At 59.7% G+C, this 174889-nt stretch carries 174 protein-coding genes and 9 pseudogenes (1 of these 183 only partly in view); 81 read left to right on the forward strand and 102 right to left on the reverse strand.

The features are described 5' to 3' along the window. Positions 1-473: pseudogene (locus tag QCE79_RS31295) on the reverse strand (IS3 family transposase) (it extends 647 nt beyond the left edge of the window). 233 nt (positions 474-706) lie between these two features. Between QCE79_RS31295 and QCE79_RS31300 the strand changes: the two are divergent. Then, a pseudogene (locus QCE79_RS31300) lies at positions 707-1048 on the forward strand (DUF4158 domain-containing protein); the annotation flags it as partial. Here the strand turns inward: QCE79_RS31300 and QCE79_RS31305 are convergent. Beyond that, positions 997-1904 (reverse strand): annotated as a pseudogene (locus QCE79_RS31305) (Ku protein); the annotation flags it as partial. The pseudogenes QCE79_RS31300 and QCE79_RS31305 overlap by 52 nt on opposite strands. Positions 1905-2149: 245 nt before the next feature. On the opposite strand from QCE79_RS31305, the gene ligD reads away from it, so the two are divergent. The 5 genes and pseudogenes from ligD to QCE79_RS31330 all read left to right on the forward strand — a co-directional run bounded on the left by ligD (position 2150) and on the right by QCE79_RS31330 (position 6977). Then, positions 2150-4648, forward strand: a complete 2499-nt coding sequence (ligD, locus tag QCE79_RS31310) for a DNA ligase D (RefSeq protein ID WP_309850839.1) — start codon at positions 2150-2152, stop codon at positions 4646-4648. Between the two features lie 173 nt (positions 4649-4821). Beyond that, positions 4822-5073 carry a DUF2934 domain-containing protein gene (locus tag QCE79_RS31315; protein WP_309850840.1) on the forward strand — a complete coding sequence of 84 codons (252 nt, stop codon included), beginning with the start codon at positions 4822-4824 and terminating at the stop codon, positions 5071-5073. Beyond that, a complete protein-coding gene (locus tag QCE79_RS31320; RefSeq protein ID WP_309851257.1) occupies positions 5036-5728 on the forward strand; it encodes an alpha/beta family hydrolase in 693 nt (230 codons plus the stop codon). The genes QCE79_RS31315 and QCE79_RS31320 overlap by 38 nt, the downstream gene beginning before the upstream one ends. Before the next feature lie 158 nt (positions 5729-5886). Continuing rightward, positions 5887-6754: pseudogene (gene alr / locus QCE79_RS31325) on the forward strand (alanine racemase); the annotation flags it as partial. Between the two features lie 70 nt (positions 6755-6824). Continuing rightward, positions 6825-6977 carry a Rid family hydrolase gene (locus QCE79_RS31330; protein ID WP_309851259.1) on the forward strand — a complete coding sequence of 51 codons (153 nt, stop codon included), beginning with the start codon at positions 6825-6827 and terminating at the stop codon, positions 6975-6977. A 1082-nt stretch (positions 6978-8059) separates the two neighbouring features. Here the strand turns inward: QCE79_RS31330 and QCE79_RS31335 are convergent. Next, positions 8060-8446: a hypothetical protein gene (locus QCE79_RS31335; protein ID WP_309850841.1), complete on the reverse strand. Its 387-nt coding sequence runs from the start codon at positions 8444-8446 to the stop codon at positions 8060-8062. A gap of 256 nt (positions 8447-8702) precedes the next feature. Here QCE79_RS31335 and QCE79_RS31340 point away from each other — a divergent pair, with 256 nt between their 5' ends. Both QCE79_RS31340 and QCE79_RS31345 read left to right on the forward strand, forming a co-directional pair. Then, complete coding sequence (locus tag QCE79_RS31340) at positions 8703-9146, forward strand: Hsp20/alpha crystallin family protein (RefSeq protein ID WP_309850842.1); 444 nt, start codon at positions 8703-8705, stop codon at positions 9144-9146. Between the two features lie 43 nt (positions 9147-9189). Beyond that, positions 9190-9603 carry an Hsp20/alpha crystallin family protein gene (locus tag QCE79_RS31345; RefSeq protein WP_309850843.1) on the forward strand — a complete coding sequence of 138 codons (414 nt, stop codon included), beginning with the start codon at positions 9190-9192 and terminating at the stop codon, positions 9601-9603. Between the two features lie 312 nt (positions 9604-9915). On the opposite strand, the pseudogene QCE79_RS31350 reads toward QCE79_RS31345, so the two are convergent. Further along, positions 9916-10796: pseudogene (locus tag QCE79_RS31350) on the reverse strand (MBL fold metallo-hydrolase). Between the two features lie 436 nt (positions 10797-11232). Beyond that, on the reverse strand, positions 11233-11736 hold the full coding sequence (locus QCE79_RS31355; protein ID WP_309850845.1) for a hypothetical protein: 504 nt from the start codon (positions 11734-11736) through the stop codon (positions 11233-11235). A gap of 134 nt (positions 11737-11870) precedes the next feature. Between QCE79_RS31355 and QCE79_RS31360 the strand changes: the two are divergent. Next, positions 11871-12782: pseudogene (locus QCE79_RS31360) on the forward strand (methyl-accepting chemotaxis protein); the annotation flags it as partial. Between the two features lie 71 nt (positions 12783-12853). Here QCE79_RS31360 and QCE79_RS31365 read toward each other — a convergent pair. Then, positions 12854-13453, reverse strand: coding sequence for an H-NS family nucleoid-associated regulatory protein (locus QCE79_RS31365; protein WP_309850847.1), 600 nt, complete (start codon positions 13451-13453; stop codon positions 12854-12856). 463 nt (positions 13454-13916) lie between these two features. On the opposite strand from QCE79_RS31365, the gene QCE79_RS31370 reads away from it, so the two are divergent. The 3 genes from QCE79_RS31370 (at position 13917) to QCE79_RS31380 (ending at position 15834) form a co-directional block, all read left to right on the forward strand. After that, positions 13917-14399 (forward strand): nucleoside 2-deoxyribosyltransferase, encoded by a 483-nt coding sequence (locus QCE79_RS31370; RefSeq protein ID WP_309850850.1) that lies wholly within the window; start codon positions 13917-13919, stop codon positions 14397-14399. Between the two features lie 47 nt (positions 14400-14446). Further along, the gene (locus QCE79_RS31375) at positions 14447-15445 is read left to right on the forward strand and encodes a site-specific integrase (protein ID WP_309850855.1); all 999 of its coding nucleotides are present in this window, start codon (positions 14447-14449) and stop codon (positions 15443-15445) included. A 116-nt stretch (positions 15446-15561) separates the two neighbouring features. Beyond that, on the forward strand, positions 15562-15834 hold the full coding sequence (locus QCE79_RS31380) for a TMEM175 family protein (protein WP_309850856.1): 273 nt from the start codon (positions 15562-15564) through the stop codon (positions 15832-15834). Between the two features lie 118 nt (positions 15835-15952). On the opposite strand, the gene QCE79_RS31385 is transcribed toward QCE79_RS31380, so the two are convergent. Together QCE79_RS31385 and QCE79_RS31390 are read right to left on the reverse strand one after the other, a co-directional pair. Further along, positions 15953-16318, reverse strand: coding sequence for a hypothetical protein (locus QCE79_RS31385; protein WP_309850859.1), 366 nt, complete (start codon positions 16316-16318; stop codon positions 15953-15955). A gap of 136 nt (positions 16319-16454) precedes the next feature. Beyond that, entirely contained in the window at positions 16455-16691 is a 237-nt protein-coding gene (locus tag QCE79_RS31390; protein WP_309850860.1) for a hypothetical protein, read from the reverse strand. Between the two features lie 726 nt (positions 16692-17417). Here QCE79_RS31390 and QCE79_RS31395 point away from each other — a divergent pair. From QCE79_RS31395 to QCE79_RS31415, 5 genes and pseudogenes are all read left to right on the forward strand, one after another. Next, positions 17418-17579: pseudogene (locus QCE79_RS31395) on the forward strand (DUF3717 domain-containing protein); the annotation flags it as partial. Positions 17580-17599: 20 nt separating this feature from the next. Next, entirely contained in the window at positions 17600-18103 is a 504-nt protein-coding gene (locus QCE79_RS31400) for a hypothetical protein (RefSeq protein ID WP_309850861.1), read from the forward strand. A gap of 189 nt (positions 18104-18292) precedes the next feature. Beyond that, positions 18293-18613, forward strand: coding sequence for a tyrosine-type recombinase/integrase (locus QCE79_RS31405; RefSeq protein ID WP_309850862.1), 321 nt, complete (start codon positions 18293-18295; stop codon positions 18611-18613). Between the two features lie 722 nt (positions 18614-19335). Further along, positions 19336-19779 carry a hypothetical protein gene (locus QCE79_RS31410; RefSeq protein WP_309850863.1) on the forward strand — a complete coding sequence of 148 codons (444 nt, stop codon included), beginning with the start codon at positions 19336-19338 and terminating at the stop codon, positions 19777-19779. A 460-nt stretch (positions 19780-20239) separates the two neighbouring features. Continuing rightward, entirely contained in the window at positions 20240-20464 is a 225-nt protein-coding gene (locus tag QCE79_RS31415) for a hypothetical protein (RefSeq protein WP_309850864.1), read from the forward strand. On the opposite strand, the gene QCE79_RS31420 is transcribed toward QCE79_RS31415, so the two are convergent. From QCE79_RS31420 to QCE79_RS31435, 4 genes are all read right to left on the reverse strand, one after another. Then, on the reverse strand, positions 20461-20706 hold the full coding sequence (locus tag QCE79_RS31420; protein WP_250495207.1) for a YjzC family protein: 246 nt from the start codon (positions 20704-20706) through the stop codon (positions 20461-20463). The genes QCE79_RS31415 and QCE79_RS31420 overlap by 4 nt on opposite strands. Before the next feature lie 206 nt (positions 20707-20912). Beyond that, complete coding sequence (locus tag QCE79_RS31425) at positions 20913-21194, reverse strand: hypothetical protein (protein WP_309850865.1); 282 nt, start codon at positions 21192-21194, stop codon at positions 20913-20915. Positions 21195-21471: 277 nt separating this feature from the next. Next, positions 21472-22431: an SOS response-associated peptidase family protein gene (locus QCE79_RS31430; protein WP_309850866.1), complete on the reverse strand. Its 960-nt coding sequence runs from the start codon at positions 22429-22431 to the stop codon at positions 21472-21474. A gap of 49 nt (positions 22432-22480) precedes the next feature. Beyond that, on the reverse strand, positions 22481-22837 hold the full coding sequence (locus QCE79_RS31435) for a hypothetical protein (RefSeq protein WP_309850867.1): 357 nt from the start codon (positions 22835-22837) through the stop codon (positions 22481-22483). 334 nt (positions 22838-23171) lie between these two features. Here QCE79_RS31435 and imuA point away from each other — a divergent pair, with 334 nt between their 5' ends. From imuA to QCE79_RS31450, 3 genes are read left to right on the forward strand one after another with little or no spacing between them, the layout of a single operon-like run. Then, positions 23172-23885: a translesion DNA synthesis-associated protein ImuA gene (imuA, locus tag QCE79_RS31440; protein WP_250468093.1), complete on the forward strand. Its 714-nt coding sequence runs from the start codon at positions 23172-23174 to the stop codon at positions 23883-23885. Next, positions 23809-25272 carry a DNA polymerase Y family protein gene (locus QCE79_RS31445; protein ID WP_309850874.1) on the forward strand — a complete coding sequence of 488 codons (1464 nt, stop codon included), beginning with the start codon at positions 23809-23811 and terminating at the stop codon, positions 25270-25272. The genes imuA and QCE79_RS31445 overlap by 77 nt, the downstream gene beginning before the upstream one ends. Positions 25273-25286: 14 nt before the next feature. Beyond that, positions 25287-28436: an error-prone DNA polymerase gene (locus QCE79_RS31450; RefSeq protein WP_309850877.1), complete on the forward strand. Its 3150-nt coding sequence runs from the start codon at positions 25287-25289 to the stop codon at positions 28434-28436. Positions 28437-28789: 353 nt separating this feature from the next. Here QCE79_RS31450 and QCE79_RS31455 read toward each other — a convergent pair whose 3' ends face one another. Genes QCE79_RS31455 through QCE79_RS31465 form a run of 3 tightly spaced genes read right to left on the reverse strand, consistent with a single transcriptional unit; the run spans position 28790 to position 30940 of the window. After that, entirely contained in the window at positions 28790-29143 is a 354-nt protein-coding gene (locus QCE79_RS31455) for a hypothetical protein (RefSeq protein ID WP_309850880.1), read from the reverse strand. Next, positions 29085-29996, reverse strand: coding sequence for an MFS transporter (locus tag QCE79_RS31460; RefSeq protein WP_309850883.1), 912 nt, complete (start codon positions 29994-29996; stop codon positions 29085-29087). Before QCE79_RS31460 ends, QCE79_RS31455 begins: the two co-directional genes overlap by 59 nt. Further along, positions 29993-30940 carry a zinc-binding alcohol dehydrogenase family protein gene (locus tag QCE79_RS31465; protein ID WP_309850885.1) on the reverse strand — a complete coding sequence of 316 codons (948 nt, stop codon included), beginning with the start codon at positions 30938-30940 and terminating at the stop codon, positions 29993-29995. Before QCE79_RS31465 ends, QCE79_RS31460 begins: the two co-directional genes overlap by 4 nt. A gap of 120 nt (positions 30941-31060) precedes the next feature. Between QCE79_RS31465 and QCE79_RS31470 the strand changes: the two genes are divergently transcribed. Beyond that, entirely contained in the window at positions 31061-31972 is a 912-nt protein-coding gene (locus QCE79_RS31470) for a LysR family transcriptional regulator (protein ID WP_309850887.1), read from the forward strand. 127 nt (positions 31973-32099) lie between these two features. Further along, positions 32100-32666 carry a GNAT family N-acetyltransferase gene (locus tag QCE79_RS31475; RefSeq protein ID WP_309850889.1) on the forward strand — a complete coding sequence of 189 codons (567 nt, stop codon included), beginning with the start codon at positions 32100-32102 and terminating at the stop codon, positions 32664-32666. 652 nt (positions 32667-33318) lie between these two features. Here the strand turns inward: QCE79_RS31475 and QCE79_RS31480 are convergent. Both QCE79_RS31480 and QCE79_RS31485 read right to left on the reverse strand, forming a co-directional pair. Next, complete coding sequence (locus QCE79_RS31480) at positions 33319-33786, reverse strand: RES family NAD+ phosphorylase (RefSeq protein ID WP_309850892.1); 468 nt, start codon at positions 33784-33786, stop codon at positions 33319-33321. Continuing rightward, the gene (locus tag QCE79_RS31485) at positions 33783-34241 is read right to left on the reverse strand and encodes an antitoxin Xre/MbcA/ParS toxin-binding domain-containing protein (protein ID WP_309850895.1); all 459 of its coding nucleotides are present in this window, start codon (positions 34239-34241) and stop codon (positions 33783-33785) included. The genes QCE79_RS31480 and QCE79_RS31485 overlap by 4 nt, the downstream gene beginning before the upstream one ends. A 373-nt stretch (positions 34242-34614) precedes the next feature. On the opposite strand from QCE79_RS31485, the gene QCE79_RS31490 reads away from it, so the two are divergent. Then, positions 34615-34911 (forward strand): hypothetical protein, encoded by a 297-nt coding sequence (locus tag QCE79_RS31490; RefSeq protein ID WP_309850898.1) that lies wholly within the window; start codon positions 34615-34617, stop codon positions 34909-34911. Positions 34912-35068: 157 nt separating this feature from the next. Here QCE79_RS31490 and QCE79_RS31495 read toward each other — a convergent pair whose 3' ends face one another. Beyond that, entirely contained in the window at positions 35069-35368 is a 300-nt protein-coding gene (locus tag QCE79_RS31495; RefSeq protein ID WP_309850901.1) for a chemotaxis protein CheB, read from the reverse strand. A gap of 253 nt (positions 35369-35621) precedes the next feature. On the opposite strand from QCE79_RS31495, the gene QCE79_RS31500 reads away from it, so the two are divergent. The 3 genes from QCE79_RS31500 to QCE79_RS31510 all read left to right on the forward strand — a co-directional run bounded on the left by QCE79_RS31500 (position 35622) and on the right by QCE79_RS31510 (position 40451). Next, complete coding sequence (locus QCE79_RS31500) at positions 35622-36746, forward strand: Fic family protein (RefSeq protein ID WP_309850904.1); 1125 nt, start codon at positions 35622-35624, stop codon at positions 36744-36746. A gap of 346 nt (positions 36747-37092) precedes the next feature. After that, on the forward strand, positions 37093-38082 hold the full coding sequence (locus QCE79_RS31505) for a hypothetical protein (RefSeq protein WP_309850908.1): 990 nt from the start codon (positions 37093-37095) through the stop codon (positions 38080-38082). A gap of 5 nt (positions 38083-38087) precedes the next feature. Then, complete coding sequence (locus QCE79_RS31510; RefSeq protein WP_309850910.1) at positions 38088-40451, forward strand: hypothetical protein; 2364 nt, start codon at positions 38088-38090, stop codon at positions 40449-40451. 833 nt (positions 40452-41284) lie between these two features. Here the strand turns inward: QCE79_RS31510 and QCE79_RS31515 are convergent. From QCE79_RS31515 to QCE79_RS31565, 11 genes are all read right to left on the reverse strand, one after another. Then, a complete protein-coding gene (locus QCE79_RS31515; protein ID WP_309850912.1) occupies positions 41285-41710 on the reverse strand; it encodes a hypothetical protein in 426 nt (141 codons plus the stop codon). A 66-nt stretch (positions 41711-41776) separates the two neighbouring features. Further along, positions 41777-42592 (reverse strand): hypothetical protein, encoded by an 816-nt coding sequence (locus tag QCE79_RS31520; protein WP_309850915.1) that lies wholly within the window; start codon positions 42590-42592, stop codon positions 41777-41779. Next, complete coding sequence (locus QCE79_RS31525) at positions 42589-42774, reverse strand: hypothetical protein (protein ID WP_250479675.1); 186 nt, start codon at positions 42772-42774, stop codon at positions 42589-42591. The genes QCE79_RS31520 and QCE79_RS31525 overlap by 4 nt, the downstream gene beginning before the upstream one ends. Positions 42775-42866: 92 nt before the next feature. After that, the gene (locus tag QCE79_RS31530; protein WP_309850918.1) at positions 42867-43253 is read right to left on the reverse strand and encodes a hypothetical protein; all 387 of its coding nucleotides are present in this window, start codon (positions 43251-43253) and stop codon (positions 42867-42869) included. A gap of 37 nt (positions 43254-43290) precedes the next feature. Continuing rightward, positions 43291-43470 (reverse strand): hypothetical protein, encoded by a 180-nt coding sequence (locus QCE79_RS31535; protein ID WP_309850920.1) that lies wholly within the window; start codon positions 43468-43470, stop codon positions 43291-43293. 89 nt (positions 43471-43559) lie between these two features. Next, the gene (locus QCE79_RS31540; RefSeq protein ID WP_309850923.1) at positions 43560-45881 is read right to left on the reverse strand and encodes an SMC family ATPase; all 2322 of its coding nucleotides are present in this window, start codon (positions 45879-45881) and stop codon (positions 43560-43562) included. Next, on the reverse strand, positions 45869-46408 hold the full coding sequence (locus QCE79_RS31545; RefSeq protein ID WP_309850926.1) for a hypothetical protein: 540 nt from the start codon (positions 46406-46408) through the stop codon (positions 45869-45871). The genes QCE79_RS31540 and QCE79_RS31545 overlap by 13 nt, the downstream gene beginning before the upstream one ends. A 239-nt stretch (positions 46409-46647) precedes the next feature. Next, a complete protein-coding gene (locus QCE79_RS31550) occupies positions 46648-48042 on the reverse strand; it encodes a metallophosphatase family protein (RefSeq protein WP_309850929.1) in 1395 nt (464 codons plus the stop codon). Between the two features lie 82 nt (positions 48043-48124). Then, on the reverse strand, positions 48125-48607 hold the full coding sequence (locus QCE79_RS31555) for an NADAR family protein (RefSeq protein WP_309850931.1): 483 nt from the start codon (positions 48605-48607) through the stop codon (positions 48125-48127). Positions 48608-48790: 183 nt separating this feature from the next. Then, positions 48791-50122 (reverse strand): hypothetical protein, encoded by a 1332-nt coding sequence (locus QCE79_RS31560; RefSeq protein ID WP_309850933.1) that lies wholly within the window; start codon positions 50120-50122, stop codon positions 48791-48793. Further along, positions 50119-50385: a hypothetical protein gene (locus tag QCE79_RS31565; RefSeq protein ID WP_309851262.1), complete on the reverse strand. Its 267-nt coding sequence runs from the start codon at positions 50383-50385 to the stop codon at positions 50119-50121. Before QCE79_RS31565 ends, QCE79_RS31560 begins: the two co-directional genes overlap by 4 nt. Before the next feature lie 677 nt (positions 50386-51062). Here QCE79_RS31565 and QCE79_RS31570 point away from each other — a divergent pair. From QCE79_RS31570 to QCE79_RS31585, 4 genes are all read left to right on the forward strand, one after another. After that, positions 51063-51659, forward strand: coding sequence for a hypothetical protein (locus QCE79_RS31570; RefSeq protein WP_061151727.1), 597 nt, complete (start codon positions 51063-51065; stop codon positions 51657-51659). Between the two features lie 89 nt (positions 51660-51748). Continuing rightward, positions 51749-52597 carry a hypothetical protein gene (locus QCE79_RS31575; protein WP_309850935.1) on the forward strand — a complete coding sequence of 283 codons (849 nt, stop codon included), beginning with the start codon at positions 51749-51751 and terminating at the stop codon, positions 52595-52597. An 11-nt stretch (positions 52598-52608) separates the two neighbouring features. Continuing rightward, positions 52609-53061, forward strand: coding sequence for a polymer-forming cytoskeletal protein (locus QCE79_RS31580; protein ID WP_309850939.1), 453 nt, complete (start codon positions 52609-52611; stop codon positions 53059-53061). A 59-nt stretch (positions 53062-53120) separates the two neighbouring features. Next, positions 53121-53303 (forward strand): hypothetical protein, encoded by a 183-nt coding sequence (locus QCE79_RS31585; protein WP_309850942.1) that lies wholly within the window; start codon positions 53121-53123, stop codon positions 53301-53303. A 189-nt stretch (positions 53304-53492) separates the two neighbouring features. On the opposite strand, the gene QCE79_RS31590 is transcribed toward QCE79_RS31585, so the two are convergent. The 13 genes from QCE79_RS31590 to QCE79_RS31650 form a co-directional block, all read right to left on the reverse strand. Beyond that, the gene (locus tag QCE79_RS31590; protein ID WP_309850945.1) at positions 53493-55214 is read right to left on the reverse strand and encodes an ATP-dependent helicase; all 1722 of its coding nucleotides are present in this window, start codon (positions 55212-55214) and stop codon (positions 53493-53495) included. A gap of 9 nt (positions 55215-55223) precedes the next feature. Then, positions 55224-56060 carry an ATPase gene (locus QCE79_RS31595; RefSeq protein WP_309850948.1) on the reverse strand — a complete coding sequence of 279 codons (837 nt, stop codon included), beginning with the start codon at positions 56058-56060 and terminating at the stop codon, positions 55224-55226. 399 nt (positions 56061-56459) lie between these two features. Next, the gene (locus tag QCE79_RS31600) at positions 56460-57074 is read right to left on the reverse strand and encodes a DUF4400 domain-containing protein (protein WP_309850950.1); all 615 of its coding nucleotides are present in this window, start codon (positions 57072-57074) and stop codon (positions 56460-56462) included. Beyond that, positions 57067-57321, reverse strand: coding sequence for a hypothetical protein (locus QCE79_RS31605; protein ID WP_063786815.1), 255 nt, complete (start codon positions 57319-57321; stop codon positions 57067-57069). Before QCE79_RS31605 ends, QCE79_RS31600 begins: the two co-directional genes overlap by 8 nt. Further along, positions 57278-57796: a hypothetical protein gene (locus QCE79_RS31610; protein WP_250482450.1), complete on the reverse strand. Its 519-nt coding sequence runs from the start codon at positions 57794-57796 to the stop codon at positions 57278-57280. Before QCE79_RS31610 ends, QCE79_RS31605 begins: the two co-directional genes overlap by 44 nt. Positions 57797-57806: 10 nt before the next feature. Next, positions 57807-59678, reverse strand: coding sequence for a conjugative transfer system coupling protein TraD (gene traD / locus QCE79_RS31615; RefSeq protein ID WP_250482451.1), 1872 nt, complete (start codon positions 59676-59678; stop codon positions 57807-57809). After that, entirely contained in the window at positions 59675-61042 is a 1368-nt protein-coding gene (locus QCE79_RS31620; protein WP_309850959.1) for a TraI domain-containing protein, read from the reverse strand. Before QCE79_RS31620 ends, traD begins: the two co-directional genes overlap by 4 nt. After that, the gene (locus QCE79_RS31625) at positions 61039-62058 is read right to left on the reverse strand and encodes a type IV secretion system protein (RefSeq protein ID WP_309850962.1); all 1020 of its coding nucleotides are present in this window, start codon (positions 62056-62058) and stop codon (positions 61039-61041) included. The genes QCE79_RS31620 and QCE79_RS31625 overlap by 4 nt, the downstream gene beginning before the upstream one ends. After that, positions 62055-62822 carry a type VI secretion protein gene (locus QCE79_RS31630; protein WP_309850964.1) on the reverse strand — a complete coding sequence of 256 codons (768 nt, stop codon included), beginning with the start codon at positions 62820-62822 and terminating at the stop codon, positions 62055-62057. Before QCE79_RS31630 ends, QCE79_RS31625 begins: the two co-directional genes overlap by 4 nt. Positions 62823-62845: 23 nt before the next feature. Continuing rightward, positions 62846-65308 (reverse strand): type IV secretion system protein VirB4, encoded by a 2463-nt coding sequence (locus tag QCE79_RS31635; RefSeq protein ID WP_309850967.1) that lies wholly within the window; start codon positions 65306-65308, stop codon positions 62846-62848. Further along, complete coding sequence (locus QCE79_RS31640) at positions 65302-65565, reverse strand: conjugal transfer protein (RefSeq protein ID WP_053572942.1); 264 nt, start codon at positions 65563-65565, stop codon at positions 65302-65304. The genes QCE79_RS31635 and QCE79_RS31640 overlap by 7 nt, the downstream gene beginning before the upstream one ends. A gap of 46 nt (positions 65566-65611) precedes the next feature. Beyond that, positions 65612-65965: a hypothetical protein gene (locus QCE79_RS31645; protein ID WP_045463810.1), complete on the reverse strand. Its 354-nt coding sequence runs from the start codon at positions 65963-65965 to the stop codon at positions 65612-65614. 12 nt (positions 65966-65977) lie between these two features. Beyond that, the gene (locus QCE79_RS31650) at positions 65978-67027 is read right to left on the reverse strand and encodes an ATPase, T2SS/T4P/T4SS family (RefSeq protein ID WP_309850970.1); all 1050 of its coding nucleotides are present in this window, start codon (positions 67025-67027) and stop codon (positions 65978-65980) included. 355 nt (positions 67028-67382) lie between these two features. Between QCE79_RS31650 and QCE79_RS31655 the strand changes: the two genes are divergently transcribed. Further along, positions 67383-67853 (forward strand): zinc-finger-containing protein, encoded by a 471-nt coding sequence (locus tag QCE79_RS31655; RefSeq protein WP_309850973.1) that lies wholly within the window; start codon positions 67383-67385, stop codon positions 67851-67853. Positions 67854-67879: 26 nt separating this feature from the next. Then, positions 67880-68332 carry a hypothetical protein gene (locus QCE79_RS31660; RefSeq protein ID WP_309850975.1) on the forward strand — a complete coding sequence of 151 codons (453 nt, stop codon included), beginning with the start codon at positions 67880-67882 and terminating at the stop codon, positions 68330-68332. 88 nt (positions 68333-68420) lie between these two features. Here QCE79_RS31660 and QCE79_RS31665 read toward each other — a convergent pair whose 3' ends face one another. From QCE79_RS31665 to QCE79_RS31715, 11 genes are all read right to left on the reverse strand, one after another. Next, positions 68421-69713, reverse strand: coding sequence for a DUF2201 family putative metallopeptidase (locus QCE79_RS31665; RefSeq protein ID WP_309850978.1), 1293 nt, complete (start codon positions 69711-69713; stop codon positions 68421-68423). 9 nt (positions 69714-69722) lie between these two features. Then, positions 69723-70637, reverse strand: a complete 915-nt coding sequence (locus QCE79_RS31670) for a hypothetical protein (RefSeq protein WP_309850981.1) — start codon at positions 70635-70637, stop codon at positions 69723-69725. Between the two features lie 110 nt (positions 70638-70747). After that, positions 70748-71773 (reverse strand): ATP-binding protein, encoded by a 1026-nt coding sequence (locus QCE79_RS31675; protein WP_309850982.1) that lies wholly within the window; start codon positions 71771-71773, stop codon positions 70748-70750. A 249-nt stretch (positions 71774-72022) separates the two neighbouring features. Next, positions 72023-73540 carry a hypothetical protein gene (locus tag QCE79_RS31680; RefSeq protein WP_309850985.1) on the reverse strand — a complete coding sequence of 506 codons (1518 nt, stop codon included), beginning with the start codon at positions 73538-73540 and terminating at the stop codon, positions 72023-72025. Between the two features lie 104 nt (positions 73541-73644). Beyond that, positions 73645-74091 carry a hypothetical protein gene (locus QCE79_RS31685; RefSeq protein ID WP_309850987.1) on the reverse strand — a complete coding sequence of 149 codons (447 nt, stop codon included), beginning with the start codon at positions 74089-74091 and terminating at the stop codon, positions 73645-73647. A 228-nt stretch (positions 74092-74319) separates the two neighbouring features. Beyond that, positions 74320-74784: a hypothetical protein gene (locus QCE79_RS31690; protein ID WP_309850989.1), complete on the reverse strand. Its 465-nt coding sequence runs from the start codon at positions 74782-74784 to the stop codon at positions 74320-74322. Next, complete coding sequence (locus QCE79_RS31695) at positions 74781-75179, reverse strand: hypothetical protein (RefSeq protein WP_309850991.1); 399 nt, start codon at positions 75177-75179, stop codon at positions 74781-74783. The genes QCE79_RS31690 and QCE79_RS31695 overlap by 4 nt, the downstream gene beginning before the upstream one ends. A gap of 105 nt (positions 75180-75284) precedes the next feature. Beyond that, positions 75285-75569 carry a hypothetical protein gene (locus QCE79_RS31700; RefSeq protein WP_309850994.1) on the reverse strand — a complete coding sequence of 95 codons (285 nt, stop codon included), beginning with the start codon at positions 75567-75569 and terminating at the stop codon, positions 75285-75287. A 38-nt stretch (positions 75570-75607) separates the two neighbouring features. Beyond that, complete coding sequence (locus QCE79_RS31705) at positions 75608-76069, reverse strand: glycine zipper 2TM domain-containing protein (protein ID WP_309850996.1); 462 nt, start codon at positions 76067-76069, stop codon at positions 75608-75610. Positions 76070-76166: 97 nt separating this feature from the next. Then, complete coding sequence (locus QCE79_RS31710; protein ID WP_309850999.1) at positions 76167-76301, reverse strand: hypothetical protein; 135 nt, start codon at positions 76299-76301, stop codon at positions 76167-76169. A gap of 116 nt (positions 76302-76417) precedes the next feature. Next, complete coding sequence (locus QCE79_RS31715) at positions 76418-76663, reverse strand: hypothetical protein (RefSeq protein ID WP_309851002.1); 246 nt, start codon at positions 76661-76663, stop codon at positions 76418-76420. A gap of 941 nt (positions 76664-77604) precedes the next feature. Here QCE79_RS31715 and QCE79_RS31720 point away from each other — a divergent pair. Then, positions 77605-78852 carry a hypothetical protein gene (locus QCE79_RS31720; RefSeq protein ID WP_309851005.1) on the forward strand — a complete coding sequence of 416 codons (1248 nt, stop codon included), beginning with the start codon at positions 77605-77607 and terminating at the stop codon, positions 78850-78852. Between the two features lie 11 nt (positions 78853-78863). On the opposite strand, the gene QCE79_RS31725 is transcribed toward QCE79_RS31720, so the two are convergent. The 14 genes from QCE79_RS31725 to QCE79_RS31790 all read right to left on the reverse strand — a co-directional run bounded on the left by QCE79_RS31725 (position 78864) and on the right by QCE79_RS31790 (position 91991). Next, positions 78864-79946 (reverse strand): hypothetical protein, encoded by a 1083-nt coding sequence (locus QCE79_RS31725; protein WP_309851008.1) that lies wholly within the window; start codon positions 79944-79946, stop codon positions 78864-78866. 93 nt (positions 79947-80039) lie between these two features. Further along, on the reverse strand, positions 80040-80519 hold the full coding sequence (locus QCE79_RS31730) for a hypothetical protein (protein ID WP_008343172.1): 480 nt from the start codon (positions 80517-80519) through the stop codon (positions 80040-80042). A gap of 91 nt (positions 80520-80610) precedes the next feature. Beyond that, complete coding sequence (locus QCE79_RS31735; protein ID WP_309851012.1) at positions 80611-81444, reverse strand: PRTRC system ThiF family protein; 834 nt, start codon at positions 81442-81444, stop codon at positions 80611-80613. Further along, complete coding sequence (locus QCE79_RS31740) at positions 81441-82097, reverse strand: PRTRC system protein A (protein ID WP_309851264.1); 657 nt, start codon at positions 82095-82097, stop codon at positions 81441-81443. The genes QCE79_RS31735 and QCE79_RS31740 overlap by 4 nt, the downstream gene beginning before the upstream one ends. Beyond that, entirely contained in the window at positions 82097-82825 is a 729-nt protein-coding gene (locus QCE79_RS31745) for a PRTRC system protein B (RefSeq protein ID WP_309851018.1), read from the reverse strand. The genes QCE79_RS31740 and QCE79_RS31745 overlap by 1 nt, the downstream gene beginning before the upstream one ends. A gap of 13 nt (positions 82826-82838) precedes the next feature. Then, complete coding sequence (locus tag QCE79_RS31750; RefSeq protein WP_309851020.1) at positions 82839-83978, reverse strand: PRTRC system protein F; 1140 nt, start codon at positions 83976-83978, stop codon at positions 82839-82841. 99 nt (positions 83979-84077) lie between these two features. Continuing rightward, positions 84078-84314, reverse strand: coding sequence for a PRTRC system protein C (locus QCE79_RS31755; RefSeq protein WP_008343165.1), 237 nt, complete (start codon positions 84312-84314; stop codon positions 84078-84080). A gap of 9 nt (positions 84315-84323) precedes the next feature. Next, positions 84324-84815: a PRTRC system protein E gene (locus QCE79_RS31760; RefSeq protein ID WP_309851024.1), complete on the reverse strand. Its 492-nt coding sequence runs from the start codon at positions 84813-84815 to the stop codon at positions 84324-84326. 95 nt (positions 84816-84910) lie between these two features. Further along, on the reverse strand, positions 84911-86587 hold the full coding sequence (locus QCE79_RS31765; RefSeq protein ID WP_008343161.1) for a PRTRC system ParB family protein: 1677 nt from the start codon (positions 86585-86587) through the stop codon (positions 84911-84913). A 177-nt stretch (positions 86588-86764) separates the two neighbouring features. Continuing rightward, on the reverse strand, positions 86765-87463 hold the full coding sequence (locus QCE79_RS31770) for a hypothetical protein (protein ID WP_309851030.1): 699 nt from the start codon (positions 87461-87463) through the stop codon (positions 86765-86767). 317 nt (positions 87464-87780) lie between these two features. Further along, positions 87781-88029, reverse strand: a complete 249-nt coding sequence (locus QCE79_RS31775) for a hypothetical protein (RefSeq protein WP_008343155.1) — start codon at positions 88027-88029, stop codon at positions 87781-87783. Continuing rightward, the gene (locus QCE79_RS31780; RefSeq protein ID WP_309851033.1) at positions 88030-89454 is read right to left on the reverse strand and encodes an SNF2-related protein; all 1425 of its coding nucleotides are present in this window, start codon (positions 89452-89454) and stop codon (positions 88030-88032) included. Further along, on the reverse strand, positions 89448-91148 hold the full coding sequence (locus tag QCE79_RS31785; protein ID WP_309851036.1) for a class I SAM-dependent methyltransferase: 1701 nt from the start codon (positions 91146-91148) through the stop codon (positions 89448-89450). The genes QCE79_RS31780 and QCE79_RS31785 overlap by 7 nt, the downstream gene beginning before the upstream one ends. Before the next feature lie 141 nt (positions 91149-91289). Further along, a complete protein-coding gene (locus tag QCE79_RS31790) occupies positions 91290-91991 on the reverse strand; it encodes a hypothetical protein (RefSeq protein WP_309851039.1) in 702 nt (233 codons plus the stop codon). A gap of 521 nt (positions 91992-92512) precedes the next feature. On the opposite strand from QCE79_RS31790, the gene QCE79_RS31795 reads away from it, so the two are divergent. The 9 genes from QCE79_RS31795 (at position 92513) to QCE79_RS31835 (ending at position 96842) form a co-directional block, all read left to right on the forward strand. Further along, the gene (locus QCE79_RS31795) at positions 92513-92938 is read left to right on the forward strand and encodes a hypothetical protein (RefSeq protein ID WP_309851042.1); all 426 of its coding nucleotides are present in this window, start codon (positions 92513-92515) and stop codon (positions 92936-92938) included. Positions 92939-92977: 39 nt separating this feature from the next. Next, positions 92978-93307 (forward strand): hypothetical protein, encoded by a 330-nt coding sequence (locus tag QCE79_RS31800; RefSeq protein WP_309851045.1) that lies wholly within the window; start codon positions 92978-92980, stop codon positions 93305-93307. Further along, positions 93288-93830 carry a DUF1173 family protein gene (locus QCE79_RS31805; protein ID WP_309851048.1) on the forward strand — a complete coding sequence of 181 codons (543 nt, stop codon included), beginning with the start codon at positions 93288-93290 and terminating at the stop codon, positions 93828-93830. The genes QCE79_RS31800 and QCE79_RS31805 overlap by 20 nt, the downstream gene beginning before the upstream one ends. A gap of 4 nt (positions 93831-93834) precedes the next feature. Beyond that, a complete protein-coding gene (locus QCE79_RS31810; protein WP_309851050.1) occupies positions 93835-94416 on the forward strand; it encodes a DUF1173 family protein in 582 nt (193 codons plus the stop codon). 113 nt (positions 94417-94529) lie between these two features. Beyond that, complete coding sequence (locus tag QCE79_RS31815) at positions 94530-95069, forward strand: hypothetical protein (RefSeq protein ID WP_309851053.1); 540 nt, start codon at positions 94530-94532, stop codon at positions 95067-95069. Then, positions 95070-95381 carry a hypothetical protein gene (locus QCE79_RS31820; RefSeq protein ID WP_309851056.1) on the forward strand — a complete coding sequence of 104 codons (312 nt, stop codon included), beginning with the start codon at positions 95070-95072 and terminating at the stop codon, positions 95379-95381. A gap of 55 nt (positions 95382-95436) precedes the next feature. Continuing rightward, a complete protein-coding gene (locus QCE79_RS31825; RefSeq protein WP_309851058.1) occupies positions 95437-95832 on the forward strand; it encodes a hypothetical protein in 396 nt (131 codons plus the stop codon). 121 nt (positions 95833-95953) lie between these two features. Next, a complete protein-coding gene (locus QCE79_RS31830; protein ID WP_309851061.1) occupies positions 95954-96619 on the forward strand; it encodes a Lar family restriction alleviation protein in 666 nt (221 codons plus the stop codon). Between the two features lie 82 nt (positions 96620-96701). Beyond that, complete coding sequence (locus QCE79_RS31835; RefSeq protein ID WP_309851064.1) at positions 96702-96842, forward strand: hypothetical protein; 141 nt, start codon at positions 96702-96704, stop codon at positions 96840-96842. A 92-nt stretch (positions 96843-96934) separates the two neighbouring features. Here the strand turns inward: QCE79_RS31835 and QCE79_RS31840 are convergent, their stop codons facing one another. Next, entirely contained in the window at positions 96935-98113 is a 1179-nt protein-coding gene (locus tag QCE79_RS31840) for an integrase domain-containing protein (RefSeq protein WP_309851069.1), read from the reverse strand. A 1985-nt stretch (positions 98114-100098) separates the two neighbouring features. Here QCE79_RS31840 and QCE79_RS31845 point away from each other — a divergent pair. The 4 genes from QCE79_RS31845 (at position 100099) to QCE79_RS31860 (ending at position 101956) form a co-directional block, all read left to right on the forward strand. Continuing rightward, positions 100099-101130, forward strand: coding sequence for a PRTRC system protein D (locus QCE79_RS31845; RefSeq protein WP_309851071.1), 1032 nt, complete (start codon positions 100099-100101; stop codon positions 101128-101130). Beyond that, the gene (locus QCE79_RS31850; RefSeq protein ID WP_309851074.1) at positions 101127-101453 is read left to right on the forward strand and encodes a hypothetical protein; all 327 of its coding nucleotides are present in this window, start codon (positions 101127-101129) and stop codon (positions 101451-101453) included. Before QCE79_RS31845 ends, QCE79_RS31850 begins: the two co-directional genes overlap by 4 nt. A 127-nt stretch (positions 101454-101580) precedes the next feature. Next, on the forward strand, positions 101581-101733 hold the full coding sequence (locus tag QCE79_RS31855; RefSeq protein ID WP_309851076.1) for a hypothetical protein: 153 nt from the start codon (positions 101581-101583) through the stop codon (positions 101731-101733). Beyond that, the gene (locus tag QCE79_RS31860; protein WP_309851077.1) at positions 101720-101956 is read left to right on the forward strand and encodes a hypothetical protein; all 237 of its coding nucleotides are present in this window, start codon (positions 101720-101722) and stop codon (positions 101954-101956) included. Before QCE79_RS31855 ends, QCE79_RS31860 begins: the two co-directional genes overlap by 14 nt. Before the next feature lie 69 nt (positions 101957-102025). On the opposite strand, the gene QCE79_RS31865 is transcribed toward QCE79_RS31860, so the two are convergent. From QCE79_RS31865 to QCE79_RS31890, 6 genes are all read right to left on the reverse strand, one after another. Continuing rightward, positions 102026-102250, reverse strand: a complete 225-nt coding sequence (locus QCE79_RS31865; protein ID WP_309851080.1) for a hypothetical protein — start codon at positions 102248-102250, stop codon at positions 102026-102028. Positions 102251-102360: 110 nt separating this feature from the next. Beyond that, positions 102361-103443, reverse strand: coding sequence for a primase-helicase zinc-binding domain-containing protein (locus QCE79_RS31870; protein ID WP_309851267.1), 1083 nt, complete (start codon positions 103441-103443; stop codon positions 102361-102363). Between the two features lie 254 nt (positions 103444-103697). Continuing rightward, the gene (gene ssb, locus QCE79_RS31875) at positions 103698-104237 is read right to left on the reverse strand and encodes a single-stranded DNA-binding protein (protein ID WP_309851269.1); all 540 of its coding nucleotides are present in this window, start codon (positions 104235-104237) and stop codon (positions 103698-103700) included. An 11-nt stretch (positions 104238-104248) separates the two neighbouring features. Next, positions 104249-105034: a hypothetical protein gene (locus QCE79_RS31880; RefSeq protein ID WP_309851084.1), complete on the reverse strand. Its 786-nt coding sequence runs from the start codon at positions 105032-105034 to the stop codon at positions 104249-104251. A 10-nt stretch (positions 105035-105044) separates the two neighbouring features. Next, positions 105045-105479 carry a hypothetical protein gene (locus QCE79_RS31885; protein WP_309851086.1) on the reverse strand — a complete coding sequence of 145 codons (435 nt, stop codon included), beginning with the start codon at positions 105477-105479 and terminating at the stop codon, positions 105045-105047. A gap of 108 nt (positions 105480-105587) precedes the next feature. Further along, a complete protein-coding gene (locus QCE79_RS31890) occupies positions 105588-105887 on the reverse strand; it encodes a hypothetical protein (protein WP_309851091.1) in 300 nt (99 codons plus the stop codon). Between the two features lie 383 nt (positions 105888-106270). Here QCE79_RS31890 and QCE79_RS31895 point away from each other — a divergent pair, with 383 nt between their 5' ends. The 6 genes from QCE79_RS31895 (at position 106271) to QCE79_RS31920 (ending at position 111646) form a co-directional block, all read left to right on the forward strand. Beyond that, positions 106271-106951 (forward strand): nuclease-related domain-containing protein, encoded by a 681-nt coding sequence (locus tag QCE79_RS31895; protein ID WP_309851093.1) that lies wholly within the window; start codon positions 106271-106273, stop codon positions 106949-106951. Between the two features lie 291 nt (positions 106952-107242). Then, a complete protein-coding gene (locus QCE79_RS31900; RefSeq protein ID WP_309851097.1) occupies positions 107243-108478 on the forward strand; it encodes a hypothetical protein in 1236 nt (411 codons plus the stop codon). Between the two features lie 56 nt (positions 108479-108534). Further along, positions 108535-109731 carry a FlhC family transcriptional regulator gene (locus QCE79_RS31905; protein WP_309851099.1) on the forward strand — a complete coding sequence of 399 codons (1197 nt, stop codon included), beginning with the start codon at positions 108535-108537 and terminating at the stop codon, positions 109729-109731. 28 nt (positions 109732-109759) lie between these two features. Then, the gene (locus tag QCE79_RS31910) at positions 109760-109930 is read left to right on the forward strand and encodes a hypothetical protein (protein WP_309851102.1); all 171 of its coding nucleotides are present in this window, start codon (positions 109760-109762) and stop codon (positions 109928-109930) included. Between the two features lie 3 nt (positions 109931-109933). Beyond that, positions 109934-110305 carry a hypothetical protein gene (locus QCE79_RS31915; RefSeq protein WP_309851105.1) on the forward strand — a complete coding sequence of 124 codons (372 nt, stop codon included), beginning with the start codon at positions 109934-109936 and terminating at the stop codon, positions 110303-110305. 213 nt (positions 110306-110518) lie between these two features. Continuing rightward, on the forward strand, positions 110519-111646 hold the full coding sequence (locus QCE79_RS31920; RefSeq protein WP_309851108.1) for a CAP domain-containing protein: 1128 nt from the start codon (positions 110519-110521) through the stop codon (positions 111644-111646). Positions 111647-112375: 729 nt separating this feature from the next. Here QCE79_RS31920 and QCE79_RS31925 read toward each other — a convergent pair. The 15 genes from QCE79_RS31925 to QCE79_RS31995 all read right to left on the reverse strand — a co-directional run bounded on the left by QCE79_RS31925 (position 112376) and on the right by QCE79_RS31995 (position 128346). Then, the gene (locus QCE79_RS31925; RefSeq protein WP_309851110.1) at positions 112376-113677 is read right to left on the reverse strand and encodes a hypothetical protein; all 1302 of its coding nucleotides are present in this window, start codon (positions 113675-113677) and stop codon (positions 112376-112378) included. A 15-nt stretch (positions 113678-113692) separates the two neighbouring features. Next, entirely contained in the window at positions 113693-114322 is a 630-nt protein-coding gene (locus QCE79_RS31930) for a hypothetical protein (protein ID WP_309851113.1), read from the reverse strand. 12 nt (positions 114323-114334) lie between these two features. After that, a complete protein-coding gene (locus tag QCE79_RS31935) occupies positions 114335-115453 on the reverse strand; it encodes a type II secretion system protein (protein ID WP_309851115.1) in 1119 nt (372 codons plus the stop codon). A gap of 12 nt (positions 115454-115465) precedes the next feature. Further along, the gene (locus tag QCE79_RS31940; protein WP_309851271.1) at positions 115466-117184 is read right to left on the reverse strand and encodes an ATPase, T2SS/T4P/T4SS family; all 1719 of its coding nucleotides are present in this window, start codon (positions 117182-117184) and stop codon (positions 115466-115468) included. A 711-nt stretch (positions 117185-117895) separates the two neighbouring features. Next, positions 117896-118519: a hypothetical protein gene (locus tag QCE79_RS31945; protein ID WP_309851119.1), complete on the reverse strand. Its 624-nt coding sequence runs from the start codon at positions 118517-118519 to the stop codon at positions 117896-117898. Next, entirely contained in the window at positions 118506-119786 is a 1281-nt protein-coding gene (locus QCE79_RS31950) for a hypothetical protein (RefSeq protein WP_309851121.1), read from the reverse strand. Before QCE79_RS31950 ends, QCE79_RS31945 begins: the two co-directional genes overlap by 14 nt. 19 nt (positions 119787-119805) lie before the next feature. After that, positions 119806-121434 carry a type II secretory pathway protein gene (locus QCE79_RS31955; protein WP_309851124.1) on the reverse strand — a complete coding sequence of 543 codons (1629 nt, stop codon included), beginning with the start codon at positions 121432-121434 and terminating at the stop codon, positions 119806-119808. A 5-nt stretch (positions 121435-121439) separates the two neighbouring features. Next, positions 121440-122093 carry a toxin co-regulated pilus biosynthesis Q family protein gene (locus QCE79_RS31960; protein WP_309851127.1) on the reverse strand — a complete coding sequence of 218 codons (654 nt, stop codon included), beginning with the start codon at positions 122091-122093 and terminating at the stop codon, positions 121440-121442. Positions 122094-122098: 5 nt separating this feature from the next. Next, positions 122099-122512, reverse strand: coding sequence for a lytic transglycosylase domain-containing protein (locus QCE79_RS31965; protein ID WP_309851132.1), 414 nt, complete (start codon positions 122510-122512; stop codon positions 122099-122101). An 8-nt stretch (positions 122513-122520) separates the two neighbouring features. Further along, on the reverse strand, positions 122521-123783 hold the full coding sequence (locus QCE79_RS31970) for a hypothetical protein (protein WP_309851134.1): 1263 nt from the start codon (positions 123781-123783) through the stop codon (positions 122521-122523). Continuing rightward, entirely contained in the window at positions 123780-124580 is an 801-nt protein-coding gene (locus QCE79_RS31975) for a transglycosylase SLT domain-containing protein (RefSeq protein ID WP_309851137.1), read from the reverse strand. Before QCE79_RS31975 ends, QCE79_RS31970 begins: the two co-directional genes overlap by 4 nt. Then, positions 124573-125823, reverse strand: a complete 1251-nt coding sequence (locus QCE79_RS31980) for a TrbI/VirB10 family protein (protein ID WP_309851274.1) — start codon at positions 125821-125823, stop codon at positions 124573-124575. Before QCE79_RS31980 ends, QCE79_RS31975 begins: the two co-directional genes overlap by 8 nt. Positions 125824-125825: 2 nt before the next feature. Then, positions 125826-126698, reverse strand: a complete 873-nt coding sequence (locus QCE79_RS31985; RefSeq protein ID WP_309851140.1) for a TrbG/VirB9 family P-type conjugative transfer protein — start codon at positions 126696-126698, stop codon at positions 125826-125828. 2 nt (positions 126699-126700) lie between these two features. After that, complete coding sequence (locus QCE79_RS31990; RefSeq protein ID WP_309851143.1) at positions 126701-127405, reverse strand: type IV secretion system protein; 705 nt, start codon at positions 127403-127405, stop codon at positions 126701-126703. Between the two features lie 710 nt (positions 127406-128115). Then, complete coding sequence (locus tag QCE79_RS31995; protein WP_309851146.1) at positions 128116-128346, reverse strand: AAA family ATPase; 231 nt, start codon at positions 128344-128346, stop codon at positions 128116-128118. Positions 128347-128485: 139 nt separating this feature from the next. Between QCE79_RS31995 and QCE79_RS32000 the strand changes: the two genes are divergently transcribed. Then, positions 128486-129343 (forward strand): hypothetical protein, encoded by an 858-nt coding sequence (locus tag QCE79_RS32000; protein WP_309851149.1) that lies wholly within the window; start codon positions 128486-128488, stop codon positions 129341-129343. A 722-nt stretch (positions 129344-130065) separates the two neighbouring features. Here the strand turns inward: QCE79_RS32000 and QCE79_RS32005 are convergent. Next, positions 130066-130913: pseudogene (locus tag QCE79_RS32005) on the reverse strand (IS5 family transposase). A gap of 236 nt (positions 130914-131149) precedes the next feature. On the opposite strand from QCE79_RS32005, the pseudogene QCE79_RS32010 reads away from it, so the two are divergent. Continuing rightward, positions 131150-131355: pseudogene (locus tag QCE79_RS32010) on the forward strand (transposase); the annotation flags it as partial. Between the two features lie 17 nt (positions 131356-131372). On the opposite strand, the gene QCE79_RS32015 reads toward QCE79_RS32010, so the two are convergent. Further along, positions 131373-132761, reverse strand: coding sequence for a replication initiation protein (locus QCE79_RS32015; RefSeq protein WP_309851153.1), 1389 nt, complete (start codon positions 132759-132761; stop codon positions 131373-131375). 866 nt (positions 132762-133627) lie between these two features. Here QCE79_RS32015 and QCE79_RS32020 point away from each other — a divergent pair. From QCE79_RS32020 to QCE79_RS32080, 13 genes are all read left to right on the forward strand, one after another. Then, positions 133628-134839 (forward strand): AAA family ATPase, encoded by a 1212-nt coding sequence (locus QCE79_RS32020; protein ID WP_309851156.1) that lies wholly within the window; start codon positions 133628-133630, stop codon positions 134837-134839. Next, entirely contained in the window at positions 134836-135822 is a 987-nt protein-coding gene (locus tag QCE79_RS32025) for a ParB/RepB/Spo0J family partition protein (protein WP_309851159.1), read from the forward strand. Before QCE79_RS32020 ends, QCE79_RS32025 begins: the two co-directional genes overlap by 4 nt. 840 nt (positions 135823-136662) lie before the next feature. Next, positions 136663-136836: a hypothetical protein gene (locus tag QCE79_RS32030; protein WP_309851283.1), complete on the forward strand. Its 174-nt coding sequence runs from the start codon at positions 136663-136665 to the stop codon at positions 136834-136836. 1474 nt (positions 136837-138310) lie between these two features. Then, positions 138311-138547: a hypothetical protein gene (locus tag QCE79_RS32035; RefSeq protein WP_309851162.1), complete on the forward strand. Its 237-nt coding sequence runs from the start codon at positions 138311-138313 to the stop codon at positions 138545-138547. Positions 138548-138550: 3 nt separating this feature from the next. Beyond that, positions 138551-138847: a hypothetical protein gene (locus QCE79_RS32040; RefSeq protein ID WP_309851164.1), complete on the forward strand. Its 297-nt coding sequence runs from the start codon at positions 138551-138553 to the stop codon at positions 138845-138847. 230 nt (positions 138848-139077) lie between these two features. Further along, entirely contained in the window at positions 139078-139557 is a 480-nt protein-coding gene (locus QCE79_RS32045) for a hypothetical protein (protein ID WP_309851167.1), read from the forward strand. A 304-nt stretch (positions 139558-139861) separates the two neighbouring features. Continuing rightward, the gene (locus QCE79_RS32050; protein ID WP_309851170.1) at positions 139862-140905 is read left to right on the forward strand and encodes a phage integrase family protein; all 1044 of its coding nucleotides are present in this window, start codon (positions 139862-139864) and stop codon (positions 140903-140905) included. After that, on the forward strand, positions 140902-141657 hold the full coding sequence (locus tag QCE79_RS32055) for a tyrosine-type recombinase/integrase (protein WP_309851173.1): 756 nt from the start codon (positions 140902-140904) through the stop codon (positions 141655-141657). The genes QCE79_RS32050 and QCE79_RS32055 overlap by 4 nt, the downstream gene beginning before the upstream one ends. Before the next feature lie 16 nt (positions 141658-141673). Continuing rightward, positions 141674-142642, forward strand: coding sequence for a DNA-processing protein DprA (locus QCE79_RS32060; RefSeq protein ID WP_309851175.1), 969 nt, complete (start codon positions 141674-141676; stop codon positions 142640-142642). Continuing rightward, positions 142639-143856: a phosphoribosyltransferase gene (locus tag QCE79_RS32065; protein WP_309851179.1), complete on the forward strand. Its 1218-nt coding sequence runs from the start codon at positions 142639-142641 to the stop codon at positions 143854-143856. The genes QCE79_RS32060 and QCE79_RS32065 overlap by 4 nt, the downstream gene beginning before the upstream one ends. 169 nt (positions 143857-144025) lie before the next feature. Further along, entirely contained in the window at positions 144026-144940 is a 915-nt protein-coding gene (locus tag QCE79_RS32070) for a DNA-processing protein DprA (protein ID WP_309851182.1), read from the forward strand. Between the two features lie 97 nt (positions 144941-145037). Then, a complete protein-coding gene (locus QCE79_RS32075; RefSeq protein WP_309851184.1) occupies positions 145038-145559 on the forward strand; it encodes a hypothetical protein in 522 nt (173 codons plus the stop codon). A gap of 90 nt (positions 145560-145649) precedes the next feature. Continuing rightward, the gene (locus QCE79_RS32080) at positions 145650-146333 is read left to right on the forward strand and encodes a DUF6988 family protein (protein WP_309851188.1); all 684 of its coding nucleotides are present in this window, start codon (positions 145650-145652) and stop codon (positions 146331-146333) included. A 643-nt stretch (positions 146334-146976) separates the two neighbouring features. Here QCE79_RS32080 and QCE79_RS32090 read toward each other — a convergent pair. Continuing rightward, complete coding sequence (locus QCE79_RS32090; protein WP_309851190.1) at positions 146977-148383, reverse strand: IS1182 family transposase; 1407 nt, start codon at positions 148381-148383, stop codon at positions 146977-146979. An 852-nt stretch (positions 148384-149235) separates the two neighbouring features. On the opposite strand from QCE79_RS32090, the gene QCE79_RS32095 reads away from it, so the two are divergent. The 5 genes from QCE79_RS32095 to QCE79_RS32115 all read left to right on the forward strand — a co-directional run bounded on the left by QCE79_RS32095 (position 149236) and on the right by QCE79_RS32115 (position 154727). Beyond that, on the forward strand, positions 149236-149742 hold the full coding sequence (locus tag QCE79_RS32095; RefSeq protein WP_309851192.1) for a hypothetical protein: 507 nt from the start codon (positions 149236-149238) through the stop codon (positions 149740-149742). Positions 149743-150227: 485 nt separating this feature from the next. Continuing rightward, positions 150228-151097, forward strand: a complete 870-nt coding sequence (locus tag QCE79_RS32100) for a potassium channel family protein (RefSeq protein WP_309851194.1) — start codon at positions 150228-150230, stop codon at positions 151095-151097. Between the two features lie 335 nt (positions 151098-151432). Next, entirely contained in the window at positions 151433-152278 is an 846-nt protein-coding gene (locus QCE79_RS32105) for a hypothetical protein (protein WP_309851197.1), read from the forward strand. A gap of 829 nt (positions 152279-153107) precedes the next feature. Then, positions 153108-154433 carry a divalent metal cation transporter gene (locus QCE79_RS32110; RefSeq protein WP_309851200.1) on the forward strand — a complete coding sequence of 442 codons (1326 nt, stop codon included), beginning with the start codon at positions 153108-153110 and terminating at the stop codon, positions 154431-154433. Positions 154434-154499: 66 nt separating this feature from the next. Then, positions 154500-154727, forward strand: a complete 228-nt coding sequence (locus tag QCE79_RS32115) for a hypothetical protein (protein WP_309851201.1) — start codon at positions 154500-154502, stop codon at positions 154725-154727. Between the two features lie 231 nt (positions 154728-154958). Here QCE79_RS32115 and QCE79_RS32120 read toward each other — a convergent pair whose 3' ends face one another. Further along, positions 154959-155228, reverse strand: a complete 270-nt coding sequence (locus QCE79_RS32120; RefSeq protein WP_309851203.1) for a DUF1488 family protein — start codon at positions 155226-155228, stop codon at positions 154959-154961. Between the two features lie 74 nt (positions 155229-155302). Continuing rightward, the gene (locus tag QCE79_RS32125) at positions 155303-156463 is read right to left on the reverse strand and encodes a tyrosine-type recombinase/integrase (protein WP_404989451.1); all 1161 of its coding nucleotides are present in this window, start codon (positions 156461-156463) and stop codon (positions 155303-155305) included. A gap of 197 nt (positions 156464-156660) precedes the next feature. Between QCE79_RS32125 and QCE79_RS32130 the strand changes: the two genes are divergently transcribed. The 7 genes from QCE79_RS32130 (at position 156661) to QCE79_RS32160 (ending at position 161848) form a co-directional block, all read left to right on the forward strand. Continuing rightward, positions 156661-157668, forward strand: coding sequence for a DNA-binding protein (locus QCE79_RS32130; protein ID WP_309851206.1), 1008 nt, complete (start codon positions 156661-156663; stop codon positions 157666-157668). A gap of 84 nt (positions 157669-157752) precedes the next feature. Continuing rightward, positions 157753-158028: a hypothetical protein gene (locus tag QCE79_RS32135; RefSeq protein ID WP_309851280.1), complete on the forward strand. Its 276-nt coding sequence runs from the start codon at positions 157753-157755 to the stop codon at positions 158026-158028. Between the two features lie 81 nt (positions 158029-158109). Beyond that, a complete protein-coding gene (locus tag QCE79_RS32140; RefSeq protein ID WP_309851208.1) occupies positions 158110-158388 on the forward strand; it encodes an HU family DNA-binding protein in 279 nt (92 codons plus the stop codon). Between the two features lie 323 nt (positions 158389-158711). Continuing rightward, positions 158712-159152, forward strand: coding sequence for an SET domain-containing protein (locus QCE79_RS32145; RefSeq protein WP_309851210.1), 441 nt, complete (start codon positions 158712-158714; stop codon positions 159150-159152). 123 nt (positions 159153-159275) lie between these two features. Continuing rightward, entirely contained in the window at positions 159276-160484 is a 1209-nt protein-coding gene (locus QCE79_RS32150; RefSeq protein WP_309851213.1) for a hypothetical protein, read from the forward strand. A 190-nt stretch (positions 160485-160674) separates the two neighbouring features. Continuing rightward, positions 160675-160983 (forward strand): hypothetical protein, encoded by a 309-nt coding sequence (locus tag QCE79_RS32155; protein ID WP_309851215.1) that lies wholly within the window; start codon positions 160675-160677, stop codon positions 160981-160983. Positions 160984-161539: 556 nt separating this feature from the next. After that, the gene (locus QCE79_RS32160; protein WP_309851217.1) at positions 161540-161848 is read left to right on the forward strand and encodes an HU family DNA-binding protein; all 309 of its coding nucleotides are present in this window, start codon (positions 161540-161542) and stop codon (positions 161846-161848) included. A 294-nt stretch (positions 161849-162142) separates the two neighbouring features. Here the strand turns inward: QCE79_RS32160 and QCE79_RS32165 are convergent, their stop codons facing one another. The 8 genes from QCE79_RS32165 to QCE79_RS32200 all read right to left on the reverse strand — a co-directional run bounded on the left by QCE79_RS32165 (position 162143) and on the right by QCE79_RS32200 (position 172925). Further along, a complete protein-coding gene (locus tag QCE79_RS32165) occupies positions 162143-163270 on the reverse strand; it encodes a J domain-containing protein (RefSeq protein WP_309851220.1) in 1128 nt (375 codons plus the stop codon). Positions 163271-163535: 265 nt separating this feature from the next. Continuing rightward, positions 163536-164753 (reverse strand): hypothetical protein, encoded by a 1218-nt coding sequence (locus QCE79_RS32170; protein ID WP_309851222.1) that lies wholly within the window; start codon positions 164751-164753, stop codon positions 163536-163538. Between the two features lie 292 nt (positions 164754-165045). After that, the gene (locus tag QCE79_RS32175; protein WP_309851225.1) at positions 165046-165399 is read right to left on the reverse strand and encodes a hypothetical protein; all 354 of its coding nucleotides are present in this window, start codon (positions 165397-165399) and stop codon (positions 165046-165048) included. 718 nt (positions 165400-166117) lie between these two features. After that, on the reverse strand, positions 166118-167203 hold the full coding sequence (locus tag QCE79_RS32180) for a serine/threonine-protein kinase (protein WP_309851228.1): 1086 nt from the start codon (positions 167201-167203) through the stop codon (positions 166118-166120). Continuing rightward, positions 167200-168249 carry a serine/threonine-protein kinase gene (locus QCE79_RS32185; RefSeq protein WP_309851231.1) on the reverse strand — a complete coding sequence of 350 codons (1050 nt, stop codon included), beginning with the start codon at positions 168247-168249 and terminating at the stop codon, positions 167200-167202. Before QCE79_RS32185 ends, QCE79_RS32180 begins: the two co-directional genes overlap by 4 nt. After that, complete coding sequence (locus QCE79_RS32190) at positions 168246-169454, reverse strand: protein phosphatase 2C domain-containing protein (protein ID WP_309851233.1); 1209 nt, start codon at positions 169452-169454, stop codon at positions 168246-168248. The genes QCE79_RS32185 and QCE79_RS32190 overlap by 4 nt, the downstream gene beginning before the upstream one ends. 164 nt (positions 169455-169618) lie before the next feature. After that, positions 169619-171454: a S8 family peptidase gene (locus tag QCE79_RS32195; RefSeq protein WP_309851236.1), complete on the reverse strand. Its 1836-nt coding sequence runs from the start codon at positions 171452-171454 to the stop codon at positions 169619-169621. 403 nt (positions 171455-171857) lie between these two features. Next, positions 171858-172925, reverse strand: a complete 1068-nt coding sequence (locus QCE79_RS32200) for an ATP-binding protein (RefSeq protein ID WP_309851239.1) — start codon at positions 172923-172925, stop codon at positions 171858-171860. A gap of 352 nt (positions 172926-173277) precedes the next feature. On the opposite strand from QCE79_RS32200, the gene QCE79_RS32205 reads away from it, so the two are divergent. Together QCE79_RS32205 and QCE79_RS32210 are read left to right on the forward strand one after the other, a co-directional pair. Beyond that, positions 173278-173856, forward strand: a complete 579-nt coding sequence (locus tag QCE79_RS32205) for a hypothetical protein (RefSeq protein ID WP_309851242.1) — start codon at positions 173278-173280, stop codon at positions 173854-173856. Between the two features lie 397 nt (positions 173857-174253). Continuing rightward, the coding region (locus QCE79_RS32210) for an SDR family oxidoreductase (protein ID WP_309851244.1) at positions 174254-174889 on the forward strand (636 nt) is incomplete at its 3' end.

Genomic DNA, 174889 nt, shown 5'->3' on the forward strand with positions numbered 1-174889 from the left:
CTTTCTGCCTGCCAACCGCCGCACGCACCCGGCGATATCCGTAGCAGCGGTGGTTCAGTTCAAAGATATCTGCAATGGCAAGGCGTACACCGGCATACTTGTCGGCAGTCTGTAAGTGCGTGCCGAATACCCGAAGTCTTCCCGAGAGCGCGTTTCTTTCGTTCGGGCTGCAGCTCGTCGAGCCAGGCGACGAGCGTCCCGCGTCCCGGATATCCCAAGGCCCTTGTCGTTGCTGCCAGACACTGGCCGTGGCTCATGTAGTGGTCCGTGGCCGCCTTTTTTTGTTCTGCCGAGTAGCGCGGCCTCAAGCAAATACGTTCCCTCGGCAAATCCAGGAATCGCTCGTACGCGTGATACCAACGTTCGAGAGATTTAGTTGTGGGATAGCCCAATTGACGAACCGTCGCGGTAAGGCGCTTCCCAAGCTTCAAATAGAGCTTCACTGCTCGGATGCGGTCTTCGTACGAATACATGGACTAGCTCCTCATAGTCCAAGAATTCCGCCGCACCCCCTATACGGACATTACAATCTAGCCGCTACATGCGAAGCTCGACATCGGTAGCGTTATGTCAAGTCCTCAGGATCGTGCTGTCCGCTGCGTGCCGGACACCCGATGCCAGGTTAGCATCCCGATTTGTACCGCAGCGCCACGGATTTTGCATCGCTACGCTGGGTCGCTTCGTAGATCGCCGCGGAGCACTGACGGTGGAAAGCTGGCGAACAGGCTATCTCGGGATCCGCCAAGTACTGCGCGATCTGAGCGAGTTCGAGCTCAACACTTTCTACAATTTCTCCAAGCAAGAGATCGCGCTCATCGAGACGCGGCGCTCGGATCTATATCGTCTTGCCGTCGCGCTGCACGTCGGCTTCATACGAATGTCCGGGCGATCATTGGACTCGGATCGCCAGATACCTGCGATGTTGTGGCGACACCTCGGTCGACAACTGCATGTCCAGCCGCCCGATCTCGGCACTCTGCGTTCGATCTGTGACGGACGCCTCGATACGCTGTCAGACGTCTTCGGCGCACGGGCAGCCGGTTTTCGTGTTTTCGGAACCGCCGGGACCCCTTCCTCCGCTACTGGCTTAGCTGCGGTCCTTCGCTTCGTAGCAGGATTCGCTTCGCATTGCCCTTGGAAAGGCTTGCCCTTAGCGCCTCCATGAGATCGATGACCTCGGCGGACGCAATTTCTTCCTGCGTTTCCGTGGCCACAATCTGCTTACCTGCGATCTTCTGGTCGATGGCGGCCAGTACCCGTTTCTTTTCTTCGTCTTCATACGCTGCCGCGTCGTACACGTCCGCCGCACCTTGCTCGATGATTTGCACGGCCAGTTTCAGCTCCGACTCCGACACCGCCACGCGTTCAATACCAAGATCTTTTAGAGAGCGTACCTCGTCAGCGAACAGGAGCTGCTGAAAGACCATGCCGTCCTCGGACGGACGTACCTGAACGATGCGCGTCTTACCTTTGTAGCTCCACTTCGCGAGCGCGCAACGACCGGTCTTGGCGAGCGCCTCCTGTAACAGGCTATAAGGCTTGCCACCACGCTTATCGGGGGCGATAAAGTACGCCTTGTCGTAGAAAATCGGATCGACCGACTGTTCAGGGACGAACGACACGATCTCAACGACGTGACTCGCGCCCTCCTCTAGCGCCTTTGATTCTTCGGCGGTGAAGACAACATAGCTATCTTTTTCGAACTGGTAGCCGTTCTGCATCGACGATCGTTCTACCACCTGTCCGAACGACTCCGATACGTATTGCTGCTTTACCCGTGAACCGTCAGGTGCGAGCGTGTTGAAACGAATTTACGACGAACTCTCGGTCGCTGAATAAAGCCGAACCGGAATGGACACCAGGCCGAAAGACAGAGAGAGCGACGCAATCGAGCGAGCTACCATGAGGCTTCCCCTAGCCGGCATCCTGATCTTGCATTTCGGCGGACGAAAGATGCGATCCATCGCCCGAAGCTAGTAGGGCGTGGAAGCAGAATAGCACTGGTCACGCTGTCATTTGGAGCACCCAAACTTTTGGTCGCACCCTTTTTTTACGCGCACTTCGACCATTGCGATGATGTGTGATGGAGGCCATCGGTACGTCCATTGCTCAAGGCAGATCGCACACGAAGGTTCAAACGACAACGATCATGGCCCCGTCACGCAAGGCTAGCTCCCAGCCGCTCGATGAATACAAGCAACGACGAAACTTCGCCTCGACACCCGAGCCGCGCGCCGATTTAAGCGCCGTCGCAGGCAATGCCTTCGTTGTGCAGAAACACTGGGCAAGCCGTCTGCATTATGACTTTCGACTGGAGCACAATGGCGTGCTTTTGTCTTGGGCGGTCCCTAAAGGGCCCTGCTACGACCCGGGGAAAAAACAGATTGCTATCCACGTCGAAGATCATCCGGTCGACTACGCGTCGTTCGAGGGTGTCATCCCGCCCAAACAATACGGTGCTGGCCGGGTTATTGTCTGGGACCACGGCACCTGGGATCCCGCGGGAGACCCCGGCCGCGGCATGACCAAGGGGAAGATCTTATTTCGCCTGCACGGAGAGAAACTCGCGGGGCTCTGGGAACTGGTGCGTATCGCCAAGCCAGGGGACAAGCAAGACGCCTGGATGCTGTTCAAAAAGCGAGACGAGTGGGCACGTTCGATCAACGAGTATGACGTCATCAAAGCGCTCCCAGACAGCGTCATCGCGCATCCACTTGGTCTGCTGGAAGAGCGTGAGCCCAAAATCGGCCGAAGCGTACGCGATGCAGATCCAACCATCGACTTGTCTGCCGCGGTGCGTTCTCGCATGCCGGCGAAGCTTGAGCCACAACTCGCTACGCTGTCTGCCGCGCTGCCTAAAACAGGCGACTGGATCACCGAGAATAAGCTGGACGGGTATCGTCTCCTTGCTCGGATCGACAAAGGCCAAGTCAAGCTACTCACACGCAATGGCCACGACTGGACGACAAAATTTCCGACCTTAAGAGACGAGATACAAAGGCTTGCCGTCACAAGTGCCTGGCTCGACGGCGAAATGGTCATGCTCAAAGACGGCCTTCCAAGCTTTTCTGCCCTCCAACAGGCGATCGACGGTCCGACCAATCAGGACATCCTCTTCTTCCTGTTCGACTTGATGTACTTAGACGGGAGAGATCTCAGGCGTGTCCCGCTTTGGGCCCGACGCGCCCAGCTTGCAACCCTGGTTCAAGAAAGCAGTGAACACCTCATTTTCAGTCAAGATTTCGATGCGTCCCCTGCACAGATGTTCGAGGCTGCTGCAAGCCTGGGTCTCGAAGGTCTGATGCTCAAGCGGCGCGACGCACCTTACGAGTCGGGACGAACAGACACTTGGTTAAAGGCTAAGGCCCGGCTGCGCCAGGAGTTTGTGATTTGCGGCATGACTGCCCGCGCAGGGAACACGGGAGAAGTCGGCAGTTTGCTTCTCGGCTATTATGCGGGCGACAAGCTCCACCATGCTGGGAGTGTTGGCACCGGTTGGAGTGCGAAAACCGCACGAGACTTATGGAAGCAGCTTGCGCCGCTTCGCTTAAGCGCACCGCCGTTCGACACGCCCGTGAAAAAGCCAGGACGATGGTCGAAGCGAGCAGCCGGTAGCGAAGCGTGGGTGCAGCCTCAATTTGTCGCGGAGGTTGAGTTCGCCGAGTGGACCGGTGACGATGTCGTTAGACAGGCATCATTTCGGGGGCTAAGACTTGATAAGCCTGCACGCAGCGTCGTGCGCGAAGGAGGAAAGACCGAACGTCCTGTGCTCGCGCCGAATCTCAAGATCACCCATCCAGAACGGGTGATTGATGTCGCGACAGGAGTGACGAAAGCTGAGTTGATCCATTACTACGCGAGCGTTATCGACTGGATGTTGCCGCATTTGAGAGATCGCCCCATCGCGCTCGTCAGAGCGCCGGAGGGTGTGTTGGGTCAGCTCTTCTTTCAGAAACACGCCGAGAAGACAGCAATGCCTGGTTTAACGGCTCACGATCGCGACCTATGGCCCGGGCATCCGCCACTACTCACGGTCGATACCCCAGAAGCGCTTCTGGCCGCCGCGCAAATGAACGCCATCGAGTTCCACACATGGAACTCGGTTGCCGCTCGTCTTGGTAAGCCGGATCGGGTGATTTTCGACCTCGACCCCGGCGACGGCGTCAAATGGGCTCATGTGCAGGAGGCGGCACAGTTGGTACGTGCCTTACTCTCCGAATTGGGGCTGAAGGCGTGGCTCAAAACGAGCGGCGGAAAGGGATTGCACGTCGTTGTACCGCTCACACCGCGTCTTCAATACGCGAGCGTCAAAGCATTTTCACAAGCGTTCGTGCGGCATCTAGCCAAGACCATCCCAGAGCGTTTCTCGGCAATTTCGGGGCCGTCCAACCGCGTAGGCAAAATCTATGTGGATTATCTGCGCAACGGCAAAGCGCAAACGACAGCCGCGGCGTTCTCAGCACGCACCCGACCGGGGCTCGGTGTATCGATGCCCATTGGGTGGGAACAACTTGCAGAAGTTAAAAGCGGCGCGCAGTGGACCGTCCAGACCGCACGTGAATACCTGAGCTTTCGGACGGAAGACCCCTGGAAAGACTACTGGTCCACTGGGCAGACACTGACCTCCGCCACGAAACGATTGCCGTAACGCGAATGCTATGACGCGGCTGCCGTGAAGCGACCTTAATAGTTCGGCTCCGACAGCCATACACATCCGAAAACGGTAGAAAAAATTGAATAGTTTGAGTCAACTTTTTGAGAACGCGGAATGATTTTCGACGACGAACGGCTTTTTGAGAGGAGGAGATGATGGACGTGCCAATGACCGAGGAACAGATTAGAAGCCTTGCTCACCGTCTCTGGGAAGAGGCCGGAAGCCCCGACCGACGGCCTTTACATGTTGAGCCCCTTCAAGTCCGGCGAAGCACCGCTCACGCCGTCACGGAAACGGCTATCGATCAGTCCGCCACAAGCTTCCCGATGCCTCTTTGGTGCACAATCGGCACAAAGGCCACAAGGATACGACATGAGTACGATGGACGACCCAGATTCGATTTCCCTGGCATTGTCTGACGGCACCAAGGTTTCTGCACTACTCCACGTGCCGGAGGACGCGCGCGCTTTGTATGTCTTCGCGCACGGTGCGGGAGCGGGCATGCAGCACGCCGGCATGTCGTCATTGGCCAACGCGCTTGCGGTGGTCAATGTCGCCACATTGCGCTATCAGTTTCCGTACATGGAGCGGGGCTCCAAGCGAGTTGACTCGCCGGCCGTGGCGCATGCTGCCGTGCGGGCAGCCGTCGCAGACGCCCGGCGGCGGCTGCCCGCCCTGCCGCTCTTCGCGGGCGGCAGATCGTTCGGCGGCCGCATGACGTCCCAAGCTCAAGCCATCTCCCCGCTCGACGGCGTGCGTGGCCTCGTTTTTGTTGCGTTCCCACTGCATCCGGCGGGCAAGCCCGGCGTGGAACGGGCAAAGCACCTGGCGGACGTCATGGTACCGATGCTCTTCCTGCAAGGCACGCGCGACAAGCTGGCCGAGCTTCACCTTCTGCGGTCGGTCGTCGAACCGCTGGCGCCGCGCGCCGCGCTGCATCTGGTGGACGACGCAGATCATTCGTTTCACGTGCGCGCGTCCTCTGGCCGGACCGACGCAGAGGTGCTACTTGAACTGGCACGCACGATGTCGATGTGGTTCTTCTCAGAAGGAGAGTTCACGCGCGCCACCTGAGCAGGCACAAGAATGCCCATAGCAGAGTCGGCACGAGAGTCGGCGGACTCGCCGGGCTGTGCTCCCCCGCTCAATCACTTCGCTATTTACAGATGGGTCCGTCGCATAGCCGCGATCGCCGCCTTATGCGTGGCCACGGACGCATGACTTTGCAGTCGCAACTTGGTTGGAAGAAGCCAATCCTGCCTTCTCGAAGGCATTTTCACCGAGAGTTATGTAAAGACGGCGCAAGATTTCGCGCTGACGGTCGCGGTGCATTGCGACGACCAACGCGAGCTGATTGTTGCTGCCAAGCCCGCGCAACCGATTGATATTTACCTCAAGATGAACTCCGGAATGAACCGCCTGGGCTTCACGCCGGACCGTTACCGCGCGGCTTGGGAGCGTGCAAACGTGTCCAAAGGCATTGGTAACATCGCGCTGATGACCCACTTTGCGAACGCCGACGAAGGTAGCGTCGATTGGCAGCTTGAGAGATTCGACGAAGTAACAGTCGACATCCCGGGATTGCGCAGTCTCTCGAATTCGGCAGCGGCGTTGTGGCACGCTCGCGCTCATCGCGATTGGGTGCGTTCAGGCATCGTGCTCTACGGTGGTTCTCCTTCCGGACGCGCGGATGACCTCGGTGACCTCGTGCTGCGTCCCGCGATGACGCTCAGCAGCGAAATCATCGGCATCCAGAACATGCACGCGGGAGAAACCGTCGGCTATGCACGAAGCTACCGAGCAGATGCTGGCATTCGAATCGGCGTTGTGGCTTGCGGATATGCAGACGGTTACCCACGGCATGCTCCCACAGAAACGCCTGTCTCAGTCGATGGCGTCACGACGCGCACCGTCGGTCGTGTTTCGATGGACATGCTCACGGTCGACCTTACGCAATGTCCCAATGCTGGTATCGGTTCAAAAGTAGAGCTATGGGGCGAGCAGGTCCGGATTGATCACGTCGCATCCTCGTCGGGCACGATTGGATACGAATTGATGTGTGCACTCGCTCGCCGCGTCCCCGTCACCGCGACGACCTAAACAGCGCCTGGCTAGTACAGAGCGAATCACGATTCCAGTATCAATCCTTTCTGAGGCAACATGAATTAAGATAGAAGCCCCGCAAGCGCCCGCAGCAATTGGCCCGTACTCGCAAGCAATCGCGAAAGACGGCTTTTTGTTCGTTTCGGGACAACTTTCGCTCGACGCCCAATCGGTGAGATGGTCGGCTCAAATGCCGCGCAGCAAATCGAACAATGTCTAAAAACATGGGGGCCATTGCTGAGGCTGCCTAGCGCTGGCAGGCCAAGTCGCGTCAAGGTCGTATGGGCTTGCCTCGTGAATTTTTGTCTGGCCGTTGCGTATCTAATAGATAGCTAACGATCGAATTATATTGGCTTAGTCTTCGCTGCGTCACTCGAAGCGAATCTGGCTTGACCTGAAGTCGCAGTCCTTAAGTGGCACAAGGTGACGGCAGCAAGACTTCCGACAGCAAATCGCAGCGGGCATGCACTCGGGACGGCGCCATGTCGGTATAACCGGCAGACATGCTCATTGTCCGGTCAGCGCTGCATTCCCGGAATTTCCTCACGCAGTGACATAACTAGCGTACCGCTACCGATCGGGTCGTCACAGTCATTGTTATCGTCGAGTCGACTTATGCGGCAACGACTTTGACTCGAGGCTCAAAAACGGGGCCAGACAGCGAAAAAATAGCATCAAACCCATAACCGGCATAAAGCCGAGGTGCAGCGCCGGCCGGAATGTTGTAGTACCGCGGCTCTCTCTCAGGTCCTGGCTGGCCGAATGGACGTCCAGCGCTGCGCCTTTAATCTTATTAAGTAATCGTTTTCATGTCACGTAGAAAAATGCCCGAAACAACGCGAGTTTTTCAATCGCCGAGTCATGAAGCAAAAAAAACCGACCTAACGGGTCGGTTTAAAAGTTCTGGCCATTCCGAGGGCCTGCCAGAACCTGAGAGACGATTCATCAAACAAGTCCTCAAAGTTCAGAGGAACCGGTACCAAGACTTTACCAGAACGCGGCGCACCGATTGTGCGCCTCCTTACACTCCACCTGAGGATCCGATCGATCAAGAGAGGGCAAGAGCCCGTCACAGAAGTCCAGCACAGCGTAATCGCAAACGAGTTCTTTGAATCGAGTGTCGACTACGGCGCCCGGCGTAGCCGAGATTAAACCTGAGTGCGACCTTGTCACGCAGTTGGTCGAGTGGTGCATTCATAGCATTGCAAGTCAAATTGTTCCCGCCTAGCTGCGGGCGGTCCGTGCTTTGCAAACGTCGTTCCACCCGCCATGAGCTCCCCTTATGGACGTCAAGGATGGTCCTTATTGGATGGGAGCAACAGCGCCTAATTTTTGCGCTATCAAGCGTTCATAGACCCCGTACTTCAACTCGACCTCTGCCTCGCTGAGGACCGCGACTGTCACAGTAATCCGGTCCAACGGCAGTCCCATTAATGTTGTTAATGCAAGCTCCAGAGGCGCGACGCATGCCTTGTCCTGGGGGACAGTCGTCGCCACACTGACGATGTAGACCCCGTCTTCGTCTCGCAGAAGCACTTCGACTAGCCTTGCTCGGGCGCTCATCGTATGTTCGATGCCAATTTTGGAAATTTCTGCCAGCGTGCGTAGCGTTTCAGTCGGAAAGCCGTGCGTCGCGCTTAGCCGTGTGCGATGCTTACCGAGCGTGACCCATTCTGTATTGAAGCTCATGGTTATGCCCCGTTACTAGTGGAAGATTGGGGCGAGGTTATGATCCGAGTCACCGTTTTTCAAGGGGCGCAGTGGGCTAACAAATTTTGAAAATCGCCCCTTGAAAAACCCGTAGCAATCGCCTATTTTCGTCTCGTTGCTTGAGCAGTCGCGTACGTCGCGCTGCGTGTTTCGATTTATTTGTCAGCGGTCAGGCAGATGAACTGGAGCGCGTCGCCCGTTTGTCTCCTTGCCGCATCTATAGGAGAACCCGACCATGAGTGACCTCTTTTTCGGAACGAGCCTTTTCGAAGACTTCAATCGCCTTGAAAATCAGATGTCCAGCCTGTTGAGCGGCTCGCCGTCTAGCCTTCGCGCTGCACGCGCAGGGACATTCCCGCATATCAACATGGGCGTCACCGATGACTCGGTAGAAATTGTTGCGTTTGCTCCTGGCATCGATCCGACGCAGCTGAACGTGACAATCGAGAAAGGGCTGCTGTTAATCAGTGGCGAGCGTCAGAATGCAGCGCGCAGCGACAACGCGGAACAAACGCGTACCTATGCGCAGGAGCGGTTCAACGGTTCGTTTCGGCGAGCAATCGAGCTGCCGCGCGATGCCGACCCGGACAAGGTGCAAGCTCGCTATGCAAACGGATGTCTAACGGTGAGCGTCGGCAACCGAGAGTCGTCCAAACCGCGTGCTATCGCCGTCCAATAAAAACCCGCGCTGATCCTTCAACGAACGATTTTTGGAGCAAGCCATGAATGACAAGACTCAGCTTACCGAAACGAAGAATACTTCGGTTGCGCCGCGCGGCACTTTGCCGGCAGCGACGTCACGTGTGGCCCCGATGGTGCCGCCGGTTGACGTGGTGGAAGACAGTCATGGGATAACGTTGTGGGCTGATTTGCCGGGCGTAACCCGCGACAAACTAGATATCCGGGTGGAAGGGCCTAACCTTTTTATAGAAGCGGAGGCAGTTGTACCGACGCCAGCCGAGATGCGGTTGCAACATGCTGAAGTTCTGCAACCACGCTATGCACGCGCATTTGCACTCAGCGGTGATTTTGACAGTACCAAAATCGAGGCGAACCTGAAAAATGGGGTGCTTCGCTTGACGGTGCCGCGTCGTGAAGAAGCCCGGCCGCGCCGGATTGAGGTCACCGCGAGTTAAAACGCTCGACTAGTGCCGCCGACGTCTTTCGGAACGGAGCAAAAGTAAAATGGCCAGGCGCCTCGGCGGCCTAATCGTGGACGAGGCCTATCAAAGCCTCGTCCACGTCCTTCGCGCGGGACCTATCGAAACCGGAAGCTCTATATTTAAGGACTGGCTATCCCCTTGTCTGATAACACCGGTCAAAGAAGCCGACAAAGTTTTTCCGTGGTTGCATCTGGGCAGTGCGTTCGCACCTTGCAAAATCATGCCCGAAGTCGCTTTGGCAATCATGAAGCCTCCTGTTCAAGGTACACCGCTCGTGGCATCGAATTAAAGCCTGTAGCCGGCTTGCAAGGCTTCGACAGGCACCCCAGGTGACCGTCCTGCCAGGCGCTCGAACTCGATCGGATCGTGACTGGAGAACACGGTGATATCGCGCGCGGAAGGGTCGTTGCACAACGCACGCAGCCGTCCCTGATTTCGCCGACGTGCATTACCGTCCTTGCCCATCATCCACTGATAAAACGCGAGCCCCGCTGTGCAATGCGGACGAACGCCATCCATCTCGGTGTGGCAAAAATAAGCGTCTGCCGCGTGCAGCAACCAGCGCTTCCCCGCGCGCACCGCGACTCCCGCATGCCCAAATGTGTGTCCGCGAAGTGGATAAATGCAATATCGTCGCTGAATCCCGCAAGCGGCAGTACGCGCTCAAAACCGTACCACGTGTCGCCGCCGCGCTCTGCGTGGACCTGCCAGTTGGCTCGCGTTGACCATTGCTGCGGCCGGAAGCGCTGACAGTCAAGCCAGGTCAGCTGGCGCGCAGCGTACTCGCGCTCGATTTGAAGCATGTGGACCGTGGCATTCAGGAAGTCGTCGAGCCCGCCGGCGTGATCAAAGTCGAGGTGACTCAGCAGGATATGACGCACGTCGGACGCGCAAAAACCCATTCTCTCTATCTGGCGAAGCGCCGTCATCTCTTCGCGAAAATCTGGCTTTAGCATTGCAAGAAAGAACGTGCTTAGACGACTGCTCGGATCGGCGACATCGCGCAGGCCAAAGCCCGTATCAATCAAAACGAGGCCACCCTCTGATTCGACCAATAAACAGTGACACGTCAATTCTCCGCGTCTCAGAAGACTGGCGGTGCGGCCGTCGAAGAGCTTTCCGCCGAGCGGACAACTCGAAATGCAATTCAGATGATGCACGCGCATACCGTCACCTCCTTGTCGATGGCAGCGAGCAATCAGTGCGCCTTGTCCTTACCTCAAAGATTCGTTCGACAGCTGAGCGACACGCCGCAGGCAGCATCAAGCTGTTCGAGCGGTGTCACGGATCGGCGTAATGACGCCGGGATGATCTCCGTAAAGGCGCCAGTTTGAAGTGAAGTAAAGCGCGGATTCGAACGGACTTAAGAATGCGTTTTTTTATCCGATTTTGCAAGCCGCGTCTGGTCGGGTTCGGGCATTGGTCTGGGCATGCGGAAACTGTCACCATCTAGCACGATGCGATAACCGTGTAGATAGCATTCTTCCGAAAGCAGCTCGGCACAAGCTCTCGGACCAGCATGCCGAGCACAAAACATGAGAAACCGATAAGAAGTTCGACCACTAGCATACGTTGTTACGCCGTCCTCGCGAAGCGCATCCTCTACAACGTCACCTCAATATCGGGGTGGAACCGCGCGTTAGCTTCAACGATCAGCGGGTAACCGGCGCGCAACGAAATTGCTGTCAAAGCCTGATGGCTAAAATTCGTCATGACGGGATGCGTGACGATCTGGACATGCTTTAACTCGTCCAACTCCAGCAGCTTGGCTATCAGGTCCGGCCGGCGAGCGACGAAGTCCGATGCACGGTACCGGTCATATTTGTGCTCTGCCTTCTTGCCCTCGCTTGCGATAACCCACTCGCGCCAATTACCATCCAGCAACTCGATAAGCTCCTTGTTGCTTCGAATGATATTGAGCACATCGTGATCTTTGACGGACTCTGGCGGCATCACCTTCGGATACAAGGGACGCTCGAAACCAACCAACAAATCGACAACGATCATTTCGAGTTCGTTGGCATCAGCGTAATGGCGCGCGTACATCAAGCCATTCAGCCGTTGATGACCGGACAGTCCCGTTATGAATCCCGGTATCGACTTCACAAGCCGTTGCAATCGGCAGGACAAGCGTTCAACGACTCGCTAGCTCAGCAGGTTATGAAGGACCTCATCGATCCGCCGGCAATGCGTGCCATAAAGGACCTCATCGATCCGCCAGCAATGCGTGCCATGAAGGTCGCTCTATGGGCGGGGAACCGGCACACGCAGCGGAAGTGGCAAACCAGATCGCGGACAACAATCTGGCAGTCGAAGTAGCCACTGCTGCGGACGACCGCTCGAGCCTCATGTTCTCGATGGCCCGCATGCGTACGCAGTTGTTGTCTGCCGTCGACAGCGTGAAGACGTCCGCGAATGCGATCGCTAACGCGAGCCGTGAGATCGCCGTCGGCAACACGGACTTGTCGTCTCGCACAGAGCAGCAAGCGGCGTCACTCGAAGAGACAGCCGCGAGCATGGAAGAACTCACTGCGGCCGTGAAGCAAAATTCCGAAAACGCGCGTCAGGCAAGCGGCTTGGCCGGCAATGCCCGCGACGTTGCGCAAGAAGGCGCGACGATCGTGACGAACGTCGTCGGCACGATGGCAGAGATCGAGCAAAGCTCGCACAAGATCGCCGAGATCATCGGCATGATCGAGGGCATTGCGTTCCAGACGAACATCCTGGCGCTCAACGCGGCGGTCGAGGCCGCGCGTGCCGGGGAACAGGGGCGTGGCTTTGCTGTGGTGGCGGGCGAAGTGCGAAGTCTGGCCCAGCGATCGTCCACCGCCGCAAAGGAAATCCGCGAGTTGATCGAGGCGTCAAGTTCGCGCGTCCACGCTGGCACCGCCCTTGTCGGGCAGGCCGGAGAGACGATGACCAAGATCGGCGCAGCCATCCAGAAGGTCACCGACATCATGGACGAAATCGCGTCTGCTTCGAACGAACAGAGTCGCGGCATCGAGCAGGTGAATACGGCGATTGCCCAGATGGACGAGGTCACCCAGCAAAATGCAGCGCTCGTCGAGCAGGCCGCCGCCGCTGCCGGTTCGCTTCAAGATCAGGCCGAAACGCTGCGCGCGACGATGGCCGCGTTTAAAACCGAAGCATAAGCAGGCGTTGGCGAGCGGTCTGCTGACGGCTCGGCCCTCTTTAAAGAAAGAAGACGCCCCACCCTGCGCGGCTATGTCCGCTTTGCGCGGGGGGTCTTTGCCGCGTTGGCCGTCTTTGCGGCCTTAGTGGAGCGCGCGGGCGTCGCGTTTGTTTCTGACTTCGGCTTCTTAGTGCCAGCCCATTTGGTATCAGCAGCGGAGATCAGAAACTTGGTCCTGTCTTTCACCGATGCCAACCATCCCGGCGCCTTGCCGCGGCCGCTCCACTCTGCTCCCGATTTGGGATCTCGGTACTTCGCCGGCTGGGGACCGCGAGGGTAGTTCCCGGTGCGCTTGCCCGAGTCGCCATCGTTAGACTCGTTTGCCGCAGAGACCAGAAATCTCGCACGATTCTTAGCGTTCGCTATCCACGACGGCGCTCGGCCTCGACCGCTCCAGGTCGCGCCCGTCTTCGGGTCACGATATTTGCCCGTCCCAGCTAGCGCAGCGTTGGCCGAGTCCTTTGCTGTGCCGACTCTTCCGCCATTGGTCAGGTCGTCGACTGTCAGGCCATGCTCTTTCATAAGCGAAAGAATTTTTGCGACGGCTGCGATGGCCTGTTTTTTTTGAATCGCTTCTGCTCGAGCCTGCAATTTCCTAATCCTTTCTTCGATGTTTGAGAGGGTCGTCATTTTCTCCCCTTAGGTCGTCTGACGTTCCGCACTATGCCATATGTCTTTTCTTGCAGGCTCGGAGACGCAGGCTAACGAACTCGCAACCGTCGTTGGTCAGTTCCTCGTAACTTGAGGCGGGGAGGGGCGAGTGACTTGACTATGCGCGGTTATTGGTAAGCTCATAGGCGTTCCAATAGCCCTGCAGTAGAAGCAACGAACCGATGTCCAAGAGAAATCCGACGAAGTCGCAGCGCGCAGTAATGGAGTTGCTCGATCAGGGCTTACCGATTGAGCAAATTGCATACAGTCTTGGCAAGAGCGTCTTGGCTGTGACAAAGCAGCTAAACCGAATCAAACGCCCGGTCCGTGAAGGAAGGATCGATCCTTCTCCCCTCCCGATAGAGCGCGCCGCAAGCGAACGCGCATCTACCTTGCGGGCTTCGATGTATTTCGGCGCGACGCCAAGGAACACGGCGAACGCTTGAAGCAGCTCTGTCGCGATCGCGGCTTCGTTGGGCTCTATCCGCTGGACGGCAATGTCCCCTCCTCTTCTCTCTCACCGCAGGACGCTGCCCGCCACATCTATGCGGCGAATGTCCAGTTGATCCGTTCGGCGGATATCGTCATGGCTAACCTCGATGACTTTCGGGGCGCGGGCGAGCCAGACAGCGGCACTGCTTTCGAAGTGGGCTTCGCCGTGGCGCTCGGGAAACCCGTTCGGGCATATCGATCGAGCGAAGCGACGCTCGTTCAGCGTGTTCAAGCAGCGGCGACGACGGGAAGCGACGGCGCTTACTACGCCGGCGGCTATCTCATTGAGGACTTCGGCCTGAGCGTCAATCTTATGCTGGCCTGCTCCGCTCGACTCGTTGTCGGCGGACCGGCTGCTTGCCTTGATGCCATCAGGAGCAAGGCAGATGAGGACACCCCGGGTCTTGGTTGCTCGGGGTTGGCGAAGCGTTAGCTTCGCTGTATGGTTTGGGGTGAGCAAACTTCAGTATATCTATTTCTATGCCCGACGACGACCTGTGGCTTGCTGCCCCCGAGGACGCCTATGCGGAATGGCAACGTGAAGAAGCCACTGGCGCAGATCGCCGCGCCTTTGCCGACCAGTCGATCGTTCAACACCGGTCGATGTTCTCGCGGTTCAACGACTACCTGATCGCACATCATGCGAGCGTGGCGAGCTATGGGGCGGACCACCTCGACGGTTTCTTCGCTGATCTTGCGCAGGATTGCGCGCCCGGCACGACCACCCGCCTTCGCTATCTCAAGCTGATCGACCGGTTCACGCGGCACCTCGTCAACATCGAACTGCGTGCGGACAATCCCGCCGCGCAGATGCTCATCAATGAGAGTTGGCCAGAGGACGAACCGACGCCGATCTATCTTTCGCTGAAAGACGATGTGCGCCTACAGGGTGTCTGCGTCGCCACGCAAGGCGCTGCGTTCAAAGAACTGCGGAACACAGCAATCGTGGCGCTCTTTCTCGCCTCGGGTTTGACGGCGGCCGAGTTGAGGCAACTGAGGGTCGATGATCTCGATGTCGCCTACGATCGCCCTACTGTCTTCGTCGACAAACACGGGCCTCGCATCGCGCGACGGGTGCCCGTCGATGCTTTTGCTACAGACGTTCTGCGCGCCTACTATGAAGCGCGTCGAAGCATCCAGTGCGTGACGCAATGGTTGTTCATTGCCACCGCAGCAGGAAAACCGATGCAGCCGGACACGATGCTCAAATGCGTGCGTGTCGCTCTTAAGCGGGCCGGTTTGACTGCGGCCGATGAGAGCCCGCGCTTGCTCCGGAACACTTATGGTCGCCGGCACGTCGCAGCAGGCAGGACCAATGAACAGGTGAGCAACCTCATGGGCTTATCCAGCCACCGCACCGCCACTCGCCTTCGTCAAACTCTTGATCCTAATAAGATGTCGGAAGCACAGGAACAGGCTACAGGCTTAGAAGCCTTCCGACCGGCTTCGGCCAAAAGCGCTCATACTTGGTCTCAATAATCGGGCGTGTTTTCACAACTTGTCTCGGTCAGCAAGTAGGCCTGCGTGTACAACATAGATTGTACGTGCTGTGGCGCGAGCAGAGCGGCCCCGGCGTACGCGAAAGGACTCACACGATGCTACGCAAACGACCTGTCGACGCGGAAACGCATGGTGCCGAGCGCGGACTTGACCGCTTCGAGGGATTAAGTGACGCGGTTTTCGCGATCGCACTGACCCTGCTCATTGTCGAGATCAAAGTGCCCGGATCTCCAGAGGGCACGCGTGGCTACAGCGACCTCGCAAGCGCCATGGCGGAGCAGTGGCGCGAATTCCATTCCGTGGCCCGAAAGAACTATCGCTGCCGAATAATTCCGGGGCAGCTGGCGGCGAGGGCGCGGCAAAGATAGGAAGGAGTAGCTATTTTCTAGCTTCGAATGCTCCTCTTCTTTTATCAATTCGAAAAGGACCGCGGGAGCCGTCGATACGCCCGATGCGGACACCGCCGTGTTCCGTCTCGCGCAGCCTTCACCGTAGCGAGTTGTTACTAGTTTTCTCGGCCTCGCTCAGCTCCTCTCTGGGGTTATGCCGCGGCTTGGGCGGTGGCAGCAAAAAGAAGGCGACGCACAGCAGTGCAATGGCTACCCCGATCCAAGACGCCGTGATCGCGACGAATGCTGCAGCGATCTGGACTAGCGTCGCGACGCCGAAGCGGCAGCCTATCAAAAGCAGCGCGCTGGCGAGCGCCGGTTTGCTCGATCTTCCCTTTGCCGTCCGCGCCGCCAGTCCGACCGTGCTCGTCGCCAATACGCTGCCCGAACCGTCGCATCGTTTGCCGTGACTGGCGAGGTTGCAACGCGGACAATCGGCCAGCTCGCGGCCCAAATCGGTCATGGCGAAATCCAAACCCGGCCGCGCGCGATGAGCGTTGCCACTTGATAGCGGCCTCACCGCTCGTATCGCGTGCAAGCAACTTGCATGCGATCTGTGCGCTCCGCAACCTCGCTTAACGAAACTGCCCCTGCCCTTTTTATTCGAACCGGTAACCGTGCGAGGCAAATACCGAAAACATGTTCGACGCCTCCAAGGACGCAGGCCGCGTGTGCATCATCGAGACGTCCTCGGCCAGCATCTCGAGCATTCGACTCACGTCGATCGCGCCATGAGTTGTACTCCCGTGGCGCCCCACATTCCGCTCGCTTGCAGTAGACGCCACCATCACCAATCCGTCGTAGACCTTTTTGGTCAGCTCCAGCTCGATTTTCATGTTCGCCTCAGCAGTTCTGTCCAGCCACGCCTTCACCCATGCGATCGCCCGCTCGTTTGCGGCGGCCTTCGTGTTGGCATAACCGATGTCCGTGAATTTGAAAATGTGGTCGTCTTCCTCGTTTTCCCGAGGGCCGCGCTGGCACTAGGCCCATGAGTGCCAGAGGAATGCTTTTGCTCATAAAATGAGCGAAATTGTCCATTCTCAATATTCGGCCGTCTCTACCAGTTGCTCGGTCTAGGCATCTCTACAACGTTATTCACTTTATCGTGGATAAGCAACTTGGGTATGGGTATTAGACCGGTAGCGGCGTTTGGCGCCGTTTATTCTCGCGCATGTTTCGTCAATCCAAGCTTCCGGTTTCTGTTAGCTTCCCGATTCGCGCGTGGTCGCTGCTATCAGCGGGCACTTCGGAGTTGACGCCGAAACGTCGGAGCGCGCGCTCGAACCCACGAACATGGGCGTGCTCAGCTCCGCGAGGGAAGCAGAATTGGCTTCGTTCCCTGATGACCATCCCGGAAATTTTAGCCGGCGCCAAAGCAATGAGCGAGAAGCACGGAAACGCGCAGTTGCGTTGGCTGAGGAGTTGGTCACCGAGTTCGCGGACACCGCGAGGGGCGACGAAGAGTATCATCCGCGTTTGACCGAGCAACGGCAGCCAGCAGGATGAACGAATACACGATCACTGATATCGAGAACGCCATCAACTACTAGCGATCGCGGCAGGCGGCGACAGATAACTTCGCTGTCTGCCTCAAAGCAAGAGTACTGGCGAACGTGTACGGAACGATGATCTACCATCAACGAGAGCGCGTCGAAGCGAGAAACTTGACGGCGGAACAGAACGAGGCGATAGGTCATGCGCTCGCCCAGAAGGAACTTCTTTGACCCGACGAGAGAGGACGAACGTGTCGAACGTCGCTAGCGTCCTGATATGGGTCGACGCCGTGGCCGGCGGTGGCCGCGTCGAGATATATTCGCGAGAGGTATCGAAGGCGGATGCGCTGCGCATGTTTGCATCAGCCAGCAGCGACACACGAGCGTTCGAAGAAGACCTCACCGACTGGGTGGCAACGGAGATAATCGGCGACCTTTTATACGCCGGCTATTTCTGCCCTACGAGCAAACGCCTAGACGAGGAAAAGCAAGTGTCGTTCGCGCTTGTACATGCTTGCGACGCCATCGGCAAACATTTCGGCATTGATGCTGGAGTCCTCGAACGCGCATTGCGGCCCGAGAATCTGGCTGAGTTGGCTGCAGCACGGGACGCAGAGATCGCATCTCTGATCCATGATCTTCCCGAATTTATGAAGGACGCCGAAGCCGTGCGAGAAAAGCATGTGTCGGTGCGAGCGGCCGTTGCCGAAGAACTGGCGACGTCCATCGCGGCCGGCAAGATTACTTCGCACTGAACGTCCAAGACGCCAAATGATGCGCCATCACCAAGCATTCGAAAGCGGTGCAAGACCTTCACAGCCTCATGCATTCTCGACGCTAGTGCCACGGATCGCCAGGAACAGGAAAGCGCTGACAACAACTGCAATGCGTCGCACGGTCCCCATATTTCAATTGCAGGCTAGACCGGCGTTGATGACCTAGACGTGGGAAGCGCACGCCCGACCATCTTCGCCGATAAGCATGGGGCCCGCATCGCGCGTCGGGTGCCGATCGAGATGTTCGCCGTCGAGGTGCTGCGCGCATATCTTGACGAGCGCCGCTCCATGAAGTGTGCAACGTCTTGGCTGTTCGTTACGACCGCCTCCGGCAAGCCGATGAGGCCGGACACACTGCTGATTCGTGTGCGCGCCGCTTTGCATGAAGCCAATCTTTCCGCACCGGACGAGAGCCCGCGCCTGCTGCGGAACACGTTTGGTCGACGCTTTCTCATCGCGGGAAAACTAATGAAGAGGTCAGTGTCCTGATGGGTTTGTCCAGCCATCGAACGACGACGCGGTTACGTCAGATCCTCGACGGAATTCTGATCGAAGGCTTGCAAGGGTGACGTTGGACTTTGCAGCATGCCAAGCAACAAGGCAGCTTGCAGGCGACGGTTCGAACTCGCAAATGAGCGCACCAGTCACAAAGCGGCGCTGAAAAAAGAAAAAACCCGCTCGGTTGGGAGCGGGTTGAATCCATATCAGGAGACATGGAGGAGACGGGGTTAGTATAAACCCGTATCGCAGCTTTGCAAGGGGCCGTCGGCACGGAACACACTAATCGGGGTCCGCATTCGGGCCGGCTGTTTGCCCTGTGCGTGCCCTGGAGGTGGCGCCATGTAACCCACGCATTCTTTAAACGAGCCGCGTACGAAGCGCGATCCGCCGATACCCTTCTGTCGGCGCGCTATGCGCTCACGATCCATGACGATCATCGGCGACGACGAAGATCGGTCCCATTGGCCGATGGACTCCAGCATCGAGCTCGGACGGATTGACGAGGTGCTACAGATGACCGGTATCGACCCCACTCAGCCACTGCCTCCGCCGCAATTTCCATCGCGGCAATTTTCACCGCGGCGAAGCTTCCAGCGCAACGACGTGGACAATCCGCCCACGCCACCCCGAGCGCGGCGAGTCCTGAGATGGGTCGCTGGAATGGTCCGAGCAGGGCCCGCGTACGCGCTCCGGCAACGCCGGCAGGCGAGATGCCGCTCGTCATCGAGCCCCAGCTTGCCACTCTGGTGGATCGTCACCCTGCGAGCAGTGACTGGTCCTACAAAATCAAATTCGACGGCTATCGCATGCTCGCTCGCGTCGAGAATGGCACCACGACGCTGATTACGCGCAACGGGCACGATTGGACAAGCCGCATGCCGCGCCTTCGGAAGGCGCTCGCATCGATTGGTGCCGACCACTTGTGGCTCGATGCCGAGGCGGTTGTGCTAGACGCGTCGGGTAAGCCCGATTTTAATGCGTTGCAGAACGCCTTCGATCGTCGACGCACCCCCGATCTCGTTCTTTTTGTTTTCCATCTGCTCTGGCCCAATGGTGTCGACCTGCGTGAGGAGCCGCTGCGTCAGCGCCGCAAGCTGCTTCTCGATCGAGCCGTTGGACGCAGTCGAGAGCCCGCTCATCCGCTTATCCAATGACTTCGCCGACGACCCTGCATCGCTCGTTTCGTCCGCGTGCAAGGCAACTCGAGGGCATCATCGGCAAGCGCGGCGACGCGCCCTACCGCTCTGGCCGATCACCGGACTGGATCGAACTCAAGTGCAAGTCTCGCCAGGGATTTGTGATTGGCGGGTTTTCACGCGTCAAGGGCGCGAAATCAGGTGTACGTTCGTTGCTTCTCGGCGTGTACGAAGAAGACGGATCGCTGCGTCATGCAGGCAATGTAGCGCCTCATTTCACGCCGTCACACGCGGCTGCCTTCGCCAAGCGTGCGGAATCGCCTCGGCAGAAGAAATCGGCGTTCTACACTACACCGACGCCAGAGCGCGATCGCGACTTTCACTAGTTGGCGCCCGACATCGTTGCCGAAGTCTCATTTCTGGAGTGGACGCCCTCCGGCGAGATCCGGCATGTCGCAACGGACGCAGTTCGAGCACCGTGGCAGCGTTCTCAGTCCGCGCCGGTCCGGGCTTTGCCGTGTCGATGCCCATCGCGTGGGATGAACTAGAAGAAGTAAGGGACGGCGACCAGTGGGCCATGCTGGCGGCCGTCAAGAGGCAACGCTCTCTGGACCGCGACCCGTGGGACGGCTACTGGCGCACGCGGCAAGGCATACGCTGCAATGCGCCGGGCCGTCGGCATGAAGTAGTCGTGAAGGCTTAAGTCCGCGATTGCGAAACCGATTCTGTACCCGATCCCGTACCCTTGAGTGCCTCATGCTGATGAGCGTGGGTCGCGCCATACTTCAATTCGAAATGTGCGCCCTTGCCGCTTCGCGTCGGCGGAAAGTGTTCACCTTTTACACAGGTGACCTCGAACGTGTCCTTTCCATCGTCGTGAACGACCGAGTAGATACCCGACACCTTCACGATCTGTCCAGGTTTATAAGCTGTATCGCCTGCCATCATGTCCTCCTGGTTGACGTGGATGATGACCGAGTAAAGCAACCGCTGTGCCCCGCGTTCGTACGGCGCGCGCACCGCGCGACGTACGTCATTGACCTTGAAGTTCGTCAGATTGCATTCCCAGTCAATGTTTCTGGCTTGTTTGAGGCTAGCCGATCACTTCAGTTTCGGATTCATCGGGTCCATTGCGGTCATCGGGTTCACCTTTACGAGGCGGTGGTTTGAGTCCCGCGAGTACACGCTGTCGCAGGGCCTGCTCGTTCAGCAGCAAGCGAATCTTTTCGAGGGGCGACCAGTTGCCCCAAATTTTCTTCAACCCACACCTTGTGCAGGCAGTCGAAATAATCGCCGATCTGCTGCATGACCTCCCGGGCCTGTGCGATCTCGAGCAACATGCGCTCGACGTCCGCGTTGCCGCGATACTTGCGCCAGAACGTTCGGCCTTCTCTGATGCCGACAGGCTCGAAGCGAGGGAGCTTGCGAGCCATCTAGAGCGGCGACCTGGAGCACTTCAGGTCCGCTGTGCAAGCATCGCCCGCGTGCAATTCGCAAACCACGCCTTCAGTGTAAGCGATGCTTGCGACTGCAAACTGCAAAGCCAGCAAGCGCTTCGACCGCGTTCTTTGGTGTTTCTCCAGTTTGTCCACGCGTCCTCCCAGGAGGTCTATCGCGACATGTTAGTCAGGACCGGGACGATCAGCGTCTTTTTGAATAAATCGCTGCGTAGTAGCGGCGTCGGCTTGGAGCTGCGCAGCGCACGCCCGCCTAAGCAGCGAGCCGGTGTTCGTAATAGGGCCGGTCGCGATCGTCGAGGATCGCATAGAGCGCGGCCAAATTGGAGGCGTCTGGATTCAACCATGCCTCGACGTTGTCGGGCTTGATTGGGACGATACAGCGGTCGTGGCCAGCGGCCTGCACTTCCGGCGGCGGTTCGTCTGTGATGGCCGCGAAGGAGAGCAAGTCAGGCTCCCCCGGAGCGCTCCATTTCGACCACAGGCAAGCGACATACATCAGCTGCCCGTTGTTCGGGCGAAACTCGAGGACCACATTTTCGTCCCGCTGATGAGTCTCCAGCAGTGTCCCTTCCATCTTTGCCTTGCTGACGTTCTCGTAGAAAACATCAACCAGCATGAGGCCATGCGTGTGACCGAAGCACGGCTTCCAGAAGCCTTCGAGATTGTCGCGCCGCGCATTGTAAGTGCCGGGGTACTTCACGTCGTAGTTGGCCGGTTTGCCTGCGATTCGGCACTGGTAGCGCATCGGCTTGATGACGTACTCGCCGTTCTCGATCACTAGGACCGGTGCGAACGTGCCCGGGAAAATCCGTGCGTCGCGCGGCCTAAACTCGGTTCGGTTCAGGTCCTCCAGGCGTCGCAACGAGGCTTCGATCTTGTCAGTCGCGATCCGCTTGCTTTCGGTAGCGGCTTTAGTGATTTTCGTTTGCAGCGTGCGTTCAGCATCTGCAAGACGCGTGCGCTGCCTGAAAAGCTCCTGCTCGATCTTTGACGTCTGCTCGACATTGAACCGATCGATGAATTCTTTGATCTGGCGTTCGTCGTCGCTTTGTGGTTCGCGAAATGCGTCCTCCATCGCCTTCGGAATCTTGGCCTTGCTGCCTTCGGCGCGCTCCCAGAACAAGCGCGCAAATTCACGAATGTCCATCTGCGCGCCGAACATCTTGACGTATTTCCGGTAGTCCGCCTGAATTTGGGCCGAGTAGCACACTGTTGTCTCCCTGGATATTGACCTTAAGTCCGATCGTGAAAAGGGGTCGCTAGCTCGCCGTGCCGGTGGCGTCACGGCACAGCCGCATCATCTTCTGCACCACCGTGCTTGCGTGATTCAGGCCCATGTCATCTGTGAACAGTGTCTGCACGTCCGACTGGCGCACGGCAATGCCCGCCCCCTTCAGATCGCGCCGCGCGATCTGAAGGGCCAGTTGGCCGATGCGGATGCGCGCGAGCCAGTCCATCGTGACGAGATTGCGCTTAAGCCAGATGCGGCAGCTCTCCACCACGTGATCGACGCGCCATTCGTGCGTCAAAGCGTAAGACGCGGCTACGGTCGCCACCAGAAAGCAGAGCAAATCTGCACGTGCGCCAGTCAGTTCGTCGATATCGGGTTTCATCATGTCGATCCTGCTTTTTCTCCGTATTCCACCATGGTACCGATCGGCCGACCTCGGTTGCAGATGCGGACGCGCTGCGGGCTTTCAACGGCGCGCTACCGTCGTAGGCTGCAGCGCGATTCCGTGGCAATGCATGAGCCGTCGCCCCCGGCAGTAATGGCGATCGCGCACGCTGCCGTCGACTTCCCAACTTCAGCGATCTCCGACATGGAATGTCTGGGCTAAGCATATTGGTCAGCTTTTTTGGGGTCCAGCTAAAAGGGCGCAATTCACTCCTTCATTTTCTGCGCTAAGATACCACTGTACATCCATACAGTGTTTTTGAACCTCCTTTGCCATGGCCGCTCTGCCCAAGCACATTGAAGCGATCCATCCTGCGATCTGGCGTGGGTCGCAACTCGCGCGGGCCTACGGCAAGACGATCGACACCGGCTACGCGGCCCTGTCGGCGGAATTACCCGGCGGGGGCTGGCCCATTGGCTCCTTAGTCGAGTTGCTCATCCAGCAGCCGGGAATCGGCGAAATGCGCTTGCTTAATCCCGCGCTGATTGCCGCGAGCCAACGACCGGTCGCGCTGCTGCAAGCCCCGCATGTGCCGAACAGCCTCGCCTTTGCCTACTTGGGTGTGCCGCTGAACAAGCTCACGATGCTGCGCGCGCCAAAGACTGCGGATGCGCTCTGGTGCGCCGAGCGCGTACTGAACGCACGAAGTTGTGGCGCCCTGCTCTTCTGGCAGCAGCACATTCGATCTGAGGCGTTGCGGCGATTGCATCTGGCGGCACAAGCAACCGAAACGCTCCTGATTCTGGTTCGACCGCTCGCCGCCGCCCAGGATTCGTCACCCGCGACGTTACGACTGGGGGTGCGGCCCGCCGACGGCGGCATCTTTGTCGACATCATCAAGCGACGAGGACCCACCCGAACCGAGTCACTCTCCATCCACCTTCAACCGTCTCCGATCCTGCTCAGCCCCCATGGCCGTATTCGTCGCCATCTTCCTGCCCCGGCTCTCGCTGGAGGTATTCCGTCCGAGGTGGTCGCCTCCGACTGAACACGGATGTGTGGTGCTGGAACGCGACAAGGTCATTGTGCTGGACCAGGCAGCACGAGACGCGGGGGTGAGGGTGGGGATGAAACGAGGAGGTGTCACGACGCTCGCGGCCGATGCGCTGATGGTTGACCGCGACCCAATGCGTGAACACGATGTACAGCGTGAAGTCGCCTTTGCCTTGCTTCGCTTCTCGCCGCAGGTCGCCATGCGCGAGGAAGAAACCCTCATTGTCGATGTCACCGCCAGTCTTCGGCTTTTCGGCGGCATTCGACAGGTGTGCCGGCAGATCAACGAGACGGTCAGGACGATCGGCATCACCGCCCGCATGAGCGTGGCGCCGACCGGCCAGGGCGCGTGGCTGCTCGCTAAGCGCGGGCGCAGACGCGTACTCAAGATGAGTTCGCTCGAACGCCACCTTGGCGTGCTGCCTTTCGTGGTGGTGCCGGAGATTCGGTCGTTCAGCGACTGGTTCAATGGTCTCGGTTGCCGAGTGCTCGACGATATTCGACGCCTGCCGCGTGCAGGGTTAAAAAAGAGGTGTGGCGTGGACTTATTGGAGTCGCTTGACCGCGCCTATGGCCTGTCTCCTGAACTCTACGAGTGGCTTGAGTTGCCGCCCGCTTTCAGCGCGCGCACCGAACTGCTTGATCGGGTCGAGCATGCCGAGGCCGTTCTCTTTTCCGCGCGCCGTCTGATCGTCCAACTGTGCGGCTGGCTGAGCGCGCAGCAACTCGCGCTCACGCAGGCCACGATCACGCTGGAACACGAGCGCGGTCGCCAGGCCATTGAGCCCACGCAGATCGACATTGCGCTTGCCGAACCCACCTGGCACGAGGAACACCTGGTCCGCCTGCTCAGAGAGCGACTTGGACGTATCGAGCTCGAAGCAGCCGTCATCGCCGTGCGGCTGACCGCATCCCGAGTCCAGCCGGCCGAGCCGCCGAGCGATTCGCTGTTTCCCGACCCGGGCGGTTCGACGGAAGATCACAAGCGGCTGCTCGAATTGCTGGTGGCGCGCTTGGGGCCAGAGAATGTCCTGCGGCCTGCGCCCACCTCAGACCACCGGCCTGAACACGCCAATCAGTGGATACCGGTCCAGGACACCGCCCAAGCGTGTCCGCCCCCGGCCGAACTTCCGCGCCCCACCTGGCTACTCAACGAGCCGGTGCGGCTCATGATCAAAAACCACAGACCGTTCTACGGCTCGCCGCTCAAACTCGTTTCCGCTGGCGAGCGTATTGAAGCGGGCTGGCACGACGGCGAACTCGTGACGCGCGACTACTACGTCGCGGAAGCCACCGACAAGAGCTGTTACTGGATCTACCGCGAGCGACCGAGCGTGAATACCGAGGAAGTCCGCTGGTTTCTTCACGGCCTGTTCGGATAGCAGGTGTTGACGCCGTGGATCTGTTTTCGTCGACCCTACCCGACTACGCGGAGCTATTCGCGTTCACGAACTTTTCGTTTCTGCACGGCGCATCGCACGGCGAAGAGTTGGTGTTGCGCGCGTCGCAACTGGGATACTCAGGCCTTGCGATTACCGACGAATGTTCGCTCGCCGGCGTGGTGCGCGCGCATGTGCAGGCAAAGGAAGACAAGCTGCCGCTTGTCATCGGCTCGTATTTTCGGCTCGTGCATGCCGACAAAACTCCCGCGTTTGGCCTCATCCTCCTTGCGCAAAATCGCAACGGCTACGGCAACCTGTCCGAGCTAATCACACTCGCCCGCATGCGGGCCGCCAAGGGAAGTTACCTGCTTACGCCGCACGATCTTTCCAGACCCGAAAAAGAACACGCTCATTTGCGTGGCATGCCCGACTGCCTGGCTATCCTCGTGCCGGATTTCCCTGCGAAGGAAGAAGCGCTCTCGGCACAAGTCGAATGGCTCAACGAGACCTTTCCCGCTCGCGCGTGGGTCGGGTTGATCTTGCACCAGCGCGCGATGGATGACATCCATCGCGGCAGTGTCGAGTACGTCGCCGACCGACATCGCGTCCAAGTTGTCGCGCTAGGTAATGTCGTGATGCATGTGCGCTCGCGCAAGCCCTTGCAAGACACGATGACCGCAATCCGTATCGGCAAGCCCGTGGCCGAATGCGGCTACGATCTCGCACCGAACGCGGAACAGCACCTGCGTTCACGGCTACGTCTGTCGAATCTGTATCCGGCGCACGCGCTCGCTCAAACGCTCAACATCCTCGAGCGTTGCACGTTCTCGCTGGACGAATTGCGCTACGAGTATCCGGATGAACTTGTGCCGAAAGGCTTCACGCACGAAGCCTATCTGCGGCAGGAAACTTACATCGGCGCTCACAAGCGCTTTGCGGCCGGCATTCCGCATGAGGTGCAGCAGCAGCTCGAATACGAGTTGCAATTGATCGGCGAGATGCGCTACGAAGCTTACTTCCTAACAGTCTATGACATCGTGCGTTTCGCACGCAGCCAGCACATCCTGTGTCAGGGACGCGGCTCGGCGGCAAACAGCGCGGTCTGTTACTGCCTGGGCGTGACCGAAGTGGATCCCTCGCGCGGCAACATGCTGTTCGAGAGATTTATCAGCAAGGAACGCGGTGAGCCGCCTGATATTGATGTGGACTTTGAGCACCAGCGGCGCGAAGAGGTTATCCAGTACATCTATCGCAAGTACGGCCGAGATCGCGCGGCGATTGCGGCAGCGGTGTCCACGTATCGGCCGCGCGGAGCATTGCGCGAAACTGGCAAGGCGCTCGGCATCGATCCGCAGATCGTCGACAAGGTCGCGAAGAGCCATCAGTGGTTCGATCATTCGCAGGACCTGTTGCGCCGCTTCGAGGAGTCAGGGCTTGACCCACAAAACCCCATCATCACAATGTGGGCGAAACTGGCCGCGCAGATTCTCAACTTTCCACGACATCTATCGCAACACTCGGGAGGCTTTGTCATAAGCCGCAGCAAGCTTACGCGGCTTGTGCCCGTCGAGAATGCGGCGATGGCCGATCGCAGCGCCATTCAATGGGACAAGGACGACCTTGAAGCGCTAGGGCTTCTGAAAATCGACGTGCTCGCGCTCGGTATGCTGTCGGCCATTCGACGCACGCTCGATATCGTCTCTGAACAACGCGGCGAACGCTTCGAGATGCAGGACATTCCGCCAGAAGACCCCGTGACCTACGAGATGATTTCACAGGCGGACACGGTCGGTGTGTTTCAAATCGAATCGCGTGCGCAAATGAGTATGCTGCCACGCATGCAGCCACGAACCTTCTACGATCTCGTGATTGAAGTCGCCATCGTGCGTCCAGGACCGATTCAAGGCGGCGCAGTGCACCCCTATTTGCGGCGGCGGCAGAAGATCGAACCTGTTTCGTATCCGAGCGCGGAGCTGGAGACCGCATTGGGTCGCACCCTCGGCGTGCCTATCTTTCAGGAGCAGGTGATGCAGGTTGCCATTCTGGCAGCAGGCTTCACACCGGGCGAAGCCGATCAGCTTCGCCGCGCGATGGCGGCATGGAAACGCAAGGGTGGTCTCGAAAAGTATTACGACCGCATCGTCAACGGCATGAAGGAGCGTGGTTACGACAGGGCATTCGCTGAAGCCATATTCGAGCAGATCAAGGGCTTCGGCGAATACGGTTTCCCGGAGAGTCACGCCGCAAGCTTCGCGCTGCTGGTGTATGCGAGCAGCTGGCTCAAATGCCATGAGCCGGCGGCCTTTCTCGCGGCGATGCTCAACTCGCAACCAATGGGCTTCTATTCGCCCTCACAACTCGTACAGGACGCGCAGCGTCATGGCGTTAAAGTCGTGCCGATCGACGTGACGGTCAGTGGCTGGGACTCGGTGCTCGAACGTCAGCCACGCGGCTCAAAAATGTTTGTTCGTCTTGGACTTTCTTTGTTGAAGGGTATGCGTGACGGCGCCGCGCAGCGCATCGAGAACGCCCGAGCGGTGAGACCATTCGGGAGCGTGAGTGACTTGGCGCGCCGAGCCCAGCTCGACCGCCATGATTTGCAAGTGCTAGCGGCTGCTAACGCCCTTCAATCGCTCGCGGGCAACCGACGCGAAGCGCTCTGGCAGTCGGCCGCCGCCGTGCCTGACCGAGATCTCCTAGCTGAAAGTCGGATCGACGATGAAACACCCGTGCTCGGCGCGCCTTCCGAGGCACAAGATATCGTCAGCGACTACAACTCGACGGGGCTGACGCTTGGCCGGCATCCGTTGTCGCTTTTGCGCCCCACGCTTTTGGAGCAGCGCCTCATGCCGGCCTCGACTCTGCGAACCTTTCGAAACGGGCGTTTGGCTCGCGGCTGCGGGCTTGTGACCGTCCGGCAGCGACCGGGGACGGCGAAAGGCGTGATGTTCGTCACGCTTGAAGACGAAACGGGAAATGTGAACGTCATCATCTGGCCATCGCTGCTTGAGAAGCAACGCAGAGAAGCGCTGGGCGCCGCACTGTTGGCTGTGTACGGCACCTGGCAATGTCAGGGAGAAGTGCGACACTTGGTTGCGCAACGGCTTGTGGATATGTCCCACCTTTTGGGCGGTCTTACAGCCGTCAGTCGAAACTTCTGTTGAGGTCCTCTGCAGGTCGAAAGGCGCATGACGACCCTTATCCGACGGTCGGGGCGTGTTTTCCGCGCGACCGGTATGCGCGGCGAAGCAGCCGCTCACATACTGTCGTCGGTGGCAGGGGCGGTCGAATCAGGCTGGCTGAGAGCGGCTAAAAAGATCGTCGCACGAACGTGCCTGTGCAGGCGCGGAGCACTGCGGTTTCGTTTCATTATCGAGCAAATGCCGGTTGATTAAACACTCGGCTGTCATCGTTGACGACCAGCATAGCGTCGATGGCAGTCAGCGTCGGCGAAGGGGACCGAGCCGACCGCTCCCGTGACGAGCGCTTGAAAAATCGCTTGTGTCACCGTTGCGGATTAACGCCGCGCGGATGAGGTGCGGCGACTGACTCGCGCGACTATCATCGCGGATACCGCACACACCGTCATAACGCCGCTCAAGCCGATCACGCCAAAGCGCGGAAACAGCATGACGACCAGCGAACTCGTCACCGCGCCGGACAGCATCTGTACCGATGTCAGCAGACCGCCCGCCGCGCCGGCCAGTTCGGGGAGCGGATCGAGCGCACGACGCGCCGCGCTGGGTGCGGCCAATCCAAAGCAAAAGCTACTGACGAGAAAAAGCGGCATCGCGGTGCCCAGTGTGACGCAGTCAAGCGAAGCCAGCGCGATCAGGCCTATGCCCGCAATCGCCGCCAAGGCAATCGCCACGAACAGCGATCGTCCGCTCGGTACGCCACGTCGCGCGAACACGCCGTTGAGCGCCGCGCCCGCGACGATGCCCGCGCCCGTCGTCGCGAACATCGCGATAGACGAGCGGGCGCACGTGCAGCGTGCCCAGCAGTACCAACGGCGAACCCGCGACATACGCGAACATCCAGCCGAAGCCGAGTCCGTTGATGACGATCGCGCCCGCCGCATCGCGATGGCGGAGCACCGTCGCGTAGTTGCGCACAAGCTTCTTCATCGAGAACCGAGCTGTCGCGATGCGCGCGGATTCACGCAAGCCGCGCCATGTCACAAGTGCCGCGACGAGCCCGCAGCCCGCCATCACGCCATAGATGCCGCGCCAGTGGATGACCGCCAGCAGCGCGACGCCCAGCGATGGGGCGACGATCGGCGCCACGTTCGCGACCACGGTGATCGACCCGATGCGGCGCTGCATCGCCTCGCCTTCGAACAGGTCGCGCACAATGGCGAGCGCGATGGTCATGCCCGAGCCCGCGCCGAGTCCCTGCACGAAGCGCGCGAGCAGCAGCACGCCGATGGAAGGCGTGCATGCCGCCAGCACGCCTCCGGCCGTGAAGATCACGAGGCCCAACAACAGGAGCGGTTTGCGTCCGTACGCATCGGACAAGGGCCCGTAGACGAGCGGACCGATGACGAAGCCGGCCATGAATAAACTTAGCGTGAAGCCGGCGGCGCTGCGCGTTGCGTGCAGCGTATCGCCGATTTCGCCGAGCGCGGGAAGCGCCATGTCGATTGAAATCGGCGGCAGCGCGGCTAGCCCGCCCAGGAAGATGGCGAACAGAATCGACGCAGGCGCAAGGCGGGCGTCTCTCATGGCGTCAGAACGACACGGCCCGGCGTGCCTGCTTCGACGGCGCGGTAGGCGGCGACTGCCTCGGCGAGCGAAAAAGTTTGCGCGATGAGGGGCGGCAAGTAACTGCCGTCTTCGAAACCGGGCCGAAGCGCTTCGAGTACCGATGCCGCCGCGGTCAGATCGCGCTTGAGTGAATCGACGCCGAACAGGCGGCTCTCGTTGTGATAGAAGTCCGCGAGATCGAAACTGACCTCGCGGCGGTCGGTCGCCGATATCTCGACGAGACGCCCGCACGGGGCAAGCATGCGGACGGCAGTCTCGAACATGGAGCCGCCGACAGTATCGAGCACCACCGACGCGCCGCCGTCTGTCAGCGCACGTAGCTTGTCGACGGCATCGCCGGTGCCGATGTCGATCAGCTCATCGACATGAGGATTCGGCCGCGTGCCGCGCGCCACGCCGATGATCCTGGCCCCAATGTACCGCGCAATCTGCGCCGCCGCGCTGCCCACGCCGCCAAGACCGATGATCGCGACGGTATCGCCCGAGTGCACCTGCGCCGCTTCGACGATGGCGCTCCACGCTGTAATGAAGTTCACGCCGATGGCCGCTGCCTGCGCGTGCGTCAAGGTACGCGGCTTCTCTCGCAGACTCGCGACCGGCACCGCGATCTGCTCGGCGTGCGTGCCGTCACGCGTGAAGCCAGTGTCGCCGCCCGAGCCCCATACATCCTTCCCGAGCCATTGCACTGGACCGTCGATGACGACGCCCGAATAATCGCGGCCCGGCGTGCGCGGCAGCGTCGTCTGACTCATCCGTCCGGCCACGTTCTTTACGTCACTCGGATTGATGGATGCCGCGCGCATCTCCACGATGGCGGTCCCCGTCCTCGCAACGAGCGCCGGCTGATCCGCGACGAAGAGGACATCCGGCTCGCCATGGCGGTCGAATCTGAGCGCTTTCATAACGTTTATCGCTCCGTGACTGGTTAAGATGGAGCGATTATTCGCGATCGCAGCGTCGCCAAAAAGAAGCCACGAAGGCATAGAATCTTTGCGCCAATCGGAAAGATGAGGCGGCAAACGATGACAGATGAGATCAACGACATGCGCGCTTTCGCGCAGATGATCGACGCGGGTAGCCTGTCGGCAGCGGCGCGCGCGACCGATTCCTCCCCTGCGGCAATGAGCCGGCGGCTCGCGGCCCTCGAGCGGCGGCTGGGCGTGCGCCTCGTCACGCGCACCTCGCGCCGCTTCGAGTTGACGGCGGAAGGCGCCCAGTTTTATGAGCGCGTGCGAGCCATTCTCCTGGCCGTGGAGGAAGCGCAGGCCGAGGCGAGCGCGCAGTCGCACATGCCGCGCGGACTGTTGCGCGTAGGCGCTCCGTCGGAGATCGGACGCAAGCAGATTGCGCCCATCATCACCGCGTTTTCCGAGCGGTACCGGGAAGTCGAAGTGCGGCTCGTGCTGTCGGATGTAGGACTCGACGTGATCGACGACAATCTGGATGTCGCGCTGCGTATCGGCTTGCCGGCGGATACGGGCGTCATCGCGAAGAGACTGCTGTCGAGCAGGCGTGTCGTCGTCGCGTCGCCAGACTATCTTGCGCGACACGGCGCACCGCGCAGACCTGGAGACCTTGCCGCGCACGATTGCATCCGGCTCGTGCGCGGACAGCGGGTGTTCGACCGCTGGCGCCTGCTCGAAGATGGGAGGCCGCGCGATGTGCTGGTGAGCGGAAGACTCTCGACCGCGAGCGGTGAGGTGCTGCACGACTGGGTGTGCGACGGGCGCGGTCTCGCGCTCAAGGCCCTATGGGACATCAAGGACGACCTAGAAACGGGAAAGCTCGTCGAATGTCTGGCGGACTACCACTGCGACGAGATTGAACTGTACGCAGTCTTTGCGAGCCGCCGGCATCTGCCGCCGCGCGTGCGCGTGTTTCTCGACTTCGTGACAGAGACCCTTGGAAACGCTACGACCGTCGCGCTAGGATAGGTGGGATGGCCGTTTAACGTTTTTTGAAATTCTGTTGATGCCGCCGACGAATCAAGTGGGCCGATCAAAGTTGACACCCAGCGTCGCGTGTAAGATTCCCGCTATGAGCGATTCCTGGAACAGACCCATGCCAATCGAGTCAGAGCGCCTGATCTTGCGACCATGGAAAAATGCGGACAGGCAGCCTTTTGCGGACATATCGGCTGACGAAGGCGTCATGGAGCATCTGCTGCCGCTTACCGCACATGACGCGTATCACACATGGATCGACCGCCAAATCGAAAATCAGCAAAAGCACCGCATGTGCTTCTGGGCGGTCGAGGCCAAGCAAGATGGTGCGTTTGTCGGCGCGGTCGGCCTACTCTCAGTCACTTATAGAGCGCATTTCACGCCGGCGGTGGAAGTTGGCTGGCGTGTTGCACGGCCCTTCTGGGGCTTAGGCTATGCCCCAGAAGCTGCCGCAGCCGCAATTCGCTTCGGGTTCGAGTCGCTCCAGTTGCCCAAGATTGTGTGCAACGCCGGCTCTGCCAATGAGAAATCGATGCGGGTTATGTCGAAGCTCGGAATGCTGCGTGACCTAAACGGCGATTTCGACCATCCGCTGGTCCCGGAGGGAAATCCACTGCGCCGCCAGGTCCTGTACCGGCTCACGCGGAGCCGATGGCTCGCACAGTCCGCGGCAGCCAGCCTTTGAAGTCGAGTCGTGGTTGCCGCGTCGTCAATCAAGCGCATTCGTCGCCACGCCAGGCCTGAGCAGAGATTCGAGGCGTGGTCGTCGCCGCTTGCCAAGAACCGGCGTTTCGGTCACCGCCGTCTCTAAGAAACATCGGTTCGAGACGCGTAACCGTCCGCTTTCAGACGGTGAATTGCCGGCCAGATGTCTGGCCGTCGGCATAAGCGGAAGACGGCTTATGGCCGGTAACAGCGTTCGATGCCCGCGAAGAGGATGAACGCGGGTCTGACCAGCGATACAACAGCACGCAGCGCTTTCTGGTATCTGATACTGATCGAGTTTCCCTCGCTTTGGGGGACGCTTCGCCGTCACACCGACATTCTCAGCGACCGGCCTGCAAGATTCGGTACGCCCACTCAATTTGCTCCTCGTGGCTCTTGGGCGGCATGATGGACGGCCCTTAAATTCATGGCAAGCGCTTTCGCCGCCGCACGCAACGCTTTTATTGCGGCGAACCGGGACGCCTCGGGTGATGCCGTTCGATGTGGCCAACCAAGAGCTGTCCTAACTCCTCAACGAGACGGGCATAAGCGTCGCGGTTGTCCATGGCGCTTTCCTGTTTAAGCGCGATGCATCATCGTTGTCTTTCGCATCATCTTGTTTTCCAGTGCGTTCAGCAAAACAGTCTCGGATCGAGCCCAAACGCCTCCTGATGAATGACTTTCAGTTCGCGGTAGTCGCTGTGAAGAGGGTTGAGGATAAGGTTCCAGTCAGCCGGACAAACTACAGAAGGCACTTTCATCGCGACCGACGTTCCTTGCATAAGCCAATGGCGGCCAACGTCGACGGTCGACGCAGGTATTGGCAGCGCGGTCCAGTCTCCAGGCAAAACTGGTTCATAGCCCTCGTCAACCAGATGATCGGAGATTTCTAGCTCTACGAGAAAGAGATTTCCCGCCGGAGGAATGCCTGACGCATGCACACGCACCTCAAGGACCGCCGTTGCCGCATTTAGACTCGTGTACAGGGCGGGCATTCCGACCGGATTCCAGCGTCCGCCAGCTATTGCCGCGCCATTGCCGCTCAGATCGTCAGCCCGATATTTTCCGGGCTTATCCTTGGCCAACCGAAAAAGCTTCATACGCCGACGCCGAACTCAATCCGCTGGAGGATTCTCTGCACTTCATCGTACCCGGCCTGCGTGTCTAGCATCGAGACGGGACTTTCGCCGCCCAATTCCGCGTGGGGAGCCTGCATCCATTTTGCAGCAAGCTCGCCGCTTTCAAATACGTCAGCGGCGTGCGCGTGGATCAGGATGACTCTCGACACGCGATCAGACTCTCCGCTACTCAGGCGGTCGCCAGCGGCAAGCTTCCGCGTCACAGTGCTCGACGGAATACGCAGGCTTGCAAGCAGCGATTGGATGCTGGTGTTCAAGACCTCAGAAGCGACAAGACCGATGATGTTCGGCTCCAGGCCCAGCCGGATTTCACGGCTTTGCGCTATCGGGTCGAGTTGGATAAACGCGGTCAGTCGCGAAGCGCGTGCGCCGCTTGGCGTGGCCTTGTTGGGCGAGGATCGAGCCGCAGGCATCATAGTCTCCAAATGGGTATGGCCATATGCCCATTATGGCGTTTTGCCCATTTGGTGTCAAGGCGACTATCAAATGAGCAAAACGACGCGTCACCGGCGTTCGTCAGCTCTCGGCGAAAGGCGCGCGAAAAACCTCCGTTTTCGCCTGCGCAACAATCCGCTTTCTGTTCACCATGCTTCTGCTATTCCGGGCAGGCGTGCGCGCCTCGCATTGGGCCGCAACGCGCCGGTTCCGTAGGCTATTCCGTTGCCTTGACAAGACGCTTCTCGGCCAACACTGGTTTTGTCAACGACCCGCTCATCTATGACGGGTCGGTGAATAGAAGGAACGATCAAAACGCCCGCTCAGGCGTCCACGAACTTAACGAGGTTTGGTTTGAAACAGTCGTTTTCTGCATTGCCGTCCATCCGCCTTTCCGCTCTGACTGTCTTGACCGTCGCCGTGCTCGCCGCATGCGGCGGCGGCTCCGGTTCCTCCGATTCCAACAGCACAGGTGGCTCGAACAGCACAGGGAGCCAGAGTGGCACGCCAGCCGCGTCGCAGAAAGCGAGCTTCCTGCCACCCGCATCCACGGCGCAGAGCGTTGCGGCAACGGGAGACCCCATCGCCGACAGCGTCGCGTACCTCAACGCCATACGGCATAACGTCGGCTACAGTTCGTTCCTCTGCTGACCGGCAACGAGAAGGAGTTTTTCGAGCGGCTTCGTCGCGCGCTTCCCGAGGCGTTGATCTTTCCGCAAGTCGCAATGTTAGCGATCATCCTGCCGCAAGCGCGGCAGTCATAACTGAATACTGCCGACCCGTCTGGGACATTCAGTGGTCGCTCATTTCAATGTCTCTTACAAGAGCGGAATTGACGCTCAAGGTAACCGTTGCGACTCTGATCGAACGAATCAAGACCCTTTCGGCACGTGCACTGGTAGTGCGTCGATGATCGAGGCGGGAATGTATTTACCGGAGCGACGACGTCCACGGACACGGCTTCATGCGCGGGCGTAGGCCGGTCTGGCGCCGCGTAGTCCGTCGGCGTCTGAACGATGGAAAAGCCACCACAAGCAGCGATCTCCTTCAAACCGGCTGTCCCATCGTCCAGCTCACGGTCAGGCACCGCCGATCGCGCAGGGTCCATAGGCCTCTGCAGCAGATCAAAACAGGGGATCAGCCTCAGTTTCCGTGACGTTGTCTTTCAAATCACAAACCGGCACAAAAACCGGCACCGCATCCGGTATATGCGCACCGGGTATGTCTAAAAAGCCATTGATTTAGAAAGAAATAATACATTGTTTATCCGGCATATTATCCGGTACACTACTGTCATGGATATGACAAGCATGGGACCGATGGTTCCCGAAGAATCATCGTCTCGACTTCTCGAGGATGACATGTTGGCCCTCGTCGCAGAGGCGAATCGACTAGCGGGCCGAATTCATCCCGTCTTGCTAGACTCGATCGGTGACCTTGTCCGCTCCATGAATTGCTATTACTCCAATTTGATCGAGGGTCACGACACCCATCCGCGCGACATCGACCGGGCACTTGCCAACGACTTTTCGACCGAACCCAAGAAGCGTGACCTGCAGAAGGAAGCGGTCGCGCATATCCACGTTCAACGGTTGATCGATACTGGGCGTGACCCCGATGCGTGGCCGGCGTCCGCGGCTTATGCGTCGTGGTTGCATGAAGAGTTTTGCTCACGGCTACCGCCGGAGATGCTGTTCGTTGCCGACGAGAAGACTGGCGCGCGTCTTGAGATCGTTCCCGGCGAATGGCGCAAGCGAGACGTGCAGGTCGGCCGGCACATTCCGCCGCCGCACGAAGATCTGCCTCACTTCATGTTGCGTTTCGATATGGCCTATGGATCGCCGCCGCTCAGCAGAGCCCGACAACTTCAGACTGTCGGCGCCGTCCATCATCGCCTGCTTTGGATTCACCCCTTCCTCGACGGCAATGGCCGAGTCGCGCGACTGATGTCCCACGCCTTGTTCAAACGGCTCGAGGTCGGAACCAGCCTTTGGTCAGTGGCGCGGGGTTTGGCGCGCGATGAGGGACGCTACAAAGAGTTACTCGCGCAGGCCGACAGGCCGCGCGAAGGCGACCTCGACGGGCGTGGCAATCTAACACAGCGCGGGTTGATCGAATTCTGTAAATTTTTCCTTGATCGTTCAGTCGATCAGATCCGTTTCATGAGCGGGCTGCTCGATCCGGCGACGCTCCTAACACGCATCGAAATCCACATCGAAGAGGAGGTGCGGGCGAAGCGACTGCATAAGGGTAGCTTTGCAGTACTGCGCGAAGCAGTGATGCGCGGCGAAGTCGAGCGCTCGCAGATTCCCACGCTTACCGGCTACGAAGAGCGCGGCGCGCGCAATGTCACGGCTGGACTGGTCGACCGGGGGATGCTGACCGCAGCGACCCACCGCGCGCCCCTGCGTCTGGCTTTTCCTGTCGACGTGGCCGAGCGCTGGTTTCCCAATCTCTACCCTGCCAACGCAGGATCGCGGACATGACAGAGAAAATCGTTGAGCTCATCCGGCGGTTTTCGCCGATGTCGTCTCGTTCGAAGGAGTGGGACTTTCTCATGCCCGGTCCGGGCCGGCCTAAGCGATGGCATGAAATTGAGGATGAGTTCCGCGTTCTGATAATTGCCGATCCAGCGCTGGCAAGACATTCGAAGCCCAGAAGCGTGCGCGTCGGATCAAGGAGCGTGGCCGCCACGCCTTTTTCATCCGGATCGAGAAGATCGACGCGACCTTCGACCAGTCGTTTGAGGTTGGCACGGCGGCCGAGTTCGCCGCCTGGCTCGCCTCAACGGACGAGGCTTGGTTCTTTCTCGACTCGGTCGACGAAGCCCAGTTGGAGACACCGCGCGCGCTGGAAGATGCGGTTCGCATCTTCGGCGCCAAGATTTACGCGGCGCTGGATCGCGCGCGCATCTTTATCACGAGCCGCGAGGATGCTTGGCGGGCGCTACCTGACCGGACACTGATCGAACAGCACCTGCCCTACGGCGAGCCAACGCCTAGTGAAGAGGATGACAACACAAGCCGCGAGAACGACCCTATGCTCAAGCAGTATCGGCTTGCTGGCCTTTCGGAGGACGAGATGGCGCTGTTCGCCGGCCATTATGGCGTGAGCGACGTCACCGAATTCGTCGAAGCGGTGAAGCGTGCTAACCTGCTGACCCTCGCCGAGCGTCCCTTCGACCTGAAGGCGCTGATTGGCGTCTGGATTGCCGATCATCGGCTCGGGAGCCGCTTCGAAGTGCTGCAGCGGATGATCGCCCTGCAGATCCAACCGCGGTCGGCCGCCTTTGCCTCGGTCCGCCTTAACGCCGCCACATTGCGGGACGGCGCCCGCATACTGGCAGGCGCAGTGACGATGACTGGCAAGACCGTCATAGGCCTTCCCGCAGGTGTTCATACCACCGATCGCATCGACCCGCGTGCCTTACTGACAGGCTGGGCCGACACCGAGATCGACTCGCTCCTCCGCACCGGCCTGTTCGATGACATCGTTTATACCAGCGTCCGGTTTCGCCACCGCGAGATCCGCGAGCTACTGAGTGCGGAATGGGCAAACGAACTGCTGAATCAGCCCGGCGCCCGTGCACGCGTCGAAGATCTCTTCTTTCGTGAAAGCTATGGCGAGCAAATCATCGTACCGCGGACGCGCCCGATCTTGGCTTGGTTGATCCTGTTTGATGAAGCGGTGCGCGACAAAGCCCTCGCCCTGGCCCCGGAGATCGCGAGCGAAGGCGGCGATCCGTCGCGCCTGCCGCTTACGATCCGTCAAGGCATGCTTCGAAATATCGTCAACCGGATTGCCATCGGAAGGAAAGGATGAGTCTCATGGAAAATAGTGCGATCGAACGCATCGCCGCTCCCGACCTAGCAACCGATGCGTTGGCGCTGCTCAACGAGTATCGAGACAATGACGACGTCATCTTCTTTCTGGGCCGGCTCGTCTGGCAGGGTGAGATGGCGAGCTGTGCGCCGGCACTCTTTGACATCGCTGCCGACACATCGCGCGGCAAATATGCGCGCATCGCCGCGATCCGTGGCGTCATGGCGGTAGGCGATGAAGTACTGAAGGATAAGCTATGGAAGACGATCGCCGCGGATCCTGGCCCCTTGGACCGCGCCGTTTTCGCGGAGCTGATCGATTGGGCGGCGCCGACCACGGCCAGCGTGGCTCCGGTACTGCGAACGCTTGCCCACGCGGCACCGCACGAGCGCTTCAACGTGACAGGTTTAACCTCTTCGCTTCACCAGTTCGTCGACAAGTTGCCGGTGATGGCAGACGCAACCGAGGATCATCCACTCGGGAGCCTGGTCGAGGATCTGAATGGTTTCCTTGATCGCGAGCCCTTTGTAGAGCGCGGTGAATGCCATATCTCGGAAGAATTCATGTGGCTGATGCCCGTCGCCCTACACGCCGTCGATCGCTTGGTCGCGGCACGATCGGCGCAGGCGCTAACGCCGGCGGCAATTGCAGTGCTGTGCAATTTTCCGGCTCTGCGCTTTTGGCGGAGCGGCGATGTCGAAGAGCATAAGAACGCGCTGGACAAGAACGTCCCGCGCTGGCCGGAGCTCAATGATCTCCTCTATTGGAAATCGATCGCAGTATGCCGCGCGCATAGGGCCGCCAAGGGCGAGACGCTGACCGATGATTGGCGGATAACCCATCTCGGCCATTTCTGGCGGTTTGGCGCCGAGGATTTTGAGCGCTGCCTCGAATGGGTCGCCACTAAGCAGGGGGATGACCGAGCGGTGGCGCTATCGCGCTGTCTCCAAATCTATGTGGATGCCGATCGACCGTCGGCTTGGCTCGCTCCATTGCGCGCAGCGGTCGATGACGACGCGGCGCTTGCCGCGACGCTGGAAACGCGCCTTGATACAAAGCCATCGCCGGAGATAGTCAGGTTGGACGCGGAAACCCGGCGGTGGAAGCGCAACAGCGAGAGGCGCGAACGTAAGCAGAAGAAGGACCGCGGCGATTGGATCCGCGCGCTCATGGCCAATCCCGATCGGGTGTTGCATCCCGAAGGTTTCCAGCCAGGGGAGTTCAGTGGCGATCAATATCATCTGCTTCTCAGTGTCATGGATAGCGGTGTGAGCACCAGCCGCGAAAACGGGGCGAATTGGCGGACACTGATCCCCGAGTTTGGAGAGCCGGTCGCCCGCGCCTTCCGCGATGCCGCAATCGCGCATTGGCGCGTCTATCGGCCGACCTTGCGATCGGAGGGCGGCGAGACCGGGTCGACGCCTTATTCGCTGATCTTCGCGATGACCGGCCTTGCGATCGAGGCGGCGGAGGACAGCGCCTTTGCCCAACGGCTGACCGAGGAGGAAGCGCGGCACGCTTTTCGTTATGTCACCTGGGAGTTGAACGGCTTTCCAGTATGGTTCGAGACGCTATATCGCGCCTTCCCGGATACGGGGTTCGAGGCCGTGGCAACCGAGCTTGTTTGGGAGCTCGAACATACCGGGGAGCACCCGCTCCACCATATTCTGCACGACATTCTCTATCATGCACCGTGGTTGCACAGCGACGTCGCGCCGTTGATCCTAGATTGGCTGGCCGCGCATGATTTGCGCAATGCCGATGCGCTACGCTATTGCCTTAACATCTTGGCGGGGAGCAGTGTTGCCCCCGGCGTTCTCGCAGCGCTTGCGGCGAAGAAAGCCACCAATGCCACGTTGCAGGATCAGTCGCCGCGCTGGTTCGCGCTCTGGGCGGATACCGATTCGGCGACTGCGGTCCCTGCTTTGGAACGTCATCTCGAAGCGCTAGCGACGACCGATGCGTCAATCTTTGCCCAGCTGTTTATCGTCGCTCTGCTCGGCGATCGGCACGGCACGGGCACGCGCGTTGGCGCGTATCGCAACGCCAGCGACCTAAAACGGCTCTATGTTTTGATGCACCGTTACATCCGGACTGACGAGGATATCGATCGCATTGGGAAGGGTGTCTATTCGCCGACGCTTCGCGACGATGCGCAGGACGGTCGGAGCACCTTGTTCAACATGCTCGTCGAGGTGCCCGGTTCTGAGGCCTATGCGGCGATAAAAGCGCTCGAAGAAGAGCATCCCGAGTCCGCTTATCGGCGATGGATGGCGGTGCGGGCGCGTGAGCGTGCGACACGGGATGCCGACGAGCCGCTTTGGACGGTCGAGCAGGTCCGCGACTTTATGAGAAAGGGCGACAGCTGATGTATTGCTGGCAGATCTGCGTGTAGCGCAAGGCCCGGCGGCATTGCCTTTGCTGCGACGTATTCTTCCCGCAGCAACTGCAATGTCACGCCCCTTCGGCCAGCTCCCGCCGGCGAGAAGATGTTCGCCGACTACGCCGGGCAAACAGAATACATAAGCGTTGAAAGACACCGGCGTATCTACCGGGGACGGATGGGCATGCGAATCTGGTCGCCCTCGGTCAGATGTTTATTTCCAGATTTGCCCGGCTATCTGCGCAATCAAAGCCCGCTCACGCCATACGACTGCTCAACGTTCTACAACGGCTATGGACGAGGCCTACGGACTACGCGCCGGATTGGAAGAATACCGAGTAGCGGAGAGCGTTGGCCGCTGGCGCGCGGCATTTCGAGAAATGGCTGGAAGGAGCCACTGCCGCATCTGGCACATGCAGCGGCCCCTCGGACGTCCGAAGTTACGCGGCACTGGGCGTCTGCTTGTGGCCGGATTGGGGCGGTGCCCCCGGCAATTCGCTCGCCGGAAACCGGCCATTGAGCGAGGGCGAACGAGACCTTGGCTGATCAAGCTGAATGTCGACATCGACCGGCGACTCCTGGCCGGCAGATTCCGTCAAAGGCAGCAGCGGACGATCCATTTGAGCAAATCTAAACAATAGGCATGCGAGCAGATGCGAAGGCAAGCGCTCGCGCCGTTGTAATGGCTCGCCCGCACGGCTAAGTGTCAACAAAAGCGCTTTTCAGAGGCGGCTTCGTCTACGATTGTTGACGCTTTTCCTTTGCCTCAACGCAGCAAATGCGCTCACGTCCTTACGGACAAGTGGCTCGAAGTGTTGTTCACACTTGACGGGCACCATAATCCGCGCATGCCCTAATCCGTCTACCGTCACGCATGCCATTCTCAGGTGTGCGTACTAACGTGCCACGTCCAATCGTCGACACCACGAACTGGCTTGCCAACGACGGCGTCGTGACGTGAACCTGTACGGGCAACACCGACGCTTCGATAAACAACTGCAGCTCGTCCAGCACCGAGTGCAAGAAGTTTGCGATTGCCGGATTCTCAATCGTAGTGTCGCCGGACTGAACATGGTGGGTGATTGTCGTGCCGCCGGCACGGCGAATCGCCTCAAGCATCAACACCAGAGTACACGTACTGTCCTTGCCGCCCGAATATGTGCAGCTCAGGCTATGCCCAAGTTCGATGTAGCGCTGCATGACGCTGATCGCAGCTTCCATCTTCGAAACAATTTCCTGTTCCATCTTGTCGCTCCGCAAAAATAGGAGCGACCCTTACGGGATGCGCTCCCGCAAGGGTTAATGGTTGAATCAAATCAAAAGGTCAGCCGTCGCACGTTGCGCCTCTTCAAGGCCGTCGTGCGCTGCTGCGAACATGTCGCCTTGACGCGTTGCGCGATCCAGCCGAGGAAGCGTCTTCGCATACCGGCTCACGCTCGTACCGTCGAAGCTGTCCGCACCGGCGGCCGCACAAATGCGAATGCGCCGAGCCGAGTTCACGCGACCGACGTGCAAGTAGCAGTGACGCCGTCGCGCGAGGAACCCCCACACGTGCGCCGTCTGCTCTTTCCACTCCGTTGATCCGCCGATGAAGATGCCAACCGCAGGGGACAAAAGCGACGCAAGGTCATCGACCTGCATACCGTTCTGAACTGCGATCAGCATCCGGCACGGCATCCCGCGAAGTCGTTCGAGCCACTTCAGCGAGTAGTCGAGCGAGGCCATGCCACCCATGACGATGTCCGGAAGGACAAGCCAATCGGCCCGCTCGCAAAGCCGTTCGACAGCAACAGAAAACGCGTTCTCATCGAAGGGCAGGCCCTGCTGGTACGCGGTCCAAGCGCCGTTATCCAATGCGTAGCGATCGAAGCCCTCGGTACGCAACTCGCCCTTGGCCGAGACCAACAAGCGCCAGTCGGCCCCCTTGAGTGCGGCCAGGTTGCGGCGTGTGCCTGTGCGACTGGCGTAACCAACAAGCGGCTGCCGATGCATGGCGATCCGCTCCTCAATTTCAGGGTCATCGTCAGCAGATCCATCGACTACGTAGTACTCGGCGTACGCCATGAAGGCTTGCGCGTGGCCGGTCTTCTGGCCGCTGGCGTATTGCTCCAGCCAGGGCGGCGTCATTGGCGCACCCCGTTTTGAGGCTGCACTCTGCCGCCGATGATCAGGAAGACCTTGGTATCAACGTTGCGGACCCACGGGCGAACTTCACCCGCGTGCGTCGCTGTGCCGGCGATATAGCCAATCGCCGCTTCGAGGTTGGGAAACCGCTCGGGCGATGCGCCCAGCTTGGCTGCTTCAAACATGAAAACACTCCACAAAAAAGAATGCGGAGCGACCCCAGCGGGCCGCTTGACCGCAAGGGTTGAAAAAAAAATTGGACGGCGATCTGTGCCACTTACTCGATCAGATTGACGCTCCGCCACCAGCGACCGCCCGAAGGCAGGGCTCTGACGAAAGCGAAGCTCTCCGCTTCATCGCGCGTGAGGTCGATCACCCCGCCCTTCAATATCGCCGTCTGGAGATAGACGACATTCGCGAGGGCGAGCGCGCCGTGCTGTTCGGCGATAGCGGTCAGTGCTTCGACCGCATCCAGCAGTTCCGCATGGAACTGCTTCGCGTCAGCGGCGAGGCGCAGAGACACGTCAGCGTCGGCGATCGCGGACACCACCGCATTGCATTGGGCTTGTGGGTCGTCGGGCTCGTACTGCTCGGGTTTGATCCAGCTTCGGATCACCATGTCATTGAGTACATCGTCGACGAAGTCGGTGCAGGAATAGGCCATGGAAGGCTCCAGTCAAGAAGGGAAAAGATTGCCGCTATCAGATGCGACGCGGACGGCCGGTATCGAACGCAGCCGCGCGACGCAAGTACGGCGGACGTTGCGGCTGCGACTGAGCATTAGCCGGTGCAGCTTGCTGCGCAGGCGGCCGGTGAGGCACCGCATTCGAATGAGACGGATTGCCGGCTGCCGCGAGCAGCAGCATCAGAAGGTTTGCCATAGGGATAGCGCCGGAAGGCGCGAGCGAAGGGTCGGAAAGACGAGAAGCGCCCCTTGTGGGGGCGACTCCCCACAAGGGTTGATAAAGAATCAGGCGGCAAGCGCCTGCACGTCGATGACTGCGTCCGCCTCTGCCACAAGGTCGGGCGTCTGCGAGATGAAGAACTCCCGCTGATACCCACCTTGGCGCAGTACCTCGCGCTTCATTCGCATGAACTGCACTTTGCGCTCGGGATCGAGCGGGCCGTCTGACTCGTCGCTGAACAACGTCTGATACGGCTGACCCGTGTTCTGCGCGAGATAGAGCGCGATGCCGCGCGTGAGACACTCGTTGATCCAGACTTTCTGACCGCCGGACATGACGGAGACCGACTTGCTGCTGTCGGAGTCGGCGTCGTGAACGAGGATCTCGAAGCCCTCACGCAGTTCACCGCTCGCGAGCGTGCGCTGCGTGCGGATCTCCACCGTGAAGCGCATACCGTAGCAAGCGAGCAGCAGCTCGTTGACGGTATGCGTCAGCGCCGGACCCGCGTCATCGATGGTCAACGCGATCACGCCGTCGTTGCCCAAGCCCTTAGCCAGCAGCTTCCAATGAGCAATCTCGTCGGAGAGGCGATCGGCACGCAACTGCGTGGCCGAGAACTTCTCCAACTCCAGCGCCAGCGCTTCCGCTTCGGCCTGCAACACACTCTGCACGCGGATCGATTGCTCGATCCGACCATCCAATGCAGCGACGGCCTCGCGGTTCGCCGTGATGTCGCGATCCAGCTTCGCAATTGCTGCCGTAACGTCGACCGAAGCGAGTCGTCCGACCTCCTCGGTAATGCGAGCAAGCTCCGCTTCAATACGCGTCTTCTCAGACTGGTACTTGGCGGTACGTGCGGCACTTTCCTCGGCGATCGAACGCAACTCAGCTTGCGCCGCTTCGAGTCCAGATATCGCGGCATCTAGCAACGGCTTCGTCGCAGCAAGCTCAGCCGCCGCCTGCAGTGCACGGCGAAGCTGCGCGGCCGCATCGGTGATGGCGAGCATTTCGACGCGCTTTGCCGCCAACTCGGCCGGCACGCGAGCCAAGGCCTCGGCCTGCGCCTTCTTCTCGCGATACTCCGCGCGAAGATTCGCCACCGAAACACGCTGCACTTCCGCTTGCTCTTTCGCTTGAAAGGCTTGCGCGAGCAGCGGACATTGCGCATGCATTGAATGACCGACGCACGGCACCTGCTCCGCCACCGCAGCCTGCTTGTTCAACGTGTCGAAGTGCGCGGCTTTCGTCGTGCCTTGGCTCATCAAACTGGTAAGCGTCGCATCGAGGGTGGTCAACGTCGCGCGTTTGACCTCCAAATCGGCAATGTCGCGCTGCAAAGGAGCAAACCTCGCTTCCTCGCGCGCAATCGCCAACTCGGCCTCCTCGCGCTTCGCCGCCGCACCGAGGATCGCCTCGCGGCGAGCCAGCGTTGCTTGGTGCGTGGCCACGGTTCGACTCAGCACGGAAACGCGCTGCTGGCAGCGGACCGCTGCCGCTTGCTCGTCGTCGGCTGCACCTTTCAGGGCATGCCCCAACTCGTCGCGGCGCACGCCCAGCTCTCGCAGGCGCGCTTCGGTGGAAGCTGATTCGCTTTGCTTGGCCGCGAGCGTCGCCCGCTCTTGAGTCAGCTTGCTCGCCTGCTCAAGCGCGGCATCGCGTTGCTCCCGAGCGACACGCAGGATGGTGCCCTGCGCGACGATCGACTGCTCAGCGTCTGCTTTGCGTTGCCGTTTTCCAGCTAGCGCACCAAGCTCAGACTGGATGCCTTCAAGCGACTTGCCGAGCACCTTCGCGACCTCAGCGGCCTTCGCCGACAATGCTTTCAGGTGGTCGATGCCAAGAAGTTCAGCCAGCAGCGTCTTGATCTCGCCCGCACCGTAGGACGCGAGCGGCCGCCGGTTCTGAGCCGAGAACACACTCGTGAAAAACGTTTCCAACGAACCGTTGATCGCATCGACACAGCGGTTATAAGACTCCGCCTTGCCGTCCGACACCGTTCCGTCAGGCAGCGACACCGGGCGCCACGTACCGTCGACGCCGCGATAGGCAAGGTAGTACTCCGCCTTGCCTGTCTTACCGGGCTTGCGAAACGTGAAGGAAGAGCGATAGCGAATGCCGTCGTGCTCCCATTCGAGTTCCTTCAACGCATTGGTGCCACAGATGTGATCCCAGTACGAGAAGGCGTCGACTGAGAGCTTCGACGCCCTGGACGGCATGATCGGATACGGGTGCAAGTTGTCCATGATCGTTGTCTTGCCCGCCCCGTTAGGGCCGGTCAAGGCGATCAGGCCATCCGGCAACTTCTCCAGATCGAGCGTCACGCTGTCGCGTTTCAAGCCATCGCGCACGCCAACGAAGCCTTCGAGTGTCAGTTTCAGAGGCCGCATGACAGGTCCTCCGACACGCTCATCGAAGCAGACATCGCTGCCATCTGCGAGTAGAACGCGTCGTCGTCCTCGTTGCGAAACGGCTCGTTCAAGTCAGCAGACGCAATGGCACGGGGCGGCGCTTGAAGCGTCCCATCGAGCGCGGCAGCTACCTGATCACAGACTCTGCCGAACTCGCGACGCGCGTTCGTCAGTAGCTCCGACCAGCCGCCATGCCCGGTAAGGCTACGGATCTCAGCAGCAGACCACTGACTTGCATAACCTTTCTGATAGGACCAGAGAAGGTGCTGCATTTCGACGGTCGGCGTAACGGCGATCTCGCACGCGCCGGGCGTCGTGGCGAGCAGCAACAGCGTCTGACCGGACTGCGCCAGTACCGCGCCGCGGTGTTGACCGAACGGCTGATGCTGAATCGCAGCGGTAAAGCCGGCCAAATCGACCAACGACTTTTGAAGATCACGCAACGAGCAGTCGCCCAAGGCAAAGCTGCGAACCCAGTTCGGGCCTGCGGGATAAAGACCAAACATGATGCACTCCGTTATGGTGGGCGGAATGCGGCCCCGGTAGGGATCGCTCCCCGCCAGGGTGAAAGAAAAGATGAACTGCTAGAGAAAGGTCCTGCCACCACTAATCGATGCGTCAAAGACGCGGTGAAACCTCTGTTTCGATAGCGACGATCAAAATCGGCTATCGGAACACGGCTCGCGTGTCCAAGCGAGGGAGCCATACTGGCCTCCTCTGCATGAGCGGCTACTTCATTCGCTAATTAAGCCACGAACAGGTCATCGTTGAGCCACGAAAGCTGACTTGCCGAGGCCGACTCGACGATTTCCACCGTCGCATCGGGCATGGGCAGTGCTTCGTCGCCAACATCGCTGTCCGGAGCTACGTGGGCCGTCACCGGCGCAGGCTCGGATATGCTCGACAATGCCTCAGCGTCGCTCAGTCGCGCCAGCACGCCAGCGGCGATTGCCTCCGCGTCCCCGGTTTCCAACAACTGCAGCCGGTCAAGCAAGGGCGCGGGATCGACATCAGCGTGCTCGCACCAACGCTCGAGCTTCCGGTCAATCGACGTTTCGAGGCTGATGCCTTGGGCGCGCGACCGGACGACGGGAAGAATGCGAGCTTCGACCTTCAGCTCGGCCGCGTTGCCGAACAGCGCCGCGATCGCGTCGCGATCCACTGACTGTTTGTGCTCTTCGTCGACCTGCCAACGAATTCGCACGAACTTGTCGGTCGCATCGAGCGCGCTTTCCGTCAGGCGTTGCATGTCGGGCGGTCCGTCAAAGTCGACGCAGATCGTCTGCCGAGACGGCGTCACGACCAAATCAGCTTGCGCGCTTCCCACCTCTACATTCCACAAGAGGAAGCCCTTGTCGCCTTCCTCCCCGTAGTGGAATCGCCCGATCGAACCGGGATACGCCACAACGCGCCCCGCTCGCTCCCACTGCTGTGCTTTATGGATGTGCCCGAGCATGAACGCATCGCATTCGGCCTCGAACAGACTACCAAGCGAAAACTCATGGTCGAACCCCGCCATCGTCACGCCGTGCTCGGTCGTACAACCGTTGACCGTGCCGTGTGAAACCCCGACAGTTCGGATGCCCGCGGCACGAAGCTGCTGATTGACGCGCCCTGCTGCGGCGAGATAGTCGCCCAGCACGGCTTCAAGACCCGTCCCGGCTTCCTTGGCACCAACAGCGACCGCCAGCGCCCCCTTATTGACCGTGGGCAGACACGTGAACACGACATCAGCGCCGATTGCCAGAACCTCGCGCAGCTCGTCGTCCGAGAACACCGGGCCGTCCGAGGGGTAGAACCGCCCCTCGTGAAGGCTTACCTGCTGCACGCGTTCGGCAACATAAATCTGATGCGTCGTTGCCATCAGTTCGAAGTTGCGCAGCGTGCCCGGAGGCTCATGGGAGAACGTGCCCTGCAGCATCAGAACCGGCATGCTGCCGCTCAGACCGTTGATGCGGCGTGCGAGGCGGTTCAACGACGGCGCGTGTGCGTCCAGACGATGGTCCGTCGCATCACCTGAGATAACTGCCACGTCGGCATGGGCCAGCACCGCATGGTCGATGCCGAAACCGAAGCATCGGTCCGACTCTTCGATGTTGCCCGGCGCGTAGTGCAGGTCAGAAAAATGTGCGATCTTCAAATCGCCTCCTATAAAAGAAAAAAGGCCACCCGAAGGTAGCCAGTATTTGCCGACGCACCGCTACGGCGCGCTAAGAAAGGGATTACTTTGAAAGCGTGTCGCGGACTTTCATCAGCGCCTTCCCCAGGAGGTTCTGGCCGCGCCACTTCGATTTGTCCGTGATGTCAGGATGATGCTCGCCTAAGCCCACGCCCCAGATCAGATCATAAGGACTGGCTTCGACAAGCTCGGTCGGTGCGGTCGCGAGCAACAAGGTCCGCAGGCCCGGATGCTGCGCGAACTTCTCACGGCATCCGACGTAGACGATCGACTCGCGCTTAGCCTTCCAGGTATCGAAGTCGAAGCCCCTGACCTTCCGGCCAAGCGCTTTCTGCTCTTTCGGTAGATGCGTGGCAAGCACAGCTTCGGCAATGTCCTCGTCACCGAACAGCTTGGCTTTCGAAAACATCATGAACTGCTCTACCGACCGAAAATCGACGTCATGGTAAGTAAAGCGGCACGGGTGCCAGTTACTAAAAGCGTCTTCCGCGCCGAAGAACAGCGTGAAGTTGCCGACTCTACGCATCGGAAGCTCCTTCGCGTAAACAAGTTAGATGGGCCGCCAAAGCGGACGAATTCGATGCGCACACACAGCGCGGTCGAAAACATTTGAGCAAGCGGTTCTTGCTGAAATGCTCTCATGCGCGAGCGATAAAGGTAGTGAGACGCCGAGGAAAGGATGCCAGCCCCCGTAGGGGACTGGCCAAGGTTAGACGTAAGCAGCTTGTGCAATCGCGTCCTGAATTTCGACGTCAAGCGAGGCGGGATCGTCGAGCGCGTTCTTAAGACGCGCATTCATCGCATCAACGTCAGCGATGCGTTCGATCCAGCCGCGACCGTACGTCTGGTGCGCGTATTTGCGAAAGCCGTTTTGTCGTTCCGGCTGACTTAGGCCCAGACGATGCAGCAGGTCCGACATGCGGTGACGCTTGTCTTCCAGCGTCTCATCAGGATCCGGCGAGTCGTCGTCATGTCCATCATCGTGAACGACCGATGATGCGCCGTCGCCCGGATGTTCTGCGCCGGCGGCTTGACCATCCGGCTGAGGAGCCGCGTCGCCGATCGACTGTACCGTTCCGTCCGACTCCAGCAGAGCCACTGCGCGACTAGCTGCATCAAGCGCCGGCGCCGGTTGAGCCTCGTCCGCGCCATCCAGCAGCGCGCCTAGGTCAATGTCGGCATCGAGCACCGTCAGCATCTGCTTCTGACGCACGGGCTGGCCGTTGTCATCTATGCGCGTGATGTCGAACTCCTTTTTCGAGAGCCAGAACCGCGTGCCGGTGAGCCTGCCACGCGCGAGCGCCACAGTCTGCATCGCCGAATACGCCTTCTGCAGCACGTAGATGGAATTGGTCGGCAGTTCGATCAGGCCCAGCCCCTTCACATCGGGCACAGCAAACAGGAAGTTCGCCGTCAGATTGCACTTGCGGTCCTGATACTGCGGACAGACGTGAGGATCACAGACGCCATCGGGAATGTCGTCGTCTTGCCGGTGAACGACCAGTCGCCCACCGAAGGATCGCCGCGCCCGCTGTGCGCGGGCGTTACGCTCGACCGGTGCATACGTCTTGCAATAGCGTTTGCCGTCGCGGTCGTATTCCGAGAAATACTGTCGCCCGGTTGTGGTGTACGCGGCCATCTGATTCGGCACATTGCGCAGCCAGTCGTCGAACGCGAACATGATCGGGAAACGGTACAGCCGCAAGCCTTGCCCGCGATCCTCACCATACAGCCGCAGGATCTCATCGGCCGTGTCCGGATTGGAGAAGTCGGACCGTCTGCAGACGAAGTAATCGACGTTTCGCGGAACGAGCGCGTTGCGCAGCTTCAGCGACGTTTCCAGCAGCTTGCCGATCGCTTCGAACGACTCACCCGCGGCCACCATGTCGTTATAGAGCTTGACCGCCTTTTCGTTGGCTTGGTGCGCCCGCGTGAGCACCTTGATACCGGGGCGAATCTTGCCGATCGTGGGCGGGCGAATAGCTCGTTCTTCAACGAGGCTACGCGGCGCGTGATCGAACATCTGAACAACTGCATTCATGATGGTTTCCTTGCGAGAAAGAAGATGGCGTTTGTCCGCAGTGATTCGGCCTGAGATTGCATCTCTCGGGCTGCCGCACTGCCGCGACGTTCGCTGATATGGGAAATGAAGACTGAGCGCTCTGCGTCGCTGAACATCGCGACCCGAGCTACTTCGCACCGCTCACGCCAAACGGGGGACGTGGTGTCCGCCTGCTCGCGCTCGGCATTGATTTGATGCGTGATGGCCTCGGCGATACGTTGATTGAGGCGGTCGGGCAACAACATGGAACAGCACCTCCGTTGAGAAAGGTCCGGCCGCAGGAAGCGACAGACGAAAAAAAAGCCCGCTCCGGTGAGGGAGCGAGCTTCGTGAAATCGATATAGAGACCTACGCGCCACGTCCCTTCCGGGGACATGGCGTGCAGGGAGCGGCCGGCATAAGCCGGTGTCGCTCGGTCAGAGAACGTAAAGTCGTTCTCGCGCAGCATGGTCACGCCGCGCAACAGCCCTTTTCGGAATTACTTCCGCCGCAGGAATCACGGATCAGCCAACTTCGATCGTTCTACCCAGATCAGGCTCTGGAGAGAGAACACCCGAAAACCCGGGTTCGAACGATGTACCGGCGCAAATGAATGCGGCTCAGGTACGAGTATCACGGCTGAAATTGGGGAGTGTGTAGCGAGCACACTCAGCACAAGGAAGATTTCCACACCGGTAGCTATCCGGTCGGAGCATGCCAACGCGCGAGGCGGGCACGACTTGCAGAAAAAAGATGGACTCCGGGCTTGGAGTCGAGGTCGATGCGTCGGTGACGCGGGGAATGGAGTTGAGTATCCGCGTTAATGACGCACACGTGCGCTCGAAAGCTCACGAATTTGACCTAGCTTTCGCCGCCTTGACTCTTGCCGAAACAATGAAAATCTTATGTGAGAGAGAACACAGACATACCGAAAACGATCATGGCTGGTACCGACATGGAAGCACCTGAAGACGGATTAAGACCAAGCTCACCTCCGGTCGCGCCGACTGGCGAGAGCGGTCTTCGGCGGCTCGACCGCCTGACCAACGACAGTCGGCTCGCGCGAATCCATGCGGATACGCTGGCCAAGACTGAACTGCCGTACCACTCGGGATTCGCACGTGAGTTTTTGCGGGGCGACTTCAACTTTGCAGCAGCGAAGATGACCGTCGCTCGCGGCGGCAAGCTCATCGCTATCGAATCTGAATTTCGAGTGGCCGAGGGCTGGTTCCGCAAAGCAATGGCTTGGGCCAATGAACTGCCCAAGAGGCAGACTGCGACGTATCCGGAGATAGTGACGCTCGAAATCAAGCACGCCATGTCTGGACGATTGGTACGCCTGCTCACAATCTATGACCAACTCTTCTTACTGACCATGGGCGCACTGATCGCTCGATCGTTGGGCTCGGAAGCTCGTCAAAGCACCCTCGATGCCGCTCAAACGCGGATTCGCAAGATCGCCTATCTCTGCATTTTCGACAACGATCGCTTTGCCCCCGAAGGTGTGTTGCTTCCCGACCCTGGTCAAGCCCACTAAACCGTCTTGAGCGCGCGCATGCGCTCTCTGTCTTGACTAGCGGCAGCGCTGGTTACGCTCGACTTAATGCAACGACGAGAGGACCTCAAATGGACCTACGCGATATCCAGCGACTGCACGCACAGTTCGCATCCGACTCGATGACCATTGATCTGCCACGGCAGATTGCGGCCGTTCCGGCGCCGGCGGACTTAGCTGCCGATGACAGGGCACCCACTATGAAGGTGCGCCTCCCGAAGGCAGCGCCCACCGCCCGCCAAACGCTCGTGGCGGTGGCAATCGCCGCTGTGGTCGGTATGGCAGGCATGGGGGCCGCTTCTCTCTACAAGTCACTGGGCGCACCATCGGTCCACACCGCTCGTCCGGCTTCAGGCGAGGGCAAGCTCGCGGCAATCGAACAGACCGTCGCACCAGCGACGCACCCGATCGACGCGGAGCCGCCTCATCCGGTTGCCGTGGCACCGATGCTCACCGCGAAGGACCTCGCTCCTTCGGGGGTTGGCTTGACGGCTGACCAGTTCAGAAATTCGCTCGGGAGCAACGCTCCTGCCGTTGACGCGACGCCATCTAAGGCGGCCCCGGTTTCGACGGAGGAGCAGCGAGCGGCGGCGTCGCCGATTCATCAAGCCCGTCGTGACGCGGACGCGACACAGCAGCCTGCAGCCAACTCCCCCGCGATGAAGGCGGCCGCACCCGCAGCGCAAAGCGCTGGGCAGCAACCGACGACGTCGGCCACGACGGCAACGCCCGCCGCGACGACGCAAGCCACAGACGGCGCGACGACAGAGACGTCCACGCCGTCGCACTCGCACAGCTACCGCCACCACGCAAAGCGCGCGCGCGACGAGCAGACCACGGAGTCCGACGGCGCAGCCGCATCGAATAAGAAAGTAGCACCCGCGACCCGCGGCGGGTCGAACGAAGTGCAAATGTTCTAGGAATCGACACCATGAAAACCGAACTCAACATCACGCTTATCGCGCGCGGCTGCGCCATCACCGGCGACATGGTCGTGGATCACGGCATTTCGTCTTTCGGCCTGCTCGACGGCGGCATCATCTCCACGCAGGGTCTACTGCACATCGGCGAAGGCGGTCTCGTTAAGGGCAGCGCACAGGGCGAGCACGTTCGCATTGACGGGCGCGTTGACGGCGACGTGCACGCGCGTGGCTCGCTGGAAATCAACGGCCAAGTCTCGGGTGACATCTTCTACTCCGGCACGATCCGCCTCGGTCCGCGTGCGTCGCTCAACGGCACGCTTAAGCGCGTTGCCAGAATGCTGACGATAGAGGCCGATTCGGCGCCGGACGAAGGGCCTATCGCTGGTCCGCGCTTGGACGATGCGAAGGGCCAGGAGCGCACGGAATCGAACGTGACGGAGATCTCGCGCGCCATCGCCTGAGCCCTGAATAAGCCTGTTTATTTGCCGATAACGGGTCAAAGTCTCTAAGAACCCTGATCATGAAACCCATCGAACCGATCTTCGATTTCGTCACTAAGACGTGGGACGCGGCAGCGCAAGAAGCCGCGTTCGAAGGCCATTGCTTTTGCATGCTCGATACGGGACGACTGGTAAATAGCCACGCGATGCCCGTTGACACGCCGCACTGGAACCGTCCCGCATACCAGTCCGTCGCAAGGTAAAAACTCGCTTTGAAGCCGAGAGCTTGACGGCTTCGATCACCGCCCGCATCCGCATTGATACGGCCGTCCAAGCGAACGAACAAGCGGCGGGCTTCGACGCCTACTGCTCAAAGCCGACGGATCCGGCTTGCCTTGCGCCCGCTGCTTCAAAGCCTATGCGAATCACGACGAGGAGAATCCCTCTGCACCCTACGCTGCTACCACCGGTGCGAGCCGAGCCTCGACGACAAACCGTGATTCGAAGTTTTTCGACGTGCCCGAGATCATGAGCGACTCTCTCGCCCGCGTCATTGCGACGTAGAACAGTCGCCGCTCCTCCGGTTCCGTCGACTTCGCATCGGGGACAATCGTCTCTTCGCTGCGCGCGATCCAGACGTGGTCCCACTCCAGCCCTTTCGAGCTGTGCATGGTCGTGAGGATCAGAGCGCCTGCAGTGGGCTCGTTGTTGTCCTGCCGAAGGAACAGCAGCCGCTCTGCGAACGAACCTGAGAGCCGCGACAGGACGGCATCGGTCGCCTGAATGGCGCGTATCGCCGATTCCTTCTTGGCGTACTTCATCATCCATTCGGCCACGCCAGAGAGCGTGAGCGAATAGAACTTCCGGTCGCAGAGGCTCTGCCACTCGGCCAGACGCTTCATGAACTCGCGGTAGTTCGTCGCAACGTCCTCCGGCAGCCCTAGCTTGACTAACTCAGCGCGGCCCTTCTGCGTAAGCTCTGCCCCCATGTCGGCATGCAAGGCGCGCAACTGCTGCGCGGTCAGGCCACGGTGGGCGAGCACGGCGTCGAGACCCGTGTCTTTGATGCGCTCGACTATTTCGAGGAGGTTGCACATGAGTGCGCCCTCAGGGCGGCTCAGCACCGATGCGCCTGATGCGCGGTAATACTTGATACCGTGAGAGCGGCAGACGGATTCGAGCGGGTCAAGGATGCGGTTGGTGCGCGCAAGGATGGCGCAAGATTGACCTTCGGCAAGCAGTGGCCCCAACACCTCGACTGCAGCGGTCGCTTCCTCGTACTCGTCCGGGTGCCGCGATGTCAGGACGCTCCCGCCCGCCCCCTTCTCCGCGCGCAGGACCTTCGCGATTCGGTCCACGTTGTTGCGGATCACGCGGTCGGCCGCGCCGAGGATCTCTGCACGACAGCGATAGTTGCTGCCGAGCACGACCGGCTTCGCGTCAAACGCTTGGATAAACGACTCCATGCCGCGATAGCCCAGCGCCTCGCGAAAAGCGTAGATGCTCTGGTCATCGTCGCCGACGACCGTCACGATCGAACCGGCCTTTGCATGAAGCTCGATCCACCTGTATTGCAGCGGGTCGGTATCCTGAAACTCGTCAACGAGCAGATAGGTGAACGCGTACGGGGCGATGGTTCCGTTTTCCATCCCCTCCACGGCGAGGCGCAGCATGTCTTGGAAATCAATCTTGCCGTTGCGGGCAAGCGCGTCCTGATAGGCGTGGTACAGCTCGCCGTCGGCAGTGTCCGGATCGCACCGCCCGAAATTGGTTTTGATCTTCTCGATCGTTGGAATGACGTCTTCTGCCTTCCCGTCGCGGCCGAGTTCCTGCATCACGCGGATGAGCAGACCGAGCCGGTCACCGTCCGAGGCGATATCAAGCGCGCGTGCGCCGGGGCGCTTCAGTTGCTTGAAGGCGAGCGAATGGAAGGTGCCGGCGATCAGGCGCTTCTTCACGGATTCGCCAGCGGCCGCCAGGATGCGCTCCCGCAGTTCGAGCGCGGCGTCCTTGGAGAAAGTGACGGCGCCGACCGTCGCGGCGCTGTCTTGCAGCAACAGGGCTGCTTTCGTGGCGATCGTTTTCGTCTTGCCCGCGCCCGGGCAGGCGATCGCCACGCAATGCTGGCGCAACTGGGCGACTTCCCGTTGCTGGGGATTGAGCTCGTCCAGCATCGCGCCTCCTTAGTTGCCGCGGACCGTCGTCATCAGCTTCAGGTGCGTCATGTACCCGCGAATGCCGAGCGGATTGAAGCGCTTGAGGAAGTTGACCGCCTCATCATCCACGTCGGACTGGTCGCGAATGCCGTTCCAGACCATGAAGTCGAAGTGATCCATCGCACGGTCGAACTTCATGATGGCGCTCAGCACGCGCATCGAGAAGCGCGAGTACGCCTCGACCTCGATGTCCATTGCGGGCATCGGAATGGTCGGCTCGAACACGAACTCCTTGTTGGCGCGAAGCTCCGCTTCCTTCTGCTGCCGGAAGCCTTCGGCGACGCGCAGTTGCTCGTCCACGTAGCTCTCGATGCCTGCGAGCAGCTTTTCGAGCGCACTGTTGACGACTTCCCTGTCGTTCTCGCCGAACGTCGAGCGGCCGAAACGCTGCATGTTGATGCTCATGCGGTTGATGTACGGCCACCATTGTTCGAACAGCGGCTTCAGGCGGGTATGGTTCAGACGCACGCGTGCGGTCACGACTGCTGCGCCGGAAAGCTGGCGGTCCAACAACTGACGGCCGATCTCACGGCGGCGCTTGATGATCGCAATACGCTCCGCCGCAGGCAGGTCGCGAAACAGCTTGCGCGTCTTCGCCACTTCCGCCCGCTTCATATGCGCGTCGTCGGAGGAGATCACGCCTTCCTTCTGGAGGCGATCGGCATCCGCCTCCATCTGCGTCAACTCGCGCTCAAGCTCTCCGTCGTCCGCGCCGTCGGTCGTGAGCGGCGCCTCCACCGTACCTTGTTCGAGTGCGCTCAGCGCGATTTTCTCTTCACTGCCGGGTTCGACAACCGTGCTCATTCGCCATTTCTCCTGTCTGGACCGCATGGGTCCCGTTTCATCGTGGGTGATCAGGCAAGCAAAGCGCGTTGCCTATGGGGTCCATTGTTGCGGTCGGGGGCACCGGTCAACGTCCGAAACAGCGACTATTTCGCGCGCCTTTCCGACGACGGAGCCTAGTGGGAACACGGTTGCGCGCAGTGCCCCGTTGGGCTCGCACGCACGGTACGGTCATCCGCGCGTTCAAGAATGGAGGTCGGTGAGAGCAAGGACAGGCCGGCTCGGGGCGAGACAGCGCTTCCGTGAGGGAGCGCCGAGGAGGGGGTGCTTATGGCTGGGGACCGTATCATGATGAAGCCCGTTTGCCACAAAGACGCTGTTTTTTGTGAGCTTTCCGGGCTTCGCCTTACTATTTACTTCCTAGCGCGCAGATTGAAACGACTCTGCGGCTTTCCACAGAAGCGCGCCTAACAGCGCTGCGGCCGCGACCCAGTATCCCGCTAGCACGGGCAACGGCGCAACGAGCACGGCTAAGAGCGTGCCGAAAACCAGCAAGAGGCCGTGGCTCGCGAGGTGGAAAGACAGTGGGCTGACGAAACCCGCCGCCGAGGCTTTGATCTTTCGCCTAGAGGTTCCGTCGATGAACATTCCGAGGGCAAAAAGGATTGTGCCCACGATCCATAGCTGCATCACCATGGCTCGGAAGACGATTCGATAGACGAGCAGCCAGAAATTCTCGGTCCACGTATGCGCGAAGCTGGAAAAGCCCCCGTCGTTCATCCCGCCAACACTCCCGGACGCGCTCAGTGTCCGGTGCAGCAGGCCGGTATCAACGAACGCATGGCGAAATATCTCGTTCGCCCGGCTCACCGCAGTATCGACTTTCTGCTGCCCAACCGTGTCCACCAACGACTGAGTCTCGACGTCCGGCACCTCGAATAGCTTCCGGTCGGGCATCGCAGGCATGACGGCTATTGCCAACACCGGGACCAAGAGAAACCAGACCTTCAGGTGCGAACCGAAGCGGCTAGCCATGTAGCACCTTTACTGCCGCCAACACGGGTATCAGAGCTACGGCGAACAGCCCGCACCAGAATAGCGCCGGGCGATACTCGGCGATGGTCGCCAGGGCGTAGCAACGTGCGCCGGCGCCATGGGTGAACTCTTCGGGGACGGCGGCGTTCGCATCGCCGTCGAATGCCATCGCGGTCTCGAGTGCTCGCTTGGCCGTGCGGAAATCAGTCTGCGACAACTTCGCTATTATCGTAACGGTGAGCGACATCGTATTCCTCGAAGTAGCGGCGGAACGTCTCGCCGTGCAGCACGCGGGATGCGAGCTGGAATGCTGCGGTACGCTGCGTGATATGGTCCGGACAGCGCTCGTCGACCATTTCAAGCTCGTGGTCGGGATGGCGCTGCTCAAACGCGGTGATCGCCTCCACCATCGGGCACCACACTTCCACCTTCTCGCCACGGCGCGCAACGTAACGACGCGCGTAAAGTGCCTGGGCCGGCTCAAAGAGACCTTGCATGAATGCCACGTACGGCTCGCCGTTGCGCTTGGCCCGCCTGTAGCTGTCGAGTGCCGATTCAATCATCTCAGCAGCCAACGGCCGCTTGTCTCCCATGAATCGTTCGCCGATGAAGTCGGCCACGCGGGAGCACGCGAGCTCGAGATCCGGCGACACGTTGAACACCGGCATGAGCCGGTGCGACAGCTTGTGATCGCGGATGATGTGTTTGTATGCAGCGGACATAGTTTTAGGTTTAGCCTTCGATGATGGGAATTCGACCCTGATACACGGCACCTCCCGAGATGCGCATGAAGTACTGCAAGTTCGGCAAGCTATGGAGGAGGCGAACCGGGATCAATGGCACCTTTTCAAGCTGAAGTGAGCGCGATTGCGAGCCGCTAAATTCCAGTGCATGCGCCTCAGTAGTAGTATTCAAGCTGTTCGAAACGTTCACCACGCGGATCGCGGTTTCACCGACCTTGTCGGAGAACCACTTAGCAGTATCTGAGTCCTCCAGTCTGAGGACAATCTGGTTGTTCAGGTTACCCAAAACCTGCAGCATTTTTGCTGCGTTTCCGAGTTTTGCTTCTAGGTCGGCGCGCGCCTGAAAAGCGACAAACGCCTTGAACCCGGCCCCGCGTCCCTTGTTGAGGATCTGAATCACCTGCTCGTTAATGGCCTCGGCGATCTCGTCGATGATCAGCACGACGTCGGGCTTCTCCGCGTAGAAGTTATAGATCGCCCCGCACACCGCCGCGACGTCAGACAGCGCCATTGAGGCGATCGCTTTCTGCACGATGTTGTTCGACAGGGAATCCAGGCCCATGTAGAGGACCGCCTTCTGCTTGATGATCTTGTCGATGTCCCATATTTCACGCTCGTCCTCGAAGTCATCTGCCTTCGGTGCGAGCATTAACCCGGTTTCGCCGGTCGCCAGCATCTGCAGCAGCGGCAGCGCCGAGGCGATGATTTTCATGTAGTGCTCGCGGTCGTGCGTGTGCGTCGCGATCAATCCGTCGATCGTCTCGTGCCCGCGATCGTGGGCGGCAAACCGGTCCAGATACAGCTTGACCATCCCGTCAACCATTGACGCGTCGTTACGGCGCTGCGCGTCTTTAACCGTTGCCGTGACCGTCAGCTCTTCCCAGTCCGCCAGCCCATTTTCGATGAAGAAGCGGCGCAGGCCGCGTTCCAGCAAGTTGGAAATCCCCGACTGCGCGTACTTCAGGATCGATCGCAGGTTGGGCTTGTCGCCGACGTACAGCTCGCCCTTCACCGCGCGGTCGATGAACAGAAACGCGAAATCCCGGAACTGGCCCTCTTCCATCAACTGTGCAATCCGCGATGGAATTTCCGACGGCTGCGACCAGTTTTCGAGCGGGTTCAGGCGAATCGACTCGTGCGGTTTGGCCTGATTGAAGTAGAGGAACTTGCGGCCGGTGCGGGCGCACTCCTTCTCAACGCGCTTTTTCCACTCGTCGTCGTTTTTGGGGTCGACGATGATCAGAACGTCTTTGGGGTTATGGATCACCTGCGTGGAAATGACTTCATACGTCCGGGTCTTGCCCGCGCCTGTTGTGCCGGCCACGAGCGTGTGACCGCCCATTGCCTTGTAGTGAAACGGCACCTTCACCTTCTGCGGCTCCATGCCGTGGATCCACGATGATCCCTGGGGCATGCGATCCCGGATGCTGTCGCTCGGTCCGAACAGCCGTTCAATGCGCGCCTCGACGGTCCGACCGATTTCGGTTTTGGGCAGCCACTTGGGCAACGACGGAATATCCGTCACCGGCATGCGAAGAATCTCGTGGGCGATCTGCGTGTGCTTCTGCGTCCATTCGTAGCCCGTGCCCAAGTACATCGAGTCCGCTTTTTGCCGCATCGTCTTCTGCGTGGCGAGGAGCTTGTCAATATGGATCTTGCTGAGCCACTTCGTGGAAATCGCCATGCGAAAGCTCAGCGCCTTCCAGATTTGCAGTGCGCGTATCGACAGCAGCAGCACACCGGCCAGAGCGAATGCCCAGCCGTACGGCATCCCCGAGACTAGGATTCCAACGATGACCACCGGCCAGACGACGAATGGCCTGAACTCGTAGATGGGTCGGAAGTGGTTGACGTAGCTCATGCCGCTGGCCGCTCCATGATGAGACGCCCTGCTCGCTCAACGATGCAGATATCGGTGCCATGAGCGCGCATGAGTAGCTGCCGCTTCTTTAGTTGCTCGACGAGCGTATCGCTCGTCATGCCGTACGCGCCGACAAGGCGCTTTTGCACGGCAAGGCCTTTTTCTTCCCAGGTGACCTTCGCGTTTCCCGACGCGACGTCGCCCGCGAGTGCCTTGAAGAACTCTTTCATCATCGCGGCACCCGGCCCCAGCACCTCAGTTAGTTCCTCGTCTGACGGCCCGGTTCGGCTGCCGGTGCCGAGGCCGGTATGAGCCGCCGCAGGGTCGATCGCTGCCGGGCGCCGTGGCGCGGGAGTCGGGACTGTGGAGGACTCAGTCTTTGCGGCTGCATCGCCCGGTGCTTGGCTGCGCTCCAACGCGTCACGCAACGACTGAGACAATTTAGGCGGGGCTCCTGAGACCTTCTTGTCAGCGGAGTTCGTTGCGGCCGCGCTGGGCGTTGTCGAAGCCGGGGCAGTCGGGGCCGCCATGTCGCCGGATGCCGGCGCTGGCTGCGGATGTGGCTCGTTTGAGGATGTCTCACCGCCTGCCGGGGCCGTCGATTGGACAAACTGCGGCTCGAGCGCGAGGGCGACATGCACGGCGGACGGAACATCGTATTTGACCGGCGCAAACACCGCCTTTTGCGCTTTGCGCTCAAAGTCCACGGCAACGTCCATCGCCTGCCGTACCACTTTATGGACGAGCGGCTCGTAACCTTGCGGACTGCGCTCTGGATTGATCGCGTTGAAAAGGTCGTCAAGCACCCCGGTGTCAAACCCGGAGAGCAAATCCGGCGCGATGACAGTCTGGGCGAACATCGCGGTGCGCATCCGCTCGTTCTTGAGCGGCGCTGCTCGCCGTTCCACCGTGTATTGGCCGCCGCCGAGCCACGCGCCGAACGCGCCGTGCGCCGCCGGATTCCACTTCGACCGGTCTGACAGGCGAATCATCTCGAAATGACGGAATGGCTCGTCAAGCAGAGAACACGCAGCCGCCAGGAAGACCACATAGTTGTATTGCGGCTCGAGCCGCCGCCGCTTGTCGGACGTGAGATCCGCGGCGAACTTCTGCGCACCGGCCAGCCGCATCGCATAAAACGTCGACTCGATCGTCGCGCGGAAAGCACCGCCCGGCTCACAGTGCAGCTCCGGCGTCAGCGGCATGGAGGAGAACCAGCTCGCGCAGCGGCGCAAGACGGACACCCACTTCCGTGCGAATTCCGCTTCTGTGCTTTCGTTCGCGCACTGGCGAACGAGCTCAATGCGCTTATGGTGCGTCGCGAACAAGTCTTCGATCGCGATAGCTTCGTGGGCGATTGTCATGGAATGAATTTGCTCGCCAGCTTCAAAGCGCCAGTACCGGTCGCCGTCGCACCGCCACCGAAGATCGTTGCCAGCTTCGGAATCTCGAAGGACAGCAGCAGCACGAACACCGCCAAGTCGAAGACATACGCCCCGTTGACGGTGGTAGATCCGCCTACGTGGGTCGCCTTGCTCACCGCGTCTGAAATGGACGTCCCGACAAGCTTTATCAGGACGGCCACCACAACGGTGTACATCCCCGCGCTGATCATCCAATCGAGCCACTTCTTAAAATAGCTGCGCGTGTACGACGAGAAGCCGAGCGCAATCGCAATCGGGCCAAGGACGATACCGACGGCGGCCTGAATCTGGCCAATCGCGGTGTAATAAACGAAGATGATTGAGGCGAGAACCATGAGCATCCCCGCGAAGGCGAGAACGATGACATCGGTCAACAGCGCAGGAATGTCCCACAGCTTGACCGTCTTTAGCTTCGCCGTGAGCGCGTCGATGATGGTCCCCGCTAGAGAGGCCATCTGGGAGCCCACCGACCCGTTGTCGGAATTGCTGATATGTGCCGCCAGCTGCTCAAACCACGTCCAAAAGCCAGCCGCCGACGAGGTGTAGCCAAGGTACAAGGCGACGAAGATACCGAGGACAGCCACTTCCTCGAACAGGTCGACCCACGCGGAAATCGGATGGTGGGTCCCGGCGAACCTCACTCCGACGAGGACTAGCGAGATAACGCCCAGGCCCCACGCGAACTTGTTCGCCTCGCTCATCACGTTGGAACTTGCATCCACTGCCGTCGTGACGACGTTGCCGAGCAGGACATGGATCTGCTGTGCGGCGCTGCTCGCCCCCCTGCTAAAGTCGCCCGCCTGGCTTGCCAGCAGTGCAGCCGAGGTAGTCGACGACGCCGGCACAGCGGGGGCCGCTTGTGCCATTGCGCGGCTAGCAGTAAAGCCGATGCAGCAGATCACCGCCAGAAAGACGAGGAGCGACCTTACGAGCGACATTGCTGATCGCACCATCATTGCCCCAGCACCTTCGAGGATCCGATTTGAGCGTCGAATGCCGCTCGTTCTCTGTCCTGTTGCGCCTTGATCGCCGCCTGACTCGCATTGTTCGCCTGCTGGTCCGCGACCGTCGCCGAATCCTTGACCGCGTCGCTGCGCTGCTTGGCTGCCATCATCGTCAGGAGGTCGCTGTTCTGGCTGGAGATGATGTCGAGCATGTGGGTGGTCAGCTGAGCCGTTGCCTGCATCGTCGGCGACATATTCAGTTGGTCCTGAATTTCCTGCCGGCGCTTCGCGAGCGTGCTCACATGCGAGATCACGTCGTTGCCTTGCTGGAAAAGCTGCTTGGCCGTCTTGTCGTTGTTCTGCAATAGGGTGTTCTGATCCGTGAACCACTGGTCGGCGGACTTTCCCGATTGCGTAATCAACGCCTGAACCTTGCTCGCATACTCGGCGTTGCTTTGCAGCCCACCGTACAAATCCTTCAAGGCGTCGGTGTACTTGCTCAGGCCCGAAATATCGTCCTTAATGCTGTTGAACTGCGCCAGCATCGCCGCGGGATTAAGGTTGGTCGCCTGCTTCAACTGATTTAGCATCATCTGGTACTGATAGACGAGGTTCGAATCTTGATAAACCTCACCCTTCACGGCGGCTGCGGCGGTCATCGTGTTCTGAATGAAGTTGGACGCGTCGAACACCGGCATGTTTGCGTTGGCGTGTTGCACGAATACCAGCGTCATAACGCTGGCGGCTGCGACGCAGCGGAGCAGTTTTTTCATCATGGCGATACCTTTATCTAATGCGTTCAAGCGTTGACGAGCACGTCGCGCACGTAGTCCTCCCGCCATTGCGGGCTGCCTGACTTGACGTGCTTGTCGAGGAGCGCCTGCGCGCGACCATCCGAGCGCAGGTAGGCGAGCGCCTCCTTAGGGAACTGCGCCTGCAGCATCCGGCTTTGTTTGGCTGTCACCCACAGGTAGTCGCGGTTTGGCACCGCGTCAGAGATCATCTTGATTTGGTGCTGCGTGAGACCAAACACGTCGCTGTACAAGCCTTGATTGTTGATCGCGTCGCTGTTTGGCAGGTAGATGATGTTCGGGATGTTCTCTTTCAGAATCTCGAAGTTCGGCACGCGTGCGAGCTGCCCAAGCGACTGCGTGGCCATCACCAGCGCCGCGTTGAGCGTTCGGATCGTCACGGCCCAGATTTCAAGGCGCGCATAGAACTTCGGGTACGTGAAGAAGAAGCCCGCCTCTTCAATTTCGATCACGGTGTAGCGCTTGCCGTCAAGAATCTGCGCGATCCGGTAGAACGCATAGTCCATGAACAACGCGGCGGCCACCGGGAAGTTTTGGAACAGGTCGCCCATCTCGATCGACAGGTCATCCGAGATGGCGAAGCCGTCCTCGGCGTGGTCGAAGAACTTGCCGTTCTTGTTGCCCTCGGTCCAAACCTGCAACCGCTCACGCAAGTCCGCGGGCAGCAGCGTAATCAAGCTCGACAGACGCCACTTCTCGGGCGGGAAGCCCAGCGCCAGCGTCTTGATCCGGTCGTAGATCTCGGTCTGTTGCTGCGGCGTGCAGGTGTAGTCCTCGCCCTCGATGGCAAGCTGCACCCAGTCCGCGACGTAAGACCAGTGCTTCTGGTCGCCGATCAGCGAGAGCGGATTAACTGAGGTCGCCGCCTCGAATCGCCCCGTGGCATCGATGAACCGGCCGCCGCCGAGCAGCGTCGGGATACGGGTCGAGCGGTCCTTGTCGAAGCGGATGCGGCGCGCGCCGTGGCGTCCCGTCTGCGTCATCAAGTAGTTCAGAAACACCGACTTACCCGCGCCAATTGGACCGACGACAAGTGTGTGCGCCTTGCCGCCCCGATGGTGCAAGTCGAAATACTGGAGCGTGCGATGTCGGGTAGGCAGGCAGGTGAGCGGACCAGTTTTGATCCCGGACTGCTGCGTGAGCCACTCGTTGACCTTCGAACCCTCGCCCACACTGCACAGTGGGACGATGTCGGAGACGGCAGGCGTCTCGACGAACTGCAGGCGCTTTTGCTGATCCCAGCGACCCGGCAGCGTCGCGCTCCACGAGGCGAACAGGTTCGTCTTCTCGAGAATCACGCCAAACCCAGCATTGCCGATGACGCCGACCACCTGACGCGTCGCGTCCTCACACTCTTCCGGCGTGCTCCCATAAACGACCACCGAAATATTGGCGAAGCCGTACTGCTGGCCTTCGGCGTCTAGCTTTGCGAGCGCGTCACCCGCCTCCTTCGCCAAGATCTCACGGCCTTCGTCGTTTTTTTGCTCTTCCTTCGTTGCCCACTGCTTGAGGATCGCGACGGGATTGAAGGCCGCGACCTTGTAGAAGCCGCGAATTTTTTTGATGTACGCGCTCGCCCGCGACGTGTCGAGGAACCGGAACATCACGCAGACATCCAGCTCCGCGTCCACCTGCGAGAGCACGTCGAGCGCCGCCTCTTGAAAGCCCATCCATTCCTTAATGCCGATGATCCGCGCGTACACTTTGCCGTGCGCCGATTCAAACATCAGTTCCGTGGCGCCGATCGTGACTTCCGTCTCGGTCAGGTGCGTGTCGAGCATCGTGACCGGATAGCGCACGCGGCGCTTGGGTGACGACGGATTCGCTCGCTGATGCAGAAACGACAGAACATTCTGAAGCTGCAGCCGCTTCATCTTCAGGCGCGTGACACCGCCAACAAAACCGTCGATCACCGACTCGAACCGCTTGATCTCATTTTGAATCTTCGTGAGGTCGAACGCGAAGGCGCTGCGCGCGAGAATCGTGTCTTTCACCGCTTCGAACATCGCCACAGCCAGGTTCTTGCCGCCGACTGTCATGTGATAGCTGATCTTGTCGAAGATCCGCGAGATGCCGGTCTCGGGCGTGAATGCGAGCGCGAGCGAGTGCGAGTTCTTGAAGTACTTGCCGCTGCCGATGATTGCCTGATTGATCGCGTCGACGCGCGCATCGGCCTCCGACGCGAAGGTGCCGTCCATGCCACCGCGCACGCGCCGGTGCGACATGCGCCACCACGCGGTCACGCGATGATCGAAGTTACGGCACGCGTGATCGAGGTTGTCGCGGGCGGCGGTGATGTCGCCGGGATTGGGCGAGTCCGCGTCGATGCCTTCGAATTCGAACACGGTCAACAACGACCCGTCCTTATTGAGCACCAGTTCGGGCGTGACCATCGTCGCCCACGGCGCGATCTCCTGCACCGCGCGCTTGGTGAATATCATTTTCAGCATGGAAGGTCCTGATCAAACCCATACGGCCGCTTGAAGCGCGCGCTAAAACGGCTGCTCGGCCCCGGCTCATAGACGTCCGGGTAGCGGTTGTACACCAGCATCACGATTCGCCACCACGGGTCAGTCGAGCTTTTCCAGCGCAAGAACACATGCACCACCACGCCGACAAGGAGAAATCCCGGGGTCCAGCTCGTGTAAGTGAGCAGCGCCGTCATCGTCCCGTTGAAAATGGCGAGCCCCCGGTCTGCCCCGCCCATCTGGCGCGGCAGCGAAAGGCCCCGACTAACCTTGTGTTGGCGCATATCAGCAGGCGTTGGCCATGTGGAAGTGGCTCTGCATGATCGGCACGGCCACCGACGCGATGCCGAGGCCGACGAGCACCACCGAGAAGGTCTTCGCGATGTTGCTTTCCGAATTGGCGACCGCGACGCCGCCCAGCGTGATAAGCACGATGCCGATGCCATAGAGATACGGGCCGCTGATCAGGTTGCTGATCGTGCAGATAATGTCGGTCAAACCCGTCAGATTCGAGAAATCGCCCGCTGCCATTGCCGCAACGGAGACGACGCTCAGAAGTGCGCCGACCAGCATGGACTTGCCCGGACGCAGATGCTTGGCCACCGTCGCGGCTCTGTTGAGTACCTTCTTGCCCTTCATTTGATGCTCCCGTTAAAAAACGCGTTGTAGGTCGTAATCCTTGCTTTTGAATCCCCGGATTTCGAGGATTTCGGAGACGTGCCGCATCTCGCCGGTGCGCTTGAAGTGCACGACGTAGTTGAAGCAGTCAGCGATGTTTTTGCGCATGTCTTCCAGCTCCCATCGCGATCCCGTCGGGATGCCGAGCATGGCGAGCGATTCAAGGCGGCTCAAGGCCGTGCGCCCGTTGTTCGCGTGAATAGAAGCGAGGCCGCCATCGTGGCCGGTGTTGAGTGCCTGCAGCAGGTCATAGGCTTCGCCGCCCCGGACTTCGCCAACGATGATGCGGTCGGGACGAAAGCGCAGGCACAGCGCGACCAGCAGCTGCGTCGTCACGTTCGTGTCGGCATTGGAGAGCAGCCGCACGCGGTTGGGTACGTGCAGCTTCAGTTCCATCGTGTCCTCGATGGAGATCACGCGTTGGTCGGACGGGATCTGTTCGATCAGCGCGTTGAGGAACGTGGTCTTACCTGCTGACGTGCCGCCGGCGACGAGGACGTTTTTGCGCGACTGAACGAGCGCGACGAGCGCGCGCATGAGCGCCTCGTCTTCGATGCCTTCCTCAAAGTGAATGGCTTCCGCGTGTTCCGGTCGCGCGTTGGCTGCCGAGAACGCCCCCATGTTCACGTAGTCCGACAGCGTCAGCTTCGATTCGCGGTGTTTCCGGATGCTCAGCGCATGACCGTCGATTGAGGTCGGGCTCATGACCGCCGCAATACGCAGGTTCTGGTGACCGGCGTTGATGATGCCCTTGTCGCTGCCCGCCTTCGCCGACTTCTCAACGGAGGAGGCGAGTGAGTGGATCGCGCCTTCGAGCTGTTCCGGGCGCAGGTCGATGTTTTCGCGTGTCATCACGCCACGACGCTCCACCCAGACGTTGCGGTAATCGTTAATCATGATTTCCGCGAGGTCGGGCGATTCCAGCAGCTCGCGCAGCGGCGAAAGCGCATGGAAGAACATGCGCACGGCTTCCGCTTCGAGGGGGCGCAGCTTCAGGAGTTGGTTATCGGCAGACTCGGACATGCGATGCTCTGTGGGCGATCTAACATGTCGGGTATTGTTGGTGGTGCCACGCGCACGCGGGTATGAAAAGACGCCTCAAATTGATCGGCTTTCAGGGCATTGCCCAACGATCGCCCCCGGGATTTAGCGCCGGCCTGCCAGAAGGGCCAAGTGAATTATCATGATGAAACGCATTTCCCGGAAAGACGCTAAAAATGATGTAGCTTTCCGGCTACCGCCTGCGGCGACTGCCTGTTAAGCATTTCCCATCGTCCCCGGCGGGCGTTGCTCGTAGCGTTACGCGCCTGACATTTCACGTGTCGCCGTCGCCCGCCGTGAGCCGCTTTGTTCGTTATTCCGCCCTGAGTCATCGGCGATGCGCAACGGAAAACCAATCAAACCGCTTCCCCACCCAGATTGCGACTATTGCGGCAATCCAGCCGTCCTCGCCCGTGCAGGCGACGACGCCTACCCTTACCGGGACGACCACGGCCCGCTGTGGCTTTGCCGAAACTGTCATGCGTGGATCGGCGTGTTCCCTCGCAGCAAGCGAAATGTCCCGCTCGGACGCCTTGCTGACGCACGTCTTCGGGAACTGAAGGCGAGGCTCCACGCGGCGCTTGAACCGCTGGTGGCGGCCAAGGTCCGCCGCGACGGCTGCAACGTGTTCGAAGCGCGCGCGAAAGCGATGAAATGGCTGGCTGGCGAGATCGGCGCGGACGTCGAGAAGTGCTCGATCCATACCCTTGACGCGGACCAGTGCGCGCGCGCGATAGCGGTCGTCGACGAGTTCCAGCGCGCCCGCACCGCCACCGCCTCTTCAGAACCGGCTTGGGACGATCGTTAACCCAGGCAGTCAAATATTCGTTTCGTATGTCCCGTACCCTTCCCTTCCAGCGTTCGTCTCAAGCCGCCCGCGCGCGCCTGAATAAAGCACAATTGCTCCCGATTCCCCGCGCGGTCGTCGACGACCTGGCGCTCCGGGCTCATCTCTCCTTGGAAGCCCTCCGTGGCGACTGCGACGAGATCGCTCCCGCGCAGCACATCACCGAGGTGGTACTACTGGCTAAGTTTCTTTCCGAGGCAGGCCACGGTGAGTTCTCGCACGAGACGCTGCTGGCGGCCGACCGCGCAATGGCGCAGGTTTTCGAAGGCGGTCGAGAGCGCGGGATTTGGCGGATTTCCTCCGACGCGGCGTTCGCTTTGCTGACCGCAGTCATCTGCATGTACGACCAGCAATTGCAGACGGTGAGCCTCGGCGCACTCACCGCGGCGAGCGAGCGCCTCGAGCGGTTCAAAGGTGGCGAGGCATACCAGCCGCTGTAAAAACGCCGCGCGTGAACTGCTGAAGACGAAAAAAAGCCCGGCAAATCGCCGGGCTCGTTTTTCATTGGATGCCCGGCCCAGCCGGGGTCTAGCAGATCACCTCCATCGTTTCCCCAAACGGCGCCTTGCGGGCGCGCGTCAGAGGGGTGGTCGATGCCCATAGCACCGGGTAGTGCGGCGCGACGGTGGGAAAGCGCCCGACCATATCTGTCAGGTAGACCAGAAAGGCGGGGTTCATGCCGTCTTCCGCGACCCGATTGAACGGGTCGACGAACGCCGTCCCGCCCCCGCCGCGCACAGGCTTGATATCCGGCGAGTCGCCTCGCTCGAAGATCTGCACCTGCGTGACGCGCGTGTCGCAGTCCATCACGATCAGGCGCGCTGGCTTCAACGAGTGGAAAACCGCGAGGATCTCCGCGTCGAACTGCGCCTGCGTCTCGTCGAACACCGAACCGCTGGAGTCACGCACGAAGACCGCATCGCCGATCGCCGGTGTATGCAGCGACGGCAGATAGAAGCCGAGATGCAGATACCGGCGATTCGGCGCCGCGAAGCTGTAGTCCGACGGCGACGACTGCTGGGCAAAGCGATGCAGCACCGCCCGCCAGTCCACGACAGGCCGCACCGCTTCGCCCGCCATCGCCTGCAGATCACCGGGGAGCTTGCCGCGCATCGCGGCCGCTTTCGCGGCTTGCGTGACGGCAACCTTCCACTCCGCTTCCTTTACCGGCTTGTCCGGCCCCTTGTAGGGCCGCACTTCACCGAATGAACCGGGACGCGAAGGCTGATCGCCGGGCGACTGTCCCGGCGCGGCGCCGTTCTGGCCACCGGGCTTCGGAGCCTGCTTGCCGTTCGGCTGCTGCTGGTCTTGCGGACCTGGCTGCGGCTGCTGCGGCTGTTGCGGCTGTTGCGGCGGCTGATTCGGCTGCGGAGGCTGTTGCTGCTTTTCCTTCGCCTCCTGTGTCAGCAAACCGTAGATCTCCTCGGCCGACTTGCCCGTATAGCGCGGATCGACTAGCGCGCCTTTCGGCAGAACCATGCCCGACGACAGCACGATCGGATTGATCGCGTAGTCACAGGCATCGTTCCATCGGTTGAGGTCTCGCGCGCCCTGGCGCCAGCAGTGACCATTGGCCACGTGCAGCACTTCATGCGCGACGACACCCCGGACTTCGAGGTCGCTGAGCGATTCCATGTACGTCGGGTTGTAGCCCAGCGTTTCGCCATCCACCCAGAAAGTCTTGGCAGTCGGATCCTCGCGGACATTCAATCGGAGCGCGAGCGCTCCGAAGAATGGTTGCGAGAGGACAAGCTCGGTCCGCTGCCGGGCAAGGCGCGGATGGACCGCGCTACTGCCCAACACCACATCATTGCGGTCCATGACGCCCCCTTACGCGACGAGGCGCAGTTGGCTCGCGTGCGCCGATTCGACTTCCATCGGCTCCGGCTGCATGCCCATGAAAGCGGCCATCAGCCCTTCAATCTCCTGTGCCTTGCTGGCCACCTGAGAACGAAGCACGCGCGAGTCTTTCAGTTCCGCCCCTGTGTGCACGGCCAGATGCGTCTTGGCCTGCTCGAGGATGTGCGTGAGCTGCGGGTCGTTCGCGAAGTTGAGCTTCGGCAGCAACGCGCAGAGCTCCCGGACGTTATTGGCGACATCCAGTCGGACGTTGCCGGTCGCGTACAGGCGGTTCGCCATTTGCGAGACGGCTTCATACAGACGCCGCACCAAGTCCTCGTTCGCGGTCGCAATCGAGGCGAGAACGTGCTGGTCCAACTCGCTCTTGAGCGTGTTGAGCACGTTCGCCGGCAACTCGACGCCGAACTGGCTGGCGTCGGGAAACGGCAGAACCGCCATCTTCACGCCGAACTTCGTGGACAGTTCCGCGAGGGTCGGATAGTCCGCCTCGTTGAAAAGTCCGTTCAGTTCTTCGCGAGCCGCCTCTTTGAGGTTGAGGTAGTCGGTGAGGAACACGGAGACCGCCAAGTCGAACTCGTCTTTCAACGAACGCATCTTTTCGGCGAAGTCCATGTAGACCATCGTCGGCAGCAGACGCACACCGAGCTGGTCATACTTCAGCGTGTGGTCATAGAAGTACGAGCGGATACGGCCGGCGAGCGTCACGACTTCGGCGAAGCTCGGCGCGTGCTCGGGCAACAGGCGTTTGTTGAATCTGCCGATGCCCTTCGCGTGGTGCTTGCTCTCGACTTCCTGCGTCACCTTGCCGTCGAAGCGGCGAGCAACCCAGGTGGAAATCGTGACGGAGCAGAGCATGACCTTCGATTGGATGGAAGTGATGTCCATGTGAAAACCTCGTAGAGAAATGGAATGGATAAAGCCAAGAAAAAGGCCCTGTGCGTCCGAAGACACGACAGGGCCAACGTGGGTGATGCTGAGAAAAGGCGAATGCGTGGTTACTCGCCGCGGATGATCTTGCCGATCTCTCCGCCTTGCGCACTAATGAAGGCATACGAGTTCTGGATCTGCGGGGTGCGCTGCACCGCATCGCGCACCAGCAGAGCCGCGAACTCGCGGTGCCCTTCACCGATCAGACGCTCGGTGTAACGCACGACGCGATCGAAATTATTCTCGTTCGCGCGTGCCGCAAGCGCTGCCGCGATCGCGTACAACGCCGAAGGCGTCGTCGGGATCATGGCCGTGTCGGGCGCGAGAAGAATCGCGTCCGGATTCGGCAACTCGCGGAAGATCTGGAGGAACGCGACCAATTCCGTCGCGGCACCCTCTCCGACCGAACCGGCGTAGGAGATGTGCTCCAAGTGCTTGGGGACTACATCCATGGTTTTCGCCACGAACCCCCAGCTACGCGGGCTCGGTGCATTCTCGATATCGCGCGACGTCTTCTGCACGGACAGCAAGTCCGGGCGGAAGCGCAGGAACGCGATGAGCGCGGGCGGGATGTTTTCGCGCACGGCCCACTGCGTCCAGTCGTCGATCGTCGGTTCGAGTTCCACCACGGTGGCGAAACGCGAGATCACCGGATCGAGAATCCCGGAGACACCGGCGTTGTCGGTCCGGCGGTTCGTGGCCGCGAGGAACGTGACCTGCGGTGGCAGGACGTGCTCGCCGACGCGCCGCGCGAGCAGCAACTGCATCTTCGCGGCTTGCACGGCGGGCGAGGCCTGCCCGAGGTCGTCCAGAAACCAGATCAGCGGGCGTCTGGCCGTCATCGCGCGTTCCAAATCCCCGAACGGCAGGAACTTGGCGGTCGTGCCATCGGGCGAGGGAAACGGCAACCCTTTCGAGTCGGTCGGATCCTCGACCACCGGGTGACTGATGAGCAGTTCGTGATCAGTCGCGTGCGCGGTCTGTTCGACGATGTCGCTCTTGCCGATGCCGGGGCGGCCAGTGATGAGCACAGGCAGGCGCTTCGGCACGTACAGCGAGAGGAGTTCGGTGAGTTGAGCGGGCGTGACTTTCATGATGGCTTCCAAAGAGAAGCCCCACAAAGACTACGCCCGTAGGGACGTGGTCCCTGTGGGGCAAGATATGAAAAGCCGGCTCGTAGCCGGCTGGGTCGATGCGTCAATGACGCGGGTGATAGATGCAGTGTAGGGTCGGGCGATCAGTCAATCCGTGCAAAGGTCACTAATTCATGGTGCCTTAAGCCATCTCGGCGGCCGACGCGGTAAACAAAACCCGGCACCATGGCCGGGTTGGTCGAAAGAGAATCAGCTTGCACGCTGCTCAAGCGCCACGCGCGCATAAGCGAGCGTACCGTCGTTTGCGCGAAGCGATACCTGCAATTGCCGCACGGGGTCAGCGAGCGCATAACGCACGCTGGTCCCCTGCCGCACGCTGACGATCTGCGAGAAGCCTTCCGCGATCGTCCGCTCCACCCACTGCGCACCGGTCACGACTGCACCGTCTTGCATGCGGATGCGCGACATTTCGGCCGCCTCGCGAGCGCGTGCAACCTCGCGGGCGACGCGCCTTGCCTCACGTTGCGAGACCGACAGCGCTTCCCACTCTGCTTGCTGTGCGGCGTCCATCCCCGCCAGTTGGAAGATGCCCCGGCGCCGAGCCGCAGCTCGAACGCCGATGAGCTTGATGCCGAACACCTCGCGGACCGCTTGCTTGGTCGCGCGGTTGGCGTCGTCTGGCCTATCCAGAATGCTGAGGAGATAGGACATGTCGGCCGTCTGCACTGCCTTCGCAAACTCGTTGGCAAAAGTGTGCGTGTGCCTGCCGTGATCGAGAATGGCCAGTTGCGAGTCCAGTTGGAAGCGGCGGGCGCTGATGCTGCCCGACTTCCGCGCCTGCTCCAGTTCCGCCAGGCGGCTGTCACGCGCGTTGTCGGCGAGCGTGCGCCGCAGTACCTCCGCAAACTGGCAGGTCGGTAGGCCGAGATCGACGGGCTTCAGGTATGCCTCAGGCAAAGGATGCGCTTCGAGAATGCCCTTCGCGTACAGAAGATCGTCGACTTCGACCGTCGTTGGCGAGTTCGGCACGAGACCCATCAGCATCGCGAGCAGCGCGGCATTGTCAGAGGTGATCGCCTGCTTCGAATGGCGCATCACCGTTGCGAGCGGCACGAGCTTCGCAAGCGGCAGCGCCTCACGCAACTCCGGCACCGCAAGAAGCGGCTTAGCCCATTGCAAGTCGGAGTCGAACTTCGACAACGAAGCGTAGTCATCGATCACCGCCTGCGGAACGGCATTGCCCGCCGAGAGCGCGTAGGCGACATGAACCTCGTGCCGACCATTGCTCTGCCGGTTGTCCAGAACCGGGCCCGCATAGCGAAACCCGAACCGGCGTTGCGACTCGTCTTGCAGCAGCTCGAACAGGTCCAGCCCGCGACGGCCGGTCTTAGCCGCCTCTTCGTTGGCTTGTGCCACCTGATCCGACGAGAACAGATACAGCGGCTCGCGCGCCAGATCAAAAGCCAGATAGAGCAGTTGCCAGTGCTCGCGCCGCATTTGCCACGGCTTGAGCGCGGCGAACGACGGTCTGAAGTAGGCCGCGTCGATTTCGTCGATCAGCGACAGAAAGAGGCTCGTCGCCGTCCCGGGCCGACGAACGGTCAGTGTGCCGTTATAGCGAGTAACGGATACAGGGTGGCTGAAGAACGTGAGCGCGATCTCTGCCGCGTCGACTGCTCCGACGCGCGTGTCGTCTCGCAGGAAACGGAGCACTTCGAGCATCGTACGGAAGGAATGGGCGGAGCCCGAGAAGGAAAGCTGATACATGGTCGATTGCCTCGGAAAAAATGCGGGCAATCGCTCCCTGTCGGGTCGATGCCCGGCAAGGGTTAAGTGCGCCAAAACGGGCGCGGATAAGAGTTGAGAAGCTATTACGCCGCGTCGATTAGACGGGCAACCAGACGAGCGAGCGACCACGCGTGGTCAGTCGAAAACACCTTGGCGCGAAGCAAGGGCATGATCGCGTAGGTCCGGTCGAGCGAGTCGCTAAGCTGCGGTCGGCTGACGAAGTCCACATGGACGATCCAGCCTTCGGAGCTGCCGATGCACACCGACACGGAAATCCGGTCATATGACGACGGTTCAGGCCACGGTCTGTTGTGGCGTGCTCCGTACATCGCTTCGTTCGCGTCGTCCTGCAGGTTCGCGTGACAAAGCCACTCCGGTTCGAGGTCTGTTCCGCGCACGAAGCGGCACAGATCCTGGAAAACCTGATCAACCGTTTTGCCGTCGGTGTCCAGCCGGGCGACCGACTTGATATCGACGGCACCGTCAGCGATGACACCGCCCGCCCCCAAATACGTGTTTGCTTGAGGCATGAAATGCTCCTGAAATGAAAAACGCGCCCGAAGGCGCGTTAAAAAAGGAATTCGAAAAAAAAACCGCACCCTAAGGGTGCGGCTTTGTCTTTGGACTCAGCTTGCGCTGCGTCGAATCACTTGCCCCAATCGCGCTCGCGATCGGCTTTGCGACCGTTATTCGCGGTCCACATGAAGAAAGCTGCAATGGACACGCCAAGCACTACCGTGAAAATTGTTGCGCCCACGTCATTCTCCTTTCATCACGTAATGGCCTGCATACCACAATACTACTCCAAGGGCAGCCAGTGCGCTCGTACCTGCAATCGTCAGCGGATCCCAAGACGATGCGGAATGCGCGTAGCCGACTGCACCGCCGATCGATGCCGCCGAAAGAGTGTGCAGATAGCGGCCGTTTTGGTGCCGCTGGTCCTTGGATGGCGTCGCGACTGCGTGGAACAGCCGGCGGAAGCCAGGGCCGGGTTCAGGGGGAATTGATACCAAATACCCGCCGTCACCCACCATGTTCACCGGCAAGACGTCGCCTTTGTACTCAAGGCTGAACGACGGCGAGCACTCGGACTCCTCCATCTTGTTGAGCAGCCCAAGTACGCGCGGCGCGAGATGAACGTGACCTGATGTTGGATCGAGCGTAACCCGGTCCACGATCGTGGTACCGGAGCTGTACTCGATTTTCACCTTCGCCAGCTTCATCGACGACCTCCGCACTGCAAGTCAATGCCGCCAGCCAAACGCAAGCCGTCCAGCATCGCTCGATAGCCCGCGGGCGTCTCGAGTTGTGTCAGGGCGACGTGGTTTTCGCCACCGCCCGTCAGGTCGGAGCGGCCGCGCCGGGTTCTGAAGCACAGCGCGACACCTGAACCACCTTGCCGCTCGAGTACGTCGACAAACAACGTCTCCGTGCGCAACGACACCCGTACCGCAGAACTGCCGCGGCGCGTATCGGTGACGATCTCATGCGCATGCGCCGGAAGACGCAAGTCCTGAGCAACGCGTCGCAGAACGCGCGTCGCATGCCGTTGCATAGCCGCTTTCGCGCCGGCATTGGCACTACTGCGGTCCGCATAGAACACTCGGGGAAATTTCATAATTGCCTCATTGCAGACGAGGCAGGTCCCTTGCGGGGAGCCTGCCCCGCAAGGGTTGGCGCGGTTTTCACCGCGCATTCAGAAGATGCGTACTGCGATGCCTGGTTAGAGGAATCGCGCCTTGTAAGCGTCGAGCGCTGGTTTCAAGCGTCTGAAGCTCGCGTCGCCGTAACCGTCGTTGATCCGCCCAACCTCGGCGAACATATGCGGCCGTGCGCCCGATGGGCTGAACCCAGGGTGAGACACGATTGCCGTGAACTCGTCGACGTCGCCTGCTTGCGCAGCAACTTCCACGGGAAGCATCCCGTAGAAGTTTTTGCCGTTCACATCGTTGGTCGAAGCGTCCCAGCCGCTGGTCTGGCCGTGGGTGATCAACTGATAGTGGTTCATTGATGGTTCATCCAGTCGGTTGGAGGCGTGGCCGCCAGTTAGTGGGTGATCCGGTAGCCGGACCCATTTGAGACGAGAAACACCTGCTGACCCGCAGCGAACTGCTGATCGTCGACCTGTGTAACGACCACGGTCTGACCGTTAGCGCGACGAAGGAAAACTTCCACACCGCTGTGACGAGACATAGCGGCGCTTACGCGCTGAGCCACCAACCCGGAGACGGAGCCGGAAAGCGCGCCGGCAATATAGCGGCCGCTACCGTTGCCGATGACTTGCGAGCCCAGGAAGGCACCTGCTGCTGCACTGACGATCGATGCAATGCCCGACGAGCCAGAATTGCTCTCGATGGTAATCGGGCGCACGCGCAGGATGGTTGCCTGCTCGAACTGGCCGATGCGTTGAACGTCGTAGCGCTGGTAGGTATCCGGCGAGCCGAAGTCCGCCGTGGCGCAGCCAGTCAGAACCGAAAGAAGCATCACGGAACAGGAAAACTTGATCATGGATCACCTCGATTGAATGTGAGGCAATCCATTCCCGAAGGGCTGGTTTGCCCCAAAGGGAAGAGAAACGGGATATAGCAGCGAAAAGCTACGTAAGTCAGTGGGTGACCGAGGCGATTGCCGTCGAGACGTACACAACGACAATGAGAAATGACAGCATCTTCCAGGCTTCGGCGTCCTGCTTGGCGTACCAGGCGAGGCTGCTGAGAGCGTGTTTGAGCATCGGAAACATGGGCAACTCCTGAAAAGGTAGGAGCCGCCCTTGATGGGAGGCTCCTATCAAGGAAAGGTCTGGACCTGAAGAAACGGCGTCCAGCAAACTGCACTGGACGCGTCACTTACGAAGACCTACGAGGCGGTATGGCTGAGGTGATGCAGTCTGACACGACCGCTTTGCACCAGATGCCGTTCGGCTTGATGGTTGAGCGAAAAGTCCCAATCCACCATTGCCGTGCCGTCGCTCCACGCCGAATGAATACGACCGGTGTAAAGCTGCGGCGGACTGGCCTCGACGTCCTGACCGACCACACGCTGATTCGCCATGAAACCGTTCTTGCTGGAAACTTTGACGACAGGTGCGAGATTCCGAGACATAGACAACTCCAAAAAAATAATGGGAGCTGTCTCCCGGAGGGATAGGCTCCCAACGGGACGAAAAAAGGCGACCAACGAGGGTCGCCTAGAAGATTGCCGTCATAGACGGCTGGAGAGAAAATGGTCCTCCAGCACGCTGGAGGGGTAGGTCGATGCGCAAAAGCGCGGGGAATGGAGCCAGTCTACGGAGTCCATCGCGCAGTCCAAGTCGGAAAGCTCAGTAAATCGCTATGCCTTTCGCTGCAATACGGCGACGAACACTTCTCGGGCGGTCGCTTCCCGCGCGACGAATCATCGGGAGCGGGGCCGGCAGCACGAAGCCGGGACGAAAAAAAGCGCCAGCTCCATTTCTGAAGCGGCGCTAAAAAGTCCGTCGCAAATCCGAGGGCCGTCGACGAACCTGAGAGAGACGCCATTCTAGCCATCGATACCGTAGCCGATGCGTAGAAAAGGACGCTAAAAAGCGTCGCTATTCGAGATAGACACGTTCCCAATACGGGAAGCAAAGTGAGAGCATTCCGACAGACGCGTAAGGTGCAAGGAGACGCTGGTAGCTGCGCATTTCCAGGGCGAAGAAAAGGCCACCCAGGGACGCGCCCTGGATGGCCTCAGTTTTTCTTGTTTTTGTATTGTCTGGTCTCTCAGCACCCTTATTAGCGGGTAGGGTCAATATAAACTGACAAATATAAACCGACTGTTGGATAGATCACTTTTCTGTCTCATGCGAGCTTTCTCTTGTGCATCGGAGACTAGCAACTAAGCTATTACTGCGTGTCCTCTTGGCTGTGGACGCGCGCTGTTGTAGATCACATCCAGCTAGCCCGCTGTCGTCCGGCGCGACGCGGGCTTTTTTTTCGGGTAGCGAGTCTCGGAGCCGCGCCCAGCTTGACTTTGCGCTGTAGCTGCGAAGATGAATCATCTACCTCGATTCTTCTTCGACCATGCTCCAGACCATCGACCTGTCCTCGCTTCGCACCCGTTCAAGCGCCTACCTTCCGGCGCGTGCCCGCGACGTCGCACTTACCCCGGAGGTGGCGTCGCTGCTCACAACGGACGCTGTGGTCGCTATCGGCGTGAGCGGCGGCAAGGACAGCGTCGCCTGCGCACTCGCGGTCGCCCGCCACCTTGACACCATCGGCCACAACGGACCTCGTATCCTTGTTCATTCCGAGCTCGGCCGTGTCGAGTGGAAGGACAGTGGTCCCGCCTGTGAGCGGCTTGCCGCTCACCTTGGCTGGGAGCTGCTCACGTTGCAACGGCAAGCCGGTGACATGCTCGCCAGATGGGAGAAGCGCTGGTCGAACAACGTCGAGCGCTATCGGGACCTCTCCTGCGTGCGGCTGATCCTGCCGTGGAGCACGCCGTCCATGCGCTTTTGCACCTCGGAATTGAAAGGAACCCTAATTAATTCTGCGCTGAACAAGCGTTTTCCGACGCACGACATCGTTAGTGTCACCGGTGTGCGCCGTCAGGAAAGCAATGCTCGGAGCAAGATGGCTGTCGCCGCCCCGCTCGCTCCCCTGTCGACCAAGGGCCGTACCAGTGTGACGTGGAATGCGATCATCGAATGGACCGTTGACGAAGTCTTCACTGAGATTGCTGCGGCTGGACTGGCGCTGCATGAGGCGTGCACGGTCTACGGCGCGTCGCGCGTCTCATGCGCGTACTGCATCATGAGTTCGCTCGACGACCTGCGCGCCGCGGCAAGCTGCGCTGACAACCACGACGTCGAGAAATGGTGCGCCTGGAAGCTGAATCGACGTTCCCCTTCCAAGGGCAACGGTGGTTGGCCGACGTCGCGCCCGATCTCCTGCCGCCTGAACTGGCCTCGGACGTTGCGCGTGCGAAGGCTGCCGCCATCGAGCGCCAAGCGATCGAGGCGGAGATTCCTGCGCACCTGCTCTTCTCGTCTGGGTGGCCGACGGCGCGCCCGACGCCCGACGAAGCGGAATTGCTCGCGAGCGTGCGCCGCCGCGTCGCCCAGACAGTTGGCATCGAGGTCGGCTACACCAGCGCGGCCGACGTTATGCGCCGGTACGACGAACTGCTGGCACAGCGGCAAGGCGCGGCCTCTTCTCCCGACGCAAATGCCACCGCACCCGCAGCCGCGTCAGTCCCGGCGCAAGCGAGCTTCGCCTTCTAGCGGGCGAAAAAAAACCACGCCCCGAAAATCCGGGGCGTGGCGTTGATCAAAACAGCACTAGGCGAGGCACAGCGAGAGCTGAACGTCTGCCGCAAAGAATGCAGGATCAGGCTCAGCGCCTGCGCGCGTGACTGGCACCTCCCACTGGAGTTGCGCATCGCTGAAGGAACCCAGACCGTACAACAGCCGGTCTGTGTCTTCGCGATTAAGCAAGTCGCCGAACGCAAAGCTGAATACAGCCGGCGCACATGCGTCCTCAGCCACAAGGCCGAGCGTTCTCGCAAACTCGTCGGCGCGGCGAACCTTCCACTCCTCCGTGCCTTCGGGCGCACGCGTCACGGTGATGCGCGTCGCCGAAGGAACCTGCGGGGCGTTGCTCACGGCGTCGCGGAACGCTGGAATCGCCTTCTTGGCGAAGCCCGGCGCTTCCATCTCCACCGGATAGGCAACCTCCGTGACGAACGAACCGACCGCGCTGTACTGCCAGCCAGCGTGACGCCACGGAGCTGCACCCATTGCAACCAACACATTGTGCTGGTCGATGGAATGACACCGCACCTCGGGCATCCGCTCCATCGCCGTCTTCGTTGTGGGCGGCACCGGCACTTCGATGTGTGCGGTCCCACAGTCGTACTCCTTGAGCACTCGCCAAACGCTGAGCGGCCCGCTGTTCCCATAGATCGAGAGCAGCAGGTCGATGTCCGCGTGCAGCGAAACGCTCAAGCTGCCCCCGACCAACTCATCGATGCGAGACTCGAAGCCAGCGCGGATCAACGAGAGCCGGACATCGTCCAGCTGCGACTCAGGCACCGCCGAGTAGCATGAGGAGCCGACCGTCAGATCGATCGCCCGATCCCGAAGCAGCGTGGGCTTGGCGAGTTCACTTCTCCAACTCGCAATGTAGTTCTCGGGCCGGATTGATCCGTTGCGGCTTCGGAGCATCCCGCCTTCGCAACTGGTCGCATGCGAGAAGATGCGGCGCATCACCTGCGCGTAATTGCCCAGTGCCACCGCCGACCAGTGGTCGGTATGCGGATAGACGTTCGACTCATAGCCACGTTCGAACAACGCGTAGATCCACTCGCCGTCGGCCTTTTGCATTGCGCCTGCGCGTTTACCTGTCAAAATCGAAGAACCCATGTTTTGCTCCAGTGATACGCGGAGCAGCCCCAACGGGCTGCGTACCCGCTGAGGTGAAAGAGGACCGCTCCACGGGGGGAGCGGTTAATGCTGTTACCGCAGACGCGGCATAACGGAGAAGGCCGTCAAGCACTGCATGCAGCACATGACAAGGCCGAGCCAGACGCAGAACGCCGCGCCGAACACAACGCCATGTGCGCCGTACGCGACGCTCGCGCCGATAACCAGCGAGACTCCGCGCGCAAGGTGCGACATCAAGAAGCGATTGACGAACCAGTTGCACGCACGGGCGAAGTGTCCTGGGCGGGCGCGGTCTCGCTGACCGGCGACCTGCCATGCGAGCGAGGCCACCAGAACGCCGAGGACCCCGGCCATGATTCGGCCAATGCCCGATGCGTCGTGCAACAAGTGCTCGTACGCGAACCTGATGGCCATGGCGAGGTAGCCCGCCGCCGGGAGCGAATTTGCGGCCGTTGCGACAACAAAGGCCGCACAGCACCACCAGCGCTCTTGCCACAACGCCGCCGCCACTTTGAGCGGTGCTGATACAACGATTTGAATGTCTTCCGACATTTAGATACTCCTGTTGAGGTTGTCGTGCTGTTGAACACGAGAAAAAAAGCCGACCCCTTGCGGAGGTCGGCAGTGATGGAACAGCGACTACTTAGGCTACGAGCTTGGCCTTTCGGCTCTTGCTCGCTTTCTTCACAGGCGGCTTCGGTACTTCATATCCAAAGCGCGCCCACGCGGCCGGGTCCAACGGAATCGGATTCGTTCGCCCCGTTGCGAGGTTCACAAACACTCCCGAGAACGGCACCGCGCCCGATCGAAACATGGTCCAGAGCATGTTGAATGCTTGGACCGCGATGGCCTGATTGATGACCAGCGACTGCTTGCGCAGCGCCTCGGCCATCGAACAGGACGGGGTTTCGTCTTTCGCATCGAGCTTCGCGTCGATCAGTTCCGGAAACAACTCGCCCACATGCGGCAGCCGTTCCGGATGCTTCTGCGCGTAGCTCTTGCCGCAAACCTGACCTATGACGACCTGGCCGCGATCCGTGTCGTTGCCGCAGTCGAGGTAATAGGCCCCGGTGTGCTGCGCGGCGCTCACGATCGCGCACCGAGCGGCACGCGTATCAACGCAGCCGATCACGAGATCGACGTTGTAGAGCGGCTCGCCTGGACCGAAGCGGCGGGTTTCCGCCCGCCAGTTCGTGCCCATCAGCGCGTTCAGCCGGTTGACGATGAGCGAGGCTTTGTACTCACCCACGTCGTTGGGATAAAAGCCCTGACGGCCGACGTTGGTCGGGCTGACCGTGTCGTCGTCGAACACCGTGCAGTCGATGCCGCCCGGGTGACCAAGCTCCAGCATCGCGTGATGCAGCCGGGCGAGGTTCGGCAACACCGCACTTCCGGTGCCGCCCGCGCCTACCACGACCACATTCCAGCTTCGCTCAAGCATCCGCGAAGGGAGTTGATGTCGGATGGTCCCGTTCATGCAACCTCCTGATCGCGAGCCGCCGCGTACCAACTGCTCGGTACGCGCTCGACGTTCTCGAAGATGCCTTTGGCGCACAATCGCATCGCCATACTCGGCACCGACGACGCGCAGTTCCCAACGACAAACGCGAACTTCGTCTCGTGTCGGTCATCTGCGTCGTCTGTCGACGAAAAGAAGGCGGGATGAGCACCATGCGAATGACAGTCGATTACGCGCAGTTCGCTGGCTAGAAGCTCCGGCCGCTCGTACTTGAGCGAACCGGTGCCTTGCGACAGCACCTTCACAGGCGCCAGACGGAACTGTTTTGTCTCCACATCCCAGACGATCCAGGCACCGGTTTCCAGCGGATGCGCGGCGCGCGCCATCGCGACGAACTGGCCGATCAACTCGGGCGGCACGGCGCCACAACGCAACTCCGTCGATTCGGCCACTTTCCCGTAGGGGATTGCGGTCGGGACCGTGTAGTGCGCAATGCGGCGAACGACCGAAAGCCACGGCAGATCGATCTCTAGAAAGACACCGTTCTCGCCAATGAGCAGTCGCTCCCCTGCCGCCTGCATGGGCGCGACCGGCTCACGCCGGGGCACCATCACAGTCGGGAAGGAGCGCTGAAGCGCGGCATCGGCAGGATTCAAAGCACCAGCATTCATCATCGAACTCCTTGTTTGCCGGCGATTAGCTCAGCGAGGGTAAAGTCCATGGGAACGAGCGCATCTTTCGGGAATTGCTTGCCGTACTTGCCGTCAAGCATTTCTTTCCAGAACGCAAATTCGCCATTGGGATGCGAAACACGTTTGTTGCCGTGGTTCGGGTGCGTGAAGGCCGATTCGAAGAATCCACCCTCCCATCCGCCAATCGACTCGACATCAATGCGCTTAGGCACATGGGCCGAACCGATGCAGATTCGCCCCCAGTCCCAAGTGTTAAAGTAAGGCGGTTCGTGCAGCTTCGATGCAGGCGTTGGCCGGCTGTCTTCCTGCAGCGCGAACACGGAAAACCCGCTCGAAGCTGCACGGAACACCAACCCTGGATGCGGGACGACCGCACTGCGCCGCCCGATCTCCTGACAATCGAAGAAGACTCTTCGCATCGCCGGTCTGCACCACCACATCACCGCCTCTTGCGACACCGCGAGCACCGTCTCAGGCAGAAACTCGGCCTTAGGCGCAGCGTTCTGAGCCAGCTCGCGCAGGCAATCGACGAGCGCCATGCGGTCGATCGGCCTTCCGGCACCGATCGTTGCCCGGCCGCTCTTACCCTGCATCACCGGATGAACGGTGCCGTAGACCGCGCTGCGATCCTGACGGCCGTACAACAAGATGGCGCTGATCGCCGCGAGTTCGTCAACGCGGTCCGAGCCGATATCAAGCCCTTTCATATGAAGCTCCTAGTTATGCCGCGAGACACGCGATGACGCGGTCCAATTGGCCAAGAATGGATAAGCCCTGCGACCAGTCCGCGTACTGCTTGCGGATGGCGTCAGGCGTAGAGGCAAGCGGCGTAAAGCCGAGGTAGGTGGTGCCGTCGCCGGCGCTGGCGAGGTACTCGTAGTGCGAATCGAGTACTTCACCCACGCGGCCGTCGTTCTGCACCGTGAGCGTGGCTGCTGCATACGCGCACCGGGGCCGATACTCGCAACCAAAGAGGTCGCGATTACCCACCCGCTGCAGCATCAGCGAGAGCTTTTCAAGCTCCGCGCAGATGCGACGCGTGCGCCCGGAGGTGAAACGCTGTAGCCGCCTAAGGGCCGCGACACCAAGCGCCCGTTGAGGCAGATAGCGGCGGCTCTTTGCGTTCCAGCGGTAGACGTCCATGTCGTCGGGACAAAGCTGCGGACGTACAACGGAAGGGAGGTAATGCTCGATCTCCGCTTCGTCGTCGCCGAACCGGTCCGTCAGCATCTCGCGCGCTTCCTCGTCGGTTGCGTTCGAGTCGCCATCCCAGAACCATGAGGCGAACTCGCCCAGGAACTCGTGGGGCGTTCTGACCCACATCGTGCGGCCTGCTGCTCGATTGATGAGGACCATTGCCGTCGATACCAAGCGAGGATGCACATTGCGAAGGTCGGCGGCACGCCTGCCGATCTCGTAGATGTTCTCCCCTGGTATTTCGATGCCGAGATAAACGGGAGAAGTCGGATTGAAGTCGCTGCTGTCCTCCTGGTACTGGACGACGTCTTGCACCGCTTGGACGTCGCACAGTACGAAGTCGAAACCGAGGCAGTCCAGACGCGGCGTATGACGCTTGACCCACGCAAAAAAGCCATGAGCAAGCGCATCACCCGCGCCTTTGAACTCCGGTACGTCGCGCGGCCTCAGCACGCCCGAGTTGAACTGAGCTGAGATGAGACCGGCGACATCCTTTTCGGCTTGCCAACGCATCACTGCGCGCGTTTTGACGTCCGAGCCGATGGCCGGCAGGCTTAGAAAATCATTGGGAGGTCGACGTCGGGCAGAGGGAGCGCATCGCGATTGCCAAGACTCTCCCGAGACAGTGACTTCTGCACCAGACGGGCGAGGATCGAAGAACATTGCTCGATCTCCTTGTCATGAAAAAAAACCGCCCTTCCGGGCGGTTGCTGATGAGAAAGAGCCAAGTCCGGGTCGGACAAGGCTTTGAGGAGGTCGCGCTTACGCATGGGCGCCGCAGGGCATGACTGCACCCTTCGCACCGGCCGCACGCACGAACGTGAACCGCATGACCTCGCCTTCCGTCGTCGGCCCGTCGATCGCCGCGGTCGTCAGCTCCGGGTACTGCGCGGAGTAGAGATCGCGAACATCGTCGGGCGAGAAGGTCGGCCCGGGATCGGGGAACGTCACGCCGTTGTAGACGAACTCGCGCGTGAGCTTCGCAACTTGGATAGCCATGTCTGCTCCTTAGTCGAAAAGCGATGCGAGGTTGGTTCCGGTGTTAGCCGGTTCCGCCGATGCATCAGCTGCGGACGATGCCGAAGACGCAGTCGGGGCGGTGCTTTGCCCTTCAGCAGCGTCGTCACTTGCGTCGTCGTCATCGTTGTCCGCGTCGGTGCTCATTCTGCCGGGCGCCGGCAATGCCGGCTTGCTGCTGCCCTTAGCCAGCGTCTTGGTCGCCTTGGAGACTTGCGTCGTCTTGGCGGCCTCGAGGATGGCGGTGGTCGCAGCAACCTGCTCGGCGAGCGACGCGTGCGCGCCGGTGTAGGCCACGAGCGCGTCGATGAAGCCCGCTTCCAGCTCTGCGGCCGTCGCGGTGAGCGCGAGCGGCTGCAGCATGGCGGCGTCTTTTGCCGTGCCTTGCGGCATGACACAGACGACCATGTCGTCGCCCTTCATCTGCAAGGACAGCGTGAGCTTCGTGCAGTGACGCAGAAGCGGTTCAATAGCTACAAACATGGGAAAACTCCTGAAAAGAAAAAAGACCGCCATCCAAAGGAAGGGCGGTCTATAAAGGATGGAAACTACGATCGATGCACGGCCGAGCCGTGCGTTTAGAACTGGAGCACCTTCGGGATCTTGCCCGTGTAGTCGAAGCCTTCGAGCGCCAGAAGCGCGTCGATGACCTCGGACTTGGACTTGCCGAAGACCTTCTTGAAGTTGTCGCCGAGCGCGGCACGAATGCCGAGCTCGTCAGCAACCACCATCATTTCCGACTTCGTGATCAACTCCAGAAACTCCTTGCAAAGCTTCCAGTGCTTCGCGAGATCGAGGTGATGGTGCTTACACAAACGCGTGAGATGCTGGACGTCGAGGCCTTGGATCGCAGCGACCGTCACACCGGTAACGGCATGCGCGAGCTTCGCGTCGTCTGCGGCTGCCGTCGAGGCTGCCGCTTTAGACACATCGCCGGACGCGACTTGCTCCTCGGTGAGCTTTTCCCAGATGCCCGACAGCGTCTTTTGATCGACGCAGCGCATCTGGTCGGACAGCGCAATCGCAACGAGGTATCGCTGGGCGAGCGCGGGATCTGCACCCACCTCACGGCGCAGCGCTTTTCGCCATAACGCCACGCGGTACGCTTTCATCTTGTCCGACTCGGCCACCACCGTCGCCGGCGGATTGCTTGTCGTCGATGCCGCGGACGAACCAGCCGAGCCCTTCGCTGCTGCAGGCGACGCTTTCGCGCCCCCCTTGGCTGCTTCGGGCTTCGGCTGCGTCGCGGCTTTGACCGCTTGCAGTTGCGCCGCCACCTTCTTCATGTTGCAGACGGTGTCAAAACATTGGCCGCGATAGACCTTGCCGATCGAGTCAGGCAGGCCGCTCACCGCCGCGCCGTAGTTCTGGCACGCATGACACGCCTTCGCCTGCTCCTCACCGACGCCTTTGGGGCCATCGACTGCGAGTTGCACGCGCGTGTGATTGTCGCCAGCACGCACGATGCGCACGACCGGATATTCGTCGCGCAGGCCGGTGGCCGTCGCTTCGAGCATCTTTTCGGTCTTCTCGTTGTAGCAGGTCCGGTTGGTGCAGTTGCCCGTACCGATGGACTCGCCGAACATCTCGCCCTGCGTGGACGAGTTGTGCGGGCAGCCGGCGCAGTCGGCCTTGTCGAAGATCGCGGCCGCCAACGAACAGGCAACCTGTTCGATGGTTTTTTTGACCTCGGCGACCGCTTTGCCTTCCTTGATGATCACCGGCAGCAGCTTGTCCTGCGTCTCTTTTGGGAGCGCAGCAAGCAACTCGGCGTGACCGAGAAGGATCTGTCGCGTGCTGAGCGCATCAAGCACGGGCGTGCTGCAGTTCATCAGCGCGAGACGCTTATCCAGCGTCGCACGCGACCAGCCGAAGATGCGCGCGACTTCGTCGCGATCGCCCTTGCACAGCCCGACTTGCTCGGCTGCGGCAATGGCTTCTTCGGCGGGCGACATGTCGGCTCGCTGGATGTTCTCGATGATGGCGAGTTGCTTCGCTTCGACTTCATCGATGTCTCGAACGACGACCGGGATTTCATAGTCCTCGCCGTGCGCAGCGAGCGCCGCCTTGTATCTGCGGCCGCCAGCGACGAGGCTAAAGCCGCCGTCAGCGAGCGTGCGTACGATGACGGGCTGGATAACGCCCTTTTCGCGCACAGACGCGGTCAGCTCTTCCATCTCCGCCGCATCGAAGTACTTGCGGGGATTGACGCTGACCTGAATTTGCTTGAGGGCGAGAGTAGGTTGCTGTTGCATGACAGGGTTCCAGAGAGGGAACCTGCCCCCTTTGGGACTGGTTCCCAAAGGGTTGAACAACGTGGGCTGACCGAAGTCAGCGCGGGGTCGATGCGTCTATGACGCGGGTGATGGAGTAACAATAGCGGTTTACTCCGCGAGCACGCCGCGCAAAAGCTCACGAATTCATGCCGTCTTTCAGAGCCAGGCGGGTCGCGGCTCATCCTCGTCTGCATCCAGCGGCTTGCCTCGTGTCCACGCTAGGCGATGGACCGCGACGAGATCCGCCGCTAGCCGTTCGAAATCGGCGGCAGACAGCGCGAGGCCGAGCGAGCAAACATCGCCGACGCCGACCGCAACTTTGACGAACAAGGTCACGTCGCGATAACCCGGCGCATCGAGCTTATTGTCGTCCTGGCACGAATGCACGACGTCGTCGTCAGGCAGCGGCGTGTGCGCCGGCTCGTCAGCAAGCCCCCATCGTTTGATCATTGCCTGCCAACGGACCTCGCCATTCGGAAAGTAGCGGTGCACTTCGGTCGCGTGCCGACTGTCCAGCCGGAGAACCTGGATGCAGTGCTCCATCAGATCGTCGTCGAGTCGTCGAAAGTCCGTGAGGCTACATGGGAAGTCGTCGCCGTTGTAGAGGCCTGCGAGGAACTGAGCGGCGACGCGGGCCTGCCCTGAGCTTCCCTCCGCCACCTCAACGAGATGGGCGAGTGAGTCCAGGCCCGCGTCGCGATCTTGAGCGCGTATCTCGGCCGCTCGCTGCGCGGGGGTCGTTCCGCCCGCCGCATGCGCCAGGAAGTCGTCAACGGTCTCTTGGAGCGCTTCCGCTGCATGGGCTGGGACGGTAAAGGCGATGGATCGGGTACTGGGTGCTTGCGAATCACTCATTGCGTTGTCGTGCGTAATTGACGCGCCAAATCGCGCCCTGTTCGCATGATGCCATGAGTGAAAAAGTGCGCCGGCAGATAGCCGGCGCCAAGACGGCCGGCGCACGAGGGAGACGCCATACCGCGAACCGGAGCGTATTGGCATTGAGGGCCAAATGATGCGGCGCAACGAACACTCGCGCTCGCGATGGCGAAAACACCCCGACGCGTGGCCGAACGGTCGTCCGATTACGAGTGCAGGCGAAAAAAAAACCCGGCTCGAAAGCCGGGTTGTGATTAAAGGGTATGACGAGCGGCATCCGAGGATGCCGCTACGTCTCATGCCGCCGCGCCATTCGCGGGCGGCAGCGATCGAGACAGCAAGGTCGTGACCGCTCCTGCCAACGTCCACTCGCCAAATTGCTGCTCGTGGCTTTCATGAACGAGGCGGTCAAGGCACAGCACCTCGACGCCATCGACTTGTACTTTGCCGAGGACGTTCGCCAGCACCGCGCGATTGGAGCCTTCACGTTTAACCGTGACGACGCCCTCCCCGACCACCACATACACGTTTGAGTCTTTCGGCATTTACGCTGCCTCCTTCAAAAGTTTGCGCATGTCACCGGACGTCTCCGCCGCCAGCAATGCGAGGTCATCAACGAAGCGATCCAGCAGAGAATCCATGTGCAAGAAGGTCTCGTCTTCCAGTTCCGGCGTCGCCCAGTCCAGCCCCGCCTGCGTCGCATCACGCTTGTGCGCGACCATTTGGTCCTGATACTCGTCGATGCTGCCCGGCAAGTGGAAATACAGCACCTTCAACACGCCCTTCCGGTTCCATCGCAGCGCGCGCCGCATCGCCTGATACTCGATGCGCCACGTCCACGATCGGTCGTAGAAGAGGATGTAGTCGGCGTTCGGCAGGTTGTAACCGGCGCGGCCCGATGCCTTCGTGGCCATCAGCCCGGTTGCCAGTCCGCCCAAGAAGCGCTTGTCCTTATCGGCCACGCGACGCTTGATTGGGATCTCGCCATGAAACGGGACCGTCTGCACACCATGCGCTTCCAGCTCGCGCGCCTGAAGATCGAGCACGCCCGGGTTCTCGGCGAACACGATTGCTTGCTTGCCTTCGGCCGCAATCGCTCTCATCCGGGCCACGATCGCGCGTTGCTTGCTCGTCAGCCCACCGATGTACTCTACGCCCTCCATCCCGAACTGCGGATAGTTGGCGGCGAAGTGAACCGCGCGGATACGAGCGAGGATCGTCACGAGGTTGCACGCCTTCTTGTCATCACGCGATGAGCGATACCAATTAGCGAACTCGTCAGCAGCGCGCAGATACGCGGCCAGATGCACGCGATCCCAGTCAACCGTTTCCACCTCAAATTCCGGTGGCTCGATCTGGATATAACGCGAGACTTCAGGCTCTGCGACCAGCCGCCGCTTGATGTGCGGCGCAAGCATCGCCCGGTACAGATGCAAATTGCCGATCTTCGGCACCTCGCGTTTCGCCCCATCCTGCAGGCTCTCCGCGAATTGCCACGTCACCCACTCCAGCACCACGAAGTCATCCCTGAATCGATCGACGCCGCGCATCGCGTATTCCACCGAGTTGATCCAGTTCTGCTCGAGATAGCCCACGCGATAGCCATAAGGTTGAGCCGCCGTTCCGTCACCACCGGAAAACGCGATTAGACCAAACGCATCTCTCGGGTAGTTCGGGATGGGACTTCCCGTCAAAACGAACCGTCGCCGCGCCGAAAGCTGCCAAAGCGCGCGGCTCTGATCGCTCGTAGGGTTGGCGAGGCGCTCGCCTTCGTCGGCCACCAGCAGGCCGATGCGACGCCGCAGTCGATGCGCATATGTCACGCGCGCAGATGCGGCTTTGTCCACCGGCATACGCAGACGCTCATACGAGATGAGGTTGATCCGTCGAAGGTCGCCAAGATCCGCCGCCGATTCGATCACCTGCACCTGATCGGCCGCGATAGGCAACTGGCCGATCTCCTTCAACATCTCCTCGATGAGCCGGGACTCAACGACGATGAGCCGTGTTTCACCCCGGAGACGAGGATCAGCGCCAACGCAAGCCTGGACTTGCCGCAGCCCTGCTCCCACGCAACGACACAGCCGGTCGGCTTCAGCAGCGTTTCGATCAGATCATCAACCTGAAACTCCCAGTCGAGCCACTGATCGACGCGGAGCGCCTTGACGCGCGACCTTAGCGTCGCCGCTTGGTCAGGAAAGCGCGCGCACAGACCTTCGTGCACCACTTCCCATCCCTCGCTGACGTTCTCCACCGCAAACCGCGCATTGAGCTCGTCAACCGACAGGTGATACCAAACGCCATGTAGCGCGTATCGGTAGCGCCCGTCGGCTTCGCGATCAAACTGGACTTCATCGCCCGCCTTGATGAGCGGACTGGCCCAGCGCGTCGCGTCGACCTTGTGGGTCCCCTTCGCGATGCCCGACACCTGATCTCGCGATCCGGCACCGGTCGTCCACGCCACGTGCCTCAGCGGTATTGCCTGGCGCGCGCTACGCCGCATGCGTCTGCGGAAGTGCTCCATGAAGCCGGGCGCGAGTTGCGGCTTGCCACCGACGCTGCGGATTCGATCGAGCAACTGACCAAAGGCCGCGACCGGATCGTCTTGCACCAGATACGTTTCCATATCAAGCAAGCCTTGGCCCGAGTAACGGAAGCCGCGCGGCAGCCGGTGGCCGTCGCGCGAGTAGATGCGCTTCACAAGAATCGCGTTGTGCACCATCGCTTCGTTGAAGCCACACGCAAAGGACAAGCGAATGCGCCGGCCATCGTGCGACACCTTGACCGACTTGTCGCCCGTCACAGCACGCGTGATGAACGGCACGCTGTCATCGAGCTTCTGCAGCCGCAACCGAGCTTCCCCGAAGGAACGCTCCTCGAAGTGCAGCCCGAGGTCTGGGCCGGGCTTGCCCAGGTCCTCGACGGCCGCACGCACGAAGTCTGAGGGACGATCGCGGTAGCGGTCGAACACCACCACGGCCGTGCGCACGTTCGCGCCTTCAAGCTTGAATGCGTCCGCCGGAAGTTCGAACAGCCCTGCCGCGCGGCGTTTCAAACGGTCTCCTTGCTCGCCCCCAACCATCGACTCGGCGGTCGCGATCGGCAGAAGGGCGACGACGATGTTCGCCGCCTCCAACGCCTGATGCACGGCGTAGTCGTGGCTTAACGCGCTGGTGTACGCGCCGTACCGGCCCCACGTCGTGCATTCAAGCGTCTGCAGATGCGGCGACTCAAGATGGAGTGAGAACGGCGGGTTGATCAGTGCGATATCGAAGCGCGCGGGATGGATGTCTTCCATACCGGCTTGCCGGAACTCGCAATGAAACCCCGCGTCCTCAAATACCTTCTGGCACTGCTGGATGACGTCATCGTGGACGTCGACGCCGTACACGGCATGGCGTTCCGGGTCTGCGTACTGAAGCAGCCGGCCGGAGCCGACCGAGTTATCCAGGATGCGGATAAGCCGATTGACCTTCCAGCCGCTCACGAAGCTCCACATAAACGCCGCAATGGCGTCGGGCGTGAAAAACTGCCCGAGGTGCTGACGCCGTGCCGCGGCCAGCTCGCCCTGATGGGCGACCGACGGCGCCTGCGATCCCAAACTTCTGATCGCACGCAACGGCTCATACCAATCCGGCTCGAACGAAAACAGATCTCTCTGCATGATTTGCCTTTAAAAATGAAAAAACCCGCCGAAGCGGGTCAAGGATGAGATGGTGGACACCTCAGTACCGGTCGCGCGAGGCGAGGTACTTGGCGCCAAACTCACTAATGAAGAGGGACAACGCGTCACCCACGTCGTGAGCTAACTTGAACTGCCATTTGTCGTTGAACAGCGCGATCTCCAGCCTGCGAACGACAACTTCTCGCGAGTGGAAAAAGTCAGTCGGTGGACGCTGAAGTTGCGCAGTTGCATCGCCAGCGCGCCGAACTGATGCTTTTCCGCGAAAGTCGCCAAGCCGTCGAAGGTTGTGGCGACCGCCTGCTGAGAGGAGTAATAGACCTCGCGTTGCCCCTTCGAATGGAAGCACGACTGCGAAGTGACGCGCTTTTCGAGAATCACCGCGCTGCTGGTGCGCTTGATCTCGGTATCGGGCTTAAGCCAAAAGCCGTTGATGATGGCCTTGGCTGCCTGCTCGAACGCAACGCGCTCGCCAGCTTCACCACCGAACGTTCGCTCGAGGTGTTGCCAGAAGCCGTCTAAGTCAGGGATCTTGTTTCTCCTCAGATCCTCTTCGATATCGAGGCCGCATCGGTCGAGTTCGCGACTCTGATCGATCTCGATTCTGCCGCCGGGGGGATCGAACTTTCGGCTTGCCTCCATCACAAGCCGCGAGAGCAGCCGTCGGCAGAACGTGTTGAGCTCGCGCTCGACTTTGTATTCGCTTCGGACTTCCATCGCCGAATACTCGGTCAGTCCGTCAGCAAAGACGTCGCGCTCCGCTTGAACGATAGCGTGATAGGCCGCGGCTGCGGTCGTCTGTGCCGTCTTGAACTGCTCGATCAATTGCGTGTACATGCGTTACTCCATGAAATGAGCAGGCGCACGCCCGCTTGGGGACATGCCCCTGCGGGTTAAGGTAGATGCTTGTGGGTGCGGCGATGAGCGTCGCCAAGAGTCGATGCGCTAGGACGCGCGGGTGATGGTTCAACGATACCTGCATGACGTCGCCGCGTTGCCGGGAAAGGCGAGCTTTTGATAGCGCCTCTTCAGCCAGCCGATTTCAGTTATCCCCAGTTTTTCTGGATAACCCTGGGGATAACACGTCACCGCGACGCTCACTCACCCTCACATCTCTCGGGGCTCACGGTCCGGGGGCTTCATCATGATGAAGCGCGTTTGGCGAAAGACCCCCTAAAACCGATAGCTTTCCGGTCAATTTGCCGGCAAGAAATTTCGGCTCAACTACTTGTACGCACGGAGAATCGAAAAGGGGCTCGAAACGACGCACCTTTCTCCGTCGCTAATGGGTCGCCGATCGCGAGAATCGTGAACTGCGCTAGCCGCGTCAACGATTCCATGAGCACATGAAACTGAGTCACATAGCTACTGTTGCCGTCCTCATCGCTTCGTGCGCGACCTCGGTTGCGGCGATCGGCCTTGTCGTCTACGGATTCAAACTCGAGCGAACAGCCGTACCGGTCGTTGCAGGCACAGGCCTCGTAGAGCGCATGCACGGCGTCTCTGATGCACTCGCGCATGTTCCGGCCAACGCGCAGGCGACTGTGCTCCAAAACTATGGGTTTCGCGACCGTCAGTCGTTCGACGACGCGCTTGATTCGCAGCGTGTCGACCTCGCGAGGGCGCAAAACGTCCGCGCCGAAGCGCTAGCGCGCAACGAAAAGAGGTTGGCCGCACTGCTCATCGCACTCGTATACACAGGAGTCGTCGCGGCGATGGGCGCGCTCGTCCTTTGTGACAAGGCTTTGGCGAAAGCACCAACTTGCAACTGAGGCAGCTCCCATCCGCCTCTTCGCCCGTGACTAAGGACGATGGACCTCATCATTATCAGCTTCGAAGACATCAGAGATGACCCGGCAGGCGCACGGGCAGATGCAGAGCCGGCCGCTGGATTCCCGGACTCATGGCTGGACGCACTGATCGGCGCTGGCTCGGTATTTTCTCGTGACTATGCCGCTCCTGGCGCTGTGTCGACCGTCGGCGTTCGGTTTCCCAGCACTTTCAACGCAGAGCAGTTCTGCTTGAGCGTGCGCCAGATGGCCAAACTGCTGGGCACTCGCGCCCATGTTCACAAGGTCCCCAGCCACCAGGCGCGTTCCACCCTGCGCGAGGCCGAAAGACATGGTTCACGTCTCCTTTGACAATCTCACCGTTTCGCTTGAGGACGTTCAGAACAGCCCGGCACGCTACGCGCGCCAGCTTGAGCGTGCCAAGAAGTCGCCGGGTTATGCGGCGTGTCGATGCAACTCCGCGAGTGCGGGCCAACCGCTGCGTCTCGTAGTTCGTCGCTACGGCGCGCTTTTCCATCTTGCGCGATGGCCCGACGAAGGGCCCCGCCACAACTCGCAGTGTCCTTTCTATGCGGCGGCCGCTGCGGCCGGCAAGAGCAAGTCCGACGCCGCTGATGCAATCCAGCAGACGCCTGCGGGTTTGAACGTCAAGCTCGACGCCTCCCTATTTGTCAAAACAGTCGAAAGCTCTCCCCGCCTGTCCGCGAACACTTCAGGCACCGGCAGGACGCGCCGTGCAGCGCCGCTGCTCGGCTTCCTGCAGCGTCTCTGGATCGAGGCAGATTTGCATACCTGGACGGGTGCCTCTGCGCGCAGTTGGGGGCAATGCAACGCTCACCTCGTCGCCGCTTGGAGACGGCAAACTCAACGGTAAGCCGATGCAGAGCGTCCTGCATGTCATGCGTCGCTATGACGAAAACGAAGCGCAATCCATCGTCGCGGAGTTCGATGACTTTCTCGGGCGGATTGAAACGACGCCCACGGCGTCGCAACGTGGCTTGGTCCTTGGCGAGTTGCGCACGGTCGATGCTTCCAAGTATGGCTTCGCCGTCACGCTCCGCCAGACGAAGCGGACCTTCTTTGCCTCAAAGCAGTTGATTGAGATGGCGGCCGCATCATTCCGATCTGCATGGGCCATGGTCGGCGACGCGAGCGCGCGGATCGTGGTGTTAGCGGTCATCGAGCGGACAAAAGAAGGGAATCTTCGAATCGTCGACATCGCCCTGCAGTTGTGCAACAGCAGCTTCTTACCTTGCGACTCCAGCTACGAAGTCGCGATGGCCAACCGGCTGGTCGCGGAGCGCCGTCGGTTTACCAAGCCGCTCAGGCTGGAGAACGGCGATGCACTGCTGCCGGACTTTCAACTGACGGACACCGAGGCCCTGACCGCGATCGAAGTCTATGGCATGCAGGGCAACCCGCAGTACCTTGAGCGCAAAAAGGAAAAGCAGGCGCGGTAGGCGCGCACTGCAACGCCTTGTGTCGAGTGGATACCACCGGCAGAACTAGCGTCGGTACGACTGCCGGACGCCGCTTGACTTGACAGCGGGCATCACCGCGATACCTTGACCTCATGTTCAACTTCTCGATACAACACGTGAGCTCGAACTCGTTCTTTCTGAAACACACGACGGCTCGCGACGCCGAATGGCAGGTGAGCTACCCAGCGCTCGCAATGGCAAGTCCGATCGACCCGGTCGATGAGCGGCGCAAGCAGATCGTTGTCGCGGCCGCCGACGGCACCCATGTGCGCATGGTGTTCTTCAGTACGCTTGGCGCGATCCTCGACTTCCGGGCGTCGTGGGCAGAGATCGATAGTTCAGCACGTAGCTGGCTAGCCTTTACCGTTCGTTGGAACAGGTGGTGGCTGCCGGATGGCGGACATGCCCGTGCACTTGAACAACACGCGTCGACGCCGACCGATTTACGGCTCGCGCATTGTTCGATTGAAGGGCGTCTCACCGACGACGCAGCCTTTCGGCGATATCTTGATAATGTTGAGCGGCACTATCGGCGAGATGCGAGAATTGCTCGGGTTTTGTTCCCCGACAACCTACGCGGCGAAATCGAGGGTGGCCCACTTACCGGCGCGGCGCCACTCGTTGACTCCTGAATGAGCAACATCCTTCCATTTACGCGTCTCTCTACCAGCGATGCACGCAGTGACGGCAACGACTGCGCGCATCGTCATATTCGGCTGGACAAACACGGCGGCACCGTCTCTTGCTCTGACTGCGGCACGGCCGTGGCACCCTTCTCCGCGCTTTCAATGCTCGCTGAGCAGTATGGTCTCGCTCTCTCGCACATCGAGCACCTCAACAATCGTCTGGCTCTTGCTGATTCGCGAATTCTCGAGCTCTCCAAGACGCTCGACGCCATCGATAACCTGAAAAGCGCACCGAAACAGCCTTCAACGGAGACTTGACGGAGCGTCAATCGGTGGTGCAATAGGCTATCAGCAACAACAGTGCACCAGCACCATGAAGCAGTCGTTTGCATGCGGCCACACCGGCAAGGGGAAGTTCTGCCACACCTGCGCCAACGCAGAAAAAGAGAAAGCCGAGCAACGCCTCGCGATGGAACAAAAGCGCGCGGCGAAAAGAAGTTCGACTGCCGACGACGCCATCGACCTGTCGATGGTTCGTCATCTGTCGTCCGTTCAACGCGAGGCACGCGACCTTCTCGCGAAGGTCAGCAACGGAATCCATCCCTTCTCGCTCGACGGCAAATTCCTGAAGTCGTCCGCCGGCAGGCTCCTATCGGTTCCCGTTGGCAGATCGTATCGGTTACTCTTCGACGCCCCATCTTTGAGGCCTATCCGCTTGGTCAGCCACGAGGATTACAACGCAATCGCCGCCAACCGCGTCGCCGCGTAGTCTGAAAGCTGTTGTAAAGTTCGGGGTTGTTTCCTAATTTGGCGGTAAACGAGCGTCGCTATAATGCATCCGCCCACACCCTTTTCGCCGACGATCGGCGAACGCCCCGGACCACGCTGCCATGACTGACGAGCTCTTCCCCTGCGACCATTGCGGCGGAAAATGGGCCTTTGGCTACTCGCACCGGCTGTTGAAGCGCCTGTCGGCGCCCGCGAGTGACTATCTGAACGCCGACGACCGAGCCGCTCCGCAGATTAACGACCTCGAAGCGCGCTCGCTATTTGCGATCCCGCAAGAAAAGGTTTGCTGCATTTTTTGCGAAGACTGCGGTATGCAAACGCCTTGGATCGCAATCGGCGACGACCGGCACGCGGCCCTGGAGAAGGCGGGGACGATCTGGAACGCTCGGACGCGGCGCCCGCCTGCCAAGGAAGGCGATCTCCTCAAGCTGATTAGGAAAGAAGTCAGCGCCCTAGATGCCCCGTTCCTGATCAACCTATTGGCACGGACGGAGGGCGACTGGGAGAAGCGCGGCCCAATTTTCGCCATGCTGGCTGCGAAAATCGTCGACAGCAAGATCACATTGAGCGATTTCTGGCCTGTCGACACAGTGCTCAACGATGCTGCGAGATACCGGAAGCTCCAGCAACTTGCGAAACGCGTCTACATCGACGGCGTAGCCTCGATTCAGTTTCCGCGCATTCCTGCGACGGGCGGTGATGAGGGCAGTTTCGAAAACAGCGTGAACCTCGCAGTTGACGATCTGCCGGACCGCAATCGCTGGTAACTTGACTTGCGGCTTATGCGTCCATACTGGTTTGGTGCTGGCCAGTTCGGCGCCAGCAGCAACCCACCACCACAGGAAACGCATGTCCCCCATCGACTACCTTCGCGCCGCTTACCGCCTGCGCGCAAAGCTCGCACCGCAGCTCACGGTGGCGCTCGCCTTGGCCGCCATTCTCACCTATCACGCTATGACAAGCCGGTCATTGGATTGGCTGTTGAATTGAGCCAAAACGCGGGACCCGGAGCGAGGGCATTATCAGTGATAATTCACTTTGCGCGAGACGTTTCCGTTCAAGTCATTGAAAAGAAATGACAATCACAAATTTTCCGCGTGTGACAACCCGGGTCTTCTTGCATTGGCACACTCCCGGCTACGTTCCAGGATTCGATAGACGCTCTGCCTAGAGATCTGAAGGAAGTTCGCAGCAGCTTTTTTGTTGCCGTTGAACTTAGCGATGGCATCACACACCTGATCGAATGTGACGTCGGGCGCCTTTTGCTGCTGCACTCTATGGGTCGACAGGTACGCGTTCGCTATTGATGGACGGCTATGACCGGCCGCCTCGACCACCTGCCGCCTGGCCTCCTCGTGCTGCTCCTTCGGCGCAATCTCGCCTGTCCCCTTAACCGGCGCTTTCACGCCTGCCAGCGCTTCGTACATCGTGTGGAAGTTCTGATGTCGTAGGCCGTGGGCAGTTATTCCGAGCGCGCTCTTGCGTACGCCGTGCTTGCGGAGCACTCGGTAAAACCGGTCTCTCCACTGCTGCTTCGTATATCCCAGAGGGATCGTCGTCTTGGAAACCGGATTGATCAGGGCTGCCGCCTCCTTCAGTACGTCTAGGCCGTCACCGATCGGAACGACCCGGTTCCGACCGCCTTTCGTCCCCCGAGTGACGCGAAGCATCCCGTCATCGCCGACTGACTCAAGAGGGCGCAAGAGGAAGCTTTCCTCGACGCGCAAACCGAAGGTCAACTGCAGGCGGAGTTGTACAGCCACATACTTGTCGGTATGTGCGATCTCCGCCATCTTCTCGATCGAATCGACTCCATTGCCGGCCCACGACTTGTCCTCGGTGGCGATGTACGAGCGCACGAGACCGTGCTCTTTACGGTCAACATAACTCTCCAACGGGCCGATCAGGTTTGGCTTGTACATCCAATCGGCGAGTGCGCGAAGATAGGTCAGCTTGTTTTCGATTGTTCCGCCCGTCAGCTTCTTACGAACCCAGATGTCCACAAGTGCCTCGACGTGCTTCTGCTTCAGGGCCCACGGAGATTTCAGTGCGTATCCGTTCTCGCGAAGCTCCACGAATGCGTGGCAGATCTTCTGAATCCGATATGCCTGTGTCTTCAACGACAGCGAGTTTTTACTCACGCGAGTCCGGCTGTGCACGCGAGCGACGTTGTCCTCAAGAAGCCGTTCCAGTTCGATTTTGAAGTCCTCTGGCAAATTGTAGCGACGAAGTTCAGAGCGGACGTTGACGGTGACCGACATTAGCAATTCCCCTGTGCGTTCCTGATCAAGTGATTAGTTGCATAGCAGAGCGCCCGTCCTGTCTCGAACGATTGGCGCAACTCGGGCGACCGCGCAATATGGCCGGATATCTCAATCACGCCTGCGGCCGCAGATTCCCAACCGGCCGCCGCTGCGTGCCTAAGCGCAGATCGTCTCGCGCTCACATCGTCAAAACCGTATTGCACGGACAACTGCCACATGGACCACGCTAGGTCAGCCTCAAGCGGATGATTGACCCACGGCTCCCGGGCGGCTTTATGCGCACCTGTCGCGGCGGCGCCACCCGCCGTCAGCGAGACGAACCGCCCATGCGGCTCGATCCTCCTCAGCCACGGCTCAAGCAGGATTTCTCGGGCACTGAAGCGGTGTGCTTGCGCAATGTCTCGCGTCCATGGCGAGCTACGCTCGATCCCCGCTCCGAATGCCCGCAAGTACAGCGGCGGCGCAGGTGCAAAAACTTTTATCCAAGGGGTGGCTCGTGCCCACTCAGCCAAGGCCCCCGGGTGACGGAAAAGTTATTGGATAGCGAGGCAACCTCGCCGGTGGCCACGCCAGACTCGTGATCGCTCTCGTCGAGCTTCGATAGAAAAGCATCTATGTCGACCGTATTGCGCTCAAAGCGATGGGCCCGATCTAGGTTCAGCGTCAGCCTGTAATGCCGTTCGACCGAGTGGAATACGTCTAGGAAAACTGGTCCCATGACGCGGTGGTACGAGCCGACAATATATGAGCCCGTTACTGCCTTCCGAAGCACGAATACGTCCAACGGCTCCTGCATCGTTTCCTCGTTGATCTGCGCTTGGTCCGCGGACACTTACATGTGCCCGATCCCTTTGTCGCCGGGCGAGAACCGCAGGGAGCCTATCTCCTCGTCTCTTCGCGCAGCGCGCCGCGTCACCCCGCCGGGTCACCCTTCCTCGCCTTTAGCGATTCCATTCGATCAGCCCCGCACGTGGAAGAGACGTGCATCGACCGTCCGTGTTGCTGCGTGCTGCCGATCTCACGCTTCGCGTGTTGACCGCCGCCGACTAGCTGCCGGTAGACATCAACGCAGGTCCGCTTCGCGGAACCTCTCGCCGTTGATTGTTCTCCCCGCTGCTGCCGGCAGTCCAACCGCGAGCATTTCGCTTCGCGATCGGGCTGTGCCGCTGCTACGGCTACCGCGCCGGCCTTAGCACTGATGCGCTGAGGCCAATTGCTCGGTAATTGCTCTTGCGCTGTTTTGTTCCGGTTGCGCCGACCGTTCGTCTTCCGTACAGGAAGCAGTCGCCTTTCTGGCTTGCTCGCTCCCCCATCCCCAAGCGCGTTGAATCCGCCGCGGTGTGTCGGGCCTCATGCAACGTACCCAGCTTCGTGTGCTGTAAGGATGCGTCCATGCTCGTTGAATGCGTCGGTGATCGCAGCAGCAGACTGTGTCCGTGTCCGCTCGCACCTCGACTCAACTTGCTTTCTCGGGCTGAACTGCCCGCAAACCCAATGGATATCGCGTGTCCGTGTTCCTCAACTTGGCTCACGGTGCGTTTGATTTGATTGAGAAAAAGGCCGCATGATTTTGCGGCCTGTGACAGAGGGGATTTTCGCTAGGCAAAGCGGTCCCCTCGATGGTCCGTATAGGAGGTCGATGCGCTGGTCGCGCGGTTGGTGATTGGAATATTAGCCGCTCGGATGCCAACGCATTTTTCGAAAGCTGCCTAAATGTAGTGATCTTTTGCTTCCTTGACTTTCTGTGTCGATCTGTAGAGTTGGACGCGTGTGACGTGGACTTTTCTCACCGAATTCGTCCAGATAACTAACAGATTGAGGCAAGGCCCAGCATCCGTTCTTGCTTCTCACCGTTGAGGTGGAGATGTCTGACAGTTATCCGGACGTTGGCAGAGAGAACGCCATCATCACCGCCTATCTGCCACTTTTCTGTCAGATAACGGGCAGATGAGTGTGGCCTATTGAAATGCTCTGGAGAGAGAATGAACGCAATGAAAGTACATGCGCCCGTCCTTGCTGTCGACGTTGGATATGGCAACACCAAGGTCGCCTTTCGCAATGGATCAGACGTCTCAACATTTATGTTTCCGTCGCTGACGCCGCCGTACAAGGCACATACGATCGCCAAGGAGAGCGCCGGATTGATCACGACGCCGAAGACGATTGCCGTGGAGGTCGAAGGTAAGCGCTATCAGGTTGGTCCGGGCGTCTTGTTGAGCTCGCGCAACGGCGATGCGGGCGCGACGCTCAACGACGACTACTGCACGACTTCCAGCTATGCCGCGTTGCTGGCAGGCGCGTTTCATTTCGCCAACATTGCATCGGTCGACCGCTTGGTCCTCGGTCTGCCGATGCGCAACTTCCACACCCACGTTGCGCACTTGCGCAGTGCCTTCGCCGGCAAAAATGCGTTCGGCGAGGTGGATTTCGATGTCGGAAGCGTCATAGTGCTGCCGCAGCCTCTGGGTGCATTGGTCAACTTCTCGCGCTATCACGAGTTCGACAAAGAGGACCCGCACCTCATTATTGACGTTGGCTACTTCACCACGGACTGGGTAGTCGCGACGGGGCTGACGATCGACGAAGAGCGCAGCGGAGGTCATCACAGCGGCGCTTCTCACTATTACGAGGCTATCGCGGCTGTCATCAAAGAGAAGCTGCATATCGACACTCAGGGAATTGAGCGGATCGATAAGGCGTTGCGCACCGGGTCCACGTTGCTGCTCAACGGGAACGATTACGACCTTCGCGAGTTCCTGCCTGGAGCGCAAACGGTCATAGACGCTGCGGTAAAAGCGATCCAAGCGGGTGTGAAAAACACCGTGGATATTCGCTCAATCGTTCTCACGGGTGGGGGTGCGGCTCTCTACAAGTCCGAGATACAAGCGCGTTTTCCGCATTTGAGGATCGACCACATGCCGGATCCGTGTTTCACGAACGTCAAGGGGTTTCTTGCCGCTGGCGAGGCAACGATGCTGCGCGATAAGAAGCGCAAGGAAGGAGTGCCCGCATGACAGGCGCTTTGGAGATCAAGGTAACAATCAGCGAAGTAGTGACGCCAGCGTTGTTCGACGCTCTGGTTGCGATCTCCAACCCGAGGCAGCGTGCGGCGCTGTTGAAGCGCCTTGCCGAAGATGCGCTGCGGGGCAACGTTTCGGTCAGCTACCAGCCGGGGACGCGTGCTGCGCCGGCTGCGACCGGGGAGCCAATCGCCGGCCCAACGATTCTTACGTCCGCACGCGACGCGGTCGTTACAGCTGCACCGAGTCAACCCGTCGGCGACGGCGAGCCAGACTTCGACTACGCATTCCTGGCTGAAAATCTAAACCTGGGGTGATGACACCGCCAACAGCAAAAGCGTCGGTGCTCTTCTCGACCGCTTTCTTCGCGACCGCTTGACAATGCGAGAATGCTGACAAGATAGGAACGTATAGTTCAGGCCTGCAAAGGCGACGGAGGGAGAAATGGGCTTTTTAGAAATGTTGGCGCACGCCGACTGGACGCGCGGCGTTCGCATGTGGATCTTTGTGGCCGCCGCACTGGCTGCGTGGGAGGCTGCTTATCTGTTTCATCGCGCCTTGTCCCGCTCAGCCGAAGGAGCCGATGATGTACGCTAGATTCATGGCGCTGCCGTTTTTCACGCGACGCATCATTATCGTGATGGCGTCTTTCTTCGTGATGTGGGTTTGTGCGTACCTGCCGAAGAGCGGCCTCACTCAGGTGTTGATCGGGTCCAGTGCATTCGTGATGTGTTGGGCAACTGGCATCCTCGTTCCGTTCCTGAAGGTTACGTTTTTCGTCTTACGGTGGCGTTTGTGGTACGTGGTGCGCTACAAGTAGTCGCTGATTCCTAGCCGCCAAATAAAAAAGCCCCGACCAAACGGTCGGGGCTTTTGTCTTCACGGGGCATCAATGCAGCAGAGATACACCTTGTGCGCTCGCCTGTCGACGAATGCAGTAAAACCAAGCAGTGTCCAGCGTGACGCCCTGCTTCTCCACTCGGGCATGACCGCCTCGTTTACGGTCGATCACATCGTAGGCTTCCGCCTCAGACTTTCCAACTCTGACCGAGCCGTTCTCGACACCGGACGTTGCGACGATTTCATACCGGCCAACAATCATGCTAAAGCTCATTTCCTCTTCTCCATTGGAAAAGCTCGGGCGGATTGCGGCCCCGGTTGGGGACGAATCCCCACCGGGCAAAAAGTTACGTGTTAGCGGCCAGGCGGCCGCGAATCAAATACTCAAACGTGCAGTGCTTCACGTTCGTCGCGGCGTACCACCATTGGAACGGACGGGCGATGCGCTGCCTGAGATGCACACCACTCGTCGGCAAAATCGGTTTCCCGCTTTTTAGGCCGGTGAACCATAGCCGTGTAGCCTTCAGCTCGCAGCCGCTTCGCAAGCTTCAATGCGGCATCGACCCCCGGCGATTTACCGGTGCGGGGATCGACCGCATCGAAGTCCGCGAAGATGTGGACAACGCGGATTCCGAGACCGTCCGGAACAACGAAATCGGCGAGAAGGATTCGATTCAGGCAGTACCAGACCGGCACGCCGAAGAGCATGAGCGCGGCATACGCCGTCTCGAGACCTTCCGCGACGCCGATTTCCCCATCGACTGGATCCATCAGCCGGACTGCGCCGCCGTTGAGCTTATGAAGCGTCACGTCGTTCAGCTTGGATGGAAGGATCTCGCCATCGTTAGTGACGATCGACGCCTTCGCAGGTTTCGAGCGTTCAAGGAACGTTCGGTGCAGCGTTCCGAGTCGGCCGTCCGGCAGCGTGAAACGAGCGAGGATGCCCGGCCACTGACCGATGACTTTCTTCTCGTGGCGGTAATCGAGCATCGCCATGCGCAGCGCCGGGGACGGGCCCACTGTCAGACCCGGCACCCGCTCGCGCAGGTACCGCGGAACGAGGCCGTCGGAACCGACCAGCGTCGCTCGACCCCACATCGAGTCGAGGCGTTTGCGCGCCCACTCGGGATCGACCTTTCGGCCGGGCACCGGGGCTGCCGGTTGTGCTCGGTTTTGCCGTGCATCGGCCAGGCTGCCGCCCTCGAGTTCGACCATGAGTTCGCGGAAGGTCATTCCGGCGGACTTGCAAATGAGCTCGAAGCCGTCGCCGGCTTTTCGGTCGCCGTCGTTGCACTTGCGGCAGACCCAGTCGCCGCGACCGCGGTTGTTGTCGTAGGTGAAGCGGTCGTTTCCGCCGCAGATGGGACAGGGTGCGCCCTTCCCAGTCAGTGAGCTTGCGGGCACTCCATACTTCTTGAGCAACGCAATCCACTGTTCCGGGGACAGCTTGACGTCCTTTACATTCATTGTCACTCCAGTTGTGGTGTGGTTGAGGTCGATGCCTGAACAGGCGGTGAAACCGTGCTCAAAAAAGCCGTCCGCCTCGCGCGAGGCGAGCACGCCGGGCGGCTTTTTTCAGCAGAGGAAGCGAAAGGCAGGGTGTAGCGACAGAGAGGGCGCGTCGCGCAGGAAGAGCCGCTTCGCGGCTTCGCCGACCGTTTCCGGTCCGACGAAGCAACGAAGGTGAGAAGAAACAGGAAGCGAGGTGAGGTGTTACGGGATTAGATCGCAGCCCACTCGCGGCCCATCAGATGCGCCCTGAAGGGTATGTCGTCATCATCTGCGAAGCCGCCGCCTCCACCATACGATGTCGATTGCGGCTCGCGACTCGCCGGCGCAGGGTTGCTCGATCGCGGCTGCTGCGAACGTTCTTGACGTACAGGGCGTTGGCTCTCGAACCCGTCATTGGATGAACGATCGCCCGTAGAGCGGCCGCCGAGCATTTGCATTTGGTCTGCGACGATTTCCGTCGAGTACCGCTCCTGCCCGGCTTGGTCCGTCCACTTGCGCGTGCGGATTCTGCCTTCGATGTACACCGACGAGCCTTTCTTCAGATACTCGTTGACGATCTCAGCCAGCCGACCAAAGAATGACACTCGATGCCATTCGGTCTGCTCCTTCATTTCGCCCGAGCCCTTGTCTTTGTAGCGATCGGTCGTTGCGAGTCGAATGTTTGCCACCGCGTCGCCGCTCGGCAGATAACGCGTTTCCGGGTCGGCTCCGAGGTTGCACACGAGGATGACCTTGTTTACTGATGCCATAAAAAGCTCCTTTAAGATTTCTTGGAAATCGACCAAAGCCACTTGTCCCACAGCACTTGCGCGCCGCTGGCGTCGAGCTTGGGTCGACCACGTTTATCGACGGCAGGTACCTTGATCTTGCCAAGGCGTCTGACCTCTATGCGATCGCCGACTTTGCAATGTGCTTCTGCAATCGCGTCGCGAAGACCCTCGCCTTGCAGCACGTCCACACCTGTACGGTGCTCGAGTGTGATGCAAAAGGATTCGTAGGTCCGCCCCGGTCGCTTGCCGTCGGGGAACTCCTTCTCGCCCCACTCCTTGAGCACGCCATATCGCGCGCGCTCACTGGGCCGATGTGATGGCTCGGCGGCCCGCGCTGGCGACGACGCTACGGTCTCGACAATTTGTCTTGTCGGTCGGGCGTCGCTCGCGGCGGCTGGGCGGGTTGGCGCAACGGAACGCTCGGAGGGCGTCTCTGTCGGCTGAACTTCCCGGACGGCAGCCGCAATCGCTTCTGTGAGCGGACCCTGGTGCTCTCGCAGCACTTCCCAGTGCGGAGCGAGCGCCGGAATCAGCTTCATTCCGACTGCGGTTGGCCGTAGCTCATAGTCGAACGCCGGGCGAAACTGCACCACGACATCGCCCTCATCGCGAAATAGCATCGGTTGACCAGCGATCGCGATGTGCCGCTCGTTCGCTCCGCCTTTTCCGACTTCGACGGGGGATGATTGCTTTGCGGGGTAGCTATTCCGGGCCTGCGTCGCCGACTGCACTCCGAAGAGCGTTCCCAGCAGCCGGCCGAATGTTGATGTGCTCATAGTCGACCTCCTAGAGCAGCGTGCCGAAGCACTCGCGACGCACTTCTTCCATGTCGCGTTTGAGCAAAGGGTTGCTCAGAATGACGTCCTGCAGGATCTCGGGATCGACGCCGTTGATCTGGCACACGAATCGATACGGTAAGGCGCCCATCCAGAACTCCATGACCCATCCGAGCGTAGCCCGATAGTCTTCGAGTTCCATCTTTTTTCGGTTTTTGAGTCGCTCGCTGAACAACGCAGCGCAGTCCATTAACGACTCGGGCATGTTGTCGCCGCGTCTGCTGTCAGTCGCGAGACTTATCAACGCGTCGACCATCTTGTCTTTAACGGCCCCGCTCCACAGGTGCGGATCGGGCAGCGGATCGGGCTTGGCTTGGACGCGTGTGATCGGTGCTTCGGGAGCGCCGAACATGTCCAGTTGCCATGCGGCTACTTCTGCTTGCATGGGAATCTCCGAAGGAACGGGAACCCATGCCCCCAACGGGATGGTTTCCCGTTGGGGTGAGGGGTCAAGACCGCCCGTGCGGGCAGTCTTGACATTCAGGCGTAGCGACTAGTTGTCGGTGCCTGTCTTAAGTGGAACGACCACTGCGGACTTGGCGTACTGACGTTTGATGGGCGTGACGTTGGCGTCGGCGGGAGCCGGAGCGACAACGGCGTGCGCGGGCGCCTTCGAATCCTCAGCTCTCTCCTCTTTCAGCGCCGCCTTGATGGATCTCTTGATCCAGACAGCGACGGTGGTAGAGACAAACAGAAAGGCGAAGAACGAATGCGCAGCAAGCCACAGGGCAAAGCAAACAGCGACCAACCAGCCGGGCGACTTCATCGCCTTCATAACCAACTGCTTCGGCATTTTCTCTCCGGAAAAAGACGCACTAGGGGATGTCCAGCCTATACAGCGCTGGATGATTTTCGATGCTCGAGTGAGCAGGGAAAAACGGCGCGCGGAGAGACGCTTTCGTCATGGCTCGAATGAAGGCGTGGCGGAAGCAGCTCAAAGCAGGGAAAGTGGGATGCGAGCGCGCGGCCTATCGGTATGCGCAACTCGGTTCGATGCGTCGTGGACGCGGGGATAGATGGGAATTTACGCTCTGCCAGCGAGGTGTGTGCCTTCGAAAGCTCCCGATTTCATACCGCCTTTTGCTTTTTTCGACGCATCTGTGACTGCGAGCCGGGCGGCCTTGACTTCGCGCATGCCCTGCCATGCTTGGAGCATACATACCAGGGAGCCAGCACATGCTTATCAAACTACTGATCGCCGTCGGCGGCTACTACCTATATAGACGGTCTAAAGGACGGCGTTGCTCGCGCACTTCGCATTCGGCGCGCACAGCGACACGTTGGGCGGACGCGATCGGCGCTGCTGGCGAGGCTGCGACGGAGGCGAAGCTGCGCAAATCCCTCCGCTGCCTGTGCGGCGAGGAGTTTTATCTGCACGATGGTCCGTTGGTGATCGAGCACGCACCGGGGACGGCCTTTCCCACGGCAGAGATCGATCACCTTGCGATCACGCCCTTCGGGATTTTCGTTTTTGAGACGAAAAACTGGTCCGGGCACATTGCGCCGTCAGCGATGCCCGGGAATCTCACCCGAACTTCGCACCACGGCGAAACGGAGGATAGGCGCTGCCCAATAGCGCAGAACCGGACCAAGCTCCGATTCCTTCGTGAACAACTGCCAGGCATGTGGCCGGTTGCCGGTGCCGGCATTTTCACATCGCCCACGGCCGTGCTTCACCGGGACCTGCCGATCGATCTGCTATCGCTGGAGGAGTTGCCCTACTGGCTGCGACTCAAGCGCGATTCGTTCAAAGAAAGATCGCCGGTGGACATCCGTCGCGCCACGGCGGCCGTGCTGATGTACGCCGACAACTCAGCAAACGCTCTTATTGCCCACAAGGCGCGGGTGGACGCTTAACCAAAACTTTCGACCGAAATCAAGCCCTTGTCTAGGAAATTTATTCCACATAAACGTTAAAGTGTTACACATCTGAACCGTTAAACGATTGCTTACCTGCGCTTGTAGGGCTTTTGTTTGCGCACGACGGCGCGAAACGGGGTGGAAATATGCGTCTTTTCACTCTCCGACGGTGTAACGAGAATTTACGATTGGTTACTTAGATGATCGATCGTTCGATAGGTTTGCGGGATGAGAGCCCCGCTCATGAAGGGCAGCGCCCGTCAGCGCTGCACACAACGGAGAGGAAAAATGCTGTCAGGCGAGACGTCCGGAAACGTTCCGAATAAGTTCAATCCCAATCTACCGGTTCCGTTCGGTGACGATTCCATGTCCGACTTCATCGTCCCGCGCGACGATAATAAAGGGATCACCCGGGCCACCATCGAAAAAGCCGCGAAAGACTCGTTTGGCGGAGAGGACGAGCTTGTCGCGAAGCTGACGGACTCCATGATGGCCGTTTCCGAGTCGCGGGAACGCATCTCCGCAGAGATGATTGCGCTAGGCAATCAACTTTTTCACGCCCACTACCTCATCCGTAACAATATGGTGGCTAAGGGCGGCGACTCGATTTCGATCCACCGCAAAGCCGCGCGCATGGCGTACAACTTCTTTGAGAGCTCGCTGAAGATCAAGGAGTCGGCAGCCCGCCAGTACATGCGATGCTGGGAACGCTTTGGTAACAACGAAGAGGCAATCCGCATCTTTAACGTAGGCGAGCTCGACATGCTAGCCGCAGCACACGTCACCGACGCGCAGATCAACGAGATCATGCTGGCGAAGGAAAGCAAGCCCGACATGAAACGCGCAGACGTGAAAAAGCTCCTCGACACGCTTCAAAAGCAAGAAAAGGCGCTCGTTGATAGCCAAAAGCAAGTAGACAACGTGACGTCCGTCCTTGAGGACACGAAGACCGCACTCGACCTTGCGCAGCGCGAGGCGCAGCATCTTAAGGATGAACTGGACACCAAGGCCCGGGCCCTGGCCGCAAAGCAGCAGCAACTGGACGGCCTGGACGACCTCTACAACCGTCGCACCGCGGGGATGAGCGACATGCAGAAAGACCTCGCAGATAAGGACAGGGAGATCGCCCGCCTGCTCGATGAGGTCATGAACAAGAAGCCGGAAGTTCAGGTGAAGGAGGTTCTTGTAACCCCCCCCGGATTCTCATCGCTGTCGGAAGCGTTGGAGGCGAAGACAGCCGAATTCAAGAAGACGACGCAAGCCTTGGACGCACTGAAGCAAGAAGTAACCGAGGTCGAGAAGAACCGCGAGAAAGCCAAGGCTGCGCTCGCTGCCGCGGAAAAGGTGCAAAAGACGATGGAAGGCGTTTCCGCCGCATTTGAATCCTTCGCTGGAAAGCTCACCGCAGCGCAGCTGGCCGTTAAGGCAAGCGACAGCCCTGCCGAGCACCGCCCGATGTTCGAGACGTTGTCCGCGATGATGCGCAAATCGCAGAGCGAACTCGACGCATGGCTCGCTAAGTAAAAGGGCTGAGGCCGACCACGTGGACGTGCGCCGCAAGGCGCACAGGAATAGAAACAATGAAAACGACAATGTCGAAGAATACTCTGGACGCGATTGAGACCAACATCGCCTTACCGGCTTTCTTGGCCGAAAAGATCCAGCGCGAAAACTATTCGCTCACTGACGCCATGCACAAGGTGCTTGCGCGGTATCCCGACGCGAAAGGCGTGCTGGGCCTATCGCTGGACAACATGGAACTGTTCGACACGCACGCCGATCCGAAGGCGACGCTGATGAACATGCCGTTCCTCGCCTTGTCCCCTACCCTGCCGGACCCTAGAGACTGGGATACGTTTGTCAACGGCGTCCTGCGTTCGCGAAAGGTGGAAGAGCTGACGGATAAGATGCCCGAAGTCGATGGCATGACCGACCGGGACATATTTCACAACAACAGCTCTTATGTGACGCTGCTTAAGGACGTGCTGCACATGAACGTCCTGGCGGCACCGCTGCTAGGTCTCTCGCTCGAACTCGCGCACTACCTCAAGGGCCTGCCGATGCGTCGCATCCAATCGGCGATCGGCGAGATCAAGTTCCCGCTCTATAGATGGCGGTTCGACGACAACATGTTCTGGACAGAATACCGCACGGGATGGCTGTCAAACGAGGCGGTCGCCCATTACCTCATGCGTACGGCTCAGCTCCCGCCGTCCACCTTGCCATTCAAGCACGCGTGGTCAGACCTTCGGCTGGACCGGGCACAACGCGATGTCTACGCGCGGGCGCTTATGACACAAGGCTGCCGCGCTGCAACTGCGACCAATCTGTTCACGCTGAACGCAACAAAAGCACGGAACACCTACCGCGAGATCCACGGCGTCAGTTCACCGTGCGGCTGCAACCCGACGTCGCTTATCTGGTACGTCGAGCACCCGACACATCGCCTGCAGGGAACGTTCTTGGCATGGCTTTATCGCGCGGCGCTGGCCAACGGAGGCAACATCCCTGAGGCGCTTATCGCCTCTATCGACGTCGCCGAGAAGATGTTCGGCAAAGAGTTGGCCATTAGCCCCGACCGCGCGATCCACCTCACCCGAGCAATGGCGATCCACTCCCGGCTAACGATGACCCCGTGCCGGACCTGTAAGACGGAGTACATCCTCTCCAACGAGCAAGGAAGGATCGAACTGGCGAAAGACTTCTTCTGTCCGGGCTGCAGCTACAGTCTTAAGTCGCGCTCCGCCAAAAAGCAGGCAAAGTCAAAGAACGAGTAACGATAACCACAACGGAGGGAGTCGATTAATGTCCGAACAGTTTAGCGTCGAAGCTGGACGCGTCGTTTTCTCACGCGACGGCCGCGTGCAGTTTGGCTGGTTCGACCTTCAAACCCGCGCGTACTACGGCGAGGCCGATGGTCTGTGCATTGCCGATGCGATCGGCGCGATCGAATCTCACTCTGACGTGACGCACTGAGCCATGCAGGACTTCGCTTACCTCTTTCCAGACAGCGTCGCCGCATGGCTTGAGGGCCGCGGCGACGCCCGATTCCAACGGTACGAAAGGCACTACCGCGCAGATCGGGCAACGGTGCAGTCGCAGGACGCGTTCGACCTTGAGCAAAGCAACGTTCGCTTCGCGCAAAGATTCGGGTCAGGCAAGCGGCAGTTCGCGGCCGTGTCGAAAAGCAAGGCATTCGGCGCGCTCGCGACCTTCCTCATTCTCCTTTGGGGCGGGTCCGCACTTCTCTCTTCCGTCGGCGCGACACAGCCCGTCGCCGTTGCTGCGGTCCTCGGCGTCGTCTTTATCGGCTTGCGGATGAAGCACCTTCGAGCCCGCGGACAGCAGTGATAGCAAACGGGTGCGATCAAACAACGGCGCGGAATTTCAACCCGTTACTGGGGTATTACAATGCCTGCGCCGCCATTGGCCAACGGCAATTCCCTAACGAGGAAAGCGGTTTCGAGACGGACTTCCAAGACGCCTTGACTTCGAACACCGCTCGATAAGATGAAAGTAAGCAGATCGCGGGGGCGACTGCAACCACTAGATCGGAAACAACAAATGATGATTCAGAAAAACTTCAAACTCTCGATGGCCGCGATCGCTGCATCGCTGCTGGTGGCTGCTTGCGGTGGTGGTGGTGGTGGTGGCGGTAACCCTACCTCGCCGGCCACTCCGCCTACGGGCGCAAGCTCGCCAGCAACAACGCAGCCGGCCAGCGGGGTCGCCCCGCAAACATCGGCAAACACGCCCAGCTACGTTGCGAACTCCTTCCAGCTTGCTGCATTCAATCAGGTGAACGCCTACCGCAACGGGATGGGTGTCGGCATGCTCAACCAAGATCCGGTTCTGGACACCTCTGCGCAGGCTCACTCGCTGTACCTCTTTAGCAACCTTGCCAACGGCGTGCTCACGTCCTTGAGTCACGACGAAGTGGCAGGCAACGCAAACTACTATGGCGACACGCCACTGCTTCGCGCGCAAAAGGCCGGGGTTCCGACGACAGAGTGGATTGGCGAGAACATTGCTGCCGGCGTGCCTGGCGGGACGCAAGCGGCAGACGCCGCTGACTGCATCGGGCAAGCGCTTGCATCGGTTTATCACCTAGTCGATCTCACCTTTACGCAGCAGACCATCGGCATCGGTTACACGCCGGGAACCTCCACGTATCCGCTGTATGCCTGTACGACCGACTTCGGCACGACCACTGGTGTTTCGGGTCCGCCCACCAGCTCGAACAGTTATTCGTCGGTTGGCGGCCAGCAAATCTCCGAAACAGCGGTCGTCCACTCGCCTTACAGCAATGAAACCGGCGTTGCCTTGGCGATGCGCGCTGAGGCTCCCAATCCGGCTGCTGACTTGCCGGCGCCGGGACGTCCGATCCTGGTTCGTGTGAAGGCGGCAAATGGGATTGATACTTTGACGGTGAGCCAATACACGCTGACCGATATCATGGGTGCGGCGGTTGCGGCCCGTGTGCTCGTCCGCTCTACGGCGGTGGCTGGATCAACGGCACCGACCGTTGCCGATCCGAACAATCTGCTGCCGAGCGGGACTGCAGTTCTCCTCCCGCTGACCGCTCTCAAGGCCGGCACGACCTATACCGTGACGTTCGCGGGTGCGCGCAACGGTGCGCCGGTCTCCACTTCCTGGAGCTTCACGACAGCCGCCGCTCAGCAGAGCCAGTAACCCGTCTCAGCGAAGCGCACACGCGCTATCGCACTAACCTAAGATGCAAGAAAAACGCCCCGCTATTTGCGGGGCGTTTGCCTTTGTGAGTGCCGAATGCTTTGGGCTGGTCAGCCGCCGCAAGCTCCACCGCCGGTCATGCAGTCCTCGTTCCGGAAAACAGCGTAGGGACCGGCCCCGCCAACGTTGGCCCATGCTCCAGTGGCGTCATCCGTAGTACAGACGACTTCATAGACATTGCTTCGGGTGTAACCGTCAGACTTGGTCCAGTATTTGGTGCCGATAGAGTTGTTGTAGTACCACTGCGAATAGCCACGGGAGCTGTACCGAATGCGATTCGTCAAAGGACCCAGTGTGATTCCGTCCTGCAATGCGCGAGCAGCACAGTTGGCTTTCGCGACCTCAACCGGATCATCACCGCCCCCCTGCGGAGGAGGCTGGATCACCGGCGGCGGAGGCGGAGGCGGCGCATTGCATGAATAAATCCATCCGCTTCCGTTCCATGCAGGGCCCGAAGCGAACCCATACTGGCACGAAGGCTGCGGCGTGACGCACTGATACCTCACACCGATCTTCTGCCATGAATATCCGGGATCGCAACCGGGGGCGCGCGGAACACCGATTGAATTTTGTACCCACTCAGCATTAGAGGTGGTCGGAGCCGCCAACGTACCGCTCAGTGTAGCCAGCAATGCTAGCGATATCCTCTTTTTTGCGAGCTTCATCTTCTTATTGATCAGTGTAGTTGCAACCGACATCGATCTGGGCTTGCAGGCCGAGCTGGTCTTGCACAAGCGTATTAGCGCCATCGGCAAGAACGTCAAATATCTGAAGAACCCACTGTGAGCCGCTCCAACCCATTGCGTAACGCGCACCGGCGATCGGCGGATTGTGATTGGAATAGTCGGTCGTGATCGACTGCGGGATGATTCGGTACCAAGCAGTGCCGCCGGGGCCGCACGCGGGAGGGTTTACGCCCCAGCCGTTATACCAACCGCTGTACTGGGAATCTGCCGACTGGTTGCTCACTAGCGTGCTCGCACCCACCCAATTGCCCCACTTATTGCACACGTACATGAGGTTGTTGCGGATCGTCACGCCGTTCCAGCCGCAGTTCCCGGCCGCAGCGTTGATGTTCGCGACGTTCGTGTTCACAACGTTGGCACTCACCGTTCCGCTTGAATTAACGTCGCCGACATTGATGGGCGCCCCGCCGGTACCCTGGTAGTTCTGCACGTACAGCGCGCCTTTGGTGCGAACCGCCGCGTTCACGCTATCGCCGTAGTACATCGCGCCATTGTCGATCTGCAGGCTATTCCCCGCCTGCAACTTCATCACCTTGTTTGCGCCCAGCGTCACGTTGCCGACGTTTTGCATGTCCTGATTGTTGGCGTTCATCGTGCCGGTCAGCGGTAACGCGCCATCGCGCCGGTAGTATGGCGAATTCCCATCCGCGCCAAAGCCGTTTATCGCCAGTACCATCCCGGCCTTGCTGCCCACTGGGTTCGGCAACGTCCACCCGCCATTGATGCCGGTGACGGTCGCCGGCGCTCGGTTTGTAGAGTAGCCAAACTGTGCGCCCCCGGCCGCAGCGAGAACGCCGGCACCAGCGATGTCAGGCGTCTTGTCCTTCAGGCTGATGAGCGGCGAACTCGGGTAGATCTGCGAAGCGACATGGCAATTACCCGCCGCTGTTGAACAGTTGTCAGGCACGATGGACAGCGCAATCTGATAAGTGCCGCCCCAGAACGGCCCGTTCTTGAACGCGACTTTGTTGTTGGCCTGCGCGCTCAGTTGAGCGAGTGTCGGTGCAACAATCGCAGTCGACGTTGTCTGCGAAAACCCCGCGGGGATAAGCGACGCGTAGTTGTTAGTGATGTAGCTGCCAAGCGCCGAATTGATCGAAGCAATGTTCTGCCCTTCGATCTGGAGCATGTTCTGGCGCTTGGCCGAAATGTCTTCCTTGATTCCCTGTACCGTCAGCAAGGCTGCGCCGACGAGGACGATCAACATCTCAAGAATGCTTCCCATGTCGGCGGCCTGCGCTTAGGTACGGGTGGTCCAGAGCGCCATCGAAGCCATTGAGCCATTCGAAGCGCAGGCGGTCGCGACCGTCGACGGGTTAAACGTCGTGGTCGGCGAGAAGATTGTCGTGCCGTTCACCGTCACCTGCGTGTACACGGTGACGAGCGCGGCCGCGCTCAGCGAGCAAACCGTCGAGGTAACCGGGTACGTCAGGACCAACGAATCGTTGGAGGTCACGAGCGTGCCGACGGCAGCCGTCACCGTGCCATTGAACATCCCCTTGACCGACGACTTATCCGATGCGACGCGCGAGCCCGCCGAATCAAACGCGTGGTTCTGAGCCAGCACCGTCAGCGTCTCGGCCGAGAAGTCGGCGTCGTTCTGCGTCGCGTTCAGGATCCCGGTGTGGAACATCTGCGCTTCGCTCTTGAACTGCGACGAATGAATCAGATCGAGCACGAACTTGCCGCCCGCATAGACAGCCAGCGCGAGCAACGCCGCACCAGCCATCACTGCCCCTGCTTCAATCATCGACAGCTCGCCCGACTGCTTGGTCGCGCGCGCCATCTTGAGCATGCGTGCGCGGCGCGCCTTGATCGAGTCCATCTCAATTGCGTCGATCGCGACTGCTTGTTTATTCTCGTTGGTCATTTTGCTTTTTCCTTAGTTGCTAGATGCGGCGGGATTTCCCGATGTGAGATTGACGGCACCCGTCACCACGTACGAACCGATGCCGAGGGTCAGAAACAGTGCAGCGGCGAAGCCGAGAAGCATGAAGTGCGTCATGCGCGCGTTGCGCTTGACTGCCTCAACGACGCGATCGAGTGACTCCCGTCCAAGGCTTTTGATCGCTGCTTCAAACTGATCGCGGCCCGCCGCGTCGGTGATCGTGTCGACGATCGTCACCGAGAAGATCCCGGTGTCGAGCGCGCGCATCGGCTCGTCCGAGCGAGCCGTCAGGCGTCGATCCATGATCTTCAGATGCCAGCGCAGCCACGGATCGGCGGTCTTCAGCAGCCGCTCGAGCGCTGCGCGCAGTGTCAGATTTGAATCGAACAGACCGGCCAGCGAGACGATCAACAGTGCAGCTCGCAGGTCGCGGCGATTGCGCCAAAGAAGCGGCATGCGGTCGAACTTGTCCCGCAGAGGCCCAGACCAACGCTTCAGGCTCGAGAAGTAAGCGAGCACAAGGCCGATGATCGCCGTGAGCGTGAGCCACCAGTACTCGTAGCAGAACGTGTCGACGTGATAGAGAAACCGGCCAAGATCCGGCCATTGGTCGAGCGGCCGGACATCGAGCACCTGCGGGAAGATGACGCCGCCAAAAAGCATGCAGTATGCGTACATGTAAACCAGCAGCAACGCTGGGTAGGCCATCTGCACCGAAGTCGTCGACGACAGCACGCGCTTAGCCTTCGCCGCCATTTCCGCCAGTTCGAAGCCACGCACGACCGAGTCTTCGCGTGAAGATTCATCGGCAATGTCCAGCAGCGCGTACTCGTCGCCGGGGATGAATGGCTTGATAGCGAGCGAAAAGCTCTCACCGCGCTGCATCGTTTCCCGGATGCTGGCGAACACGCGCCGCTCGATCTTGCCGCGTGTGCGGCTGCGCTTTTCGTACGTTTCAAGCCGGTCGAACAGCGTCTCGGTGTTGCGCAGGCCCTTTGCGGCGATATCGAGACGCGTCTCGCGGTAGAAGTCCTCGCGGACTTTCTGAAACCGCCAGCGCGCGACGACCAACTGCTGCCGCTTGGGCAACATCTTTGCGAACGTGGTGAACATGGAGGACCAGGGTTAGACCATCAAACCATCGACGCCGGACATTACGCGGTACTGCGCGAACGACTGCATCGAGCGATTAATGAATTGTGGGTCAATCAAACCGCGCGAAGCCTTGAAAAGAGCATGTTCATATAGCGTCTTTCCATTCATATCCGCGTTATCGAACCCGGTACGCCGCGCACCGCGCCAAACTTCGCGGGCACCGGCCCAGTCGCGCTCGGCTACGCGCTCCAGAAACTCGGGCGTCGGACGATAGAGTTCGGCGGCCAACGAGGGGCGCGTTGTGCCCCCAGCGGCCTTGCCATTGCGCGTGAACAGCCCTTTCAGTCGGCAGTGCTCGCAGCCGTCATAGTTGCGGCATGCCATGCGCGAGGTGTCGAGGCCAAACTTCGTGCGCAGCAATTCGAGGTCGGCTTTCAGCATGACGTCTTCGGCCGGCAGCTTGCAGTGCACGCAAAGCGTCGGAATCAGCTTCTGGTTGCCGACCGCATTAATGAACCCTTCCGAAGCCAGCTCGTCGATCGGAAGCTGCAGCCGCCCGCCTGCCATACGCATCACGGCCGCGATGATGTCGCCGGCGTGCAACGAAAAACGCACTGGGTGACCGGTCAGCGCTAGTTCGGCCACCAGCCCCATCACCACTCGGTCACGCACTTCGCCGATGGTCAAATCGTCCGGGTCCTGTCGCATCAGCGTCCGAATCACCTCCGCGTACTTGCGGTTCGCCTCGTCGTCGGTCTCGTCCGGGCGGCGAATGATTGAGTAGTCCGACAGCCACGGCATCGGATATTCCGACGGCTCGTTCACTGCGAACTGTTTCTTCAGTTCACGATCCGGCAGCATGTAAGAGAGCGCGCGCAGCGTCGTTGTCTTGCCTGAGCCGGTCTCGCCAGTGAGCGCCGTAATGCCGCCGCTCACATAGTTCAGCGTCTCGATCAGCTCCAGCTGGCTCTTCTCGAATCCCATGTCCTTCGGCAGCAGCACCGAATAGTTCTTGAAGTTGCCGTCGAGCAGACGCAGCGTGACGTCATACCCGCCCACCAACGGCGACGACTGCCAGCGCAAGTTGACCGTGTCCGTCTTGACGACCAGCGGGATCATTGCCGACTGCGGCGCGCTCGGCTGAAAACTGTTGCCGGAGTTGGTATTGCGCTGAACAAGATCGCTGTACGCAGCAAACAACGCGCGACGCACGATCGCCTTGGGCATGCGGCTGAACGTGTACATATCGCCGTTCACGCGGAACCGGATTTCGACCTCGTTGTGGAATTCGCGTGGTTCGAAATGAATGTCGCTCGCGCCGTATGCGTGTGCGGCCTCAACGATGTCGCGGAAGTTGCCGATCGCGCGGCTGGATTCGCGGACTGTGGAGTTCGCGGCAGTCGCGGCCTTACCCGAGTAGATGGCGGCGATCACACTTTCCGTCGCGATCATCTCCTCGCGCACAAGGATGTCGTTGTTGCCGAGATCCTTGATGAAAGTAGCGTATTGGGCCTTCTCCGCAAACCGTGCGGTGGCCACCGTGATCGCCACGCCCGGTTGCAATTCGACGGCGACGAACTCCCTGCGCGCAGCCGCCGGAATGCGCAGCGCGGCGTCGTCGTCAACGACGGTCAGCACGCGCTTGAAGTCAGGCAGCGAATCGGGCGACACGAGTTCCGGCCGACCCGATGCTAGCCCCCCACTCTCAGTCTGCTCGTCGTCGTCCGCTGAGTATTCCTGCGCGGCCATAGTCGGCGTAGCCGCGGCCTTATCTTCGCTCGGACTTGCTGGTCGGTGTGGCGCAGGTTCCGGTTGGTCACGGAATCGCTGGCCGTTAGCGTCGCTCGCGGCGACACCCGCGTGCCCGATCGATTCCAATGGCGCTACCGCAGAGTCGGGCCGCGGCTGCGGCTGTTCGATCTGGTGTTCAGCCTGAGGCTCAGTTCGACCTTGCGCACCAGACGGCGCAGCCTGTGCCGTCATGGCTTCTCCGTTCACCGAGTGACCGCCTTCCCTGGCGGCCATCGCAGCAGACATGCTCGCGTAGCTCGGTCGCTCGAAGCTCGGGGGGACGAACGGGCTAAAGGCCGGCTCGTCGTCGGCCGCGTCACCGTCAGGCTCCGACTGCGTCTGCACAGGCGGCAACGGCCCGCGCCAGTCATCGTCAAGCTCAGTGCTCTCGACGTCTTCAACATCGCCGCCCGATAGGGCGCGACCAAGAAACATGACTTGGGGATTCACCGCACGGGTGCTCAGGGGCGACTCATCACTCCTCGGTTCTACAGAGGCTCTGCCTGCCGCTTTCCTCTTCGCCGCGACCGGCTCCGGAGACCGAAACTTTGGCTCCGCACTGCTACCCGGCTCGACGAAGCTCGAACGCGGCGCGCGAAACCGCTTCAGGAATCCACCGCGGGAAGCGTCTGGCGCGCCCTGCTCTTCTTGTCCAAACAGACCCATTGCTTATTTCCCAAACGGTACGAAGGTGGAAGCCGTCGATGAGACGCCGCCCGGAGGAAGCGGCGACGATAGATCCGTGATCGCCCTGACGGCCGGCGAATCCGGGAGCGCGACGGCGGGCGCGTCCGCAGGCGCTACGATCGTCTCCGTCCACTTGTGCTTGCCGTCGACCAGATTGACCGTGAAGCCGTCTATCGACGCGACCGTCCAACCGTTCAGCAGTCGACTGCCTTGGCGTGCCGTGTAGGTCGTGCCTTGGTAGTCATAGAGCACGTAGGAGCCGGACATGTCGGAGTACGCCCCAACGAAGGTTGCGGGAATGACGCGCCTGGGCGGCGCACTGGGCCTGCGCTCTGCTTTGGGCGCTGCCGGTGGCGCGGCGGTCACCGGCGCAGGCGTCGGCGCACCAAGCGGCGAAGCGAGGCCGACGCCGTTGCCAGGGGCCGCTGATCCGCCTTGGCCACCTTGACTACCCTGCGGACCGCGCATCGAGTCGACAAGCTTTGCTCGCGCGAGCTTGTCAATGTCGTCCAGCGTGAGATGACTTTCCTGCGAGATTGCCGCGCCCGCCACGAACATGAGCACACCGAAGCAGGCGGCTCGTGCAGGCCACTTAGTTGAGAACATAGTATTTACCCTTCGCAGTGAAATGCACCCCGGTACCGTCCTCTTTCAACTCAACGTCAAGGGTGTCCAGTGCCATGTTGTCCGGCAGGCGCGCGAGCAGCGCGCTTTGCCATTTGTATCCGTCGATCTGCCACGTTCCGCGCTGTACGAGCGGCCCCTGCACTTCGCCAGCCATCGGCTGACGAGCGATAAGGCGCTCCACCGGCTTGATATCAACGATGTAGCCGTGGCTATCGAGCGTGTCGGGCTTAGTGGAGAGTTTCTGCGGGTCGGTCTGCAACGCTTTGATGAGCGCCTGCTGAGTCGGCCACGTCTTTTGCTCAGCGAGCGCGACCCGTTCCGCGACCGTGACCTCGGGCCCACGCGCGTTCAGATGCCAACCGTCGGGGTTGAAGACGACCGGACGCAGCGACTCCGGCGCGCGTGCATCAAATTCCTTGAACGTGCCGCCCTGCCGCTTGTAGGTTGCGACGCAAGGACCCGCGATCGTGCAGGAGGCCTTCTGAAACTGCCATCCCGCGACGTTCGTTTCCTGCGCGCCGAAACTCGCCAGCAGCTTCGGAGCAAGCTGGCTCGCAAGCGGAGCAGGCGCGGCAAGCGTGCGCACCACCGCCGACTGATATTCCTGCATAAATGTCGGCGGCGGCGCTGGCGGCGGTGGCGGCGGATTGAGCACGTCAATCAATTGCTTGCCGCCAAAGAACACCGCCGCAAGGATGACCAGCAACGGCACCGTCGTCGGCACGGCGACCGGGATCTTCTTGATGAGGCCGACTTTGCGCGCAACGATCAGCTCGCGCAGATCGAATACCTCATCGACCGCATGGATTTGGGCGCCATGGCCGAGCGTCGCGAGTTCGAGCCCCGCCTTCGCACAGGTGTCCTCGATTGCTTCGCGCTTGTCGGCGAGCGCGTTGAGTGCGACCGCCTCGTCAAGCGCAACGGCGCCGCGTTGCACCAGCACCAGATGCACGACTTCATCGTTCTGGATGAGGACAAGCACGGCGGGCCGTCGCCAGACGCGCTCAAGCGACGCGATGCGCGCGGCGGCGGAATAGAGCTTCCCGCCCTTGCGCTGCCCTGCGTCAAGCTCGCAAAAGCCGACAATGGTCTCGCCCTTCGACTTGAACTCGGCGTAGTGCGTCGCGCCGGACTCCTCGACGTAATGGCGGCGCTCGGCGCGGGCACCCTTAGCAGAGTAGGCGCGCCAATCCAGCCCAAATACGAGCTTCGCGCCCTTTTCTCCCGGTAGGGATTCGAAGTGCATAGGCATGCTCACCCCGCGCTTACATCGACGGGACGACGGTCGCCGTCAGCATGATCACCTGGAACGTGCGACCCTTATTCCACGCACCCGACAGACCCCCGATGCCGTTGTTGCTGCTGCCGTCGTAGCGATTGCCCACCGCGCCGTACAGCACAACCGTCTGTCCATCGGACAGCGCAATGGTCTGGTCATCCTTGTTGCCGATGATGTCGGGCAACTGAATTTGCTGCAGTGTGTCGTCTGAGCCGGTGCTGATGGTCGTGAACGGACCATTCAGCTTCGAGCTATCGCTCCAGTACGACAGGATGATCTGGTTATGGTCGTTGACCGACGGCAGGATGTTCACGAAGTCACCGACCGTCACCGAACCCGGTTGCAGACCCGGCACGCCAGCAGTACCGCCCGAAATCGAACCGAGGCTAGGCGTCGTTGCGGCGAGGTAGCCCTTCGTCTCGAAGGAGCCGATGGACACCGGCAGGCCGTTCAAGGTCAGCTTCGTCTGGGTGTTGTCCTGCACCGTCTTGCCGAACGCGTTGAGGCCGCTGACGATGGCGTTGGTGCCTTCCATGGGAGAGCCCGGCTTCAAGACGGACAGGCCGACAGTGCCCCCAATCGCGGTGGCCAACGACGTAGGCGAAGCGACCGTCACGGCGTAGCGCTTCAGCCCGTCCGAGATCCGGTTAAAGACGATGTCCGCGCTCACGCCCGCTTGCGACGAATTGCTCAGATCGACTTGCAGCGTACGCACGCGAAGCGCGACTTGACGCGTCGAGATCGCGTTCTCGCGCGCGAGCAACGCCCCCATGCGATCGACGGCTTCCTTGGTGTCGTGGACCATCACCAGGCGGCTTTGTGGATTGACCACGACTTCACCGAGCGGCGACTTCAGCTTTTCCAGCTCCGACTGGATGATCGCAATCTGGTCGAACGTGCCGTCGCGTCCGGTGGACGTGATTGACGAGAACGAACCGGTATTGCCCGACGTGCCGCCCGTGGTGCCACCGGACGCCTGATTGCCGGTCGACGTATCCGTACCCTTCGACATCGTCGACTTGATGGACACCTTGCCCGGGATCGCCGCGATCGTGAACGTCTTGGTGACGAACCGGCTGATGGAAATGGTGCTGCCATCGAACGTCCAGTCGAGGCCAAGGTTTTCCGTTACGCCACGCAGATACGCGCCAACCTTGCAGTTACACGCCTGCGCATAAACCGGCTCGACATTGGACTTCGCCATCGCTTGCGACGGCATCGGGGCACCCTGCCCGCCAGCACCGTTCGTTCTGGGAATCAAGGCGTCGCGCGGAATGAAGACGTCCGGGCTCAGATGCACCGGATAGCCGGTAGCCGTCGAAACGAGCGTAGCGATTTTTGACAACGGCAGGTTGCCCGGAAAGACAACCGATTTTTCTCGGAAGACCGCGGGAAGCGTGGCTTCATAGGCGACCGGCACCAACCGGTCGCCGAGGAACGCGGTCGGCACTTCCTCAACAAGCGACATCGACTCAGGCCCGTTGCCCATTGCGCGCGTGGCTTCGGCGTTGGTCGCGTCGTAGGCATGGTTCACATCGGATTGCGACACGGCGCAGCCAGTCAGCGATGCCGCCACGAGAATGGCAATGGCAGATTTGATTTTCGTGAGACGCATGGCGGTTACTCTTGGCAGTTGGCTGCGCGTGCGACGACGCGGATAACGTTGTTGGTGTGCTTGCAGACGCGCGTGGGCGTGCGCATGTGATTAGTCGCCTGCATCACCTGCGTGAGCACCGACTTAAAGTCGCCGGAGAACGTCGCGTTGAACTCGAGCGGCAGGTCGTCATCGATCTTCCAGGCGAGTTGCCAGCCCTGCTGCTGCAGCCAGCGATCGAGCGCGTTGCGCATGTTGATGTCCTGCGGCGTGATCGAGAAAGACAGAACTCCGCCGGGCGCGGTTGCTCCAGCTTGCGACGGCACAACTACCGGAGCGACATCGAGCGAGCCAACCGGCGACGGCGCGGGCGCACCGGGAAGTGCAGCAGGAGCGGAACCGCTGGTTGCGGCCTTAAGTGCAGCAGCCGCAGCAGGAGCGGTCGCGGCAAGATCAACGGAAGGACGAGCAACCGGTGTCACCATCGCCATTTGAGCAACAGGCGGCTTCGCGGCAGGCGCGGATAGAAGCTGCCAGCCGTCGCCGGGCGGCGGTGCAAGGCGAGACTGGTCAGGGTCCGCTGCTGCAAGGCCCGACACCGTCGTGAGTGCGAGGCACGCGAACAAGTGAGCCACCATGCGCGCGGTGCGATGCGTTTGAAGAGAAAAAGTAGGCGTCATGTTGGTCAGTTCGCGCGTTGCAGGCGGCGGTAAATGTTGTTGGCGTAGATAAGCTGCTTGTTTGAGGAAACGGCGTTATAGGCACCGACCGCTTTCCATGTCGGACCGAACTGCTTGATGTTCGAAGCGAGGATCCAGGTCCCCACATAGGCGTTCACGCAGGCATCGAACAGGTGTTGCCGGGTGATGCCGAAGCGCCCCAGTTTTGGAAGCCATGACGAGTTGATCTGCATTAAGCCAATGTCCTCGCTCCCATCGGTATTGCGGTTCGTCACATACGGGCGCATACCCGACTCTTGCTGCGCGATGGCGCGTACCACTTGAACGCTGACGCGGTGATAGCGCGCGGCATCGTCAAGACAGTCGGCACGCGCATGCACGGAGACGGCCGAGCAAAGCAGCGTCGAGATGCGGATCAAAGTCCAGTTCATGACGCGGGCCGATCAAAGAACCGCACATCGTGCTTGCGCAGCACGTTGACGACGTTGCCGTCGGCGTTGACGATGAACTGGTCGGCGGTGCCGTTGAATTTGAAAAAGCGGCCCTTCTGCTCGCCCGAGCCCATGTGGACCACGTCGGCGACCGTCACCTTGCCGACTGTGTCAGCGAACTTAAAGAACGTCGAACCGTTTTCATCAAACACGCTCTGCAGAGCGGCCTTGTTCGCGGTGTCGAACTCATAGACGGTTCCGGCGACGCGGGCGACTTCGACCTTGTCTGCGCCGTTCGAGATCGTGAAACGCTCAGCGCGGTTGAACGTCACCACGTCGGTCGCGTCATCCCACTTCGGACGCAGCGACTTGCCGTCTTGCCCGGTCACCTTCAACTCAGTAGCGGGCTTGGCGGAGAACTTGATTTGAATGTGGCTGTCGTCACCGTCGCGGATCGCTAGCGCGCCGAGCTTCGCGGCCAGGACGGACCCCGATGCGCCGGGCGCGTCCGTGTCGGTCTTCTTCGCGATATCTGCAATCGGGTCGGCACCGGGAGTCACGCTCGACGAGGCGGCGGCGTCAGCTGCCGCGACCTGCGACACGGGCGCAACATAGTTCACAGCCACCGACTGCGGAGCCGAGCGTCGAAGTGTTACATGGTGAGAATTGAAGTCGACGTCGGCGTACAGGTCAGAAGCGGCCACCAGCCGATCGAGCGACCGCATCCAGTTCTCGCCATCACGTGTGCCGAAGCTCGCCGAGGTCGTCAGATCGATGTCTTTCTGTGCCGATCCGGTCCAACCGTGCGGCACCAGCGCTTTGACCAGTTGGACGAGCGGCAGCGTGGCGTTCAAAGGCCGCGTGCTTTCGAGGCTGCTGCGCGCTCCGATGAGCGCAAGGCGGCCCGAAAATCCAGAGAAACCGGACGGCGTCTCGCTGCGCGCCTTGTCACCAATGAAGCGATTGGCCTTTTTCCAGTAAGCGGTGGCACTTGAGCCGCCCGCTGAGTAGCGGATCACCTCGGGCGTGCCCGGTACAACGATGTATGGTCCTTGGCTATGCCCGCCGTCCACGAGCAGCGACTGACCGGCGCGCGGCTGAAAGTACGTGTCGCTGCCATCGTTGAAAACAAGTGCCGGTCGCTCCAGCACATTGCCCGCGATCTCATAGTCAAAGTCGAGCGGGTCCGTGCCAGCGGCCACTGCATTGAGGGTGACTGCCGCAAGCGCAAGCGTGAGAAGAGAGAGCGTGTGCTTCATAGACCGCGTTCGATTTGAGAAAGGTGCTTCACGAAGCGCGCGAGGTATTCGCGGCCCGGGGCTGGGTTGGCGCTGTGGTAGTACGCGACGGCCTTCACTGCGGAATGCGTGAGGCGGTAGTTCTCGTTAAGGATGTCTTCGGCGACACGGATGTTGGTCGCCGGCGCAAGGGCATCCCACGCACTCGCGAAGCGCTTGCCGTGGTATCCCCAGTTCACTTGCATGATGCCGACGTCAAAGTTCGACCGGCCCTTGCTGATCAAGTAGCTGACCGCGCGATACGCGTCTTCGCGAGTGCGGAAGAAGAAGCCGCGACCCGCGACGTTCAACGTCCACGGCCATGCACGACCGTTGTATGCGGACTCATTCAGTGCGATGCCAGCGAGAATTTTCGGATCGACGGAGGTGTGCATCGCGTCGAACGGCGCCTGCGCAGATGCGCACGACCATCCGCCACGCCGCTCAGTGATGCTCGCTTGGGCCTCATCGGTCAGGGCCGCGGGGCGCAGCCAGCCCGCCTTCACGAACAGGCTTTCGAGGCTGACGGCCGATCCGTCGATGCTGATTCCAACACCGGTAGCCGTGGGCTCAACCGATTGGCCCTCAAAGCGGTTAGCCCACGCCAGAAACGGCTTCAGTCCACATGCGTACACCGGCTCGCCCGGTAGCTCGACAATTGCGCGTTTCGTGCCGTCATAGACCACGATGCGCGTGGGGCTGATGATCGAATCGATCGTCGCTGCGTGCGCGCCGAACGCGATCGCAGACAGACAGGCAGCCGCCCATGCCTTAGTCATGGTACGGCTCCATGACGATGTCCTGCGTCACCTGCACCAGGAACTTCTGGCCCGGTTCAACGGTGATCGTCGGCGGAATATTCTGGTTGCGTTGCAGGACGGTCTGAGCGGTTGCGGCCGCGACCTGCCCTGCTGTGCTGCCATAAGTCGTCACGCCGTTAGGGGTTGCCGTCGTCGCCGTCTGCGCGCCGCTGTCGAACGCTTTGAGCAGAATCGCCGTGATGAAGCCCGCGCCAAAGATCTTCAGGAAGTGGTTGTTCACGTCGCCCGAGAACCCGGCGTAGCCATTCTGGTCGGCACCCTGCATGCCATTGAGCGGCACGCTCTTACCGTTGGGCAGGCGCAGACTCGTCGAAGCGACGAGCAGGCGCTCCTGGCCGACTTTGACGTCCGCGCTGTACATGCCATTGATGAACGCGCCCTTCGGGATCATCAAGCAGTCACCGCGCAGACTGTCATACACGTCCTCGTCCACCATCAACGACACGCGACCCGGCTTGTCCGAGTTAAGCCCCTCGACCGTCTTGACGTGGATGACGTGCGGCGGTGTCAATGTGCATCCCGTCGACCGGCCATTGAAGGTCGTGCGCTCGATGCCGCCTTGCGAAGCCGCGTCGCGCAGGAAGGCGCGGTCGCGATCTTCGGGCGCTTGGCCTTGCTTGGCCAAGGCGAGCGCCATCGCATCAGGGGTGTTAGCTCCGGCAGCGTTCCGAGCAGCTCGTACCTCGTCCAACGAAGGGACGCCAGCGGGCAGTACGCCGTTCGCCTGGTTCGCCGAACGCGACGCGCCGGCCTGCTTGAAAACTGACGACGTGTAGATCGCGTCTTGCGCCGCTTGGCGGGAAAGCTCGCGCGTGTCCGTGCCCGAGCCTGCGACTTCTTCCTTGAAGTCCGCACCAGTTAGCATCGGTTTGACGGCGGGCTTCGGCGCCGCTGCCTCAGAAGCTGCGAGCGCGGCAGCCTCCGATGCCGCTGCGTCGCGCTGCTGACGGATCATCTGGTCGATGTCGTTGTTGTTCGCAGCAGTGGGCGTTTCCGTACTCGACTTAAGCGCGGTCGCCTTCTTGATGCGCGCCTCTTCGTCTGCCTTATTCGTCGCCTGTAGTTGATAGTAGAAGCCCAGGCCTCCAATGACGACAGCCGCCAGAATGCCGATGCTCATGATCGCATTGCGCGGCGTCTTGCCTTTGACGAGGGTTTCTTGCTCCACGGTAGGCGTAGCCGCGTCCGGTTTCTTGGCCACGATCAGAACACCCCAAGCAATCGACGGCGGCCGCGCGTCACCTTGACCTCGTCCTTGCCGGAACGTAAAACGATCTCGTCGGCCAGACGCTGAAGGACGAGGAAGTCGCCGCGGCGAATGAAGTTTGCAACGACGCGATCGCCGTGGTCGAGAATGAATGGAACCGGCCACTCCTGCGCTTTCGCAGGCATGCGCATCCAGACTGCATGGTCGTCGTCAAAGACGGTCTCTGGCGTGAACTCGGCGCGGCCATTCACGCTGTAGTCCCAGTTCAGTTTGTCCGGTGCAACGCCGATGCTTCCTGAGTCCGCACCGCCGCGAGCACCGTCCGCCGTCGCGTCGTCGCGGGCGCTGACGCGGGCCATCGGCGCACGCGGGTATTGGAAACGCACCGTCTGATAGAACATACCGCCCGCCGGCGACGCGATGAGCGTGAAGTCGTACTCGCGCAGGTTCGTCGTCAAGTGAAGCGTGTTGACGAGGTCGGCCTTGTGCGGCTTGATAAACACGTGGTTCATCTTGTCGTCATCGACCTCCCACTGGACGCTGTCGCCCATCGCCGGGTCGGCAATCAATTTCTCGCCCTTCTCCAGTTCGATTGTCGTCAGCTTGAGCGGTGCGGTCAGCACGCGGTAGATCTGGTCGCGGCTGTACGGGAACACGCCAATGCGCGCATCGCCGGGCATCGTCAGCGGGGCTGCGCCGCCGTTGAATGGATTGATCGGGCTCATCGGGTCGCCAGCAACCATCGCGGCATTAAACGACGAATCGCTGGCGGCTTTCTTGGCCGCAGCCGGTTGAGCAAGCAACGCTGCACATGCAGCGAGAACGCACATGCCGATGACCGGCCGTTTATTGAGAATGGTTGCGGTCATGCTTATGCGGTCCGCTCGAGGCGGAAAAACGGAATGAAAATACCGAAGGGGTTTGTCGTCAGCGCCTGCTCAGCAGTCGGCGCGACGATTTGATAGCGCAACGTGAGTGCATATGACTTCACGTCCGGCTTGCCCGTCGCGCCAACCTGCGAGGTGGTCGTCGTGAACTCAACGAGAACCGTCGAGTCTTCGAGCAACGCGATATTGCGCACGTCGACTTCGCGGATCAGCTTCGGGTTGGCTGTGATCTGCTGAAAGGGAGTGTCGGCCTTCAACCAGTCACGGAACTGACCGGCTGCCGCGCCGATCATCTGAGCCTTCACCGCGTTGATGTTAGCCGTCATGCGCGAAGTCTCGAGCCGGTCCGTCAGCACCGGCTCGATCGTGAACCAACGAACCGCCATATCTTTGACGGTCGTCCGCACGGCTTGCGAGTCGGGCTTGTAGGCGAGGAGCTCTGTCACGATCGGATGACCGCCGGTGTCGGCAGAGACGCCTACGACGCGCGTGACCGAAGGCGGCGGTTGGCGCGTCCAGACAGCGCCGGCCGCGATGAATGCGAGGCCGAACGAGATGAACATCCAGCGGTTAGCTTCGAGCGTGAGCCTTGTGCTCGTCTCGAAAATCACCTTGCTCGGATCTTCCTCGGCATATGAGCCGGGGGCCGTGGACAGCGCGGCCCGACGCTTGTTCTTGAAAAGACGCATGGCAACCCTTTGGAATGGTCACCATTGAAACAGCGCGAGCGTCCTTTTTTTAGCGGAAAGGCGGGTAGTTTTGTGCGTCATTGCACGGTTACCACCGACGACGGCTGGTAGACCGGGCATGCAGCGGAATTATCGTGATGAAGCCCGTTTGCCACAAAGACGCTGTTTTTTGCCGTCTTTGGGGTGCACAACGTTTTCCGAATATGACCTTTTTTAGCGGCGACTGAGGCGTCGAGTGTGACAACTGCAGAAAGATCCGGATTGTCACACCTATTCCTCCGTGTTTTTCGCTTGTAAAACAGATGGTTAGGATAGGTCAGGCCCGACAAGGTGAATTATCAGTGATAAAGCCCGCCGATCGATTGCTGTTGGCCTGGCACCCTGATGAGGGGATGGGCAGCGCTCCCAGGAAGCAGAGAACTCCCTATCGTCCAAAGGTGTTGTTTTATTAAACAACACCTTTGATGCCTTCGATAGATTGCTTTTGTGCTCACACGGTCTCGTCAGCCAACTCTTCGCGGTCGCGGGAACCGCTGCCAACTCGTCGAGCCTTGTTTCGCTTACGGCGGCGAACTAATCCTGCCTCTCGGGCTCGGTCGAAAACTCATTGGCCTAGCTGAAGCATTCCGACCGTGGATTCACGCGCCTAGGGCCGACGCATCCATAGGGACGAGGACGAAGTCCGATGCTGCGATAAGCATGGCGGAAAACTACGATCTGATCGTCGTCGACTGTTTATTTCCCGTCCTAGATTCAATTCGGCGGCTGCGAGGTCGACAACCGTGAAGGGGTACGGCTCCGCCCCGGCGCTTGTAATCGGCGTTCATCACAAGGACCCGTAGGCCCGGATCGTCATCGCAATATGCGCCCGCGAGATTAAGGGGAATGGTCGTCTTACCGCTCCCACCCTTTTGATTCGCTACTGCTAGCACTAGGCCCATGGCGCACCCTCGTCTTATATGTATCGAACATCCGCATCAAGAACCCCTGCGGGCCTTGACGCGCGATTTCCACTTGGAAACTACATCCATGCTAAAGAGCTCCCGCAGCGTGCCGACAAACAGTCGAAACGGAGGATAGATGGAAGCCTATATCGGAAAGCCGTTGAGCCGGAATCCGCTGGCCCTCGCTACGGTGTACAAAGACGGCCTGGGCCGGCTATGGCAAAACCAAACGGAGGCTGCAGAGTCCTTGGCACGGTTCGGCGTTCAACGTGAACACGTCAATAGAGCGTTGCGCGTCTCGGCGATGCCTGCCGACGTACTTCTCCTCTTCACCGAAACCGGTTTGATCGGGAGGACGGCGCGAGAGCTTATCCGGATCGAACGAGCTATCGGGCGTGAGACGCTGGAACAGCGAGCGCGCGCGATTCCGAAGGAGGGAAAGTCATGGGCCGAGATCATTCACCTGCTAGACGGCAAGCCGCCGCCCCCGCCGGAGCGTGGACGCACGCCACAAGTCGATCTTCCTTTTGTTCGGGCAAGACAGTTCGTCGAGGGTGTCGCGGCCAACAAATGGCTAACGAAGAGCGAAGCGGCGAATCGGCAAGGCTGGGGAAAGGTGCGGTTATCTGTTGCAACGGCCCTATCCAAGCTTCCGACAGTGATTACAGAGTTGTTTGACGAGAAGCGATTTTCTCACGGCAACGCAGAGACGCTACTGGCACTTATTAGGACGCTAGGCGTTTCCAAGGTTGCTCACAATGCCAAGCTCCTGTCAGAGCAGCCCGGTCGCCGGTCGGCGGCTGCAATCTTGAACTATCTTGCCGGTGGCCCAGGCGACGCCGACTGCATGGTAAAGGTGCACGTCGTCGGGGACGCTGTTACTTTTTCCTTTAGCTTCAAGGCGCGCGCGACCCGGCGCAATCTCATAGACGTCGACCAACTGCGGGCACTAGCGATCTCGGCACTGGCGAACTCAGTGGAAATCCTACGATAGGCCGGCGGTTTCCACGCGGAAATCGTCTTCGGAAACGCGCGATCTTGCGCTGATGATTGAGATCGCTATGCCAACGGTCGGGGCGGTAAGCATAGCCGCGCAGTGCGGACCATCCGACCGTCGGCAGCAGATTAACGAATTGGCTGGTCCCGCAGGAATTGAAGACATCGCTTGCTGGTGAATAACGCGCGGACGCGGCGGTAACGGCTTAGCGACCGGCTTGGTTTCCACGTGGAAACCCACGTAGACGATAGAAGGCTTGCGCTGCATTGTTTGCTGCCACGGACAGGCGTCAGTGCCTTGGCGTGCTTCTTTAGTGAGAAAACCGCGCCTGTCCGCCAGTCAACGCGTGCATTCGTCCCTTCGGTCGCATGGTGGCTGCCACGTGCGTCGCTTCGATGCTCACCGATTTCGTCACGGTAACTGTTAGTTCGGCTAGATCGGAATCAACAGTGCCGGTGATTCCTGCCGTTGCGGTGACAAAGGTCACCGTTTTCTGATAGGCAGGGCCATCGTGCAGACAGAGGGTCTTGGAGGGGCTTTACCGTAAAGTGTCCAGCTAGAGCGTGTTAAGGACGCTCTGCAGAACACGGTTTCCGATGAAGACATGTAGGCGTTGGGGCAGTTCTTAATCCGGCTCAGTCCGTCAACGACAGCGGCGATCGGCCCACGCTTTGTGCCGTCAACCAGCGTGCGGAAGTGACTTCAACCTGCGGTGTCCTTTACGCTTTGCGTAGCGCCTTGCGCATCATCCATAAATTGCCCAGCGCAAATAATGTGGTGATCTGAGCCGTGTTTTTCGCCAGCCCCCGGTATCGCGTCTTCAAATAACCAAACTGTCGCTCGAGAATTCGAAACGGATGTTCGACCTTTGCACGAATGCCGGCCTGCAGTCGTTCGATCTTGTCGATATTGCATCGAGAGGATCCTTCAAATTCAGTTTCCTTCGCTTGCTGGGCCGCATCGCAACATGCCATCGGGCCGAGCGCGATTGCTGACGTTTTTCGATGCCCCGGTATCCGGCGTCAGCGTAAACATTCGTTTTTTCACCGTGCAACAGCGCAAGGGCCACATTGATGTCATGCTCGTTTGCCGCCGTGCCGATAACCGTGTGAACGAGGCCTGATTCTGCGTCCACGCCTATATGCGCCTTCATGCCGAAGTACCAATTCCAGCCTTTCTGCGTCGACTGCATTTCCGGGTCACGTGTGCCAGAGCCGTTCTTGGTCGAACTAGGCGCTGCGATCAACGTAGCATCGACAGCCGAACCTGCCCTAAGCATCAACCCCTTTTCGTTCAATATTTCATTGACGACCGCAAGAATCTGCGCAGCGATGCCGTGCGCTTCGAGCAGGTGCCGAAACCGCAAGATAGTCGTTTCGTCCGGGAGACGGGTAATCCCTCCATCAAGGCCTGCGAATTCGCGATACAACGGGACATCATAGAGGGCTTCTTCCATCGCTGGATCCGACAGACCGAACCATTGTTGGAGGAAGTGAATCTGTAACATTGTCGCCACCGGAAATGGCGGGCGACCGGTTTTCCCCTTCGGATAATGTGGCTCGATCAATCCAATCAGCCTTGACCATGGAACCACTCGTATCATCTCGTCCAGAAACTCCCGTTTACGCGTGCGTTTGGTTGAGAGGTCCAAGCCGAGATGAAGTTGCGTCATCGTGATGCCTCCAAGTCGTTGACTTGCTAAGAGTTCTCCTTAACGTCACCATGAGCTGGGGTTTTGCAGAGGTTCCTTAAGAACTTTCATAACGGCTTAAATCAGGATACCAAAGTTAAATACAGGTGACGATGATAACCCGGGGAGGATATCCGAGCGATCTGTCCGACGAAGAATGGAATTCCGTGGTGCCCTAGCTGACACTGATGGCAAAGCTCCGCAGCGAAAGAACAAGTTGCGAGGAATGTTCAATGCGCTGCGCTGGCTCGTGCCGGCGTAGCGCATGCTAGCGACCAATTTCCCGCCGTGGGAACTCGTGTACCAGCAGACCCAGCGATGACTGAGGGCCGGCTGCTAGCGCGACACGCGAACCTGCGGCTTAATGCGCCCGAAGACGAACTGACCGAAGTACCACGCAAGATCCGAATGTCCGAGGATATTGCAGTCGGATAACGCCGACGCGTCCAGTTGAAGACGCTTGAGCGTCAGCTTTCCCTGCGCCGACAGTACGTAGGAGCGAACGAGATCTTTACGGGTCTTGTCGTCTGCCGCCTCGAAATGTTCACGCCCGAGACGGACTTCGTTATTCATGCGTTCGCGTGCTTCCTGATCCCGCTGAGCGACGCTCTTCGCGACCGTTTCGCTCGCCGCTGATTTCGCGGCCGCTGCCGCATTCTCGACTTTCGCCCGTTCCTCCTGAATTACGACCATCTTGCGTTCGGCTTCGGATACGCGCCAATTGTGGCTAAGCGCTTGCATTAGATACCCCGCCGGACTTTTTGTAACTTTGCCCTGATTAAGCCGAAACCGCGTGTATTCGATCGCTTGCTGGATGCGCTCGTCTGTCCAGTCAAGGCGATGCTGTGCGATTGCATCGAACTGCTTCGTGTCGAGGCCGAACTCATTGCGAAGGATGAGCAACAAATCGTGCGATTCCGGCTGACGGGCAAGCATCGACGCGACTGTGTCCTTGCGTTTGATGCGGAAGCGAATCCGGCTAATCTTCTTCGACCCGGGCGTGTCGGCGCGCGTCTCATACGCGACGTCGAGATCTGAGAGCTCATTCACTTGCTTCACCGCTGGCTCCAGATACTTCTGCCGGAAATGCTTGAACTCGGAGGCGCTTTTGCCCAGCTTGCCAGGCCAACTGCGCATGACATCGAGATCGAGCCAATCGGTCAGGCCATCGTGAACGTGTGGAAGCACATAGTCGTAGATGGCGCGAGAATAGGTCTGCGTGAACGCGGCCGTAATGACCAGATTCAGCCAGTGATGCTTCTCCGGGCCGGTGATATGCCGCAGAATAAGCGGGGGTATCCGAAATTGGATGCGGCCCTTCCCTATCCCGACGGTCCCCATAAGCTGCTCGGAGACCCATCGATCGTCCTCGGTGGGCGCCCGGTCCGCGGGGGTGTCGGTCACTTCGATAAGCACGCGCTGCGCATCCTTGATCACCGAGCGCAGATGCCGAACGTTGCGGCTGTCATAGTGCATCAGCCATTTGAAGTAGTTCAGGTCGACATCGTAGTAGTCGCGCGGAGCGGGATCCTGTGCTGCGATGAAATAGGCTGCATCGATAAAACGACGCGGAGCGAGGCCGAGTCCGCTTATCGCGACAAAGAGGTTATTCCGCTTGAAACCGATCTCTTTTGTTGACTCGTCGATCGGCTGTCCCGACATATCCTCGAATAGCTGCAGCGACATCTGCGCAGATGTTGCCCCTTGGCCCACTTGATTGCCCATCCCTCCTCCCCGTAGGTTCTGGCGGACTTTACCACTCCGCAACGCCGAGTCAACACAACAAACGTTACCACCGTGGCCGCCGGATTTCGACGCCGCACAAAGACCGTCGCCTTGCTGCACAACAACGGTTACCTGCTAGATCACAAAGCGGTGCCTGCTCGCACAAGGAACGTTACCGAGGGCACAAAAAACGTAACGTTTGTGTACCTAACTCATTGATCGAGATGGAAGCGAAGTTTCTGTTGGTGGGTTAGTAGGTCTTCTTATAAAAAAGACAAACCAACCAGGCCCTCACGAAAATGATCAGAATCGACTTCGGCTCCCGGAACGCTGATGGGGCAATCTCATGCATGTGAGGCACGCTCGCAGCGGTGACGGTTTTTGTGCAAGTACCCCGCCCAAGGTAACGTTTTTTGGGCAAGTGGATGAACTCCCGCCTGAAAAGCAGTTTGACACTCACAGTACCCCCTCTGCTGTGCCGAATTACCACGGCACAAACACACTGAGGATGCGGAAAGGTAACGGTTTATGTGCGGAAGGCGGATGCCCGTGCGACGGCCGTCAGGCTGCAGACCTACGTAGCGATGCAAGGTAACGGTTTATGTGCGTCGAAATCATCGATACGGTCGGGCCGAACGCTGGTTGCACAAAATCTGACACCTTACGGCCGTCGCGAAAACACGAAAGTGCACAAAAACCAGTACCTTCGGAGGCCCTTGGAGGGGCAGCATGGCCAGATCCTCCGCCTCGGGGGCGAAAGGGCCGCCGAATCATAATTTTGTGAGAGCGGCCCTTCAATCGAATGGGCACTTTGACGCTTTCCGTGTATTCTTCGCTTTAACCTAATTTTGAGAGAAAGCGTCTAAATGGCAAAAACTATCGAACTGCCGGAAATTGATCGTCGGATCGATCTGCAAGGGGTCATCCAATTTGCAGAGGACGCTGCGACACTTTCGGACGAACTTCGAGAGATGATGCTCGCACCTCGGCCACGAAAGACGGCACCACGTTTCACATCAACCCAGGTGGCGGAGCTGTGTGGAATTGACAGAGCAAAACTAAATTACCTCGCGTCGCGCGAAGGGAGTGACCTTCCTCCTGGTGAAGTGCACGGGTCCGGGCGAAGTCGTGCGTTCTCACTGAGCGAGACGCGGGAATGGGTACAAAAGGTTTCTGACATCTATCAGACTCCTCTTCATACAGGCGTGCGTGACGGCAATGGAAAGGTCGTGCTTGTCGCGAACTTTAAGGGTGGCTCGACAAAAACCACGACAACGATGTGTCTTGCGCAAGGACTCACTCTGCGAGGGAGGAAGGTTCTCTTAATCGATCTCGATCCTCAGGCTTCGCTTACCGAGCTGTGCGGTCTGTACGCGGAAAAGGAAGTCACCGAGGAAAACACGGTCTTGCCTTTCATCTATAACCCACAGATGGACGGCGGCCTACTCAACTTCGTGCAAGAGACATATTGGGATGGGCTGGACGTGATCCCAGCGCATCCGACGCTTTTTTCGGCGGAGTTTCACATTCCTGGCTCGGTCATCAAAAATCCAAGCTTTAAGTTTTGGGCGCTGCTTCGCGATGGCATGGCGCCGCTGCGGAAAAGATACGACTACATCATTCTTGATACAGCGCCCTCGCTCTCGTACCTGACTATTAATGCCTTAATGGCGGCGGATTCGATGGTGATGCCGCTTGTGCCTGAAAGCTTGGATTTTATTAGCTCGGTTTCCTTCTGGGGACTCTTTTCTGATCTGGCGCAGAGCATCATGGAACATGGCGATACCCGCACGTATGACTTTATCTCCGTCCTCCTGTCGAAGGTCGACAATGGAACGTCGTCATCGGCCCCGGTCGTGCGGTCTTGGGTTCAACGAACTTACAAGGAATGGTTGAGCGGGCTCGAGGTGCCTGCGAGTTCAGCTATGAGTAACGGAGCGCTTGCCATGGCGACTGTTTTTGACATCAGTAAGGGCGACCTCGCTGAAAAGACTGTTTCACGCGTGCGCCAGCCGCTGATGGAATATGTGCGTTGGCTGGATGACCTGTATATAGAACATTGGAGGACCGGCAAATGAGTTCGTTTCGGGAGCGGATGCTACAAAAAACCGCCGAACTGGGTGTCGGAGCGGAGCGCCAGGCGAAGGCACCATCCGCATCGGCAGAAACGCGTCGCTCGAGTGCATTTAAAACCGGTCCGGGTATGCTTGGGGCGCTGGCCGCCGCGGAGCAGCGCATTCAACAGTTGGAGGCGACGAGCGATAAGCTAATGCTGCCGGTCGGGGCGATCCGGCCGAATCCTTGGCAGCCACGCAAGGTTTTCAGCGATGATGCTCTTGCGTCACTTGCCGAGTCGATTCGAGAAGTTGGACTGGTCGAGCCAGTCGTCGTCCGCCGCGTGGAGGGCGGATATCAGTTGATTGCCGGTGAGCGCCGCTTGCGCGCCCACAAATTACTCGATCTCGATGAGATCAAGGCCGCGGTTATTGAATGCTCCGACGAAGACATGGCGGTCCTCTCGCTTGTCGAAAATGTCGGTCGTGAGGATTTGACGGACTACGAGGTTGGTCAATCGCTGCGTGTGGTGGAGGGGGAATTCCCAAGCCGAAAACGCATGGCCGAAGCGCTAGGCATGTCTCGCAAAGGCTTATATCGGTTTCTCGCATTCGAGAACCTTCCGGACTTTGTCCGTCAGGATCTGGATCTAAACCCACATCTGCTAGGCGGGGCAGCTGCCGACGAAGTAGTGTCTGCCATCAAAAAGCATGGAGAAGCAGGTATTGAGGCGGCCCGGGCTCTGTGGAGCTCCGTGGCGAGTGGGGCGCTCGACCAAGGGAAGTTCGCGACGGCAATCAAACAGCACGTATTGCACGGGCATGGTCATCAAGGTGTACACGAGCGTAGTATCGAGAAGATTTTTTCCGGAAAGAGCCATGCTGGCACGATCACAAGGGACGCAAGCAGTTTCACGGTGAAGATCAAGACCGGCGTGCTGTCGGAAGAGCAAGAAAAAGAAATCCGAAGACTAATCTGTTCGTTATTCAGCGTCACACCTAGCTGATCGGTTTCTTCTCGCCTGGCCGCCACGGAGCGGCCTTTTTTTTCGACAGAGGCTGCCGCGAAGCGCGGCGTCACCATGGTGTGGCTAATGTCGGTCGCGAATGGTGTCGTACCGCCATCCAAAATTTGCAGCATAGGGCGAATGGGACCGTGAAGTTTGTCCGCCAAGTTGGCCGCCTGCGACGCTGTAGTTTTCCTGTTTCCCAGCAGCCCCGCGATTGGTGGGAGCATCTCACGCCGGCGTCCGGGTGCCGCCCTTTTGCGTTGGTCACCGCCTCAAAACCCGGAGCTCTGGCTGTCGTAGCAGCACGGGACGGGCTGCCGAACGCGAAACCGCGGCACGTCCGCGGTTTCGTGTCAGATTGGCCCTCCCGTGTGCCTTCCTACCATCACGTGAGGTGCTTGTGAGAGCCCGGCCGGACGCCTTGATCGGCGAGATGGACGACCTATTGGCAGGGGGGGTGTGTCAAGTCGACACACAATCGCTTTCTCGAAGAACTGCGCGCGACATGCTCATCGATTAGTCGGTGGGTGCCTTAATAAATAAGTTACGAACGACATGCTGTCTGCAAAAGAGAGCCTTTGTGACCGGAGACTGAGTGCTTGTGTCAACTTGACACACTTGTAGTCGCACCCTCTCGTTCGATATTGTGCTTCAGCGAGCCTTAGCAGCACCCGCAACCATTAAATCCGCGGGGGTAGGGGAACCGATGGCAACCTCCGATTTGTGGGGAGCCGGACTGTTGCTTCCGTCCTTCGCTAGATCGCCCAACGTCGGCGAGGCTAGCTGCGTTCCGCGACCGCGCTCCGACCAAAACGCCCTGTCATTGGCGAGGCACGCATGAACAATGAATCGCGAGATCGAAGAGAGGACGATCAGTTCAGCAGCGTGAGCCAGTACTCGGGCACGGCGAACGGCCCGGGCAGAATCGGCAACGCGAAAACGATCAGCAGAAAGATCCAAAAAGACGCGCGGTTTGGTCGCTGCGGCACCGACGGTAGCCAAACCGCATGAAAGAACTGCCGCTAAGGTACGTCCGAGGTAAGCCGACGCAGACCGCGCGAATCGTCGAAACCCACCGGGATGAGCACAGGTACTCAGTGCCTGACGCCTATCGAGAAAGATCATCGAACGCAACCCCCGCAGCCTTGGTTCGAGAAAATCCGCAATTAGTCCGCTCGGACCCAACATAGGCAGCTCAATAAAGCACGCCGCGCCTTTGACACCTCGTATGCCCGCGTCGGTTGCCAGGGTTGGTCGTGATTCCTCGAAAACGCAAGTCGAGGAACGTACCCGGCCTTTGTCGGTGCGAGGACCGACCGCGCGGTAGCTTCAGCCGATGAAGCCACCCTCTTCCGGCACGCCCCACCCCGATTGAGATGGGGACGGAAAGGTGACCCCAACGTCCGCTCGGCGCGGCCGTCGCCATCGTCGAGCAGCCTAGAGCACAAACAGCTGTTTCGCCGATCGTATGCAGATGGGCACCGTTTGGCTTCTTCAGGCGAGACAGGCGGGAAAGGGCGTGCCTAAAACATTCTCATGGGCCTTTCCGATTTTCGCCTAGTTGCCCGCCGCATTGCTTGAATCAACGACGGAAACGTCTGTTCTCAGCGCTACTCCGCGCGCGACCTCAAGCCTGATAAGTCGTGTTATCGGGAGCGGCCACTGCGAAGCCAGGAAGATCTTCCACCATGGTCTCCCGTGCAACACAGCCAAGACCTGCCTTGACGGCTACACCGATTCGTCGCCGAACATCGACATAACTACCTTAGTGTCGCGTCAGTCAGCGTGGCTTGGCTCGTGTAAGCGACTCGCGTCAGTTACACCGACGCCGGCTTACCGCGACGTAATCTGCCTCAAGCTCCCTCGTGGTGGCGCCTCGTTCAGATGCGGAGCCGAGAGGCGAGGGCGCCGACACGCAGTCGAGTGGATCGAGTGAGTCATGCCGTTACCCTCCGAGCGCAAGAGGCCGCATACCGGCAAGAAGGAGACGGCGGCACTCGACGGCCCATTTCCAACGGCGCAGGAGTCTGCTCGCGCAAAACATTACTGTGGGTTCCGAATCTGACGAGGGACTGTTGCCGCCCTTCTGTTGTCCGCGCGTGGAACATCGCTGAAAAAATTGCGGCGCAACTAAGTGTTTGATTTCGAAGGTTCTTTTTCGATCCCGGCAAATTGTTTCACGGCGCCCGGTGTCAGGACGCGCCTGTCGGGGGATTTTCAGCGCGTTCACGCCGCGGTCGGTCCCGTTGTCGGCACAGCGTATCAAATAAGACGGGTTGTGTGAGACTTGATACGTCTCTCGCCGAGGAGCAGCCTAGGTCTTGTCGCGTCACGTCGGCGATCCAGCCACCTCAAAAAATTGAAGGTTGCGAGTAAGGTGAGTTGGCAGTGAGGAGTCGAACGCTGCGGTAGAAGAGGTGACGGGGTTACGCGGCGCGACAGAAGCGCTAATCTAATAGCAATGGTCCCTTAATGCGAGTTTGCTATGGAGTGGAAAGATACACGGCCGACTGCGCCCGGCTACTACTGGTTGCGCTTTGTCGACGAGCGATCGCCGCAACAAACCATAGCGGAAATCTCCGCGGTGCCTGGCGACGGGGCGGTCGAATTCGTTGTGATTCTGATGGGAGACGACACCATCATGGAACTCGATGACGCGTACTTCGATGGGGGCCTCTTCGCCGGACCCGTCGAGCCGCCGGTGACTGGCGATCGACCTTAACGAGTGAGCGGCGAAGTGACGGCGCGCAGGAGTGACGGCTTTGCGCCCGTCGAGCCACTGAGGAGCCTTTTCGCCGCTGCGGACCCTCGCGGCGCGTTTGCCACCATTGCACAGCGCTGCCGGCCTGCGGTAATCGCGGTCATTCGCTATTTAGCCGCCATTCGAAGTCACGGGCCCGCCTGCGCGAGATTCGCCTATCGACATCCGGCGATCGAGTGCCTGATCGAGGATTATCTGCATCTACGGCCGCTGCTCATCGACCGCTATGCGGAGGCAATCGAGGAACTCCGGCAACACTGATGCCGCGTCTTCTTGTGTTGCTGGGCGATGAAGCTAGACCCTCCGGCGAGAACAGATACGCCGCGGACGGCCTCGTAATAGAAGCTTCCTCGATGACCTTCACGAGAGGCATAGCCTTCGCACGCGACCGTCGCCGCAGCATACTTAGGAGCCGGATAATGTCTATTATCGGGATGGCGTTTCAGGGGTAAAATCCTTGAATTCCCATTTACCTGAGAGGGCAGGGGCCCGTGGCGCAAGACTTTGCCGGCTTCGACGCGAATGATGCCGATGACGACGATGAGTATGACTTTGGCGCGCTGCCGGATCCGGAGGTCGCGCGCCTCGTGCTCGAACTCGATCGGACCATCATGCGGCATCGCCGGGGGGCCGCGCTGCGCCGGATCGTTCACGGCCTGCCCGTGCCGCGGCCGCTGCAGGTGCCGATAAAGCCAAGCCGCGTCGAATTGCGGGTGCTCACGGCCCTCGTGCTGACCTATGGGCCGGTGCTGCTCGGCAGCGACTTCGGGCCGGTGCTGGACCAGTTCGCGGAATGCGGTGCCGTGGACCTGCTGCAGCAGGTCGTGTTCGGGGATCCCACCGGTGGCGAGGCCAGCAAAGACAGTCAGAACCGGCGAATTGCCGCACGGCTGCAGGACGTGCGGCCGATGTGGAGGCAATGTGTTGCAAGTTCCCCGGCGCGTTCCTCGCGGACGCGCGGGCCCTGCTGAAACGCTTTACGACATCGCATGCCGCACCGAGGGAGGGTCCGGCCGGTGCGGACGGGGAGGGCCCTCATGGCTGATCCCCGACCCGCGGTGCCCCCTGCTTCTCCCAAGGCGTCCGCCAAGGCCGCCCAAAAAGCGCTCGCTGGGGCGCCCCGGAAAAGCTCACCGAATCACTCACCCTCGAGCGCCGCTACACGACCAAGGCTTTCACGGCGCTGCGCGCCTACGTGCAGCGGATTGCGCCCGCGGTGATCGCCCGCACTTACTACGATCCCGACGAGGACGCGCACGCGGCGACGCCCGTGCGATGGAGCGCCATCTCACCACGATGCTCCACGCGCTGGTGGCGCTCGCGCACGGCTCCACCGCGATCGCCGATCGCCTGCGCGAATCAACCAAACAGCACGGCCAGCCTAGGCTGACGGCGGTGACGTTTCCCATGGTGACCGAGGCGGCGCAACTGGCCGCGCTGCCGCCACGGGCCAATCATCCGATCGATGCCTGGCTGCGTCCGCGCATGGCGCGGCGGCTGAAAGGCGAGGGCATCACGACGCTCGGCGAACTCGTGGCGTCCTGCAACCGGCGCGGCGGCAGCTGGTGGCGCTCGATTCCGCGCATCGGCCCGGGTCGGGCGCGCGCCATTGTGAGGTGGCTCCGCGAGCAGCAGGCATCCCTGCAACTAACGATCGACGCCGACGTCGACTCCGAAGAATGGGATGGCGTGCCGCTGATCGCGGCCGATCTGGTCGAGGTGGTGCCGGCCGCCAAGGTGACCGGAAGCGGCCCAGGCGGCGGTCCAAGCAGCTCAGAGTCTGCAAGCCGGTTGACCTTGGCGCCGCTCGAGCGTCTCGCCGTGCCGCACGCGCTCTCCGGCGCACATGGCGAAAACCGCGCGACGGCGTTCTGCTACATCCAGGCGAACCACGACCTCAATGCGGTGCGCGCGTATCTGAACCGTTATCGCGATCAGCCGAAAACCCTGCGTGCCTACACGAAAGAGCTCGAGCGCTTCCTGTTGGGGGCGGTCGTCTTGCGCGGCAAGGCGCTGAGCGATCTGGGGGTCGACGACTGCGGGGCGTATAAAGACTTTCTGAGAAATCCCGATCCGCGCTTTGTGGGCGAACGCTTCCAGCGGCATTCGCCGCGCTGGCGGCCCTTCGCCCTGTCCGGCTCCTCTGCGGCGGCCGATGGTCAGGCACCGCTGTCGGCGACGCTTTCGCCCGAATCGCAGCGTTATGCCGTTCGGGTGCTGCGGACGGCGTTCGCCTGGTGGGTCGATGTGCGCTATCTGGCAGGTAACCATGGACGGCAGTCAACGATCCGGTCGTCGTCAAGCGCGCGAGCGCAATGAAGATCGAGCGGGCATTGCCAGCCGAACTGTGGCGCAAGTTGCGCGACGAGCTCGATACGCCATCGGCAGTCGCGGGGGCGAAGCAATGGCGCGCCGTGCGCGCAGCCATGTTACTGATGGGCGATTCCGGTCTGCGGCGTGAGGAGGCGGCCTCCGCGCGTCGAGAGCATTTGCGTGTGTCCCAAGTTACGACACGCGGCGTCGCTGTGTGGGATTTGACGGTGATCGGCAAGGGGCTGCGCGAGCGGGCGGTGCCAGTGAGCGCCGCAACCCTCTCGGCGTTGCGCGTGCATTGGGCCGATCGACGCAGTGACTTCGACGGCGTAGCGGACGGGGCGATGCCTCAGGGTCCTTTGCTCGCACCCATCGTGATCCCATCAACGGACGCATCGCGGCGGCGCCACCGAAGCAGACAGCCCGGTTCGCAGAGCGAAGCCGGTTACACCGCCGATGGCATCAATCGGTTGATGGCGCGCATGTTGACGGCCCTTGTTGAGACCATGGAAAATCTCACGTCAGACGAGCGGGCGATGCTCGGCTCAGTCACCGCGCATGCGATGCGACATACGTTCGGAACGCAATCCGTGGCCAATGAAGTCCCGATCGACGTGGTGCAGAAGGTGCTGGGTCATGCCTCTCTCCAGACGACCTCGATCTACGTGCGAGCGGAACGAATCCGAATGCTGGAAGAGGTGGCTGGATATTACGCGCGAAGCGCTGACTTCGTCGGCGTCACCCAACGCGACAAATGAATGTGATGAGTTAGCGATGCTACCGCTCGAAGAAGCTACGACAATATTTCTAGGTTTGGCTCAACTTAAAGGGGTGGGCTTCAAGACCCTTCGCGGGTACGGCGGGGTTGACGCCGTTGCCGAAGGATTTGCGACGGAGGGCGCGTCGAAGTTCATCCGCCGTCTGTCGGATGAACCCCTCACCCACGACGTTCATTCTCAGGTGCTTCGGATGGGTACGGTTGCCGCAGCAAACATCCGTAATCGGGGCATCCATCTGGTTCGTGCAGGCGATCCCAACTATCCGAAGCGATTCGAAGACCTTGACGAAAACTTGCGCCCACTCTGGTTCTTCTACCGGGGAGACGTTCAACTGCTGAGCGCGTTCAACGTGGGGGTCGTCGGCACGCGATCCCCATCTGATGAAGGGGCGTTCTTGGCGAAATATGCGGTCGCAACGGTGCGCGCGCTCGACGCCTGCCTGGTCAGTGGACTGGCCAAGGGCGTTGACGAAATCGCCCACGAATGGGCGCTCCACTCAGGCGTGAAGAACATCTCTGTGTTGGCGAACGGTCTCCTGAGAGTGTATCCCGCAAAGAACGCGGACTTGGCCGATAAGATCGTTGACGCAGGAGGCGTGCTGATTTCTGAGTACCTTCCCGGTGAGGCACCCAGCGCGGAGGCGTTCGTCTGGCGCAACCGCTTGCAGGCCGCCCTTTCGAATTGCGTCGTCGCGCCGGAGTGGAAGCGCGCGTCAGGTACGGCGCACACGATCAGATTCGCGAAGAAGCTTGGCCGACCCACGATTAACCTAGTCTCTACGGGTCGAACGTTCAGCGACGATCACGGCCAAGCGGACATGTCGTTCAACGTTCCCGCCGAGCACACCGAATTCACCGACGCGTTGCGCGGCACGCTGGCCGGCGGGCACGAGCCACCTGCCGAGGCGCATGCAAAGACCGCCTTTTTCGCGCGGCAAGGTGACTTGTTCGGAGCGACGGAATGAGTTTGAAGCTCTTGCTGGTGAGTGTCGATGGAACGCTTGCGCATGGTAATCAGATCAGCGGGAAAATCGCTGCAGAGTTGGGCCGTTTGGTCCGAGAGTTGGATGCCCGCGGCGTCAGGACTGTCCTGTGGTCCAATCGAAATTGGACCGTGGGTGGCGTTCCGTTGCGCCAATACTTTTCCCAGATCGCCGGCATCGACGTCCCTGTCCATGGAGCAGGCGTCGATCGCAGCCCTGCTCGCGTCCTTCAGAACTCTGCGGCGCCCATATTGCAACGCTACGGGGTGCAGACCCACGAGACGGTACTCGTCGGCGGAATGACCGACGACATGCGCGCGGGCGTTCAGAACCAATTCATCTTGGTGCGACCAGACTGGTACGCGCAGCAGATGGAATACGGCTTTCCCGTCGCGAGTGTGGGCGAGTTAGCGCGGTTCTGTTTTGTCTTTGCGCTCAGGCAGCATCCGATCTTCTGGCGCGTGCAGCACGGTAACCTCGACGTCAGCGCCGGGGGGCCCTTCTCAACGATGAACGAGCGGTTTGCTGTTTTCGGCGGTGACGCTCGAGCGTTCGCGAAGCACGGGCAGGGGCATCCTGACTTCTGGTTTTATTTCACCGTGTCGTCGTTGTACTTTGCCGGACTTCTGCAGGGCGTCGACTATATCTGCAGCTATCCTGGCCACAAACCCGACTCGGATCCGGATATACACGGCGTGTCAGCGACACTTGCACGACTCGGCAAGTGCTTCGGTAAATCCTACTATCATGACTTGATCATCCGGCATCGCGAAGCCCCGAAGAGCCAATACACGAAAGCGGCGAACCGCAGGTTCATCACGCAATTGAACACGATCCACTTGCAACCGAAACCGCATCGGAATCTGCGCGACCAGCCCAACAAGACCAATCTGAAACTTGCGGGCAAACGCGTCCTGGTGGTCGATGACTTCTGCACGTCGGGGTGCAGCTCGGAAGCCGCGCGCGCATTCATCGAGGCCGCCGGTGGTCAGGCCCGGCTGTATTCATGGCTGAGGACAATCAACACGGCGTATCAGGAGATCACGCCGTCGATCGATCTGAACGCGTACGCAGCGGCGTCGCTTGCCGCCGACCCTCCTGCGGTGGCTCATGCCTACCATGCCGGTATCATTGATCATCATGCTCCGGGTGAGATTCAGTCGATCTTCGATCAGTTTTGCGGGTGGACCTGGTAGCGCCAGATGGTTGGAAGGTCGGCAGTGATAAGGCAGGGGCGTGAAGCCAAAGGCCCGCGGTCGAACCCCAGCGCGCGACTGCGCTGCCCTGGAAAATGAGACGGGCCCATGAGCAGAATGCTTTATACTGTATTTATATACAGTACCACGACAATGCGCGAGGAGTCACATGAGCACGCCGTTCGACTTAGGTCAGTCATTGCTCGCGGCCGCGCCGGTTGAGCCCTTGCGAGAGATGGGCGCTTACGAGGCGCTGTGGCAATCCGATCGGGCATCGTTCAAATCGATTGCGGAAACCTTTCGACAGAATCCGAACGCGACGCCCTCCGAACTGGTCCCTGCTCAGACCATCGATGAAACGGTTCCGCAGGTGATGGACCATCTCGAGCGGGCAGGGATCCATGATCTTGGCATCTGCGTGCACGGGACGGCCGACTATCCGAACAAGCTTCGGGATGCGGCGTATCCGTTGGAGTTCCTGTACTTCAATGGATGGCAGGATCTGGCCTTCTCCCACAAGTCTGTCGCCGTCGTGGGCACGCGATCTCCGTCCGATGAAGGCGCAAGACGGGCGAAGAAGCTCGTCAAACTGTTGGTTAAACACGATTTCACGATTTTTTCAGGGCTCGCGCGGGGCGTGGATACGATCGCGCATACCACCGCGATTGAAGCGGGCGGGCGGACCGTGGCGGTCATCGGAACACCCATTACGGAGTCCTATCCGAGCGAAAACGCGGACTTGCAGCGCCGGATTGCCAAAGAGTATCTCGTTGTGAGTCAAGTTCCCATCCTTCGCTATGCGCGGCAGACGTTCCGAGGAAACCGCCTCTTTTTCCCGGAACGGAACGCGACGATGTCCGCGCTCTCCGATGCGACGGTCATCATTGAAGCCGGCGAGACCTCGGGGACGCTCACGCAAGCGCGAGCCGCTTTACATCAGGGCCGGCAACTGTTCATTCTGGATAGCTGCTTTCAGAATTCAAAACTCACCTGGCCCGCGAAGTTTGCAGAGAAAGGCGCAGTCCGAGTGAAGGACTTCGACGACATTCTCAACAGGCTCGGCAATGCGGCTCCTGCAAATTGATGAGGCAACCCGAAGGGATCATCGTTACCTAAGGGCTGACGACTTTTGTCTCTACCAAGGGGAATACACGGCGCGCGGAGGCTATGGCTGCAGCCCCATGAACGACATGATCTTGAACATCAAGAAGTCGGTCACTAGAAGGGGGCGTCCTGAATACCAATACAAAGAACGAGATATTCGTCGTGCCGGGTTAGCCTTTCGCGAGGCGTTGAACGCAGAGGCGCTTGCGACGGTCACATTCGTTCCGGTTCCTCCTTCAAAAGAAGTCAATCATCCCGAGTATGACAACCGAATTGAACTTGTCCTTGCTCATATGGCCGAGGGGACGAATGCGGACGTCAGGCAACTTGTGCTGCAGGCGGGGAGTTACGAAGCTTCAAGTCAGGCGGCAATACGAGGAGGCGACCGCATGCATGCCGAGGACCTGATCGCGCTCTACAGGATCAATGAGGGCATCGCCGATCCCGCTCCTCAGCGCATCCTTGTGGTGGACGACGTCCTGACCACCGGGAGTCACTTTGTCGCGATGAAGACCGTTCTTCGACAACGGTACCCAGACGCATGGATCGGTGGCCTGTTCATTGCGCGGCGAAGAATTGAGGACGACGTTGCTGAGTAGCGTTCGCCGGTCAGTGTAGTTGGTCCCCGGCAGCTCTGTCACTTTCCTTCAAGAATGAACTCAACTGATGTCGAGAAATGGCCTCCGTACATGCAGCACGATGGGGTGCGGCATGCGTTGCAAATTGCCCAGCAGGTTGCAACCTGGAGCGAAGAAAAACTTTACGGACTCGAGTTGCACGCTCCTGAGCCGGACCATATGGCAGCTACAGCGTTCTCGATAGTTCACGAGCACCAGAAATCCTGTCTCTTGTTGGTCCAGCATGGCCTCGTCGGTTCGGCCACCGCCTTGATGCGCCCGTCCGTTGAAGCTCTGATCCGTGGGCTTTGGTTGCAATGGGCGGACGATACCGAGCTCTTGCGTTTCCAGAGAGGCGAAGATAGTCTCAATTTAGAACGTGCAATTAAGATGATCGTGCAGCGTTCAGGCGTCGCGCGCTACAACGATCTGCTTGGCATGTGGGCTGAGTCAAAAAGCACACTTCACGGTTATGTACATCACAGCTTTCAATCAATAGTCCGTAGGTCTGGACAATTCGAGATGGCGCCAGAAGAAATTGTTTCGCTGCTTACCTTCAGCGCCGCGCTCGCAACGCATGCTTCCATCGAAATTACAGAGCTTGCGAGTAAGCGCGTTGTTCCTGGTCAAGAGAAGATAGGTCGGGAATCAATGCATATGCTGCAGGGAGAGCTGGTGAGCATTCTCGATGCACTCGGCCTTGTCGAGATCCGGTCTAAGAAAGATGTGCCAACAGAACGGGAGGTGAATGACTGAATGACTCTATTGCACTGGCGAAGGTGTCGTAGAGAAACAGCCGGTCGCCACGACTAGGATTCCGGCTTGCAATGTCGCTTGTTCAACGATGCCCCGATGGATATCGTCCATCGCGCGTTGATGCGACGCCGGCCCATGCACGCGTCGGAAAGGCGCGGCGCAGTCAATCGACTTGCGCAGTCAGCGTCGCTTCATTCGCCCGGAAAGTCCGGCACCAGGATTGCAAGGCAAATTTGAACGCCCTTCAAATGCGCGTACTTCGGATCGGGACGCACAAGATCGTCGGGTGTCAGCAGAACCTATAGCAATCATCGGCCTGGGTCGGCCCAGGTTGGGCTTGACATAAGGCCGTCGTGTCGCTCGTCGCATTACGATGTACTTTTTTTTTTTCACGTACATAGCGCTGGCTTGTATGTGTTATCTACACGTTTATCCACGTCAGCTGTGAACAGTTACGAGCGACTTGCAAGGTCAAGTGGCCCGCCGCCCAACCTCTTCCTTCCGTTCCGGAACGTCCCGAACCGGCCGATTCTGTTGAAAAACTCGTTTTTTCGCGGGGACGTTTGAGTCGGGCGAAGGCGCAACCTTCGAATGCGCTACAGAAATCGGGGTTTCGGGAGTGGCTTGAGCGCTTCGACCTCCCTCAAGAGGCTTTTCTCGCCGTGTCCTTAGTCATTGGCGTTAACCACTTCGCCATTCGCCGTAAATTTTGCGCTGTTGCTGCCAACAGGAACTCGTCATGCGCCCCGCTAAGTCCGCGTAGTCGCAATCGATCTAGCTTCAAGATGCGCTTCAGGTGGGCGAACAACATTTCTACTTTTTTGCGCTGTCGCCGCGAGTGCCGGTATGCGGGCGTATCTCCGATGAATCTTGCAACATCTCTCGATTCTTCATGCACGCTGCGCGCGATCTTTCGCATCGGTGTGTTTGGGCAACATTGCTGCTTCATCGAGCATTGAGCGCAATCCGGTTGGCTTGATCGATAGATGATCGTGTTGGCCTTCGTGATGTGGGAGCGCGGGTCTTTGAACTGTCGTCGATCACTTCGCAGCGCCCGACCTTGCGGACATCGGTACTCGTTCGCTTGCTCGTCCCATTCGAATTCGCTGTTGGGAAGGGTTCCGTCGTTCCGAGCCCAGCGCTCCCAGACCGGAACGTGTGGTTCGATGGCCTTCTCCTTTACCATCCAACCGAGCATTGCTCCGGTTCCGTATGCGGTATCGCCCACAAGACGTTTGGGTTTGAGCGCGAAGCGCTTTTCAACTCGGTTCACCATCGTCTTCGTGGACTCCACCTCCTGCATTCGGTACGCCGGCGTGGCTTCGACGTCGACAATGATTCCAGCGTGCAAATCGATCAGGTAGTTCGTTGAGTAGGCGAAGAATGCGGGGCCACCTGGCGCGGCGGTATAGCGTGCGGAAGGATCGGTCAGCGAGATGCGCTTAGGCGGCGTAGCCGAACCCGTCTCGTCAGATGAGACCGGATTTGCCTCCTCCAATGCATCGAGATACTCGCGCACCGCCCGGCTCTGCCCGCTGTCTTTGTTCCAGTCGACCACTTCGATTCCGGACGTGCCGCGCGAACGATTTGCATCCGCCTTAACGACGCTTGCGTCTACAGCGAACCCTTCGCCTTCAACCAGCCCCTCGCTCATACAGCGCCGAAGAACAGACTCGAAGACGTGGCGCAACGCGTCGCTATTGCGGAACCGGCCGTGCCGGTTCTTGGAAAACGTCGAGTGGTTCGGCACAGTGTCTTTGAGATCGAGTCGACAGAACCAGCGGTATGCAAGGTTCAGATGAACCTCTTCGCAAAGCCGACGTTCCGAACGGATACCGAAGCAGTAACCCACGATAAGCATGCGAATCATGAGTACGGGATCGATGGAAGGACGTCCCGTATGACTGTAGTGCGGCGCAAGATGCTCGCGTAGGCCATCGAGCTCGAAGTACCGATCAATGCCGCGCAACAGATGCGTTTGCGGAACATGATCGTCAAGGTTGAAGGAGTAGAAGAGTTGATCTTGCACGCCACCTTGACGACCCATCATAGCGATGCACTCCTGTCACTTGATGAATTAAGGATAGGCAACGCACTCGCATTTCGCAGTGTTTTTCAACAGAATCGGCCACGAACGGTCACTCGACCTTACGACACGAATCGTGGACAATCTTGTCCAAATAATTCCACCCCTGCGGTCAAGGTCGTCCATGCGCCGTAAGAAAACACAATGAGCCCGTTTGTCTGGAAACTTTTTGAAATCCCGGTACTTGGTCTATTGGCTTGGGCCGCAAGCCTGTGCACGTTTCCTTCCCTAAACGAAGCGTCAAACGTCTCGCTGGCACCTGCGGCGTGCTCAATTGATGCAAACGTGACGACGCCAGCGCCGATCCGGAAGGTTGCCATCAGATGACCTGCGTCACTAAGCCTTGCGGAGTCGGACCACCGTGTTTAAGCCACGGTGGACGACGGCCACCAAAGTTTCTACGCTTCAGACAATCATAAGCCCAACGGGAGAGGACGATGAATGCCGTCCGTTTTCTTAGAAAGCGTTTATCTCAAATCGTACTTATATTGGCGTGGGTCATATTTACGCTACTTATCCCGGGGTTTTTGCCGGAAAGCATTATTTATAGCTTCAAATCCTCAGAAATCGATGGCCAACTAATTTCGTTTAAAAATGAGGCGGTGAATCAGAGGCTTGTCAATGTTGGGGACAGCTTCTCTAAAGGCTCCAGATATTCATTAGGCCCGCTTGTCTCTTTCACCAAAATATACACTTTGATAAAAACAAAAAGCGACGCGCCAACACTTGGGTCCGGAATAAACATACAGGTAGACTACCAACGGGCGTTAATAGTCATGATCGTATTAACGGTTGCGACGCTTACCGGACCTCTTCGTGAAAGAAGTCCGAAGGCCTGCCTCCACATCACATATTTTTGGTCACGAGCTCGACGATTCAGTGGATCAAGCACTTCTTACGGAAGCAAAAAATGCTTGGTCTACCGCGCAAAGATTTTATGGCAGTTCGTTATACTTATTGGTATCTGGAGTGGCGATGGCTTTTCTGGGGATGGTAGTCTTTGTATATACAATAACAGATCCCGCAAAAACAGGGGGTGCCTGGGAATATGCCTTCGCGGCGCTTCGCCCATTTGAACTTTTAATCTTTATCGAAGCAATAGCTTGGTTCCTGCTCCGACAATATCGATCGCTGACTGAGGATTTCAAGAAATTACATCGGATATATTTACGAAGATCAAATTATATGATTGCAAGAAGAGCTCTTGTCGAGATCAAGTCGTTCGAAAAATCTAGGACAATCGCAAAAGAGTTGTTATCCGAGGATCTGAGCGGAAGGCTATTTGAAGGGCAGTCAACTGAAGCGATTGACCATGCGCGTTGATGTATTCAAAGTCCTTACCGACGTCCTAAGCCGAGCCGCGGGCAAAGAAACGACCGACAGCAAAAACGGGAAGAAAAAAAGAGACAGAGAAAGGAAAGGCTGCTGATTAGCTTGAGAACGTATTTGCGACGATTAATGTAGCGCTAGATCCACCTGGGGAAGCGGCATAGGCCTAAGCGCCACTGAGCAAACCGAAGTCTGAACGCAGGTCGGTCGGCGAGCGGGCGCTTGCCGGCCATGAGCCGACGTTCGACAGACGCTGGTAGATGGTCGACAATCGCGCTGTCAACCGATCAATGCAGTTTTGAGAAAGGCGAAAAAAGCTCGGTAAATAAATTGCAGAGTTGGTGTGCCGATATCGGTGGCTCCGGCCGATGCCGGCACGATCTTGCTTCCTCTGCGTGAGAAACCGTCATGAAAGCGGCCAGAAAGTGCGACGCTAGACCCTCGGCTCAAAAGGAAATCCGTCACCATCGAGCGCATATATGAACACTAATCCGAACAAAAAAGCGAAACCAGCAAAAGAAAATAAGACGTTAAAGAAAATATTGTGGCTTACCGTGATATTTTTGGTTGCGACTTCAGCGTTTGCTGTCGCATATGGATTTTTAACCAAATTTGATAGTACAAATGGGCTGAGCCACTCGAGGAAACTCGATTGGTTTGATTACTATTATTTCAGTATCGTAACGGCTTCCACGCTGGGATTTGGAGAAATAACACCAATCGGAATTTCGAGGGTCCTAGCTTCTTGCGAGGTAATTTTCGGCCTTATTTTCGTGGGCTATAGTTTGTCCCAGGTGCTTTCCGCACGACAAGAATATCTCATTGAGTATTTAGCGCTAGATCGGATTCTGCAAACATATAGCGAATGCTTGACCTTGATTGATGACGCAAAAGAAGTGATCGGAGATAGGCGTCGATTGTTGAGCATGAATACTTTCGACTCAAATGATTTCCTGCTGAACAGGGGAAATCCTTTCTATCCCGCACTCAAAGCCATGCAGACGTTAAACGGATATACCGATCATTTGGAAAAAATCGGTCGGGCGAACACCCTGAGCGATCATATCGAGAGGGCGGCACATCACGTGGAAGAGCTTGCCAACTTTGTCCGAAAATATATCAGTATTTTGACACAGGAAAAAATCGAGTGGGCGACGGAGCGTACCGAAGAAATAGTCACGGAACTGTGTGATCTGATCGACAAGTTCTCCAATGATTATGTCGCTTACACGCGCTACGCTTCTGAAAGATACAAGAACGGCGGACTGTATGTAGATATTGTGCAGACAGCAACGGCTCGAACCAGAGCAAAGCTGATTGAAGCCAAGAGAGGTGTAGCTGTGTCGTAACTAATACGCCCGGCTTCGAACCAGGATCTCGGTCGGCTGTGCCGACCGCGCCTTGCCAGTTAAGCTACGTACTCGCGAGCATCATACCCAGTCTACGCAGTGACACGCAATACAGCGGGCTGGTTGCCCCGTGGTTTTTCGAACTTTGCGTCCACCGGCTGTGGTTCTTGTACACGTAAACTTGAATTCAGGCGAAGACGTTGATTGGGCCAATGGCCCTTTGGGAGACAGCGACTGACGGTTCCCGCTCTGCTACTGACGGTCGATGCTGCGACGAAGCGAGCGATCTTCGGCGCGGCCACGTGAGCCGGTGAATGGTAATTATTGGGGCAAACATGGATATTTTTTCGCCGCTTGTGGCGGACGATCAGTTGCATGCGAATTTTAAGAGCATCATCTCGCCTTCGATGCATGTCGAGCGAGCGGAGCTTGAGCGCTGGCTCGAAGGGTTCCCCGACCGCGACGGCAAGTTCGTGAAGGAGTTCCAGACGACGTTTAATTCCTCGTTCTGGGAGATCTATCTGTTCGCGTTGTTCAACATCTACGGTTTCGAACTGAACTGGGCACACGCGTCGCCCGACTTTCATGTGAAAAGCCAGTTCGGAGATTTCATCGTCGAAGCAACGACGGCAAACGCAGCTGTTGGCAAGCCGGCGGAATGGGAGAAAAAAGTGGCCATCGGTGAGGCGGTCGCGGCGAAGGATTTCTGGCCGTTGAACAGGGAGGCTATGATCCGCCTGGCAAACGCGATCCGTGCCAAGGCGCAGAAGTATGCGCAGAGTTACGTGAGGCTGGACCACGTGAAGACCCGGCCGTTCGTGCTGGCAATTGCTCCGTTCGAGCAGCCAGATTTTCAGTACCAGTACGATCGGGCCATTCGTGCTGTCCTGTACGACGACTACGTTGATGAAACTGCGTACTGCAAGAATCCGGAGCGATATCCTGACGGGCCACCGAGCGTCAAGCTCGGGTTCGTGGAAAAAGACAGCGGTGCGGAGGTGCCCCTCGGAATTTTCAACACCGACGAGTACCGGGACGTGAGCGCCGTTCTGTTCTCATGTACCGCCACATGGGGAAAGGTCGAGGCGATGGCCCAAGCGAGTCAAAATCTTGGCTTTGTCGCGGCGACCTGGGGCGGTCCTGGTGGAAAGCCTCGCGGCAGCATGTTGCCTCGGGGCTAACATGCGGAGACGCTCGAAGACGGATTGCAGGTGTTTCACAATCCCAATGCAATTCGACCTCTTGATCCGCATATAGTCGACGCACCGGCGTCGTGCAGCACTACTTCGACGAGCACACGAGCGCATGGATACACGAGGAGCGCGACCGGTGCCTCCATTCCCGGATGGTCAACTCGATGCGCGTCATTCGCGACGAGCCGGGGAGTGCAGTCTCCTAAGATCCGGCGAAGACGCTGCCGGTCGGCCGCGCTATGGCTGATTGCGCCGTCGCGCTTCCCGGTAGCGTTCTAACGCTTCCTCGGCCATCCGGTCGGCAGCGCCCGCAGTGTCAAGCAGGAACCCATAAAAAACGTGATCTCGTCGGGGCCCGTGGCGATGAAGACAGGCGTTCCTTGACGCAATATTTCCCGGCGCCGGGTTGCTGCCCGGTCTGTCATCGCGCGGGGGCAATCTCATTCAGGTTGAATGTCCGTTATGCGGAACACTGACCTTCCCTTGTGGGTCGGGTTCGGCCGACCACGTCGGATCACCCTGCCCATAGCGCGTGCGGTCGTCGGCCGTCCGGACTACAGTCTGACCGCAACCTGACGCGCGTCTCGTCGCGCTTGATTTCGCCGACTGCCTGAGCAAGCGGTCCGGCCGCTTGGCCGACTGCGGTATAAGCAATATTTCTATGGCCGATATGCCGCGGCCTGAGCCGCAATGTTGTGGTATTCCTTGAACTTCGTGATTCTCGCGTTTTCGACTATGAAGACGTGAGCCCACAGCCCACTCAACGCTGTAGCCGTTGTATGCCGCTGCACTGCATCATCGCCGGGAGGAACGCTTCATGCGGACCGCTCCGTCAATCGCGTTGGCGGATTGGGCGATGGTCACTCATCAGAAAAAACAGCTAGCGGATGAAAGCGCGCGCGCGAGCAAGCGGGCGGCGCACTCGTGGGCCGCGGACGTCGGGCCGGGATTGGCGAGCGTCGCATCGGACAACGACCCGGGCGGCATCGCGACTTACACGCTCGCAGGCGCGTGGTACGGATTCGACCTTCTGTGGATGTGCGTGCTGTCGTATCCGTCTACCGTTGCGCTGCAGCTCATCGCGGCGCGCGTCGCGGTAGTGACCGGGCGCGGCTTGACCACCAACATGCGGGCGCACTACTCGTCGCTCTTTTATTTCTTCGCGGTGGCGCGCTTTCTCTTTGCCAACACGTTCAACGTCGCCGTCGATTTACTCGCGATGGGCGTGGCGTTGCACGTCTTCATCGGTGGGTCCGTTGCATGGCTCGCACTGCTGTCGGGCGCTGCGTCGATCGCCCTCCAATGCCTCGTTCCGTACGCACGGTACGCGCGGATCGTGAAGTGGATGGCGCTCGCGATGTTAGCGTATGTCGGCGTTATCGTGGCGGTCGAAGTGCCCTGGCAGACGGTTCTCATGCGCGCGTTCGTGCCGCGAGTGGACTGGAACGAGGACTACATCACGATGCTGATTGCCGTGCTCGGCACCACCGTCAGCCCTTATTTGATGTTTGCGCAGGCCGAACAGGAGGTGCGGGACGGCGGCCGTCGAGACCAGAAGGCGCTAAACGGGCAGATGCGCAAGATTCGTCGCGACACGCTGCTGCGGACCGCGCTTTCAAATGCGGCCGCGCTGTGCATGATGATCGCGGCGGCCGCGACGCTGCATCTCATGCAAAAGACGCCCGTAGGCGAGCCGGTGGACATGGCGCGTGTGCTGGCGCCGCTCGCGCATGGCTATGCGAGCCATGTGCTTGCGGTCGCGCTGATCGGCTCTGCATTGCTGGCCTTGCCGCCCCTGGCGGGCTCCGCGGCGCAGGCTGTGGCGAGTTCGTTCAATTGGCCGCGCGGCGAACAACGCGACCGGCGGATCGCGTGGCTGCTCGTCGGCGTGATGGGACTCGGCGCAGCGGCGGCGATGGTGCTCGCGGTGCTGCGCGTCGAGCCCGTTCATGCGCTGTACTGGAGCGCGGTGGCCAACGGCATGACGGTTACGCCGGTGCTCGCGCTCCTCGTGCTGCTCGGTGCCAAGCGGGAAGTCGTCGGCGATTTCGTCGCGCACTGGACGGTGCGTGTGTTGAGCTGGTTCGCCACGCTCGCGACCGGCGCGGCCATCGTCGCACACTTCGTGCTGGAGTTCGTGTGAAGCTAAAATGCGGGCACCGAACTTGCCACAAAGGCCGGCGAGACGATGGAGGAAACGACATCTGCAGTGGAGCGCGTGACCGACATCATGGATGAGATCGCGTCGGCGTCGCATGAGCAAACTAGAGCCCCGAATGAAGAGCTGTTGTATCAACGCCGTCGGCTGCGCCGCATCGAGCGCCTGTGGTACACACTCATTGGTTCGATCTTTCTGTTCGACGCCTACCTATGGGGACCAGACATCATTCGCATGTTCATCGACGCCACGCATCGTTGGCAAGCGCTCTTTCATTGAGAAGGACCGCTTCGCCCGCCTATTCGCTGGCCGACGTAGGCAGCTGAGAGATGATATGCCGCCGATGTCAGCTCTAGTCGAAGTTTTTTTGCGGCGCCGGCGACGGAGCTGTCCTACTGGACGGCTAGCCATGAGTAAGCACCTAGCAACTAATGGTCTTGGCTTTTCCGCGCACGTAAGCGGCCGCGAGCATCAACGCCAGGTGCGAGCGGCCTTCAAGGGACGAAGCAATCAGGAGTTGGAAAAGTCCGCGTGGGTGAGTCGGAGGGTTTGGGTCGGATGCGCCAGCAACTTACGCCGTGCGGCCGCTTCAATGCGCGCAAACCCGTTCCCAAATACTCTCACCATGTGAGCATCGTCCGCATCGCGTGGTAGCCAGAAGAACACCTCTAAGCACTTGCGCGGCACCACGCAAGTCACGGTTTGCCCGCGCCAATGGAGGGTAAAGCTTAGCGTCTGCTTATCTGCAGAGATCTGCGCTTCTGGCACAAGCACTTTCATGAGCGGTGTTGCGATCACTTAGAGGGAATCGGACGTGTCTGGCGTGGGACGCACAGCGCGTTGTTCGGTTGGCGTCACCAGTCTACCCGGTGCTTCTCTTCGGTTTCCTGATGGCGGCGATCGTCGTCCACATGCAGGTAGATGCTGGTCGTCGTCAATGATGCATGTCCAAGGTTGTCGCGCACGGTGCGCAGGTCTACCTTGCGGTCGGCCATGTGCGAGCCGGCGCTGTGCCGGAGCCAATGCGCGGACGCTTTCTCGAGTAGATCGGCTCGCGCGCTGGCGCCATCGTCGCGCTCCCGCAGGCGGGCCGCGGCGCGGGCAAACACGTCCTTGACGATGGCGTGAAGCGATGCGCGCGTCAGCGGGGCGCAGGTCTCGGTCCGTTCGTTAAACGATGTTGCGCCGATCGGTAGCACGAGCGGCGTATCTTCGCTGGGCGACGGCAGGGCGCTTAGCCCAAGGTACTGTCGATAACGCGAGAGCTCCATCATCATCTCGCGCGTGGCCGGCACCAGCCGTTGCTTGTCGCCCTTGCCGTGGATGGTGAGCCACCAGCGCAGCGCACCGTCCGCATCGCGTCGCACGAAGAACTGCCCCATCGTGTTGGCGCCGACCTCCGCGATGCGCAGCCCGCCGAGGTAGAGCAGCGTGAACAGCCATCGGGCGCGGTACGCGTGGGCTTTCTCGCGGTCCGTTTGTCTAGGCATCGTCGCGATGAAGTCCTTGACCTCCCGCCAGACGCTCGGCTCCAGATAGCGGGTGATGCGCGGCGCGGCATGTCGGGTGCGCTGGCGCGAGAGCGACAACGGGTTGCCGGCCAAGTAACCGGCCTGCACCAGCCACGAGAACATGGCGTTGAGGATCACGGTCGCCTGACGTTGACTGGATGCAGACAGCGGGCCATAGAAGGGGCGCCAGCGAGTGTCGCTGCGCGGATGCTTGCGACCGCCGCCGGCCACCCACGTCGCGGCAGGCTGCGGGTCGGCTAGAAACTGCTGATAGCGCAGGCAGTCCTCGTGCGTCAAGGAAGAAAGAGGTTTGCCCTGCACGACGACGGACCAGAGCAGGAGCCGCTCGGCCTCTTTGCGGTAGTTCTCGAACGTGGTCTTGGTGTCGACAAAGCGCAACAACCAGGCGCGGATCGCATCCAGATCGTTGTCGGCCGCGATTTGTGGGCGCCCGGTCACAGACCGGTTCGAACCGGTCGCGCCGTCGAAATCGCCCGGTATCACAAGCGATTCTAACGGTGTCGGCTGCAGCGCCCGTGGAGGCGGAGTGGCGGAAGACGGCTTTCAGGCACGTTGATTTTTGTCAGCTGGCAGCGAGATATCTCAACATAATGCTGTTAATGTCAAATCGCGAGCGTCGTGAAGTTAGATACATTGCGAATTACGTTGTAATATGGGTGATTGCTTAGGCCTTTTTATTCATGTCCGACGTCCTTTCCGATGAAACCCGCCTAGCGGCAGACATCGAACGCCTCAAAGTCGAATTTCCCAAGACACGCGAGCTCTATCGCGAGGTCTGCGCGTTGCTGTTCTTTCGCTTCGGCGTCGCTCCGACCGCGAATCGCCTCTACAACCTGGTCCGGCGCGGCACCATGAGTACACCGGCGTCGGTCTTGAGCGAGTTCTGGGCGGAGTTGCGCGAGAAGAGCCGGGTGCGCATCGAACATCCGGACTTGCCCAAGGACCTGAGCGAAGCGGCGGGCGCGCTGATCGGGACGCTGTGGACGCGCGCGGCGACGTCTGCCCAGGCCGAACTGACGTCGCTGCGCGACGAAGTCGAAGCGCAGCGCGCCGAGGCTGAGCGAGAGGTTCTCACGGCCCGGGAGGAGCTGAGCCGCACGGAAACGGCGCTCGAGCAACGCACCGCGGCACTGCTCGCGGCGCAGGTCGAGATACGGGAATTAGAGCGGCAACAGGCGGACGAGGCCGCCACGCGTAAGGCGCTGCAGGCGCAGATCCAGCGTCTTGCTGAGGAAGCGGTGACGCGCGAGCGGGAACTCGAAAAAGTGCGCGACACCTTCTCGCGCGACCTGGAGAAGCTACGGGAAACCGCCAGCCGTGCCGAGGAGCGCCTACGGGCATCCGAGAAGCGCGCGCTCCTGGAAATCGATCGCGAACGCAGCGCCACGGCTAAGGCGCAGAAAGAACTGGCCGAGGCCGCCAAGCGGGCGGAAAAGCGAGAGGCCGAGCATCGTCGCACCGTCGACGCGCTGCAGGCGCACCAGGGCGACACGCGCCACCAGAACGGGGTGCTGCAAGGCAAGCTCGCCGCGCTCGAAGCGGCCCATCACGCGCTTCAGGACCAGCTAAAGTCGCTGCGCACTGCGGCGCGGCCGTCGACGCGCGGGCCCGCTCGCGAAGACCGTTCGGGGCGAGTCGCCCGAAAGGCAGCGGCCGGCAAAAAGGCGAGCGTGAAAGGTCGTCCGTAAATAATGATCGGATCGCGTCGGCGGGTAGGCGCAATCCAATGCCGAAGGCGCACCATGCGCGTGATCGGCCAACGGAGCGAACAGATGAGAAGATCGGCAGAGAACAAGTTGCGGGTGGTAGCAGTGCGCATCGACCCCGTCATCGAGCAGCGCTTGCGGGTGCTGGCCGAGGCCACGGGGCGCAAACAATCGTTCTTTCTGCAGCGGATGATCGAAGAGGGCATCGAGGCCATGGAGGAAATCTGGCTGTCGCCGCAGACGCTTGCCAAGGTCCGAGAGGGTGATTTGCCTGAGCTGCTTGACGCGCGCAGCGCGACTTCGGATTTGTTCGACTTGGATGTGACCGACGCAGACTCGTAGAGAGCAGAGGGTCCGCGATCCGATGCGTGGCCAGCGTTCGGTATGATCGGGTTTGTCCTCTAACAGAAAGGAAAGGTGTTAATGAACAAGCAGGAACTGATTGACGCTGTGGCGTCCGGAGCCGGTACGAGCAAGCTCGCCGCCGAGGAGGCCATCAATGCCGTGTTTGAGACGATTGCGAAGACGGTGGCGGCAGGCGATGCCGTTCAACTGATCGGCTTTGGCTCGTTTGGGGCCGGCGAACGCGCCGCGCGCACCGGTCGCAATCCGAAGACCGGTGAGCCGATCGAGATCGCGGCAGGCAAGACCGTCAAATTCACCGCGGGCCAGGCGTTCAAGGACGCCGTCAACGAAGCCTGAGCGAGGGCGGCGCCCGTCACGTCGCCGACTTAGAAGAGTTGCGCATCGAGCGGCCGCAGGCTAATGAGCTGGACGGCCGTGCGACGTTCCGTGCCGTCCGCATGAATCGAGCGGATCATGATCCGTCGGCACGCGCTTCGCCCTGCACCTCAACGATGCGATCCTCGTACCGCATGAGGGTACTGCGGGGCGGTTTGCGATTGATGCGACTGGAAGAAGGCATAGGGGTATCGACGGGCGTGCGCCGATCGTATCATGCGGCAGATGCCGCGGCGGCACATCGTGTCGCTCACCGGGTCACAGCAATAGAGAAGGGCAAAAGCATGCGCCGCATCGTTGTACGTTCTTCGCCGGTCCACGGACGCGGCGTATTCGCGCTCACCCAGATCGGTGCTGGCGAGACAATCCTGGAATACAAGGGCAAGCGGGTGTCGTGGGCACAAGCGCAGCGCCAGTATGCGCGCTCGGCCGCCGGAGACGGCCACACGTTTTACTTCGATCTCGACGACGGGCGCGTGATCGACGGTGCACAGGGCGGCAACTCGGCGCGATGGATTAATCACAGTTGCGCGCCGAACTGCGAGACCGAGCAAGACGGCAGCCGGGTGTTCTTCCGCGCGCTGCGCGACATCGCGCCCGGCGAAGAGTTGTTTATCGACTATCGGCTTTTTGTGGAAGGGCGAAAATCTGCCGCGCTCAAGCGGCTCTATGCGTGTCGCTGCGGGTCCGACGCCTGTCGAGGGACGATGCTGGCCGAGCCCTGAAACCACCGATGAAATGATGCGCACGCGCCACGGGGTATCGCACCTCAACTACCCGTTCAAGTATCGCACCGACTCGATCGAGACGGCTCCGATAGTGCACCCTGTTGATGAAACGTGACTGTTATGCCCTCACCTCAATGGAAATTTGCTTCACGCTTTAGACGCAATGGGTTCGGGTGGCGATCGTCGCTACCAATTCAACGTCTGAAGGAGGCGGTGTCTGAGATTCGTTCCGTCGCGCGTACGGATCGCGCGCTCGCGGCCGAAGGGGCCGTTCTCCTCCTCGAAAAGCTATCACCCTCACTCGAGCAGGTCGATAGTTCCTCGGGCGCACTGGGCAGTGCAGTCAATCGCACGATCGACATGCTTGTGCCGGTGATCATAGCGGCCGACGTGACGCTTGCTGTGCGCCGGCGCTGGCTGGATAGGCTATTCGAGGCCTTGCAAGAAGATCAGATGCCCTACATCGAGCATCTGGGTGATCACTGGGGCACGTTGTGCGTGACGCCCGAGTTGGCGTCGGAATGGGCGGATCGGCTAGTGCCGCTTGTCACGCACGTGCTTCAGGCCGAAGGCTTCAACTACTTCGTCGGTACGGTGCCGTGCTTGAGTGCGCTTCTCACTGCCGGCCGCTTCGAGGAGCTTGTTGAGCTCGCCCAGCGTGATCGGCTGAAGTCCTGGTGGTATCGACGCTGGGCCGTTGACGCGCTGGTTTCGCTCGGACGTCCGGGCGATGCCCTTCGTCTTGCTGAAGCGAGTCGAGGGTTGAACGCGCCCGAGCACGCGATCGCGCGAGCGTGCGAGACGATTCTTCTCGGGTGCGGGATGAGAAACGAAGCCTACGAGCGCTATGCCATTTCCGCGAATCGTGCCGGGACGTACCTCGCAACCTTCCGGGGCATCGTAAAAAAATATCCTGAAAGACCGCAAGAAACGATCTTGTCCGACCTGATTCGGAGCGAGCCTGGCTCGGAAGGCAAGTGGTTCGCCGCCGCAAAAGACGCCGGCCTATTCGATCAGGCGGTCGCGCTGGCCAGGCAGAGTCCCACCGATCCGAAAACGCTCATTCGCGCCGCGCGAGATTACGAGACGACGCAGCCGCAGTTCGCGATGGAGTGTGCCGTCTCCGCGCTGCATTGGATGGAGGCCGGCTACGGCTACGAAATCTCGGTGACTGACGTCATCGATGCCTACGATGCCCTCGTTGCGGCGGCGCTCGTCAGTCGTGTGCCGAAGTCCGCGGTGGACGACTGTGTGCGAAGCCTGATTCGCAATGCGAATTCGCTTGTGGCGCGAGCGTTGCACACATGCATGGAAGCCGCCCGGCGCTAGAAAAGAAGGAAAGAGAAGGGTTTCGGCTGATGCAGCCCCTAGGGCGTCGCGCACTTCTGTGCGTGAATCCGGCACGGCCCGATCGTTCGCAGCCAGGGCCCAAGCCCGGCCGGTTGCACGCCCGCATTCTTCCTTGACGTCCCGAGAATCTCAATACGCTGGTCTAAACTGATCAGGAGATGCACAGCGTATGAAGACAACCGCAGTCGACCGAAAACGTCACGTCCCCGGCACGTCGCCCGGCGTGCTCAAGCGGACCTCCCTGGAAGCTGATCGCGAACTCGCTCATATACGGCAAGTGGTGACGGCAGCGCGTGCGACATCAGCTCCGTTGCCAATAAGCGTTCGTTACTGGAGGGCACGCCTGCATGAGCTGCGCATCGCCTACGCATTGCTTCCCGTCCAAATTGCCCGGCTGCCTGCGCTTGAGCTTGAGGTCGAACAGCTCGCCCGGAAACAGGTCGACGTCGGAGCGAGCGACGGGCGCCGCGCGGCGTAGATTCGCCGCGTCCATTGAGTTACTAGAGAGGTCGATATGTAGTGCTTATGAGTAAGGCCGATGGACTGCCGAATGGAACTCGCTCCGACGCCTAGTCGCCAGTGGCAAGCCACCGCCATTAAACTCATGCGTGATAATACGAGTTATCAGGATTAGATGAATCTATGCGCGAACCGATTCCGCTCTCCGACGTTTGCCAGCAAGAGCAAAGCGCAGCATTAAACGCATGCGTGCTAATACGACTTATCACGCATGGAAAGCGCTGAGACGTCGCTGATTTTGGTCGGCTTGCGTCGTTCCGCGGGGCCTGCAACTCCGAATCGCGTTACCGGGCAACACATCCGGCGTTACTTTGCCTTTTGTGCCCCTTTTGTGAAGCGAACTGCGGAGATCGAGTGCTAGACAGACGGTTCGCGTCGGCGCGACAGGCGTTTCCGCGCGTCGTCGGTGCCGAAGCCGTAGCGTAGCCACGTCAGCATGAGGCGCGTCGAGGCAAAGGTGCGGATGTATCAATCGTTACATGCGTTGACCTGGGTGCTCGCCCGCGTCCGGTAAGATGACAGTCGATTCCAAAGAGGAAAGCCGAATGAACAAGCAGGAACTGATCGACGCGGTCGCCGCACAGGCGGGAACCAGCAAGGCCGCCGTGGAAGAGACGATCAACGCCGTTGTGAGCACGATCTCGCGCGAAGTGGCCGAGGGGAAGCCGGTTCAGTTGATCGGATTCGGCAGCTTCTCCACCGGCGCGCGTGCGGCGCGGACCGGCCGGAATCCCCAGACTGGCGAGACGGTTCAGATTGCTGCCGCGAAAACGGTGAAGTTCACGGCCGGCAAAGCGTTCAAGGACGCAGTCAACGGGGCGTAAGGCAATCGGGGCGAGGAGGCTCCGCCCTGTTCGTCAGAAAAGCTGGCTGTCCAACGGCAACAGATTCACGAGCTTGATCGCCGTGCGCCGCTCGGTTCCGTCCTCGTGCACAGAACGGATCATGACGCGTTGCCCGCGCGCTTCGCCGAGCACCTCAACGATCCGGTCAGATTCGCGCCGAGCCGCCGACTGCCGTCCGGTCGTCCTTCGTCCACGGCCCGCAGTGTGTTCGCGGTCAGCATAAGCGCTCCATTCACCCCGCAACGGGCATATTCATGCGAAACGCATGAGTGGTCAGAATGGCATCTCGTCGAAATGGAGGGCTGCCTGCCGACGTTTCAGGTGCTTCAACCAGCTTTTGAATTGCTTGAGGTCTTCAAACACAAGCAGATCTGCTTCCAGATCACGCATGCTTTGCTGGAGCCCGACGATGTCATTCGAGAGATTGCGTAAGACGGTCCCGGGAGATACTTCAACGAATGGAGGAACTCCGTAGGCATGCCTGAAGCCGGCCTCGACGTGCAGAATTTCCTGATCCAGTTCGCCGAGCTGCTCCCTGAGAATCTTGTTGTAATGCTTTAGTCGATCTTCGCTGATGTCATTGATGGCGCGCTGGTCGATGTGCTCGAGCTCCAGTTGCAATTCCAGCAATTTCAGGAGATCGTTTTTGCCGTAAGCCTGGTTGGCCTGCTGCATCAGCCCGGTCTTGCGTTCGCGTTCCTGAGGATCCGCTTCGCGATCAGGATGTAAAGCGCTGGCGAGTTTTCGATAAACTTCGCGGATCGACTGGCTCAACTCTGCCTGCTCTGCTTCCTGCTTGGCTTGCGCGGCGAGCTGTTTTGCCGACTTCTTCCGTTTGGCGCGTCGTGCTTCCCGAGCCTGATTTGCGGCTGCTTCCTGCGTGTGCTGCTCTTCCATTCTGGCATGCGCGCGCTGCAAGACTTCGTCGGGCGAACTCATGTCGATGTCGTCACCCAGTTCAACGCCGAGCATTGCCTCGAGCGCCAACTTCATATCCTCGAGTTCGGCCGCCGCTTCGCTATCGTAGTCGGATTGGCTATGTCTGTTGTAAATGACCTTCAACTGCGCATCGTCGCTTTCCTCGATCAGATCGCCAGCCAGGCCGGCGATCAGCTCCGAGATGGTGCGCCGCTCGGCCTTGGTCAGTCCTTTCTGGTCGAAGGCACCATCGAGCCGATAAACCATCTTGATGTGCAGATCCGTCGATTCCCGTTCGAGAGGCAATACTTCGTCAATGTACTTTTTCTGGAACGCCGGCATGACGGTCTCCCACGCCCGCAGACGATTACGGCGCTTCTCGAGCTGTCTGATCAGGGTGTTGAATGCCTTCTGTCCCCGGGACAGGCTAGCCTTGTTGTGGCCCGGCGCGATGCTGACGGCCTGACGGATCGCCTTGGTCATGAGAGAGCTTCCGGTTGTCGCGGGAGTCGAAACCAAGGCGATATTCTAGCCGGATGCCGGCTGCCCAAGAGAGTTGTGTGGTTGAAGTTTGAAGGGCAGCAGATCACGGATATCGGCATCCAGCTCGCGTCACGGTACGGCCGCATCGGATGGCGGCGCACTGCGTCAATGTCGATGCCGTTGAGCAGCCAATGCAACTGTTCGGTCGTCAGCTCGATCCCCGCCTGTTACCGACGTGGCCAGACGATAGTTCCGGACGTCCCTGTTATAGCAGGACGGCTTGTTGCAATAGCTCCAACGCTTTCAGTTCGTCCAAGCGACCGGTGCGTGCCTTGCCGGCGAGCGTCTTCAAGAGCGCCTCTGCGATCGGTGCGATTCCATCAAGACCGGCTAAGCTGGTTTCCAAGGTGGCGGAGGGTGGCGTGGCTGTGGGCTTTGCCATCGAGAACGCGGGCATGGACTCCGGCGGTGCGGCGATGACTGCTGGCGTTCCTGGCCCGGCGCGTTCGACGAAACCGTCGTTGCGGGTGACGGATGAACTGATGACGTTTTCATTGTGAACGCGCGCTGCGCCGCCGTCCTCGCCCGCGGTATCGGCTGGCAATGCTTCACTGTTCGGGTCGCTCGCAGAGCTGGGCAGGGCGCGGTCGACCTCGCCGGTCGGAGCGGCGGTGGCTTGGGTGTCCTCATGCGGTGCCGCGGCGGTCGGTGCGGGTGCTTGGCCCGGCGCGCGCACGCGTGATGCGGGCGCCAGCAGCAGCGCGACGGACTCGGGAATCTCGGCTGCAGCGCGGGGTGTGTCGAGCCACTCCGCTGGCAGACCAAGCCCCGCGATGAAGCGCTCGGCTTCAGCATCATCCATGCGCTTCTTTCCGTGCAGTCGGTGCGCCATATTCGATCCGCTCAGACCCAAGACTGCGCCAAGCTTGACCTTTGAACCGTTGCGTGTGGTGAGAACGTGAAGGTTGGCCTGCCTAATGCTCTCTACTGTCGCACCGCCGTTTGCTTGGGCCTGCTTCCGCCCGGCCGCTTGATGCGATGGGTGCGATTTGGGCGAATCTCCTGCTCCGGGAGCTTGACCGCTTGCCCGCTTTGCAAACTTTTGGGCGCGGGTCTTGGGCGCACCCGACGCTTCTTTCGAACTCTTAGACGGCATTGTCGTGTCCTCGGACAAACTGCTGGCAAGCAGCGAAGGCTTCTGCGCACTTGGAAGGACGGGTGATCCCCCGACGTCACCTTCATCGCTGATCTCCTCCGTATGGACGAACTCGAGCGGCGCCTTCAGGCGCGCAATCGTCTCCGACGAAAGAAGTGGATGAGATTGGTCGACAAAGCCGGACGGTAGCCCAAGCGTCGTTTCCATATGGAACGCGGTCTCGGGCGTGAATCTCTCTCCTCGCAGCAGTTCTGCGATCCGGGCCAAGCTGGACTCAAGTGCCAAAGCAATATTCTCCGCGCCGACTGCATCGACGAGGAATTTCAACGAACGAGTTTTGATAATGGACGCCTGCGCGGGCCCGTCGTCAAGCGCTCTTGAAGGAGGTTGGCCTCGTGCTGCGCGACTGGGGCTCGTCAGGTGATGAGGTTGGCGCCGACTGTTTGGCTTGCCCCGATATCCCGCATTTGGTCCGCGGGTTTGACTCATAGGAGAACTCCGGTGCAATGCGTGAGATTCCGGCAACTATTATATCGGCCGTCGTCCACGTGAACGACTCTCGTGAATCGCGGGAGGGGCGAGGTGATGGCGCGTTCGTTACTGGATGACCTTGTCGCCGTCAGTGGCGCGACGCGGCGGACCTGAGCGGCGAGGCGCGCCCGCTGGCGGCAAACCGCTTGAGCCTGTCTCGTGCATCCGCATGAACGTACTTTGGCGCGCTTGCTAGTTGGCGGTCGGCCTGTTGAAGCACCGCTTGAAACAACGGTAGCTCGGCCGCCTCAAGTTCCCACAGTCGCTCGACTTCGGCGCGTTGCAAGCCGCGCTCGAGAGCCGCTTCAGCGCGTGCATAGATGATTAAATCCGTGTCCCCATAGCCCGCATCTTGCACAAAGAAAGTGACGTAGAGGAGTTGGACAAGCTCATTGAAGAGACACGCCGATCCAGCGCCGGATTGACACGCCGCGAACGTCAAGTGGTTCGATAATGCGACGGTCCGTGCCGCTGACGAAGGGAGGGGCAGTAACATCTCTTTGCTGAGAGGTTTTCGAAACAGCGAACGGGCAGTTCGAGAGGAGGGGCGGCGGGATGACATCGGCGAAGACGGAACAAAAGTGTACTCAACGGGTGCGGCGAAATAATATCAGTCCACTGGACGCGTTACTGTGGCGCGCGCCGCGTTGCCCCGCGGACTGAACGCCTATTCGGGCGTCGGCGAACTTGAGCGCATTGAAATACGTCGCTTCCGGCAGTCGATGGATCGACGCAGAGTTGCGTTGGAACGTCGTCAGCCTGAGTGGACGACCGCTGTGAACAGGACCGGCGAAGCAAAGCAAAGCAGGGCGGCACTGCTCCCTGTTCGGCCTTTGCGGTCATTGGGGCCGCCGCCAGCGAAGGGCGGCTATGGGTTGCGCTCCAGTCGCCATCTACCGGCCCGTCCCGCGCCGGGGGCTCTGCTCGCGGTCGCGCAACAAGTGGGTGCGAACAGCCGCCGTTGGTGGCGCAATATAGCGACGAGCGCTCCTGAATAGCGTCTTGACCCCCGCCGACTTCGATCGGCTGGGTGTCTCCCGCCTCTCATAACCTCAACTTCCCGAACCGCCCGGTGACCCGCAAATGTCGGGTGGTGTGGCTGGGGTGTAGCCTGAGGGTGCACCCTATGCCGATCGACACCATTGTTGGGACTTAGCCGCTCAAGCTTCATCAAGTAATGCTGATATCGGGTGAGCACGGTTCTTCGGTCTTCCCGGATGCGCCGAGAAATATACTCGCTGGCCCTCGTGAACGGCCGGCGAAAAAAAGCTGTCACGATGGAAGAAGTACTGAACTCCATCAGCGACGATGAAACCGAAGTTGCCACCCGCACCGGCGGGGTAGTTCGCTATTTGGCCAATCATCCTTGATTGAACGCTATAACAAAGCGTTGAAGCCCGGTCTACGATCGTCGCGGCGGTCTGACGCTTATTCACATCGATCTCGAAGCAATCTTTGATGATTTCCCAAATCTCAGCTGAAAGCTGCTTGAATTGGGTGAGATGAGGGAGAGGCTCTGGCTTGCTCGGAGGTTTGCCTGAGACAATTTTAGGAATCGCCTTCAGTCCTTCGCCAAAGGGCGCCACGCCAGAAAGCATACGATAGATAATCGCTCCCAGCGCCCAGACGTCCGAAGCAGTTCCAGCCTTGCGAGGATTGTCGATAACTTCAGGACTCATATAAGGCAGTGCGCCGAACATAGTCGAACTGTTGAGAATTGTGCCTGGAGTCTTGTTTGCTCGCTCCAACTCTTCCTCAGTCAACTTTGCGATTCCGAAATCGGTTACCTTGAAGTTGAGTTCGGCTCGCGAACCATCAATGACGATGTTACTGGGTTTCAAATCTCTATGCACAACCCCGACGGCGTGAGACGCTCGAAGCGCCTTAGCGAGCTGATGCAAGCACTGAGCGATAATGTGGGGATCGGGGGTCGGCATATGTTTCTCAAGTGCGACCTCTAAATTTCCACCTGGAACAAGTTCCTCCAGCAGATGTGCGCGGTCTTCGTCAACGAGGTAATCGTATGTCTTTGCAACAAACGGATGGCTTATGCGTGCGCTCAAGACTGCGCTACCCTCAAACCTCTTGCTCGCGGAATCATTTTTTGGGGTTTTCAACGCCACTCGACGCTTCAAGACCCTATCGCTCGCTACATAGACTTCTTGCATACCGCCTGCGGCGAGGAAACTTTCAATTTCATATCGACCGGCAATCACGGCCCCTGCAGCATAGATGTTTTCGCTCATATTCTCACCTCCGGGTGGCTGACGTCGAATGGTACGAAACGTCGAGCACCTGCTGAACCTAACGTAATGATGGCCGAGTCGGGCAGGATCATTCCAACATGTGCCTTTAAGTTATTGACGAAGGCATCCCCTGACGTGGCCGTGACAACGAAATCGATTCCGTCGTAAATGATTTGTATCGAGTTACCCTGATGTGACGCAGCGACAGGCTTAGCAATCTGATTCAACGTGAAGACATTTGGTCCCGACACTAGCGTCGCGCGATGCTGCCCGTAGAGCAATTCTCGTTCGAAAGTCTTGCTCAACAACTCAGCAGTAGGGCGGGAACCCGGATCAAACGACAGGCACGCATTTACTAAAGGTGACAAACGCGGATTGTCAAAACCAAAGTTCTCAATACCCTGATGCGGCAGCAAGGGAACCGGAGGCTGGGGCCACGGACGAGCGTTTGGAGGAACCGCCTTCGACACTAAGCGAAAAATCAAAGCGCCGAAGGCGTAAATGTCGACGGGCTTGTCGATGTAGGAAGAAGAGAACAACTCTGGAGCCATATAGCCCGGTGTTCCCGACAGGCTCTTTGTCGCCGCGGGCAACGACGCCGTCTTGGCCAGCCCGAAGTCGAATATCCGGATGTAGCCTTCCGAATCGAATTTCATGTTATCGGGCTTGATGTCACGATGCACCACGTCACGAGCGTGCATATCGCGCAACCCCGTTGCGATTTGGAACAGCGCTTTCAGAAGATCGGTTGGGTTAGTTGAATCAAAGTCAAACGAACTTAGGTCCTCACCCGATAGGAACTCTTCGACGATAGAAAGCTCCTCGCCCGTGTCGCTCACAAGTACGTCGTAAATTTCGACAACATGCCTCGACTTCGCCTCTTGCAGCGCCACAACCTCGTCTATTATCCGGCTGATATGCATCGGATGCAAAATCTGTTTGACGACGACCGTTCTATCCAAGACCTCGTCTTTGCACATCGTAACTTGGCCAAATCCGCCGACCTTAGGAGGACCCAACACTTTATATCGATTCGGTATCTTCAATTTTCGCCCTCTCCATCCATCTTGCCGCGCTGCTTCGACGCAGCCTTCGTATCTTCGTCTTCAACGAACCCAAGAGAAACTTGGTCTTCATTGCTGGCTTTCTTACCCGTCGGCGTCTTTCTTTTCCTTTCCTTAGCTTTTTCTACCCGCGCAGGCGGGCGTCCAGCGCCGTCCTCCGTGGTCGGGGTCGAGTTGTCGAGCGCAGCAACTTCGACTTTCTGGACTTGCCGCCCGTCGGCTCCTTGCTTGCGGTCGACCAAATCGGAAGAGTCCGCGACGTTAATGCATAGCGAACAGCCCGGCATATCAACGAGGAGTTGCGCCTTCTTGCCTGAATCAAAATCCATCGCAACGCGAGAGGGAGCAACGACGAGTGACGCGTTATCGGTGGATCCGCATGCCCTTGAAAGCGCCACTAGCTGAGGCCCTAGACTCTTCGTATCCAGTCCTGCATGACGAATCTGCGTTAGCAGTTCATCCCCAATGTAGTGAGCTCCATCCGTCGACAACAAGAAGTGGTCAAAGGGTTCTTCGGCGTCGCGGCCTGTTAGGTCGACAACGTGAGATTCAAGATTCGGTCCGATACCGACGAACTGGACAAGCCGATTGTCGCGCTCGTTCGGAACATCAGGTGCAGCATTGCTTCCTTTGGCGTATCGGAGCTGCTCTGCCAACGTGTCATCCACCGTCAAACGCACCGTGGTGGTAGCCTGCATGCCATAGATTCGACTATCTCCGACGTGTATAGCCGTGGTCCCTTGCTTCCCATATAGCACCGCAGCGAGTGTCGTTCCGCCGCTGCCGCCATACTTTCGGTGCACGCGAAGATTGGCATGATCCATGGCACCGACCAGCAGCTTCTTCATTCCTCCGGATACATCGCCTGCGGTCAAGAACGCAATGAAGGCGCTGACGGCCAGCGCGGAAGCGCCGTCGCCGTCGACCATGCCGCCCATTCCGTCGGCAACAATTGCCGCACACAACGGTGCGCGAACGCTCCGTTGCTCAGGAATTCGAACGAAGGCGACTAAATCCTGGTTTGATTGACGGAAGTCACCTTTTGAGGTAAGCAGTTCCGCGCCGACGCTCCGTAAGACTGAGTTGCCATCGTCCGGTCGGCTGTCTGTGATCCATAAACAAACAGCGCGTTCGATCACAGAAACGGCACCGTTCGTTTCAGGTCCTGCCAAGTTCTCGTCGCTCATGTGGCTAGATAGTCAGATGTTGTTTCGTCGAATATTCTGAGTTCACGCATCGTTCGATGGACGCGGCTTCGGATTTTCTATATGGAATAGAACGGTGCAAGCTTTGGCGTCAAAGAAAATTCTTCACGGAAGGTTGCTCTCTTGCTTTGCGTACTGACCTCTTGTCACTGGTCGATGTCAATGTCAATATCATTGACAGCGCTCTCGACGTAGTTTCCGAGACGGGCGACGAGCGAGTTGTAAATCGAAGCCCTGTCGGGCGAGTCTTCCGGCGCACTGAGCGTAAGAACAAACGCGACTTCACTAGGTGGCACGTCTTCATTTCGCACGTATCCGAACTGGTAAAGATCGCGAGGAAAGATTCGTGCACAGACGCGCAGCGTTGTGCCGCTGAAGGCCCGGCCGCGCGCAACGTAATTGACGTGATGGCGAACTGGATTCCATTTCGCTAACGATGCACGTGCTTCCAGTTCGGCCGCTTGATCCTCTCTCATACTAGCTGCCAGGTTTGCAACCTTTCCACCAGGGGTCCAATATTGGAGGGCGACCTGAACGCGGGTAGCAAAATAATTTGCCATACCGAGTTCCGAGACCAGAGGACTCAGGATTGCTGTCAAGGCAACGCGGCCTCGTAACTTTCCGTCATTGACAAATTCCGGCGGGATCGGAATGTCGTCCCAATAGTGCCAGAAGCCAGCTGCGAGGTTGGCAGTCCAAGCCAACGTGACACTCCCTTCCGCGCAGACCCATGGTAGTCGATGGTCTTGAAGTGGTGTGCCCCAGCCAAGTCGGTGGTCAAAGGAGTCCCGCTCAGAGGCATTGATCAAGAGGGCTCGGACCAAGTCGGGCGTCGGCTCTCTGAGATTGTGGAACGTATGGGCAGCGAGGGCCGAAGTGATTGCGGTGGCATAACTCGAGCCAACCAGCAATTCGCCCCCAAGACCTCTCAGCGTGGAGAACCAAGAGATCTCCGGTTTGAAGAGTCCCTCGGGACCGGGACCAGGCAGGCTTACGGCGCAAGGTAAGCCCGGTTCGCCGTCCGCGTCGGATTGTCGGCCTGAAACCGTCAATGCTGCTTCACAGTCCGCTGGCGGGCAAAGCCTCGCCGAGTTTTCCGGTGCATGATTGCCGATGGCAACCACCGGTAGCACGCGATATTCACGGGCTATTTGGCGAAGCCGATGTCCCAACCGGCTCATGAAAAGCGGGCGATCGCCGTAGACTGGCTCACTGAAAGACATGTTCCAGACCTTGGTGTCGCCGCTGTGGCGGCCAATTACCGCGCGCAGATAACTCTCCAGACCTTCGGATGTCGCGCCTGCGCCGTCTTCTCGCGCGATAGACTGCGCAATGCCAACCCGACACACCAGTTCTGGAATAGACAGGTGCGTATTCCAAGCGCTACCCTGGACGACGAGCGACGTGATTTGGTTACCATGCTTGCGATTGGCGGCGACGTCAGCAACGAGGGAGGGGGCCCGCCATGCAACCATCGGCTCGTAGCTTTGGGCGAATAGGCCTCCATCGACAATGCCTACGATCGGTTGCCATTGCTCGTTCGGGACCGGCCGCTCTGGATCCGGCGCTCGTGGTACAACGGCAGCGGTAACTGTTTTGACCGGATCGATGCGAAAAACCGCGCCCGCTATGACAAGTTGGCGAAGTGCTTCTGCATCAGACGCGACGAATTCGACCGGAGTGAATGGATCTTGCCGATACGCGCGCGTGCTGCGTGCGATGCTTAGCGACGTTGCCGCGGTCTGAATCTGCAGTTGGTCCGCATTCGACCCTGCCTCACGCGTTATAGCAATCAGATTGGACAGTGGCCGAATTCGGCTTTCTCGTTGCGCCGCGTTAATTAGTTGCGTGACGCTCTCACGCGCCATTACATCGAAAAACGGGGTAAGCCATGCGGTGAAAATTCGGCCATCTTCGCGCGTTGCGGCAGCGTTCCACAGCGCATCGAAGTCCTGGCCGCCAGCCAGGGGCGACGTGAACATGGTCTCTACGTTTCTAATTCGAGAAATAATCGCGCGTGACTCGGCTCTGCCTGTCGATTCGATGTAAGACGCTAAATCTTGACATGCACTCTGGCGGAGCTGAACCAAATAACCCCTAGGGACCGGTGCGATCAGATGTGCGTTATGCCTGTCGTTGAATATGACTGACGGGGTATAAGTCGGTGCGTATGAATCGTCGAACATCTCGACGACGACGAGCATTAACCCGGCATGAAGCGAAACGTCCGTATCCGCAAGGTCCCGAAGTTGCGTTGCCAATCGAGTGCGTTGTGGCGCCAGCCGATCGGCGCGGATGTGAGATTCATTGAGCCCTCCGCCGGTAACCGATCGTGGTCGCGAGTCCGCCTTCAGTGTCAAAACCGGATTGAGAACAGGTCGAGCGTCAGTTGCCATTGTCCGCCGGCTTCAAATAAGGTGAAATGGCTTGGCGCGTTACGCCAAGGAAGCGCGCTATTTCAGCTTGTGCGACGCGGTGCTCTTGCGAGAGCGTCTCAATCAAGCGTCGCTTATCGTTCGGTGCGGCTTCCCCTCTGGCGACGCAGCCTGCCTGTCGATTCAAGAGTGAACACGCCAGGGTCCACATATTGACGTGCTCATCCTTGTGTGCCGCGAGGCGACGGGCGGCAAGCGCAAATTGCTGAATGTCTGCGCCGTTGAGGCCGTCCGACAAGAGAGCCAACATGCGTGACGCTACTTCATAGCCGGGATCGTCCCCGAGGAAGTGAAACCACAATGCTTGCCGCAAATCGCGCTCAGGCGCCCCGAACGAGATCTTATAGGGGAAGCGCCGCCAAATCGCAGTGTCCAGCATCTGGGCGTGATTCGTCGCGGCAATTACGATCGCACTAGGCTCAAGCGAGTCGATTCCTTGAATCACCGTGTTGACGACGCGCTTTAGCTCGCCTAGTTCGTTGCGGTCGTCGCGCATCTTAGCGATCGCATCGAGTTCGTCGAGGAACAAAACTGCGTTCTTCCCCGCAACGAAATCGAAAATGCTTCGGATGTTTTTCGCGGTGTCCCCAAGCAACGACGAAATAACCGAATCCAAACGCACGACATAAAATTTGCGCCCGAGATGAGCAGCTATGTGGCCTGCCAAGAGGGTCTTGCCCGTACCCGGGGGGCCAGAAAGCATCAGGGCAAGACGCGAAGCTATACCTTGCGCCACCAGCTTGTCGAAATGTGTAGCGTCGGCTAAAAACGCCTCGAACGCTGACTTTCCAAGCTCGTCAAGGAAAATCGGCACATCCGGGGTTTCGTGTACCTCTAGCAATGGAAGACGCGACTTATTATCAACAGGGAGCGTTTCCGTATATCCGGCAGCACGAAGCGGAACCCCTTTTCGGCCTAGGACCTGCTTCAGAACTCTAGCTCCTTCAGTGTCGCGCGTGGCCAAGTCTGTATAAAGCCTCCGGCCCACTTGGCGGACACGATCATAGTCAGCTGCCATAGCTGCCTCTGCGAATTCAATGAGGTCAGAAGATGAGGGGAGCATAGGCTAGGTGCAAACGAGATTCACGTTCCGTCAATGCGAGTTGTTCAATTGTCAATCATATCGGCCTATTGAGCAAGAGGAAAATTCATTATGTAAAGACGACCAGCTCCGCTGAGCTGTTCCTCCACGCAATATGAAGCCATGGTTCATTGAAAAATACGCGCCTAGTCGCGGCATATCCGACACCGGAGTGTAGCTGCCGGTATGACGCGTGCCCATCCATCATCGAGTCGATCCGTCCGCCTCGAAGAGCATCGTGACATCGACAACGTCGGACCGTCTGAGGACAGTAGCGGGCGTCGCTGTAATGAACAAAGCCACCGACGCGCAGAACGACCATCACTTCTTCGGCGCCGACCAGGTCGCGATCAACCCTGAGGTGCGGACGTCCGCGACCGTGGCAAGCGATGTGAAGGACTATTTCGCGAGCCGTTTATTGAGCGATCGAGACGGAAAGCGGGCAATCAGAGTGACCGTTGAGCGCGCCGACGCTTACTGGATGTTGCGCGGAGCGATCAAGGTTCCCATCGTTGGTCTGTTCGCGCTGGCCCGGAACGACGAATTCCACATGCACACGATTATGCGCATTGAAACGGAAGAGGTCAGCAGGCCAACGCGGACATATGTATATGATCAGGTAACCGACTTGCTTGATGACAATCCCGCTTTTCCGTCGGACATCGACAAGTCATATCAGCGCCTGATCGCTGAGTCACGCAAGCAAATGCCGCAACGGCTCGACACGGAATTCTTGCGAATACATCGCTCAATGAGGAAGGCACGGCGAACGTCTTCCGTAGGAACGTGCTTGGTCGTCGTTCGAGATCGCCGCTGTGTGGACGGGCGGTCAAGCTCCTTGAGCGGCCGTCCCACCATCGACCTCTGAACGTCAGCAAAGGCCGACTCACAGATCGTCCGATGGGCGACAGTGGCGCCGCCGAACATCGAGGAGGCGCTGCTGTCAGACGAAGAGTAACGATCAAGCGGAAGAAGGTGTTCAACGTTGCGTTTGTGAAGTTGTTGCGGAAAATCGAGCCGTTATGAGAAGGGTAGTTATCCAAATGTCCGTGTTTTCACGTCGTCTGCGAAGGCCCGCCGCTCCGGGTCGCGACGAGGAATGGCCGGTATGGAAGCGTCGAAAGGCCAGCACGACCCGTCCTGGCCGGTCACGGTCGATAGGCCATGTCAACGCAGTCCGCATGCTGACGCGCAAACCGTCAGCCGCGCAGCCAAGGAACAAGGGATGCTGCGAGCACTTGTTTCTTCCAACTTCCGGACCGGCCATGAAAATCCAATTGAAGCATCTCGATCAACAGACGATCGTCCTCACCGGCGCGACGAGCGGGATTGGTCTAGCCACGGCGCGGCGCGCCGCGAAGGCAGGCGTGCGCCTTATGCTGATCGCCCGCGACGAGACAGCGCTCGCCGTGCTTGCCGACGAACTTACACGCGACGGTGCGCCCGCAGTTGCGTACACGCCCGCGGACGTCGCCGACGAAAGCCAGCTTCAGGCCGCCGCCGATGGCGCGATCGACCGATTCGGGAGCTTCGACACCTGGATCAACAACGCGGGCGTCTCGGTCTATGGCCGCATCGCCGATGTATCGCTCGAAGACCAACGTAAGCTCTTCGAGACAAACTTCTGGGGCGTCGTGAACGGCTCGCGCGTGGCTCTAAAGCATTTGCGTGAACGCGGCGGTGCGCTCATCAATCTGGGCAGCGAACTGTCGGACGTCGCGGTACCGCTGCAAGGTCCTTACGTCGCGTCGAAGCACGCGGTGAAGGGCTTCACGAACTCACTGCGCCTCGAATTGAAGAATGAAAAGGTGCCCGTTTCGGTGACGCTTATCAAACCGGCGGGCATCGACACGTTGTTCGTAGAGCATGCGAAGAATTACCTTGACGAAGAGCCGAAGCTG

Source organism: Caballeronia sp. LZ003 (genome assembly GCF_031451465.1).
Classification (GTDB): domain Bacteria; phylum Pseudomonadota; class Gammaproteobacteria; order Burkholderiales; family Burkholderiaceae; genus Caballeronia.

Coding starts and splice junctions, on each gene's coding strand:
- QCE79_RS31390 (WP_309850860.1), bottom strand. CDS start 16,691: ATGAAAATCGAGCTGGAGCTGACCAAAAAGGTCTACGACGGATTGGTG.
- QCE79_RS31705 (WP_309850996.1), bottom strand. CDS start 76,069: ATGATCAAGTTTTCCTGTTCCGTGATGCTTCTTTCGGTTCTGACTGGC.
- QCE79_RS31485 (WP_309850895.1), bottom strand. CDS start 34,241: ATGATGCCTGCGGCTCGATCCTCGCCCAACAAGGCCACGCCAAGCGGC.
- QCE79_RS31780 (WP_309851033.1), bottom strand. CDS start 89,454: ATGTTGAAGGAGATCGGCCAGTTGCCTATCGCGGCCGATCAGGTGCAG.
- QCE79_RS31695 (WP_309850991.1), bottom strand. CDS start 75,179: ATGAAATTTCCCCGAGTGTTCTATGCGGACCGCAGTAGTGCCAATGCC.
- QCE79_RS32035 (WP_309851162.1), top strand. CDS start 138,311: ATGGAGTGGAAAGATACACGGCCGACTGCGCCCGGCTACTACTGGTTG.
- QCE79_RS32015 (WP_309851153.1), bottom strand. CDS start 132,761: ATGGGCAATCAAGTGGGCCAAGGGGCAACATCTGCGCAGATGTCGCTG.
- QCE79_RS31940 (WP_309851271.1), bottom strand. CDS start 117,184: ATGGCCGCGCAGGAATACTCAGCGGACGACGACGAGCAGACTGAGAGT.
- QCE79_RS32090 (WP_309851190.1), bottom strand. CDS start 148,383: ATGATGGGTCGTCAAGGTGGCGTGCAAGATCAACTCTTCTACTCCTTC.
- QCE79_RS32030 (WP_309851283.1), top strand. CDS start 136,663: ATGAACAATGAATCGCGAGATCGAAGAGAGGACGATCAGTTCAGCAGC.
- QCE79_RS31480 (WP_309850892.1), bottom strand. CDS start 33,786: ATGAAGCTTTTTCGGTTGGCCAAGGATAAGCCCGGAAAATATCGGGCT.
- QCE79_RS31340 (WP_309850842.1), top strand. CDS start 8,703: ATGAGTGACCTCTTTTTCGGAACGAGCCTTTTCGAAGACTTCAATCGC.
- QCE79_RS32135 (WP_309851280.1), top strand. CDS start 157,753: ATGAGAAGATCGGCAGAGAACAAGTTGCGGGTGGTAGCAGTGCGCATC.
- QCE79_RS32000 (WP_309851149.1), top strand. CDS start 128,486: ATGGAAGCCTATATCGGAAAGCCGTTGAGCCGGAATCCGCTGGCCCTC.
- QCE79_RS32150 (WP_309851213.1), top strand. CDS start 159,276: ATGCCCTCACCTCAATGGAAATTTGCTTCACGCTTTAGACGCAATGGG.
- QCE79_RS31995 (WP_309851146.1), bottom strand. CDS start 128,346: ATGGGCCTAGTGCTAGCAGTAGCGAATCAAAAGGGTGGGAGCGGTAAG.
- QCE79_RS31805 (WP_309851048.1), top strand. CDS start 93,288: ATGGTTCACGTCTCCTTTGACAATCTCACCGTTTCGCTTGAGGACGTT.
- QCE79_RS31740 (WP_309851264.1), bottom strand. CDS start 82,097: ATGAATGCTGGTGCTTTGAATCCTGCCGATGCCGCGCTTCAGCGCTCC.
- QCE79_RS31885 (WP_309851086.1), bottom strand. CDS start 105,479: ATGCAAGCAGAAGTAGCCGCATGGCAACTGGACATGTTCGGCGCTCCC.
- QCE79_RS31420 (WP_250495207.1), bottom strand. CDS start 20,706: ATGGCAGGCGATACAGCTTATAAACCTGGACAGATCGTGAAGGTGTCG.
- QCE79_RS31690 (WP_309850989.1), bottom strand. CDS start 74,784: ATGAAGCTGGCGAAGGTGAAAATCGAGTACAGCTCCGGTACCACGATC.
- QCE79_RS31910 (WP_309851102.1), top strand. CDS start 109,760: ATGTCCGAACAGTTTAGCGTCGAAGCTGGACGCGTCGTTTTCTCACGC.
- QCE79_RS31835 (WP_309851064.1), top strand. CDS start 96,702: ATGTCCCCCATCGACTACCTTCGCGCCGCTTACCGCCTGCGCGCAAAG.
- QCE79_RS32120 (WP_309851203.1), bottom strand. CDS start 155,228: ATGAAAGTGCTTGTGCCAGAAGCGCAGATCTCTGCAGATAAGCAGACG.
- QCE79_RS32180 (WP_309851228.1), bottom strand. CDS start 167,203: ATGAGCGAAAACATCTATGCTGCAGGGGCCGTGATTGCCGGTCGATAT.
- QCE79_RS32155 (WP_309851215.1), top strand. CDS start 160,675: ATGAAGACAACCGCAGTCGACCGAAAACGTCACGTCCCCGGCACGTCG.
- QCE79_RS31865 (WP_309851080.1), bottom strand. CDS start 102,250: ATGAGCTTTAGCATGATTGTTGGCCGGTATGAAATCGTCGCAACGTCC.
- QCE79_RS32020 (WP_309851156.1), top strand. CDS start 133,628: ATGGCAAAAACTATCGAACTGCCGGAAATTGATCGTCGGATCGATCTG.
- QCE79_RS31675 (WP_309850982.1), bottom strand. CDS start 71,773: ATGAAAGTCACGCCCGCTCAACTCACCGAACTCCTCTCGCTGTACGTG.
- QCE79_RS31540 (WP_309850923.1), bottom strand. CDS start 45,881: ATGCGGCCTCTGAAACTGACACTCGAAGGCTTCGTTGGCGTGCGCGAT.
- QCE79_RS31585 (WP_309850942.1), top strand. CDS start 53,121: ATGAAACCCATCGAACCGATCTTCGATTTCGTCACTAAGACGTGGGAC.
- QCE79_RS32050 (WP_309851170.1), top strand. CDS start 139,862: ATGGAGCGCCATCTCACCACGATGCTCCACGCGCTGGTGGCGCTCGCG.
- QCE79_RS31765 (WP_008343161.1), bottom strand. CDS start 86,587: ATGCAACAGCAACCTACTCTCGCCCTCAAGCAAATTCAGGTCAGCGTC.
- QCE79_RS31365 (WP_309850847.1), bottom strand. CDS start 13,453: ATGACGACCCTCTCAAACATCGAAGAAAGGATTAGGAAATTGCAGGCT.
- QCE79_RS32200 (WP_309851239.1), bottom strand. CDS start 172,925: ATGGCAGCTGACTATGATCGTGTCCGCCAAGTGGGCCGGAGGCTTTAT.
- QCE79_RS31620 (WP_309850959.1), bottom strand. CDS start 61,042: ATGACAATCGCCCACGAAGCTATCGCGATCGAAGACTTGTTCGCGACG.
- QCE79_RS32205 (WP_309851242.1), top strand. CDS start 173,278: ATGAACAAAGCCACCGACGCGCAGAACGACCATCACTTCTTCGGCGCC.
- QCE79_RS31510 (WP_309850910.1), top strand. CDS start 38,088: ATGGAAAATAGTGCGATCGAACGCATCGCCGCTCCCGACCTAGCAACC.
- QCE79_RS31515 (WP_309850912.1), bottom strand. CDS start 41,710: ATGGAACAGGAAATTGTTTCGAAGATGGAAGCTGCGATCAGCGTCATG.
- QCE79_RS31950 (WP_309851121.1), bottom strand. CDS start 119,786: ATGCACTTCGAATCCCTACCGGGAGAAAAGGGCGCGAAGCTCGTATTT.
- QCE79_RS31470 (WP_309850887.1), top strand. CDS start 31,061: ATGACAGATGAGATCAACGACATGCGCGCTTTCGCGCAGATGATCGAC.
- traD (WP_250482451.1), bottom strand. CDS start 59,678: ATGAGCTACGTCAACCACTTCCGACCCATCTACGAGTTCAGGCCATTC.
- QCE79_RS31855 (WP_309851076.1), top strand. CDS start 101,581: ATGGGCTTTTTAGAAATGTTGGCGCACGCCGACTGGACGCGCGGCGTT.
- QCE79_RS31770 (WP_309851030.1), bottom strand. CDS start 87,463: ATGAGTGATTCGCAAGCACCCAGTACCCGATCCATCGCCTTTACCGTC.
- ligD (WP_309850839.1), top strand. CDS start 2,150: ATGGCCCCGTCACGCAAGGCTAGCTCCCAGCCGCTCGATGAATACAAG.
- QCE79_RS31975 (WP_309851137.1), bottom strand. CDS start 124,580: ATGACTAAGGCATGGGCGGCTGCCTGTCTGTCTGCGATCGCGTTCGGC.
- QCE79_RS31575 (WP_309850935.1), top strand. CDS start 51,749: ATGGACCTACGCGATATCCAGCGACTGCACGCACAGTTCGCATCCGAC.
- QCE79_RS31825 (WP_309851058.1), top strand. CDS start 95,437: ATGAAGCAGTCGTTTGCATGCGGCCACACCGGCAAGGGGAAGTTCTGC.
- QCE79_RS31660 (WP_309850975.1), top strand. CDS start 67,880: ATGTCCCGTACCCTTCCCTTCCAGCGTTCGTCTCAAGCCGCCCGCGCG.
- QCE79_RS32130 (WP_309851206.1), top strand. CDS start 156,661: ATGTCCGACGTCCTTTCCGATGAAACCCGCCTAGCGGCAGACATCGAA.
- QCE79_RS32160 (WP_309851217.1), top strand. CDS start 161,540: ATGACAGTCGATTCCAAAGAGGAAAGCCGAATGAACAAGCAGGAACTG.
- QCE79_RS31870 (WP_309851267.1), bottom strand. CDS start 103,443: ATGAATGTAAAGGACGTCAAGCTGTCCCCGGAACAGTGGATTGCGTTG.
- QCE79_RS31945 (WP_309851119.1), bottom strand. CDS start 118,519: ATGTTCTCAACTAAGTGGCCTGCACGAGCCGCCTGCTTCGGTGTGCTC.
- QCE79_RS31535 (WP_309850920.1), bottom strand. CDS start 43,470: ATGGCAAACCTTCTGATGCTGCTGCTCGCGGCAGCCGGCAATCCGTCT.
- QCE79_RS31800 (WP_309851045.1), top strand. CDS start 92,978: ATGGACCTCATCATTATCAGCTTCGAAGACATCAGAGATGACCCGGCA.
- QCE79_RS32060 (WP_309851175.1), top strand. CDS start 141,674: ATGCTACCGCTCGAAGAAGCTACGACAATATTTCTAGGTTTGGCTCAA.
- QCE79_RS31755 (WP_008343165.1), bottom strand. CDS start 84,314: ATGGCTATCCAAGTTGCGAAGCTCACGCGCGAGTTCGTCTACAACGGC.
- QCE79_RS31745 (WP_309851018.1), bottom strand. CDS start 82,825: ATGAAAGGGCTTGATATCGGCTCGGACCGCGTTGACGAACTCGCGGCG.
- QCE79_RS31630 (WP_309850964.1), bottom strand. CDS start 62,822: ATGATGAAAAAACTGCTCCGCTGCGTCGCAGCCGCCAGCGTTATGACG.
- QCE79_RS31665 (WP_309850978.1), bottom strand. CDS start 69,713: ATGGACCGCAATGATGTGGTGTTGGGCAGTAGCGCGGTCCATCCGCGC.
- QCE79_RS31900 (WP_309851097.1), top strand. CDS start 107,243: ATGCTGTCAGGCGAGACGTCCGGAAACGTTCCGAATAAGTTCAATCCC.
- QCE79_RS31595 (WP_309850948.1), bottom strand. CDS start 56,060: ATGAGCACGGTTGTCGAACCCGGCAGTGAAGAGAAAATCGCGCTGAGC.
- QCE79_RS31710 (WP_309850999.1), bottom strand. CDS start 76,301: ATGTTTCCGATGCTCAAACACGCTCTCAGCAGCCTCGCCTGGTACGCC.
- QCE79_RS32110 (WP_309851200.1), top strand. CDS start 153,108: ATGCGGACCGCTCCGTCAATCGCGTTGGCGGATTGGGCGATGGTCACT.
- QCE79_RS31635 (WP_309850967.1), bottom strand. CDS start 65,308: ATGCTGAAAATGATATTCACCAAGCGCGCGGTGCAGGAGATCGCGCCG.
- QCE79_RS31735 (WP_309851012.1), bottom strand. CDS start 81,444: ATGAACGGGACCATCCGACATCAACTCCCTTCGCGGATGCTTGAGCGA.
- QCE79_RS31435 (WP_309850867.1), bottom strand. CDS start 22,837: ATGATGAAACCCGATATCGACGAACTGACTGGCGCACGTGCAGATTTG.
- QCE79_RS31925 (WP_309851110.1), bottom strand. CDS start 113,677: ATGGGAAGCATTCTTGAGATGTTGATCGTCCTCGTCGGCGCAGCCTTG.
- QCE79_RS31725 (WP_309851008.1), bottom strand. CDS start 79,946: ATGGGTTCTTCGATTTTGACAGGTAAACGCGCAGGCGCAATGCAAAAG.
- QCE79_RS31670 (WP_309850981.1), bottom strand. CDS start 70,637: ATGGACATCACTTCCATCCAATCGAAGGTCATGCTCTGCTCCGTCACG.
- QCE79_RS31905 (WP_309851099.1), top strand. CDS start 108,535: ATGAAAACGACAATGTCGAAGAATACTCTGGACGCGATTGAGACCAAC.
- QCE79_RS31970 (WP_309851134.1), bottom strand. CDS start 123,783: ATGAAGCACACGCTCTCTCTTCTCACGCTTGCGCTTGCGGCAGTCACC.
- QCE79_RS31760 (WP_309851024.1), bottom strand. CDS start 84,815: ATGTTTGTAGCTATTGAACCGCTTCTGCGTCACTGCACGAAGCTCACG.
- QCE79_RS31345 (WP_309850843.1), top strand. CDS start 9,190: ATGAATGACAAGACTCAGCTTACCGAAACGAAGAATACTTCGGTTGCG.
- ssb (WP_309851269.1), bottom strand. CDS start 104,237: ATGGCATCAGTAAACAAGGTCATCCTCGTGTGCAACCTCGGAGCCGAC.
- QCE79_RS31495 (WP_309850901.1), bottom strand. CDS start 35,368: ATGGACCCTGCGCGATCGGCGGTGCCTGACCGTGAGCTGGACGATGGG.
- QCE79_RS31475 (WP_309850889.1), top strand. CDS start 32,100: ATGCCAATCGAGTCAGAGCGCCTGATCTTGCGACCATGGAAAAATGCG.
- QCE79_RS31700 (WP_309850994.1), bottom strand. CDS start 75,569: ATGAACCACTATCAGTTGATCACCCACGGCCAGACCAGCGGCTGGGAC.
- QCE79_RS31465 (WP_309850885.1), bottom strand. CDS start 30,940: ATGAAAGCGCTCAGATTCGACCGCCATGGCGAGCCGGATGTCCTCTTC.
- QCE79_RS31520 (WP_309850915.1), bottom strand. CDS start 42,592: ATGACGCCGCCCTGGCTGGAGCAATACGCCAGCGGCCAGAAGACCGGC.
- QCE79_RS31560 (WP_309850933.1), bottom strand. CDS start 50,122: ATGAATGCAGTTGTTCAGATGTTCGATCACGCGCCGCGTAGCCTCGTT.
- QCE79_RS31385 (WP_309850859.1), bottom strand. CDS start 16,318: ATGACCGATTTGGGCCGCGAGCTGGCCGATTGTCCGCGTTGCAACCTC.
- QCE79_RS31610 (WP_250482450.1), bottom strand. CDS start 57,796: ATGTCCGCTGCATACAAACACATCATCCGCGATCACAAGCTGTCGCAC.
- QCE79_RS31525 (WP_250479675.1), bottom strand. CDS start 42,774: ATGTTTGAAGCAGCCAAGCTGGGCGCATCGCCCGAGCGGTTTCCCAAC.
- QCE79_RS31645 (WP_045463810.1), bottom strand. CDS start 65,965: ATGAAGGGCAAGAAGGTACTCAACAGAGCCGCGACGGTGGCCAAGCAT.
- QCE79_RS31460 (WP_309850883.1), bottom strand. CDS start 29,996: ATGAGAGACGCCCGCCTTGCGCCTGCGTCGATTCTGTTCGCCATCTTC.
- QCE79_RS32080 (WP_309851188.1), top strand. CDS start 145,650: ATGCAGCACGATGGGGTGCGGCATGCGTTGCAAATTGCCCAGCAGGTT.
- QCE79_RS32055 (WP_309851173.1), top strand. CDS start 140,902: ATGAAGATCGAGCGGGCATTGCCAGCCGAACTGTGGCGCAAGTTGCGC.
- QCE79_RS31915 (WP_309851105.1), top strand. CDS start 109,934: ATGCAGGACTTCGCTTACCTCTTTCCAGACAGCGTCGCCGCATGGCTT.
- QCE79_RS31930 (WP_309851113.1), bottom strand. CDS start 114,322: ATGACCAACGAGAATAAACAAGCAGTCGCGATCGACGCAATTGAGATG.
- QCE79_RS31605 (WP_063786815.1), bottom strand. CDS start 57,321: ATGTCGCTCACCGTTACGATAATAGCGAAGTTGTCGCAGACTGATTTC.
- QCE79_RS31960 (WP_309851127.1), bottom strand. CDS start 122,093: ATGACGCCTACTTTTTCTCTTCAAACGCATCGCACCGCGCGCATGGTG.
- QCE79_RS32190 (WP_309851233.1), bottom strand. CDS start 169,454: ATGAGCGACGAGAACTTGGCAGGACCTGAAACGAACGGTGCCGTTTCT.
- QCE79_RS31860 (WP_309851077.1), top strand. CDS start 101,720: ATGATGTACGCTAGATTCATGGCGCTGCCGTTTTTCACGCGACGCATC.
- QCE79_RS31890 (WP_309851091.1), bottom strand. CDS start 105,887: ATGCCGAAGCAGTTGGTTATGAAGGCGATGAAGTCGCCCGGCTGGTTG.
- QCE79_RS32140 (WP_309851208.1), top strand. CDS start 158,110: ATGAACAAGCAGGAACTGATTGACGCTGTGGCGTCCGGAGCCGGTACG.
- QCE79_RS31315 (WP_309850840.1), top strand. CDS start 4,822: ATGACCGAGGAACAGATTAGAAGCCTTGCTCACCGTCTCTGGGAAGAG.
- QCE79_RS31845 (WP_309851071.1), top strand. CDS start 100,099: ATGAACGCAATGAAAGTACATGCGCCCGTCCTTGCTGTCGACGTTGGA.
- QCE79_RS31795 (WP_309851042.1), top strand. CDS start 92,513: ATGAAACTGAGTCACATAGCTACTGTTGCCGTCCTCATCGCTTCGTGC.
- QCE79_RS31590 (WP_309850945.1), bottom strand. CDS start 55,214: ATGCTGGACGAGCTCAATCCCCAGCAACGGGAAGTCGCCCAGTTGCGC.
- QCE79_RS31410 (WP_309850863.1), top strand. CDS start 19,336: ATGCCGCTCGTCATCGAGCCCCAGCTTGCCACTCTGGTGGATCGTCAC.
- QCE79_RS31685 (WP_309850987.1), bottom strand. CDS start 74,091: ATGCCTCAAGCAAACACGTATTTGGGGGCGGGCGGTGTCATCGCTGAC.
- QCE79_RS31680 (WP_309850985.1), bottom strand. CDS start 73,540: ATGTATCAGCTTTCCTTCTCGGGCTCCGCCCATTCCTTCCGTACGATG.
- QCE79_RS32105 (WP_309851197.1), top strand. CDS start 151,433: ATGGATATTTTTTCGCCGCTTGTGGCGGACGATCAGTTGCATGCGAAT.
- QCE79_RS31850 (WP_309851074.1), top strand. CDS start 101,127: ATGACAGGCGCTTTGGAGATCAAGGTAACAATCAGCGAAGTAGTGACG.
- QCE79_RS31650 (WP_309850970.1), bottom strand. CDS start 67,027: ATGTCCGAGTCTGCCGATAACCAACTCCTGAAGCTGCGCCCCCTCGAA.
- QCE79_RS31335 (WP_309850841.1), bottom strand. CDS start 8,446: ATGAGCTTCAATACAGAATGGGTCACGCTCGGTAAGCATCGCACACGG.
- QCE79_RS32165 (WP_309851220.1), bottom strand. CDS start 163,270: ATGACCAAGGCGATCCGTCAGGCCGTCAGCATCGCGCCGGGCCACAAC.
- QCE79_RS31320 (WP_309851257.1), top strand. CDS start 5,036: ATGGACGACCCAGATTCGATTTCCCTGGCATTGTCTGACGGCACCAAG.
- QCE79_RS31830 (WP_309851061.1), top strand. CDS start 95,954: ATGACTGACGAGCTCTTCCCCTGCGACCATTGCGGCGGAAAATGGGCC.
- imuA (WP_250468093.1), top strand. CDS start 23,172: ATGGCCGCTCTGCCCAAGCACATTGAAGCGATCCATCCTGCGATCTGG.
- QCE79_RS31720 (WP_309851005.1), top strand. CDS start 77,605: ATGCTCCAGACCATCGACCTGTCCTCGCTTCGCACCCGTTCAAGCGCC.
- QCE79_RS32145 (WP_309851210.1), top strand. CDS start 158,712: ATGCGCCGCATCGTTGTACGTTCTTCGCCGGTCCACGGACGCGGCGTA.
- QCE79_RS32195 (WP_309851236.1), bottom strand. CDS start 171,454: ATGTTCACGTCGCCCCTGGCTGGCGGCCAGGACTTCGATGCGCTGTGG.
- QCE79_RS31775 (WP_008343155.1), bottom strand. CDS start 88,029: ATGCCGAAAGACTCAAACGTGTATGTGGTGGTCGGGGAGGGCGTCGTC.
- QCE79_RS31810 (WP_309851050.1), top strand. CDS start 93,835: ATGCAGAGCGTCCTGCATGTCATGCGTCGCTATGACGAAAACGAAGCG.
- QCE79_RS31920 (WP_309851108.1), top strand. CDS start 110,519: ATGATGATTCAGAAAAACTTCAAACTCTCGATGGCCGCGATCGCTGCA.
- QCE79_RS31380 (WP_309850856.1), top strand. CDS start 15,562: ATGCTACGCAAACGACCTGTCGACGCGGAAACGCATGGTGCCGAGCGC.
- QCE79_RS31750 (WP_309851020.1), bottom strand. CDS start 83,978: ATGTTCTTCGATCCTCGCCCGTCTGGTGCAGAAGTCACTGTCTCGGGA.
- QCE79_RS31425 (WP_309850865.1), bottom strand. CDS start 21,194: ATGGCTCGCAAGCTCCCTCGCTTCGAGCCTGTCGGCATCAGAGAAGGC.
- QCE79_RS31545 (WP_309850926.1), bottom strand. CDS start 46,408: ATGTTTGGTCTTTATCCCGCAGGCCCGAACTGGGTTCGCAGCTTTGCC.
- QCE79_RS31600 (WP_309850950.1), bottom strand. CDS start 57,074: ATGGCTAGCCGCTTCGGTTCGCACCTGAAGGTCTGGTTTCTCTTGGTC.
- QCE79_RS31570 (WP_061151727.1), top strand. CDS start 51,063: ATGGCTGGTACCGACATGGAAGCACCTGAAGACGGATTAAGACCAAGC.
- QCE79_RS31880 (WP_309851084.1), bottom strand. CDS start 105,034: ATGAGCACATCAACATTCGGCCGGCTGCTGGGAACGCTCTTCGGAGTG.
- QCE79_RS32065 (WP_309851179.1), top strand. CDS start 142,639: ATGAGTTTGAAGCTCTTGCTGGTGAGTGTCGATGGAACGCTTGCGCAT.
- QCE79_RS31625 (WP_309850962.1), bottom strand. CDS start 62,058: ATGATGGTGCGATCAGCAATGTCGCTCGTAAGGTCGCTCCTCGTCTTT.
- QCE79_RS31990 (WP_309851143.1), bottom strand. CDS start 127,405: ATGCGTCTTTTCAAGAACAAGCGTCGGGCCGCGCTGTCCACGGCCCCC.
- QCE79_RS31895 (WP_309851093.1), top strand. CDS start 106,271: ATGCTTATCAAACTACTGATCGCCGTCGGCGGCTACTACCTATATAGA.
- QCE79_RS31820 (WP_309851056.1), top strand. CDS start 95,070: ATGAGCAACATCCTTCCATTTACGCGTCTCTCTACCAGCGATGCACGC.
- QCE79_RS32070 (WP_309851182.1), top strand. CDS start 144,026: ATGAGCACGCCGTTCGACTTAGGTCAGTCATTGCTCGCGGCCGCGCCG.
- QCE79_RS31445 (WP_309850874.1), top strand. CDS start 23,809: ATGGCCGTATTCGTCGCCATCTTCCTGCCCCGGCTCTCGCTGGAGGTA.
- QCE79_RS32075 (WP_309851184.1), top strand. CDS start 145,038: ATGAACGACATGATCTTGAACATCAAGAAGTCGGTCACTAGAAGGGGG.
- QCE79_RS31955 (WP_309851124.1), bottom strand. CDS start 121,434: ATGCGTCTCACGAAAATCAAATCTGCCATTGCCATTCTCGTGGCGGCA.
- QCE79_RS31935 (WP_309851115.1), bottom strand. CDS start 115,453: ATGTTCACCACGTTCGCAAAGATGTTGCCCAAGCGGCAGCAGTTGGTC.
- QCE79_RS31840 (WP_309851069.1), bottom strand. CDS start 98,113: ATGTCGGTCACCGTCAACGTCCGCTCTGAACTTCGTCGCTACAATTTG.
- QCE79_RS31640 (WP_053572942.1), bottom strand. CDS start 65,565: ATGGGCGGGGCAGACCGGGGGCTCGCCATTTTCAACGGGACGATGACG.
- QCE79_RS32100 (WP_309851194.1), top strand. CDS start 150,228: ATGAACACTAATCCGAACAAAAAAGCGAAACCAGCAAAAGAAAATAAG.
- QCE79_RS31985 (WP_309851140.1), bottom strand. CDS start 126,698: ATGACCGCAACCATTCTCAATAAACGGCCGGTCATCGGCATGTGCGTT.
- QCE79_RS31715 (WP_309851002.1), bottom strand. CDS start 76,663: ATGTCTCGGAATCTCGCACCTGTCGTCAAAGTTTCCAGCAAGAACGGT.
- QCE79_RS31730 (WP_008343172.1), bottom strand. CDS start 80,519: ATGTCGGAAGACATTCAAATCGTTGTATCAGCACCGCTCAAAGTGGCG.
- QCE79_RS31530 (WP_309850918.1), bottom strand. CDS start 43,253: ATGGCCTATTCCTGCACCGACTTCGTCGACGATGTACTCAATGACATG.
- QCE79_RS31785 (WP_309851036.1), bottom strand. CDS start 91,148: ATGCAGAGAGATCTGTTTTCGTTCGAGCCGGATTGGTATGAGCCGTTG.
- QCE79_RS31655 (WP_309850973.1), top strand. CDS start 67,383: ATGCGCAACGGAAAACCAATCAAACCGCTTCCCCACCCAGATTGCGAC.
- QCE79_RS31500 (WP_309850904.1), top strand. CDS start 35,622: ATGTTGGCCCTCGTCGCAGAGGCGAATCGACTAGCGGGCCGAATTCAT.
- QCE79_RS31375 (WP_309850855.1), top strand. CDS start 14,447: ATGCCCGACGACGACCTGTGGCTTGCTGCCCCCGAGGACGCCTATGCG.
- QCE79_RS31580 (WP_309850939.1), top strand. CDS start 52,609: ATGAAAACCGAACTCAACATCACGCTTATCGCGCGCGGCTGCGCCATC.
- QCE79_RS32025 (WP_309851159.1), top strand. CDS start 134,836: ATGAGTTCGTTTCGGGAGCGGATGCTACAAAAAACCGCCGAACTGGGT.
- QCE79_RS31555 (WP_309850931.1), bottom strand. CDS start 48,607: ATGCGTAGAGTCGGCAACTTCACGCTGTTCTTCGGCGCGGAAGACGCT.
- QCE79_RS31815 (WP_309851053.1), top strand. CDS start 94,530: ATGTTCAACTTCTCGATACAACACGTGAGCTCGAACTCGTTCTTTCTG.